The organism is Oryzicola mucosus (assembly GCF_014534685.1).
In the GTDB taxonomy this organism is placed as follows: Bacteria; Pseudomonadota; Alphaproteobacteria; order Rhizobiales; family Rhizobiaceae; genus Oryzicola; species Oryzicola mucosus.
The window spans coordinates 627,844-853,088 of sequence record NZ_JACVVX010000001.1 but is presented as its reverse complement, the minus strand read 5'-3'; the positions used below and the strand labels follow the sequence as shown (position 1 = coordinate 853,088).

The window sequence follows — 225,245 nt, the reverse complement described above, 5'->3', positions numbered from 1 at the left end:
GTGATCGGACGCGGCGCATCGAAATGCACCAGGACAAGGTGAGCTTCCTTGTCACTGGGAAACTCGCCATCGGCCGATGATCCGGTTTCGATCAGCATGCTGTCCCCCTGCTTGCTGATGCTGATCGGCACGCTCAAGCCATTGCCATCGGACTGCATCTTGCCCAGCGTATCGGCAAGCGCCTGTCTCTTCGCTCCATTGACATGAACGCGGCCATTGACCACGGCCTGCGGCGTATACACCGACCGCGACTTGAAGGAGCGCATATAGTCGTTCTGGCGCGCGGTGTTTTCTTCGGTTGCAAGCGTGTCGCGCCAGCCAAGATAATCCCAATAATTCACGTGATAGGCGAGGGCGACGATGTCGGAGCGCTTGGCATATTCGGAAAACAGCGCGTCGGCGGGCGGGCAGGAATTGCACCCCTGGCTGGTAAACAGCTCGACCACGCCCACAGGCTTACCGTCTTCGGCAAAAGCCGACCCCGCAACAGCCGATGCTGCCAGCAGGGCTGCCAGCGTGATGGAAATGCGCCTCATGGTCGTTCCGATATCCCGCAGCTTTTCGCTGATATTGTTTTTGTCGCAGGATGTTTGTCAGAAGACAGCATCAACAGGAAGTCACGTTGCAGTGAAATTTAGCACCCGGTGTTCAAAGCGCCCGGCCCGTACTAACGGAAAGTTGGTGAATCCTTCATAAAGCTCAAGGTTCAGGATGGGAGACCGACATGGACCTTTTCGCCTCGATCGACCTCTATTGCGAGCGACTCGATGCCGGCTTCTGGTCGGAACCGGTCAATTTCCTGTCCAACCTGTTCTTCGTTGCCGCGGGTCTCTGGGGCATTTATCAGGTTCGTCAGCGCCGAACGGGCGGCTTCGCTGAGCTGATGGGCTGGTGGGTGGTCGCCATCGGCATAGGCTCGGGCCTGTTCCACAGCTTCGCCAACCGGCTCACCATCTGGGCCGACATCGTCCCCATCGCGACGTTCACCCTCGCATACACGCTGTTCTGCCTGCGCCGCTTCATGGGCATGCGCTGGGGCAAGGCGATTGCGATCTTCCTTGCGTTTTATGCCGTCGTCGGCTTCGCAACCTACATGGTGCCGGATTGGTTGCGGCTCGCCACCAACGGCAGCACCGGCTACCTGCCCCCCTTCCTGGCGCTGATCTTTTTCGGCATCCTCGTCATCCGCAGCGGGAATCCGGCTGGATGGTACAACATCATCGCCGCGATGATCTTCATCGGCTCGGTTAGCTTTCGGATGATAGATCCGATCGTCTGCGAGGCGCTGCCGATCGGAACGCATTTCCTCTGGCACACACTCAACGCCCTGATGCTCGGCGTCGTTCTCGCAGCGGTGGCCAAATACGGCGCTCCGCGCAGCGTGTATCGCTGAAAGGCTTAGCTGACGAAAGCCTGGCGCTAGTGCCGGAAGTGCCGCACGCCGGTGAACACCATGGCGATGCCGCGTTCGTCGGCAGCAGCGATGACCTCGTCGTCGCGCATCGAGCCGCCGGGCTGGATCGCCGCGGTCGCGCCCGCGTCGATGGCCGAAAGCAGGCCATCGGCAAAGGGGAAGAACGCATCCGATGCCACCACCGAGCCGACAGTTAGTGGCTCCTTCAGGCCCGCTACCTCGGCGGCATCGAGCGCCTTGCGGGCGGCGATGCGCGAGGAATCCACACGGCTCATCTGGCCGGCGCCAATGCCCACCGTGGCGAGGTCCCTGGCGTAGACAATGGCGTTGGACTTGACGTGCTTGGCGATGCGGAAGGCGAATTTCAGGTCTTCCCATTCGCGCTGTGTCGGCTGGCGCTTGGTCACCACGTTCAGTTCCAGATTGTCGACGATGGCGTTATCGCGCGACTGTACCAGCAATCCGCCCGCCACCGACTTGACCGTGAGACCGGCGCGGTCCGCATCCGGCAACCCGCCGGTGACCAGCAGGCGCAGGTTCTTCTTGGACGCCACGATGGCGCGCGCCTCTTCTGTGGCGTCGGGGGCGATGATCACTTCGGTGAAAATCTTGACGATCTCCTCGGCGGCCAAGGCGTCGAGAATGCGGTTGAGCGCCACGATGCCGCCGAAAGCCGAGACCGGGTCGCAGGCCAGCGCCTTCTCATAGGCGGCCTTCAGCGTGCCGCCTTCCGCCACGCCGCAGGGGTTGGCATGCTTGATGATGGCGACGGCCGCCGTGCGGACAGGGTCGAACTCGCCGACCAGTTCGAAGGCGGCATCGGTGTCGTTGATGTTGTTGTAAGACAGCTGCTTGCCCTGAAGCTGCCGCGCGGTGGCGACGCCCGGACGCTGTTCGCCGGTCAGGTAGAAGCCGGCATTCTGGTGCGGGTTTTCGCCGTAGCGCATCACGCTCTCCAGCCTGCCGCCGAAAGCGCGCCATTTCGGCTGATCGATCTCCAGCGCCTCGGCAAACCAGTTCGAGATTGCCGCATCATAGGCGGCGGTGCGCGAGAACGCCTTGGCGGCGAGTTCCTTGCGCAGCGACAGCGGCAGGCTGCCATTGTTGGCTTTGATCGCCTCGATCAAGCGGGGATAGTCGGCGGGATCGGTGACAACAGCGACATAGGCATGGTTCTTGGCCGATGCCCGCACCATTGCGGGGCCGCCTATGTCGATGTTCTCGACCACCGAGGCATAATCGCCGCCCGAACGCATCACCTCCTCGAACGGATAGAGGTTCACCACCACCAGATCGATTGGCTGAATGTTGTGCTCAGTCATGGCAGCCGCGTGCTCGGCGTCGTCACGGATGGCCAGCAGCCCGCCATGCACCGACGGATGCAGCGTCTTGACCCGCCCGTCCATGATTTCCGGAAACCCGGTCAGCTCCGAGACGTCGCGGACGGCAAGGCCGGCCTCCGCGATGCTTTTGGCCGTACCGCCGGTCGACACAAGCTCGACGTCGATATTGCACAGCGCCCGGGCGAAATCGACGAGCCCGGTCTTGTCGGACACGGACAGCAGCGCACGCCGCAGTGGGACGAGATCGGGAGCAGGAATTTTTTTGGAAGCGACGGCCATGCCGGAAACGCCTTTCGGAAGTTGCTGGGCGCGCTCCAAAACCATGGCACGCCCGCCGGAAACGGATGGCGGGGCCGTACCACATGGGGCCGGGAAATCAAGGTTTGCAGCCGCTTTGGCCGCACACTGGCTTAGGCTTTCGACAGTTTATGTCCTGTTATGCCTTGCCGGGACCTTCGATCCGCTCAAAACGCCAGTTGACCGTGCTGACATCCTGCAGCGGCAGAGCCAATACCAGCTGGCGGCAGCGGCGGGGTCCGCTCAATCCGGCGAAATAGATCGACTCCTCGATCTGGGGCTCGACCTCGTCGGCGGTGAACACCCAGCCATCGCCGCCCGGCGCGCGCAGAATGAGGCGGTCGCCCGGCTGCCGATACAGGTCGATATCGGGATGGATGTGGAAGCGGATGGCGGCATGGTCGCCCTCGGCGCGCGCAGCGACCCGGCCGCTGGTGAGGAAGCTGTCGGCGCCCGAAAGCACCGCGCCGCCGTCGGACAGCACCAGCGCGCGTTCGTGGTACAGTCCGAAGCGCGAAGCATAACCATCGTGACGGGCAAAGAAGCCCTGGGTGCTTTGCGTGTCGGTGCGCTCGCATGTCACCACGCGCGGTCCCGCGACCAATGGCTCGCCGAGCATGTCGCTGATGCGCTGCGAATGGGCGAAGCGGGCCGATGATGTGTCGTTGATGGTCGCGGTCGAATGCGCGGCCGTCGCTCTTGCCAAGGGACGGAACTCAGGCGCGCCGAAGGTGTCGGTGCCCGCATTGACGACATAATGATGCCGCCCCAGGGAAAGCTCGAAGGAGAGGCAGCCGGCATGGGCTGCACCCGAGACTTCGACGGGAGGGGCCGCGCCCGTATCGGCGATGACGGTCGCATCGCCCATCGACAGTCGTTCATAGCCCGAATGCGGCGCATGCAGAAGCGGCGCTCCGCCGGTCTCGTCATGGCGCAGTATGGCGGCCAGCCGGTCCGCAATGGTCACGCCCATGCCGTTGAACCGGGCAAGACTGCCGTCGCGGTGCCGGAAGAAGCGCAGCGCCGGAAGCATACGCTCGATGGCGTTCACAAGCGCTTCAGGTGGCGTTTCGGCCTGGTTGGCATAGGTCTGGCGCAACGGCAGAAGGTCGGCGAGAATTTCCAGAACCGCCATGGGGTTGCGCGAGATATGGCCGCCATCGGGCAGGATTTGTCGGTCGAGTTCTTCGGCGAGGTTGCGTGTCGCCGACCGCAGGGCCGATGCGGATGTCGGCAGCGACAGCGCAGAGAAGGCGAGCGCGATGCGCGCTCGCAGCCTGTCTTCGCTGCGCGGCATGCCGCGCACGGTGGAGCGCAGATAGCGGATCTGCAGGGCGAGCGAGCGCAGGAAGCTGCGGTAGACCCGCAGTTCCGCGCCTTGCAGCACGACGGAGGAATGCTGCAGCCAGGAAATGATGCGGCGGGCGGTGACGGCGGGATCCCAGGCCTCGCCGGAAATACGGCCACCATGCATCGCGATCCAGTCGGACACCAGCGCACGCGCATTGGCCGAAGACAGCTCGGTGCCGGCCGCGCGCATGTGGCGCAGCCATCGGAAACCATGCAGGCTGCGCTGCCAGCCGCGATGCGCGACCTCCATCTGGAAGGGTGAGTTGCCGCTCGTCTCGACGAGATAACCCGACAGCGGAAAACGGCCATAATAGATTTCAAGCGCGATCTGCGGATCGGCAAGGCGCAGATCGGGCGGCGCGATCAGCACGCGCTCGGGCGTGCGGCCGGAATACCGCCAGCGATAGGTCGGTCCGGCCCGCAGGCGTCGTCGCGTCTTGCGCCAAAACTCTCTGGCGACGAGCGCCCAAAGGCGCGTCGTATCGTCCGCCAAAATGGTCAACAATCCTCCTGCCGTCTGAAAGGAACGGCAGAACACTCTATTTGATTCCCCGCTTGGTGCGACAGCCCCCAAAGAGGCATCATCCACCGCCCTTTTGCAGTAGGGTCAGGGACGCTCACCGCCTGCGGAAACGAGCTGCGAAGAAGCCGTCGAGCCCAGACAGTTCGGGTCTATCGAGTGCAAGCCCCGCCGGCGTGGTCCTGAGCCAGCCCTGACCGGTCAAGAAAGCCTCCGCCCCCGGCACCTCATCGGTGGAGAAGGGCATCGGTTCGATGTGTCCGGCATGATCGGCCTGGAAGGCGGCCGCCAGGACCTCGCCCTCAGCAGGGTCGAGCGAACAGTTGGAAAACACGATCGTACCGCCCGGCCGCACCAGATCGATGGACCGGTCGAGCAGCTTGCGCTGCACCGCGGCCAGCTTGACGATGTCTTCCGGCGTCTTGATCCACGGCACATCGGGATGCCGCCGCACCGTGCCGGTGGACGAACATGGTGCATCGAGCAGCACGGCGTCGAACAGCTCTTTTGGCTCGTAGGCGAGGATATCGCTGACGACCGTCTCGGCTTGCAGCCCAAGCCGCTCCAGGTTTGCGGCCAGCCGCTTAAGCCGGTTGCGCGATGTGTCGACAGCCGTCACCTCGGCTCCCGAAAGGATCAGTTGCGCGGTCTTGCCGCCCGGTGCCGCGCACAGATCGGCGACCCGCTTGCCCTTGATATCGCCGAGCAGCCTGGCCGGAAGGGCGGCGGCGGCATCCTGTACCCACCACGCACCTTCGGTGAAGCCCGGCAGTTCGGTCACCCCAGCCGAAAGCTTCTCTACACGCACTGAACCGGTCGGCAGTACGATACCGCCAAGCTTTTCGGCCCATCCGGCGGCGCCCGACTTCACCGAGAAATCCACCGGCGCCTCGCTGCGGTGGATGGCCAGGATGGCCTCGGCTTTGTCCTTGCCATAGGCTTCGCGCAGGCGCGCGGCGAACCAGTCCGGCGCATCGCGCATTCTGTCGAGCGCCGGCGCAAGCTCTTCGGCCTTGGCACGCGCCAGGCTGCGCAGCACACCATTGACCAGACCGGAGAACCGCACGGTGCGGGGGTCGCCCTTGGCGTGGGTGACGGCAAGGTCTACGGCGGCGCTGTCCGGCACGTCGAGAAACAGGATCTGCGTGGCTGCGACGTGCAGGATATGCGACAGCGCCGTGGCATTGGCCGGCAGCGGCTTTTCCAGCCGCTTGGCCAGGAGCGCGGCGATGGTGCCGCGATAGCGCAGCGCCGTCACCAATATGGCGCGAACCAGAGCCCGGTCGCGCGGCTCGAGCGCACGATATTGCGGATGGCCGTGTTCCTGGTCGGTCATGCCGTCGAGCGGCGTCTTGGCGTCGATGACGGCGGCCAGAAGCTTGGCAGCCGTCATGCGTGCTGCAAGGCCCGGAACGTCGGATCCTGGCCTGTCGGCGTAGTGCTTGTTGAAGGGGGCTTCCCGCGTCCGGCCGGCGCCGCTCAAGACCTTGGCCTCTTGGGGCCGGTGGGATTGCGGCCCCAGGGATTGGGGCGCGGCTGCTCAGGCGCGGGCGGCTGCTTCGGCTGGGAGGGGCGACCGCCCCAGGGGCCGGCAGCCGGCGTCTCCGGTTGGCGCGGTGCGGCCTGGCGTGGTTGGGCGGAAGCACTCGGCGCGGGCCGGTTTGCTGCCTGCGGTTGCCGTCCCATGCCCGCGCGCGCCATCTCCTGAAGTGCTGCGATGCGGTTATCGGTGTTGGGGTGGGTGGAGAACAGATTGTCCATGCGCTGGCCGGACAGCGGATTGATGATGAACATATGCGCCGCCGCCGGATTGCGTTCCGCGTCGGGATTGTGGATCTGCTGAACGCTGCGGGCGATCTTGTCCAGCGCCGAGGCAAGCCACAGCGGGTTGCCGCAGATTTCGGCGCCGCGCCGATCGGCGGAATATTCCCGCGTCCGGCTGATGGCCATCTGCACCACCATCGCGGCCAGGGGCGCCACGATCATCGCCACCAGCACGCCAACGAAGCCGAGCGGATTGTTGTTGTCGCGGTTGCCGCCGAAGAAGAAAGCGAAGTTGCCGAGCATGGAAATCGCACCGGCGAGCGTCGCGGTGATTGTCATGATCACCGTGTCGCGGTTCTGCACATGGGCGAGTTCGTGCGCCATGACGCCAGCGACTTCCTCATGCGACAGCCGCTGCAGAAGTCCGGTCGTGGCGGCAACCGCTGCATTCTGAGGGTTGCGGCCGGTGGCAAACGCGTTCGGCTGCGGATTGTCGATCAGATACACCTTCGGCATCGGCAGTTCGGCACGCTCGGCCAAAGCCTTGACGATGCCGAAATATTCCGGCGCGTTGCGCTCGTCGACCTCCACCGCGTGGTTCATGCGCAGAACCATCTTGTCGGCATTCCAGTAGCTGAACAGATTCATGCCGGCAGCCATCAGGAAGGCGATCATCATGCCGCCCGAACCGCCGATGAGATAGCCGACGCCCATGAACAGCGCTGTCATCGCCGCCAGAAGCATCGCCGTCCGCATGATGTTCATCGCCTACTCCATATCCGTGGCGCCGCTTTTGCCCGTTCGGGGTCGAATGCGGCGCGTGCCTCCGCTATATGATGGGAGACAGGTGCACATGTTTCAATTGTTGCGGGAAGTCCAGTGACGAAAATAGAAAACCCCGACGCCACGCCGGAACCGGACCAAACCCCGGCAAAAGAGCTATCGCCGGCGGCCAAACGTGCGCTTGCAGAAGCCGAAGAACGCCGCAAGGCGTACGAGGCAGCGACGGCCGCCTTGCCCAAGGAGATCGGCGGGCGCGGCGGCAAGGAGCCCGGACGCTATGGCGACTGGGAGGTGAAGGGCCTCACCAGCGACTTTTGACCGGAAGCCCCAGCGGAATTTCGACGGCGCCGCGGAACCGCGAATAGCCGGCTGCGTTGAATGGACTGATATTTTTCAGTCAGCGCTCCGGAGCTACGCCATGCTGATCCGACTCGGCTACGAGATTGCCATCGAATGCCAGCAGGCGATGCCCGTCATCTCGCTTCTCGACATCCATCCCGATCGTCAGGGCGACATCAAACGGCAAACCAAGGTTCTGACGTCGCCCATCGTCCCCAGCGATACATACAGCGACATTTTCGGCAACACCTGCCGCCGCTTCAGCGTTCCCGCCGGCGGTTTTCGCGTGTTGTACGACGCCGTGGTCGAGGATTCGGGCCAGCACGACCTGACCAATCCGCTCGCTCAGGAAACGCCGATCGAAAAACTCCCGCCTGAGGCGGTCGGCTTTCTTCTCGGCAGCCGCTACTGCGAGACCGATCACCTCTCCTCCTTGGCCTGGAGCCTGTTTGGAAATGTTCCGGCGGGCTGGGCAAGGGTTCAGGCAATCTGCGACTATGTCCATAACCGCCTGTCCTTTGGCTACAGCTATGCCCGCTCGACCCGGACGGCTGCGCAGGCGCATGACGAACGCGTCGGCGTCTGCCGCGATTTCGCGCATCTCGCGATCACGCTGTGCCGCTGCATGAACATCCCCGCCCGCTATGTGAATGGTTATCTCGGCGACATTGGAATTCCCGCCGATCCCGCCCCGATGGATTTTTCTGCATGGTTCGAGGCATTCCTTGACGGCAAATGGTATTCGTTCGACGCCCGCCACAATATGCCGCGCATAGGCCGCATCGTTGTCGCGCGTGGCCGCGATGCGACAGACGTTCCGCTGCTTCACAGCTTCGGTCCCCACCGCCTGTCCTTGTTCAAGGTCTGGACCTACGAACAGGGCGAATCCCCAGCCCAGCCGCCCTATCGTGATTTCAACCGCGTACAGGACGCACGGATGCTGGCCTGATTTTTCGCTTGCCTCAATATTGACTTAGGAATAAATACCCTGAATGCGTTCAGGAAAATATTCCTTCGTTGTATTGTGCTCCGTCCTGCTGCTGGTAGGCACTCCTGCACGGACTGAAAACCGGTCGTTTGCCGGGCCGGTGGAGGCGACCGTTATCGACGTCTTGGACGGAGATACGTTTCTGGCGGAGGCCAAGGTGTGGCCCGGTCATTCCGTTCGCGTCAACATCCGCATCCGTGGCATAGACGCTCCCGAGATGCGGAGCCGCTGCGAAAGCGAACGAGAGGCAGCGCATCGGGCGCGCGATGCGCTGGCTGCGTTGCTCGGCGCTCGGCCCATCCTGCTGTCCAACATTGGCGGCGCGAAATATTACGGACGCGTCCTGGCCGATGTCGCAAGCGGCAGTGGCGAGGTTGTCGCCGAAGCCATGCTGGCTTCAGGCAAGGTGCGGGCCTATGACGGCGGACGCCGATACAGCTGGTGTGGGTAAACCAGCTATCACCAACGCTACATCTTCAATCGCGTAGGCGGCGTCGCCGGTCCGACATCAGAAAATATTGGGCCGGCTCTGATCGGGCTTAGCAGGCTGAATCAGCCTGATCCGCTCGCGCTTGGCTGCCGTCCCTGTTTCCTGGAGAATGGCGACCAGGCATTCGCCCGCTTCGGCACCCCAGGCTTGTCCTTCGCAGGCAAGATCGGTGTGGCTCGGCACGCTCGCATCCTTCTTCTTTTCCCGCAGCGCGTTGGAGATGGTGTCGCTTGCAGCCGGCGAGATCAGGCCGGGACCTGCGACCGGCGTCAGCAGGATCGCCACAAAGGCGCCCAAAGCGAAAATAGCGAACATCGCCAACGGATGTTCGTGAGACCGGCGGCGCAAAGCCAGCCTCGGCATGGCGTGCTCTGCTGTGTTTCCGTTGGAGCTCTCGGCACTGCTGATAGAATTAGAGAAGCGAAACATGGATCCCCGCTGTTCGTTATCATTCATTTTTGCATGAAACGAAGATAATCGCGCCTTGTAACAACAGCATGCCGCTGCGTTAGATTTTTCGGGTCCGAAGGCTCGCTGCAAATCCTCGCCTTGAAACACGGCGCTATACAACGGGCGCAGCCGCCGCTAGCCTTCCGGTCACCTATGGCAGTTGGGGGAAAGCATGGCCGGTCTATATCTGGAGGAGTTTGTGGTCGGCCAGGTCATCCGGCACACGCTGACCAAATCCGTGACCGAAAGCGACAACATGTTCTTTTCGGTGATGACGCTGAACCCGCAGCCGCTACATATCGATTTCGACTTCGCCGCGAAAAGCGAATGGGGCAAGCCGCTGGTCAACTCCTTGTTCACGCTCGGCCTGATGGTCGGCATTTCCGTTCACGACACCACCTTGGGCACCACCATCGGCAATCTCGGCATGACCAACACCAGCTTCCCGCATCCTGTCTTCCACGGCGATACGATCAGGGTCGAGACGGAGATCAAATCCGTGCGGGCATCGAAATCCAAACCCGACCGTGGCGTTGTCGAGTTCGAGCACCGCGCCTTCAACCAAGATGGAGCGCTGGTCGCCCAGTGCACCCGCCAGGCGATGATGATGAAGAGGCCCTGAACGATGCGCTCTCTTCTCTTTGTGCCCGGCGATTCCGAGAGAAAGCTGGAAAAGGGTTTTTCCAGCGGCGCAGACGTCGTCATCGTCGACCTTGAGGATTCCGTCTCGCTCGACGACAAGCCCCGCGCCCGAACCATTGCCGCAGCAGTCATCGCTGCCCACCGGGCGTCTGCCTCCGCCAAAATTTATGTCCGCATCAACGATTTCTCGACCGGACTGGGCGACGACGATCTGGCAGCCGTCGTTCCAGCCCGACCGGACGGCATCATGCTGCCCAAGTGCAACAGCGGCGCGGATGTGCAGCGCCTCGCGGGCCTCCTGCGGGTCTTCGAAGCCGAGAGCGGCTGGGAAGACGGCGCAACCGCCATTCTGCCCATCGTGACAGAGACGGCGGCGGGCGTGCTCTCCGCCGCCAGCTATGCCGAGACGACACATCCGCGCCTTGCCGGCCTGACCTGGGGCGCCGAAGACCTCGCCACTGCGGTCGGTGCGCGCACCAACCGCGATGAACGGGGCCGCTATACCGATGTCTTCCGGCTTGCCAGATCCTTGACGGTGCTCGGCGCATCGCATGCCGGCGTGGCCGCTATAGACACCGTCTTCGTCGACTTCCGCGATATGGACGGGTTGCGCGCCGAATGCGTCGAGGCCGAACGCGACGGCTTTACCGGCAAGATGGCGATCCATCCCGCCCAGGTGGCCTTGATCAACGAGGTCTTCACACCGAGCGAGGAAGCCGTCGCCCATGCCCGCGACGTGGTGGCCGCCTTCGAGCAGGCCGGCAATCCCGGCGTGCTCGCCATCGGCGGCAAGATGTATGACCGGCCGCATCTGCGCGGCGCACAGCGCCTGCTCGCGCGTGCCCGCGGCTGACGGTTTTGCATCGACCCGGACGCTCGCCGAGACTCGAACGTGTTTCAAGTCTTGATCCATGGGCTGCGAGGCTGTACAGCCGTTTTCAGTGTCCACGTAGCTCAGTTGGATAGAGCACAGGATTCCTAAGGTGAATTGGGCGTTGCGGCAGGAAACTCCGCAACGGATCTGCTCAAAGTCGGGGAACGCTTCGCCACGCATGCGGCATGCCGATCCCGAGCCAAGCCGGCGGGTTCGCCGGAAGGTGTAGAGACTGGACGGGCAGCACCTAACGGCTTCGGCCCAGGGTGAAGGGACAGTCCAGACCACGAACGCCGCAAGGCGGCGGCGAAAGCCGAAGTGGGATGAATCCTGGGGTCGGAGGTTCGAATCCTCTCGTGGACGCCATTTTTTAGCAGGATGGGAAAGAAGGCGCTGGAGCAAGAATCTGCTACAGTGGATAGTGCTTTTTATCGAAGCGCTGCTCACTGGACAGCGGTTCATGACATTCGGATGAAATTTTCGGCTTAGCGTTGTCGCTGCTTCGGGTCGGCTCCATATGTGAGAGGTCGCGCCAAACCATCCGGTGCGTCCCTCAATCGATCATGTCTGTGCGCCCGCGGCGATACGTCCCCGCCCGCCGCAGCATCCATCCGGAGAAATCTTCATGCGCTACAATCAGCTTGGCCGCACTGGACTGTTCGTTTCCGAAATCTGCCTCGGCACCATGACCTTCGGCGACCCAGGCGGCGAGGGCCAATGGGGCGCCATTGCCAGCGTCGACCAGAATGCCGCCGATGAGATCGTAGAACGCTCGCTCGCAGCCGGCGTCAATTTCATCGACACCGCCAATGTCTATTCCTTCGGCGCTTCGGAGCGCATTCTGGGCCAGTCGCTGATCAATCTCGGCGTCAAGCGTCAGGATGTCGTCATCGCCACAAAGGTCTATGGCTCGATGGGCAACGGCCCTAACGACCGGGGCGCCTCGCGCGGCCATATCATGGACCAGGTCGAAGCCAGCCTCGACCGGCTGCAGACCGACCATATCGATCTCTACCAGATCCACGGCACCGACCCGGTGACACCCATCGACGAGACCCTGAAAGCCCTCGACGACATCGTCTCCAGCGGTCTCGTGCGTTATGTCGGCGTTTCCAACTGGCAGGCCTGGCGCATCGCCAAGGCGCTCGGCATTTCCGAGGCCAAGGGCTATGCCCGCTTCGAGACCCTGCAGGCCTATTATTCCATCGCCGGACGCGATCTCGAACGCGATATCGTCCCTCTGCTCAACGAGGAGAAGCTCGGCCTGATGGTCTGGTCGCCGCTGGCCGGCGGACTGCTGTCGGGCAAATACGGTCCCGATGCGCCGGGCAATGGCGAAGGGCGCCGCGCCAGCTTCAACTTCCCACCGGTCGACGAAACCCGCGGCTGGGCCTGCGTCGCCGAAATGCGCGAGGTGGCGAAAAAACACGATGTCAGCGTCGCCACGGTGGCGCTCGGCTACGTCCTGGCCAAACCCTTCGTGATGTCGGTCATCATCGGCGCCAGCCGTCTGGACCAGCTCGAGCAGAACCTCGCCGCCACGGGGCTTGATCTGGATGCCGAGGATATCGCCCGCCTCGACAAGGTGAGCGCCCTGCCGCCGGAATATCCGGGCTGGATGCTGGAGCGGCAGACCGCGGGCCGCCGTCCCGCGCCCTTCGACCCCAAGCCCTGAGGCTTGGGGCTTAGGGATAGCGGTCCTCCACCCTTGGATGCCTTCTGAGGGAGTTGGGCCGGTAACGCGGTAGGTGCCGGTCAAACCGATTCTCGATATCACCGCAAAGCGCGTCGAGGTCTCGGCTTTCGCCCCTGACGCTGCGGTCGGCGGGCAGCCAGAACGTGCCCCACCCCGTGCGCTCGTCGTGCTGCTTGCCCAGCAGATTTTTATCGATCGTCACCGTCAGCGGAATGTGCAGACCGGCGAGCTTGCGCAGCCGGTCGAGCATCCAGTCCAGCGACAGGTCGGCGAGTTTCCAGTCGTCGTCCTCGTCTTCATAGCCGCCGCCGATGTCGGAATGAACGCCGGGAAACCAGACCTGTTCGATGACCTGGCCGGCGGCAGTTCCCTCCGGCGTCGGATCGTCCCAACGGATGGGCAGGAACGCCTTGCGGTTTTCGTCGATGGAAAGCGCCTGCAGTCCGACTGGCACACGCGGCGACAATTCGGTGTCGTGGAACTTGTGCCGCCACGGGTTGGCGAGGTTCATCAAGCCCGGCAGACCGAGTGATTTGACCGTGTCGAACACCCCGACCACATCGGGCACCACCGGTGCCGCCTGGTATGTCGCGGCGAATGCTTTACCCGCCTTCTTGCGCTCGGCCTTGTCTCGCATCTTGTAGGCTTCGACGGCCTCCAGGGCGATGGCGCGGCGGCGTTCGGCGCCCTTGCCCTTTTCGTCCTTCGAGATCGGCTTGCTGCCGTCGCTCGTCGCAAGCCCGCAGGTCGACAATGTGCCGCCCAGACAACGAACCGTGTAGGCTCCACGACTGAAGCCGAACACGCCGATCTTCACGCCCGGTCGCCAGCGCAGCAGCAGCGCCTCATAGCAATCGACGATGTTGTCGGTGATGCCCCATCCCGTCGCCTTGGCGAAGAGATTGCGCGCCTTGCGGGCTGGCGTGTCGTCCTGGTCCTCTTCCGGCGCACCAAGGCCCGCATCGTAGAACGCGTCGAGATAGGGTTTGTCGGAGGCGGCCGCATACATCTGGAAGATGTTGGTATTCTTCCTGGCGGCATCTTCGCGAACGCCGCGTTGGCCTGTTCCGTCCGAAAAGATCAGACACCAATGGCTTGGTTCCGGCATGCGACCTCCAACCTTCGGGAGTAGTCGGCTCACATCGTCACGCCATCAATGTTTCATCGAAGCAGCTGCAAATCAAGCGGGTACGGCACTCGAAATACAATTTTTAATTGCATCGACTGTCCTCGATGCCCGGAATCGTTTGCATGCTCGTCAACCGGCGTCGTCGGAATTTCGAGTAGCCGCCGCGAGGGCAAGAGCTACCAGACCTCCAGCCCAGATACGAAAGCCGGGCGCTCGGCCCGGCTTCCGCAGATATGCGCTGTGCTTATTCGGCAGCGACGATCTTGCCGCCTTCCCACTTGAACAGCGAGAAACTCGGCGAGCTCAGATCGCCGGTTTCGCCATAGGTGAGCTTGCCGATTGCGGTCAGGATTGGCTCTCCGCCCTTGAGCGCGGCGGCGACCGCCTCGGCATCCTCCGCGCTGCCTGCCTTCTCGATGCCGGCCTTGAGCACCTCCACGGCGGCATAGGCGTTGAGGGTGAAGGCCTCCGGCGGGATCCCCTTGTCGTTCAGGGCTTTCACGGCCGCCGCCGAGTCCGGGTTCTTCAGCGCGTCGGTGGCGTTGGTGAACAGCGTTCCCGCCGCCGCCTCGTTGCCGATGGCCCAGAACTCGGTGTTGGACAGGCCCTCGCCGCCAATGATGGTGGCGTTGACCGCTGCATCCTTGAGCTGGCGCGCCAGAAGCCCGCCCTCAGGGTGATAGCCGCCGAAATAGATCACGTCGACATTGTCGGCCTTAAGCCGCGTGATCAGCGCGGAAAAGTCCTTCTCCCCGGGGTTGAGCGAGTTGGCGGCGACTTCCGTCACCCCGCCCGCATTGATCGCGGCTTTGAACGCGTCGGCCAGGCCTTTTCCATAGGTGCCCTTGTCGTCGACAATGGCGATGCGCTTGTCCTTCAGGGCCTTCAGGACGTAGGCAGCCGCCACTTCGGCCTGCTGGTCGTCACGGCCGCAGGTGCGCAGCACGTTAGTCAGCCCGCGCGCGGTCAGGTCCGGCGCGGTCGCGGTCGGCGTCACCATCAGGATGCCGTTTTCGGCAAACACGTCCGAAGCTGGCACCGCGACGCCCGATGTCACCGGTCCGACGACGAAGCGGATGCCCTCGCCGACAAGCTGGTTGGCGGCCGAAACGCCCTGCTTGGGGTCGCCCGCATCGTCGGCCAGCTTGAGCGTGACCTGTTCGCCGAGAATGCCGCCATTCTTGTTGATCACCTCGACTGCGGTCTGGGCGCCGTTCTTGACCTGCTCGCCATAGGCGGCGACCGGGCCGGTCAGCGGCGCGACGAGGCCGATGACGATCTCCGCATAGGCAGCCGAGGACATGAGCAGGGATGTGGCGAGCGCAAGCCCGGCCAGTGTCTTTTTCTTCATTTGGTTTCCTCCTTGTAGGCGTGCCGGGATCCATCCCGGCTTCGACTCAAAGCCGAACCCATCACTTAGGAGCAAGCCTGCTCATGCACAATCGACCAGCCGCCGGCGGCTTGTCGTCCAGTGCTCATCCCAAAAGCTTCGACTGATCAGTGCAGCACGATCTCGCCGTCGACCTTGCGCCATTCGCTGGCGGAAATCAGCTTCTTGTGGGTATAGCGCACCGAGTGCAGCGGACCGTCCAGCTTCGCCTTCCAGAAATCGATGAAGCCGAACAGGACAGGAAATTTGGGAGCGAGGTCGTAGTCCTGCCAGACGAATGTCTGCAGGACGTGAGGGTGATCGGGCATGTGGTAGAGAATTTCCGCCGTGGTCAGGCCGTAGCCCTTCATCATCAGTTCGAGTTCAGCAGTGCCGCGCATTGCAAGTCCTTCCATGATGAACCATCCTCCCAAATCGAGAGTGTGCGACCCGATGGTTAACCGTCTATTGAAATCGGCTGATGCGATCGTGGGATTCCATCATGAAATCATATGGTTGGCAGCCATCTCCGGCGGCTGCTAATTCATCGCTGAAGGACACGCCCCATTCTCGGATGCGGCAGGCTGTCGCCCTGCCGAATGTCTAATGTCGCCAGATTGGAAGGCCTGCTAGAACAGCCGAATTCGCCGCGATCAGGCGAGCGCCGCGCGGGAGACGCGGCGCCCGAGCTTTGGGAGGAAGAAGGTCAAATGTCGGAAGTCCATGTTCACCGCGTCCAGCCGGAGTGGAAGGAAAACGCTCTCATCGACAACAAGACCTACCAGAAATGGTATACCGAGAGCATCAAGAACCCGGAGAAATTCTGGGACAAGCATGGCAAGCGCATCGACTGGTTCAAGCCCTACACCAAGGTCAAGAACACCTCCTTCACCGGCAAGGTCTCGATCAAGTGGTTCGAGGACGGCGTCACCAACGTCTCTTACAACTGCATCGACCGCCATCTGAAGAAGCGCGGCAACCAGACGGCCATCATCTGGGAAGGCGACAATCCCTACGACGACAAGAAGATCACCTATAACGAGCTCTACGAGCATGTCTGCCGGCTCGCCAACGTCATGAAGAAGCACGGCGTCAAGAAGGGCGACCGCGTTACCATCTACATGCCGATGATCCCCGAAGCGGCCTATGCGATGCTCGCCTGCACGCGGATCGGCGCCGTTCATTCCATCGTCTTCGGCGGCTTTTCGCCAGATGCGCTCGCCGGCCGCATCGTCGATTGCGAATCGACCTTCGTGATCACAGCCGACGAGGGTTTGCGCGGAGGCAAATCGATTCCTCTCAAGGACAACACCGACAAGGCCATCGACATCGCCGCACGCCAAGGCATCACCGTCGAGAACGTGCTGGTGGTGCGCCGCACCGGCGGCAAGGTCTCCTGGTACGACAACCGCGATCTCTGGTATCACGACGAGGTCCGCGCGGTGAAAGCCGACTGCGAGCCCGTCAAGATGAAGGCGGAGGACCCGCTGTTCATCCTCTACACGTCAGGCTCCACCGGCAAGCCCAAGGGCGTGCTGCACACCACCGGCGGCTATCTCGTTTATGCCTCGATGACGCATCAATATGTCTTCGACTATCATGACGGCGACATCTACTGGTGTACCGCCGATGTCGGCTGGGTCACCGGCCACAGCTACATCGTCTATGGCCCGCTGGCCAATGGCGCGACCACGCTGATGTTCGAGGGCGTGCCCAATTATCCCTCGGCCTCGCGTTTCTGGGATGTCATCGACAAGCACAAGGTCAACATTTTCTACACCGCGCCCACCGCCATCCGCGCGCTGATGGGCGCGGGCGACAGCCACGTTACAAAAACGTCGCGCAAGTCGCTGCGGGTGCTGGGTTCGGTCGGCGAGCCGATCAATCCCGAGGCCTGGGAGTGGTATTTCAACGTCGTCGGCGACAAGCGGGTGCCGATCGTCGACACCTGGTGGCAGACCGAGACCGGCGGCATTCTGATCACGCCTCTGCCCGGCGCCACCGACCTCAAGGCCGGCTCGGCGACGCGCCCCTTCTTCGGCGTGCAGCCGCAACTGGTCGACAATGAAGGCCAGGTGCTGGAAGGGGCCGCCGACGGCAATCTCTGCATCGTCGATTCCTGGCCCGGCCAGATGCGCACCGTCTATGGCGACCACGAGCGTTTCGTGCAGACCTATTTTTCCACCTATAAGGGCAAATATTTCACCGGCGACGGCTGCCGCCGCGACGAGGACGGCTATTACTGGATCACCGGCCGCGTCGACGACGTCATCAACGTCTCGGGCCACCGCATGGGCACGGCGGAGGTCGAGTCCGCGCTGGTCAGCCACGACAAGGTGTCGGAAGCCGCCGTCGTCGGCTACCCGCATGACGTCAAGGGCCAGGGCATCTATTGCTACGTCACGCTGATGAACGGCATCGAATGGAGCGACGACCTGCGCAAGGAACTGGTCGCCCATGTCCGCAAGGAGATCGGCGCCATCGCCTCGCCCGACAAGATCCAGTTCGCGCCGGGCCTGCCCAAGACGCGCTCGGGCAAGATCATGCGCCGCATCCTGCGCAAGATTGCAGAGGACGATTTCGGCGCTTTGGGCGACACCTCTACGCTGGCCGATCCAGCCGTGGTCGACGACCTGATCGAGCACCGCCAGAACAAGAAGGGGTGAGGGAGCGATCCGCTCAGCGGACAGGAAGCCAACGATTGGCTTCCTGGGCGACCGAACGCCCGAAGCCATAACGAAGGGCTGGAGCCCCGACATCCAGAAAGGTCGCGTCTCCGGATTGTTGTCCGTGGCTGTCAGGGCGCCAAGAGGGTAGCGGTATCGAACAGCCCTCTCTGGCGCGCGACATCGGCTGGTGTCAGGCCAGCCGGGTTTCGCGCCGTAGCATCGGCACCCGCCGCAAGCAGCAATTCGGCCACGTCCGCTGCCTGTCCGTCATCGTCGGGCAAGGTGAAGAGCGGTGGCAGGCCCGACCGTGTCCTGGTATTTGCCAGCCCTGCATCGGCCTGCAGCAGCACCTCCAACTGCTCGAGCCGGGCTGCCTGGCACAGGCCGCAGACATCCCCGCTGAGCGCCGCCAGATAGGCCAGCACCGCATCGGCACCGTTGTGGTTCGCCCAACCGAGCGGTGTGGAACCATAGCGCCGTTCGACAGCGTCCACCTCGGCGCCGGCCTCCACCAGCAGCCGCACGATCTCCAGCGCATTGACGCCGGCAGCCTCGTGCAGCGGGCGCACGCCGTCGCGGGTCTCGACATCGGGCGACAGGCCCAAAGCCAGCGCAAGCCGCGCTATGGCAGGCCGAGCCTGCCTGACGGCGATGAAGAAAGGTTGCGGATCGGCAAGAAACGCGGCGTTTCCCTCCAGCAGCTTGCGCGCTTGCGCTTCCTCGCCCGATGCAATGGCGGCCACGAAAGCCTCCTGCGCAGTCAATTCGGGCTCGACAGCGCCATTCTCAATCAACAGCTGCGCCAAATCCCTGCGCCCGTTCAGCACGGCGCTGCGGACCACGCTGCGCCTGGAATGCGGGTTAGTTGCGTCGGCGCGCGCGCCATGCGCCAGAAGCCATGCGGCGCGCTTGGGCTGGTTCGGCACCGCATTGCCCAGCAGATAGTCGAGCGCCGGTCCGTGCAGTTCGCGCGGCGTTTCGCGCCAGCGCGCCGTCTCGCCGCGCCGCCCGGATTCGGCCCAGAGCAGGTCGAGCCAGAAAGTGTCGTCGGCACCCAACGAGGTGTTGTACAGCGCTTGGCCGTCGAGCGGGTCGGCGCCACGGCCAAGCAGCAGGCGCACCAGATCCTCGGCCCTGGGATGCGGCGGCTGGTTGCTTTCTCCACCGCCGATGGCGCCGGTCAGCACGATGAAATGGTTCCGGCCGTCGCTCCAGAAATCCGACGCCGACGCTCCATTGTCGAGCAAAAGGCTTGCGATCTCCACCGCATCGCGCCCGGTAGCCTCGGAGGGCAGGCGCGTATAAGCGAGCCGCAGCAATGGCGTCCAGCCATCGACGGGGCCGGGCTGCGCGGCAAGCGATGCATCGTTGGCGATGAACGTCCGGACCGCTGCGATGTCGCCGGCAGCTACTGCCGTATGAATGCTGTCGCGGGCGATCTCGGGGTGGTTTTCGAACAGCCGCAGCGCCATCGCACCGCGGGCCGGTCTGTCCGCCTCGTAGTTGCCATAGTCCAGCGCGCCAGGCGCCAGACCATAGCGCAAAGCAGACTTTTCCAGGAAAAGCGCCACGCGCTCGCCATGACCGCGCCGGGCGAGCTCCCGATCGGTGATCTCCTGCTTGAGGGCTGCCCAGCTGGCAAAGCCATACTCGCGGCTCAACGCTTGCTGGACCTCGCGCAGGCGCGGGACGCCGGCATGACCGGGAAAGGCCGATGCGAAGCGGCCGACGGCATTGCTGTCACCCGCTTGAAGTGCCTTGAGCCAGCGTTTTGCCTGGCCGCGCAGGGTTTCAAGCGTGGTGCGGGATGAGAGGTCACGCGGGGTGAGGGCCATTGAAGCATCCTTCCATTGCGCCTGATGTCCGCTTCACAGGCCGGAAGAAGGCTGGGAAAGTCGTCTTCGGTATCGCCGAATGGGTGGGAGCAGGCTCCCTTGCCGCGGACAGGTGGCGCCCCAAGCGCTCTGGCGCGGATCAAATATGAAAAAGCCGGGCTGTGTCAAGACGCGTCGCCGGCGCAAACCGGATTCGCCAAAAGAAGAATTAAGAGGCTCTTGCGCAGTCGCGAAAATCATCCCACATTGGCGTCGTGTTCAACGAACTGAAAGGAGGTGATCCGATGTCGAGTGATTTCGTTTTCCAGAACGTAGGCTCAGCGGATTGCACTTTCGGGAAGCAGTCTTCCCGTTAAGGCGCGAGATGCGCGGTCGGTGACCTCGGTCACTGCCACTGAGCCGCGCCATGGACGGAAACACGGAGGCGCTTGCTGCAAGGCAAGCGCCTTTTCCTTTGGGTTTGACGTGTATCCGATACGCGGCGGCAACCCACTGCCCCTACGGCCTCAACCCGCCGGCTTTTCCGCCTTGGCTTTGCGGTCGGAATGGCCGAGATCGCGATTGGGGTCGATCACGTCGCGCACGAGCTGCTTGAGCTTCGCCGCATCGGGAAAACCGCCGTCACGCTTGCGTTCCCATACCACGTGCCCGTCGCAGGTGATCTCGAAGATGCCGCCAGTGCCCGGCACCAGCGTAACTTCTCCGAGATCGGTGCCGAAGGTCGACAACAGCTCCTGCGCCATCCAGCCCGCCCGCAACAGCCAGTTGCACTGGGTGCAGTAGGCGATCCGGATGACGGGCTTGGAGGCTGTGTCCATCAGGCCGCGCTCAGCTTGGCCATGGTCTCGTCGTCGATCTCGAAATTGGCGTAGACGTTCTGGACGTCGTCGTCATCCTCGAGCGTACCGACCAGCTTCATCAGCGACTGCGCGCGGTCTTCATCGACCGGGATGCTGTTTTGCGGCTTCCAGATCACCTTGACCGAGCTTGCCTCGCCAAGGGCTGCTTCCAGGGCCTTGGAGGTCTCGCCCAGCGCTTCGAAACCGCAGATGATGGTGTGGCCATCCTCGTCGGACTGCACGTCGTCGGCGCCTGCTTCGATGGCGGCGTCCATCACCTTGTCGGCATCGCCGACCGAAGCCGGATAGACGATCTCGCCGACGCGGTCGAACATGAAGGCAACCGAGCCGGTCTCGCCCAGCGCCCCGCCCGACTTGGTGAAGGCGGCGCGCACATTGGAGGCCGAGCGGTTGCGGTTGTCGGTCAGGACTTCCACGATCACCGCCACGCCGCCGGGGCCGTACCCCTCGTAGCGCACTTCCTCGTAATTGTCCGCGTCGCCGCCGGAAGCCTTGTTGATCGCCCGCTGGATGTTGTCCTTGGGCATCGATTCCGCTTTGGCGTTCTGCACCGCGAGCCTGAGGCGCGGGTTCATCGCCGGGTCAGGCAGGCCCTGCTTGGCGGCAACGGTGATTTCGCGTGCGAGTTTGGAGAACATCTTGGACCGGACGGCATCCTGCCGCCCCTTACGGTGCATGATGTTCTTGAACTGTGAATGGCCGGCCATGAAACCCCTGCAGTGGTCGTCGATAGTGTCTGGATGGCGCGCTATATAGAGAAAACGCGCCAAAACGTCCAGCGCAACGCAATGCGATCTATCGCCGGCTGAACTTTGGTTTTGTCCCCCGCGGACGGTTCGTCCGGCATCAGCTGCGCAGGCCGGGCGCCTCATGGCCGGTGCGCTCGACATACTCCGTATAGCCGCCGCCATAGGTGTGGATGCCGTCGGGCGTCAGTTCGAGCACGCGGTTGGACAGTGCTGCGAGGAAATGGCGGTCATGCGAGACGAACAGCATCGTCCCCTCATATTGCGACAGCGCGGTGATCAGCATTTCCTTGGTGGCAATGTCGAGATGGTTGCTCGGCTCGTCCAGCACCAGAAGGTTCGGCGGATCGAACAGCATGATCGCCATGACCAGCCGCGCCTTTTCGCCGCCGGACAGAACCCGGCACTTCTTCTCGATCTCGTCGCCGGAAAAGCCGAAGCAGCCGGCCAAAGCGCGCAACGGCGCCTGGCCGGCCTGCGGGAAATTGTCTTCCAGCGACTGGAATACGGTGCGCTCGCCATCGAGCAGATCCATCGCATGCTGCGCGAAATAGCCCATCTTGACGCTGGGACCGCGCGCGACGGTGCCATTGTCGGGGTCGGACGCGCCGGCGACCAGCTTCAGAAGCGTCGACTTGCCCGCGCCGTTGATGCCCATGATGCACCAGCGTTCCTTGCGGCGAACCTGGAAGTCCAGCCCTTCATAGATCGTACGGCTGCCATAGCTTTTGTGGACGTTCTTCAGCGTCACGACGTCCTCGCCGGAGCGCGGCGCCGGCTGGAACTCGAACGACACCGTCTGGCGGCGCTTGGGCGGCTCGACCTTGTCGATCTTCTCGAGCTTCTTGACCCGGCTCTGCACCTGGGCCGCATGCGAGGCGCGCGCCTTGAAGCGGGCGATGAAGTCCAGTTCCTTGGCCAGCATGGCCTGCTGCCGCTCGAACTGCGCCTGCTGGTTCTTTTCGCTGATGGCGCGCTGCTGTTGGTAGAACTCGTAGTTGCCAGAATAAGTGGTGAGCGAACCGGCGTCGATCTCGACGATCTTGGTGCAGATGCGGTTCATGAATTCGCGGTCGTGCGAGGTCATGAACAGCGCGCCGGAATAGTTTTGCAGGAAATCTTCCAGCCAGATCAGCGATTCGAGGTCCAGATGGTTGCTCGGCTCGTCGAGCAACAGCGCGTCGGGGCGCATCAGGAGGATGCGGGCAAGTGCGACGCGCATCTTCCAGCCGCCGGAGAGCTTGCCGACATCGCCGTCCATCATCTCCTGGCTGAAGCCGAGGCCGTCGAGCACTTCGCGCGCGCGCCCGTCGAGCGAATAGCCGTCGAGTTCCTCGAAGCGTCCCTGGGCCTCACCGTAACGCTCGATGATCTCGTCCATTTCGTCGGCGCGCTCGGGGTCGCCCATCGCGGCTTCCAATTCGCTCATCTCGGCGATCAGCGCGCTGATCGGCCCGGCGCCGTCCATCGTTTCGGCCACCACGCTGCGGCCGGCCATCTCGCCGACATCCTGGCTGAAATAGCCGATGGTCACCCCGCGATCGACCGCGACCTGACCTTCGTCGGGCTGTTCCTGGCCGGTGATCATGCGAAACAGTGTCGTCTTGCCGGCGCCGTTGGGCCCGACAAGGCCGACTTTTTCGCCCTTCTGGATCGCCGCCGAAGCTTCGATGAAGACGATCTGCTTGCCGTTTTGCTTGCCGATATTTTCGAGACGGATCATGGTTTTCTGGCCCTGGAACAAGATCGGGCCATGACGTCATCGCTCGCGCCCGCGAAGAACACGCCGTAAACCATGCCCCGCGCTCCTGCGCAATGCCGCGACGCAGGAATTTCGAGCACTCCAGCACATCCCGTTCTCATGGCGTACGTGCAGCGCGGCTCGCGAAAACGTGAGTGTGCAGGAAAGCCGCGCAACAGTCATAGTGCGCCCAACAGCCCCAAGCCGGAAAGACGCCATGTCCGCCACCCGCTTCGCCGCCGTTCTCGCACAGTTCCTGCTGCTGCCCTTGGCCGGGACCGCCTTCGCCCAGGACGATCCGGTGCCGAGCCAGTGCCTGGCCATCGCCCAGTCGATCCCCAAGGCGACCTATGCCAGTTTCACCGCGCCTGCGGCGACACCGGTTCAGGCACGCGCCGACGGCGACGTCACCATCACCTATGCCGGCCACTCCACCTATGTCATCGAAACACCTGCCGGCGTGCGGATCGCCACCGACTATTCCGGCGTCTACGGCTCTTCTCCCCTGCCGCGCGTGGCGACGATGAACAAGGCTCACCGCACCCACTACACCGACGCGCCGGACCCTAATATCGAATATGTCCTGCGCGGCTGGAACCCGGAAGGTGGGCCGGCCAGGCATGCCGTCGTCATTGACGACGTCTATGTCCGCAACGTGCCGACTGACATCCGCCGTTGGGGCGACATGGAAGCGGACGGCAATTCGATCTTCATCTTCGAGGTGGCGGGCCTGTGCATCGGCCATCTCGGACATTTGCACCACCGGCTGGAAAACGAACACTACGGCGCAATCGGCCGCCTCGACATCGTCATGGTGCCGGTCGATGGCGGCATGACGCTCTCCATCGACGCGATGACTGAGATTACCACCCGGCTCTATTCGTCGATGATCCTGCCCATGCACCGGCACGCCACGCCGATGAGCGAATTCACCGGCCGTATGGGTGAAGGCTTTGCCGTCGATTACCGCGACGGCCCTTCGCTGACGGTCTCGCTTCGCTCTTTGCCGAGCCGCCCGACCATCGTGGTACTGAAGGGGGTGTAGCGAGTAGCGAGTAGCGAGTAGCGAGTAGCGAGTTTTCACTCAGCTACCCGCCACCGCAACCCAAAACTCTATTCGCTATTGGCTATTCCCTACTCGCTTCTCTTCGTCTTCTTCCTCGCCAGCATGTTGAGGCCCTCCACAAGCGCAGAGAAGCCCATGGCGGCGTAGATGTAGCCCTTGGGCACGTGGTAGCCCATGCCGTCCGCGATCAGCGTCATGCCGATCATCAGCAGGAAGCCCAGAGCCAGCATGACGATGGTCGGGTTTTTCTCGATGAAGTTGGCGAGCGGGGTCGCCGCGACCAGCATCACCGAAACCGCTGCGATGACGGCGATGTACATGATTGCGATTTCATCGGTCATGCCAACGGCTGTGATGATGGAATCGACCGAGAACACCAGGTCGAGCAGCAATATCTGGAAGATCGCGCCGCCAAGCGACAGCTGCAACGTGTTCGACAGCATTTCGTCCTTGCTGTCGATCGGGTCGACGGTGTGGTGGATTTCCTTCGTGGCTTTCCAGACGAGGAACAGGCCGCCGGCGATGAGGATGATGTCGCGCCATGAGAAGGCATTGCCGAAGATGGTGAAGACCGGCTGCGTCAGCGCCACGATATAGGAGATGGTGGCAAGCAGCACGAGCCGCATCACGAGGGCCGCCGAGATGCCCAGCCGCCGCGCCGGAATGCGTTGGTGCTCCGGCAACTTGTTGGTGAGGATCGAGATGAAGATGAGGTTGTCGATACCGAGGACGATCTCGAGTATGACAAGCGTTATCAAGGCCACCCATGCCGTCGGATCGTTCACGAAGGCAAAATAGGGTGCCAGAAATTCAATCATTGCGGGGTTCCCTCTCCGGAATCTCTAACAAATTCTGACAATGGTCGCGGGCAAGTAGGTACGCCGCGGCCACCCGTCAATGTCAGGACCAGAAAGAAGGCGCGGTTTCTTCCAATCTAGGGCCGCGACGCAACGGAGCAATACGCTCGGCAAGTCCGGTACGATCGGATATGTCGACGCCCACGCCGCAAATCGTCGCCGGCCCGCTCGCCACCTCGAAGCGCCCTTTTGGCACTTTCGACAGGAAGCGGCTCAAGGGCTCCTCCTTGTCCATGCCGAGCGATGAATCGTAATCGCCGCACATGCCGGCATCGCTCATATAGGCAGTGCCGCCGTTGAGTATCTGGTGATCCGCTGTCGGCTGGTGCGTATGGGTGCCGACGACGAGGCTGGCTCGCCCGTCGACGAAATGCGCAAAGCACATCTTTTCGCTCGTCGCCTCGGCGTGGAAATCGATCACGACAGCATCGGCCTGTTCCCCCAGCGGGCAGGCGGCAAGCTCGCGTTCCCCCGCCTGGAACGGATCGTCCAGTTCGGGATGCATGAAGACCCGGCCCATAATGTTGGATACCAGCACCCGTGCGCCGTTCTTGGCGATGTAGAGGCCGGAGCCGCGCCCCGGCGTCCCCTTGGGAAAGTTCGACGGCCGCAGGAACCGGTCCTCGCGCGGCGCAAAATTCAGCGCGTCGCGCTGGTCCCAGACATGATTGCCGGTGGTCACCACATCGGCGCCAGCCTGGATCGTGTTCTGGAAAATCTCTTCGGTGATGCCGAAACCGCCGGCGGCGTTCTCGCCATTGACGATGACGAAGTCGAGCCGGAAATCCGAGATCAGTCCGGGCAGTTGCTGCCAGACGGCAGTCCGCCCGGTCTTGCCCACCATGTCGCCAAGAAAAAGAAGTCGCATGGCGCTCTCATGCCGCCTTATGCGAAGCGGCGCAAGCCGGACTCCGTCAGGATTTCGGGAATTATCACGTCATGCGGCTCGTCCGGCACGCGCTCGACCTCCTGGCAATCGAAGGCGATACCGATCAGCCGCGGCGGCGCGCCCTTGGCCTCCAGCCTGGCAATCGCGCGGTCGTAATAGCCAGCGCCATAGCCGATCCGATGCCCGCGCCCATCGAAAGCCGCCAGCGGCACCAGCATCAGCGTGGGGTCCAGCACCTCTGCCTCCTCGCCGGGGCCGGCCGTGCCGAACCCCATGTCGACGAGTCCAGCGCCGCGCACCAGTTCGCGAAACACGATGGTCGTGTTGTCGAGAATGGCCGGCAGGCACAGCCGCGCACCGTTTTCGCGCAGCGCGAAGATCAAAGGCCGCACATCCACCTCCGACCGCATCGGCCAGAAGCCGGAGACAACAGCACCGGGCTCGACGTCTATGTTTCTGGCCGCATCAGCCATCGCCAGCGACGTCTCGATCCGCCAATGTGGATCGAGCGCATCGCGCCGCGCAAGCGCTTCCTGGCGAAGTTGTTTTTTCCGGTCTTTGGGAGAGATCATGTGAGACGGTTTTTGATGTAAGCGACGATCCATGCAACCGATGGAGAAGTCGATCCCGGGAACCTACAAAGTAGGTGGGCGCCGTGTGACAGGACCCACGGGTCCAATCAGGGACAGCTCCCTAAGGATCGTTAAGGCCCCGGGGAAAATGTCTCTCCTGTCGCGAAGCACAGACCGTCATCTCCAATATAAAGGTCCGGCCCCGTCCCCGCCAGTGGCCGAGAAAACTTTCCTTCGCGCGCCTTGCCCCGGAAAAGCCCGGTCCCTAAAGTCGCCGCCGACACAGGGAGCCTGGAATGCGTTTTGAAGGGACATCGGCCTATATCGCCGACAAGGATCTGATGGTTGCGGTGAATGCGGCCATCGCGCTGGAGCGGCCGCTGCTGGTCAAGGGCGAGCCGGGGACCGGCAAGACCGAGCTGGCGCGGCAGGTGGCCGAAGGGCTCGGGCTCGACATGATCGAGTGGAACGTCAAATCCACCACTCGCGCCCAGCAAGGGCTTTACGAATACGATGCCGTCTCGCGCCTGCGCGACAGCCAGCTCGGAGACGATCGCTTCAACGACATCCGGAATTACATCCGGCGTGGCAAGCTGTGGGAGGCTTTCGCCGCCGGCAAGAAGGTGGTGCTGTTGATCGACGAGATCGACAAGGCCGATATCGAGTTTCCCAACGACCTGTTGCAGGAACTCGACCGCATGGAGTTCTTCGTCTACGAGACCGGCGAAACCGTGAAGGCGGCCGTCCGGCCCATCGTCATCATCACCTCCAACAATGAGAAGGAATTGCCGGACGCTTTTCTGCGCCGCTGCTTCTTCCACTACATCCGCTTCCCTGAGGTCGAGACGCTGCAGAAGATCGTCGACGTGCATTACCCCGGCATCAAGCAGGCTCTGGTACGCGCCGCGCTCACCCAGTTCTACGAAATCCGCGACGTGCCCGGCCTGAAAAAGAAGCCATCCACTTCCGAGGCGCTGGACTGGATCCGGCTTCTGGTGTCCGACGACATCGCGCCCGAGGATCTGCGCACCGACGCCAAGCACGCATTGCCTAGGCTGCACGGCGCCTTGCTCAAGAACGAGCAGGACGTGCATCTGTTCGAACGCCTTGCATTCATGGCGCGCCGAAACGGGTAATCTGCCGCGCTAAACCAGCACAGCGCAGCATGCCGGCATCGGGTGCTGCCCAGCGGAGGTCGCCGCGTCCGATCATATAGTTGACGTGGGCATGCACTTCGGAAAACGCGAAGGAAGCTGGTGCGCGTCGAGCTGGCGACGGAACAGCACCGGCATCAGCTCGGCCATCGATTTCGGACCCGTCCTGCAGGCGGCGATGGGCCGCAACGCTCCTGGTGATGGTCAGCCAGTTCGCGGCAACGCGTGTGCAGGCCGTAAAACGGTAGCTGATGCCCCGTTAAGGAACAGCTGAGCCAGCGATAGGACGGCGCTGGCGCTGTCCAACCATGGCCGATGGTGGCAAAGTGCGAAAAAGAGGGTTGAGGGAAAGATCATGTCGGGTTTGACGATACGGCCACTGCAACAGGGCGACCACGCGGAGTGGCGGCGGCTCTGGACAGCCTATCTTACCTTTTACAACGCCACGCTGCCGGAAGAGGTCTACAGCTTGACCTGGCAGCGCCTGTTTACAGATGGCGAATTCGAGCCCAAGGGCATTCTTGCCCTGCTCGACGGCAAGCCGGTGGGACTCGTTCACTACATGTATCACCGAACCTGCTGGTCGCTGGTGAACAACTGCTACCTGCAGGATCTGTTCGCCGATCCCGACAGTCGCGGCAAGGGCGTGGGTGCTGCACTCATCGAGGCTGTTCGGCTCCAAGCAGCCGAAATCGGCGTCAAGAACGTCTACTGGATGACCAAGGAAGACAACACCACCGCCCGCCGGCTCTACGACCATGTTGCGACGCGAACCGGCTTCATCGAGTACGATCTGCTTTAGAGGGAACTCAGGAGCCGGCATCGCTCCGCATCGCCACCGTACGGACATAGAACGTATCGATGAAAAGCGCGGCCTCTTGTGCTTCTTTCTGGTGAATTGCCCCCGCCGCACCTTTTTCCAGACAATGTTCACACATTCCGCGTAAATCGGTTGCGGAGCTATGAGTTCGTGTTCGGCAGCGACTTTAAGCGCCTTCTCATGGTCCTCTTCGGGAATAAGCCATTTGATCGCAACACTGGCGTCGACGACCAGCTTCATTGTCAGCGCTCATCCCTGGATTCGCGCAGAAGAACTTCGGAAGGCGTGTGATGACGCCCTTTCAATCGTTCGCGAAGCTCGGCAGTTCTCCTGTCCCAAACGCCCTTGTCCATTGAACCTGCGCATCCCACCTCAGGGCTGCCTCAAAATCTCGCGATGCTCCGCCTCCGCGGAACCGCCGTTGTCTGCGGCCCTCTGCTTGAGACGATCGACAATTTCGTCATCGACATCGCGGACATGCAGGCTTGCCATGGCACGGATTCTTTGTTTCCCGTCACCATAGAGCATTTTGCTAGCAACCTTGCAGACTTGCCAAGCGCCGACTCCTGCCGCACAACCGTCGTCATGTTCATTCCCTTCTTTCTCGAACTCAAGGCTGCAAAAGTCCCCGTTTCCCTTCGGGAGTATCTGGCATTGCTGGAGGGACTGCAGGCCGATCTCGTCACTTACGACGTCGAGGGTTTCTATTATCTGGCGCGCGCCACGCTGGTGAAGGACGAGCGCAACATCGACCGTTTCGACCAGGTGTTTTCACATGTCTTCAAGGGGCTGGAAGCTCTGTCCGGCGAAAGTCCCGTGGATGTCGCCAACCTGCCCGAGGATTGGCTGCGGCGCCTTGCCGAAAAGCATTTGACCGACGAGGAGAAGAAGCTTGTCGAAAGCCTCGGCGGTTTCGACAAGCTGATGGAGACGCTGAAGCAGCGGCTGGAAGAGCAGAAGGGCCGCCACCAGGGCGGTTCCAAATGGATAGGGACCGCCGGCACCTCGCCCTTCGGGGCCTATGGCTACAATCCCGAAGGTGTCCGCATCGGTCAGAGCGAAAGCCGCCACCGCCGCGCCGTCAAGGTGTGGGACAAGCGCGAATTCCGCAATTTCGACGATTCGGTCGAACTCGGCACCCGCAACATCAAGGTTGCGTTGAAGCGTCTGCGCCGATGGGTGCGCGAAGGCGCCGAAGAAGAGCTCGACCTGCCCGGTACGATTCACGCCACCGCCGAGCACGGCTATCTCGACGTGCAGACCCGCCCCGAGCGCCGCAATGCGGTGAAGCTTCTGATGTTTTTCGATGTGGGCGGCTCGATGGACGACCACATCAAGGTGGTCGAGGAGCTGTTTTCGGCGGCCCGCGTCGAGTTCAAGCACATGGAATATTTCTACTTCCACAACTGCCTCTATGAAGGCGTGTGGAAGGATAACCGACGCCGGCATTCGGAGGTCATCCCCACCTTCGACGTGCTGCACAAATACGGCCACGACTACAAGGTCATCTTCGTCGGCGACGCCTCGATGAGCCCTTACGAGATCGTCTCAGCCGGCGGTTCGGTTGAGCACTGGAACCCCGAGCCTGGCAGCGTCTGGCTGTCGCGCGTTCTCGCGCAATGGCCCAACGCTGTCTGGCTCAATCCGACCCCGGCGCAGCACTGGGGCTACACCCAATCGATCAGCATGGTGCGGCAGATGTTCGGCCAGCGCATGTATCCGTTGACACTCGCCGGCCTGGAGGCCGCCACGCGGGAACTGTCGCGCAAGCACTGAAAGACGCTTGGCTTTTCGGCAGCTTCCAAGCAGTTCACGATGCACGGCTGCCGCGATCTCGTCATTGTGCATTGCACAAATTGCAGGGCTCCCATGCGCAAAACGCACTTATCAAAAGGCGATAGGACAGCTATGTTGACCTTACTGAATTTCGCCGCACGTCTTCCTCCTCCCTGACACGCGGTGAATACGGTCAGCAGAACACCTCCTCCCGTTCGCTGGCCGGCCACATACGACACCCGCCGGACCTCCTCCCCCGGCGGGTGTTGTTTTTTGTGGCCCTTGTTTCCACAATCTCATAACTGTCGGCATTCAATGCACAGACAACTGCGCCGCCTTTCCTTTCGAAAAGACGGCGCAAAAACGTCAATCGCGTGTGCGAATTGCCCGGACGGACCCTCGATCAGCCGCCGACCATGAAGCGACTGTAGCGGTTCTCACCGAGCAGCGAATGGGTCACGCCGCCGAAAATCCACTGCCGCAGACGGCTGTGGCCGTAGGCGCCCGAAACGACGGTCGAAGCTCCGATGCTGTCTGCCAGCTCGACCAGATGGCCGCTGTCGTTGTGGCCGGTGATCAGCTCGGTCCGCACCTTGGCTCCATGCAGCGCGAGATAGCCCGCGACATCGGCCAGGCTCGCTTCCAGATAAGCGCCGCCCTCGCGGTCCACTGTCGCCACCACGACCTCCTTGGCGGCCACCAGAAGCGGCACCGCGTCGCGCACCGCGCGGCGGGCTTCTCGGGAGTCCTTCCAGGCCACCAGCACGGTTCCGGCTTCGAAGCTCTGCGCCCCTTCCGCAGCCACCAGAACCGGCCGACCGGCATCGAGCAGCAGCGTGCCGAGATCGACGGACCGGCCCGAACCATGCGAGGGTCCGGTCACGATCACATCGGCGAGGCGGGCAATTTCGCTGAGGTAGCGCGTGGGGTTGTCCACTTGTCCGCGCCAGTCGACGTCAATCCCGGCCCCAGCCGCCTCGCGGCAGACGCCTTCCAGCTCGGCGATACGCTGCTCGATGTCTTCGCGCTGCTGGGTGATCAACTCGCCATCCACGACCATGCCCTCCATGGTCACCACGGGCGGTGTCACGTCGGCAGCCGTCACGCCGACAAGCCTTGCGCCAAAGTGACGCGCGAAGTCTGCGGCATAGCGCACCAGCCCGGCCGCATCGCCCTTGTCGATATCGAGGTTCACCAGCACAGACTTGTAGGTCATCGAAATCCTCCGTTCAAACTGGGCGATGCCGCCCGCGGGCATCCTTCGCAACACTTGCGGACCTCTCGCGGACCGGCCTTGATCCGCGTCAAGTCTTTTCGAAATCGGTCATAGGAGAAAGGAACTTTCGATTTCGTGCAAGTCTATGGTTACCCAAATCGAGCGACCGCGGTCCACCACACTGAAACGCTTTCGCCCGCCAAAGTCCGCGCAGGCTTGACAACGGGCCAGACATCGCCATGTTTAAGGGATGAACCTCTTTGGATGCCTTATCTTCCGGATCTTCCCGATCGCAGGACAGTGACCCCCGGCACGGCATTCGCCGTGAACTCGGGGCTTTTTTGGCATCTCAACCACCGAAAACAGGAAAAATTGCAGCCGCAGGGCCCAACGGTCGCGCGCCATGCAGCACAAGAACACCATGACAAACCCAACCAGCAAGACTTCCAGGGGCAAACCGAAGATCGTCATCGGCCAGATCGATCATGACCGGTTGATGCGTCTAGCCAATGACGCCCTCGACCGCATCCCCGAGGTCGCCGACGACCTGCTGCTCGAACTCGAACGGGCAAAGGTCGTCAAGGACACAGCCGTCCCAGAGGACGTCGTCCGCATGGGCTCGACGGTCGAATATGAAGCCGATGACGGCCAGCACCGCACCGTGACCCTCGTCTTCCCCGCTGAAGCGGATATCGCGCAAGGCCGCATCTCCATCCTCACCCCGATCGGAGGGGCGCTGATCGGCCTTGCGGCTGGCCAGTCGATCGATTGGACGGCGCGCGACGGGCGCAATCATCGCCTCACCGTTCTGTCTGTCACCAAGCCGGCCGTCGAGGCCTAATATCATGCCGCCGGTTTTCGAGACGAAGCACCGTCATGCTCGGAGACCGCGTTTTCTGAACCATTCGGGCTGCCTCATCGCAGGACTGTAGCCCCTGGCCGGTGTCTTCACCGGTACAGGGGATTCCCACTCAAGTCGCACCTTGAAAGCCGGGCGCGCCGCGCCCGGCGGGAGACCGTTCATGTCCAGCCCGATCCATCTGACTGCGAAGGACCATTGCGTCCTCGAAACCATTCTCGACCATTTCGCCCGAATGCCGCGCAAGGCGGATTACGCCGCCTTCCTGCGCCGCAAGCTGGCCCAAGCGGTGATTGTCCTTCGGGATGATATCCCGCCTGATGTCGTCACACTCAACAGCCGCATTGTCTATGCGATCAATGATGAAACCTGCGGGCAGGTCCTCTTGGTTCCAAGCGAGGGCGATGATTTTCCGAACTTTGCGCTGTCCTTGTATGATATGAAAGGCCTGGCACTGATCGGCCTGGGCGAAGGCGGTTCCGCCGATCTTCCGAATGGCGACCGCCTGACCCTGGTTTCGGTCCTGCATCAACCCGAGCGCGACAAGCGCAACACACCCGCCTTTATGCAGGACGGTGTTAAGCTGCGACTGGCATCCAGTGTTCTCGACCTGGCGACCAGCCGGCGGCGCCCGGCGTGAGGCCACGACGGCAAGGAGTAGTTGATAGGCCAATCCTCGCTGCGACTGACACCGAACTCAGAGAATTGCACGATGCACCATTGAGTGGTACATCATCCCTGATTAGGAGTACCGCTGAATGATTGTTGGTTTTCGGGACGAATGGCTGCGGTCATTCTTCGTAGACGACACCCATTCTCGAAACATCCCGCCCGATCTCGAAACCCGGCTGTTCCGTAAGCTTCAGATGATTGACGACTCCGTCACCGATCTGGATTTGCGGGTTCCACCGAGCAACCATTTCGAGAAGCTGCGTGGCAGCCTTGACGGCTTCCATTCAATTCGCGTCAACAAGCAATGGCGGCTTGTCTTCCGGTGGGATGGAACTCGCGGCGAAGCCTCGGAACTCTATCTCGACAACCACAGCTATCGATGAGTCAAAACCATGCTGACCACCACACGTAAACCGGCAACGATCGGCGATATCCTCACCGAGGAATTCATGCAGCCTTTGGGCCTAACGCAGGCGGCACTCGCCGAGGCGATGGGTGTCCAGCGCAAGCATGTCAACGAATTGTGCAACGGACGCCGATCTGTGACGGCGGCTACGGCGCTCATTCTCGCTCGCGTTTTCGGCAACAGTCCGGATTTCTGGCTGAACGTGCAGCGACGCAGCGACCTGTGGGAGGTGATGAACTCTCCGGCAGAACGGGCGCGCGTCGAGAGGGCGAAGCCGCTTTCAGCCGCCGCCTGACACAGTTGCTGTCGTTATCGGTTAGATATTCCGGCGCTTGCCTTCCATCAGGTCGAGCACGGCGCGTGCGGCATCGAGCACGTTCGTGCCGGGGCCAAACACGGCGGCCACACCATTCGCCAGAAGGAAATCATAGTCCTGGCGCGGGATGACGCCGCCCACCACGACGATGACGTTTTCCGCGCCCTTGTCCTTCAGCGCCCGCACCAGCTGCGGCGCGAGCGTCTTGTGGCCGGCGGCAAGCGACGACATGCCCACCACATGCACCTTGTTGGCCACTGCCATCTCGGCCGCTTCCTCCGGCGTCTGGAACAGCGGCCCGGCCAGAACTTCAAAGCCGATATCGCCGAAGGCCGATGCAATGATCTTGGCGCCGCGGTCATGCCCGTCCTGGCCGAGCTTGGCGACCATGACACGCGGCTTTTCCTTCAGCGCGGCCGAAAGCTCGTCCAGCCGCGTTACCAGCGTCTGGAATTCCGGCTCACCCTCATAGGCCTTGCCATAAACGTTACGCACCACTTTCGGCACCGCTGCGTGATCGCCGAACGTCCTGCGCATCGCGTCGGAAATTTCGCCCACCGTCGCCCGTGCCCGCGACGCTTCGACGGCGGCTTCCAGCAGATTGCCTTCCCCGGTACGCGCCACAGTCTCCAGCGCGGCAAGCGCAGCCTCTACGCGGCCGGCATCGCGCTGCCGCCGCGTGCGCTCGATGCGGGCGATCTGCGACAGACGCACGGCGCTGTTGTCGATTTCCAGAATGTCGAGCTTGTCTTCCTGCTCCAGCCGGTACTTGTTGACCCCGACGATGACTTCATCGCCCTTGTCGACAGCCGCCTGGCGGCGGGTCGCCGCTTCTTCGATCAGCCGCTTGGGCAGGCCGGTGGCCACCGCCTTGGTCATGCCTCCCATCGCCTCGACCTCCTCGATCAAGGCCCAGGCCTTTTCGGCGAGCTCGTTGGTCAGGCTCTCGACATAGTAGGAGCCGGCCAGCGGGTCGACCACCTTGGTCACCCCGGTCTCGTGCTGCAGGATCAACTGGGTGTTGCGGGCAATGCGCGCCGAAAACTCTGTCGGAAGCGCAATCGCCTCGTCGAAGGAGTTGGTGTGCAGCGATTGCGTACCGCCGAGCGCCGCCGACATCGCCTCGAAGGCGGTGCGCACGACGTTGTTATAGGGGTCCTGCTCCTGTAGCGACACGCCAGAGGTCTGGCAATGCGTCCGCAGCATCAGGCTTGACGCCTTCTTGGGCTCGAACTCCTTCATGATGCGCGTCCACAACAGGCGCGCGGCGCGCAGCTTTGCCGCCTCCATGAAGAAATTCATGCCGATGGCGAAGAAAAACGACAGCCGGCCCGCGAATTCGTCGACATTGAGCCCCTTGGTCAACGCCGCGCGCACATATTCGCGCCCGTCTGCCAGCGTGAACGCCAGTTCCTGCACCAGCGTCGAGCCTGCCTCCTGCATGTGATAGCCGGAGATGGAGATCGAGTTGAACTTCGGCATCTCCTTCGAGGTGTATTCGATGATATCCGCGATGATCTTCATCGAGGGCTCTGGCGGATAGATATAGGTGTTGCGGACCATGAACTCCTTGAGGATGTCGTTCTGGATGGTTCCGGAAAGCTGCGCACGCGGCACGCCCTGCTCTTCGCCGGCGACGATGAAATTCGCCAGGATGGGGATCACCGCGCCGTTCATGGTCATCGAGACGGAGATCTTTTCGAGCGGGATGCCGTCGAAGAGTATCTTCATGTCCTCGACCGAATCGATCGCAACGCCCGCCTTGCCGACATCGCCGACAACGCGCGGATGGTCGCTGTCATAGCCGCGATGGGTGGCCAAGTCGAAGGCCACCGAGACGCCCTGCTGCCCCGCCGCCAGCGCCTTGCGATAGAAAGCGTTGGATTCCTCGGCCGTCGAGAAGCCGGCATATTGGCGGATGGTCCAGGGCCGTCCCGCATACATGGTGGCGCGCGGCCCGCGCAGGAACGGCTCCATGCCCGGCAGGCTGTTCACATGGTCGAGGCCTGCGATATCGTCGGCGGTGTAGAGGGGCTTGACGTCGATGCCTTCCGGCGTGTGCCAAACCAGCTTTTCCGGATCGGCCTTGATCTCGCGCTCGGCGAGCTTCTTCCAGGCGTCGATATTTTGGTTTTCGGTCATTGCTGTCCTACCTTGGACGAAAGGTTCGGTTGGCTTTCACCCCCCTCTGCCCGGCAGGACAGAGGGGGGTGCGTGCCAGCATAAACAACGCGACGACCATCACTCGAACTCCAGGATCAATTCATCGACCGCCAGGCTCTCACCCGCCTTGGCCGCGACCGTCTTGACCACGCCACGGCGCTCGGCGCGCAACACGTTTTCCATCTTCATGGCTTCGACGGTCGCCAGCGACTGGCCGGCCTCAACCGTATCGCCCTCGCCGACCAGAATCGACGTGACCACGCCCGGCATCGGGCACAGCAGCATCTTGGACGTATCCGGCGGCAGCTTTTCCGGCATCAGTTCGGCCAGCTCAGCCACGCGCGGGCTGCGCACCCGCGCCACCACGTCGATGCCGCGCCAGCGCAGGCGCCAGCCGCTGCCGGCAGGCTGCACCTTGATGCCGACCGTCCGTCCCTCGACGACGAAGCTCGCATGCGGCCGACCCGGAAGCCAATCGCTCGAAATGGTCAGCGGTGTCTCCTCGCCGAAGACAACCGTCGTCTTGCTGCCCTCATCGCGCACGGAAACCGGGAAGGAATGCCCGGCCAGCGTCACCACCCAATCCTTGCCCACCGTGCGTGGATGGTTGGCAAGCGCGCCTGACACCAGCACACCACGCTTCTGGGTGCGCAGATTGATCAGGCCCGCAACCGCAGCCAGTACTTTCGCCGCTTCCTCGCTCGGCGACACGCCTTGAAAACCATCGGGGAATTCTTCCGCGATATAGGCGGTGGTAAGCTCACCCTTACGGAAACGGTCCTGTTCCATCACCGCCGACAGGAATGGCAGGTTGTGCCCGATGCCCTCGACTTCGAAATCGTCCAGCGCCCGGCTCATCGCCCTCACCGCCGTCAGGCGGTCGGGCGCCCAGGTGCAGAGCTTGGCGATCATCGGATCGTAATACATCGAGATTTCGCCGCCCTCGAACACGCCGGTATCGTTGCGCACGACGGTGCCATCCTCTCGCCTGCCTTCCACCGGCGGCCGATAGCGCGTCAGCCGCCCGATCGACGGCAGGAAGTTGCGGAACGGATCTTCCGCATACAGCCGGCTTTCAATGGCCCAGCCGTTCAGCTTCACGTCGTCCTGGCGGATCGCGAGTTTTTCCCCGGCCGCGACGCGGATCATCTGCTCGACCAGGTCGATGCCGGTGATGAGTTCGGTGACGGGGTGCTCGACCTGCAGGCGAGTGTTCATTTCGAGAAAGTAGAAATTGCGCTCGCCATCGACGATGAATTCCACCGTACCGGCCGAGAAATAGCCGACAGCCTTGCCGAGTGCGACGGCCTGCTCGCCCATCGCCTTGCGGGTGGCCTCGTCGAGGAACGGCGACGGCGCCTCCTCGATGACCTTCTGGTTGCGGCGCTGGATGGAGCATTCGCGCTCGCCGAGATAGAGCAGGTTGCCATGCTGGTCTCCCAGCACCTGGATTTCGATGTGGCGCGGCTGGGTGACGAATTTCTCGATGAAGATGCGGTCGTCACCGAACGAGCTTTTCGCCTCGTTCTTGGACGATTGGAAGCCCTCGCGCGCCTCCGCATCGTTCCAGGCGATGCGCATGCCCTTGCCGCCGCCGCCGGCCGACGCCTTGATCATCACGGGATAACCGATCTGGCCGGCGATCTTCACCGCCTCCTCGGCATCCTCGATCAAGCCCATATGGCCTGGCACGGTCGATACGCCGGCCTCGGCCGCCAGTTTCTTGGAGGTGATCTTGTCGCCCATCGCCTTGATGGCGCGCACCGGCGGTCCGACGAAGATGACGCCTTCCTTGTCCAACGCCTCGGCGAATTTGGAATTCTCCGACAGGAAGCCGTAGCCGGGATGCACCGCATCCGCGCCGGTCTGGCGGATGGCATCCAGAATCTTGTCGATGACGATATAGGACTGCGCAGACGGCGCCGGCCCGATATGGATGGCCTCATCGGCCATCTTGACATGCAGCGCCTCGCGGTCGGCATCGGAATAGACCGCCACCGTCTTGATGCCCATCTTGCGCGCCGACTTGATGACGCGGCAGGCGATTTCGCCACGATTGGCGATGAGGATTTTTTTGATCATGAAGCCTCGGATGCTGAAACAAGCTGCGCCCGACCGTGCCGCGATAGGACATAGGCGACGATGAGCGCATGGAGAAGAACGGCAAGGCCAAGGCCGAGCAGGTGGTGGAACAGGGTGGCGTCACCGGTACCGTGAATGGTGAAGAGCGACCAAACCGCCAGCGGAACGAACAGCACTATGGCCGTGAGCAGGCCCGGGTTGTAGCGGCGCATCCGGACCGCCTGGGCAATATGGACGATGGCATTGACCAGTGTCAGATAGACGCCGATCAGCCCGTAGCCCAAGGACAGCGTCGCAGCCAACCAGATCGACAGCGCGTTGACGCCCCAGACGCCGGGAATGTTGATGACGAACACCGCAGGCGCCGACAACACCTCGCGTCCGCCGCCGATGACAGTATTGACGAAATCCGCGAAGCGGTTGGCGTCGTGCTCCTCATATTGGTGGATCATATAGACCGGCAGTTGAAGGAACACGGCGAGCATCGCCAGCGTCCACTGCGCGGCAAGGACCGGCGTCAGCACGAGCAGCAGAATGCCGGCGAGAAAACCGCCATACACCCAATGCCGATAGAGCCTGTCCATCATCTCGATTTGACCTCTGGCCGGCATGCCATCGTCACACCTCAAGCACGTCTTGGAAGGCTTCGGGAATGGTCTGCCGCGCCACGCTCTCGTCGATCTTCAACATGGTTTCATAGGACGACGGATCGAAAGCGCCGTCCGCCGCCACGACCTCCCGGCCCAGCAGCGCGTTCAGCCGACCTGCATCGAGATTGCCGCGCTCGAAAGGCTCGGCGCCGAAATGGTGCCACAGCGCATGCAAGAAGGCTGCGTCGACGAGGTATTCCGGCGACCCCGCGCGCGCCTTGCGCGGCACGGCCTTCAGCGGGGTCACGCCGCGTGGATTGGCCCGACGGATGGTGAACTGGAATCCAGTGCCCGGCATGCCGGAGGGAAACCCCCGGTGCTTGGTCATGTCGGGCAGCTTTCCCATTTCGTCGCTCCTCAGGCCTTGCCCAGCTTGTCCTGGGTCTTGGTTTCGAAATCCGAAGCGTCGTGCCGTTCGTGCAACTGCGTCGCCGGATCGCCGGAGGTCTTGTTGACCATGGTGCCGCGCTTGACGCCCGTCCGCTCGCCCACCTGCCTGGTCCAGCGCAGGACATGGGTATAATCTTGCGTCGCCAGGAAAGTGCCGGCATCCGCATAGGAATCGTCGGTCGCCAGCCGGCCGTACCAGGGCCAGATCGCCATGTCGGCTATGCTGTAGTCCGAGCCGGCCATATATTCGTGCTCGGCGAGATGACGGTCGAGCACGTCCATCTGCCGCTTCACCTCCATGGCATAGCGGTTGATAGCATATTCGATCTTCATCGGCGCATAGGCGAAGAAATGGCCGAAGCCGCCGCCCAGAAACGGCGCCGAGCCCATCTGCCAGAACAGCCAGTTCATAGCCTCCGTCCGCGCGCGTAGCTCGGTCGGCAGGAAGGCACTGAATTTTTCGGCGAGATAGACTAGGATCGATCCGGACTCGAACACCCGAACCGGTGCGCCTCCGCCCTTGGGGGCGTGATCCATCAAGGCTGGAATCTTCGAGTTCGGGTTGACTTGGACGAAGCCGGAACCGAACTGGTCGCCATCGCCGATCTTGATCAGCCAGGCATCGTATTCGGCGTCGGAATGACCCGCCGCCAGAAGCTCTTCTAGCATGATCGTGACCTTGACGCCGTTGGGCGTGCCCAGCGAATAGAGCTGCAGCGGATGCTTGCCAACGGGCAAATCCTTGTCATGCGTCGGCCCGGCAACCGGTCGGTTGATCGAGGCAAAGGCGCCGCCATTGGCGCCCGTTGGCGACCACACCGCGGGCGGCACATAGCCGGCAGGTAGATTTTTCTCGGGCGGAAATTTTTCGTCACTCATGATAGCCTCACAGCGGGATGGTGTCGTGTTTCTTCCAGGGCGCGTCGAGCTTCTTGCCGCGCAGGGCGGCGAAGGCGCGCGCGATACGCTTGCGCGAGGAATGTGGCATGATCACCTCGTCGATGAAACCGCGCTCGGCCGCCTTGAACGGGTTGGCGAAATTGACCTCATATTCCTTCGTCCGCGCCGCGATCTTCTCGGCGTCGCCCAATTCCGAGCGGTAGAGGATTTCGGTCGCGCCCTTGGCACCCATGACGGCGATTTCGGCAGTCGGCCAGGCATAGTTAATATCGGCGCCGATATGCTTGGAAGCCATCACGTCATAGGCTCCGCCATAGGCCTTGCGCGTGATCAGCGTCACCATCGGCACGTTGGCCTGGCTGTAGGCGAACAAAAGCTTCGCGCCGTGCTTGATGACGCCGCCATATTCCTGCGCCGTACCGGGCAGGAAGCCGGGCACGTCGACCAAGGTCAGGATCGGGATCGAGAACGCATCGCAGAAGCGCACGAAACGCGCCGCCTTGCGCGACGAGTCGATATCCAGGCACCCTGCCAGCACCATCGGCTGGTTGGCGACCACGCCCACCGTCTGGCCCTCGATGCGGACGAAGCCGGTGATGATGTTGCGGGCGAACGCTTCCTGAATCTCGAAGAACTCCGCCTCGTCGGCGATGGCCAGGATCAGTTCCTTCATGTCGTAGGGCTTGTTGGCGCTGTCGGGGATCAGCGTGTCGAGCCGCATCTCCAGCCGGCTCGGATCGTCGTAGAACGGCCGTACCGGCGGCTTTTCGCGATTGTTCAGCGGCAGGAAGTCGAACAGCCGGCGGATTGCCTCCAGCGCCTCGACATCGTTCTCGAAGGCTCCGTCGGCGACCGAGGATTTCTGCGTATGCGTCCGCGCGCCGCCCAACTCCTCCGCCGTGACGATCTCGTTGGTCACAGTCTTGACCACATCGGGACCGGTGACGAACATGTAAGACGAATCCCGCACCATGAAGATGAAGTCGGTCATCGCCGGCGAATAGACCGCGCCGCCCGCGCATGGCCCCATGATGACCGAAATCTGCGGCACCACGCCCGAGGCGTCGACATTGCGCTTGAACACATCGGCATAGCCGGCGAGCGAGGCGACGCCTTCTTGGATGCGCGCGCCGCCCGAATCGTTGAGGCCGATTACCGGCGCGCCGTTGCGCACCGCCATGTCCATGATCTTGCAGATTTTCTGCGCATGGGTTTCCGACAGCGATCCGCCCAGCACGGTGAAGTCCTGGGAAAAGACATAGACCAGCCGGCCGTTGATTGTGCCCCAGCCGGTGACGACGCCGTCGCCCGCCACCGTCTGCTCGGCCATGCCGAAATCGGTGGTGCGGTGGGTGACATACATGTCGAACTCTTCGAACGATCCCTCGTCGAGCAACACGTCGAGCCGTTCGCGCGCCGTCAGCTTGCCCTTGGCGTGCTGGGCATCGATGCGCTTCTGTCCGCCGCCCAGCCGTGCCTCGGCGCGGCGTTGTTCGAGTTGTTCAAGCACTGCGCTCATATTATGCCTCAGCTTAGGGTGACGGCAAAAAGCCGCCAAAATTCATGCGGAACGGGCTGCTGTGCCATAGTCCTATTGTCGCCTCGCGAAAACAGTTGATCGTGTGCAAATGCATAATGTACAAATTTTAATCCTGAAAATTGCGAAATTGCAAACATGGCCCAGCGTAAGCTCTATATCGGCAGGAAAGTGCGCGAATTGCGGGAGGCGCACAAGACTACGCAGGCCAGTTTCGCCGAGCGCATCGGCATCTCGACCAGCTATCTCAACCAGATTGAAAACAATCAACGGCCGGTTTCCGCCTCTGTTCTGCTGGCGCTTGCTGAAAAATTTCAGATCGACATCGGCGAAATCTCGCAGGGCGACGGCGATCGCATGCTGTCGGCGCTCTCCGAGGTGCTCAACGATCCCTTGTTCGAGAACATCGCCTTCAACCAGCAGGAACTGAAGCTGGTGTCACAGAACGCACCGGCCTTTGCCCGTGCCCTGATCGCCTGCCACGAGGCCTATCGGCGCAATGGCGAGCAACTCGCCAGCCTCGACGACACGCTTGGTCACGGCTCCGCCATTGCCGAGCCGACGCCTTATGAAGAGGTGCGCGACTTCTTCCACTTCGTCGACAACTATATCCACACGCTCGACCTGTATGCCGAAAAGCTGGCGGTCGAGCTCGGCATCGGCGAGCGCGACACCAATGCCAGCCTGTCGGCTCATCTGGAAAAGCGGCATGGGGTGCGCATTACGCGCGCCGATCCCGGCGAGACCATCCTGCGCCGCTTTGATCCCAAGGCGGGCGTGCTGTTCCTCAGCCCCTATCTGCCGCTCGCCACCCGTAACTTCCAGACCGCGGTGCAGATCGCCGAACTCGAAATGGAGGCCGAGGTCGGCGAGATTGCCCGTCGTGCCGAATTCCGCACCGCCGAGGCTTTGGAAATTTGCAAGATGGGCTTGCGCAATTACTTTGCCGGCGCACTAATCCTGCCGTACCAGGCTTTCATGGCCACGGCGCGCAGCCTGCGCCACGACCTCGAACTGCTCGCCGCCCATTTCGGCGCCAGCGTCGAACAAGTCGCTCACCGCCTCTCCACCTTGCAGCGGCCGGGCCATAAGGGCGTGCCGATCTTTTTCGCGCGGCTCGACCGCGCCGGCAACATCACCAAGCGCCACAGCGCCGCTAAGCTGCAATTCGCCCGCTTCGGCGGCGCCTGCCCCTTGTGGAACGTCCACCAGGCCTTTGAGACTCCCGGCCGGATTATCCGCCAATTGGCCGAAACTCCCGACGGCGTGCGCTATCTCTGCATCGCCACCGAAATCGCCAAGGGCTCTGGGGGATTTGCCGCGCCGCATCGTCGCTACGCCATCGCGCTTGGCTGTGAAGTCGCCTATGCGCAGGATTTCGTCTATGCCGACGGCATGGAGATCACCAACCGCACCGCCTTCGACCCGATCGGCATCTCCTGCCGCATCTGCGAGCGCACCGCTTGCCAGCAGCGCGCCGTCCCGCCGCTGAAACGCCGGCTCATGATCGACAAGGATGTTAGGTATCCGCTGCCGTATAGGATCGGTTAAGGGCATTGCCGTCATCGGTACAGAGCGGCCAGATAGGTAGCTCCATTTATACTCGTAGCATCGGAAGCTTTAAAATCTTGATCAGAAGATGAGTATGAATAGATGCTATCGAGCTGCGTTCTGGTATCGATGGTGCGAACGACGTCTTCAAGGCGATTGGAACGCAGATAGTGTCCGGCATCACTGCCTTGTAAGAAATCGGTATCCACTCGAAAATAAATTCGAATTGGCCCACTTTTTATATTGAGCAGAATGTCGTCGCTGATAGCGCGCAAAGTGACGATGGTGTCGTTTGGACTCCAGACGTCTTGAAGCAGGAACTCTGAAGGTTTTGTCGCATTGTCAAACCCGTCGAGCGTCATAGCCAACATGTCGTCCACTATAACCTCAAAATCGCCATCGAGACAGTCTGCGTATTCAATCTGGAACCATTCTATTCGATGGGGAACATCCTCTGCGAAGGAGATTTCGAGCTTATTGTAGCACCAATAGAGCGGAACGGTCTGGTCCGAGGAAAGAATAAAACGATCAGGTCCGCCCAAGACCCTCGCGACATCCATGAGCGTCATGTCTGCGGAAATTGGGCCGAGACGACCGGTCTGGAGGAACTTGCGAAATGAAACGAGATTGTTTGGCAATGGTTTACTTCACAGTAAATGGCGGTTGGTGACCGACACTATCCAGATGCCTATAGCAGTCGAGAGCAAAACTGTTCTGCGCGGGCTTCCCCTTCTCGGCAGCGGTAGATCGGGCAAAAGGACGAGCCTTGAAGGACGCGCGGTTACAAATATGCCAGGTAAAATTAGCCGGCTATTTTTTTAACCGGAACTAGCGCGGAAATCGCCACAAGCAGCCATCCCATAATCAAACCTGTCCCTCCGATTGGAGCGGCGAAGGGGAACAGCCGCGTACTGATATACTCCCGCGCCATCAGGTCGCCGCAGAAAATGGCGAGCCCGGCAAACAGCACCCAGCATGCCAGCGCCATGAATGTTCCACGTGGAACAATCGACAAGGCTATGAAGGCCGGCGCATGAAACATCAGGAAGTTTGCAACCGTGCCGACATTGGCCCCGCCGCTATGCGCCGCGGCCGCAGAGAGCGCCACACCAAGCGCGCCGCACAGACCGCCCAAAGCTAGAAACACCCTGTCCGCCGCCATCGTCAGCTCCTTGTTACGCTGTTTTCTTCTAGCGCCAAAGATAAGTCACTGCCTCGTGCCAATTGCCGCATCGCGGACATCTGTGGAATCGCTCAGTCAGGAATCGATTCGGCATTTGGCCTCGCCCTCGCAAGCGACTAAGGTCGCACCGCTTCAACAGGTTCGGATACTTATGGCTTCAGACACCAGGCGCATCGCCACCCTTATCGCAGCCGAGATCAAAGCCCGGCCAGAACAGGCCGCTGCAGCGATCGGGCTTCTCGACGAAGGCGCGACCGTTCCCTTCGTCGCCCGTTACCGCAAAGAAGTCACGGGCGGCCTCGACGACACGCAATTGCGCACCCTGTCGGAGCGCCTTGTTTATCTGCGCGAACTCGATGCCCGGCGCAGCTCCATCGTCGACTCCATCACCGGTCAGGGCAAGATGACCGACGAACTGGCCGTGAAGCTCGCTGCGTCCACGACCAAGGCGGAGCTCGAGGATATCTACCTCCCCTATAAGCCCAAGCGCAGGACCAAGGCGGAAATTGCCCGCGAGCGCGGATTGGGGGCGCTTGCCGATGCCATCCTTACCGACCGAAGACTGGCGCCAGCCGAACTTGCCGCCGCCTACATCACGGAAGCGGTGCCGGACGTGAAGACGGCGCTGGAAGGTGCGCGCGACATTGTTGCAGAGGGCATGACGGAGAATGCCGACCTGCTGCGTGCCCTTCGCGCCCACATGAAGGACAGGGCCGTGCTGCGCTCTCGGGTAGTCGACGGCAAGCAGGAAGCCGGCGCCAAGTTTTCCGACTATTTCGACCATGTCGAAAAATGGTCGACTGTCGCCGGCCACCGCGCGCTCGCCATGCTGCGCGGTCGCAACGAGGATTTTCTGGCGCTCGACATAGAAGTCGACACTGACGACTCAAGCCCGGTCAAGCCGGTCGACCGTATCATCGCCGCCGCCTACAGGATCGGCGGCAGCGAGCCCGGCAATGTCTGGCTCCGGGAGGTCGCAAGCTGGACCTGGCGGGTAAAACTATCGCTATCCCTGTCGCTCGACCTGATGCGCGACCTACGCGAGCGCGCCGAGGAAGAGGCTATCCACGTCTTCTCGCGCAACCTCAAGGACCTGCTCCTCGCAGCCCCCGCCGGCTCGCGCACCACCATCGGGCTCGACCCGGGCATTCGCACCGGCGTCAAGGTGGCCGTCGTCGATGGCACCGGCAAGCTGCTCGACACCGCCACCGTCTATCCCTTTCCGCCGAGAAACGACCTGCGCGGCGCGCAGTCGGAACTCGCCTCACTGATCCGCAAGCACAAGGTAGAGCTTGTCGCCATCGGCAACGGCACCGGCAGCCGTGAGACAGAACGGCTGGTCGCCGACATGCTGACAGACCTGCCTGCCCCCAAACCCACAAAGGTCATTGTGTCCGAGGCCGGTGCATCGGTCTATTCCGCCTCGCAGGCGGCGGCGACCGAATTCCCCAATCTCGACGTCTCGTTGCGCGGTGCGGTGTCGATCGCCCGCCGCCTGCAAGATCCCTTGGCAGAACTGGTCAAGATCGAACCAAAGTCCATCGGCGTGGGACAGTATCAGCACGATGTCGACCAATACCGCCTCGGCCGCTCGCTGGAAGCCGTTGTCGAGGACGCGGTGAACGCCGTTGGCGTCGATCTCAACACCGCCTCGGCTCCGCTGCTGGCCCGGGTCTCCGGCCTCGGCGCCTCGCTGGCCGAAGCCGTCGTCGCCTATCGTGACCGCACCGGACCGTTCCAGACGCGCAAGGGCCTGATGGAGGTACCTCGGCTAGGCCAGCGCGCCTTCGAGCAATGCGCCGGCTTCCTGCGCATCCGCGACGGCAAGGAGCCGCTGGACGCCTCGTCCGTTCACCCCGAGGCCTATGGCGTCGCCAAGAAAATCGTTGCCGCCTGCGGCCGCGATGTGCGCGCACTGATGGGCGACAGCGCCGCCCTCAAGACGCTCGACCCCCGCGTCTTCGTCGACGACCGGTTCGGCCTGCCGACGGTCAAGGACATTATCGCCGAACTGGAAAAGCCGGGCCGCGACCCGCGACCGAGCTTCAAGACCGCGACCTTCGCCGACGGCGTCGACGACATCAAGGATCTCAAGCCCGGCATGCTGTTGGAAGGCACGGTGACCAACGTCGCCGCTTTCGGCGCCTTCGTCGATATCGGCGTGCACCAGGATGGGCTGGTCCATGTTTCCCAGCTTGCCGACCGTTTCGTCAAGGATCCGCACGAGGTGGTCAAGGCCGGCGACGTGGTCAAGGTGCGTGTGGTCGAGGTCGACGTTCCGCGCAAGCGCATCGGGCTGACCATGCGCAAGCAGGCGGATGGAGGTGCTAAGCCCGAGCCGCAACAGCGTGACAGGCCGGGCTCGTTCAAGCCGTCCGCAGCCAAACCCAAGGGCCAACAGCCGGCAGCGGCGCAAGGCTCCTTCGGCTCGGCGCTGGCCGACGCCTTCAAGCGCAAATAGCGAAAAAAGCCATGCGGCCCTAGCCGGCCGTGTGGTACGGAGCGGCATGGCACAGAAGAAAGCTCACGAGGTCGAATCCTGGCTGGCCCGGCCATCGTCCGAGGTCTCGATCGTCCTGCTCTACGGCCCCGATCGTGGGCTGGTCTCGGAACGCGCTAGAATTTTTGCCGAAAAGTCCGGGTTGCCACTGGACGACCCGTTCTCCGTCATCAAGCTTGATGCCTCCGAGATCGACAAGGATGCCGGCAGGCTGATCGACGAAGTACGCACCGTGCCGATGTTTGCCACGCGGCGCCTTGTCTGGCTGCGCAATGCCGGCATCCAGAAGGCTATCTCGGATGCGGTAAAGCTACTCGCGGCCGAACCCCAGCCAGACGCCATCGTGCTGATCGAGGGCGGCGACCTGAAGAAGGGTGTGGCGCTGCGAACGGTGGTCGAGGGCGCGTTCTGTGGCATGGCGCTGCCGTGTTACGCCGACGAGACACGCGAGATCGAAACCATCATCGACGATGAGATGCAGAAGGCTGGGCTTTCCATCAGTCTGGACGCCCGCCAGGCGCTTCGCGCCAATCTCGGCGGCGACCGGCTTGCGTCGCGCGGCGAGGTGCAGAAACTAGCGCTCTACGCCCTCGACAAGGGCGAGGTCACGCTGGACGACGTCAAGTCCATGACGGGGGATGTCGCAGCGCTGTCCATGGACGAAGCGATAGATGCTGCCCTGGATGGAGATATTCAGACCTTCGACACCGCCTTCACCCGCCAGTGCCAGACGCCCAGTCAAGCCGGGCAGTTGCTTGGCGCGGCGATACGCTATGTCCAGTCGCTTCATGCTATGCGTGGCGAGATGGAAAAGCGCCTGAGCAGCGCATCGAGCGTCGTGGCTGCCCAACGCCCACCAGTGTTTTACGGTCGAAAAAAAGCGGTGGAGCGAGCGATCACACGCTGGAACGGCGAAGGCCTCGGCCGGGCACTGGAGCGGTTGCAGGCGACGACTTTGCAAAGTCGCCAACGCGCGGACCTTGCAATTGCACTAACGCGCCAGGCTCTACTCGCGCTCGCGGTCGAAGGCGCGCGCCGGGCCCAACGCAGCCGCTGATTACCATCTCTCAGAGTTCGCGGACCCGCGGCGTGCTGACAGTAGCCTCGCTGCCCTTCAGGCGCCGGCAGACATCGTCGAGTTGTTCCAGCGACGTGTAGGCGATCTTGATCTCGCCGCCCTTCTGCTTATGGGCGATGGCGACCCGCATGCCGATAACGTCCGATAACAGCTTTTCCAATGCGATCGTGTCAGCGTCTTTTTCCGGGCGCGCACGAACAACATCCGCATCCTCTTGCCGGTCGACAGGCATCTGAACCAAAGCCTCTACCTGCCGGACGGAAAGCCCTTCCTCGACGATCCGTTTTGCCAGGCCGGCTGGATCGGCAGTTGTCACCAGCGCGCGCGCATGGCCAGCCGACAGGTCGCCATTGACCAGCATATCGCGAATGACCGCTGGAAGCTTGAGCAGCCGCAGCGTGTTGGCGACATGGCTACGGCTCTTGCCGATCACCTGACCGAGATCAGCCTGTGTATAATTATGATCGTCAATGAGTTGCTGGTAGCCGGCCGCCTCTTCAATCGCATTGAGATCAGCGCGCTGAACGTTTTCGATAATCGCGAGTTCGAGCGCGGTCCGATCGTTGACTTCACGGACAATGACCGGGATTTCAGAAAGACCCGCGCGTTGCGATGCCCGCCACCGGCGTTCACCAGCTATAATTTCATATCGGCCGGTCTGGCCCGCAGCTGTCCGGACCACGACAGGCTGGACGAGACCGTGCTCGCGAATCGACTGGGCCAGATCGGCCAATTCCGTCTCAGGAAAAGTGCGGCGAGGATTCTTAGGGTTGGGCGTGATGAACTCGATCGGAACCTTCCCGTCGGCGGGCGCCACCGGCGCCTGTTCCGCAGGCTTGTCCATCTCGCCGATCAGGGCGGCTAGACCGCGGCCAAGCCTTTTCCGGGAGATATCTTCGTTCATCTTGTCATCAACCATTGCTAAGCTTTTGTTTCGAGTCCGAATCGATCATGCCGCACGCAACTTGCGTTCACGTCGGATAACCTCAGACGCCAATTGCAGATAGGCTTGGCTGCCTGAACATTTCAGATCATAGAGAATGGCCGGCTTGCCGTAAGAAGGGGCTTCAGAGATGCGGACGTTGCGAGGAATAACAGTCTCGTAGACCTTTTCCCCCATATGCGCCCGCACATCGTCTACCACCTGGTTGGCGAGATTGTTCCGGCCGTCATACATGGTGAGGACGATGCCCTGGATAATCAAATCAGGGTTGATAGAACCTCGGACCTGATTCACTGTCTCAAGAAGCTGGCTCAAGCCCTCAAGGGCAAAGAACTCGCATTGCAAGGGAACGAGCACCGAATCTGCAGCCGCCATCGAATTTAAAGTTAAAAGATTCAACGATGGAGGGCAATCGATGAGTACATAGCTGAAACCAACGCCGCGCGCCGTGGCCGCACGCAATGCATTGCGGAGCTTGAGCACGCGGTCCGGCTGGGAGGCTATTTCCATCTCCACGCCGAGAAGATCCATGGTCGAAGGGATGAGAAACAGACCGGGAACCGCCGTCGCCATCACCGCCTGCTCAATATTAAGCTCTCCAGTCAGAACATCATAGGACGACACGGGGCGGTCGCGTCGATCAATGCCAAGCCCGGTGCTAGCATTACCCTGAGGATCGAGATCGATTACCAGCACCTTTTCGCCAATAGCCGCGAGCGCTGTCGCAAGGTTGATTGCAGTAGTGGTCTTACCCACTCCGCCCTTCTGATTGGCGACGGTTATGATTCTTGGACGAATATTCATACGTTTGCCTGCCGGCTCGGTTTGACCATTCATGAGATTTGCAGCCTAAAGCCTGCGCAGATTGCGAATCTCGAGGACAACGCTGTCAGCATCGATCCTGCCCGTGTGTTCTACCAGATCGAATCGCCAGTGATGAGCGCTTTCTACCAGCTCAGCGCGATAATCCCGGCCTTTATGGAAGAAGGCGACCGCCCCGGACGTCAGCCAGGGACTGGAAAGATCGAGTAAAAGCGGCAAAGGCGCCAAGGCACGGGCAGTGACAACTTCCGGCGCCGCGACGTTCTTAACTGCATCCTCGATTCGGACCGGATGAACTGTTGCGGGGAGGTCGAATTCACCAATCATCGCCTGGAGAAACCCGCATTTTTTACGGTTGCTCTCGACAAGATCGACCCGAGCCCCATCCCGTTGCCGTAGAAGTAGGGCCAGAACGAGCCCTGGAAAACCACCGCCCGAGCCGAGATCCAGCCATCGAGTAGCAGGGCCGGCAAGAGGAAGAACCTGCGCACTGTCGAGAATGTGTCGCTGCCAGATGTCCGAAAAGGTCGAAGGTGCTACGAGATTGATTCGATTTGCCCATTTCAGGAATGATGATTTGAAGAGAGTCAAGCGCTCGAATGTTTCACGTGAAACTGGCCCGGCTATATCCACCAGGCTTTGGAACGATTCACTTTTCACGCTGCCACACCTTGCTCAGTAAGTCGTTCGTGATACCGAACAGAAGCAAGGATAATGGCCAGCGCCGCCGGCGTCATTCCCTCAATTTTGCGGGCAGCCGCCAAGCTCGTGGGCTTATGAAACAACAGCTTCTGACGCAGCTCATTGGAAAGCCCGGGCACATCGTCGAAAACGAGAGTATGCGGGATGAGCCGCTCTTCTTCCTTCAGCAATAGCGCAGCATCGTTACGCTGCCGATTCAAATAGACGAAATATTTCGCTTCCGTTTCAATAGCCTCAGCGGTCTTAGCGTCCAAGTCTGATAAAGCATTCTCCACAGCGGAAAGACCTGACAGTTCCACCGACGGATAGGCCAGCAACTCGTATAAACTGCGCCGCACGCCATCCTGGTTGACCTCAAGGCCGTATCGGCGCGCTTCGTTCGGGGAGAGGACGCGTGCTTGTAGCAATGACCGGGCGTGAGCGAGACGAGACTGTGTCGCGCCAAATCGCAGAGCGCGCGCTTCCGATACTATACCGAGGCCTAAAGCCAATGGCGTGAGCCGTTCATCGGCATTATCCGCGCGCAGAGAGAGGCGAAATTCTGCACGGGATGTGAACATGCGGTAAGGCTCACTGACACCCCGCGAGGTGAGATCGTCGATCATTACCCCTATATAAGCTTCCGTGCGGCTCAACCGAAATGCTGAAGAGCCGCCGGTAAGGCGCGCCGCGTTTATGCCTGCTACGAGGCCTTGGGCAGCAGCTTCTTCATACCCAGTCGTGCCGTTGATTTGTCCCGCCAAGAACAATCCAGCGACGCGTTTGGTCTGAAGACCAGCATCCAATTCGCGCGGGTCTATATGGTCGTACTCGATGGCATAGCCGGGTTGCAGGATCGTCGTATGTTCTAGCCCAGGAATAGACGCGACAAGGTCGCGCTGAACGTCCTCTGGCAGCGATGTCGATATCCCATTCGGATAGACGGTGTCGTCATCGAGGCCTTCAGGTTCAAGAAATATCTGATGACCGTCACGATCACCGAACTTGACGATCTTGTCTTCGATGGACGGGCAATAGCGCGGCCCCACCCCTTGAATCGAGCCGGAATACATGGCCGAACGATGCAGATTGTCACGGATGATCTGGTGGGTGCGCCCCGTCGTCCGGGTGACGCCGCATTCAATTTGCCGATTGAGAATGACATCCGTCATCAGCGAGAAAGGCATTAGGCTTTCATCAGCTGCCTGTGTTTCGAGCTGTCGCCAATCGATCGTTCGTCCATCGAGCCGGGGAGGGGTCCCGGTCTTGAGTCTTCCCAAGGAAAAGCCAGCGCGCTTCAGCGTCTGCGAGAGCCCTATGGACGGGTCCTCGTTCATCCGCCCGGCCTTGATTTTACGCTCACCGATATGGATTAAGCCATCGAGAAACGTGCCGGTGGTCAGCACAACGGCACCGCAGGAGAGGCGACGGCCATCCGAAAGCACGACACCAACAACACGCCCGTCTTTGATATCGATGTCAAACGCTTCGCCTTCTATAACCTCAAGGCTTTCCTGCTCAGCAATAGCGGCCTGCATAGCATCTTTATAGAGCTTCCGATCCGCCTGCGTTCGCGGGCCTCGGACCGCTGGACCCTTTCTGCGATTAAGCAAACGAAATTGAATGCCGGCAGCATCTGCAACGCGCCCCATCAAGCCGTCCATCGCGTCGATTTCGCGAACGAGATGTCCTTTGCCGAGACCGCCAATGGCCGGATTGCATGACATCACACCGATGGTATGACGGCTCATCGTGACCAGCGCGGTGCGTGCGCCTGCCCGTGCGGCGGCACTCGCTGCCTCACAGCCTGCATGTCCACCGCCAATAACGATCACGTCGTGTTTCTTGCTCATAGATCGATTCCTACTTGCAGGAGACATGTCGCCTCTTAGCGGCCAAGTCAAGGCGACGCAGGTTTCACGTGAAACACGTGACTCCCTATGGTTGTAATCTCACGCTGAAATGAACTAGTTCAGCTTGGCAGATGACTGCGTGTTTCACGTGAGTCATCACTTTCCAACGCAAAACTGGGAAAAGATAACGTCGAGAAGGTCTTCCACGTCCACCGCCCCAGAGATGCGGCCAATAGCATCGGAAGCCTGCCGCAAATCTTCAGCTTTCAGTTCCAACGGCTTTGTTTCATCAGCCAAAGCTTTCTGAACTGCTACCTCAGCCTCTCTTAGCAACTCCACATGCCTGAGCCGCGAGGGCAGAACATCCCCTCTATCTCCAAGAGATGCACTTGCGCGAGCGGAGATCAGGGAGCGAAGTATTTCGAGCCCTTCTCCCGTGACGGTCGAGATCAAACAGTCATGCTCGGCGGTCACTGGCCGAGGCCTTGGGATATCGATCTTGGAGCCGATAAGAAGGACACCTTCGCCTTCATATGGCAGGGGATCCGAAAGGTCGTCCACCTCGCGGATGTATAATACAAGATCGGCTTGTTCAGCCCGCCTTCGTGCCCTTTCGATCCCGATGCTCTCGACTTTCCCTGCTCCATCACGAAGACCGGCAGTGTCTGTCAGCCGAACCTTGATTCCATCAATATCCAGAGTCGTCTCAACGAGATCTCGCGTGGTCCCTGGTTCATCTGTAACAATGGCGGCGTCTCGCTCCAGCAATGCGTTCAGGAGGCTGGACTTCCCAGCATTTGGAGCCCCGACGATGACAACGTCAAAACCCTCCCGAATAATTTCCGCACGCCGGAAGCCTGTCGTGTGGCGTTCTATCTCTCCCGCCAGGGTTTCCATATCTTGCCAGACACTATCGGATACCGAACCGGGAACGTCTCCTTCATCGCTGAAATCCATTTCCGCTTCGATCATGGCCCGCGCGTGGATAAGCCGACGTCGCCAGCCGCTGTAAAGATCGGCCTGTACACCGGACGAATTTTGAACAGCAAAACGGCGCTCCGCCTCTGTCTCAGCGGAAATCAGGTCGGCCACCGCTTCAATGCCGAGAAGGTCCATCTTGCCGTTGAGAAATGCTCGACGGGAAAACTCGCCGGCTTCCGCGTGGCGGCAGCCAGGAAAAGAAGAAAGGCACTGCAAAACAGCAGCAACGACAGCTCGACCGCCATGCACATGAAATTCTGTGACGTCCTCGCCGGTAAAACTTCCCGGCGCTGGAAAGAACAGTGTCAGTCCGTGATCGATGATATTGCCGCACAGGTCTCTCAGCGCATTGTAACGCGCCTGACGTGGGACCGGCAGAGAGCCAGAGATCGTTTCGGTGACGAATCGACAATGAGGCCCTGACACACGGATAATCGCAACACCGGAGGGCAGATGCCCGCTCGAGAGCGCAAAAATCGTTTGTTCAAACTGCATGCCGACTTCTCTGTCTGTAAACCGCGGCATGCGACGAGCATCACGTGCCTTACCATCTTGCCGCAACGTTCTATGAGTTCAGCCCTGAATTGTCAGCTGCTGAACCCGAGTTTCGCAAGACATTGGATCGTTATCATTGTCCAATCTTCGCAAATGAAGCATCGCAGTGTCGCAGCGGCTTGTTTCGGTAGCGAATCGAAATGCCAAAGACCTTGCTCTAACCGCAGGGAAGGTAGTGTAGCCCAACGCTCTGCCTAACTTCAGATATCAAGCTGATAAAAAAGGCCGATGCGCGATGCACCGGCCTTTTTGATCTCGCATATCGTAGCGTTGACGGAGCGCGTTGAGCAAACCGATCAGGTGTTCATTGAATCGAAGAAGTCGGCGTTTGTCTTAGTCTGTTTGAGCTTGTCGATCAGGAACTCGATCGCATCGGTGGTTCCCATCGGAGCAAGGATGCGGCGCAGCACGAAGATTTTCTGCAGGTCCTGACGCGCGACCAGCAGGTCTTCCTTGCGGGTACCAGACTTAAGGATATCCATGGCCGGGAAGATGCGCTTGTCGGAGACCTTGCGGTCCAGCACAATTTCCGAATTGCCTGTGCCCTTGAACTCTTCGAAGATGACCTCGTCCATACGGCTGCCGGTGTCGATCAGCGCGGTTGCGATGATGGTCAGCGAACCGCCTTCCTCGATGTTACGCGCGGCGCCGAAGAAGCGCTTCGGACGCTGCAGGGCGTTGGCGTCGACACCCCCGGTCAGAACCTTGCCAGATGACGGCACGACGGTGTTGTAGGCACGGCCGAGGCGCGTGATGGAATCGAGCAGAATGACCACGTCGCGGCCATGCTCGACCAGACGCTTGGCCTTCTCGATGACCATTTCCGCGACCTGAACGTGGCGCACGGCCGGTTCGTCGAAGGTCGAGGAAACGACCTCGCCCTGGACCGAACGCTGCATGTCGGTCACTTCCTCGGGGCGCTCGTCGATCAGAAGCACGATCAGGTAGCACTCGGGATGATTCTTGGCGATCGAATGCGCAATATTCTGCATCAGCACCGTCTTGCCGGTCCGCGGCGGCGCGATGATCAGCGCGCGTTGGCCCTTGCCGATCGGCGCCACAAGATCGACGACACGCGGCGAGATGTCCTTGGTTGTCGGATTCTCGACCTCCATCTTCAGCCGCGAGGTCGGGTAGAGCGGCGTCAGATTGTCGAAGTGGATCTTGTGCCGGATTTTTTCCGGATCGTCGAAGTTGATCGTGTTGACCTTGAGAAGGGCGAAATAGCGTTCGCCTTCCTTGGGGCTGCGGATCGGGCCTTCGACCGTATCGCCTGTCTTCAGCGAGAAGCGGCGGATCTGCGAGGGCGATATGTAGATATCGTCCGGACCCGGAAGATAGTTGGCGTTGGCCGACCGCAAAAAGCCGAAACCGTCCTGCAGCACCTCGACGACACCGTCGCCGATGATCTCGACATCGTTGCCTGCGAGCTTCTTCAGGATCGCGAACATCAGTTCCTGCTTGCGCATGACGCTGGCGTTTTCGACCTCGAGCGATTCGGCAAAAGCGATCAGCTCCGGCGGCTTTTTATTCTTGAACTCGGAAAGTTTCATTTCCTGCATGGACAGACTCTGGATAGGCGGAATGGGAAAAGTTCGATCGGCGGAATGCGATGAACGCCGGACGCGGCCTTTGAAAAGCAGCGCGCATGGCAAGGAGGAAGACCTGCCTTTTATCGTCGGCCGGCCGAAAGAGCAAGCCGAGGGCATTGCTCTCCAGCAGATATATCAACGGACATACCCAAAAAACAGGTCGGGCCCGTTTTTTATCGGCTCTTGCGTTTCAGAACGGCTTTACCACGACGAGAACGACGATCACGATCATCAAAAGTGTCGGTGCCTCGTTGACGATTCGCCAATGCTTGGCGGGCTTGGTGTTCTGGTCCGTGGCGAACCTGCGAACTGATGCCGACAGATAGCCATGGACGCCCGACAGCAGCACGACCAGCAGTATCTTGGCATGCAACCATCCTCCCATGAAGCCGAAACCACGCCAAGCCAGATAGAGCCCGAACACCCAGGTGATGATCATCGCCGGGTTGATGATCAGCCGAAGCAGACGCTGCTCCATCACCTTGAATGTCTCGGACTGCTGCGACCCGGGCTGGGTATCGGCGTGATAGACGAACAGGCGTGGCAGATACAGCATTCCGGCCATCCATGAGATGACGGCGATGACATGAATGGCCTTTGCCCAGAGATAGAAACCGTCAGGGTCCAGCCAGAACAGCAGCCCGGTCAGCGCAACGAAGATGACGATGGCCCCAACCGCGCGTTTCGCCGCCGTTCCGCCAGATGCCTTGTTCTCGGAAAGCGCCATTATAGTTTTCCTTGCCTGACCCGGCGCACCATCGCTTCGACATGCCCGACCGGGGTTTCGGGTGTGATGCCATGGCCGAGATTGAAGATCAGCGGCCCATCGCTCAAATGGTCGAGAATGGCATCCACGCCCTCGTCCAGCGCCCTGCCGCCCGCAACCAGGCGAAGCGGGTCAAGGTTGCCCTGAACGGGTCCCAGCGCCTGCAGGGAGCGTGCCTGCGTCAACGGTACGGTCCAGTCCAGTCCGAGCGCGGTAACGCCAGTCTGCTCGCGATAGTTCTTGTAGTTTGCACCGGCGCCTTTGGGAAAACCGATGATCGGAATATCGGGATAGACGGCGCGCACCTTGCTCACGATGCTGGCAACCGGTCCAACGCAGAAACGATCGAAACAGGCCTCATCCAGAACGCCGGACCACGAATCGAAGATTTGCAGCACATCTGCGCCTGCTTCCGCCTGACGCAGGAGATAGGCCGCCGACCAGTCGGCCAGCGTCGTCAGAAGCGTATCCATCGCCTCGGGGTGTCGGTAGCCGAACAAACGCGCCGGCGCCTGGTCGGGCGTGCCATGGCCGGCGATCATATACGTCGCAACCGTCCAGGGAGCCCCGCAGAAGCCGATCAGGGTGGTTTCCTGAGGCAACTCCCGACGCAGACGCCTGACGGTCTCGTAGACCGGCTCCAGGTGCTCATGGAAGCGCTTCCCGTCGAGACGCTCGATCTCCTCCGCCGAAATCGGCTCAAGCAGAGGTCCGCGACCTTCCTCGAAGCGAAGCGAACGCCCAAGCGCATGAGGAATGACGAGAATGTCGGAGAACAGGATGGACGCGTCGAAGCCGAAGCGACGGATCGGTTGAAGCGTCACTTCCACCGCTAGGTCGGGATTGTAACAAAGATCGAGGAAACTCCCCGCGCGCTTCCGCGTCTCGCGATATTCGGGAAGGTAGCGTCCAGCCTGTCGCATCATCCAAAGAGGTGGGACTGCCGTCTTCTTCCCGGCAAGAACATCCAGCACCACGCGGTTTGCCGTCATAGGGCTCGCTCCCCAAATCTATCTTTAAATAAAATTTCTATGAAAGAGAGTCTTCTGATTCTTAGACTCTGTTGGAATCGAGGATTGCTACCTGTTCACATCAGCGGTTTGAGTTCCACTTGCCATAATGACGCGCAGGCCTTGCGGCTAAATAGGACAAGTCTGGGGATAGTCCAGATTCAGCGTTTTAAGACAAAGGCTTGTCAATGAGGGTGTGACATCGAAAACAGGACCTCCATGTGGGATCAGTGTGAATTCCACAGAACGCTCCACAGCCGCCGATCGAATTGGACAGCAGCACGAATTGTGGACAAAACCGGTTCTGATACAGTCGCTTTTCCACACCGGCCGATTTGTCCGGCTTCATCCACAGTTGGCCACAGGCCCCACGGTATTCTGTGAACAAACCGCAAAGCTTCTTTCATCTTCACCTGATTTCTGACGCGACTGGAGAGACTCTCCTGGCGGCCGGCCGCGCGGCTTCGGCGCAATACAAGGACGCCCGCGCCATCGAACACATCTATCCTCTTGTGCGCACGGAAAAGCAGCTGATGAAGGTGTTCGACGAGATCGAGGAGGAGCCGGGCATCATCCTATATACGGTCGTAGATCAGCAGCTTGCCGGGATGATCGACCAGCGCTGCACTACCATGGGTCTGCCGGCGGTCAATGTGCTTGAGCCGGTGCTGACCGTGTTTCAGTCCTATCTCGGTACGCCGGCCGGCCGCCGCGTCGGCGCGCAGCATGTGCTTGACGCGGAATATTTCCGCCGCATCGATGCGCTCAACTTCACTATGGAGCATGACGACGGCCAGCTGCCGCTGGATATAGAAGAGGCCGATATCGTCCTGATCGGCATCTCGCGCACGTCGAAAACGCCGACCAGCATCTATCTCGCCAACCGTGGCATAAAGACCGCCAATATTCCCATCGTGCTCGGTGTGCCGATCCCACCTGTACTGGTGACGGCGCAACGCCCGCTCGTTGTCGGTCTAGTCGCCACCGCCGAACGCATCTCCCATGTCAGGCAAAACCGCGTTCTGGGAGCAGCGCATGATGCGCAAGACTATGTCGACCGCGCGAACATTTCCGAGGAATTGGCCTATGCCCGGCAGATCTGCACGCGCCACAACTGGCCGATGATCGATGTCAGCCGCCGGTCCATCGAGGAAACCGCCGCTGCCATCGTTGCCCTGCGCAACAAGAATCGCTAGAGCCAGAAAACCGTCAATTCTGTAAAGTGCTGTCGCGAACAAGGCACTACAGCCTTGCAGGAGGAAACATGCCCGAGACACTCATCCTGGCGTCGGCCAGCCCGTTCCGCCTAACCCTGATGCAGAATGCCGGCCTCGACGTGAAGCCCGTTCCTGCCGATCTCGACGAGCGCTCGCTCGAAGCTCCGCTGAAGTCGAGCGGGGCATCGGCGGAGGACGTCGCGCTCGTTCTGGCCGAGGCCAAGGCCATTGCGGTCAGCGAAGCCCATCCGGGCGATGTTGTCGTGGGCTGCGACCAGACCCTGTCCCTGGGCGATACGATCTTTCACAAGCCCGCCGACATGGAAGGGGCGAGGCGTCATCTTCTTTCGCTGTCGGGCCGGACCCATCATCTCAACAGCGCGGTTGTCGTCGCCCAGGGCGGACAGGTTCTGTGGCGCCATGTCTCGGTGGCGTCGTTGACGATGCGGGTGCTCGATCCCGGCTTTATCGGACGTCATTTGGCACGGGTCGGCGACAAGGCCTTGTCCAGCGTCGGCGCCTACCAAATCGAAGGCGAGGGCATCCAGCTTTTCGAGAAGATCGAGGGCGATTATTTCACCATCGTCGGCCTGCCGCTTCTGCCGTTGCTCGGCCAGCTTCGCGAGATGGGCGCCATTGATGGCTGAAGCACCAAAGGCCTTCGTTTGCGGCCACCCCATCGCGCATTCGCGGTCGCCGCTCATCCATGGCTATTGGCTGAGACACCATGGCCTCAATGGAACTTACCAAGCCCTCGATGTCGCGCCCAACGACTTTGCTGCCTTCCTGTCGTCTTTGCGGGCCAACGGTTATGTCGGCGGCAACGTCACGATCCCAAACAAGGAGCAGGCGTTCGCGCTGGTCGCACAGCGCGATGAGGCAGCCGAGCAGATCGGCGCTGTCAATACACTGTGGTTCGAGGGTGGCGAGCTATGGGGCGGCAACACCGATGCCTATGGCTTCGCAGCCAATCTCGACGCCAAGGCACCGGCTTGGGATAATGGTAAGACAGCGCTTATCCTGGGGGCTGGGGGGGCGTCGCGCGCGATCATCCACGCGCTCAAATCGCGCGGTTTCATTGATATCCGTGTTGCCAACCGCACGATTTCCCGCGCGCAAGAACTGGCCGACCATTTCGGAAAGACAGTCTCTGCCCATGCGCTTGAAGCGACATCGGCCCTGCTGGGCGATGCCGATCTCGTGGTCAACACATCAGCGCTGGGCATGCATGGCGAGGGCGATGTGGCGGTGGACGTCTCCGGATTGCCGCCGCACGCCGTCGTCACCGATATCGTCTATGTGCCGCTCGAAACACCGTTGCTTGCTGCCGCCCGCCATGCGGGTTTGAAGACTGTCGATGGTCTCGGCATGCTGCTGCATCAGGCCGTGCCCGGCTTCGAGCGCTGGTTCGGCATTCGCCCAGAGGTGACCGAAGCGCTCCATGACCTCATCGCTCAGGATCTGGATAAGCATCGATGATCGTTCTCGGCCTCACCGGCTCCATCGGCATGGGCAAATCCACCACCGCTGCGATGTTCCGCGAGGCTGGCGTGCCGGTGCACGATTCCGACGAAACGGTGCATCGGCTGTATGCCGGCAAGGCGGCACCCTCGGTGGAAGAGGCCTTTCCCGGGACGGTGGTCGACGGGGTGGTTGATCGCAATCGCCTGTCGAAGCAGGTGCTCGGCAATCCCGAGGCGATGAAGCGGCTCGAAGCCATCGTCCATCCGCTGGTACGCGACGAAATGGCTGATTTTCTCGCCCGAAGCAAGCAGGACGGTCAAAAACTCGTCGTCCTCGATATCCCGCTTCTGTTCGAGACCGGAGGCCGCGACAGGGTCGACAAGGTAGTGGTGGTCAGCGCGCCGGCTGAGATACAGCGTCAGCGCGTGTTGGAGCGGCCCGGCATGACCGAGGAAAAATTCGCGGCGATCCTGGCCAAGCAAGTGCCGGACGCGGAAAAGCGCCTCAGGGCCGACTACATCGTCGACACCGGACAGGGCCTGGAAGTCGCAAGACAGGCGGTCACCGGCATCATTGCCGATGTGCTGGGGGATAAGGGCGGCATTGCCGCATCCTGAACTTGAAGCCTGATCCGGCCGGCCGCATGGTTGGCCATGGAGCGAATCGATGCGTGAAATCATTTTCGATACCGAAACCACCGGCCTAGATGCGCGCGAGGATCGAGTCATCGAGATCGGCGGTGTGGAGATGATCAACCGGTTCCCCACCGGGCGCACCTTCCACAAATATATCAATCCGCAGGGCCGGCAGATCCACCCTGATGCCCAGGCGGTCCATGGCATCTCTGCCCAGCAGCTTGCCGACAAGCCGAATTTCACGGAAATCGCGGACGAGTTCGTGTCGTTCTTCGATGGTGCGCGGCTGGTCGCGCACAACGCCAATTTCGACATCGGCTTCATCAATGCCGAGCTTGCCAGGGTCGGCCGTCCCGCAGTCGACCCCGGCCTTGTCGTCGACACGCTGGTGCTGGCGCGGCGCAAGCATCCGATGGGGCCGAACTCGCTCGATGCGCTGTGCCGCCGTTATGGCATCGACAACAGCCGCCGCACCAAGCACGGCGCGCTGCTCGATTCCGAGCTTCTCGCCGAAGTCTATATCGAACTGATTGGCGGCAAGCAGGCAGCGCTCGTGCTGGACTCGGCCATCGAAATCCGCTCCAGCGACAATTCATCGTCGGTGGATATTCAGATCACGGTTGCGCAGCGCCCGCGTACCTTGCCGCTGCGGCTCAGCGAGGCCGAGCAGGCAGCGCATGAAAAACTTGTGGCCAGCCTTGGCGAAAAGTCGCTCTGGGCGAAACTGTCCCAGCCCGGCGGGTAGAGCTGTGGCGCCATCCCGCCAATAAAAAAGCCCGGCGAACCGGGCTTTTTGGTATCCTTGTGCGTCAGGCTTAGCTGACCTTCACCTTGGCGGCGGCCTGTTCCTCGGCGATCTTCTGCTGGAACATCTGCGCGAAGTCGATCGGGTCAAGCATCAGCGGCGGGAAGCCGCCATTGCGGGTCGCGTCGGCGATGATCTGGCGCGCGAACGGGAACAGCAGGCGCGGGCACTCGATGAACAGCACCGGCAGCATGTGCTCCTGCGGGAAGCCTTCGATGTTGAAGACGCCGCCATAGACCAGCTCGACATTGAACAGAACGTCCTTGTCCACCGCTGCCTTGGCGTTGAGCGTCAGGTTGACGTCGAACTGCTTGTCGGTCAGCGGGTTGGCTGTGACGTTGACATTGATGTTGATGCCGGGCGCCTTGTCACGGCCGCGCAGCGAATTTGGTGCGCCGGGGCTTTCGAAGGAAAGGTCCTTCACATATTGAGCCAGAACGTTCAGCGATGCCTGTGCGGCGTTGCCGTTGGTGGCCGCGCCGGTCGGCGCACTGTCCTGATTGGCCATAAGCCTAAATCCTCTTGGCTCGACCGCGGCGCGGCCGGGATTGAAATCGTGCGTTGGCTAGCATGGCGGCCCGGCCAAGACAAGGTTGTGGCTGGATTTGAAGCTGCCGATTACTCGTCCGGCAGCGAGCGCCAGGGCGAATCCGGGTTTGGCTTGCGGCTGTAGTCGGTCTCGTCGAGATCGATGGTCTTGCCATCGCGGGCGTTCTGGCGGCGGAAGCCGTAGACGCGCGTGTCCATCTTCACATTGCGCCGCAACAGCTTCCAGCCGAGATCGCGCACCGGCGGCAGGAAAAGCGCTAGGCCGATGATGTCGGTGATGAAGCCGGGAATGACCAGCAGTAGGCCCGCAAGCAGGATCATCACGCCATGGATCACCTCGCGGCTCGGGTCCTGCTCGGCTGCAAGCGCTGCCCGAATGCGCGTCATGACGCCGAAACCCTGCACGCGCAGGAGCAGGACGCCGACAACGCTGCTGAGGATCACCAGCCCCAAAGTCGGCAGCACGCCGATCTGGCTGCCGACGACGACGAAGCCCGCGATCTCGAAAAGCGGCATGAGAAGGATCAGCAAGGCGATCATGAACGGGCCGGGTCTCCGCGAGAGTTCATCTTTTCGTGCGCATGAGCCGACTGGCGCATACAATTGCAAACAAATACATAGGTATCGGCTCTGCCGATTTGAATGATCGGCTTGTCCGGACTATATGCTATCATCATTTGGTGTTTATGTGGCTGCCCTGCAACAGGCGATTGCGCAAGCGGCGGGAAAGGGTTGATCGGCGGCGAATATGGAATTCTTCGATTTCGGCACAATCTTCTTCATCATCGTGGCTGCGGTGATTTTCTATCAGCTCCGCAGCGTGCTTGGGCGGCGCACGGGCAATGAGAAGCCGCCTTTCGACCCCTACACCCGCGCCAAGACCGGCGACGAGGCCTCGACCCGCAACGACAATGTCGTTTCGCTGCCACGCAAGCGGGAGGCGGAGGCGCCCGAGGAGGTTTATGCCGGCATCGACGCGGTCGCGGCGCCCGATAGTGCCCTGAACAAGGGTATGCGCGCGATCAAGGATGCCGATGCGTCCTTCGATCCGAAGACCTTCGCCGAAGGCGCGAAGATGGCTTACGAGATGATTGTCATGGCCTATGCCGATGGCGACCGGAAGACGCTGAAGAACCTTCTGTCGCGCGAAGTCTATGACGGTTTCGTCGCCGCCATCGCCGACCGCGAATCACGCTCGGAGAAGATCCAGTCCTCATTCGTCGGCATCAACAAGGCCGAGATCGTCGGGGCCGAGATGAAGGGGTCGGAAGCGCATGTCACGCTGCGCATCGTCAGCGAACTGATTTCCGCCACCCGCAACCAGAGCGGCGAAGTGATCGACGGCGACCCGGAAACGGTGGCCGAGGTCAAGGATGTTTGGACCTTTGCGCGCGACACGCGGTCTAAGGATCCGAACTGGAAGCTGATCGCGACCGAGGAAGAAGACTGACGCAGGGGCATTTGCCGTGGCGCTGTCGCCCCGCCTCAAACACAAAAGCTTCGGCGACCTGCCGGGCTGGTACGAAGATGAAAAGGCCTCGGCATTCGAGGCCTTTCGCCGTTCCGCCCTCCAGGCTCTGAAAAAGCCCTACCGGTCCGGCGCACTCGGCATCGCGTTTCAGGCCTTCGAGCCCGCTTATGCCGAGGCGAGAAGCATCGATGCCCTGGATGGGCCGGCTGCGCGGGCGTTCTTCGAACGCCATTTCACGCCAATGCTGGTGGAGCCTGAACCAGGAGTGGCAGGGCTGGTCACCGGCTTCTACGAGCCCGAGGTCGAGGCCTCGGCCGAAAAAACCGGCGATTTCACAGTGCCGCTCCTGTCCCGCCCGCCCGACCTCATCGACATCGACGATGCCAATCGCCCCGCAGGCATGGACCCTTATCTGGCGTTCGCCCGTAAGACACCTGAAGGCTTGATCGAGTATTTCGACCGTGGCGCCATCGAGCGAGGGGCGCTGGCTGATCAAGGGCTGGAAATTGCCTGGCTGCGGCACAAGGTCGATGCGTTCTTTATCCATGTCCAGGGCGCGGCGCGGCTGCACATGACGGATGGCGGCATGCGGCGGGTGACCTATGTCGCCAAGTCCGGGCAGCGGTTTTCCGGGCCGGGGCGCATCCTCGCCGATCTCGGCGAAATCCCGCTCGAACAGGTGACCATGCAGTCGATCCGCGCCTGGTTCCGCGACAATCCGCATCGGATCGACGAGATTCTATGGCAGAACCGCTCCTACATTTTCTTTCGCGATGCACCGGTCGACGATGACGGGTTGGGACCGATCGCGGCCGCCAAGGTGCCGCTGACGCCAGGCCGTTCGGTCGCGGTGGACAGGCTGCTGCACACGTTCGGCACCCCCTTCCACATTTCAGCACCCAGGCTGGCCGCCTTCGACGCAAAACCCTTCCAGCGGCTGATGATAGCGCAGGACACCGGTTCGGCCATTGTCGGCGCCGCTCGCGGCGATCTGTTTGCCGGGTCGGGCGAGGCGGCGGGCGAAATCGCCGGTGTTGTACGCCACCAGGCTGAGTTCTTCGCTCTTGTGCCGAACCGGCTTTTGCGCGACAGCAGGCCATGAAGCGGCCGAAACAGGATCACCTCACGAGCGAAGACAGGGTGCTGTGGAGCCTCGTCGCCAAATCGACGAAGCCGTTGCGCCCAAAGGATGTGTTCGCCCCTGAGCCCGATGACGGACCGGCCGAAAAGCCCGCTTCCAAACAATCGAAGGCCCCCGCGGCGCCGACGCCTGGCCCCGAACCGAAACCCACCAGGAAACTCTATGTCGGCCATAGGCTGGACGAGCCGACGCTCGACAAGCTGTCCAAGGGTCGGTTGCCCATCGAGGGCAGGGTAGATCTGCATGGCATGACCCAGGATGAGGCCTATTCGCTGCTGCTGTCCTTTCTCAGTCGCGCCCATGCCTCCGGTATTCGCTACGTGCTGGTCATTACCGGCAAGGGATCGTCCTCGAAAGGCGAGGGCGTGCTGCGGCGTTCGGTGCCGATCTGGCTGACCACGCCGCCGTTTCGCTTGCTCGTCAGCAGCCACGACAACGCCGCGCGCCACCATGGCGGCGGCGGCGCCATCTATGTCCGCCTGCGCAAGGTGTTGCCCAAGTGACGCCGTTCGGCGAGCGCCTTCGTGCCCTCCGGCGCCAGAAAGGCGTGAGCCAAAAGGATATGGCGACGGATATCGGCGTCAGCGCCGCCTATCTCTCCGCGCTTGAACATGGCCATCGCGGCTTGCCGTCCTGGGCAACGATCCAGAAGATCCTGGGCTATTTCAACCTGATCTGGGACGATGCCGAAGATCTCGTCGCGCTGGCGCAAGCATCCGAACCGCGCGTGGTGGTCGACACATCGGGCCTGTCGCCGGCTGCGACCGAACTGGCGAACCTGCTTGCGGCGCGGATCGGTGACTTGGATGAGGAAACCTTGAAGGAACTCATCCAGACGCTGGTGCGTGACAGGAAACGACAGTAGCGCGGGAGCCCCGCCTTCGCCCCTGCTACCGCGATACCCGCCCATTATGCTAGGTCTGCTCGCGGCATAGTGCAGGGGAGACGAGGCGATGAGCCGAAAGAGCATGCTTTGGGCCGGCCGCGTTTTGTCGGCAATCTTCGTTCTGTTCATGCTGGGTGCATCGATTACGCCGAAGTTCCTCGGCATGGCGGCTGCCACCGACACGATGCGGCAGCTCGGATGGCCGGATGGCTATGTGTTGATGATCGGCATCATCGAATTGATTTGCGTGCTGCTGTATGTCTTCCCCAAGACCAGCGTGCTTGGCGCGGTGCTGATGATGGGCGTTCTCGGTGGAGCGATGGCCACGCAAATACGGATAGGCAACCCGCTGTTCAGCCATGTCCTGTTCAGCATCTATCTCGGGCTGTTCATGTGGGGCGGGTTGTGGCTACGTGACCCTGCGCTGCGCGCAATCTTCCCATGGCGGCAAGCCGGCTGATGCGGGTCAGAACATCGCCTTAAGCTCATCGAGCTTTTCATTGACCAGCCAGCCGTAATAATTTTCCTCGGGCAGCTTTTCAGGCTCGCCCGCTGCGCGGCGGCGCTCGTTCTCGGCCTTCAGCGCATAGGCCCGCGCCTCGGGATTGCCGATATTGTAGAGGGTCGCGGTAACTCCGGGGTTCTGCGAGATGTCGAAGCCGGCGATGGAGCGATAGGCGTCGATCGACGTCTTCAACGTTGCCGCGACATAGGGCAGGGTGAGGTCGGGATCCATGATCGTCTTGTAGACGTCGTTGGAATCGCCTGCATCGAGCTTCGGCAGGCCGGAAACGCGGTGGACCATGTCAGTCATCTGCAGCGCCGTCAGCGGGTTGAGCTGGCCGATGCCGAAGGTCTGGCCGGCGTAGAAGGGTTGGAAGAAGGTTGCGCTGAAGCGGTCGTTCGGGAAGCTTTTTCCGTCGACTGTCTTGCCGCGAAACTGGCGGTTCCAGACGCTCTCTCGGCAAGACCACAGGTCGTAGCTGTCGCGCATTCCCTCGCAACTCGAAAACTGCGGCCTCTCAACGAACTCGGTGATGTCCTCGCCCTTATAGCTGAAGGACAGGCTGCTGCTGAGATAGGAGACGGCCTTGACGTAATAGGTCTGCAGCCGGTCATAGGCGTCGACATTGTAGGTGTGCTCGCCGACGATGGCTCCGACGATATGCATCGGGTCGATGCCATAGGCCGAGGCTGCCTTGCGTATCTTGGCCCGAAGATCGGAGTCGTTGCTGAGCAGCGCGAACACCTTGCGATACTTGGCGTCGAAGGTGGTGTTGCCTGCCGTGGTTCGGCGGCTGGAAGCGCCGGGCACGGAAGGCTGTTCGGCGTTGCGGTTGCCCGGTGGCACCGCGGTGGCTGCATTGGTCTGGGGCGCGCTCGAAAGAAGCGCAAACAGCATCGCCGCCAGGAGAGATCTTTTTTTCATGAAAGCCGCCGCACCCCGCGTCCTGCACCAGGCCGGGCAGGTTATGGACTGCACCGACGCGTGTCGAGGCAATCCCCGCCCAATTTGTTAAGAATAGGGCCGATGGGACGTTTCGGCCACATGGACGGTTGTCGCGTTGATCAAGGAAAGGGTATCCCCCTCACCCGCTCGCTTTGCTCGCGTCCTCTCCCCGAGGGGAGAGGGACCGCAACGGCGATGACAGCTTTCTCTTCTCCCCCCGGGGAGAAGGCGGCCCGAAGGGCCGGATGAGGGGGCCATTGCCCCCAATCCCGTCCACACCGCTACAGGATGAAGCGCGACAGGTCGGTATTCCTGGACAGTTCGCCGACATGTTTCTGCACATAGGCGGCGTCGATGGTCACGGTCGTGCCGTTCCGGTCGGGCGCGTCATAGGAGATTTCGTCCAGAACCCGCTCCATGACGGTCTGCAAGCGGCGGGCGCCGATATTCTCGACGCTGGCGTTCAGATCGACGGCGATGCCGGCAAGCTGGTCGATGGCGTCTTCGGTGATATCGAGCGTCACGCCCTCGGTCGCCATCAGCGCGATATACTGCTTGATCAGGCTGGCTTCCGTCTCCGTCAGGATGCGGACGAAGTCTTCTTTCTCCAGCGCGCGCAGCTCGACACGGATCGGCAGTCGGCCCTGAAGCTCTGGCAGCAGGTCCGACGGCTTGGAGACGTGGAACGCGCCCGAGGCGATGAACAGAATATGATCGGTTTTCACCGGCCCGTATTTGGTTGCCACCGTTGTGCCCTCGACAAGTGGCAGCAGGTCGCGCTGCACGCCTTCGCGCGAAGGTCCGCCGGAAATGTCGCTGCGCGCGGCGATCTTGTCGATCTCGTCGAGGAAGACGATTCCGTCATTCTCCGCAGATTCCAGCGCGCGGCGGATCACCTCGTCCTGGTCGAGCAGCTTGTCGGATTCGTCGCCGATGAGGAGCGCGTAGGATTCTTTGACCGTTGTCTTGCGCGTCTTGGTGCGTTTGCCGCCCATCGCCTTCGACAGCATGTCGTTGATGTTGAGCACGCCGACATTGGCTCCCGGCATGCCGGGAATGTCGAAGCTCGGCATGCCGCCGGTGCCGGTGTCGGCAACCTCGATCTCGATCTCCTTGTCGTCCATCTCGCCGTCGCGCAGTTTCTTGCGGAAGCTGTCGCGTGTCGCCGGGCTCGCCGTCTTGCCGACAAGGGCCTCAAGCACGCGTTCCTCGGCATTGATATGAGCGCGGGCCTTGACGTCCTCACGCATCTTGTCGCGAACCAGGCCGATGCCGATCTCGACCAGATCGCGGATGATCTGCTCGACATCGCGGCCGACATAGCCGACCTCGGTGAACTTCGTCGCTTCGACCTTGACGAAAGGCGCGCCCGCAAGCTTGGCGAGACGGCGCGAAATCTCAGTCTTGCCGACCCCGGTGGGTCCGATCATCAGGATGTTCTTGGGCATGACCTCTTCGCGCATCTGCCCTTCCAACTGCTGGCGCCGCCAGCGGTTGCGCAAGGCAATCGCCACGGCGCGCTTGGCGTCTTTCTGGCCGATGATGAAACGGTCGAGTTCGGAAACGATCTCTCTTGGGGAAAAATTCGACATGGTGGGAATTGCTAAGCCTTGATGGGGGGAAGTCTGTTCAGCACCGATGTGGGGAGTGTCGGCCCGATGATCAAGCGGCGGATACGCTGCCAGCCGGCGCCGAAGAAAATGATCAGGGTGCCGACCGCCAGGAGGATGAGCGCGAAGGGCGGGACTCCGGTCGTATTGGCTGCGGAATGCACGAGGTAGTAGATGCCGAGCGAACCGAAATAGGCCAGCGTCGGCGCCAGCAGCGAACGCCGGTCGATGGCCAGCGCGATATAGACGAAAGCGGCGATCAGAGCGACGAGCAGGACGGTGGCCATCGTGTCCGGCTCGATCCGGCCAAGGGCGACATCGCGTCCGGTGGCCAGGATGAACAGCGGATGCACCAGCATCGGCGCTGAGACGACATGCAGCCAGAACGCGCAGTCCGACCCGATGGTGCGCCGGTCGCGGTCGTGCAGATCGAGCGCTACCGCCACGCCGAACACCGCCAGTCCGCAGATCAGCGGCATGTAGAGCGACGCGCGCAGCAATTGCGGCAGGTCCTGCAATGAGGGCGGCGCCACCGATCCGGTCGTCACACCGTCATAGAGAAACAGCGCCGTCTGCAGGAACACCAGGCATGTCACCGCGATGGCGACCACGCCGGCCAGGATCGGCACGCGAAAGCGGAGGAAATAAACGACGGCGGCAACGATGGTTCCACCGAAAAACAGGTATGATGCCGGGGCGATATCGCCGCGCAAAGCTACAAGCTGCCATATCGTTTCCGGCACGGCGAGCATGTAGCGTTCATAGGTGATCTGCGACAATCCCGTCATGACGGCGCCGATGAAGATGAGGCTGAGCACGGTCGATGACAGTTTCATCCGGTGCTGGCGCGTGACGATTTCGGCGACAGCCCAGGTGCAGGCCGCCATCAGGCCGGCAATGGCGAGAACCTGGCCGGCAAGCAGGGTGCTGAGCACGAAATAGAAACCGGCCGACAGCAGGATCGTGCCCACGGTGACGAACAAATCGTTGCCGCCGCCGATCAGCCGCAGGTTCTCCTCGCCGCCATCGTCCTCGACCAGGGCGGTCGTTCCGGCCTGCTCGATAGCGAGCAGCCTTTCGCGCTGGGCGGATGTGATGGTGCTCTCCGCGACGGCTTTTTCCAGTGTTTCAGCGCTGATCAATATGATGTCCGCCCAGAATGTTTCAGGGATTGCGTTATGACGACCTGTCGAAAGCTCAACCGCCCTGCCAGGCCTTCACCGATTCCAGCGGATAGACCAGCATCAGCACGTTGAGCGTGAGGTTGTCGCGGATCAGATACCCGACCACCAGTTCGAACAGAATGGCGAGCGCGATCGTCAGCCAGATCGGCAGGCGGGCGGCGAGGGCGAAGCCCAACACCATCCACAGCGTGTCCGCGACCGAATTGACGATGCTGTCGCCAAAATAATCCAGCGAGATCGTCGCCTCGCGATAGCGGTTGATGATGATCGGGCTGTTCTCCAGGATTTCCCACGCCGCTTCGAGCAGGATGGCGAAGGACAGGCGGGTCCACACGGTCGAGCGGCGGAAGATGAGCCAGAACAGCCAGTAGAACAGGAAGCCATGGATGATGTGCGAGAACGTGTACCAGTCGGAGAGGTGCTGGGAGTTCTCCGAACTGACCACCACGCCGTGCCACAATTTCACATATCCGCATTTGCAGATCCAGATGCGGCCGAGAAGATGCAGGATGATGGCTTGTGCTGCGACCAGGAGGGCGGCGACGCCGATGCCGGCCCTCCAGTCCAACCCCCATGCCGTGCCGTGCCGTGTCTGTGCCGCCTGAGCCACCGTGCCCCCTGTGTCCATCCGAATCAGTTCCAGCGCACAAAAGCACATTTGCAGCGCATTTGGAGCAGCGATGAATGAGCGGCTGTCGGCTACTCTTCGTCCGGCGCGTCGCGCGCCATGATCAGCGCCGGCCCATAAATGCTCGTGCGCTCTCCGATGGGCTGAAAACCGGCTTTGGCATAAGCGCGGATCGCGCGCGCATTCCCCGGATCGGGATCGATGATCAGGCGCGGCGCGCCTTCCTCGAACAGCTCTTCTGCGAACTGGTCGAGGATCGCCGAGCCATGTCCCTGGCCCAGATATTCCGCCGGGCCGATCGTGATATCCAGCCCCAGCGTGCCATAGGGCTGGTCGGCATAGGGATGGTCGTCTTCCATATGCGGATCGTAGCTCTGCAGATAGGCGATCGGCTTGCCGCCGAGCTCCACGATCAGCGGCTCGACGGAAATGCTGTCGATATGCTCGCGGATCTGGGCGAGTTCTTCCTCGGCCGGGCCCCACCATTCGGCGACATGGGGCTCGGCCAGCCATTTGGCCAGGAGGGGCAGATCCTTGGCCATCACCGGCCGGAAGTCATAGACCGGATCATTCTGCATCGAGCGTTTCGACCACGAAATTGTTGTTGGTGTAGACGCAGATGTCGGAAGCGATCTGCATTGCCTTGCGGGCGATGTCTTCCGCGTCCTTATCGGTGTCGAGCAGAGCGCGGGCGGCGGCAAGCGCATAGTTGCCGCCCGAACCGATGGCCATGACGCCATGTTCGGGTTCGAGCACGTCGCCATTGCCGGTCAAGGCCAGCGTCACGGACTTGTCGGCCACGAGCATCATCGCTTCGAGCCGGCGCAGATAGCGATCTGTGCGCCAGTCCTTGGCAAGCTCGACGCAGGCGCGGGTCAGCTGGTCGGGATATTGTTCGAGCTTGGCTTCGAGCCGTTCCAGCAGGGTGAAGGCGTCGGCGGTGGCGCCGGCAAAGCCGGTGATGACGTTGCCGCCCTTGCCGATGCGGCGCACCTTGCGTGCATTGCCTTTCATGATGGTCTGGCCAAGGCTGACCTGGCCGTCGCCGGCGATCACCACCTTGTTGCCCTTGCGCACGGTGACGATGGTCGTGGCGTGCATGGAAAGTTCATTCGACATGTAAGATGCTCCGATGCGCGCGGCCCCAATCGGCGGCGTGCGCGTTACGAGGGTTGGTCGCCGCATATGTATGCATGGCTGCGGCGATTGCAATTCCGCTTCGCGCGCGCCGCTTTGCCAACTTTCATTCACCCGTTCATGCTGGTAGAAGGCTTTCGTTTTCCACGAAGGATGAGCCCGAAATGTCCGCTCGCAAAGCCGAAGTCAGCCGCACAACCAAGGAGACCGAGATTTCCGTTTCGGTTGACGTGGATGGCACCGGCCGCGCCGAAATGGCCACGGGAGTAGGCTTCTTCGACCACATGCTCGACCAGCTGTCGCGGCATTCGCTGATCGACATGAGGGTGAGCGCCAAGGGCGACCTGCATATCGACGACCACCATACGGTCGAGGATACCGGCATCGCCATCGGCCAGGCGCTCTCCAAGGCACTTGGCGAGCGGCGGGGCATCATGCGCTATGCCTCGCTCGATCTCGCGATGGATGAGACGCTGACCCGCGCCGCCATCGACGTCTCAGGGCGGCCGTTCCTGGTCTGGGACGTGACATTCTCAGCCCCTAAGATCGGCACTTTCGACACCGAGCTGGTGCGTGAATTCTTCCAGGCCTTGGCGCAGCACGCCGGCATCACGCTGCATGTCACCAACCTCTATGGCGCCAACAACCACCATATCGCCGAGACCTGCTTCAAGGCGGTGGCGCGGGTGCTGCGCGCAGCACTCGAAAGCGATCCGCGCCAACCCGACGCGGTGCCTTCGACCAAGGGCAGCCTGAAAGGATAGACCATGTCCGTCTATGTGGTGATGGAGCCGCCGGGACAGGCGGGCGGCAAGGCTTTTCAGGATGCCGTCCTGATCCGCGACGGTTTTGCGTTTCTGGCTTTCATCGTGCCGGTGTTCTGGCTTTTGTGGCATCGGCTCTGGCTGGAAGCAGCTGTCGCGCTGCTCGTCATGGTGCTGATCTCGCTGGCAGGCTTCTACGGCCTGCACCCCGCAGCCGTTTCGCTTCTGTCGCTTCTGGTTTCCATCTATGTCGGCCTGGAAGGCCAGGCCATGCGCATCGCCGCCTTGCGCCGCAAGGACTGGGCTGAATGGGGCACACTGGTCGCCGGAAGTCGCGACGAGGTCGAACTGCGTTATGCCGCGGAAGCCGCGACGCATCTGGCAGACGAGCCGATCCAGCCCTTGGCCATGACGATCACGCCGGGCCCGAGCCCTCGGCCTGCTCCGTCAGGGTCAGGCGCGGCACTCCTGCTGAACTATCCCGGAAGGCCCTGACATGCGCGTTGCCATCATCGACTACGGTTCGGGCAATCTCCGCTCGGCCACGAAGGCCTTCCAGCGCGCTGCCCGCGAGGCGGGAATCCCGGCCGAAATCGACCTGACCGCAGATGCCGAGCGGGTCGCAACGGCTGACCGCATCGTGCTGCCAGGCGTCGGCGCCTATGCCGATTGCCGCGCCGGTCTGAACGCGGTCCCCGGCATGGTCGACGCCATTCGCGATGCGGTCGAGAAGAAGGCCCGCCCCTTCCTTGGCATCTGCGTCGGCATGCAGCTGATGTCCGAACGCGGGCTGGAGAAAACCATCACTGATGGCTTCGGCTGGATTGCGGGCGACGTCAAGGAAATCGAGCCCACCGACCCTGCGCTGAAGATCCCGCAGATAGGCTGGAACACGATTCACGTGAAACATTCGCACCCGCTGTTCACCGGAATCCCGACAGGAGACGATGGTCTGCACGCCTATTTCGTCCATTCCTACCATTTGGATGCCGGCAAGGATGCGGAGGTTCTGGCGCTTGCCGACTATGGCGGACCGGTTACCGCAGCCGTTGGCCGCGACAACATGGCCGGCACCCAGTTCCATCCTGAAAAGAGCCAGGCGCTCGGCCTCGCCCTCATCGCCAATTTCCTGAGGTGGAAGCCTTGATCCTTTTTCCCGCCATCGACCTCAAGGACGGCCAGTGCGTTCGCCTCAAGCTGGGCGACATGCAGCAGGCCACCGTCTACAATGCCGACCCGGCCGCCCAGGCCAAGGCCTTCGAGGACCAGGGGTTCGAGTGGCTGCATGTCGTCGACCTCAACGGTGCCTTTGCCGGCGAGAGCGTCAATGGTGCAGCTGTCGAGGCGATCCTGAAGGCAACGAAAAATCCGGTGCAGCTCGGCGGCGGCATCCGCACGCTCGACCATATCGAAGCCTGGCTGTCCAAAGGGCTGGCGCGCGTCATCCTGGGCACGGTGGCGGTGCGTGATCCAGAACTCGTCAAGCAAGCCTGCAAGCAATTCCCTGGCAAGATTGCCGTCGGCATCGATGCCAAGGGCGGCAAGGTCGCGGTCGAGGGTTGGGCGGAGGCCTCCAGCCTCGGCGTGATCGAGTTGGCCCAAAAATTCGAGGGCGCGGGTGTCTCGGCGATTATCTACACCGATATTGACCGCGACGGCATCCTGGCCGGGATCAACTGGGCTTCGACCATCGACTTGGCCGAAGCCGTCTCCATCCCGGTCATCGCGTCGGGCGGTCTCGCTTCCATCGCCGATATCGTCCGCCTGACCATGCCGGATGCCCAAAAACTCGAAGGCGCGATTTCCGGTCGCGCGCTCTATGATGGGCGCATTGATCCCAGAGAAGCGCTTGCGGTCCTGCGCGGTGAGGCGGCGGGAGCGACGGGCCTATGAAGATCGCACTTATCCTCGCCCCTTATGACAGCGGCCATTTCCATGGCGGTTTCGGGCAAGGGCCGGAAGCGCTTATCTCGGGCGGGCTGAGCGAGGCGCTGACTTATGCCGGTCATGATGTGTCGGTCGAAGATATCGGCAAGGTCGGCGACGAGCAGCAGCGCGAAATCGCCACCGGTTTCGCGGTCTGCAGCGCCGTGGCCAATGCCGTGCGGCAAGCGCGCGAGCAGGACCGATTTCCTATCGTTTTGGCCGGCAATTGCCTGACCACGGCAGGCTCCATTGGCGGTGAGGATTCCGACGCTATCGTCTGGGCCGATCAGCACGGCGATCTCAACACGCCTGAAACCTCGGTATCGGGCTTTCTCGACGGCATGGCACTGGCTACGGTGCTTGGGCTGTGCTGGCACGGCATGACCAAGGGTATTCCCGGCTTCCGCGCCATCGAACCGTCGCGCTGCCTGCTCATCGACGCGCGCGACCTCGATCCAGGCGAGCGCGAGCTTCTGAAGACACTGCCGATCATCCGCAGCGAATGCGCCGATGCGGTTGCCGCTTCGGCCAAGCTCAAGGCGGCCGGCGCGCAGCGCGTCCACATGCATCTCGATCTGGATGTCCACAATCCCAGGAAATTGCAGGCCAATCGCTATGTCAGCGAGGGCGGGCCCGCTCCGGAACAGCTCAGGCAGATGGCCTGCAGCCTGGCCGGTGCGCTGCCGATTTCCGGCCTCACGCTCTCGGCCTATGATCCCCTGTTCGATGCTGAGGACGAAGTGCCGCCCATCGTCGGGCGTTTATTGACCGAACTTCTGGAAACGCTGGAAGGTCGTAAGGCCGAAGTCCGACAGGACCCGAAAGTGGAGGCGAACCGATGACCCTCAAGGCCCGCGTCATTCCCTGCCTCGACGTCAAGGACGGCCGTGTGGTCAAGGGCGTCAACTTCGTCGACCTTATCGATGCCGGCGATCCGGTCGAGGCGGCTAAGGCCTATGATGCGGCTGGCGCGGACGAATTGTGCTTCCTCGATATCACGGCGTCGTCGGACAACCGCGAGACGATATTCGACGTGATCGCCCGCACCGCCGAACAGTGCTTCATGCCGCTGACGGTTGGCGGCGGCGTGCGGCAGGTAGCCGATATCCGCAAGCTGCTCCTGGCCGGTGCCGACAAGGTGTCGATCAACACCGCTGCGGTGAAAAACCCGGATTTCGTCGCCGAAGCCGCCGACAAGTTCGGCAACCAGTGCATCGTCGTCGCCATCGACGCCAAGAAGGTGTCCGGCGCGGGTGAGGGCGACCGCTGGGAAATCTTCACCCATGGCGGCCGCGAGCGCACCGGTATCGATGCCATCGAATTCGCGCGCAAGGTGGTGGATCTCGGCGCCGGCGAAATCCTTCTCACCTCGATGGATCGTGACGGCACCAAGATCGGCTACGACATTGCCCTGACGCGCGCCGTTGCGGATGCGGTTCGCGCGCCGGTCATCGCCTCGGGCGGCGTCGGCACTCTCGATCACATGGTCGCGGGCATCCGCGAAGGCCATGCGACCGCCGTTCTGGCCGCATCGATCTTCCACTTCGGCACCTACACCATTGCCCAGGCCAAGGCGCACATGGCACAAGCAGGTCTGCCGATGCGGCTAGACCCGATCGGCTGACCGTCAATTCCGAGGACTGAATGAGCGATTTTTCCCTGAAGGATCTCGAAGAGATCGTTGCGCAGCGCGCCCGGTCCGGCGAAGCCGATTCCTGGACCGCCAAGCTGTTTGCGAAGGGCATGCCGAAAGCCGCGCAGAAACTGGGCGAAGAGTCCGTCGAAACGGTCATCGCCGCTGTACGCGGCGACGCAAAAGAACTCGTTTCCGAAAGTGCCGATCTTCTGTACCACTGGCTTGTGGTGCTGACGATTGCGGGCGTTCCCGTCTCCGATGTGATGAAGGAACTGGAGCGCCGCACGGGGCAAAGCGGAGTTGCCGAAAAGGCATCCCGCAAGAACGACTAGGCGCGAGGTGTCGATGGATCAACTGGCCCCGGCGGAAAAATACTCCCCCTATCGGTTCTATTCGGCCGAGGAATGGGCCAAGTTCCGCGCCGATACCCCCCTGACGCTGACGGCCGACGAGGTCAAGCGGCTGAGCTCCCTCTACGATCCCGTCGATCTCGATGAGGTTCGGCGCATCTATCTCTCGCTGTCGCGGCTGCTCTACGCCCATGTCGAGTCGAGCCAGCTGCTGTTTCGGCAGCGCAAGCAGTTTTTCAACTCCGAAGACACGGTCAAGACACCCTACATCATCGGCATGGCGGGCTCGGTGGCCGTCGGCAAATCGACCACCGCTCGTATCCTGAAAGAGCTTCTGGCGCGCTGGCCATCGAGCCCGAAGGTCGATCTCGTCACCACCGATGGGTTTCTGTTGTCCAATGAGGTTTTGCGACGCAACAATCTCATGGAGCGAAAGGGCTTTCCCGACAGCTACGATGTCGGCGCGCTGCTGCGCTTCCTGTCCGCGATCAAATCGGGTCAGCCCAATGTCCGGGCACCGCTCTATTCGCATTTGACCTATGACGTGATGTTCGGGGAATATGTCACCATCGACAGGCCCGACATTCTGATTTTCGAAGGGCTCAACGTCTTGCAGCCGCGCGAACTGCCGAAGGACGGCAACTTCGTGCCCTTCGTGTCTGACTTCTTTGATTTTTCGATTTACATCGACGCCGACGAAGACATGATACACGAGTGGTATATCAAGCGCTTCATGCGGCTGCGCGAAACCGCCTTCCGCGATCCCGCCTCGTTCTTCCACCGCTATGCCGCGTTGTCGACCGATGCCGCCCAGGCGATTGCCGAAGGGCTGTGGGCCAACATCAATCTGAAAAACCTGCGCGAAAACATCCTGCCGACGCGCCCGCGCGCCGATCTGATCCTGCGCAAGGGCGCCGATCATCTGGTTGAGGAAGTCGCGCTGCGCAAACTGTGAACTGGCCTATGCGGCTTTCGTGACGCGTCGGAGGGTCAGGTTGATGCGTCCGCCCTTCTTCAGCAAAGCCGACGTGCGCGGATAAATCCGGTCGACGCCGTGAAAGCAGAGCCGACCGGCTCCGCCGAGCACCACGACATCGCCGCTCTCAAGCCGGAAGGATGAGGTCGGTCCGTTGCGCGTCGTATCGCCGATACGGAACAGGCACGCATCGCCCAGCGACACCGAGACCACGGGTGCGGCTAGATCCTGTTCGTCGCGATCCTGATGAAGGCCCATCCTGGCGTCGTCGGTGTAGAAATTCACAAGACAGGCTTCCGGCGCGGCCGCATAGCCCGCAACCGTGCCCCACAGATCGAGCAATCGTTGCGGGATCGCCGGCCAGGGCTCGCCAGTCACCGGATGCGTTGCCTGATAGCGATAGCCGCCTTCCTTATCGGTGACCCAGCCGAGAGAGCCGCAATTGGTCATCCGCACGCTCAGCGGTTTGCCGGTGCGCGGCATTGCCGGAACGTAGAGCGGCGCTGCCTGCACCACGGCGCGGATATCGTCCACCAGGCCTTCCTGCACCTCGCGGGAGAGGAAGCCGGGCATATGGCGGACGCCTTTGGGCAGGACGAGCATGGCAAGGACCTCGTTGGTTCCGTCGATATAGGTTCCGGAAACGAAAACGGCGACCCGAAAGCCGCCGAACTTCTTCGCTCGTCGCACCCTTGGTCCCTTCAGGCGAGGGGGTCGGAGAAGGGGTTTCGACCCCTCCAACCGCGCTGTTCAAGCCCACCGAAATAGGCTTCCAACCCCTCGCTCAGAGGGGTCCGGGGTGAGCTGAAAGCGCGTCCAATCTATCTGCGACCGTGCGGGTCAGGTCTTCAGGTTTCAGCCCTGTTCGATATCCGGGATGCGCAGCACCTGGCCGGGATAAATCTTGTCCGGATGCGTCAGCATCGGCTTGTTGGCCTCGAAGATGATCGGGTTCTTCGCGCCCTTGCCTTTGCCATACTGTGCCTCGGCGATCTTCCAGAGATTGTCGCCCTTCTTGACCGTGTAGAACACCGGCTGCCTGGCGGGTGTGGCCGCGGCAACCAAAGCGGTCATGTCGGCGCCGGGATCGAGCTTGAGCCCGGATTCTGGCGCGGCCACCTTGAGTTCGCCGGCTTCGACTTTGGAAATGCCGACCGTGTTGCCTATTGCGATCACCGCCTTCTCGAAGATCGACTGGTCCTCGACGACGCCCGACACGATGGCCTTGTCGCCCTCGACCTTCACGGTGACCTTGTCGGTGCCGAGCTTGTAGGAATCGAGATCTTTCTTAAGCGTTTCGGCCTTGGGAGCCTCCTCATCGTCGCCGATGCCGAGCTTCTTTCCCACATTCTTGACGAAATCGAAAATACCCATCCTGGCTCTCCCTTGCCTGTTCTTGTTGAGTGCAACGTGTCACGTGGCGGAGTGCTTGAGAAGATAGGCCAGCATCAGTCGTTGTCGATGCGCCCGCGCAGTTTCTTCACCGTCGAGCGGCCGGCTTTCGATTTCAGCCGGCGCTCGACCGAACCCTTGGTCGGCCGCGTTTTCTTGCGCGGCGGGGGCGGCGGTTCGGCCGCTTTGGCGACGAGCGCTGTCAACCGTCCGCGCGCATCGGCGCGGTTCTGCTCCTGGGTTCGGAAACGGCCGGCTTCGATGACGATGACGCCGTCCTTGGTGGCGCGCTGGCCGGCGAGCTTGATGGTGCGCTCGCGGACGCGTTCGGGCAGGCCGGGCGCATTGCGCGCGTCGAAGCGCAGCTGCACGGCCGTCGCCACCTTATTGACGTTCTGCCCGCCGGGGCCGGAGGAACGGATGAAGTTCTCTTCCAGCTCGTCCGCGCGGATCACCACGTCCGGCGCGATCACGATGTCGTCGTTGATATCCATCGCGAAGTCATGCCGCGCCTTCGGTCAAAAGAAAAGGCCCAGCTTGCGCCGGGCCTCTCCTCCATCCCTCCCAGGTATTCCAAAATTTATTCGGCGGCTTCCTGAATGCGTGGAGCAGCACCCAGAACCGACGAGTCGACATGGGTTTCGAACTTGCCGAAATTGTCGATGAACATCGACACCAGTCGCTCCGCCTGGCGGTCGTAAGCCGTCTTGTCGCCCCAGGTCGAACGCGGATCGAGGATCGCCGTATCGACACCGGGGACGGCGACCGGAACCGCGAAGCCGAAGGACGGGTCGGTGCGGAACTCGGCCTCGTTGAGCGAACCGTCGAGCGCGGCGGTCAGCAGAGCGCGTGTCGCCTTGATCGGCATGCGCTTGCCGGTGCCATAGGCGCCGCCGGTCCAGCCGGTGTTGACCAGCCAGCAGTCGACCTTGTGCTCGGCGATCAGCTCGCGCAGCAAATTGCCGTATTCCGACGGATGGCGCGGCATGAAGGGGGCGCCGAAGCAGGTCGAGAAGGTTGCTTCCGGCTCGGTCACGCCACGCTCGGTGCCGGCGACCTTGGCGGTGTAGCCCGACAGGAAGTGGTACATGGCCTGGGCCGGCGTCAGCTTGGCGATGGGCGGCATCACGCCGAAGGCATCGGCGGTCAGCATGATGATGTTCTTGGGATGGCTGGCGCGGCCCGTCTCGCTGGCATTCGGGATGAAGTCCAGCGGATAGGCGCAACGGGTGTTTTCCGTCAGCGAACCATCGTCGAAATCGGGAATGCGCTTTTCGTCCAGCACGACGTTTTCGAGCACGGTGCCGAAACGCTGCGTGGTGGCGAAGATTTCCGGCTCGGCTTCGGCCGACAGGCGGATGGTCTTGGCGTAGCAGCCGCCTTCGAAGTTGAAGATGCCGTCCGGACCCCAGCCATGCTCGTCGTCGCCGATCAGCGTGCGCGTCGGATCGGCCGAGAGCGTCGTCTTGCCGGTGCCCGACAGGCCGAAGAACACGGCGGAATCGCCGTTCGGGCCATCATTGGCCGAGCAATGCATCGGCATCACGCCCTTGGAGGGCAGGATGTAGTTGAGCGCGGTGAACACCGACTTCTTCATCTCGCCGGCATAGGCGGAACCGCCGATCAGCACGATCATGCGCGTCAGGTCGACGGCGATGACGGTCTCGGTGCGGCAGCCATGGCGGCTGGGGTCGGCGCGGAAGGAGGGCAGGTCGATGATCGTGAACTGCGGCACGAAGCTGTCGAGCTCTTCCGCTTCCGGACGGATCAGCAGGTTGCGGATGAACATCGAATGCCAGGCGAATTCGGTGATGACGCGCGTCGGCAATGCCAGCGACCGATCGGCGCCGCCGATCAGATCCTGGACATAGAGATCCTTGTCGGCCGCGAGCTCGATGAAATCGGCCAGAAGCGTGTCGAAATGCGCCTGGGACATCGGCTTGTTGTTGTCCCACCAGACGTGGTCTTCCGTCTCTGCGCTGCGGACGACGAACTTGTCCTTGGGGGAACGACCGGTGTGCTGGCCTGTATAGGCCACAAGCGCGCCATGGGCAGTCAGCTTGGCCTCGCCACGACGCAGCGCTTCCTCGCACAGTTCGGCGGGACCGAAGTTGTAGCGAACCTTGCCGCTGGTTTTGAGCCCAGCCGCTTCGATGCCGCACGCGGGATTCCGGCGTCCTGTCTCGGTCATTTAAAAAGTCCTCGTTTGTTTAGGTCGCGTCCGACCGGATTGTGGCCCGGCGCTCCTATACAACGGGAGCGGTTCTGTCAGAACCAGAAAAGCATAGCTATATCAAATGTTTAATCGATTTAAAATTTTGAGAATCGTTTAAAACGGTTAAACTGCTCAAAATAATTACGGCGGTGCCCAAGGAAAAGGCGAGGGGTTTCGTCATAGGTTAAGGGATCGAAATGAAACCGCGCCGTTTCCATGGGCACTTGCCTCTTGATGCGGCAAAGGTCTATGCCACATTTTGTACCTAATTTGTCCTGCACAAGCCCTTCCGAACGACAGAAGGGACCCCGTCCATGAGGGAGACGCTGGAAATGGCAACCATTGCCCTGGTCGACGACGACCGCAACATCCTGACCTCGGTGTCGATCGCACTCGAATCCGAGGGCTATCGCGTCGAGACCTATACGGATGGCGCGTCCGCTCTGGAGGGCCTGAGCGCAAGGCCGCCCAATCTTGCCATTCTCGATATCAAGATGCCGCGCATGGACGGCATGGAGCTTCTGCGCCGGCTGCGCCAGAAGACCGACCTTCCGGTCATCTTCCTAACCTCCAAGGACGATGAGATCGACGAGCTGTTCGGCCTCAAGATGGGCGCCGACGACTTCATCCGCAAACCCTTCTCTCAGCGCCTGCTTGTCGAGCGCGTCCGCGCCGTGCTGCGCCGCGCCAGCGCTCGCGAGGCCGCCGCCAAGAGCCCCAACCAGCAGTCGCGTTCGCTGGAGCGCGGCTCGCTCGTCATGGACCAGGAGCGCCACACCTGCACCTGGAAAGGCGAGCCCGTGACGTTGACCGTCACCGAGTTCCTCATCCTGCATTCGCTTGCCCAACGCCCGGGCGTCGTCAAAAGCCGAGACGCGCTGATGGATTCGGCCTATGATGAGCAGGTCTATGTCGACGATCGGACCATCGACAGCCACATCAAGCGGCTTCGCAAGAAGTTCAAGCAGGTGGATGACGACTTCGAGATGATCGAGACCTTGTACGGTGTGGGCTATCGCTTCCGCGAAATGTGATGCGGCGCGGATGCCGGGCTCCGAGGCTGAGCGCAATAGGCTCTGGTGAATGGCGGTTGAAGCCGAGATAAAAAGGCCCGCAGAGCGGAAGCGCGGCCGTTGGCACGCGCTGATGCGCTGGACGACGATTCCGCTCGGCCGTTTTCTCGGCCACCATTTCTTTTCGAGCCTGACCCGCCGCATCCTGGTTCTCAACCTCGCCGGCCTTGCGGTGCTGGTCGCCGGCATCATGTATCTCAACACCTTCCGCGATGGCTTGATCGACGCCCGCGTCGAGAGCCTGATGACCCAGGGCGAAATCATCGCCGGCGCCATTGCGGCTTCCGCGACCGTCGAGACCGATTCCATCTCCATCGACCCGGAAAAGCTTCTGGAACTGCAGGCCGGGGAGAGCATCGGTCCTGGCAGCGATCAGCTCGAAAGCCTCGACTTCCCCATCAACCCCGAGCGCGTCGCGCCGGTCTTGCGGCGGTTGATCTCGCCGACCCGGACGCGGGCGCGCATCTATGACCGCGACACCAACCTGCTGCTCGATTCCCGGCATCTCTATTCGCGCGGCCAGATCCTGCGTTACGATCTTCCGCCGATCGAAAAGAAAGAGAACGGCTTTCTCGAGAAAACCCAGAAGTTCGTCTTCGACATGTTCAACACCCGTCGGCTGCCGATCTACCGGGAGCAGCCCGGCGGCAATGGCGCAGCCTTCCCCGAAGTGGTGCAATCCCTGACCGGCAGTCCCTCGACGGTGGTCCGGGTCAGTGAACAAGGCGAGCAGATCGTCTCGGTGGCGGTGCCGATCCAGCGCTTCCGTGCCGTGCTCGGCGTGCTGCTTTTGTCGACCGAGGGCGGCGACATCGACAAGATCGTCGCCGCGGAACAGCGCGCGATCCTGCGCGTCTTCGCCATCGCCGCCTTGGTGCAGGCCAGCTTGTCGCTGCTTTTGGCTTCTACCATTGCCACGCCGCTGCGCCGGCTTTCGGCTGCTGCCGTGCGCGTCCGGCGCGGCGTCAAGAGCCGCGAGGAAATCCCCGACTTTTCCGACCGGCAGGACGAGATCGGGAACCTGTCGGTCGCCGTCCGCGACATGACCAATGCGCTCTATGCCCGCATCGAGGCCATCGAGAGCTTTGCCGCCGATGTCAGCCACGAGCTGAAGAACCCGCTGACGTCGCTGCGCAGCGCGGTCGAGACCCTGCCGCTCGCCAAGAACGATACCTCGCGCGAGCGGCTCATGGAAATCATCCAGCATGACGTGAAGCGGCTCGACCGGCTGATCACCGACATTTCCGATGCCTCCCGTCTCGATGCCGAACTGGCGCGAGACGATGCCGGTCGCGTCGATCTGAAGAAGTTCATTTCGGATCTCGTTTCCGTGTCCAAAGAGACGACCCGGAATAAGAAGGCGGTTGAGATCGATTTCAAACCCGCGAAGCTGCCGGCGGGAGCGAAGGGCTATTTCGTGGTCGGGCACGATCTTCGCATCGGTCAGGTGATCACCAATCTGATCGAGAATGCGCGCTCCTTCGTGCCGCAGGACAATGGCCGCATCACGATCACGCTGTCGCGCGCCGGCAAATTCAATGTCATCACTGTCGAAGACAATGGGCCGGGCATCCGCGCCGAGAGCATCGAAAGGATTTTCGAGCGCTTTTATACCGACCGTCCGGCGAGCGAGGCGTTCGGCCAGAATTCCGGCCTCGGCCTGTCGATCAGCCGCCAGATCGTCGAGGCGCATAACGGCACCCTGACCGCCGAGAATATTCCCGGCACCAAGCCGGGCGATATCCGCGGCGCGCGGTTCGTCGTCACGCTGCCCGCCGAGGACTGACCCTTGCCGCTTAACAACATCCACGCCACGGGCGTCGTGCTGGGCGACCGGGGTGTGATGATAGTGGGGCCTTCAGGCTCGGGAAAATCGCTGCTCGCCGTCTCTCTCATCCAGCGGTTTCGTTCTGCGGGCCATTTCGCCTGCATTATTGCGGACGATCAGCTCTTGCTGTCGGTTGCAGGCAGCCGCCTCGTCGCACGCTGTCCTCGGCCCATCGCCGGGCTTTTGGAGATCAGGGGTTACGGACCGGTTTCCATCCCTTATCAGGACAGCGCCGTCATCGATCTCCTCGTCCGGCTGGTGCCTGCGGAAGAGGTCGAAAGACTGCCCGAACCGTCGTCGGAAAGCCTTCTCGGCACGGAAGTGCCGCGCGTCGTCACGCCATTCCGCAACGTCAGTTCTTCCATTCCGATCGTTCTTGGCCGGCTCAATTTGCCCCTTTAGCGGCGCTTTGCCGAAAAATCGTGCTGCATTGCGTCAAAATGCCAACCACTGCGGCGATTTTGGGCTTGTCAAGCGCAGTAGGGTCGACAAGATAGCGACCCCACGGCCCGGGAAAAACGCAAGTGCGTATCCGGGCGTGAGGGGTGCCACGACGGGAGCCAAGGCAGAATGATCGGACTCGTGCTTGTGACGCACGGTCAGCTGGCAGTAGAGTTCCGCAACGCGGTGGAACATGTTGTCGGGCCGCAAGACAATTTCGAGACCGTCGCCATCGGGCCCGATGATGACATGGCGCAGCGCCGTAGCGACATCATTGATGCCGTTGCGCGTGCCGACACCGGCAAAGGCGTCGTCATCCTCACCGACATGTTCGGCGGTACGCCGTCGAACCTTGCCATCTCCGTGATGGAGGCAGGCCGCACCGAGGTTATCGCCGGCATGAACCTGCCGATGCTGATCAAGCTGTCGAGCGTGCGCAAGACGGACAACATGGCGCAGGCGCTCGAGGAAGCCCAGAATGCCGGCCGCAAATACATCAACGTGGCAAGCCAGCTGCTGAGCGGAAAGTAACCGGAATGTATGATCCGTCCAGCGCGGACGCGGTGGCGCGAGACGTTACCATCGTCAACCAGCGCGGCCTGCATGCGCGTGCCTCCGCCAAATTCGTCCAGGTCGCCGCAAGCTTCGATGCCGGCATCAGCGTCGAGAAGGACGGCACAAGCGTCGGCGGCACCTCGATCATGGGCCTGATGATGCTGGCCGCGAGCCCCGGCAGCTCTGTCCGCATCCAGGCCAGCGGCCCGGAGGCGAGCGCGGCCGTCGAGGCCTTGGTGAAGCTGATTGCCGACCGTTTCGGCGAGGAATGCTGAGGCAAGGCCCTTCGGTGGCGCCACTTGCTTTCGAACTGCATCACATGCAGGGATAAAGATTTCTTTATATCCCATTGTCGATTTTGTACCGATCTGTTAGGGAAGCCGCACACTGTGCGCGCCCCAAACAGCCCGGCGCGCCCAAAGAACAACCGGAGCACGCCATGACGGGTAGCAAGGATTATCTGGTCGCCGACATCAAGTTGGCCGACTGGGGTCGCAAGGAAATCGAAATCGCCGAAACAGAAATGCCGGGCCTGATGGCCTGCCGCGAGGAATTCGGCGCTGCCAAGCCGCTCAAGGGCGCGCGCATCACCGGCTCGCTGCATATGACGATCCAGACCGCGGTGCTGATCGAGACGCTGAAGGAACTGGGCGCCGACATCCGCTGGGCGTCGTGCAACATTTTCTCCACGCAGGACCATGCCGCCGCAGCCATTGCCGCCTCCGGCACGCCGGTCTTCGCGGTCAAGGGCGAGTCGCTCGAGGAATACTGGGACTACACCGACAAGATCTTCCAGTGGGCCGATGGCGGCCTGTCCAACATGATCCTCGACGATGGCGGCGACGCCACCATGTACATCCTGATGGGCGCACGCGCCGAAGCGGGCGAGGACGTGCTGTCCAACCCGCAGAGCGAGGAAGAAGAATACTTCGTAGCGCAGGTCAAGAAGCGGCTGAAAGCCAGCCCGGGCTTCTTCACCAAGCAGCGTGAAGCGATCCGCGGCGTGACCGAGGAGACCACCACCGGCGTCAACCGTCTCTATCAGCTTCAGAAGAAGGGTTTGCTGCCCTTCCCGGCGATCAACGTCAACGACTCAGTCACCAAGTCGAAATTCGACAACAAATATGGCTGCAAGGAATCGCTGGTCGACGGCATTCGCCGCGGCACCGACGTCATGATGGCCGGCAAGGTCGCCGTGGTCTGCGGTTATGGCGATGTCGGCAAGGGATCGGCCGCTTCGCTGCAGGGCGCGGGCGCCCGCGTCAAGGTCACCGAAGTCGACCCGATCTGCGCGCTGCAGGCTGCGATGGACGGCTTTGAGGTCGTGACGCTGGAAGATGCGGCGCCCACCGCAGACATCGTCATCACCACCACCGGCAACAAGGACGTCGTCACGCTCGACCATATGCGTTCGCTCAAGGACATGGCGATCGTCGGCAATATCGGTCACTTCGACAACGAGATTCAGGTCGCCTCGCTGCGCAACCTGAAATGGACCAACGTGAAGCCGCAGGTCGACATGGTCACCTTCCCGGATGGCAAGCGCATGATCCTTCTGTCGGAAGGCCGTCTGCTCAACCTGGGCAACGCCACCGGCCACCCCAGCTTCGTGATGTCCGCCTCCTTCACCAACCAGGTTCTCGCCCAGATCGAGCTTTATACCAAGGTGGGCCAGTATGAGAATCAGGTCTATGTCCTGCCCAAGCACCTCGACGAGAAGGTGGCCCGCCTGCATCTCGGCAAGCTCGGCGCGCGGCTGACCGAACTGAGCGACGAACAGGCCTCCTATATCGGCGTCACGCCGAAGGGCCCATTCAAGCCGGAACACTACCGCTATTAACCATAGCTTTTGAAGCTACCACATGTTGAGGCCCGACCATTGACTTTTGGCCGGGCCTCTTTTTTGCGCCCGCGCTGCCTTCACCTCGATTCTTCAAGCGGGTATTGTGTCCTGATTCGAGACGTCGACGCTTCGGGACGGGGGCGAAGGCATGCCGGATGGCAGTCTTGTAATACGCTGCGGAGAGGTGAAGCACATGCCGGGCGAAAACCCGCTTTTGGCGGGACGGGCCGTTTCCGGCGGCCATGACGATTCGACCGCCGGACTCCGATCCTCGCGCGGCTCGTTGCCGATGCGGGCGAGGAAGATGGCGGCGAGGGCCTTGCTTGCGGGCACCGCGCTTGTCGGGGCGTTCTCGGCATCGGCTCAGGCCCAGCAGGCGACGATCTCGGGCATGTCCGTCGGCACTGTCGAAGTCATCCAGTTCTCGATTTTCTTCGGCGTTCTGGGGGCAGCCCTGCTGTCCGCATTGTTGATGATCCGCGAGCGGGCACGAACCGCTGCGGAAAACGTCGAATTGCGCACCCGTGTCGCCGAACTGGACTCCGCCGTCCAGCGCTCCGAATCCCTTCTCAATCTGCGCGACCAGCGCATCGTCATCTGGAGCATCGACGATAAGAAGCCCGAACTGGTCGGCGCGCTGCCGGTGGAAAGCGGCGCGCCCGAGGAACGCGCCACTTTCATGGCCTTCGGACGCTGGCTCATGCCGCGTTCGGCCGCGACGCTGGAGAAAGCCATCCTTGCCTTGCGCGAAAAGGGTGTGCCGTTCGACCTCCTGGTGGAAACGCATGGCGCCACCCCGATCGAGGTCCAGGGCCGCAAGACGCCCACCCACGCCATCGTCCGCTTCCTGTCGATTTCCGAATCCAACCGCGCCCAGGCGCGGCTCAGGCTGGAAAACAGCAGGCTCGTCGGCGAGCAGCAGGCGCTGCTTGGCCTTCTCGACGCGCTCGAGGCGCCGTTCTGGCTGCGCGATGCCGATGGCCGGCTGAAATGGGCCAACGACGCCTATCTCAAGGCGGTGGAAGCCGACAGCATGCGTGTCGCGGTGGACGAAGGGCGTGAATTCCTCGGCGCCCAGTCTCGCGAAACCATTTCGCAGCATCACCGCTCCAAGCCGGTGTTCCGCCAGACGCTGTCCACTGTCGTCAATGGCGACCGCAAGATGTTTTCCGTCACCGACGTCGCCACGCCCGAGGGCTCGGCCGGCATCGCCACCGATGTCAGCGCCATCGAAGCGATCCGCGAGGAATATGGTCGCGTCGTGCGCAGCCATTCCGACACGCTCGACCAGGTTGCGACGGCGGTCGCGATCTTCGATGCGGGGCAGAAACTGCGCTTCCACAACCAGGCCTTCCAGAAGCTGTGGCAGCTCGATGCCGGCTTCCTGGGCAGCGCGCCGGAAAACGCTCTTTTGCTCGACCGGCTGCGCAGCGAGGGCAAAATCCCCGAGCAGCCGGAATGGCGACGCTGGAAGGAAGAGCTTTTGTCCGCCTATCGCGCCGTCGAACCGCAGGAGCATCTCTGGCACCTTCCCGACGGCCGTACCATCCGGGTCATTGCCAACCCCCAGCCGACCGGCGGCGTTGCCTGGGTCTTCGAGAACCTGACAGAGCGCATCGATCTCGAGAGCCGCTACACCACCGCGGTCAGGGTGCAGGGCGAAACGCTCGACAATCTGGCGGAAGGCGTTGTCGTCTTCGGTCCGGACGGGCGTGTCCGCCTGTCCAACCCGGCATTCGCCACGCTGTGGAGCCTCGATGCCGATACGCTGCGCCAGAACGTGCACATCGCGGCCATCCGCGCGCAATGCGACCTCTATGCCGAAGCCGGGCTGTGGAACGGGTTCGTCGCCGCCGTCACCGGCTTTGACGAGCGCTCCGACCGCCATGGCCAGACCGAACTGAAAAACGGCACGGTGCTGCGCTACGCCGTCATCCATCTGCCCAATGGCCAGGTCATGATGACTTTTGTCGACGTCACCGACAGCGTCAATGTCGAGCGCGCGCTGAAGGAAAAGAACGATGCGCTGCAAAACGCCGACCGGATCAAGAACGAATTCGTGCAGCACGTCTCCTACGAACTGCGCTCGCCGCTGACCAACATCATCGGCTTCACCGAACTCCTGTCGCTGCCCGGTACCGGACCGCTGACGGGACGCCAGCGCGAATATCTCGAGCATATCGGTTCGTCCTCGTCGGTGCTTTTGACCATCGTCAACGACATTCTCGACCTGGCGACCGTCGATGCCGGCATCATGCAGCTCGAGATTTCCGAAGTGCCGGTGGGCCGGACCATCGCGGCTGCCGCCGAGCTGGTGGCTGACCGCATGCAGGAACACGCGATCCGTCTCGACGTGCAGGCGCTCGAGGCGCCGGCGCGGTTGCATGCGGATGAGACGCGGCTGCGGCAGATCCTCTACAATCTTTTGTCCAATGCGGTGAACTACGCACCGGAATCCAGCACCGTCACGCTGACCTGCCGCCAGACCGGCACCGGTGTCGAATTCGCCGTGCATGACGATGGCCCCGGCATGCCGCCGGAGGTGCTCGACGCCGTGTTCAAGCGCTTCGAACCGCACATCAATGGCGGCCGTCGCCGTGGCGCGGGGCTTGGCCTGTCCATCGTCAAGAGCTTCGTTGAGTTGCATGGCGGCAGCGTCCGTATCGAGACCGGCAACGGCCGCGGCACGACGGTGGTCTGCCTGTTTCCCTACACGCCTTCGGGCCTGCGCGCAGCGGCGGAGTAGAGACTTGGCCGCTCGATCGCTGGAGCGCTTCCTGGCCGATGAAGCGGCGACGTTTTCGCTCGGCGAAGACCTGGCCATGGCAATCAGGCCGGGCGATGTGCTGCTGCTTGATGGCGACCTCGGCGCCGGCAAGACGACGTTGGCACGCAGCCTGATCCGGGCGCTGGCCGACAATCCCCGCCTCGAAGTGCCGTCACCCACCTTCACACTGGTGCAGAGCTACGACACGCCGGTGCCGCTGCATCACTTCGATCTCTACCGCCTCTCGCATGGTTCGGAGCTCGACGAACTCGGTTTCGAAGAGATGCTGTCGGATGGCGCAGTCCTGGTCGAATGGCCCGACCGTGGCGACGGCCGTTTTCCGCGCGACAGCGTGCATCTGGCGCTGGAGCACGAAGGCGAGGGCCGCCGTGCCATGTTGAGCGGCGAAGGACCCGCCTTCGAGCGCATGGCGCGCTCGCTGCTGATGCGCGATTTTCTCAAATCGGCGGGCTATGGCGAAGCACGCCGTGCGCGTTTCGTCGCCGATGCCTCTGCCCGCTGGTATGAAACGGTGGATAAGAAGGGCGAGCCCCGCCGCGTGCTGATGAATTCGCCGCGCCTGGTGCTTGGGCCGCCGGTGCGCGACGGCAAGCCCTACGCCGAAATAGCCCACACCTCGCAGACCGTGGCGGCCTTTGTCGCGCTCGACAAGGTTTTGGCCGAGGCAGGCGTCAGCGTGCCGCAGATCCTGGCGCAGGATTTGGAGCAGGGTTTTCTGTTGCTCGATCATCTCGGCACCGAGCCGTTTCTGGTCGACGGCGAGCCGGTGGCGGAGCGCTATGCAGCGGCTGCCGAATTGCTCGCGGATTTGCATGACATCGCTGCCCCCGCGATTTTCCCGCTTACCCGGCCTCCGCTTCGCTCGGCCACCCTCTCCCCGAGGGGAGAGGAGGTCGGCGAAGGCCGCTCCACTCCTCTTCTCCCCGTTGGGGAGAAGGTGGCCGCGCAACGGCCGGATGAGGGGGCGTTTTTGACCCAGCAGGGAGAAGGCAAACGAGGCTGGCCGGCGAGTATCGAAGTGGCGCCGGATGTCGTTCACGTCATCCCGCCCTTCGACCGCGACGCACTGATGATCGAGGTCGAGCTGCTGCTGGAATGGTATGTGCCGGCAATGGCCGGCGCGCCGGCACCGGACGTCATGCGCCGCGACTTTCTGCGCCTGTGGAACGCAGCCCTCGACCGGCTGGAGGGCAAGCAATACGGCCTCGTCCTGCGCGACTACCACTCCCCGAACATCGTCTGGCGCGACGAGCGTGAAGGTCACGACCGGCTGGGCATCCTCGACTTCCAGGATGCCCTGATCGGGCCGGTAGCCTATGATGTCGCATCCCTGGCGATGGATGCGCGGGTGACGGTTCCAGAGGAGATCGAGCAGGCTACGGTCGAAGCCTATGTCACCGCGCGGCAAAGGGCAGGCAGCTTCGACGAGGACGGGTTTCGCGAGGCCTATGCGATCACGGCGGCGCAGCGGAACTCGAAGATTCTCGGTATTTTCGTGCGGCTGAATGTGCGTGACGGTAAGTCGAACTATCTCAAGCACCTGCCGCGCATCCGCGATTATATGCGCCGCGCGCTGGCCCATCCGGCCTTGGAAGAGATGCGCGACTTCTATGAGCGGAACGGCCTTCTGGAGGAGCGCAGCACATGAGCACGACCGCTCCATCGAACAAGGCGCCAAGCACCGCGATGGTCCTCGCCGCCGGACTCGGCAAGCGCATGCGCCCGATCACCGACACGATTCCGAAACCGCTGGTGCGGATCGCCGGAAAGACGCTGCTCGACTGGGGTCTGGACAGCCTTGCCGAAGCGGGTGTGACGAAAGCCGTGGTCAACGTGCATTATCTGCCGGACCAGATCGTCGCCCATCTGGGCAGTCGTGCTGTGCCGCGCATCGACATCTCCGACGAGAGCGGCGGTCTGCTCGATTCCGCTGGCGGCATCGTCAAGGCGCTGCCGCAGCTTGGCGGGGAGCCGTTCTACATCCTCAACGCCGACACCTTCTGGATCGATGCCGAAGAATCCAATCTGCGGCGGCTGGCTCTTGCATGGGATGCAGGCAGCATGGATATTCTGCTGATGCTGGCAGATCTCGACTCCGCGACAGGCCACAGCGGCGGCACCGACTTTCTGGTCGATGCCGACGGACGCCTGCGCCGCGCGGCGGGAAGCCAGGACGGGCTGATCTATGCCGGCGCTGCCATCGTCAATCCCGCCTTGTTCAAGGACGCCGCGATCGAGCCGCATTCGCTCAACCGCTATTTCGACACCGCCATCGCCGCCGGGCGGCTGCATGGCATGGCCATGAACGGCCGTTGGATCACGGTCGGAACGCCCGATGCCATCCCCGCCGCCGAGGCCGCGGTGGAAAAGGCGCTGGCGCAGGGCGTATGACGGAAAGCCAGATCCCGCGCGTCTGGTCGATCCCGCCCGGCTGCGCCTTCCTGCCGACGCTGGCGCAGGCGCTTGCAGAGGGCAGGCTGGTCCCCGGTTTCAAGCTCGACGACGATCCGCTCGCGTTGGCGGACGTTACCATCTACGTGCCGACGCGTCGCGCCGCCCGCGCCCTGCGCACCGTCATCATGGAACAGCTGGGGCGCCGTTCGGCCGTGCTCCCGGTGATCCGCCCGCTCGGCGAGTTCGACGAGGATTCGGCAGCCTTCGACGAAGCGAGCGAAAGCACGCTCGCGCTCGATCCGCCGGTTCCGTCCGCCGACCGGCTTCTGATGCTGGCGCCGCTGGTTCGAGCCTGGAAGCGCCGGCTGCCAGCCCATGTCGCGCAGAAATTCGCCGAGGAGATCGTCGTTCCGGCATCGTCCTCGGACGCGATCTGGCTGTCGCGCGACCTTGCCGCGCTGATGGACGAGATCGAAACCGAGGGCTCGGACTGGACCAAGCTCGCCGGACTGGTCACCGGCGATCTGTCGGGCTGGTGGCAGGTCACGCTGGATTTCCTCACCATCGTCACCACCCATTGGCCGGAAGTGCTGAAGGAGCGGGGACTGTCCAACCCCGCCGCGCATCGCAACGCGATGATGGATTTCGAAGCGAAGCGGCTTCTTGCCAATCCGCCTCCCGGTCCGGTGATCGCCGCCGGCTCGACCGGCTCGATTCCAGCGACCGCACGTCTGCTGTCGGCGATAGCAAGGCTTCCGAAGGGAGCGGTGGTGCTGCCGGGGCTGGATCGTTCGCTCGATGCGCGGTCCTTTGCCGCGATCAGTGCGGCGGATGCGCGGCCCGCCATTCTCGGCCACCCGCAATACGGTCTTGCCAAGCTGATCCGCACCATCGGCGTATTGCCCGGCGATGTCGAGGATCTGGCCACGGCCGCACCCGAACGCGCCTTGCGCGCGCGCCTGGTGGCGGAGGCGCTGCGCCCCGCGGAAACCACCGACGACTGGTCGGAAACGCGCGGAACGCTGTCCGACCAGGAGGTCGCCGCCGGACTCGCCGAGGTGTCGCTGGTCGAGGCCGCCAACGAGCGCGACGAGGCGGCGGCCATCGCACTGGCCTTGCGCCGCGCCATCCAGGTCGAGGGCCACACAGCGGCTCTCGTAACCACCGACCGCAACCTCGCCCGCCGCGTCGCAGCCGAACTCGGGCGCTTTGGCATCCAGGCCGATGATTCGGGCGGCGTGCCGCTGTCCAACACCGCGCCCGCCACGCTGCTCAGGCTCATGCTCTCCGCGGCCCTCAGGCCCGGCGACCCGGTGGCGCTGCTGTCGCTGCTCAAGCATCCGCTGCTCGGCCTGTCTTTGGAGCGGGGCGCGGTGCGCCATGCCGCCGAAACCATCGAACTCGTCGTTCTGCGCGGTGGCGTCGGCCGGCCAGATATCGGCAGCCTCTCGCAGGCCTTCGAGGAGCGGCTGGCGAAGCTGGCCGAGAACCCCCGCAAACCTTTCTGGCTCGACAGGCTCGGTGCGCGCCGGCTGGAGGAAGCGCGCGCCGTCTGCGCCGGGCTGGAGGCGGCGACCGCGCCGCTTGCGGCGCTGCGCGGACAGACAGGGATCGAGATCGCAGAGATCGTCGCCCTCTCCGTGACGGCGTTCGAAGCTCTTGGCCGAAGCGCCGATGGCGGGCTCGACGCGCTTTATGACGGGGATGCCGGCCAGAAACTCGCCGATATCCTGCGCGGGCTGGTCGGCACCTCGGCGCGGTTCGACCTGTCGGCGGAGGAATGGCCCGATGTCGCGGATGCGCTGATTGCGCCCGAAGCGGTGAAGCCGGCGCGTGGCGGCGACCGCAACATCTCCATCTGGGGCGCGCTGGAAGCGCGCTTGCAGAGCGTCGACACACTGGTTCTGGGAGGCTTGAACGAGGGCGGTTGGCCGCGCAAGGCTGAGAGCGACCGCTTCATGTCCCGCATGATGAAGGGCGGCATTGATCTCGAACCGCCGGAGCGCCGCATTGGCCTTGCCGCGCATGACTTCCAGACCGCGATGGGCGCGCCGCAGGTGGTGCTGACGCGCTCCGCCCGCGCCGGCGATGCGCCCGCCGTGCCCTCGCGCTGGCTGCAGCGGCTGACAACTTTCGCCGGCAAGCAGGCAGCCGCCGAGATGAAGCAGCGCGGCGAAACGCTGCTGCACTGGGCGCGCGCGCTGGATGCCGGGCAAAAGCAGGATTTCGCGCTTCGTCCCAACCCCAGGCCGCCGGTCGCAGCGCGCCCGACGCGGTTTTCCGTCACCGAGGTCGAGACGCTGCGGCGCGATCCCTATGCCGTTTATGCCAAGCGCATCCTCGGCCTGATGCCGATCGATCCGCTTGTGCGCGATCCCGGCGCTGCCGAGCGCGGCACGCTGTTCCACGATATTCTGCACCTGTTTTCCGCCACCATCGGCGATCCCCGTCGCCCGGAGGCACTGGACATGCTCTTGGCTGCCGGCCGCGCCAGTTTCGACAAGGCTGCCTTGCCGCCGGAAATCGATGCTGTGTGGTGGCCGCGTTTTGCACGGCTCGCCGACGACATCGTGCGCTGGGAACGCGAGCGCGCGCCCGATGTGGCGCGCCGCCATGCGGAGGAACGCGCCCATGCAATCGAAGTCGGCGCATCGGGAGCCACGCTGTCGGGCCGCGCCGACCGCATCGACCTGCTCGCCGGAGGCATGGCCGATATTCTCGACTACAAGACCGGCTCTTCGCCGTCCAAGGCGCAGGCGCATACGCTTTTGTCGCCACAGCTCGCGCTGGAAGCTGCCCTTCTGCGGCGCGGCGCCTTCCGGGAGCTGGGCGCGCGGGAGCCATCCAAGCTGGCCTTCGTGCGGCTGAGGCCGAACGGCAAGGTGTTCGAGGAATCGATCCTCGAATATGACCGCAAGGTGAAATCCGGCATCGAACTGGCCGAGGAGGCCTGGGCGCGGCTGGAGGCGCTGCTGATCCATTACCACGATCCCGAGAGCGGCTATCTCTCCCGCGCACTGCCCTTCCGCGAAGGCGAAACGGACGGAGACTACGACCATCTCGCCCGCGTGCTGGAATGGTCGGCGGGCGGCGATGCCGGCGATGGGGGAGGCGAGGAATGAAGAAGTCCTTCGTCGTTCCCGAAAACACGGTGAAGCTGCAGGCGCTTGCCTCCGATCCCGTCCATTCGGTCTGGGTATCGGCCAATGCCGGCTCGGGCAAAACGCATGTCCTGTCCGAGCGCGTCATGCGGCTTCTGCTGCGCGGCGTCGATCCATCGAAGATTTTGTGCCTGACCTATACGCGGGCGGCAGCCGCCAACATGTCCAACCGTGTTTTCGCCCGCCTGTCGGAATGGACCATGCTGTCCGACGAAGAGCTGGCGCCCAAGGTGCAGGCGCTGGACGGCAGGCAGCCGGATGCCGGCACGCTGCGGCGGGCTCGGCGGCTGTTTGCCGAGGCGCTGGAAACGCCGGGCGGATTGAAAATCCAGACCATTCACGCCTTCTGCGAATCCGTGCTGCACCAGTTTCCGCTGGAAGCCAACATCGCGGCCCATTTCGAAATGCTCGACCCGCAGATGGAGGCGGCGTTGTTCGCGGCGGCGCGGCGCGACATGATTACCGGTGCCGCGGCCTCCGACAATCCCGAACTCGCCGAGGCCTTCGCCTTCGTGCTGGAGCGCGGCGGCGAGGCCGGGCTCGATGCGCTTTTGGCCGAAATTCTCTACAAGCGCGACGGCCTGCGTCCCTTCATCGACGCGGTCGGCAACGATGAAATGCCCTTTGCCGCCCTGTTTCAGGAATTCGGCTTCGCGCCGAGCGAAACCGCCGAGGCCATCGCTGCCTCCGTCTGGCCGGTGCCGGGCTTCGATCCCGGCTTTTTCAGCGCCTTCGTCGCGGCCGCCGAGCAGGCGGATGCCGGCAATGTGCTGAAATGCATTCTGCCCAGCGGCATTCCGGCCTATCGCGAGGCTGACCCCCTGAAGCGGCTGGAAGGCCTTGCCGCGGCATTCCTCAAGTCCGAAGGCGAGGCCTATTCGCCGGGCTGGCTGTTCAAGAAGGCGCTTCTGGCCCGCATGCCGGATCTGCCGGACAGATACCTGGAAGCAGCTGAAGCAATCCGCACGGCATCCGACCGTCTGGCGCTGTTCCGTATGCTGGAGGCGTCGCGCGCGGCGCTGACGCTCGCCGACTGGCTGATCGCGCGCTACGAGCGGCTGAAGACCGGGCGCGGTTTCCTCGATTTCAACGACCTCATCACCCGCACGGTCAATCTTCTGGCGCGGCCCGATGCCGGCCCTTGGGTGCAGTACAAGCTCGACAAGGGCATCGACCACATCCTGCTCGATGAGGCGCAGGACACCAGCCCCGACCAATGGAATGTGGTGCGGCTGATCGCGGAAGAGTTCTTCGTCGGCGCGGGCGCGCGCGAAAACGTCCTGCGCACCATCTTTGCCGTGGGCGACGAGAAGCAGTCGATTTATTCCTTCCAGGGCGCGGCGCCCGAATCCTTCGACCAGAGCCGCATGGCCTTCTCCCAACGTGTGAAGCAGGCCGAGCGCAGCTTCGAGGATGTCGAACTGACCTGGTCGTTCCGCTCGACCAACGATGTTTTGACGGCGGTCGACCGCGTGTTCGAGCCGCCGGAAGTCCGTCGCGGCGTCAGCCGTTCGCCGCATCCGCCCACCCATCGCGCGGTGCGGGCAGGCGATCCCGGCTATGTCGAGGTCTGGCCCTCGGTAGGCGAGGATAAGGCCGAGGAGCCGGACGATTGGAGCAAGCCGATCGACCATGTACACGGGCCTGCCGTGCGGGTGGCCGAGCAGGTCGCCGCCACCGTGCAGCGCTGGCTACTCGATGGCGAGATGATCGAAGGTCAGAACCGGCGCCTGCGCGCCGGCGACGCCATGGTGCTGGTGCGCAAGCGCGACCGCTTCGTGCATGCGCTGTCGCGCGAGCTCAAACGCCGCGACATTCCGGTTTCGGGCGCCGACCGGCTCAGCCTGCCGGGACATATCGCCGTCAAGGACCTGATCGCGCTTGGCCGCTTCCTGCTGCAGCCTGAGGACGACCTGTCGCTCGCCGCCCTTCTGCGCAGCCCGGTCTTCGACCTTTCCGAGGATGCGCTTTATGAACTCTCTTATGGACGGCCGGCAGGGCGCTCGCTGATCCAGTCGATGCGTCGGCAAGCCGGTTCGGACGCGCGGATCGGGGCGGTCGTCGAGCAGTTGGAGGACTGGGCCAACCAGGCTGCGTTCCGGCCTGTGTTCGAGTTCTATTCAGGCGTTCTGGCCGGCGGCCCGGAACGGCCAGGGGTGCGGAGGAAAATGATCGCACGGCTCGGCCAGGAAGCCGGCGACATCCTCGACGAGTTTCTGTCTTTCTGCCTGGCCGAGGAGCGTACCGGCCTGCCCGGCCTGGAAGCGTTCTTGTCGACGCTGGAAAGTGCCGGCCCCGAGATCAAGCGCGAGATGGACCAGACGCGCAACGAGGTGCGCATCATGACCGTGCACGCCGCCAAGGGGCTCGAGGCGCCGGTGGTGTTTCTGGTCGACAGCGGCTCTGAGCCCTTCAGCACACAGCATCTGCCAAGGCTGATGGCCTTCCAGCCCGAAAACGGCCATTGGCGTGGCAAGGGTTATCTTTGGCGCGCCGGCAGCGATGTCGCCAACAGCTTTTCGCGTGGTGCGGAGGCGGTGGCGAAGGATCTGGCCGACGACGAATACCGCCGGCTGCTCTATGTCGGCATGACGCGTGCCGAGGATCGGCTGATCGTCTGCGGCTATCACGGCAAGCGCGACCCCAAGCCGACGACGTGGCATTCGGTGGTGACGCGCGCCATCGCCGCGTCTGCCGAAACCGAGACGCGGCCGCATCCCGCCAAGCCGGAGGTGACCGTGCATCGTTTCCGCGTCACCGAACAGCGCATTGTCGCCGCGCAGGAAGCAGATGAGCCGAAGGCGCGTGACGCCGTCCCCGTCGTCATACCCGCCGAACTGCTTGAAGCCCCGCCTCCCTATGAAGAACTGCCGCGTCCGCTGTCGCCTTCAGGTGCTTCGGTGCTGATCGAGGAGACCGCCCAGCCGACCGTGTCCGGCAAGTCGCCGGTGCTGGACGGTTCCGCGCCCGGCTTTGCCATCGCGCGCGGCTCGGCCCTGCACAAGATGCTGCAGGTCCTGCCCACAATGCCATTGGAGGCACGCGAGGACGCAGCCGGGCGTTATCTGGCGCGGGTGGGGGTCGACTGGCCGGACGCCGAGCGCAATGCGGCTCTCGCCTCGGTGCTGAGCGTGCTCGACGACGACGCGTTCGCGCCGATCTTCGCGCCCGGCTCGCGTGCCGAAGTCGCTGTCATGGGAATGATCGACGTGCGCGGCAAACCGCGCACCGTGTCAGGCAAGATCGACCGGCTTGCGGTGACCGACAGCGAAGTCCTGATCGTAGACTACAAGACCAACCGGCCGCCGCCGGCAGCGCCGACCGAAGTGCCGCAGGGCTATATCGTCCAGCTTGCGTTGTATCGCGCACTGCTCCAGCCGCTCTATCCCGGAAAAACGATTGCGGCGGCACTTCTTTTCACCGAGGCGCCGCGCCTGATTCGCGTGCCTGCGCCGGAGTTGGATGCCGCGCTTGCCCGGGTAACCGATGCGTGACAAAACTGTCGCTTGAACTGCGGCGGCTTTGGCACCAGATATGGGTGCGACACCGAATCCCGCTCATCTGAAAGGCATTTTCCCATGGCCACCGTTAAGATCGACAAGAACAACTTCCAGACCGACGTGCTCGACGCAAAAGAGCCGGTGGTCGTCGATTTCTGGGCGGAATGGTGCGGCCCCTGCAAGATGATCGCGCCGGCGCTTGAAGAGATTTCCGGCGAACTCGCCGGCAAGGTGAAGATTACCAAGGTCAATATCGACGAGAATCCCGAGATCGCCGCTCAGTTCGGCGTCCGCTCGATTCCCACGCTGATGATCTTCAAGGGCGGCGAAGTCGCTGACATCAAGGTTGGCGCGCTGCCCAAGACGGCTCTGTCGCACTGGATCAACGGCAACGTCGCCTAATCCCGAGCTTCACGGACGACCAACGAGCCCGGCCTTGCGCCGGGCTTTTTGTTGATCACACCGGCGGGGTGCCGTTCTCGGCCAAAACCTCGCCGACGAGGTAGAGCGAGCCGCCGATCAGGATGCGGGGCGGGGTCTCTTCCTCGTCCCAGCTATCGCGCAGAAGCATCAGGGCATTGGCCACCGAGCTGATCGGCTCGGCCGAAAGACCGGCCTGCGCAGCGCGCACGGCAAGTTCGGCATTGGGCACGCCGGCGTCGCTCATATGGACTGGCACGGTGTAGACATGCCTTGCCATGCCTTCGAAGGCGCGGAAATAGCCGGTCTGGTCCTTGGTGCTGATCATGCCGGCGATCAGGAACAGCGGCCGTGCGAATTTTTCCTCGCGCTCGGCCAGCGCTTCGGCCACCACGACGCCGGCGCCGGGATTGTGGCCACCGTCGATCCAGATCTCGGCGCCTTTCGGCGCCAGCTCTGCAAGCTTGCCCTGCGGCAGCTTCTGCATCCGGCCCGGCCATTCGACATGCGTCATCGCGTGGTCGGCGGCGCGCTGGCCGATCTCGAAGCCGGCGGCACGCACGGCGGCGATGGCTGCGGCCGCATTGGCAAGCTGGTGGCGTCCGGCAAGGCGGGGCGGCGAGATGTCGAGCAGGCCGGTCTCGTCCTGGTAGATCATACGGCCGTTTTCCTCATAGGCGAGGAAATCCTGCCCGTAGACAGCCACCGGGCAGCCAAGCCGCTCGGCGGTGTCGATCAGCACCTGTTGGGCTGCCTCGGTCTCCTGCGCGCCGATCACCACCGGGCAGCCGCGTTTGACGATGCCGGCCTTCTCCGCCGCGATCAGCTCGACGCGGTCGCCGAGATAGGCTTCGTGATCCAGCGACACCGGCATGATCAGCGAAACGGCGGGCTCTTTGATGACATTGGTGGCGTCGAAACGGCCGCCGAGCCCGACTTCGATGATGGCGGCATCGGCGGGGTGTTCTGCAAACAGCAGGAAGCCGACGGCGGTGAGAATTTCGAAGACGGTGATGGTTTCGCCGCCATTGGCATCGGCGACGCGGCGGATGGCGTCGGCCAGCACGTCGTCCCCGACCAGCCGGCCGCCGCCTTTTGCGCCCAGCCGGTAGCGCTCATGCCAGTTGACGAGATGCGGCGAGGTGTGGACGTGGACGCGGTATCCTTCCGCCTCGAGCAGCGCGCGCGAAAACGCGGCCGCCGACCCCTTTCCGTTGGTGCCGGCAATGTGGATCGCCGGCGGCAGTTTGTCCTGCGGGTTGCCCAACCGGTCGAGCAGGCGCGAGACACGGTCGAGCGACAGGTCGAAACCCTTCGGGTGCAGCGCCATGAGGCGCTCGATTTCGCGGTCCGCGGCGAGCACAGTCATTGAGCAACTTTCCGGATCGGTTTTCCTACCCCCTCACCCGGCCTGCGCTTCGCTCGGCCACCCTTTCCCCGAGGGGAGAGGAAAGCGATGAACGCCGGCGCCAGTCTCTTCTCCCCAGCGAGGGTCCGAAGGACGGGTCGAGACCAGTGGCTCGACCCCGGGTGGTGGCCCGAAGGGCCGGATGAGGGGGCGTTAAGGGTCGTAAGCACGTTAACGGAGCTGTGAGTCACATCTGCGGGCGCGTTTCGGGTGTGGTGGCGGGCGCGGGCAGAGCGACGTCCATTGCCGGCCCTGCCTCCTCGACAGGCACCTTGAGCAAAATCTTCAACAGCCGCGCGATGGTCGCCTTCAGCTCGAGCCGGGAGACGACCATGTCGACCATGCCGTGCTCCATCAGATATTCGGAGCGCTGGAAACCTTCCGGCAGCTTCTCCCGGATCGTCTGCTCGATGACGCGCGGCCCGGCGAAACCGATCAGCGCGCCGGGCTCGGCAATGTGGACGTCGCCCAGCATCGCGTAGGAGGCGGTGACGCCGCCGGTAGTCGGGTTGGTCAGCACGACGATATAGGGCAGGCCGGCTTCCTTCAGGCGGTCGACGCCGACGGTGGTGCGCGGCAACTGCATCAGCGACAGGATGCCCTCCTGCATGCGCGCGCCGCCCGAGGCGGCGAACAAGATCAGCGGCCGCTTCTTTTCGATGGCGACCTCGAAGGCGCGCACGATGGCCTCGCCAGCCGCCATGCCGAGCGAGCCGCCCATGAAGGCGAAGTCCTGCACAGTCGCGACCACCGGCAGGCCGTCGATGGTGCCGACGCCGGAAAGCACGGCGTCTTCCATCGCTGTCTTGGTGCGCGCATCCTTGATGCGGTCGGCATAACGCTTTTCGTCACGGAATTTCAGCGGGTCGGCGACGACCTTGGGGTTCTCGACGCTGTCGTAGCGACCGTCGTCGAAGAAGAAGCGGAGCCGCTCCTTGGCCGAGATTTTCATGTGGTGGCCGGAGGCGGGGATGACGAACTGGTTCTGCTCCAGATCCTTGTGGAACACCATCTCGCCGCTCTCGGGATCCTTGATCCAGAGATTTTCCGGCATCTCGCGGCGGCCCAGCATGGAGTTGAGCTTGGGGCGGACGTAATTGGTGATCCAGTTCATGGCTTCGATCCCTCTTCTGGCTGGGGTGTGGGGGATTTATTGGGCAGGAGCAAGGCGCGCGGTGCGCACCCCTTGCGACAGACCGGTGACGAGGGTGGCGACCGCGTCTGCCGGATTGGCCGTCATCCTGCCCTGCGGGCCGATGACATTGGCAATGGCGTTGACGATGGCCGTGCCGACCACCACGCCGTCGGCATAGGCGCCGATGGAGCGGGCCTGCTCGGCCGTCTTGACGCCGAAGCCGACGCAGACCGGCAGGTCGGTGTGGCTCTTGATCCGCTTGACGGCGGCATCGACCTTGGTCGTGTCGGCCAGCGCCGAGCCGGTGATGCCCGTCATCGAGACGTAGTAGACGAAGCCCGAAGTGTTTTCGAGCACCTTGGGCAGGCGCTGGTCGTCGGTCGTCGGCGTTGCCAGGCGGATGAAATTGATGCCGGCCTTGACGGCGGGAATGCAGAGTTCCTCGTCCATCTCCGGCGGCAGGTCGACCACGATCAGCCCGTCGATGCCCGACGCCTTGGCGTCCGCAAGGAAGCGGTCGACGCCATAGATGTAGATCGGGTTGTAATAGCCCATCATGACGATCGGGGTCTCGTCGTCATGGACACGGAAATCCTGCGCCATCTTCAGTGTCTTGGCGAGCGTCTGGCCGTTTTTGAGCGCGCGCAGGCCGGCCGCCTGGATCGCCGGGCCGTCGGCCATGGGGTCTGAAAACGGCATGCCGAGCTCTATGATGTCGCTGCCGGCCTTGGGCAGCGCCTTCATGATGTCGAGCGACGTGTCATAGTCGGGGTCGCCGCCCATGAAATAGGTGATCAGCGCCGGCCGTCCCTCGGCCTTCAGCTTCGCCATGCGGCGGTCGATGCGGGTGGTCATTGTCAATCCAGTCCTTCGTCCGGAGCGGTCAGTCTTCCCGGGTTAGCGCGACCGTCCCAGACGCGCAATATCTCTATCTGCTCGCCCGCGATACGGTAAATGAGGGGAAACGGTGTTTTCGGGATCGAAAACTCCCTTTGCTCTGCATCTTCGACGACATGTCCTATCTGCGGATTGTCGGATATCAGCTCCAGCGCACGTCGCATTCGAGCTCGGGCTTTGCCGCGACCCTCCGGAAAGACGGAACGATAATCGCGAGAAAACCATCGGACGCTTTTGCTCGAGGACGGAAGGAAGACAACCTTCATCGACGCGGCGGCAGGTATATATCAGTTTCTGGAGCAGAGGCGTCGGGATCGTCATCCAAGCGTTCAAGCCAGGCCTCCATGGCCTCGCTGGATATGAACACGCCCTTGTCCGCTTCCTTGGCCGCTGCTGCGATGACATCGCGCTTGTGAGACTGCAGGTCGAGGAAGATTTTGATGGCGTGTTCCGCGATCTCGGATTCCGAAATTTTCAGCAGGCGCGCTTCACGCTTCAGCTCATCTTTCAGCTCAGACTTAACGTTTAACGAAAGCGGCGCCGCCCCCATGTCAATCTCCTGTAGTCCTCGCTCAGTTTGACATGGCGTGGAACGCGCTCAAACTCAGATCTCCATGCCCATCATCTTGGCGACGGTGTGCACGTCCTTGTCGCCACGGCCGGAGAGGTTGACGATCATGATCTGGTCCTTGCCCATGGTCGGTGCGACCTTGACGGCATGGGCGATGGCATGGGCGGATTCCAGCGCCGGGATGATGCCTTCGACCTTGGTTGTCAGCTGGAACGCGTCCAGCGCCTCGTCGTCGAGGATCGGCACATAGTCGACGCGGCCGGTATCGCGCAGCCAGCTGTGCTCGGGGCCGACGCCGGGATAGTCGAGCCCCGCCGAGATCGAATGGCCGTCCATGATCTGGCCGTCCGCGTTCTGCAACAGATAGGTGCGGTTGCCATGCAGAACGCCGGGCTTGCCGGCGCTCATCGAGGCGCAATGCTCAATGCCATCGAGGCCGTGACCGCCGGCCTCGATGCCGACGATCTTGACGTCCGTGTCGTCCAGGAAGGGGTGGAACAGGCCGATGGCGTTGGAGCCGCCGCCGACAGCCGCGACGATGACGTCGGGCAGGCGGCCTTCCTGTTCCAGAATCTGCTGGCGTGCCTCGATGCCGATCACCGACTGGAACTCGCGCACCAGTTCCGGATAGGGGTGTGGGCCTGCGGCCGTGCCGATCAGGTAATAGGTGTCCTCGACATTGGTCACCCAGTCGCGCAGCGCCTCGTTCATGGCGTCCTTCAGCGTGCCGTGGCCGGAACTGACGGCGGTGACTTCCGCGCCGAGCAGTTTCATGCGGAAGACGTTCGGCTTCTGCCGCTCGACGTCGGTGGCGCCCATATAGACGAAGCAGGGAAAGCCGAAGCGGGCGGCCACTGTGGCGGAGGCCACGCCATGTTGCCCCGCGCCCGTCTCGGCGATGATGCGCTTCTTGCCCATGCGCTTGGCGAGCAGGATCTGGCCGAGGCAGTTGTTGATCTTGTGGCTGCCGGTGTGGTTGAGGTCTTCGCGCTTGAAGTAAATCTTGGCGCCGCCGAGATGGTTGGTCAGGCCCTCCGCAAAATAGAGCTTGGAAGGTCGCCCGGCATAATGCGTCGACAGGTTCTGCAACTCGGCCTTGAAAGCCGGGTCGTTCTTGGCCTCGTCCCAGTGCTTCTGCAGATCGAGGATCAGCGGCATCAGGGTTTCGGCGACGAAACGTCCGCCGAAGATGCCGAACATGCCCTGCTCGTCGGGTCCGGTGCGGAAGGAATTGGGCGCTAACGGCTTGTTCACGGCCGATCTCCATCACTGTCGCGAGCAAGCCGTTGCGGGAGCGCAGGCTACGGAATGCTCAGGGGCCTTGGACCCTGGTCAGGCGGCGCGGTTGTCGCGCGCGGCTGCCACGGCCCGGAAGAATTGGTCTATCAGCGCCACGTCCTTGACGCCCGGAGCGCTTTCCACGCCCGAGGATATGTCGATGCCGGGCGCGTGGGTGAGGCTTAGGGCGTCGCCTATATTGGCGGCGTTCAACCCACCCGAAAGCATGTAATCGATATTTCCGTCAAGGGCCGCAAGCAGCCGCCAGTCGAAGGATACGCCGTTGCCGCCCGGAAGTTCCGAACCTTTCGGCGGCTTGGCGTCGAACAGGAAACGGTCGGCAACGCCCTTATAGGGTTCGATGCCGGCGAGATCGGCCGCCTCACGGATAGAAAACGCCTTCATCACCGGCAGGCTGTAGCGCGCCTTCACCTCGGCGACGCGTTCGGGCGTTTCCTTGCCATGCAGTTGCAGCATGTCCGGCCGCATGGCTTCCACGATGACGTCGAGTTCAGCATCGTCGGCGTCGACGGTGACCGCCACCGCCTGCGCGCGGCCATCAGCGAGCTTGCGCAACCGGCCGGCCTCCCGCACTTCCAAATGGCGCGGGCTTTTCGCGAAGAAGATGAAGCCGACATGGCTCGCACCGCCGTCAAGCGCCGCTTGCAGCGCCTCCTCGGTCTTCAGCCCGCAGATTTTGATGTCGAGTGCCATGGTCTGCGCAGTGCCACGAAATTGCAGCCAAGTCGAGGCGGCACACGGACGCCCTTGCCAAATCTGCCGGACGCCCAACACTCTCGACAATCCCACTGTCTGGCGTTAAGGCGGCCACGACATCCACCGTTCTCGAAAGGCTTGCCCGTGACCAACAGGACCCTCATCGCGCCTTCGGTTCTCGCTTCCGATTTTTCGAAGCTCGGCGACGAGGTCGCGGCCATCGACGCAGCCGGCGCCGACTGGATCCACCTCGACGTCATGGATGGGCATTTCGTCCCCAACATCACCTTCGGCGCCCCGGTCATCAAGGCGATCCGAAACCGCACCAAAAAGGTGTTCGACTGCCATCTGATGATAGCGCCCGCCGACCCCTATCTGGCGGCCTTCGCCGATGCCGGCTGCGATATCCTTACCGTGCATGCCGAGGCCGGACCGCATCTCGACCGCTCCCTGCAAACCATCAAGAATCTCGGCAAGAAAGCCGGCGTCTCGCTCAATCCCGGAACGCCGGAAAGTGTCATTGAATATGTGCTCGACAGGCTCGATCTCGTTCTGGTCATGACCGTCAATCCGGGGTTCGGCGGTCAGGCCTTCATTCCGGCGATGGTCGACAAGGTCAAGCGCATCAAGGCGCTGATCGGCAACCGGCCGATCGACCTCGAGATCGACGGCGGCGTGTCGCCCGAGACGGCGCCGCTGGTCGTCGCGGCCGGCGCCAATGTGCTGGTGGCGGGTGCGGCAGTGTTCAAGGGCGGCACGGTCGACGCCTATCGCGGCAACATTGCCGCGATCCGCGACGCAGCGGACGCGGATCGCCGCTGATGCGCGATTGCGGGGGCGTCGGATCCAGTTTCCGCGCGCTTCAGCTTTCGCCGCTTGTCTTGGCAGGTCTCACCGGCGAGGCACTGGCTCATGCGTCCGAACGGGGCCATGTGCTGTTGCTGCCGACCGGCTATTATATCGTCGGCGCTGTCCTCGCTGTTTTTGCAAGCTTTCTCGTGCTGGCGGTGTTGCCGCCTAAAACCATCGTCTCGGCCTGGTCCAGGCGGCTTTGTTTGGGGTCGGTGCCGGATTTTCGCGCTGTTACCAGCGTGCCGTCCTTCGTCGTCCTGGCGATCCTGCTCGCTGCCGGTATCTGGGGCGGCCGCGATCCGCTGGCCAACCCGCTGCCGCTGGTCGTCTGGACGCTGCTTTGGGTCGGCGTGACGCTGGTGCAGGGATCGGTGGGCGACCTCTGGTCATGGATCAACCCGTGGTACGGGCCGTATCGGTTGGTCATGCGCTGCGTGGGATTTGTTACCCATCGGCGCAAGCGCTCGACGTTGCCCCTCTCTGTCCTGCCAGGCGCCACAAGGCGAAATCTTCCAATCTATAGACATCTCGCTTACACCCCCGCCCTTGTCGGCTTCTTCGCCTTCGCCTGGTTCGAACTGATTTATCCGGCCCCGGACGATCCCTTTCGCTTGGCCCTCGTCGTTGCCGTCTACTGGGGGCTGAGTTTCGCTGGGATGCTGCTGTTCGGCTACAACAGCTGGAGCCGGCAGGGCGAGTTCCTGACCGCTTTCTTTTCCCTGATCGCGCGGTTTTCGATGCTGGACGGGCAGAAATCCGGCGGCCGCGTCCGGCTCACGCTGAATTGGCCCGGCGCCAAGCTGCTCGATGCCGCCCCTTTGCCGCTCAGCGGCACGCTGTTTCTCATCCTGGTGCTGTCTTCGGTGTCGTTCGACGGGTTGTCGAAGACCTTTCTTTGGCTGGGCTTTTTCGGCATCAACCCGCTGGAATACCCCGGCCGTTCGGCCCTTATATGGCTCAACAGCATCGGGCTGCTGACAACCTTTGCGGTCATGGCTGCGGTCACCCTGTCGGCGGTCGCGCTGGGTGAGCGGCTGGTCGCAAGCCGCCACGGCTTCCGCAAGGCCAGCGGCCTTCTGGTCTGGTCCTTCGTGCCGATTGCGCTGGCCTATCATGCGTCGCACTACGTCGCCTCGCTGCTGGTCAATGGCCAATATGCCGTGGTGGCGGTTTCCGACCCCTTTGCTCTGGGCTGGGACCTGTTCGGCACGGCCAACCATCACGTCGAGGCTGCTATCGTAGCCGGCGCCGGAGGGGCGCGGCTGATCTGGAATGTCCAAGTAGCGGCCATCGTCGGCGGGCATGTCCTGGCGGTGCTGGCCGCGCATGCCTTGGCGCACAGGCTGCACCCCGAACGCGGCGCGGCGATCCGCAGCCAGATTCCGCTGACCGTCCTGATGCTCGCCTATACAGCTCTGGGCCTGTGGCTGCTGTCCACGCCCACGGCGGGCTGACCGTGTAACCGATTACAGCGTTTGCGCCGCGATAAATGCCTTCCGCTTCCCTTGCGTTAGCCAAACTATTGCCCTAGGTGCGATGCACAAAGGCGATGCCGTAAAGCATTGGCATTTGACTTTGGGCCTGTTGGAATGAGGGAGGCATCGTGGCCGAAAACCAGAAATCGTCGAAACGCCTTGTGAGTCCGGTAAGCCGCCGCAGCGCGCTGAAAGGCCTTGCCGCGGGCGCAGGCCTGATCGCTGCGCCCGGCTTCGTGCGCTACAGCCAGGCGCAGAGCTCAGCCCCCATCAAGATCGGTTTCCAGGCCCACAAGACCGGCATCGGCGCAGCCTATGGCCGCTGGTACGAGCGCACCACGACCGCCGCCGTCAAGCTGATCAACGAGGCAGGCGGCATCAACGGACGTCCGGTCGAGATCGTCATCGAGGACGACGGCACCGATCCCAAGCGCGGTGCCGAAGTGGTGGCGAAGTTCGCCTCGCAGCACAAGACCGACGTGGTCTACGGCACGCTGTTCTCCCATGTCGTCACGGGCTCGGCGCCGACAGCCGGTGAGCTGAAAATCCCCTATTACGTGGTCAGCGAAGGCTATCACGTCGCCTCCGGCGCGCTGAACCGCTATGTCTTCCAGCCGGGCATCACCGATGTTCGGTCGCAGGTGACCTCGGTGGCCCCCTGGATTTCTTCGAACCTCGGCAAGAAGATCACGCTGATCTATCCGGATTATGCCTTCGGCTACGACCACCGCGATTATTTCGGCCCGGCGATCAAGGCGCAGGGCGGCGAGGTTATCGCCCAGATCGCCATTCCGCCGACGGAAAGCTCGTTTACCCGCTACCTGCCGCAGATTCCGGCCGAGACCGAGGTTATCTACCATGTCATGGTTGGGCCGGCCGTGCTGACCTTCGTCAAGGAACTCGGCGAGTTCTACGGTTCGGGCGGACCGCAACTGTTCGGCTTCATCGACTCGCTCGAAGCGGTCGACATGAAGAGCCCCGGTCTGGAATTCCTCGAAGGCAGCCATTTCTGGGAAGGCATGCCGCGGTACCTGCAGGACAATGCCAGCGATGCCGAGAAGGCCTATCGCACGGCGGTCGGCATCGATGAGAACGGCGCCTCGGTTCAGGACGCCAGGGATGTCTCCACCGCCGGCCACATGTTCGGCTGCTGGGAAACGCTCTACGTCATCAAGAAGGCGATGGAGGATGCGAACTATCAAGGCCCTGCCGACCGCGCTAGGCTTGTCGAGGCCACCGAAGCGCTGACGGACTTCAAGGACGGCGCCGAGCATCCGCAGGGCGACAAGGTGTTCAACGGCAAGATGCACCAGGTTTTCGGCCACCAGAACATCTCGAAGGTCGAGGGCGGCAAGCTCAAACTTGTCCATCGTACCTCGATCGAGGACGGGCTCTACGAGAACGACACCGACTACACCAAACAGGCGCTTTGACCTGACGGGAGGCGATAGCATATACTGACGGCGTATAGACGCTGTCAGTATATGCTGGAGATCGCGATGTCCAAGGAAGCCGTCTTCACGATGAAGCTGGAGCCAGAGCTGCGGGATGCCGTGCATCAACCTGGTGAAAAGAACAGCTGAGTCTCTCTTATAGTGCAACGATGCTTTCCCGGCCTTTGCATAGTGTGATTCACCGGCTGATAGAAAGCGGAATTCTGTATTGTTAGCAGTTTTTGAACCCCCACCCCTGACCCCTCCCCACAAGGGGGAGGGGAACAGTCGCGTCGCCGAGCCCATCCATTTTAGTCGGGCCGATGGCGAGGTGTCGAAGCTGAAAGATCCCCCTCCCTCTTGTGGGGAGGGGTCAGGGGTGGGGGTGAATCTGTGGGAGTTTCGCCGTATTCCCCCCGTCAGCATGGATGGCGAATAGTCCATGTCGTTCGGACCGCATCTTCTGCTTGCCGTTCTGGAGGGGCTGGTCACCTCTGCGGTGCTGGCGCTGACCGCGCTTGGGCTGTCGCTGGTGTTCGGCGTGATGCGGGTGGTCAATGTCGCCCATGGCGAGTTCTTCATGCTCGGCGCCGTGCTTGCCTGGGCGATTTCGTCGATGGTGCCCGGCCATCCCTCGCTCGGCTTTCTCATGGCATTGCTGCTCAGCCCGTTGATCGTCGGCTCGGTGGCGCTTCTGGCGGAGCGATTGGTGCTGCGCCGGCTCGATTACAATCCCGAGGCCACCATCGTCGCCACCATCGGCCTGCTCTACGTCATCCAGCAACTGGCGCTGACCTTCTACGGCCCGGAAGCGCGCGCGGTGCCGGCCCCGTTCAATTTTCGCCTGCAACTGCCGTGGTTCGGCTATTCCGGCTACAAGCTGTCGATCATCGCTGCGTCCGTCGTGCTGATGCTGGCGACATGGTTCGTGCTGACCCGAACCCGCATCGGGCTGGTGATGCGCGCCACGCAATATGACAGCGAGACCGCGCAAGCCTTCGGCATCCCCGTCGACAGGGTCTATGCCGGCGTCTTTGCGCTGGGCGCGATGCTGGCCGCGGTGGCGGCCGTGCTGATCGTGCCGATTCAGCAGGCGCATTACCTGATGGGGCTCGATCCGCTCCTGCTGTCCTTCATCGTCGTCATCATCGGCGGGCTCGGTTCGCTGCGCGGAACCGTTATCGCAGCCCTCATCATCGGCGTGTCCGACGGTGTGATCTCGGTGTTCTTCTCGCCGACGCTGGCCAAGATCATTGCCACCTCGGCGGTGGCCATGGTGCTGGTGTTCCGTCCGCAAGGCCTGTTCGGGACAACGCCGCGATGAAAAGCGACACCGGTTGCGGCAAAGCCATAGCACTGCATCTGGTCGTCATCGCGGGCCTGTTCGGACTCGGCTTTGTGCTGCCCGAATACCACCACGGCGTGCTGGCGCGGGTGATGGTGCTGGCGGTCTTTTCCATGGGCTACAATGTGCTGTTCGGTTATGCCGGCCTGCTCAGCCTGGGTCATGCCATGTTCTTCGCCGCCGGCCTCTATGGTGCCGGCCTGTCGATGATCCATCTCGGCTGGAGCGCACCCGCCGGTTTCGCCGCCGGCGTGATCGCCGGCGCCGTGCTGGCGCTGGGCGTCGGCGTGCTGGCGCTGCGCACCACCGGCGTCGCCTTCATGATCGTCACCATGATGTTCTCGCAGGTCTTCTACCTGCTGACGCTCTATTTCAGCGTCTGGACGCGCGGCGACGAGGGACTGGTGATCCCGCAGGCACGGCGAGGGCTCGACCTCGGCGCGATGCGGCTCGATTTTACCGATCCGATGACGCGTTACATGCTGGCGCTCGGTTTGTTCGCCATCGTGCTCCTGCTGACGCTCGGTGTCGCGCGATCGGGCTTCGGCCGCGTGCTGGTCGCCATCCGCGAGAATGAGGAGCGCACCAAGATGCTCGGCTACGACACATTTGCCAACAAGCTGTCAGCCGTCGTCGTATCGGGCACCTTCTGCGCGGCGGCGGGGGCGGCCTATGCGCTGCTGTTCGGCTATGTCGGCTCGACCTTCGCATCGGTGCAATATTCGATCTTTCCGCTGCTTTGGGTTCTCCTGGGCGGTGCTGCGACCACGCTGGGGCCGTTCCTTGGCACGCTGTTCATGTATTATGTCGTCGACATCGCCAGCGGCTACACTTCGGCCTACATGCTGATCGTCGGGCTGCTGCTGATCCTTTTGATCCTCTATTTCCCCAAAGGCGTGCTGGGCACGGTGCGCGAGCGCTGGCTGAGGTGGCTGCCATGACGCCGCTGCTCACCACGCATGGTCTGTCGCGCGATTTCGGCGGGTTGAAGGCGGTCGATTCCGTCGATTTCAGCCTGATGCCCGGTGAAATCCGCGCCATCATCGGCCCGAACGGCGCCGGCAAGACCACTTTCGTCAGCCTCGTCTGCGGCCGCATCCTGCCGTCTGCCGGCCGCATCGTCTTCGACGGCCGCGACATCACCGACATGCCGGCGCACAAGCGCGTCCGGCTCGGCATCGCCTACACCTTCCAGATTACCAGCGTGTTCGCCAGGCTGAGCGCCTATGACAATGTCGCGCTGGCGTTCCAGCGCGCGCAGTCCGGCCGAAGCGTCCATGACGGGGTGATGGAAGCGCTCGATCGCACCGGGCTCGCCGACCGCGCCAAGGAGACGGCGGGCGCCATGGCCTATGGCCATCAGCGTCTGTTGGAGGTGGCGATGGGACTGGCGCTGAAGCCGCGCCTGCTGATCCTCGATGAGCCGACGCAGGGGCTTTCCGATGGCGAGATCGCCGGGTTCATTGCGCTGGTGCGCGAGATAGGCCGCGACGCAACGGTGCTTTTGATCGAACACAACATGCATGTCGTGATGGAACTGGCACAGCGCATCACGGTGATGGAGGCCGGCCGCATTCTGGCCGAGGGCGCGCCGCAGGAGATACGCGACAATGTGGCCGTGCAGGAAGCCTATCTCGGCGGCACGGTGGAGGCGGCATCGTGAGCGCTGTTCTCACCCTCTCCGGGCTCGACTGCTTCTATGGCGAGGTTCAGGTGCTGCACGGCCTGTCGCTGGAGCTCAACAAGGGCGAGGTGCTGTGCCTGCTCGGCCGCAACGGCGCGGGCAAGTCCACGACGCTGAAGGCGATCATGGGGCTGGTGCCGGCGAAGGCAGGCTCGATCAGGCTCGGAGACCGCGAACTGACCGCCCTTGCGCCGCACGAGGTGCCCAAGGCCGGCGTCGCTTATGTGCCGCAGGGAAGGCGGCTCTTTGCCGAAATGACGGTGGCTGAAAATATCGAGATCGGCTTGATGGCGCGCGGCAAGGGTAAGCCCACGCGCGACCGCGTGCTCGACCTGTTTCCGGTTCTGCGGCAACGGCTCGGCCAGCGCTCCGGCACGCTGTCGGGCGGCGAACAGCAGATGCTCGCCATGGCGCGTGCTTTGTGCCTGGAGCCCGAGGTGCTGTTGCTGGACGAGCCGACCGAGGGGTTGATGCCGTCTATGATCGCGCGCATACGCGAGACCATTTCCAGTCTGCGTGGCGAAGGCGTTTCCACGCTTCTGGTCGAGCAGCGCCTGGAGGCTGTGCTGTCTGTCGCAGACCGCGTCTGTTTCATTGAGAACGGCCGTGCCCGCGAAACCGTCCGGGCCTCGAGCCTGCGCGACAACCCCGAGCTTGTCCGCCGCTATGTCGGCGTGGGCTGAGGGGCTGTATTGATGACTCCAGACCAATTCTGTTGCCGAATAGTCGCGGTCGCCCTGCGGAAAGTAACCATGTCGGGAATGCGCAATAAGAGGTAATTGACTTGTAGCCGGCATCGCCCTTAACGTTTTGTTAAGAACCGAAATAAAAGGGGTTGGCTGGGACATGTCTACCGCACCAGGGATGCGGAGTAGGCGCAGGTTTGCCGTGTCGCTTTCCGCGATCGCTGCATCGGCGCTGTTTTCCGGAAGCGCGTTCGCGTCCGAGCCGATGTCGACGGGTGGACTGACATCTCAGCCGATCGGTCACTACGATTTTTGCCGCGCCTATCCCAACGAGTGCTCCATTCGCAACCGGGGCATCAAGCCGGCCGCGATGAGCGGCGATCTCTGGCGCAACATCGTGGCGGTCAACGCCACGGTCAACGCCTCGATCAAGCCGATGAACGATATCGACATCTATGGCAAGGACGAGGTTTGGGCCTATCCGGATGCCGGCGTCGGCGATTGCGAGGACTACGTTCTCGAAAAGCGCCGCCAGTTGAGCCAGCAGGGCATTTCCATCGCCAACCTTCTGATCACGGTCGTCCGCAAGCCCGACGGCGAGGGCCATGCGGTGTTGACCGTGCGCACCAACAAGGGCGATTTCGTGCTCGACAATCTGACCGATGCGGTCAAGCAGTGGGACGAGACCGGCTATCGTTTTCTCAAGCGGCAGTCGAACGAGAACACCGGCCGCTGGGTCTCGATCCGCGAAGACCAGAACATGCTGGTCGGCTCGGTCAAATAGCGCAAACGGGCAGTACGTTTGAACTGCCCGGTGCAGCCGGATTTAAAGCGTGAAACTCTCGCCGAGATACAGCCGGCGAACATCGGGATTGGCGACAACCTCTTCCGCCTTGCCATGCGTCAGCACCTGGCCGGCATGGATGATGTAGGCCCGGTCGATGAGGCCGAGCGTCTCGCGCACATTGTGGTCGGTGATCAACACGCCGATGCCGCGCTGGGTCAGGTGGCGCACCAGTTGCTGGATGTCGGCCACCGCAATTGGATCGATACCGGCAAAAGGCTCGTCCAACAGCATGTAGTTCGGCTTGCTGGCGAGCGCACGGGCGATTTCCAGCCTGCGCCGTTCACCGCCCGACAGGGAGATGGACGGAGATTTGCGGAGATGGCTGATGTGGAACTCCTCGAGAAGCCCGTCGAGCGATTTTTCGCGCTCCTTGCGGCTCTTCTCGACCACTTCGAGGATGGCGCGGATGTTCTGCTCGACCGTCAGTCCGCGAAAAATCGACGCTTCCTGCGGCAGATAGCCGATGCCGAGCCGCGCCCGGCGATACATCGGCATGCCGGTAACGTCGAAACCGTCGATTTCGATGGTTCCCTGGTCGACCGGCACAAGCCCCGTCACCATGTAAAAGCAGGTCGTCTTGCCGGCGCCGTTAGGTCCCAGCAGGCCGACCGCTTCGCCGGCGCGCACGCCCAGCGTCACGCCGCTGACGACCTGGCGGCCGCGATAACTTTTGGTCAACCCCTTGGCAATCAACGTCCCTTTGAACTTGGACGTATCGACTTGGATGACGGTGGGTGCGGCCAACGTGTCGCGCGAGCGGCCGAGGCGCGTTTTCGTCGCTTCCTTCATCAGTTGCTGTTCTGCGAGCCCGGCGTGAGCGACATCATCACCCGGCCCGGGCCGGGCTGGTTGCCCTTCTTGCAGCCTTCGACCTCGGCGAGCCCGGTGCCCATCTGAACCGTCAGCTTGCAGCCGACGAGCACGTTGGGGCCTTCGGACAGCACGACTTCGTTGCCGGAAAGGACGAGCACTTCGCTCTTCATGTCGAAGGTGCCGCGGTCGCCGGTCGCCGTCTGGGTTTCCGACTTCACGAACACCTTGTCGTCGATTTCGATGCGCTCGATGTTGGACGAGCCAGTGGCGGCCGAACCGCCGTCATTGGCGTAGTGGACCGTCATCTTGCCGGCCTTCATCGCCGTCTTGCCCTGAACCACGTTCACGTTTCCCGTGAAAATGGCGATGTTGTCGTTCTGCCGAACCTCGAGCTTGTCGCTTTCGATCTGGATCGGCAGATTTCCGGAGAGTTTCAGCCCCGACATGCGGCTTGCGCCATCGGTCTGGGCGAAAGCCGGTGCGAGCCCCGAGAGCGCGGCGCCTGAAAGCACCGCCGAGATGAGCATAAGCCTGATTGGCCGCATTAAAGGTCCCCGTTATCCTGCCGCATGGTCTGATAGCGCTGCGGTTCGATTGTCACCCGCACCTTATTCTCAAACACAAAAACCTTACCGTTCTGCAACACATTCATCGAGTCCGAATTGATCGTCGATCCGTCGAGCTTGATCTGAACCGGTTCCGATGTCGTCATCTCGCCCTCGCCCATATTGAGGAAGGCGGATTGGAACAGCGCCACGATGCCGTCGGTGGTGGTGAGCGTGATGGCCTGCGAAAGGTTGAGCGTGTTCTTGTCGCGGTCGAACACGCCGCGCTGCGCTTCGACCTTGGCCATGTTGTCCTTGTCGAGCGGCAGCGAGGCGTCGATGCCTTCGAGCTCGACGACGCCCTGGTTGGACGCGTCCTGCACGGCGCGCCGCGCCGTCATCGAATAGGGCTGGTTGTCCTTGGTGTAGCCGTCCAGCTTGGGGTTGGCCATCACCAGCTTGCCGTCGGAAAAGGCGGTGTCGTCCGATTTGATCTCGATGGCCGAGGGGGCCGCCATGTAGGACTTGCCGAGGAAGGCCGCCGCGATAGCAATCGCCGCCACCGGCAGCGCAAATTTGAGGACACGCACCAGATGCGAATGGCGGCGGGCCTTGTCGAACGCGGCTTCCCGCGACGATGCGGGCGCAATGCCCGTCCCGCTGCTGGCCACGGCACCTCCTGCCACTTCGATGGGGCGAACCGTCATCGGCGCCTTTCCTGTCCTCGTAATGAAGGGGAAGTCGTTGTCCCCATGAAATCAAATCGATCTAAGAAGGGTGAAAGTCGCAAAAATAAGGCTTGAACGACCGAGAACTCAATTTGCCCTTGGGTCGACAATCATTAAAGAATCTTTTCCGCCGAGATCAAGCATCAACCTTCGTCGCATAGGGTTACTTTTCGATGAAGCGGAAGTTTTTGCCGCGGGGGCGGCGCTTTTGGGCGGCGCCGAAAGCAGTGGCCCTGCGCTGCGACTTGTTCTAAAACCCCCATTCGAAAGACGCGCGAAGGAGAATGCGCAGCTATGGCTTCAACCGCCGACGACCTGATCGACCGCCGCCGCTTGCGGCGCAAAGTCACCTTTTGGCGCGCTGCGGCGTTGGTTGTGGCCGGCGTGGGCATCGTCGCTGCCGTCGGCTTTCTGTCGCGCGGCAGCTTCGGCCAGGCCACGCCGCACATTGCCAAGGTGAAGATCGAGGGTACGATCACCGAGGATGAGGATCTGTTGGCTCGCCTTGAGGACATGCGCGAATCCGCCGCAGTCAAAGGCGTCATCCTGTCCATCGATTCGCCGGGCGGAACCACCGCCGGCGGCGAGGCGATCTTCGATGCGGTGCGCAAACTCGCCGCCGAAAAGCCTGTCGTCGCCCAGGTCGGCACGCTTGCAGCCTCGGCGGGCTACATGATCGCCAGCGCTTCCGACCATATTGTTGCGCGGCAGTCCTCCATCGTCGGCTCCATCGGCGTTCTGGTTCAGTTCCCCAACTTCACCGGCCTGATGGAAAAGCTCGGCATCACGCTGGAAGAGATCAAGTCTTCGCCGCTGAAGGCCGAGCCTTCGCCGTTCAATCCGACCACCGAGCCGGAACGCGAAATGGTGCGCAAACTGATCATGGACAGCTACGACTGGTTCGTCGGGCTCGTCGTCGAGCGCCGGCCGCTGTCGCGCGCCGAGGTCGAGGTGCTGGCCGATGGGTCGATCTTCTCGGGACGTCAGGCACTCGCCAACAAGCTGATCGACGAACTCGGCGGCGAGGACGAAGCGGTAAAGTGGCTCGGCACCAAAGGCGTGGACGCCGAACTGGACGTGGTCGAGTGGAAGCCTAAGGACAGCGGCAGTTTCTTTTTGCCGACTTCCGCGGCCCAGCTTTTCGGGTTTCAGGACAGCACGGTGGATCTGATCAAGAAGCTTGGCGGCGAACGCTTGTTCCTTGACGGCCTGCTGTCGGTCTGGCAACCTGAAAAGACCATGCTCGGCGACTGAAAATCCAATAAAATCATCCGCATGTTCTTCTCAATGTCTCATCGGCGGGATTGCGCTCATGATAAAATCTGAACTCGTGCAAATCATCGCGACGCGCAACCCGCATCTGTTCCTCCGCGATGTGGAGAACATCGTGAATGCGGTGTTTGACGAGATTACCGATGCGCTCGCCGACGGCAACCGGGTCGAACTGCGTGGCTTCGGCGCGTTTTCGGTGAAGAACCGCCCCGCGCGCACCGGCCGCAACCCTCGCACCGGAGAATCGGTGGAGGTCGAGGAGAAGTGGGTCCCCTTCTTCAAGACCGGCAAGGAACTGCGCGAACGTCTGAACGTGGACGAATAGGACCGCCGGTCGCCCGGTTTTGCCGGCGCGCCGCGGCTGAAAAGGTAGAATGCTGAACCGTCTCACCCTCATCATCGTTTTCCTGCCGCTGGCGATCATCCTGATCGCGCTGGCAGTGGCAAACCGTGCCTCCGTGGCTTTCACGCTGGATCCGTTCAACCCAGGTAATCCGGCCCTGACCCTGACGCTACCGCTGTTCGTGATGCTGTTCCTGGCTATCGGGCTCGGCATGATCGTCGGCAGCGTCGCCACCTGGCTGCGGCAAGGGCGCTATCGCAAGCTGGCCCGCCAGCGCGGCATCGAGGCCGAAGGGTTGCGCCAGGCTGTCACGACCCAGCCCCCTGCCCAACAGCCGGGCACCGCGATCAGCCGGCTCTGATCCCTAAAAAACAGAAGCGAGGCGACCATGCTGACCCTATCCGCGGCGCAGGTGGACGGCGCGCTGTCCTTTCCGGGCTTGGTCGATGCGCTGGAAACAGCCTTTCGCGAGGGTGCCGTCCAGCCGGTTCGCCACCATCACGGCGTCGAGAGGGCGCAAGGCGCCGATTCGACGCTGCTGCTGATGCCGGCCTGGACCGACTTCAAGGCACCGAATGCGTTGGCCGAGGGGTTCATAGGTGTCAAGATCGTCACCGTCTCGCCCGACAACAACGCCATCGGCAAGCCGGCCGTGGTCGGCGTCTACCTGCTGTTGAACGGCATCACCGGCGAGCCTCTGGCGCTGATCGATGGCCCCCGCCTGACGCAATGGCGGACCGCCTGCGCCTCGGCGCTCGCCGCCCGCTATCTTGCCCGCAAGGACGCCTCGAAGCTTTTGATGATCGGCGCCGGCGCCCAGGCCTCATTCCTTGTCCGGGCTCATGCGGCGGTGCGGACGATCCAAGAGGTCCGGATCTGGAACCGTACCCACGCCAATGCGGAGAAACTGGCCGGGGAACTGCGGGCTGAAGGTTTCTCCGTCGAGGCGACGCAAGACCTCGACAGCGCTCTCGGCTGGGCCGACATCGTCTCGGCGGCGACCATATCGGCCACGCCCCTGGTGCGCGGCGACCTGCTGAAGCCGGGCACGCATGTCGATCTCGTCGGAGGCTTCACGCCGCTGCTGCGCGAGGCGGATGACGCCACGATCACGCGCGCGCGCATTTTCGTCGACACCCATGCCGGCGCCACCAAGGAGGCTGGCGACATCGTCCAGCCGCTTGAAGCCGGAATCATTCACAAGGGCGATGTACTGGCCGACCTGCACGAACTGACGCGCGGCGAGAAACAAGGGCGCGAAAGCGACGCGGAGATCACGTTGTTCAAGTCCGTCGGTGCGGCGCTCGAGGATCTGGCTGCGGGAATAATGGTTTACAAGGTGCTTGCCGCCACCTCCTGAAGTTTCGCGCCCATCGTCTCTGCGATCAGCCGGAAATCATGTTCCGAAAGGGCGATGAGGCCGAAACGCAGCTGATAGCCCCAGTTGGGTTTGCCGACGGACAGGTCGAGCCGGTCGAGCAGCGGGCGGATCGAAATCTCCTCGGCCTCGAACCACGCGACGTCGCGGCGGAACGGCGTGAAGCCGCTGCCCATGAAGCCCTGATAGGGCTCGCCGGGACGGACGAAACCGATCGCCGTCAGCGCCGAGAGGCCGTCCTTCTGGCGATAGACGGTCGAGGACGAATAATAGACCACGCCGTCGCCGGGCCTGACTTTGGCCAGCGGTCCGCGTTTGCCATGGTTGACCTGCATGAATCCTGCCTTGCGGCCGATCCTGACGTGATCGGCCGAGGCGACCGCTAGCCAATAGCTGGGCATCGCCGTCAGACCGGGTTCTCGGCAACGCAATAGACGCGCAGGCGGTGGCCGTCGGGGTCGAGCGCTGTGAAGGTATAGCCGAAATCCATGTCGGTTGGCGTCTGGACGATGGTTCGGCCTTTCGCGGCCCAATCGACATGGGCTTTGTCGACCGCCTCGTTGTTTTCCAATGCGAAGACCAGTTCGGCATTGCTGCCCGCTTCGGTTGCCTTGGGTTCAACCTCGGGACGCAGCCAAAGGCCGAGCTTGAAGCCGTTGTCGAGCACGAACATGGCGAAGCCGGGCGAGGATTCGACGGGGTCGCGGCCAACGATCTCCTGGTAGAAGGCCGCGCTCTTTTGGGGATCGTCGACATAGAGGATGATGAAGTTTGGGGTCGGCATGGTTTGCTCCTGTGTTTCGAGTGGAGCCAGCTTAATCCAGGCCACTGTCAGATTCTGGCAGCAGCGGTCACATCATCTCGTCGAGATCCTGAGCGAGCCGCCACTCCGCCAGGAGGATGCGATGCCGGCGGGGCAGTCTTTCGCCCGTCGGTCTCGCCGATGTCACCCGGTCGAAGCGGAAATGCCGAAAATCGCGCCGCGTCTCGCACCATGCCGCCAGGATTTCCGTGTCGTTGAAAAAGGCAATCGCCACCGGCCACACCGTTCGGTCGCTGGCGCGGCCCTTGGCGTCCGTATAGGTGATGGAAAGCTTTTCCTCGGAGCGGATGGCGCCTCGAATCAAGGTCAGCATATCGCGTGCGCCGGAGCCGCCGGGTCCTGCGAGCAGGCTCGACCCTTGCACGACATCCGCCATGCCCTCGGGCAGCACGGCCTCGATCTTCGCCAGCGCGTTTTCGGCCGCGTCCAGCATCTCGTCGTCGCCGCGCTTCGACACAAAGCGCAGGCCGAGCAATATCGCGTCGATCTCGTCCTCCGAAAACATCAGCGGCGGCAGCGTGAAGCCGGGCCGCAGCACGTAGCCGAGGCCCGCTTCGCCGTCGATGGGCGCGCCTTGCGCCTGCAGGGTGGCAATGTCGCGATACAGCGTCCGGATGCTGACGCCGAGTTCGGCGGCCAGAGCAAGTCCGCTGACCGGGCGGCGATGGCGTCGCAAAGTCTGCAGAAGATCGAGCAGGCGGGCGGAGCGTGACATGGACGACGGTGAATTCCAGTTTGCGAGCTTTTTCGGCCCGATCAACCGTTCATGCAAGCGGCACTTCTCCTTTGCCTCAACGGGGCTCCGGTTGCGACGGGCAAGAGCCTGTGCCAAAAGCGGCGACGAGATCGGAGCAGAGTTCTTGAAGCATCCACGCGACAAAAAACCGGACAGGAAAGGCCAGGCGCCGTATCGCGCGGCCACACCATCGCGTCCGCCGCGCGATGCCATGCCGCAGCGGACGGAGCATGCCCGCCAGGCCGAGACGCGCGAGCCGCCTTCGCCGCCGCGCAAGCTGGTGCGCCGGGAGGGTACGCTGCCGGCAGAGCGGTTGCCGGTGATACTGGAAGTTCCACCCACGGCCGATTACGCGCTGCTCGACAGCGGCGACGGCCAGAAGCTCGAACAATATGGTCCCTATCGCATCGTCCGCCCGGAAGGGCAGGCGATCTGGCGCCCGGCCTTGCCGGTCCGGGATTGGCAGAACGCCGATGCTGTTTTCACCGGCGATACCGATGAGGAAGGTCTCGGCCGCTGGCGCTTTCCAAGCGCGCCCTTGGGCGAGACCTGGCCGATGAAACATGACGGCATCGATTATTGGGGCAGGTTCACCTCGTTTCGCCATGTCGGCGTCTTTCCCGAGCAGGCAACCCATTGGGACCACACGGCCCGCCTCATCGTCGAGGCGAAACGCCCGGTCAAGGTGCTCAACCTCTTCGGCTATACCGGCCTCGCCTCGCTGGTCGCGGCACGGGCCGGCGCAGAGGTTACCCATGTCGACGCCTCGAAGAAGGCGATCGGCTGGGCGCGTGAAAACCAGGAAATGGCTGGTCTCGTCGACAAGCCGATCCGCTGGATTTGCGAGGATGCCATGAAGTTCGCCGAGCGCGAGGAACGCCGCGGCAGCCATTACGACATCATCCTGTTCGATCCGCCCGCCTATGGCCGCGGCCCCAAGGGCGAGATCTGGCAATTGTTCGAGCATCTGCCTGTTTTGACCGACATCTGCCGTTCGATCCTGACGCCCAGGCCGCTGGCGGTGGTTTTGACCGCCTACTCGATCCGCGCCTCGTTCTTCGCTATTCATGCGCTGATGCGCGACAGTTTCGCCGGCATGGGCGGAACCATCGAGTCGGGTGAGCTGGTCATCCGCGAAAAGTCGGCGGGCCGGGCGCTGTCGACCTCACTCTTCTCCCGCTGGGTGGCGCAATGAGCGAAGTCGACAGGCAAAAGGGCGCACCAGGCCGCGTCAAGGAAGTCACCAGCCTGGCCAATCCGCTGGTCAAGGACATCAAGGCGCTGGCGCTGAAGAAATTCCGCGACCAGCAGAACGCCTTCATGGCAGAGGGCCTTAAACTGGTCATCGACGCGCTCGACCTCGGTTGGACGATCAAGACGCTGATCTTCGCCAAATCCGCGCTCGGCAATCCCGCCGTCGAGAAAATTGCCGCCCGCACGGTTGCGAGCGGCGGCGACGTGCTGGAAGTGTCCGAAAAGGTGCTGGCCGCGATCACCCGCCGCGACAATCCGCAGATGGTGGTGGGTGTCTTCACACAGCGTTTCGTTGCGCTGAAGGACATCCGACCGGCGGCGGGCGATGTCTGGGTGGCGCTCGACCGGGTTCGCGACCCCGGCAATCTCGGCACCGTCATCCGCACCGTCGATGCCGTCGGCGCCAAGGGCGTCATCCTTGTCGGCGAGACCACCGACGCGTTTTCCGTGGAAACCGTACGCGCCACCATGGGTTCGATCTTTGCCGTGCCGGTCGCTAAAGCGAGCGTCGAGGCGTTTTTGACCTGGCGCAAAGGCTTTTCCGGTCTCGTCGCCGGCACGCATCTGAAGGGGGCTGTCGATTACCGTTCGGTCGATTTCGGCACCAAGCCCGTGCTTCTGGTGATGGGCAACGAGCAGCAGGGGCTGCCCGACATCCTTGCCGAAAGCTGTGATCGCCTCCTGCGCATCCCGCAGGCCGGACGCGCCGATTCGCTCAATCTGGCGGTGGCCACCGGTATCATGCTGTTTGAGATCAGGCGCGCGGCCCTTTCGCTGTCGCCGGAGGCCGGAGCGTGAAGGCAAGGCCGTTTTTCATCTATTCCGCTATCGTCCTGGTCGCGGTTCTGCTCGACCAGTGGATAAAATATCTTGTCGAGGCGCGGCTGGTCATGCACGAACCGGTCGATCTGCTGCCGTTCCTGGCGTTGTTTCGGACCTACAACACCGGCATCGCCTTCTCGCTGTTCTCTTCCTTCGGCGATACCACGCTGGTCGTTCTTTCCCTGGCTGTTGTGGCTTTCATTTCCTACCTTGCCAGCAAGACCACATCCGAGCAGTTGGTCGCGCGCATCGGCTTTGCGCTGATCGTCGGCGGCGCCATCGGCAATGTCATAGATCGTACCGTCCACGGCCATGTCATCGACTACATTCTGTTCCACACGCCGGTCTGGTCTTTCGCCGTCTTCAATCTGGCGGATGCGTTCATCAGCGTTGGTGCTGCTCTTGTCGTGCTGGAAGAATTCCTCGGCTGGCGCCGGCAATCCGCCCGCGCGCAAAAAGATTGACGTCCGCCCTCTACCAGTGTGAAAAAAGGCGGATAATTTTCTGCGTGTTGCCCTATGTCCCGACAATGGCCACAATCAGGATTCAAAAGAGCGTTCGTTGCGGCGGGTCGGTCAAACCCCCGCATGTATGGTCGCAGTTTCGCGAACCATGTGAAGTCGCCGGCAGGGGCACATCGTGCCGGCGTTACGTGGAGAGGGAAAAGTGAAGAAACCATTCGGTCCGGCCGTGTCGAAGAACACACGGGGGCTGGTTCTGACGGCACGCAAGACCACCGCCGACTGGCGTTGCGATGCACCGGCACGCCGCTTAGTTCTCGCGACCGTTGCGATGACGGTCGTTCTTGCCGTTACCGCCGTCTCCGCGCTTTTCATCCTTCCCCGTTCCGGCCAATGGTCCGCACAGGTGATCGATCCGGCCGCGGCTGCCGAGGCCGATAATTCGACTGGCCGCGTCGCCCAAGAAGTTGCCTATGTTCCGGAAGCCCAGCCGGTTCAACGCCAGGGCCGGGTGTCGCCCGATGACTTGGCCGTCCAGGCGGTCGAGCCGCTGACCAAGGCCGATCCGCGCTGGTCGGAAAAACAGCCGGCCAAAAACAAGCCGAAACAGCCGCCATCCATCGTCAAGGAAGAGGCCGCTCCCGCAGCGCTTCCGACCATGGCTGCATCGCTTCTGCCCACCGAGAGCCTGCGCAACCGCGTGGTGCCGGATATTCAGCCCGAGGCCACCGATCCCAGCGCTACGGCGGCGATCGAGACAACGCCGGCCACGGCTCCGGTGCCCGCAAAGGCCAATACGGTCAAGGACAAGCCCGTCGAACAGGCCGCGGTCGACGGTAAATCTGCGACGATCAAATCGTCGGTCAACATGCGGGCATCGCCGCAGAAGGGTGCGAAGGTCTTGGGCGTCGTGCCGCGAAATGCCAAGGTCGCCCTGGGGTCCTGCACCGCATGGTGCGAGATCGAGTTCAACGGGCAAAAGGGCTTCGTCTACAAGAGCTACATACGCTGACGCTTAGCCCGGCCTGCCGGTGTTGCCGGAAAGTGGCTATGATTAAAATGCAACCGTTCCGCCAAAAGCTTCCATAATCTGTGTTGGTTATACCCTGCGCCATGGTGCAGGGATCGTCTCTCGACAATCGTAAGACAGAACAGCGGAGCTCCGCCGTTCAGAAACGGCAGCGCGTTGCCGCGCCGCCTCTGGCCCCGGAACTTCCAAAGCGCAGGTATGACTGGCTGTTCGCCGGCCTTGTCGCGTTGGTGTTTCTTGTCGGTATTTCCAGCTTTCTCGGCGTCCATTCCCTTGTCACCGCGGCTCTGCTCGCAGCGATGCTTGGCGGGATAGCGCTGCTCCATCGCACCTTGCGTGAGCGCGACCGAGCCGCCGACGAACTCAGCGATGCCATCATGCGCTCGCGACTGGAAATCGTCACGCTTGCCGACCGCATGTGGGAAATGCAAGAGAGCGAGGAGCGCTTCCACGGCCTTATCGACGCGCTCGGCGATATCGATGTACACCGAGACGGCAAAGGCAGGATTCTCTACGCTAACGGCATTATCGCCGACCTGATCGGGGCCGATCCGCAGGAGATGAAGGGAAAAACCCTCGCGGATTTCGGCGTCGATGTCGGTCTCGTTCCGGAAGCCGCCTTCGCCAACGGCGAGTGCCTGAGTTCCACCGATGTGGCGATCCACACGCCTGACGGGCTGCGCTGGTTTTCCTGGATGGAACTGTCGGTGCGCGACAGCGAAACCCGGCGAACCTCGCATCGGGCCATTGCGCGCGAAATCACCGCGCGCAAGCGTGCTGAAACCGCGATGATTCGCGCCAGGGAGAAGGCCGAACTCGCCAACCAGGCGAAGTCCCGCTTCCTGGCCATGGTCAGCCACGAGGTTCGCACGCCCATGAACGGGATCATGGGCATGGCGACGCTTTTGGCCGACACGCCGCTGACGCCCGAGCAGCGTACCTATGTCGGCGCGGTCTCGACATCCGCCAGCGCGCTTTTGGCGCTGATCGAGGATCTGCTAGACTATTCCAAGATCGAAGCCGGCCGCTTCGATCCCGAACCGCAACCCATGTCGTCGCGCGAACTGGCCGAAAGTGTCGTCGAGCTGCTGGCCTCGCGCGCCTTCGGCAAGAATATCGGACTCGGCTGCTATGTCTCGACCGACGTCCCCCAGATCATCACAGCGGACCCCGGGCGCGTCCGGCAGGTTCTGCTCAACCTGATCGGCAATGCCATCAAGTTCACCGAAACGGGCGGTGTGCTGGTGTCGGTGACGCGTGCCGGCATGCCAGGTGCGGAGACCATACGCTTCGCGGTGGCCGATACCGGTCCCGGCCTGCGCGAACAGGATATGGAGCGCATTTTCGAGGAGTTCGAGCAGGCGGACGGCACATCCACCCGCTTGCATGGTGGCGCGGGACTCGGCCTTGCCATTTCCAAGCGCATCATTGCGTCGCTGGGCGGCACCATCGGCGTCACCAGCACGCTGGGCAAGGGATCCGAATTCGCCTTCGAGATTCCCGCGCTGCATCCGGGCGGCAGTTCGCTGATGCGCGGCGAAATCCTCGCCGGCAGGCGTGCGGTGATCGTCTCTGCCAACACTGTGGAAGCCGAGGCCATGGCGCGGACGCTGCGCGACCATGCCGCCGAGGTGAAAATGGCTCCCACCGTCGCCCAGGCGCTGCTCATGGCCCGGGATGCCGACGTGGCTCTTGTCGATACGGTCATCGAGGGCGCCGATGGCGCGGTGATGAAGAAAATGCGCGAGGCGGGTTTCACCGGCGATGCGATCACCCTGATCACGCCGACCGACCGCGGCCTGCTCAACGAATACCGCGCCGTTGGCTATGGCAACTTCCTGCCCCGTCCGGTTCGCGGCGAAACGCTGCTGCGCATCGTGCTGATGCGCCAGACCGAGGAGTTTGTCGCCGCCAACGCCGTGCGGCAAAGCCGGCTGCCTGAAATCCGCCAGCGGCGCGAAAGCAGCGCGTTGAGCATTCTGGTGGCCGAGGACAATGAGATCAACGCGATGTTGGCCCGTGCCACGCTGGTCAAGGCGGGCCACACCGTGGATGTGGTCGGAAACGGCCAGGCGGCGGTCGACGTCATATGCAGCCCCGACGGGCATCACTATGACGTGGTGCTGATGGACCTGCACATGCCGATCATGGATGGTCTCGATGCGATCACCGTCATCCGGCGCCATGAAGAGGAGGAAGGGCTGGAGCCCATGCCGATCCTCGTTCTCTCCGCAGACAGCCAGGAGAAAACCCGCCACAGTGTCATCGCGCATGGCGCCAGCGGTTTCCTAACCAAGCCGCTCGACCCGGCGACGCTTGCCGATGCGGTCGAGCAGCAGGCCCGCCGCTGAGGTCGGACTTGACCGGCTTGCCATGCTGCAGTCATAGTGTCACACGTCTGTTGCACCCATTTCGTATCCCGCGCCATGAGGGATGGCTCGAAGGAGAATCGCCCGTGCACGCAGCCTTGCTCGACACTGCGACCCGTGCAAATGCGGCGTTCGCATCGCCTCTGGACGTTCTTCGCGGCCAGCCGCTCGGACGAATCGGAACGCTGGAAATCCGCCTTGCCGCAAATGCGGGCGAAGTCGCCGCCGCCCAGGAACTACGCTACAAGGTTTTTTACGAGGAGTGCGGCGCGGGCCGCCATTCCGCACCATCGACGGACCGGCGCGACGCCGACCGCTTCGACGACATTTGCGACCATCTCCTTGTCTTCGATACGGCCATGCCCGGCCCGCGTCATCGCCAGATCGTCGGTACCTACCGGCTTTTGGGCCAGGAAGCCGCGCAGAAATCCGGAGGCTTCTATTCGCAGGACGAATTCGCGCTCGATGCACTGATCGACCGGCACCCGACCAAGCGTTTCCTCGAACTTGGCCGCTCCTGCGTGCTGCCGGCCTATCGCTCCAAGCGCACCATCGAGGCGCTGTGGCAAGGCATCTGGGCCTATGTGACCCAGAACCGGGTGGATGCGATGGTCGGTTGCGCGTCGTTTCATGGCGTGCAGCCTCAGGCCCATGCCGAGGCGCTGTCCTATCTCTGGCATCACTGCCGTGCCAATGCCGAATGGAGCGTCAGCGCCGTGGCTAAGCGCTACCACAGGATGGATTTGATGCCGCTGGAGGCCGTCGGCACCAAATCGGCCCTGCTCGGCCTGCCTCCGCTGATCAAGGGTTATCTGCGCGTCGGTGCGCGCATCGGCGATGGCTGCGTCATCGACGACGATTTCGGCACGGTGGACGTCTTCATCGTCATGCCGGTCGGCGCCATCGGTGCGCGCTATGTGAATTACTACACCGGCGAAGCGAACCGCTCAGCCGGTTGAGCGGATCAGAGCCCCGTCGACAGAACAGCCGAGGGCTGGGCGAAGGGCGAACTCGGCAGATAGCGCTCGATCAGCTCCTCCACATGAGCGTTGCGCTTGCGGGCGGTGTCGCCGCCCATCACAACAACGATAAGCCGCCGTCCGCCGCGATTGACGGAGGTGACGATGTTGAAGCCCGAGGCACGGATATAGCCGGTCTTGATGCCGTCCACGCCCTGTACGCGGCCGAGCATGTCGTTGTGGCCGCGAATGACCTTGCCCTTGAACGCGAACTGGGTATCGGAGAAGTAGTGGAAGTGCTGCGGGAAGCGCTTCTGCAGCGCCAAGCCCAGAACCGCCATATCGCGGGCAGTGGTGGTCTGCAACGGGTCGGGCAGGCCGGAGGCGTTACGGAACGTCGTCGCATTCATGCCGAGCGAGCGCGCCTTCGCCGTCATTAGGGCAGCGGCGCCTTCTTCTGTGCCGCCGCCGAAATATTCGCCCACGGCGGCTGCGACGTCATTGCCGGATTTCACCGCAAGAGCGCGGATCGCCGTGTCGACGTCAATCGTTTCGCCGGGTCTCAGCCCGATCTTGCTCGGCGGCTGCGAAGCCGCCGAAACGGACACCGGAATTTGCGTCGCCATATTGACCTGGCCCGACTGCAGGGCTTCGAACAGGATGTAGAGCGTCATCATCTTGGTCAGTGACGCGGGATAGCGCGGCGAGCGCTCATTGACGGCGTAGAGCACCTTGCCGTTTGCCGCATCGATGACCAGTGCCGCGTATTTGCCGTCGACGAAGGACGATGCCGTGACACTTGCCGTAGGCTTCACCTCGAGCGTGTTGCTTGTGGAACAGCCGGCAAGCGAAGCGGCCACCAGCAAGGCAGCCGCGATGCGCCCGAACGAAGAGGGCAGGGCACGCCAGGAACGTGTCGATGAAAACGCCAGAGCGGTCATGATATGGTCAGAGATCCCGATTCCGGTGCTGCTTTAATATACGCCTGCCAATGCGTCCACTCGATCCTGGGAGGGGCGAAGCGACGCATGCTTCGGGACTCTGACATACATGCCTTTCGCAAAGCTTTCGTTCACGAGGATTTGAGTTTCTCGCGCTGGCGCGGCAATATGGGCGTGGAGGATTACGACATGTCGGAAATTGCCAGCATCGCAGCCAAAATCTTCAAACAGGCCGCGCACAAGGATCGTTACGTGGTGGCGATTGCCGGGCCGCCCGGCGCGGGGAAATCGACGCTGTCGGCAGCCCTCCACGACGTTCTGCCGCAGGGCTCTTCCGTCGTGGTCCCGATGGACGGTTTCCACTATGACGACGCGATCCTGGACCGTCGTGGCCTAAGGTCCCGCAAGGGCGCGCCCGAGACCTTCGACTTCGCCGGTTTTGAAACCCTGGTGAAGCGGATCCGATCCGGTGAACCCGATATTGCGATACCGGTCTTCGACCGTAGCATGGAGCTGTCGCGGGCAGCGGCCGACATCGTCGCTTCCGACGCCAAATTCATACTGGTCGAAGGCAATTACCTGCTGCTCGACGAAGATCCCTGGCGCAGGCTGGCGCCCTTGTTCGACTTCAGCATCTTCGTCGATGTCCCCCGCGCGGTGCTCGAGGAACGGCTGATGCGGCGCTGGCTCGGCCATGGCCGCAGCGAAGCCGATGCCCGCGCCTGGATCGCAGGCAATGACATGCCGAATGTCGACCGAGTGCTGAATGCCCGCGCTCAGGCCGGACTGGTGCTTGAGGTCCGCGACTGACGGCCGTCAGCCGCGGGCTCGTGCGTCAGGAGCGCGGCGGTATGTTGAGGCCCTTCTGCGTGGCCGGGCGCGCCATGGCGCGGTCGACCCATTCGAAGGTGCGGGTGAAGGTCTTCAACTCCAGAATGTCCGTGGCCTCGTAAACGTCGCGCAGGCCGCGTACCCAGGGGAAGATCGCGATGTCGGCGATGGTGTAGTCGTCGCCCATGATCCATTTGCGGCCTTGCAGCCTGCCCTCGATGACGCCCAGCAGACGCTTGCTCTCGTCGCGATAGCGTTCCAGCGGACGCTTGTCTTCGATGGCCTTGCCGCCGAACTTGTAGAAGAAACCGAACTGGCCGAACATCGGGCCAATGCCGCCCATCTGGAAAAATACCCACTGCAGCGTCTCATAGCGCCGCGCTGGGTCCTTCGGCATGAGCATGCCGGATTTTTCGGCGATGTAGGTCAGGATTGCGCCCGATTCGAACAAGGCCAAGGGCGTGCCGCCGGGACCGTTCGGGTCGATGATCGATGGAATTTTGCCGTTCGGGTTCAGCGACAGGAAGTCCGGTGTCCAGGTCTCGTTCTTCATGATGTCGACCCGATGCGCCTCGTAGGGCAGGCCGGTCTCTTCCAGCGCTATCGAGATCTTCACGCCGTTCGGTGTCGGGAACGAATAGAGCTGGATGCGATCAGGGTGCTGCGCGGGCCACTGCTTGGTGATCGGGAACGCTGACAGATCGGACATGGGTGCTCCTTGAGGCCTGTTTCGCCCATCGGCGGATGGGTCTGAAAGTTCGAATGGCCGCCGATCAGACGGCCTTGAGCGCCACGACGGCGTTGGTGCCGCCAAAGGCAAAGCTGTTGCTGATCGCGGCCCGCAGCGGACGGGCGCGGGCGACATTCGGCGTAACGTCGAGATCGCAATCCGCATCCGGTTCGCGATAATTCACGGTCGGCGGCACGATACCGTCGCGCAGCGCCATGACGCAGGCGACCAGTTCGATCGCCGCCGATGCGCCGAGGCAATGGGCGTGCATCGATTTGGTCGACGACACCGAAAGACTGTCGGCATGCTTGCCGAAAACGCGGCGGATAGCCTGCGTCTCGATCTGGTCGTTGGCCTTGGTGCCGGTGCCATGCGCGTTGATGTAGTCGACCTCTTCCGGGGCAAGGCCGGCATCCGCGAGACAGGCGCGCATCGCGGCGGCCGGGCCTTCGACGGAGGGCGCTACGATATCGACGGCATCGCCCGACAGGCCGACGCCTGCCAGTTCGGCGAGGATCGTCGCGCCGCGCGCCTGGGCGTGATCGAGCGTTTCGAGAACCACCATGCCGGCTCCTTCGCCGAGCACGAGGCCCTGGCGGTCGGCCGAAAACGGCCGGCAGGTCTCGGGCGCCAGAACGCGAAGGGCTTCCCAGCCTTTCAGAATGCCCCACAACAGCGGAGCTTCGGTTCCGCCCGCCACCATCACGTCGGCGCGGCCGAGCAGCAACTGATCGACGGCGGAGGCAAAAGCGTGATTGGCCGAAGAACAGGCCGAGGTGACGCCGAAGACCGGTCCGCGCAGGCCGAACTGCATGCTGATCTGGCCCGCAGGTGCACCTGTCATGGCGCGGGGAATCGAAAAGATGCCTGCGCGGCTGCGTCCGTCCAGCAGGATCGCGCGATAATTTTCCTCGATCGTCTCCCAGCCGCAGATGCCGGCGCCGACAACCGCGCCTAAGCGATGGCTGTTGGCTTCCGTAACGATCAGGCCGGACTGCGCAAGGGCTTCCTGCGCGGCAAGGACGGCGAACACGCTGAAACGATCCATCGTCACCAGCCGCTTGCGGTCGAGACCGGCATCCGGCACCGCCTTAATCTCGGCGCCGACGCGCACCTTGAGTTCATGCAGCGGGACGGTGGTGATCTCGCCGATGCCGCACACACCGTTCCGCATGGCATTCCATGTGGAGGGCACGTCGGTACCGAGCGACGATAGGGCACCGACGCCGGTTATGACGATCCGGGGGCGCGTCATCTCAGGATTTTTGCGCAATGAGCTGGCGAACGGCCTCGACCATATCTCCGACGTTCCTGAGGTTCGCCCAGGCGTCGACTGTGTTCATCTCGATCTCGATGTCGTAATCCTCTTCGAGGTCGAAGATGATTTCGGTCAGTTCGAGCGAATGAATCCCCAACTCGGTCAATTCCGTGTCGAGGGTGATTTCGGCGCCCGCAGGTTCGGCATGGGCCTTGATCTTGTCGATGATCTGCGTTGCCAGAGTGTCTGCCATACTTCCTTCCCCAAGTTTTTATGCGTGGTCGCCACGCTGAGCCCATTTACGAGATGGACTTCGAAATGGTGCAACTGCCCCGAAACCAGGAAACTGGCCCCTGCCTCAATCGTTCCCCATCTATATGAATGGAAAGCATCAGTGGCAACCGGCTATCTTCCGGCCCTCTTCCGCTTTGCGCGAACGCGGCGGCACTTCCGTCAGCGTCGGACTTTCCGAGCCCCGCTTTTTTCGGTATCCCGAAAGACAGGATGAACGGGCAGCAGGAAGAGGGACGCATTGCTGAAATCAGCCAGTTTCGTTCGGGCGGATGCCCTGAACGGCGAAACACCTTACGACACCGTCATGCTCGCCCATGACGAGCGTCATTTCCGGCGGCGGGTCTTTCAGCTTTCCGGCGGCGACCGCGTGTTTGTCGACCTGCCCGAGCCGGCGGTGCTTGAGACCGGCGATGCGCTCCGGCTCGATGACGGCCGCCTTGCCGGGATCGTGGCCGCCAGCGAGCCGCTTTACGACATCCGGGCGCGGGACGGGGTGCATTTGTCGCAGCTTGCCTGGCACATCGGCAACCGGCATCTGGCTGCTTCTATCGAAGCCGACCGGATCCTGATCCTGCGCGACCATGTCATCAAGGCGATGCTCGAGGGTCTCGGCGCCGTGGTGACCGATGTCGAGGAGACCTTTGTGCCGGTGCGCGGCGCCTATTCCGGCAATAGCCATCACAATCATCATCACGGCTGACAAAGCTGGTCCTCGTTTGCTGGAGACCTCCGCATGTCCAAGACTTCGAAGAACGGTCCGCTCCGTGTCGGCATCGGTGGCCCCGTCGGGTCGGGCAAGACGACCCTTACCGAGAAACTCTGCAAGGCCATGCGCGACGAATTTTCGCTCGCCGTCGTCACCAACGATATCTACACCAAGGAAGACGCGATGATCCTGGCCCGGCTGCAGGCGCTGCCGGAAGACCGCATCATGGGCGTGGAGACGGGCGGCTGCCCGCATACGGCGATCCGGGAGGACGCGTCGATCAATCTGCAGGCCATCTCCGAGATGAACCGGAAGTTTCCCGATCTCGACATCGTCTTCATCGAATCGGGCGGCGACAACCTCGCGGCGACCTTTTCCCCCGAACTCGCCGACCTGACGCTCTATGTCATCTCGGTTTGCCAGGGCGAAGAAATCCCTCGCAAAGGCGGGCCGGGCATCACGCGCTCCGACTTCCTGGTCATCAACAAGAGCGATCTGGCGCCTTATGTGAACGTCGATCTCGATGTGATGGAAACGGACGCTGCCCGCATGCGCGGCGAACGCCCCTTCGGCTTCAGCGATCTTTCACGCGGCAAGGGCGTTCAGGAGATCGTCGATTTCATCGTCGAGAATGGCGGGTTGCGCCAGCGCCGCGCCGCCTGAATGGCGTCGCACGGTTTCGCAGGTCCGTCGCTCAGACCTTGACGGCGTGTTCGGCGCGTTCCTCGCCGCCGAAGACGCGCAGGTAGCGATCGATCTCGCCGGCGTCGCCGGTTGCTTTGGCCGGATTGTCCGAAAGCTTCACCGCCGGCCGCCCATTGGCTTCGGTGACCTTGCAGACCAGCGAGATGGCCTTGAGGCCGTCCACGGGGGTCGGCGCGCAATCCTCGAAATCATTGGTCAGGTTGGTGCCCCAGCCGAAGCTCATGCGCACCTTGCCTTCGAAATGGCGATAGGTTTCCTCGATCGTCTCGGCTTCGAGACCGTCGGAGAAGATGAGCAGCTTTTGTGTCGGATCCCTACCGCGCTCACGCCACCAGGCGAGGATGCGTTCGCCGCCTTCGATGGGCGGGGCGCTGTCGGGCCTGAAGCCGGTCCAGTCGGCAACCCAATCGGGCGCGTGATGCAGGAAGGAGGCCGTGCCGAACGCGTCGGGCAGCACGATCAGCAAATTGCCGCCATAATAGCGCTGCCAGTCCTGCAACACCCGGTAGGGCGACTGGACCAGGTCCTCGTCGGTATCGGTGAGAGCGGCATAGACCATCGGCAGTTCATGCGCGTTGGTGCCCAGCGCTTCGAGGTCGTTGTCCATGGCCAGAAGCACGTTCGATGTGCCGGTGAAGGCCTCGCCGATGCCTTCCTTCAGCGCTTCCACGCACCAGCGTTGCCACAGGAAGCTGTGACGGCGGCGGGTGCCGAAGTCGGAAATCCGCAGTTCCGGCAGCTTCTTCAGCCGCTCGGTCTTGTCCCAGGTCTTGGCCTTGGCGCGGGCATAGAGCACGTCGAGCGCGAACGGGCCGAACCGCTTCATCGCCGCGCGCGAGCGCAGCTCGTTGATGATGGCGAGCGCAGGGATTTCCCAAAGCGTGGTGTAGACCCAGGGTCCGGAAAAGGTCAGCTCATACTGGCCGTCGCGGCGGACGAGCTCGTAGTCCGGCAGGCGGAAATTCTCCAGCCAGGCAAGGAATTCCGGCTGGAAGATTTGCTTGCGGCCATAGAACGTGTTGCCGCCCAACCAGATCATTTCCTTTTTGGAGAAGCGCAGCGTCCGGGCGTGGTCGAGCTGTTCGCGCAGCTCTCCCTCGTCGATCTCGTCGGCAAGCCGTACCGATGTGGCGCGGTTGATCAGCGAGAATGTCGTTTCGACCTCCGGGTGCATGCCCCAGATCATCTGCAACATCAGCAGTTTATAGAAGTCGGTATCCAGAAGGCTGCGGACGATCGGGTCGAGCTTCCAGGCATGGTTGTAAACACGCCGCGCAATATCAGTTCTTGCCATGTCGCCTTCCAGACATCTCCTCCACCCGGCATGGCCAGGTCCGCCAAGGCCTATAGCATCGAATTGTCAGGCGCGCCCGCGGCTTTCACCTGGACCAGTCAAAAAAGCATTTGCCGTCAGGGCATCCCTGCAAGCAACCGGTCGCGCCTGAGCCAGCGCAGCAGCAAAAGGGTGGCGACCGCCGCAAGTCCCGAGAACAGGCCGATCCAGATGCCGTTGCCGCCCAGCTCGAAATGGAAAGCCAGTAAAGCGCCGAGCGGCATGCCGACGCCCCAGTAGCCAAGGGCGGCGAACAGCATCGGCACCTTGGTGTCGTTCAGGCCGCGCAGCATGCCGCTGGAGACTGCCTGCGCGCCGTCGACGATCTGGAACAGAGCGGCGAAAGCGAGAAAGCCGACGGCAATGCGAACGACCCCGGCGTTTTCCGGCGCATCGAGATCGATGAAAGCACCGATCAGAACGCGCGGAAACAATAGCATGACGAGCGCCATGGCAGCCATGAAGCCGACCCCCAGCGCATAGGCGACCCAGCCCGCACGGGCAATGCCCAGACGGTCGCCTGCACCGAAGGCGCGGCCGACGCGAATGGTGGCGGCCTGGCCGAGTCCCAGCGGAATCATGAAGGTGAGCGAGGCGATCTGGATTGCAATCGCATGGGCGGCGAGCGAATCGGCGCCGATCAGCCCCATCAGAAAGGCCGCGGCGTTGAAGATCGTGACTTCGAACAACATCAGCCCGGCAATGGGCAAACCGAGGCCCAGCAGTCCTGCAAAGCGCGGCCAATCGGCGCGCCAGAACCGCCCGAACAGCCTGTAGCGGCGGAATTGCCTGTCGGTGCAGACCGCAATGACAAGACCCGTAAACATCATCGTGCTGGACAGCGTGGTCGCCAGGCCGGACCCCGGCAGCGCAAGGGCGGGGAAGCCGAGATTGCCGAACATCAGGCACCAGTTCGCCAAAACGTTGAAGCCGATTGCGCCGAAGACCACCGCGAGCGCCCAGCCCGGCCGTTCCAGCGCCGAAATGAACGAGCGTAGCACGATATAGGCGAAGAACGGCAAAACCGACCATTGAAGCGCCCTCACATAGGAGGTGGCCATAGCGGAAAGCTCGGCATCCTGTCCCATCAGGCGTAATATATGCTGGGTGTTCCATAAGAGCAGCCAGATCGGTACCGAGACCGCGATGGCCAGCCAGAGACCTTGTCGCACCGTGCGCCGGATGTCGCGGACCGAATGGCGGCGTCGTCCGATCTCGACGGCGATCATCGGCGATGTCGCGAGCATCAGTCCAAGGCCGAAGATCAGCGGCGCGAAATAGAGGTTCGAGCCCAACGCGCCGGCGGCCAGCGACTTCGATCCGAGCCGGCCCATCATCAACACATCGGTGGCTGTCATCGCCGTCTGGCCGAGATTGGTCAGCATGATCGGCCAGCTCAGCGCCAGCGTTGCCCGGAACGATGCGAACAGAGATGGTCCGGACGCCTTCACTCCCGCGTCGTTGATGGCCATGGTCTCAAACTTTCGAGGAAAACGATGCAGAATTTTGCTCTGCGCACCGCAACACCAGCAGAAATCGGAATTTCTGCTCCATTGGTCATCGCTTTGGCGAAAAAAGCGGCAGGCCGCAAGCTTCTCGGTCTGGAATCGGTTGAGCCAACCTCCACTTGAAAAGAGCGGTATCGGGCGGCTCTTCAGTGGATCACGGGTTCGTTACAAAAGTGTAATCTTCACGCCCTTGAATCGCCACGTTCACAGCCACAAATACAGGTCATCGGCAGTTTTCGCCGAGTCCGGAGTACGGCCCGTCCCCCGCCTATACCGGACACAGCGGCAGCCTCATCCCCCTCTCCGGGCTGCCGCCTCGTTTAGAGAAGTTGCCGCCGTGGTTCCCCTCCGCCACGGCGGCACTTTTTTATCCAGTGAGCCGAGGCTGGCCCAACCCGCAAGGCTTTTCCTTATGCTCGGACAGTTCTAGGGTGCGGGCCTTCGAACCGAAAGGCCTTCCATGTCCGTCATCCAGCCCGTCCTCGACCGTATCGACCAAAATCTCGACCAGAGCCTCGAGCGGCTGTTTGCGTTGTTGCGCATCAAGTCGATCTCGACTGACCCGGTCTTCAAGGCCGATGTGCGCGAGGCAGCCGAATGGCTGGTGGCCGATCTGAAGACCATTGGCTTCGAGGCCAGCGTCCGCGATACGACAGGCCATCCGATGGTGGTGGCGCATCATGAAGGGCCGTCGCCTGAGGCGCCGCATTTGCTGTTTTATGGTCATTATGACGTACAGCCGGTCGATCCGCTCGAACTGTGGCATGACGATCCGTTCGACCCTGCCGTCAAGGAACTGTCGCCGGGCCGGAAGGTCATTACCGGCCGGGGCTCATCCGACGACAAGGGTCAGTTGATGCTGTTCGTGGAGGCTTGCCGGGCCTGGAAGCAGGTGCATGGCGCGCTGCCCGCGCGCATCACGCTGCTGTTCGAGGGCGAAGAGGAATCCGGCTCGCCGTCGTTGAAGCCGTTCCTCAAGGCCCACGCCGCGGAACTGAAGGCCGATTTCGCCCTGGTCTGCGACACCGGCATGTGGGACGCTGAGACGCCGGCGATCTCGACCGGCCTGCGCGGCCTGGTTGGCGAGGAGATCGTCGTCAAGGCGGCCGACCGCGACCTGCATTCGGGCGAGTTCGGCGGTGCCGCTGCAAACCCCATCCGCATCCTGGCGAAGGTACTGGCCGACATTCACGATGAAGACGGCAAGGTAACCATTCCGGGCTTCTATGACGGCGTTGAGGACACCCCGTCCCAGATTCTCGAGTCGTGGAACGGGCTGGGCGAGACGGCTGAAAGCTTCCTCGGTCAGGTCGGCCTGTCCATTCCGTCGGGTGAAAAAGGCCGCTCGGTGCTTGAACTGACCTGGGCACGGCCGACGGCTGAGTTCAACGGCATTATCGGCGGCTACACCGGCAAGGGTTTCAAGACGGTCATTGCTTCGGAGGCTTCGGCGAAAGTGTCATTCCGGCTGGTGCAAAAGCAGAACCCTGACGCGGTTCGCGCGGCCTTCCGCGATTTCGTCAAAGCCCGCATCCCAGCGGATTGCAGCGTGGAATTCCATCCGCATGGCGGCTCGCCGGCAATCCAGTTGTCCTACGATTCCCCCTTCCTCGCCAAGGCAAAGGATGCCCTGTCCGATGAATGGCAAAAGCCCGCGGTGATGATCGCCATGGGCGGCTCGATCCCCGTGGTCGGCGATTTCCAGACCTTTCTCGGCATGGAATCGCTGCTGGTCGGTTTCGGTCTCTCCGACGACCGCATCCACTCACCAAACGAGAAATACGAGCTGACGTCCTTCCACAAGGGTCAGCGATCCTGGGCGCGCATTCTCGAAGCGCTAACCCGGTAAGAGTCGCGATGGACGACGAATTTTCAGGGGCTTTGCCCGTTTCAGTTGATTTTTAACGCAATCGCGGCGAGGAGAGGCTACGCCGCGACCGGAGAACGACATGACGATCCGCTTCCACCGTAACGACCTTCCCAATCTCGACCACTACAATGTGGATGCCGTCGCCATCGACACGGAGACGCTTGGCCTTATCCCGCATCGCGACCGCTTGTGCGTGGTGCAGATTTCGCCGGGCGACGGCAGCGCCGACGTCATCCAGATCGACAAGGGACAAAAACAGGCGCCAAATCTGGTCAGCCTTCTGGCGGATCCCAAGATTACGAAGCTGTTTCACTTCGGCCGTTTCGATATCGCCGTGCTGTACCAGGCCTTCGGCGTTCTCGCCGAACCCGTTTTCTGCACCAAGATCGCGTCGCGGCTGACCCGCACCTATACCGACCGGCACGGGTTGAAGGACATCTGTTCGGAACTGCTGGGCGTTGGCCTTTCCAAGCAACAGCAATCCTCGGACTGGGCAGCGGCGATACTATCGCCCGAACAACTCGACTATGCCGCTTCCGACGTGCTCTACCTGCATCGCCTGCGCGATGCGCTGTCCACGCGGCTGCAGCGCGAGGACCGCGTCGAGGAGGCGGAAGCCTGCTTCAAGTTTCTGCCGACGCGTTCGAAGCTGGATTTGATGGGCTGGCCGGAGACCGATATCTTCGCCCATAGCTGAGGATTGGGAACCATTTCGCCCAGGAGCCGTTTGCAAACGTCCAGATTTTGAAAGGATGTTTTCATGTCGAGCATATTCCGGTTTCGCGATACTGTAGAAGACGGCCTGCATGAGCAGGTTGCACGTTTGAGCAAGGAAATGGCCTCCTTGCAGAAAATCCTTTCCCGCCAAGGCTCCCGGGCCGCAGCGCAGACCCGCGACAGCGCATCGGAAATCTACGACGAACTCGCCAGTCGCGTGTATGACGCCATGCCGGTCATCCGTAAGCAGACACGGGTCGCTCAAAAGACGGCGCGGGACAATCCGGTCGCTACCGCCATTATCGGGGTCGCTGTCGCCGGACTGCTCCTGAGCCTCATGTCGCGCCGCTCATAAGTCGTCTTGACGGAGGCGTCCATGGCAGGTCCAAGACCCATTTCCGGCGCGCCGCGTGACGGATCCAAGGTCACCGTGCGCTGGACCAGTGGCGATGGAGTCGAAAACGAATCCCTCGCCCAGTTTCGTTCGGACGACAACGGCACCGGCTGGTGGGCTTATGTCGACAGCGACACCCAGAAGCGCATCGAGCCGCACTCCTGGCTGCCAGAGCCGGGCGAAGAGCTCGAGTCGGACGAATAACTAACAGTCGGTCGTAGACCACGCCTTACCCTCAACTCCTTTCATGGAACCATCCCACCTCGCGCAGCATTGTCTTTGTGCGGGACTGGAGGCCTGCGGAGGAGATAGACCATGTTTATGCTGACTCATTTCGGAGTGTTCGACGCTTTCATCCTAACCATTATGGTGTTCTTGATCTGGGCGAGTTGGGACATCAATCTGTCCAAGAAGTAGACCGTTGTTCCATGTCATGCTCATAAGGCTGAAGGCCCACGCTCATTCGCCAACAAAGGTCTTGTGATAAATTTACCTTTCGAGAGCTTGCCTACGCCACTATGCGTCGCTGGCGATGTCCGCAGACAAAGGTGCTGCTGTGCTTACCAGGGCGACGAGTTCACTCTGACGATGAACGCCTGTCTTCTGAAAAATCCGCTCCAGATAGGTTCTTCCCGAACTGTAGCTGATGCCTGCGTCGGCGCAGGATTGCTGTAAAGTTTTCCCGCTGCAAATAGCAATCGCGAGCCGCGCCTCGGCAGGCGCGAGATCAAACAGCGCTCCGATCAGATCGGCTGACGGAGCAGGCCCCGGATGTCTCGGAACGGCTGCGACGACCAGATGATCCCCATTGGAAAAGACGTCATGCGCCGATCTCCGAACCGGCAGCACATGGACCACGCAGCGCGGTACGGGACCGTTGCCGCGTACCGGTATCGAGCGTAACGACAAGAACGACCCGCTTGCATCAGCGGAGATCGCCTCCTGCACGAGCCGATTGGCTGTGGCATCGGCGATGAACAGTTTGCCAAAGGCGGCGGGCAAAAAGACATCGTCGAGCGCGTCCAGGCTCTCATTGGTCGCCAGCACGCGGCCGGAACTGCTCAATACGGCAGCCGGCAGGCCAAGCCTTTGTAAGGTAGAGGTCATCGTCTGGGCCCGTTCCAGTCGCAAGCGCGCGGCAATAACGCCCGAGCGGGCCAGATGCGGCCTTACAGCGTTGAGTGCGACAAGCTCATTCGGTGAGGGTCGGTCGTGAGCCAGCCAGCGTTCCATGGCGAAAAGCACAACTTCACCGGTCGGGAAGGTGATAAAAGTGCCGACCTGCCCGCCGATCCCCATGACCCGGGTCCTGTCGGTGCGCACACGGTTTCCATCCAGAATTTCTTTTGGGAAATAGTCGGCATCGTAGACGAAGGTGGCCGGGGGAATTTGCGTCATCATCTGTCTCAGAATATCGCATTCTGGCCAGGCATTTTCGCTCGTGATCGCTTCAAGCACGGGTTCGATCAGCTTCGTGGCTGCGAATTTCGGGGTTTTGGGATTATCGATAATACCGACGCCGCCGGCTGCCGAGTTTGAGAGCTCGCTTAGTGTCTGCAGTACATCCGGCCAATGCTCTGGAATGAAGGCGGCTTCATAAATGCGTTCGACAAGATCTTCTGACATATCCGTTCAGAATTCCATCAGGGTTTACAATTTTCGGTCAGGTAAACTTAAGCCCGCTGGAAGAATTTGAAGATTTCCTAAGCCGGCGTCTGAAACTCGGGCCGCATCAACATCGGGCGACAAGCTAAGCCTTTTGGCGGATCACTCTACTCACTCAGGAGGTGCGGCATATTCATGAAACATTGCAAGAGTAATCCATCATGGGAACCAGTCAATCTTGTAGCCGAATGATGCCTGGCAATTGGTGGGATCATTTCGGAAGGACCATGACCGTGCTGTCTCGTCCGTCACTCTCTCGGCGAACGGATTGGGCTCAAGTGTCAGCCAGGCGCTTGACGATGATCTTTGCGATTCAGTCGATTTTTCTGTGCGCGGCCTTCGCGCCTTCTTCGGCGGGGTCGATAGCGCCCGCCTACCAGCAGTCTGCGAAAATGGTCCGAAAGGTTTCGCCCGCAATGAATTCGACCGAAATAACGGGCGTTTATGTGTCTCGCGGCAACGCCGTCGACTGCCCTCAAATCCGCGGCGACGACGGGCAGCTTCATTCTGTCATCGGGGTTAGCAGCGATATCGCCATTGGCGACCGGATCCGCGTGTCCGGACACTACGCCGTGTCGACCCGCTGTCGGGGGCAGGCGCTGGTGGTCGAGGAACAGCAGAAATTGCAGAAGTAACGCTTGAGCCTCTCAAGATGCTCAATAACGATTGGAGAAGTCAATGCCGACGCCAACCGACCCTTTGCTCGCACAACAATGGCATCTCAATCAGACTGTTTCAGGCTTATATGATTTGAACGTCATGTCGGTCTGGAACCCAACGGAAGGCGAGGCCTATACCGGTTGGGGCACACGGGTGGTCGTGATAGACGATGGTATCGATTATCTTCATTCGGATCTGGCGCCAAATTACCATACTGGCCTGGACTATGAATACGTCACCCACACAGATGATGCCTATGGAGATCCAGCCAGTGATTGGCACGGAACCGCCGTTGCGGGCATCATTGGTGCTGCCGCCAACGGCGCCGGCTCTGTTGGCGTCGCCTTTCATACCCAGCTTGTCGGCTATCGCGTGTACCGTTTCATCTCGGACGAATGGCTTCAAGACATCCGGGACGCGATAGGCACCGCAGCAATAAGTGCTCAAGGCGACGTTATCAACATCAGCCAAGGCATTGCCAACGACGTTAATAGCGAGTTTGGGTTCGGCTACGATGCCGCAAGATTCGACGAGATCGAGACTTCCATCGGTACCGCCGTGAACGCCGGCCGCGGCGGCCTTGGTTCCATAATCGTCAAGTCGGCAGGCAATTCGCGCACAGACGATTATGACGTCAATGCCGACGACTGGACGAACGACACACGGCAGGTTGTCGTGGCCGCTGTCGATCAAAACGGTTTCGTCTCGTCCTATTCAAGCTATGGCGCAGCGGTGTTGGTGTCCGGCTTCGGCACGCCTGGCCAGGTGGTGACCACCGATCGTGTCGGCGCGGACGGCTACAGCACTACGGATTTCACCTCGACCTTCAACGGAACGTCTTCCGCCGCACCCATGGTCAGCGGTGTCGTGTCGCTGATGCTCGACGCCAATGCGGGGCTTGGCTGGCGTGACGTGCAGACCATTCTGGGTGTATCCGCACGGCAGGTCGGCAGCGAGATGGGCGCCGGGATCGCCGGGTCCGAACGGTATGCCTGGGGCTGGAATGGGGCCACCACATGGAATGGCGGCGGCCAGCATTTCAGCAACGACTATGGCTATGGTCTGGTCGATGCTCATGCCGCCGTGCGCATGGCAGAGACTTGGTTGCTCGCGGGTGGCGTGCCTCAGACAACCTCGACCCAGTGGACCAGCCAAGTTCATATTTTGGACACCGCGACCGTTATACCGGATGGCAACACGACGGGCCTGAGCTTCTCTGGAACCGTCAACTACGACGATATCGTCGAACGGGTCACTGTGGAGATGACCTTCTCTACCACGTTCACCGCCGATATGGAGATTTACCTCGTTTCCCCTGACGGTACGGTTAGCGAACTGATCAGGGACGTTGCCGGTTCGAGTGACTACAATGGAACCTGGACTTTCGAGAGCCAGGCCTTCCGTGGAGAGCGCGCCGCTGGAACCTGGACGGTGCGCGTCGTAGACGATTTGGGCAGCGATGTACTTACAGTGTCGGATATCGTTCTCCGCGTGCATGCCGACTTCAGTCTGAGCGATCGCTACATTTACACCGATGAATACGCCCAATATGCTGGGGTGAGCAACCACAACACGGCCGTAGTGGACAGCAACGGCGGCGGCGATACGGTCAATGCTTCTGCTGTGACCACTGCCTCGATCATACGGCTCGACGGCGTCACGGGCTCTATTGCGGGCCAGGCGGCGACTTTCACCAACATCGAGAATGCCATCGGCGGCGATGCAGGAGATTCGATCTACGGCAATACCAGCGCCAACATGCTCTATGGCATGCGCGGAGCCGACAAGCTGTATGGCGGCGCAGGCGCCGATACGCTCGACGGCGGCACCAACAACGACAGGCTGGACGGTGGTGCCGACATCGACACGATGCGCGGCGGGGCGGGTAACGACATCTATGTGGTCGACAATGCTGCCGATCTGGTGGTGGAGTATTTCGGTGAAGGCACGGATCAAGTCATCGCCAAGATCAGTTACTCGCTCGCGGGTCTTGAGGTCGAGAACCTGGATCTGTCCGGCGGCAACATCAACGGCACTGGCAATGCCTATGCCAATGTGATCGACGGTACCGCCGGTAACAACGTCCTGGACGGCAAGGCGGGCGCCGACAAGATGGTCGGCCATACCGGCAACGATACCTACTATGTCGACAATGCCAGCGACAATGTCGTGGAGGACGACGGCGAAGGCAACGACAAGATCATCGCATCCGTCAGCTACAGCCTTGCCGGCCGTTATGTAGAAACGCTCGATCTCGTCGGTACGGGCAACATCAACGCCACCGGCAACAAGCTGAACAATGTGCTCGACGGCAACAACGGCAACAACGTGCTTGATGGCAAGGCTGGCCCGGACACCATGATCGGAAAGGACGGCAACGATACCTATTACGTCGACAATGCCGGCGATGTGGTGACGGAGGCCAATGGCCAGGGCAGCGACAAGGTGATCGCTACGGTCAGCTATACTCTGTCGGCCTTCATCGAGACGCTCGATCTTTCCGGCGCCAACATCAACGGAACCGGAAATGCCCAGGCTAACCTGATCGACGGCACATCGGGTAACAACGTATTGGACGGCAAGGCGGGCGCCGACAAAATAGTCGGCCATAGCGGCAACGATACCTATTATGTCGACAATGCCGGCGACAATGTCGTCGAAGCTTCCGGGGAAGGCAACGATAAGATCATTTCGACCGTCAGCTACTCGCTCGCTGGCCGTTATGTCGAAACGCTCGACCTCGTGGGAACCGGCAACATCAATGCCACCGGCAACAAGCTGAACAATGTGCTCGACGGCAACAACGGCAACAATATCCTGAATGGCATGGCCGGCAGCGATACGCTTTTGGGCAAAGGCGGCGCGGATACATTCGTGTTCGACCAAGCCCTCGGCGCGACCAATGTCGATACCATCACCGATTTCTATGCACCCGATGACAGCATCCGCCTCGACAATGCCGTCTTCCTCGGGTTGACGGACGGCGCGTTGGCATCGCCTGCATTCCGAGCCAACACCACCGGACTGGCAGGAGACGCTTCGGACCGCATTATTTATGAGACTGACACCGGCGAGCTCTATTTCGACCGCGACGGCAACGGCACGACCTACGATCCTGTGCTGTTCGCCATCCTTTCGAACAAGGCCGCGATTGGCTACCAGGACTTCTTGGTTGTGTAAGACTGAACAAAACAAAGCCCGCGCCTTCAGTAATGGCGCGGGCTTTTTGCTTGACGACAGGACAGACATGGCGACCACGATTGCCGGTCCTATGATACCGTCCGCGATGGAGCGCCGGCGCCCTGGCATCCCCTCTGGAACAGAGCGGTAGCGTATTTACGATAAGTCACTGTTAACCTTAAACATTTTTTAAAATGGCTTTAACGCCCCCTTAAATCGCCGCATTTAGCCTTCAGCTCAGCCAGAGACCTCATTGGGCCGCGGGAGTGCATGGCAAGGCGAAACGACAAACGGATCGAGCCAAGTTTTGGCGGACCGGCGCGCGGGCGCGGGTCCGACGATTTGTCCGTGGGTGAAGAGGATCGCGTCGTGCCCACAAACAGCCGAAAGTCTTCCACCAAGCGCAAGTCGCCCGGCGGCGGCCGTCGCCAGCCGGCGCAGAGAAGCCGCAAGCGGCGCGGCACGTTCGGCATTTTCGGCAAGCTGTTCTATTGGTGCTTCGTGCTTGCCATATGGGCCGGTATCGCAGGCGCAGGTCTCGTCGTCTATTACGGCGCTCAGATGCCGAGCGCCACGACCTGGTCGATTCCCGACCGCTCGCCCAACATCAAGATCGTCTCCGTCGATGGCGACCTGCTCGCCAATCGCGGCATGACCGGCGGCGAGGCCGTCGGGCTGCACGAGATGTCGCCCTATATCCCGCAAGCCGTCATGGCCATCGAGGATCGGCGCTTCTATGGGCATTTCGGCGTCGATCCGATCGGCCTTGCCCGCGCCATGGCGGAAAACGTGGTCACCGGCCGTTTCAGCCAGGGTGGGTCGACGCTGACCCAGCAGCTCGCCAAGAACCTGTTCCTGACCCCCGACCGCACGCTGGAGCGCAAGGTGCAGGAGGTGCTGCTGGCCTTTTGGCTGGAGCATAAGCACACCAAAGACCAGATCCTCGAGATGTATTTGAACCGGGTCTATTTCGGATCCGGTGCCTATGGCGTCGAGGCCGCCTCGCGGCGCTATTTCGGAAAATCCGCGCGCGATGTGACCTTGGCGGAGGCGGCGCTGCTCGCGGGGCTTCTGAAAGCGCCGTCCCGGCTGTCTCCGGCGCGCGATCCGCAGGCCGCCGAAAGCCGTGCCCAGCTCGTTCTGGGCGCGATGCGCAACGAGGGCATGATCGGCGACAAGGAACTGACGACCGCGATGAGCGCCCCGGCCAACCGGGCGCCGTCCTATTGGAACGGTTCGGAGAATTATGTCGCCGACCGCATCATGGAGGAACTGCCGGCGCTGATCGGCGACGTCCGCAACGACATCATTGTCGACGCCACCGTCGATCTCAATCTGCAGCGGCAGGCGGAGAAATCTATCCGCCGCCTGATCGACGAGAACGGCAAGAAACTCTCGGTGTCGCAGGGCGCGCTCGTCTCCATCGACAATTCGGGCGCGGTGCGCGCCATGGTCGGCGGCTACGATTATGCCAACAGCCAGTTCGACCGCGCCTCGGAAGCGCGGCGGCAGCCGGGTTCGGCCTTCAAGCCTTTCGTCTATCTGGCCGCGCTCGAAGCGGGACGCACACCCGACAGCCTGCGCAACGACGCGCCGATCAAGATCGGAAAATGGACGCCGGAAAATTACGGCGGCAAATATTACGGCCAGGTGACGCTGGCGACGGCCCTTGCCAAGTCACTCAATTCGGTCGCGGCCCAGCTGACCATGGAAGTCGGCCCAAATGCGGTGATCGAGGCGGCGCACCGCATGGGGATCGAATCCAGCCTGCAATCCAACGTCTCGATCTCGCTCGGAACCTCCGAGGTGACGCCGCTCGAACTGACAGCCGCCTATGTGCCCTTCGCCAATGGCGGCTACAAACCGCAGATCCACTTCGTTCAGCGCGTGACCACCACAGGGGGCAAGGTGCTGTACGAATACACCGGGGGCAACACGCCGCGCGTCGTCAGTTCCGAAACAGTCGGCATGATGAATGCGATGATGAGCGCGACGATCAAGGAAGGCACGGCGCGCAAGGCCGATTTCGCCTGGCCGGCCGCCGGCAAGACCGGCACCAGCCAGAATTCGCGAGACGCCTGGTTCGTCGGCTACACCGCCAATCTGACCACCGGCGTCTGGTTCGGCAATGATGACGGCAAGCCGATGAACAAGGTCACCGGCGGTGCACTTCCGGCCTCGGCCTGGCACGAGTTCATGGTCGCCGCGCATGACGGCGTGCCGATTGCCGCCCTTCCTGGCCGCTGGTCGCCAACACCGGCGCAGGAAATTGCCGTCGAGCAGGCGGCTCCCGGAGAGAACCTGTTCCCGTCCGCACCCCAGGCTCCCACGGTTCCAGTTGGCGCACAGCCACGCCCGAGCCAACCCATCGGCCCCGGCGACGGGTTTGGCGTCGAAGCGGGAGCCACATCTTCGATCCGGCCGGTGCCGAAAGCCGATGTCGGCGGACCGGCGCAGCGCAGCGAAACGTCGATCCTCGACGTCATTCTGGGCAACCGATAGGCGGCTTGCCCGCCTGCCCGCGTCACCGCGCCGCTACCAATCCGAAACATGATCCGCTACATGCTCTGAAATATCAGCGAGGCAGGATCATGAGTCAGTCGGACGGCAGGAAGACCATCGTGCTCACCGGCGCCAGCCGCGGCATCGGTCACGCCACGGTCAAGCGCTTTTCGCGCGAAGGTTGGCGTGTCATTACCTGCTCGCGGCAGGCCTTTGCCGAAAACTGCCCATGGCCGGCAGGGCCGGAGGACCACATCAAGGTCGATCTTGCCGACCCCGAAGATGTCGGCCTTGCCGTTTCTGAAATACGTCACCGCATCGAGGCGGAGGGTGGACAGTTGCAGGCGCTGGTCAACAATGCCGGCATCTCGCCCAAGCTGCCTGAGGGCGGACGGATGAACTCCTTCGACACGCCGATGCATGTCTGGCGCGATGTCTTCCAGGTCAATTTCTTCGCCCCGATCATGCTGGCGCGGGGTCTTTTCAAGGAACTGGCAGCGGCGCGGGGATCGATCGTCAACGTGACCTCCATCGCCGGAACGCGAGTGCATCCTTTTGCCGGTACGGCTTACGCGACCTCCAAGGCAGCGCTTGGCTCGCTGACGCGCGAAATGGCCGCCGATTTCGGGCCGCATGGCATTCGCGTCAACGCGATTGCGCCCGGCGAGATCGACACCGCGATTTTGTCGCCCGGCACCGACAAGATTGTTGAGACAATACCGCTGCGCCGGCTCGGCTCCACCGCAGAGGTCGCGGACATCATCTATTTCCTCTGCTCGGGTCAGTCGTCTTATGTCAGTGGCGCAGAAATCCACATCAATGGCGGACAGCACGTGTGAGCACCTGCTGCCTCACACCACCGCTGCCGCCGACACAGGCTCGCCCACTTTAATGCTACGGCCGTATTGTGTGGTTGACTGCATAGCGGTTCAAAACATGGCTACCGCAGTCGCGGGAGCGTTTTAAACAGTCCCCGTCCAACCTGCTCAAAAAGCTCCGTTGTTTTGCCGGTATTGCCTACTCGGTGTTTGGACAGGAAAACGCCGTAGGTTTTGTCCGCCCAGCCGGGGCAAGCAAGGCGAACGTCCTTCGGTCCGAACGGCTCTTTAAGGCGCCCAGACTTCACTGCCGCGTAAATTTGAGATGCGAATTCTTTCATCGGCGGAATGGTGCAGCTAGCCGTGACGCCTTGCGAACCCGCTTTGCAAAGGCACTCTTGATCTTAGCGACTTCGCCCCGCCACCAGCTGAGCATGCCGCGGCTAAGGCGCGAAAACGCATCGCACTCCATCCCGTTACAATTGCCCTTACTGCCCATCATTGCCGTCGATCTTCAGCTAATGGACCAATAGCACAAAACCACCCAAAGCGCCAAGCCGTCGAGCCAATGGGTTGGCAAGAACTCGGAAAACGAACGCGAGACCGAGGCCAGCAACGATAGTGACTATAAGCGTAGTGTCGTGCGGCATTGTCCAGCCAACGCCCTTTTGGAATCAGTCAGCATGGAAGATGCGACGAGGGACTCCCGCCGCGTTTCCAATATGGTGGCCGAGGTCGCTGATGCGCGACCCCGGCCACAAGACAATCGCTCGTGAAGGCCAAAAGCCGAAAAGTGGGCTGTCAGGATTTCACAGTTGCAGTCTTCTTGCCGATGCTACTCTTTCATCAGCAGCTTTTCGATTTCGGGCACCGAATGGTTAGTCAGTGTCTTGGTGATTTCGGCTACCACCTTCGATGACACTTCGGTCGGAAACGATTTCCGCATTTCGCCCAACACCAACGGCCCTGCGACGAGAACAACGCGCTCATAGTCGTCGCTCTTCAACTCTTCGAGCACTTCGCCGGCGAAGCGCTCCTTGTTCTGGCGATGCCAGTCGGTCTCGTCGACGGCACTGCGGTGTACGGACGGTCCGTCGTTGAAGCGACCGGGGCGATCGGTGCCTTGGTCGCGGGACGGTGGATTTTCCATCTTCATCTCATGCACGAGTTTGAGGTTGGGATAGGTTGCATCGCCCTCGTTTTTCAGGAAGATCGCCTTCTCTCCGTCCGCCACGACCACAGAAGTTCCGTGCTTGAGTTTCAGCTGCGTCATATCCTAACCCTTTCTAGGCAAAGCTAGTCATTTCAGGTGCCCCGTGCCGCCTTCTCAAGGCCAACGTGAAAAAGCGTGAGAATGTTCCGCGAGGCGAGCTTTGCGGGAGGAAAAAACTTCTCGCGCCGCATTGGGGAATCTTTTTCTGCCCGTCGTCGCCTGCGCGGAAAAAACATTGCACTGCCTTTGAGGCGGCGCGAGTGCATTCCTTCTGCGGGAAGGGCTGAACGAGTAAAAATCGGGCTCCCTTGAGAACCCGTGCCATGCCGTCAATTCCAGCAAAGCTCAACGCGTTCCCCGTCTTTATGCGGGTCGAGGGTAAAACTGTGTCCATCGTCGGCGGCGGCGAGGAAGCTTTGGCCAAAGCGCGCCTGATGGCGCAATCCAGCGCTTCGATCCGCATCATCTCTCAGGACATCGAACCCGACCTTGCCGCTTTCGTTGCCGCTGGCCACGCAGAGCACGTCGCGCAGGACTATGAGGCTGCGCTGATCGCGGGTTCGACGCTGGTCTTCGCGGCCACCGGCGAAGAGGTCCAGGACCGTTGCGTGTCGGACGATGCGCGCCGTCTCGGCATTGCGGTCAATGCGGTGGACCGCCCGGAACTGTGCGATTTCTTCACGCCCGCGCTGGTCAATCGTGCGCCCGTGGCGGTCGCCATCGGCACGGAAGGTGTGGGGCCTGTGCTGGCGCAGATGATCCGCGCGCGCATCGACCAGATGCTGTCGCCATCGCTGGGCGGATTGGCGACGCTGGCTGCCTCGCTGCGCAATGCGGTCGATGCGAGCCTGCCGCGCGGTGCGGTGCGGCGGCGCTTCTGGAAATCCTTCTTCACCGGCGAGCCGCAGCGCGCTGTCGCCTCCGGTCGGCACGAGCAGGCGAAGGCCTCGGCTGAGCGCCTGATCGCATCCGGCGGTGCCGCGCGCGGCCATGTCGCGCTGGTCGGCGCCGGTCCGGGCGCGGAAGATCTGTTGACGCTGCGTGCGCAGCGCCTGCTGATGGAAGCCGACGTAATACTTTACGATGCGCTGGTTCCCGAGGCTGTGGTCGCCATGGGCCGTCGCGATGCCGAGCGCGTCTCGGTCGGCAAGCGCAAGGGCTGCCATTCCAAGTCGCAGGGCGAAATCAACGACCTGCTGGTTGAACTCGCCCGCGAGGGTAAGGCCGTCGTCCGTCTCAAGTCCGGCGACCCGCTGGTGTTCGGCCGGGCCGGCGAGGAGATGCAGGCGATGCGCGATGCCGGCGTCTCCTACGAGGTTGTGCCGGGCGTTACGTCGGCCTTTGCCGCCGCCGCCGATTTCGAACTGCCGCTGACGCTGCGCGGCGTCACCTCCTCGCTGGTCTTTACCACCGGCCACGACCTGAAAGGCCGCAGCCTGCCGGATTGGGCTAAGCTTGCCATCTCGGGCGCAACCGTCGCTGTCTATATGGGCCGCTCGGTCGCGGCCGAAGTGGCCGGTCGGTTGATCGATGCCGGGCTGTCGCCGGATACGGCAGTGGCTGTGGTCGAAAATGCCAGCCTCGCCAACAGCCGCAAGTTCCATGGCACGCTGGCCGATCTGCCGTCGCTGCAAGCGCGCGACGATCTCGACGGTCCCGTCATGACCATCATAGGCGATGCGGTGGCGGGCGCCAATTTCGCCCGCTCGGAAGCGCTTTCGGCGCGCCGTCCCGCCGCCCCCAAAACTCTTGCGGGAGCCAGAGCATGAAAATCCTCACAGCCAACCGGCTGAGCGACGGCGAGGCCGTCTGGTATGCCGCCGATGGCACATGGGCCGAGGCCATCGATCTCGCCGAAACGGTTGCCGACAAGCTCGGCGAAAGCCGGCTCGAGGCCATCGGCAAGGCTGCCTACGACAATGACGAAGTCGTCGACGTCAATCTGATCGACGTCGTTGTGGCCGACGGCGTCATCCGCCCGACGCGGCTGCGCGAAGTCATCCGCGCCGCAGGCCCCACCAACCGTACCGACCTTGGCAAGCAGGCACGTCCCTCAGCGCGGCACGCCTGAGACTGAACGCAGGGAACGATCATGTACCGCTACGATGAGTTCGACCACGATTTCGTACAGGCCCGTGTCGCCGAGTTCAGCGACCAGGTGGAGCGGCGGCTTGCCGGCGAGATCACCGAGGATCAGTTCAAGCCGCTCCGGCTGATGAATGGCGTCTATCTGCAGCTGCACGCCTACATGCTGCGAGTGGCGATCCCCTACGGCACGTTGAACTCGAAGCAGCTGCGCATGCTCGGGCACATCGCGCGCAAATACGACAAGGGCTACGGCCACTTCACCACTCGCCAGAACATCCAGTACAACTGGCCGGCTTTGTCGGACATGCCGGCGATCCTCGCCGATCTGGCGAGCGTCGAAATGCATGCGATTCAGACCTCCGGCAACTGCATTCGCAACGTGACCGCCGACCATTTCGCGGGCGCCGCCGCCGACGAGGTTGCCGATCCGCGCCCCTATGCGGAGATATTGCGGCAATGGTCGTCGGTGCATCCGGAGTTTTCCTACCTGCCGCGCAAGTTCAAGATTGCCGTGACCGGGGCCAAGCGCGACCGCGCCGCCATTCAGGTCCACGACATCGGCCTGCATCTGAAGAAGGACGAGACCGGTGCGCTGGGCTTCGCCGTCTATGTCGGCGGCGGGCAGGGGCGCACGCCAATCATCGCCAAGAAAATCCGCGACTTCCTGCCGGAAGAACATCTGCTGTCCTACATCACGGCCATCATGCGCGTGTACAATCTGCATGGACGCCGCGACAACAAATACAAGGCGCGCATCAAAATCCTGGTGCATGAGACCGGCGTGGAGGAATTCACCCGCCAGGTGGACGCTGAATGGGCTCATCTTAAAGACGGCGAGCTCGCACTGCCCGAAGCCGACATCCGCGCCATCTCGACCTATTTCGCGCCGCCCGCGCTGGTCGCGCGGCCGGAAGGCGACGAGGCGCTGCGGCTGGCACGGCTGGATTCGCGCAGCTTCGGCGAGTGGCTCGACCAGAACGTTGTCACCCACAAGCATCCCGATTACGCCGCCGTAACCATCTCGCTCAAGGGCGTGGGTGAGGCACCGGGCGACGCGTCGGATTCGCAGATGGAAGCGGTCGCCGATCTCGCCGAACGCTACGGCTTCGACGAAATCCGCGTGTCGCACGAGCAGAACCTGATCCTGCCGCATGTCGCGCGCGCTGACCTGCGCGCGGTCTACGATTCCCTTGTGGAGATCGGTCTGCAGACGGCCAACTCCAATCTGATCACCGACATCATTGCCTGTCCCGGCCTGGACTATTGCGCGCTCGCCAATGCGCGGTCGATCTCGGTGGCTCAGGAGATCACGCATCGTTTTGCCTCGCTGGAGCGCCAGCGCGATATCGGCGAACTGAAGCTGAAGATTTCCGGCTGCATCAACGCCTGCGGCCACCATCACGTCGGCCATATCGGCATTCTCGGCGTTGAGAAGAAGGGGGCCGAACTCTACCAGGTGACGCTGGGCGGTTCGGGCGACGAGAACACCTCGGTCGGCGAGATCATCGGCCGTGGTTTCGGGCCGGAGGATATCACCGATGCCGTCGAAACCATCGTCGAGACCTATCTGAGGATCAGGCTGGACAGCTCCGAAATCTTCCTCGATGCCTATCGCCGGGTGGGGCAAGCTCCCTTCAAGGAGGCGCTTTATGGCAGCGAAGCAAAGGCTGCTTGAGACGGAGCTTGCAGAGCAGGCCGCCGCTTATGACACACGCTACGGCGATCTCGACCCGCGCAAGGTGATCGAGCGCGCCGCGACCGATCTTTTCGTGCGCGATATCGCCGCCGTGTCCTCCTTTGGCGCGGATTCGGCGGTGCTGCTGCACATGATCGCGGAGGTCGACCGGTCGCTGCCAATCGTCTTTCTCGACACTGGCAAGCATTTCGAGGAGACGCTGCATTATCGTGATGCGCTTGTCGCCGATTTCGGCCTGACCGATCTGCGCATCGTCACTCCGGAGGAAGCCGCGCTTAATCGTGCCGATCCCGATGGCTCTTTGCACCAAAGGGATACGGAAGCCTGCTGCGCGGTGCGCAAGGTGGAAACCATGGCGCGTGGAGTCGAGCCGTTCGGCGCGTGGTTCACCGGGCGCAAACGCTTCCAGGCGGCGACGCGCGCGGCATTGCCTGTGTTCGAGACGGTCGGCCCGCGCGTCCGCATCAATCCGCTGGCGCGGTGGAGCGGCGGCGACCTGGCCGATTACATGCAACGCCACGGTCTGCGCGCCAATCCCCTCGTCGCATACGGCTATCTTTCCATTGGCTGTTTTCCCTGCACCCAACCGGTCAAGCCGGGCGAGGACGCCCGCAGCGGACGCTGGGCCGGACAGGCCAAGACGGAATGCGGCATTCATCTCGGCGGTCTCGAAAGAACGCTGAACGATGTCCCTCACTAGGATTCTGCATATGACCGAAGCGACACCGCCCGCCGCACCCCGGCTGTGGACGCCGGAAGGCTTCCGCGATGATGAGTGGATCCATGCCGACAGTGCGGACGCACTGTCTGGCAATGGCCGTTTCATCCTGTCGCTGCGGACGTTTTTAGTTCTCGACCCGGGCGTCCGCGCAGGCTCCCGCGAACGGCTCGGTGTGATCCTGCAACCCGGCGAGCATCTGGAGGATATCGCCGAGTATCTGGGTGATCTGTCCCTTGTCGCGCTGGCGTTTCCGGCCTTCAGCGACGGCCGTTCCTATTCCAAGGCCGAGCTTTTGCGCGGTCGGCATGGCTTTGCCGGCATTGTGCGGGCAACGGGCGAGGTGCTGGTCGACCAGCTGCCGCATATGCTGCGCACCGGTTTCGATGAGTTCGAGATCGCCCATCCCGTGCTGTTGCGCCGGCTTGAGGCCGGCGAAAGCGGCGGTAGTCCCTTCTACTACCAGCCCACGGCAAAGCCCGCTGATCTTCCCGCCAAAGGTGCTGCCTATTCCTGGCGCCGGCAAAGGCAGGCTGGGTAAGCGCTTCTGTTTTGCAGGGCTCGGCGCGCGGGAACCAAATGCGTCGACGACGATTTTTTAAGGCATGATCGACCACACAGGTTTCATCGTGACCGACTTGCCAAAGGCCCGGCGTTTTTATGACGCTATTGCCAAAACGCTCGGCCTGTCGACGATAGACAATGGACCGGAAGCGTTTTTACTCGGCAAAAGCGCCGAAGAGCCGATCCCTTATCTTTGGATCGGAACAAGCCGGCCATCCTATTGGGCCGAAGGTTCGCGAGCTGGCCTCAATCAGACACACATCGCCTTTGTTGCTGCCGACAAACAGACGGTGGATGCCTTCTATAACGCAGCGTTGGCAGCAGGCGGGACCGACAACGGCCCACCCGGACCGCGCAGCGGGGCGGGCGATTATTACGGTGCCTTCGTGTTGGACCCGGACGGAAACAACATCGAGGCATGCGCACGCGGCACCGGAATATAAAGGCGCGGTGCCGACCAGATGCTTTAGGCGGCCCAGTATTCGCTGCCGTGCTGTTTGTTTGTCCGAATATTTCATTTCTCGATTGAACGCACTTCCCGACACCGAAGCGATGCTGCATAGTTCTTCAGGTTCACCTTCGGCCGAGATTATTGTGCATGTCTCGCCTGCCCCAGAGACGGCCTTTCGGGCGTCTGACGCCCCGACTCTGGCACCCCTGCACAGGCTGAGCTCCGCGTATAGCATGCTGGCCAGCCGGCGTGGCCGCAGCATTCTGCAAGTCGCATTCGATTGCGGCTTTGCCGACATTTCCACCTTCAACCGCGCGTTTCGCAAGGGGTCTATGGCGCAACGCCTTCGGACATCAAATTCGGTCGGCGCGGCGGCTGACGTCGCGCGCTTTTTACGCGTATGTCGTTGTCGCAAACCGCTGGACAGTCTCGGCGACATGCTTCGGTGCAAAACATTCATCCGAGCCTGAAACACGCCGAGATATCCGCTAGAAACATTGCGCCGCCACAAGCACGGCACAATGCACCGCCGCATGACCGGTCGGCGGGCGGTTTGGGTAGGGATATGACGGATTCCGAAAGCAGCGAGATTCAGCCGGAGCGAAGGCCGATTGCCAGCCGGTCTTCCGGCTGGGCGCAAGCGCTGAGCCGCAAGCTGGCGCAATCCAGCGTCACGCCGAACCAGATTTCCGTCTGGTCTGTGATCTGCGCCGCCATCGGCGCCGGGTTGATGCTTGGCTATTCGCACCCGGCAGCCTGGATCGGCGCCGCCCTCTGCGTTCAGCTCAGGCTGGTCTGCAATCTTCTCGACGGCATGGTGGCCATCGAAGGCGGCAAGAAATCGCCGGTGGGCGCGATCTATAACGAGTTCCCCGACCGTGTCGCCGACAGCCTGTTTCTGGTTGCCGCAGGCTATGCCGCAGCCTGGCCGGCGCTCGGCTGGTTGGCGGCTCTGCTTGCCGCGCTCACCGCCTATGTCCGCGTCTTCGGCGGCTCGCTCGGCCTGCCGCAGAGCTTCGGCGGCATCATGGCCAAGCAGCACCGTATGGCTGTGCTGACCGCAGCCCTCGTCGCGCAGTCCGTCCTATGGTTCTTTTCACCCAGCCTGTTGGTGTTGCAGATTGCCGTGGTGGTCATTGCAGTGGGAAGTGCATGGACCTGCATGACGCGCACGAGGGATATCGCAGCGAGGCTCAAGACATCATGATCGTGCTCCTGTCGAACATGCTCCTGGGGCTGGTGCGGCTGCTCGTCGGCGCGCGCGGCGTCGGCCACGACCTTGGCCGGCACGACCAGAGCCGCATCTATTTCGCCAACCACACCAGCCATCTCGATACGCTGGTGGTTTTGGCGGCGCTGCCAGGCGATGTGCGCCGCACCGTGCATCCAGCCGCGGCGCTGGATTATTGGGGGTCGAGCAAGGGCAAGCGTTTCATTGCCGAACAACTGCTCAACTCCATCCTGATCGACCGCCAGCGCAGCACCGATGCCGACCCGCTGGAGCCGATGATGGAGGTGCTGCACAACAAGGAATCCGTGCTGATCTTTCCCGAGGGCACGCGCGGCCATGGCGACCGGATCGAGAGTTTTCGGTCGGGACTGTACAATCTCGCCGCACGGTTCCCCGACCGGGATCTGGTGCCGGTCTATCTCGACAATCTGTCGCGCATCATGCCCAAGGGCAGTTTTCTGGTCGTGCCGATGATATGCACGCCGCGTTTCGGCGCGCCCATCCGGCTGAAGCGCGGAGAAGAGCGCCGCGCCTTTCTCGACCGCGCGCGAGATGCGCTCGCCGAGCTTGCCCCGCCGCGCGATGGAGGTGCAGCATGAACGGGACCATCTTCACCGTGCTCGCCGGGATCGTTGGCGTGCTGCTCGTCGCCTCGGCCATCGGCGCTGGATTGCATTATTTCAAAAAGGACGGGCCGCAGCAGGCGACCATCGCCAACCTCAACCAGCGCATCAAGGCGTGGTGGGTGATGGTGCTGCTGCTTGGCCTCTGCGTTCTGGCCGGCAAGCTGTTCACCACTGTCTTCTTCGCCTTCGTTTCCTTCTTCGCCTTGCGCGAGTTCTGGTCGCTGGCGCCATCGGCGCGGGGCGACCACCGGCCGCTCTTCGTCTCCTTCTTCATCCTTTTGCCGCTGCAATATTATCTCGTGGCGACCGACTGGTACGGGCTGTTCTCGATCCTGATCCCGGTCTATGCCTTTCTCGGCCTGGCCGCCCTGTCGACGCTGGCTGGCGATACCCGCGACTTCCTCACCCGCAATGCGCGGGTTACCTGGGGTCTGATGGTCTGCGTCTATTCGATCAGCCATGCGCCGGGGCTCTTGATGCTCGACACCGGCGTGCAGCCGGTTCTGCTTCTGGTCTATCTGATCGTGGTGGTACAGCTCAGCGACGTCTTCCAATACGTCTTCGGCAAGCTGTTCGGCCGCCACAAGCTGTCGGAACGGATCAGCCCGTCCAAGACCATCGAAGGGCTTGTCGGCGGCGGGTTGGCGGCGGTCGCGGTGGGGGCGGCACTGTATGGCATGACGCCGTTCACGCCGCTGACCTCAGCGGCGATGAGCTTTGCCATTGTCGTCTCGGGCTTCTTCGGCGGCTTCGTGCTGTCGGCGGTGAAGCGGGACCTTGCCGCCAAGGACTGGGGCAACATGATCGCCGGCCATGGCGGCGTGCTCGACCGGGTCGATTCCATCGTCTTCGCCGCGCCGATCTTTTTCCACCTCGTGCGGTATTTCTACACGGTGTAGCGGCGGTTACCCCCACCCCTCCCCACAAGGGGAAGGATTCCGCCGGCGCTTGGCTTGACGCGAAGCTTAAAAACCAGCGGAAAGCGTTGAGGTAGACGTCTCCCTCCCCTTGTGGGGAGGGATCAAGGGTGGGAGTAGGCTTTAAGCAATTAAGCCTCAGCCGTTGCTGCCCCACGGACCATGGAACGCACCTTCGGCATCAATACGCTCGAAGCCATGCGCGCCGAAAAAGTCGCGCTGCGCCTGGATCAGGTTTGAGGTGCCGCGTCCCTGGCGGTAAGCGTCGAAATAGGCCAGAGCCGAGGACAGCGCCGGAACCGGCAGGCCGGCTTCGGCAGCGCGCGCGACGACGCGGCGCAGCGCAGGGTGCGCTTCCTTCATCATCGCGATGAAGGCGGGCGTCATCAGAAGGTTGGCGACGTTGTCTTCGGCGGAGAAGGCTTCGGCGATGGTATCGAGGAACTGCGAGCGGATGATGCAGCCGGCGCGCCAGATCTTGGCGATGGTCGGCATCGGCAGGTCCCAGCCGAACTGCTGCGAGGCGCCCGACATGACAGCGAAACCCTGTGCATAGGCAGCGACCTTGCCGGCAAACAGCGCCAGTTCCAGATCGGCGAGCAGGGCGTCCTTGTCGCCGGAAATCCGGCCAAGGCCGAGGTCGCCATAGGCCTTTTCGGCAGCTTCACGCTCGGTCTTCAGCGAAGACAGCACGCGTGCTGCGACCGCGGCTTCGATCGCAGTGGCGGGGATGCCGAGCTGCTGCGCCTCGATCACCGACCATTTGCCGGTGCCCTTCTGGCCGGCGCGGTCGAGGATGATCTCAACCACCGGCTTGCCGGTCTTGGGGTCGTCCGCGTTCAGCACCTTGGCGGTGATCTCGATCAGATAGGAGTTCAGCCGGCCGGTGTTCCATGTGTCGAAGACCGGAGCGATTTCCTTGGGGTTCAAGCCCAGGCCGTCGCGCAGCACGCCGTAGATTTCGGCGATCATCTGCATATCGGCATATTCGATGCCGTTATGAATCGTCTTGACGAAATGGCCCGCACCGTCGGTGCCGAGCCAGGCCGAACAGGCCTCTCCCTTGTACTTGGCAGAGATGGCGGTCAGCACCTTCTCGACGCGGTTGTAGGACTCTTCGGTGCCGCCGACCATGATCGACGGGCCGTGGCGCGCTCCTTCTTCGCCGCCCGAAACACCCATGCCGATGAAGGTCAGCCCGGTGCTTTCAAGTTCCTTGAAGCGGCGGATGGTATCGCGGAAATTGGCGTTGCCAGCGTCGATGATGATGTCGTTGGCCGACAGGACCTCGCGCAGCTGGGCAATCTGCTCATCCACCGGCGTACCGGCCAGAACCATGATGATGACCGGACGTGGCGGACGGATGGCGGCGGCGAGTTCCTGCAGCGAATGGCAGGGCACGATGCGGTCGGAGAGCTCGCCGGCATTGGCCTTGAAGGCATCGGTGCGCGACGTCGTGCGGTTGAAGACGGCGATGCGATGGCCTTTTTCGGCGATGTTGAGGGCAAGGTTGGAGCCCATGGTTCCGAGGCCGATCAGCCCGATTTCGGCTTGTTCCATCGTTCATCCCTGTCTTTGCATTCTGTTGAATTTACGGTGCGGCGCATGATTGAACCCGCCCGCCGACTTCGTCAACCAGCCTGCGCCGGATGATGAAGCGGACCACAGGCCTGCGAGCCTTATTTGATGCGGCGGCCATAGAGTTCGAGACGATGGTGGACGATCTCGTAGCCGAGTTCGCGGGCAATCTCATTCTGGAGCTGCTCGATCTTTTCGGAATGGAATTCGATGACGTCCCCAGACTCCATGTCGATAAGGTGATCGTGATGCTCGCCGACCGCTTGCTCGAAGCGCGACGGCCCGCCTTCGAAGGCATGGCGGTGAATGGCTCCTAACCCCTCAAGCAGCTTCATGGTGCGATAGACGGTCGAGAGCGAAATGCTGCTGTCAATGGCGACGGCGCGGCGGAAAATTTCCAGCGCGTCCGGGTGATCGTCGGTCTCGCCCAGGATCGACAGGATCACCCGGCGCGGCCGCGTGATCCGGATGCCGGCCTTGCGCAGCGCTTTTTCGTAGTCGGGCTTCTTGTATGTCTCGCTCGTCATGCGCGGGACTATGTTCCAGATGACAGTCAGTTGCAAAAAATTTCGCCGACCATCCACTGCGAAGCGCCAATCTGGAACCGCTCTTTTCTTCTTCTTGCAAACGATTTGCAGTTGCATTGACACAAGGGCTGTGCCGCCCTAGTTCTATGCAGGACGCGGCAGTGACCGCGAAACAAGCGGTGGAGATATGCGGGTGCGTATGCGGAGTTTGATGTCGGTGGCGGTCGTAGCGCTCGGCCTAGCGGGATGGAGCGGGCAGGCGTCGGCACAAGAGAAGATGACGGTGGTCACGACATTCACGATCATTGCAGACATGGCTCGCAACGTCGCCGGAGAGGCGGCCGATGTGCAGTCGATCACCAAACCGAATGCCGAAATTCACAATTACCAGCCTACACCGGGCGACATGATCCGGGCGCAAAAGGCCGATCTGATTCTGTGGAACGGGCTCAACCTTGAACTCTGGTTCGAAAAGTTCTTCGACAATCTGAGCGGTGTGCCGAGCGCCGTGGTCTCCGAAGGCGTCGAGCCGATGGGCATCGCCGAGGGTCCCTACACCGGCAAACCCAACCCGCATGCCTGGATGTCGCCGGAAGCGGCGCTGATCTATGTCGAGAACATCCGCAAGGCGTTTGCCGCGCAGGACCCTGACAATGCCGAAATCTATGCGAAAAACGCCTCCGCCTATTCCGAAAAGATCAAGGCAACAGTTGCGCCGATCCGCGCCTCCATCAATGCGATCCCCGAAGAGCGGCGCTGGCTTGCCACCAGCGAGGGCGCATTCTCCTATCTGGCGCGCGATTTCGGCCTGAAGGAGCTCCATCTCTGGCCGATCAATGCCGACCAGCAGGGTACGCCGCAGCAGGTCCGCAAGGTGATCGACAAGATCCGCGAACACCATGTGCCGGCGATCTTCAGCGAAAGCACGATCTCGTCAGCACCCGCCGAGCAGGTGGCGCGCGAGACCGGGATCAAATATGGCGGCGTGCTCTATGTCGACTCGCTGAGCGACGAAAGCGGCCCGGTCCCGACCTATCTCGACCTGCTGCGCGTGACGTCAGAGACGATTGCCAAGGGGCTTGCCGAATGAACGTGGCCCTGAAATCAGCGCATCGCGTGGAAGACGTCCAGTCCCCCGGGCTGCAGGTCGATCATATCACAGTAACCTACAAGAACGGTCACACCGCTTTGCGCGATGCGTCGTTCTCGATCCCCGCCGGCACCATCACGGCTCTTGTCGGCGTTAACGGCGCGGGCAAATCGACCCTGTTCAAGGCGGTGATGGGATTCGTGCCGCTCGCCCAGGGCAAGGTCACCATCTTCGGCGAACCCGCCGCCACAGCGCTCAAGCGCAACGCCGTCGCCTATGTGCCGCAGAGCGAGGATGTCGACTGGAATTTCCCTGTCCTGGTCGAAGACGTGGTGATGATGGGCCGTTACGGCCACATGAATTTCATGCGTATCGCCCGCGCCGAGGACAAACGCGCCGTGGATGCCGCGCTTGAGCGCGTCGGCATGAGCGACTATCGCAAGCGCCAGATCGGCGAGCTTTCGGGCGGCCAGAAGAAACGCGTTTTCCTGGCGCGGGCGCTGGCCCAGGACGGGCGGTTGATCCTGCTCGACGAGCCGTTCACCGGTGTCGACGTGCGAACGGAAGAGGCGATCATCATGCTTCTGCAGGCGTTGCGCGACGAGGGCCGGGTGATGCTGGTCTCCACCCATAATCTCGGCAGCGTGCCGCGCTTCTGCGACCGCGCCGTGCTGGTCAACCGCACCGTTCTGGCTGCGGGACCGACGGCTGAGGTGTTCACCAAGTCGAACCTGGAAAAGGCGTTCGGCGGCGTGTTGCGCCAGTTCATTCTGGGTGGGGCCGAACTGCATGACGACGAAGACAAGCGCAAGGTCACGGTCCTGACCGACGACGAGCATCCCTTCGTCATCTATGGCGAGGAAACCAACGGCGAAAAGGCCGGCAAATGACCCAGACGCTGCTCGAGCCGTTCGGCTATGGCTACATGGTCAACGCCATGTGGGTTTCCGCCCTAGTCGGCGGCGTTTGCGCCTTCCTGTCTGCCTATCTCATGCTCAAGGGCTGGTCGCTGATTGGCGACGCGCTGTCGCACTCCATCGTGCCGGGTGTGGCCGGGGCCTACATGCTGGGCCTGCCGTTTGCGCTCGGTGCCTTCCTGTCCGGTGGACTGGCGGCGGGTGCGATGCTGTTCCTCAACCAGCGCACCAAGCTTAAGGAAGACGCCATTATCGGGCTGATCTTCACCTCCTTCTTCGGGCTCGGCCTGTTCATGATCTCGCTGTCCCCGGCTTCGGTGAACATCCAGACCATCGTGCTCGGCAACATCCTGGCGGTGACGCCGTCGGACACGCTGCAACTGGTGCTGATCGGCGGCTTCTCGCTCGCCATTTTGCTGGTCAAGTGGAAGGATCTGATGGTCGCTTTCTTCGACGAGAACCACGCCCGTTCCATCGGCCTCAATCCGGACCGGCTCAAGGTGCTTTTCTTCACCCTGTTGAGTGCCTGCACGGTGGCTGCCCTGCAAACAGTCGGCGCTTTTCTGGTCATCGCCATGGTGGTGACGCCCGGTGCCACGGCGTATCTTCTGAGCGACCGGTTCCCGCGCCTCATCGCACTCAGCGTGGCGATTGGCGCGGTGACGAGTTTTACCGGCGCCTATCTCAGCTATTTTCTCGACGGTGCCACGGGCGGCATCATCGTGGTGCTGCAGACGCTGATCTTTCTGACCGCTTTCGTCTTCGCGCCCAAGCATGGCCTGCTGGCCTCGCGTCGCCGCGCGAAGGAATCGCTGGAGGCGGGGGTATGAGCCCGTCAGTGACATTCCCTTCTCCCCTTGTGGGAGAAGGTGGCCGAGCGCAGCGAGGTCGGATGAGGGGTGTTGCATGGAGCGAGGGGTGCCCCTTCTGTTCTTTTGAGGGATCACGGCCAAACCCTCATTCCGTCCAACACCCCTCATCCGCCCCTTCGGGGCACCTTCTCCCACAAGGGGAGAAGGGGTGGCACATCACCGAGGAACACCGCGCATGACCGAAACCCTCCTCATGCCGTTTCTGTTTCCGTTCATGCAGCAGGCATTCATCATCGCCCTGCTGATAGCGGCTCCCATGGCGCTGCTGTCCTGCTTCCTCGTGCTGAAAGGCTGGTCGCTGATGGGCGATGCGGTCAGCCACGCCGTGCTGCCGGGCGTGGTGCTGGCCTATATGGCCGGCATTCCGCTGGCGATTGGAGCGTTCGCCGCCGGCATGGTCTGCGCGCTTTCCACCGGCTATCTCAAGGAAAACAGCCGCATCAAGGAAGATACGGTGATGGGCATCGTGTTTTCCGGCATGTTCGGCCTCGGCATCGTGCTCTACACCAAGATCCAGAGCGACGTTCACCTCGACCACATATTGTTCGGTGATATCCTGGGCGTCAGCTGGGGCGATATCCTGCAGACCGGCATCATTGCCGCAGTGTCACTTGCCGCGATCGGCATTTACCGTCGCGATCTTCTGCTGCATGCCTTCGACCCGCAGCATGCCCGCGCCATAGGCCTGCCGGTGCGGCTGTTGCACTACGGTCTCCTGACGATCCTGTCGCTGACCATCGTCGGCGCACTGAAGGCTGTCGGCATCATCCTGGCGATTGCCATGCTGATCGCCCCTGGCGCCATCGCCTTCCTGCTGACCGACCGCTTCGAGCGCATGATGATGGTGTCGCTGGCGGTAGCGCTGCTGACGTCGTTCTTCGGCGTCTATCTCAGCTTCTTCCTCGACAGCGCTCCGGCCCCGACCATCGTGCTGTTGATGAGCCTGACCTTCGTGGCAGCGTTCTTCGTCTCGCGCTTCAGAATGCGTCGGAGGCAGATGCAGGCGGGGTGAGTTACGCCGCCTGAACCGCCCGATCCGAAACGGCATAAGTCCGGCCGTTCTCATCGAAAAGATGCAGGTTTCCGGGGCTTGCCGTCAAGCGAAGGATGCCGCCCCGCGCCACCTCCGCATTGCCGGGCATCTTGGCGACGAGTTGCTCGCCCTGCCGGCCAATGTCGATATAGGCGAGCTGCACCTCGCCCAACTGCTCGATATAGTCGACCGTGCCTTCGAACAGGGCGCCGCCCTCGGCATCGTCTGCCACGCGCAGGTCTTCCGGCCGCACGCCGAAGCTGGCTTTGGTTCCGGTAGCATTGGCGGGTGTGGCGATGGGAACATGGGCGACGGTCCCGCTCGGCAGCCTGACGGCAGTCGGCGCACCGCCGCGTTCAATGGTGACGGGCAAAATGTTCATGGCCGGAGAGCCGATGAACTGCGCGACAAACAGGTTGCCGGGCTTGCAGTAAAGCTCCATCGGCGTGCCGACCTGCTCGATGCGCCCGTCCTTCAGGACCACGATGCGGTCGGCCAGGGTCATCGCCTCGACCTGATCGTGGGTGACATAAATCATCGTCGTTTGCGGCATCGATTCCTTGAGCTTGGCGATTTCGATGCGGGTGGCGACACGCAGCGCGGCGTCGAGGTTGGACAGCGGCTCGTCGAACAGGAACACTTTTGGGTTGCGCACGATGGCACGGCCGATGGCGACGCGCTGCCGCTGCCCGCCCGACATCGCCTTCGGAAGCCGGTCGAGATAGGGCGTCAGTTGCAGGATGTCGGCCGCTTGCTTGACGCGACGGTCGATCTCGGCCTTGGGCGCTTTGGCGATCTTCATGCCGAACGCCATGTTGTCGTAGACCGTCATATGCGGATAGAGCGCATAGGACTGGAACACCATGGCGATGCCGCGTTGCGAAGGCGGCACGTCGTTGACCGTCTCGCCGGCAATCTGCAGCGTGCCCGAGGTGATTTCCTCAAGGCCGGCAATCGACCGCAACAGGGTCGACTTCCCGCATCCGGACGGACCGACGAAGACGATGAACTCCCCCGATTTGATGTCGAGATCGATGCCGTGAAGGATGTTCACGGCACCGTAGGATTTCTTTACGTCCCGCAGCGTCAGATCGGCCATTGTTCGTTCCTCCCAACCCGTTTCGCTTCACAAACTATGCGCCGATCAGCCGGCGCGCCCGAACCATGCGCCATAGGGCGGCAGCTCGATGTTCCCACCCACCGCGGCCGCCTCCATGCCATGCCCGGTCAGCGGCTCGGTACCTGCGAACTTCAGCGTCGCGGGCGCGCTGCCGAGATTGAAGACGCAGACTACCTGGTCGTTGCCGGCGCGGCGTGTGAAGGCGAGTACATCACCCTCCGTGTCGATGAAATTGATGTCGCCCTTGGTGAAGGTCGGGTGCTGCTTGCGGAAGGCGATGAAGCGGCGATAATGCTCGAGCAGCGACTGCTCGTCGCCCTGCTGCATGTTGACGGCCAGCGCCAGATGCTCGGACGGGACCGGAAGCCAGGGTTTGGCGGTGGAGAAGCCGCCATAGATCGCCATACGGTCCCAGACCATCGGCGTGCGGCACCCGTCGCGGCCCTTGAATTCCGGCCAGAAGCGGATGCCGTAGGGGTCCTGCAAATCCTCCAGCGCGAGATCGGCTTCGGTCAGGCCAAGTTCCTCGCCTTGGTAGATGCAGACCGAGCCGCGCATCGACATCATCGCCGCCGAGATCACCTTGAGATAGGCGGTCAGATCCGGCTCGCCTGCGCCCCAGCGCGTCGCGTGGCGCACCACGTCGTGGTTGGAGAAAGCCCAGCATGCCCAGCCGCTGCTGGCGACATGGCCGAACTGTTCGAGCACCGTGCGGACATTGCCGGCGCTGATCTTGTCGGGGGCGAGGAAGTCGAAGGCGTAGCACATCTGCACCCGCTTGTCGGCTTCTGTATAGGCGGCGACCACCTCCAGCCCGCGCTGGGAATCGCCGACTTCGCCCACGGCGGCTGCTGCCGGATATTCGTCCATCACCTGTCGGAGACGCTCGAGGAATAAAAGGTTTTCCGGCCTGCTCTTGTCAAAGATGTGGTCCTGGAAATTGTAGGGGTTCACCGCAGGTGCCGTCTGCGCGTTGCGCTCGTCCGCGGCGAGCGCCGGGTTGTTCTCCAGCCCCTGGCTGTGGAAGTAGAAATTGATCGTGTCGAGGCGGAAGCCGTCGACACCCTTGTCGAGCCAGAACCGCACGATGTCGAGCACGGCGTCCTGCACCTCGGGATTGTGGAAGTTGAGGTCGGGCTGCTCGGGCAGGAAGTTGTGCATGTAATATTGCATGCGCCGGGTATCCCAGCGCCAAGCCGATCCGCCGAAGATCGACAGCCAGTTGTTGGGCGGCGTGCCGTCGGGGCTGGCATCGGCCCAAACGTACCAGTCGGCCTTGGGGTTGTCGCGGCTGGACCGGCTTTCGACGAACCACTCATGCAGTTCGGAGGTGTGGGAGATCACCCCGTCGATCATCACCTTGAGCCCGAGCCGGTGCGCTTCGGCGATCAGGATTTCGAAGTCGCTGAGCGTGCCGAAGATCGGATCGATCTCGCGATAGTCGGAGATATCGTAGCCGAAATCCTTCATCGGCGACTTGAAGAAAGGCGAAATCCAGATCGCATCCGCGCCGAGATCCGCGATATGCGGCAGGCGCTGGATGATGCCGACGAGGTCGCCTACGCCGTCGCCGTTCGAATCCTGGTAGCTGCGCGGATAGATCTGGTAGATCACCGCCCCGCGCCACCAGTCGCGATCCGCGGCGGGTGCCAGAACCGCATCCTCGATCGGGTTTTGAAATGCTGTATTGACCATTAACCACCTTTGACGGAGCCCGCGAGGAGGCCGCGGACGAAGTAGCGCTGAAGCGAAAAGAACACGATCAACGGTACTATGATTGTCACAAAAGCGGAGGTCGCCAGGATTTCCCAATCGCCTCCGCGTGAACCAAGCAGCGCATTGAGCTTGCCCGTGAGCACGAGCTGGTCGGAGCCGCTTCCTAGGAAAACCATCGCAACCAAGAGATCGTTCCATACCCAGAGAAATTGGAAGATAGCAAAGGACGCCAGCACCGGGAACGACAGCGGCAGGACGATCTTGACGAAAATCTCGAAATCCGACGCGCCGTCGATCCGCGCCGACTCCATGATCTCGCGCGGCAGGCCGGCGATGTAGCTGCGCAGCAGGTAGATGGCAAAGGGCAGGCCGAAGCCGGTATGCGCCAGCCAGATGCCGAGGTAGGTCTTGGCCGGTACCCCGAAAAACGCGCCGACGCCATTGTAGAGCTTGAGCAGCGGGATCAGCGACATCTGCAGCGGGACGACGAGCAGACCGATGATGGCTGCGATCAGAAGCGCGCGGCCGGGAAAGCGCATCCAGGCCAGCGCATAGGCCGCGAAGGCGGCAATCAGGATCGGGATGACGGTGGCCGGCACGGTCACCGTCAGCGAATTCAGGAAGGACCGGCCGATGCCTTCCGAAAACAGCACGGTGTTGTAGTTTTCTGTGGTGAAACTAGGTGGCTGCAGCACCGAATAATAGACCCGCTGGCCTCGGTCGCCCTCGAACGCCTGCGGCGAGGTCAGCACGAAGCTGCCATCCTCGTTGAGCTGCATGGTGACGCCGTCATTCAGTTCGGCTGTCTCGCCCGCCGCATATTGCGTCGGCGCCTGCACCCGCGTGCCGAAGGCGCCGACCTGGCCGCTGCCGCTTTCGAAGATGTTGCCTTCGATGACGAATGTGCCGTCGCGTTCCACCTGCGCAGAAGCGCCGGGGAGGCGCCCGGCAACCGTCTGCGTCGAACTCGTCAGCGCCGTCCACCAGCCCGAAACCGTGATCTGGTCCTTGTCGCGCAACGAGGTAACGAGGATGCCCAGCGTCGGGATCGTCCAGATGGCGACGAAGATCAAAACGGCGATGTGGACGCCGAAGCGGCCGATGAACGACTTTCCACGGGTATTGGCCATGTCAGTGTCCTTCCCCGCTCTCGCGCGTCGCCTGGCGGATGTTCCAGATCATGATCGGCACGACGGCCAGCATGATGACAACGGCAATCGCGGCACCCCGGCCGAAGTCGCCGCCGCCGCGGAACATCCAATCGAACATCAGATTGGCCAGCACCTGACTGTTCCACTGCCCGTTGGTCATCGTCAGGACGATGTCGAACACCTTCAGCACGAGTATGGTGATGGTGGTCCAGACCACGGCGATGGTGCCCCATATCTGCGGCACCATGATGCGCCAGAAGATCTGGAACGGGTTGGCGCCGTCGATGACTGCGGCTTCGATAGTCTCTTCCGGAATGCCGCGCAAAGCGGATGACAGGATGACCATGGCGAAGCCCGTCTGGATCCAGATCAGGATGACCATCAGGAAGAAATTGTTCCAGAACGGGATGGAGATCCAGACTTGCGGCGTACCGCCGAGATATTGGATGAAGGCATTGAGGATGCCGATCTGGGTCTGGCCCTCGGCGCGGTATTCGTAGATGAACTTCCAGATCACGCTGGCGCCGACGAAGGAAATGGCGAGCGGCATGAACACAAGGCTCTTTGCAATGTTGCCCCACCAGATCTTGTCGGTCAAAACAGCGATGATCAGGCCCAGGAAGGTGCAGGCTGCCGGCACGACGGCGAGCCAGAGAAAGTTGTTGAGGATCGAGGTGCGGAATTCGCGGTCGCCCACTGCCCATTGATAGTTGGCTAGGCCGACGAAATTCTGCCCGGCACGGTCCATGAAGGACAGCCGCAGCGTGTCGACCACGGGATAGATCAGGTAGACGGTGAGGATCAGCAGGGCCGGGCCGACGAACAGCCAGGGCCGCACGATGCCCTGGCGGCGCAGATTGTCGATGGCCGCGCGTCCCGCCACACCGCGCGAGGGAAAGGCCAGATCGAGCAGCTTGTTTGCGCCCCAGAAATAGGCAACGCAGCCGCCGACCCCGACGATGATGACCAAGATGGCGGAAAAGATTTGAGATCCCATGAGTCCCTCCGCGGTAAGCGGGCTGCCGCTTCTACATTCTCCCCTTGTGGGAGAAGGTAGCCGAGCTGAGCGCAGCGAATGGCGAGGTCGGATGAGGGGTGCTGGAAGATGAAACGTCGGATTTAGCCCAACACCCCTCATCCGCCTTTGCTTCGCTCAGGCACCCTCTCCCACAAGAGGAGAAGGCAGGTGGCTGCTACTTGATCCCGTCCCAGCTCTTCTGGATGTCGGTGCCGACCGCTTCCGGCGACTTGCCGCCGACGAGGTCGATCATGCCGGTCCAGAAAGCGCCGGCGCCGATCTTGCCGGGCATCAGGTCGGACCCGTCGAAGCGGAAGGTCGTGGCGTCGACCAGAATGTCGCCCTGCCGCTTCAGCGCGTCATTGGCATAGGCGTCCTTGTTGACCGTCTTGAGCGGTGTCAGGAAGCCGGATTGCGCCATCCAGATTTCATGCGCCAAAGGCATCTTCAGATAGTCGATGAACGCGCGCGCGGCCTTGGAATCCTTGGTGATGGTGAACAGCGTGCCGCCGCCCAGCACCGGCGTGCCCAGTTCGGGCTTGGAGGCATAGGCCGGCAGGTAGAAGAAGTCGGCATCCTCGCCCAGCTCCGTGCCTTCGGGGAAGAAGGAGGAGATGAACGAGGCCTGGCGGTGAAGGTAGCATTTCGGTGGGACGGCGAAGAGCCCTTTGGGGCTGTCGCGGAAATCGGTAGCGGCGACGGCTGCCTTGCCGCCGTCGACATATTTGTCATTGGTGGCGATATCGGCGAAGATGGTCAGCGCGTTGACCACGGCGGGATCGTTGAACTTGATCTCGTTCTTGGTCCACTGGTCGTAAACCTCGGGCGTCTGTGTGCGCAGCATGATGTCTTCCACCCAGTCGGTGGCCGGCCAGCCGGTAGCGCCGCCCGAGCCCAGGCCAATGCACCACGGCACGCCGCCATCGGCGACGATCTGGTCGGTCAACTTCTGCATGTCCTCCCAGGTCTTGGGCACTTCGTAACCCGCTTCCTCGAAGTTTTCAGGCACGTACCAGACCAGCGATTTCAGGTCGGCCTTGAACGGAAAGCCGTAAAAGCCGGCCTTGCCGTCCTTGTCGTTGAAGGTGCCGAGATCGACCCAGGACTGGCCTGCGCCATAGTTTTCCTTGACGAAATTGGCCGTGCCTTCATCCAGCGGCGTCAGCAGCCCCTTCGAGGCGAGATCCTGGATCAGGCCGGGCTGCGGCAGGATGGCGATGTTGGGCGGGCTGCCGGCCTGCGTATCGATGACGATCTGCTGCTCGTAGTTTTCCGACGAGGCATAGTTGATGGTCGCGCCGGTCGCCTCGGAGAAGTATTCGAGCACGCTGCGCGCAAGCGCCTCGTCTTCGCCGCGCCAGGGCCCGAAGATGGACAGTGTCTCGCCCTTGAGGTCGACCTTTTTGAGATCGTCGTAGTTCGCCCAGGTGAAACGGGCGTCCTCGCCCGGCTTGAATTTCAGTTCGGCCTGCGCAGGGGCGGCAAGGCAAAGTGCTGCAAACGCCACGCCCAGCATGAGGGTTTTCTTCATCGATACCTCCCGGTTGATCGGTGTGCCGGGATGAAACCTCCTTCCATCCCGCCGACGATTGGCAGAATGTGCCTCACACAACAGCATCGTGCAACTGTCCAGCCGATCCGAGAGGCTTCCGGTGCGTCAGTTCGGCGGCGCGGGCTTTTCCTGACGCGCCCACCATGCTTCAAAGGCCAGAGCAGAGGAGACGGACATGCAGCAATCCATCGATATTCTGAAGAGCTGGCTCGAGCATCGCCGGCCGAAAATCGCTGTGGTGCTGGGCTCGGGGTTGGGCAGTCTGGCCGACGAAGTGGCGGACGCGATCAGCATTCCCTACAGCGAGATACCCGGGTTCCCCATCAGCGGCGTTACCGGCCATTCCGGCGAACTGCGTGTCGGCACGCTGTCGGGAACGCCGGTGATCGTGCTGTCGGGCCGGGCGCATTATTACGAGCACGGTAACGCCGCGGCCATGCGCCCGGCCTTGGAAATCCTCGCCGGCGTCGGCGTCGACACGCTATTTTTGACCAATGCCGCCGGCTCGCTGGAGACGGACATGCCGCCCGGATCGGTGATGCTGATCACCGACCACATCAATTTCTCCGGCTCCAATCCCCTGTTCGGCGAGCCATCCGACCGGCGCTTCGTCGGCCTGACGCAAGCCTATGATCCGGATCTGTCGGAACGCCTCGAGCGGGCGGCTAAGGAGACGGACACCGAACTGCACAAGGGGGTCTATATGTGGTTCTCCGGGCCGTCCTTCGAGACACCGGCGGAAATCCGTATGGCTGGTGTGTTCGGCGCCAATGCGGTCGGCATGTCGACCGTGCCGGAGGTGATCATCGCGCGCTTTCTCGGCATGCGGGTGGCGGCCTGTTCGGTTATCACCAACCTTGCTGCCGGCATGACGGGCGGCGAGCTGTCGCATCAGGAAACCAAGGATATGGCGCCCTTGGGCGGCAAACGGCTCGCTTCTATCCTCAAGACCGCCATCGGCGGTCTGGGCTGATTCAGGCTCGATAGGCGTCGCGCGGAAGCTCCGACAAAACCTCGGCCCGGTTGCCGCGCAGGATGACGATCTCCTCCAGCCTCAGGCCGAAACGGCCGGCGAGATAGATGCCCGGTTCGATGGAAAACACGTTGCCTTCCTCAAGGATGGTTTCCGACGTTGCGGTGACGTAGGGCGGCTCGTGGATGTCGATGCCCAGCCCGTGGCCGGTGCGGTGCAGGAAGAAGTCGCCATAGCCGGCTTCGGCAATGACATCGCGCGCTGCTTTGTCGACCTCGTTGGCGGCAACGCCCGGCCTTGCTGCCGCAATCGCAGCTTCCACCGCACGCTCGAGCACTGCATGCACCTCATCGAAACCTTCGGGAGGCGTTCCAACCACGGCGACGCGTGTCATGTCGCTGGGATAGCCATTGCTGCGCCCGCCAATGTCGATCAGCACGGCCTCGTTATTGCCCAGCACTCTGTCGCCGGTATGATGGTGCGGAAAGGCGCCGTTTTCGCCGAAGCAGACGCTGGTGAATTCGGCGGTCGCACCGTTGGCCGCATAATAGGCGCGCACCACGGCGGCGATGTCGAGTTCGGTGACGCCGGGCTTCAGCGCAGCGAAGGCTGCGCGCATCGCGCCGTCGTTGATGAGGGCATTGGCCCTCAGGGATTGATATTCACTGTCGTCTTTCTGCGCGCGCAGATAACCGACTGTGTCGTCCGTGAACTTGCGTCTGGCGTTTGGCAGGGCGTCGAGAACCAGAAGCGCGAAGTCGGCGCGCATGGTCTCGTCGATGGCGAGCGACGGCTTTTCGGAAATGCCTGAAGCCTGGAATAGCGCAGCCAGCGCATCGTCGGGCCCTTCGCTGTCTGTCCAGGGATAAAACGGCAGGTCGGTATGCTGGCGCGAACTGTCGACGTTCAGCGCCGGCATCAGGAAGCCGGCATGGCCCTGGCTGACGATCAGCAAAACAGGGCGCTCGTCGCCATGCGGCGACAGGTCGGCCAGCCATTTCATGTGCGAGGAGGGGCCGAGCACGACAAGGTCGGTTTCGGTCGCGACCATGCGCTCGCGCAGGCGGGTCATTCTCTGTTCGGTGATCGACAACATCGTTTCTCAAACCCTTTTTCGAGCCCATTACCTTCTACCCCACCCTCTTCACAAGGCGATACGAAATGAAGAGTGTGAAACGGCACGCAATAAAATTTGACTTGGAAAATCAAGTTTATTCAAACTATGTTGATTTGACCGTCATCGATGCATCCGGCGTTTAGAAGCGCGCCGAAAAGTCGAAGACTTTCCGGACGTTATCGTTTTGACGAAAACCCGGCCGGCCAGCGCATCCTCCCAAGGCGCCGGCTGGCCGAGAGAACCGGAGATTAGTGTGAGCATTTCGACGACAGGTGCAGACCGTCGCCTTTTCATCCCTGCGCTGCGCGGGCTTTATAGCAACCTCCATGATGGCGCCGAGACGCTGTTGCGCGTCGTTGCCGGTGGCGCTCTGGTCATTCATGGCGCGCCCAAGATCATCGACCCCTTCGGCGCCACCGGCATGGTCGAGAGCCTTGGCTTCTATCCCGGCGTGCTGTGGGCGCCGCTCCTGGCCATCACCGAATTCTTCGGCGGCATCCTGCTGATCCTCGGCCTGTTCACGCGGCCGGCGGCTCTTGCCGCCACTTTCGTGCTGCTGGTCACGGTGTGGTTCCACTGGATTACGCAGGGACAGGGCTATAGCGGCGCGGAGAAGTCTATTCTCTGGGCGGCGATCCTGTTGTTCTTCTTCGTGCGCGGCGGCAACCGTCATTCGGTAGACGCCCGCATCGGCAAGGAATTCTAAGTCTACCGCCACGCCCGCGGTCTTCAGGCCGCGGGCGGAATGCTCTGGTGGAACCGGAAGATATTGTCCGGGTCGTAGCGTTTCTTGATCTTTTGCAGCCGCGCGAAATTCTGCCCGTAATAGGCCTGCTGCCAGTTCGGCTGGTCGCGGTTGGGGAAGTTGACATAGGCGCTGGGCAGCAAAAAGCGCTGCATATCGGCGACGTAGTCTTTGAGCCAGCCGCGCTGGCGGTCGACCGTCTCGGGACTGTCGAGCGGACCCCATGCGGTTTCCATTTCGAACAGAAAGTTGCAATCGCGGTGGACATAGGCCGTCTCGTCGGGACGCTTGTTCTTGACCGCCCCACCGGATGCGAAGAAGACACCCATATTGACCTGACGCACCGAGCCGCCGGGCCATTTCGACATCCAGCGCAGCATGGTCTCCAGCCCGTCCTCATTGAGACGGTCGGAGATGTAGTTGGCTCGGATTTCGTAAAACCCGATTGGATCGTCCGTCACCAGATAATCGCGGGCGCTCCAGTACTGCATCGTGTTGATTTCGCTGCTATGCGGCTTAAGCAGGGCGAAGGCCGGCTGCAGTATTTCGTGCAATTCGCTTTCCTTGCCCCAGTAGATGCCGAGCGTCTGCGCGCCCAGCGTCTCGATGCCCGGAAACGCCATATTGGTCGCGGGCGTCATCTTGCTGCGCATCGAAATCGTCGTGGCGTTGGCAAGCTGGATGTCCTGCAGCATCGACATCATCTCGACGCCCTTGCCGCCCGGCCAGAAGATGTTGAAGGTGACCAGGTCGTGCACCGGGCGCAGCTTGAAGGTAAAAGCGGTGTGGACGCCGAAATTGCCGCCGCCGCCGCCGCGCGCCGCCCAGAACAGATCGCTCGCCTCGTTCTCGCTGGCGGTGATCCTGTCGCCATTGGCCAGCACGACTTCGGTGGACAGCAGGCTGTCGCAGGTCATGCCCGCATGGGTGGCCGAAAAGCCCCAGCCGCCGCCGAGAACCAGTCCGCCGACGCCCACTGTGGGGCATCGTCCCGAGGGGATGGCGAAGGGCAGCCCGCGCAAGGCGCCGGCGCTGCCCTCGTTGTTGACGCCGCCCTGCAGGGTCGCCGTGCCGTTCTGGAGGTCGATGCTCGAGCCCTTCAGGCCTTTCAGGTCGATCAAGAGTCCGTCCGTCGTCGAGTAGCCGGCATAGGAATGGCCTCCCGAGCGGATGGCGAAAGGCTGTTCGTTGTCGCGTGCCCACGCGATGCAGGCCTGAACGTCCTGCGCATCGGCACAACGGGCGATGGCTTTGGGCAGAACGCCGGACCAGCGCGCATTGTTCGGCATCGCCGCAAACGTATAGGCATAGTCGTCGGGCAGCAACAGCCGGCCCTTGAGGCCTTTTCCGAGGCTTTCCAACCCTCTTTGAACGTCGCCGGCGACATCGCGCGCCCGGGCAAAATTCAGGCCGAGGCTGCCCGCTGCGAGACCCGCGGCCCCGCCCATGAGAAAGGTACGCCTGGTCGTCGTCATCCGCAGTCTCCGCTATCCTTCAGGAGCATCAAGCATGGGCATGGTTAAAGCGAGGTTGAGCGGCTGCGGACTGCGGCAAACTATGTCGATGAGCGACGCTGCGTCGCTCTTTGCCTTTTGCCAGAAAGCGACTAAGAAACGCTGACATCCCAGCCATGCTAGCGCCGGAGCCAGCGATGACCGAAATACTCCAGACCCCCCAGATCGTGACCGTGTTCGGCGGTTCCGGTTTCGTCGGCCGCCATGTCGTGCGCGCGCTGGCCAAGCGGGGCTATCTGGTGCGCGTCGCCTGCCGCCGGCCGGAACTGGCCAATTTCCTCCAGCCGCTCGGCAATGTCGGCCAGATCCAGCCGATCCAGGCCAATGTGCGGGTGCGCTGGTCTGTCGACCGCGCGGTGCAGGGCGCGACCCATGTCGTCAACCTCGTCGGCATCCTGCATGAGGCCGGTCGCCAGAAATTCTCCTCGGTGCAGGAATTCGGCGCCCATGCGATTGCCGAGGCGGCCCGCTCCGTCGGCGCGCAATTCACCCATGTGTCGGCCATCGGCGCCGATGCGCATTCCGAGTCCCTCTACGCCCAGACCAAGGCGCGCGCCGAAAAAGCCGTTCTGCACACCCTGCCGGACGCCGTGATCCTGCGCCCATCCATCGTTTTCGGCCCCGAGGACGCCTTCTACAACCGCTTTGCCAATATGGCGCGTTTCTCGCCGGCACTGCCTCTGATCGGCGGCGGCGAGACCAAGCTGCAGCCAGTCTTCGTCGGCGACGTCGCCGAAGCGGTGGTGCGCTCGGTGCAGGGCAAGCTCGAAGCCGGCAAGACCTACGAGCTTGGCGGCCCCGACGTCAGGACCTTCCGCGAATGCCTTGAACAGATGCTGGAGATCACCGGCCGCAAGCGGCTTTTGGTTGTTCTGCCGTGGTCGCTCGCCAATCTTAAGGCGTCGATCCTGCAGCTTCTGCCCAATCCATTGCTGACCAAGGATCAGGTCGCACTGCTGAAGACCCACAATGTCGTGTCCGGGCATGCCATCAAGGCCGGTCTGACGCTTGATGGCATGGGCCTGGAGCCGCGCAGCACGGCTGCGATCCTGCCGTCCTATCTCTGGCGCTACCGCCTGGCCGGACAGTTCACGCAGAAGACCGAGGCTTGATCACGGACTAGCTGGGCCTGCTCCGTCCTTGACGGTGATCCATCTGGGTAAGCCGCTCGCGCGGCTTCGTCATTCGCGGGTGAAGTCGAGCGAAGCGTGGTTGAAAACCCGGGAATCCATTCGTTACGCTGATGCCTTCGCAGTGCAGGCCGAACTATGGCACCGCCACCCTCGTCCGCAAGGTCACGGCATGATACTATGGTCGCGCGCGGCTACGCCTTGCTTGCCATAGTATGACGAAAGCGCGGTGGTGCGCCGCTCACCCCCAGATGAGCAGCGCGATCAGGCCCACGCCACCAACAAGAAGCCGCCACCAGCCGAACAGCGCGTAGCCGTGCCGCGAGACGTAATTGAGCAGGTGCTTGACCACGAACAGGCCGGACACGAAGGCGGCGATGAAGCCGACGACGATGATGGTGATGTCGGAATTCGACAAGGCGTCGTGGTTCTTGAGAAGGTCGTAGGCGAAGGCTCCCGCCATGGTCGGCATGGCGAGAAAGAAGGAAAACTCCGCGGCGGAGCGTTTATCGGCGCCGAGAAGCAGCGAACCCACGATTGTGGAGCCGGAACGCGAAACGCCCGGGATCATCGCCAGACATTGTATGAAGCCGATGCTCAGGCACATGGGCAGCGGAAAATCCATCGCATCGTGATATTTCGGCCGCAGCTGCAGGCGGTCGACATAGAGAAGGATGAAGCCGCCGACGATCAGCATGATGCAGATCAGCATCGGGGTTTCGAACAGCACAGACTTGATGAAATCATGCGCCAAAGCGCCGATCACGGCAGCCGGCAAAAACGCAACCAGAATGCCGAGCACGAAGCGGCGCGTGCGCGCATCGCTGGGCAAATTCGTCAGCATTTTCCACAGCTTGCCGAAATAGACGCTGAGGATGGCGAGAATGGCGCCGAGCTGGATCAGCACCTCGAACGCCTTGCCGGTGGATTCAAAACCCAGGAAATGCCCCGCCAGCAGGATATGCCCGGTCGAGGACACCGGAATGAACTCCGTCAGCCCCTCCAACAGGCCCAGCAGGAGGGCTTCAACGATCGTCTGGCTTTCCATATTGTCTCCGCGCAATGCCGCGCTTGCTTGTCATGACGCCCGACTGCTCCTATAGGTCTTGCGCCGGGCACCGTCTAAACGGGTTGCAAAGCATTACCGGCGCATGATGCGATTCGCCAGAGCCGCAGACTTCAAATACCACGCAGGGCCATGCTGACGCTTTTCCACCACCCGCTTTTTGCGACATGCCGTTTCATTCGCCTGGTATTCGGCGAGTATGGCGAGGAAATCGCACTCATTGAGGAAAAGCCCTGGACCCGGCGCAAGGAATTCCTGGCGCTGAACCCCGCAGGCACTCTGCCGGTGCTCCTGGCCGAGGGCGACGTGCCCATCGTAGGCGCCATGACCATCGCCGAATATCTCGACGAGACGCGCGGCGTGCTCAAGCGCGACCGGCGGCTGTTCGCAGAGGACCCGATGGACCGGGCCGAAATCCGCCGGCTGGTCGACTGGTATCTGACCAAGACGGAAAGCGAAGTCTCCCGGCATCTGGTGCGCGAGCGCGTGCTGAAGCCGCTGATGCCAGAGGCCCTGGGGGGCGGCTCGCCCGATTCGGGCGCCATCCGCGCTGCCCGGTCCAACATCCGCCAACACATGAAATACACCAACTGGCTCGCCGGCACGCGCCATTGGCTGGCCGGGGCGCGCATCACCTATGCCGACCTGGCCGCGGCCGCTTCCATCTCCGTGCTCGACTATCTCGGCGAGGTCGACTGGCGCGACCATCCCGCCGCGCGCGAATGGTACACGCGGGTCAAGTCCCGACCCTCCTTCCGCCCGCTGCTGTCCGACCGGGTGCGTGGGCTTTCGCCGGTGTCGCACTATGCGGACCTCGACTTCTGAGGCGCGGCTGCGCGCGCTGATCGACAACGAGGCCGCGCGTGCGGGGTTCGACGCTGTCGGCGTGGTGAGACCCGATGCCATCCCGCAAGCCCCCGAACGGCTCAGGCAGTTCGTCGCGGACGGGTTTCACGGCTCCATGGACTGGATCACCGAGACGCTGGAGCGCCGCGCGCAGCCTTCCGTGCTGTGGCCCGAGGTGCGGTCCATCGTCGTGCTCGGCATGAATTACGGCCCCGACCACGATCCGCGCGGCATCCTGGCGCACAAGGGGATCGGAGCGATTTCCGTCTATGCCCGCAACCGCGACTATCACGACGTCATCAAGGGCAGGCTCAAGGACATCGCCGGCAAGATCGTGGCGCGCGCCGGCGGCGACGTGAAGGTTTTCGTCGACACCGCACCCGTGATGGAAAAGCCCCTGGCACAGGCGGCCGGCCTGGGCTGGCAGGGCAAGCACACCAATCTGGTCAGCCGTAACCTCGGCTCCTGGCTGTTTTTGGCCACCATCTTCACCACAGCGGAATTGGAACCCGATGAGGCCGATGTCGACCGCTGCGGCTCGTGCCGCGCCTGCCTCGACGCCTGCCCGACCAACGCATTTCCGGCTCCTTATCGGATCGATGCGCGGCGCTGCATCTCCTACCTCACCATCGAGAACAAGGGTCCGATACCGCAGGAATTTCGCGCAGCCATCGGCAATCGGATTTATGGCTGCGACGATTGCCTTGCAGCCTGCCCCTGGAACAAGTTCGCCAAAACCGCCTCGGAGGCGAAACTCATCGCCCGTGACGATCTGCGCGAACCGGCGCTGGCGGATCTGCTGACACTGGACGATGCGGCGTTCCGGGCGCTGTTTTCCGGCTCGCCGATCAAGCGCATCGGCCGCGACCGCTTTCTGCGCAATGTGCTGATTGCCGCCGGCAATTCCGCCGATGCGGGCCTGCTCTGCGCCTGCCGAGACCTGTTGTCGGACCCGTCGTCACTCGTGCGCGGCGCTGCGATCTGGGCAGTCGCGCGGCTCGACGCCGACCTTGCCACAAGCCTTTGCGTGCCCGCTATCGTGGAAGAAACCGACCCGGACGTTCTGGCGGAATGGCGCAGCATTTCCTCCCTCTCGAAAGTTCATGCATGAGTGTTTTTGTGTTCGGCGCCGGTTATTCCGGCAAGGCATTCGGCCGTCAGGCTCCCGAGGGTGTTGTCGTCCACGGCACGACGCGCTCTGCCGAGAAGGCCGAAGCCTTGAGGCAGGCTGGCATTGCGCCGCTGATCGTCGATGGTGCGCTGGATGCGGCTGCAATAGAGGTGTTGAAGGATGCAACGCATCTTCTGGTGTCAGCGGCGCCCGGCGATGAAGGCGACCCGCTTCTGGCAATGGCAGGCGCCATAGTGCCATCCTCCATACCCAGGCTCGAATGGATCGGCTATCTCTCCACTGTCGGCGTCTATGGCGACCACGCCGGCGCTTGGGTGGACGAGACTGCGGAATGCCGGCCGACCTCGCGGCGCTCGACATTGCGCGTCGCGGCAGAGCGGCAGTGGCTCGACCTGGGCGACAAGGCGGGAATACCTACGGCAATCTTGAGGCTTTCCGGCATTTATGGGCCGGGCCGCAATGCCCTTGTCAATCTCCAGAACGGTACGGCCAAGCGGCTGGTGAAGCCCGGCCAGGTGTTCAACCGTATTCATGTCGAAGACATCGCGGGCGCTGCCTGGCATCTGCTCGGCAAACGCAAAGGCGGGGTGTTCAACGTCACCGACGACCTGCCCGCGCCGCCGCAGGATGTTGTATCTTACGCGGCTGAACTGATGGGCATCGCCCCGCCGGCTGAAATTGCTTTCGAGACCGCCCAACTTTCGCCCATGGCGCGGTCTTTCTATGGCGAGAACAAACGCGTTTCGAACGCGGCGATCAAGGCAGAAGGCTATGCATTCCGCTTTCCAGATTATCGCATCGCGCTTAACGCGCTGTGGCGCGACGGGACCTGGAAAGGCGAGGGCGGCGACGAGCGCAGCGCAATGCGGGAAGGCTGACTGTGTGTCGATAAATGTGATCGACCATTCCGGTGTCCATTTACTTCTCGCTAACCAAGCGGTCCCAAAGCTTGGGCGATAAGGCAAGATGGAAAGGCATCGCTTCGGCGAAGCCGGCAAGACGAACGGTGAGCAGATGAGACAGTGGATGCGCAAAATCGTGGGCACGGCAGCCGCGCTGCTTGCTGCCGGGACGATGATCGCCGCCGAACTGCCCGCCGCACAGTCCGAGGAACTGGCCAAAAACCTGTTCGGGGCAGAGCGCCTGCCGTCTGTCGCACCCGCGCGATCCTATGGGTTTTATTCGAAAGGCTGTTTTTCCGGCGGCTTGGCGATTGCCACCGACGGGCCGACCTGGCAGGCGATGCGGCTGTCGCGCAACCGACGCTGGGGCCACCCCACGATGATAGCGTTGATCGAGCAACTGTCCCGCGATGCGACCAAGGTGGGTTGGCCGGGTCTGATGCTGGGCGATATCTCACAGCCGCGCGGCGGACCCATGCTGTCCGGCCATGCCTCGCACCAGATCGGTCTCGACGCCGATATCTGGTTTACGCCCATGCCCAACCGCAGGCTTTCGCTCTCCGAACGCGAGAACATGCCTGCCGTGTCGATGATCAAAAAGGGCGGGCTCACCGTCGACGACAGGTTGTGGACACCGGCGCATGCGTCACTTCTGAAGACCGCTGCGAGCTATCCGCAGGTAGAGCGCATTCTGGTACATCCCGGCATCAAGAAAAAACTCTGCGACACCGTAAAGGGCGACCGAAGCTGGCTGCAGAAGGTCCGGCCGTTCTGGGGGCACGACTATCATTTCCATGTCCGCATCGGCTGCCAGCCCGGCTCCATCGGTTGCAAGGCGCAGGCTGCCACGGCAGCCGGCGACGGCTGCGACAAGTCGCTCGCCTGGTGGTTCACCGAAGAACCCTGGCGCCCCAACCAGAACCCCGATGCGCCCAAGGCGCGCGACCTGATGACGATGTCGAGCCTGCCCAAGGAATGCCGCGCCGTGCTGGGGCAGCCCAATCCCGTTTCCGAGGCGGCGGTAACTTACCCGGTCAACGGCATGGCAACCACTGTTGCTGCCAGCCCGGCGCAACCGGTCATCCAGCCGCCCGCGTCGGTCGGCGCGGCATCGGCTGCATCCTTGCCCGCCGGCATCTCCGCTTTCGCACCGACGCCGGACTATGGCGTCCCGCTGCCCCGTCCGCGCCCCCCGCAGCAGTGACCTGCGACCGGCGTGTCGCAAGGGCGAACTGCCTTTGCACAAGTGCCGATTTGAAAGCAGTCGGCCGGGCTGCGCTCCGGATGCCGTGATGGAGTGCGCCGGTGTCGTCTCCTCCGGTTCAAGCCGCCTGCGCCATCCTGTCCGCCGCCATGCGGTAGGAAATCGCCTCGGCCAAATGGATGCGACCGACCGTCTCAGCACCGTCGAGGTCGGCGAGCGTTCGCGCGACTTTGAGGACGCGGTGATAGGCGCGAGCGGAAAAGCCGAGCTTTTCGCTGGCATCGCGCAGCAGCGCGAGCCCAGGCCCATCGGGCAGCGCGATCTCCTCCACCGCACCCGTTGGGCATTGCGCATTGGTCGTACAGTCGAGGCCGAGCGCCTCGAAGCGCGCCCGCTGCATCGACCGCGCCTGGGCTACCCGCGCCGCCACGACCGCACTCGCCTCGGCCTTGCCCGGCCGGATCAGGTCGGAGGCCGAAACGGCGGGCACCTCGATGCGGAGGTCGATGCGGTCGAGCATCGGTCCGGAAATCCGCGCCTGATAATCTGTCTGGCAACGCGGCCCGCGCAGGCAGCGGAAGCCGGGTTCGCCGGCCATGCCGCAGCGGCACGGATTCATCGCGGCGATAAGCTGGATGCGCGAGGGATAGGTGACGCGGTGGTTGGCGCGCGCGATCATGCAGTCGCCGGTTTCCAGCGGCTGGCGCAGCGAATCCAGCACCTGCGGCGTGAATTCCGGAAACTCGTCGAGGAACAGCACGCCATTATGCGCGAGCGATACCTCGCCAGGCCGTGCCCTGAGCCCGCCGCCGACCATCGCAGCCATGGAGGCGGAATGATGCGGCGCACGAAACGGCCGCCGGTCGGTCAGCTTGCCGCCGGAAAGCTCGCCCGCGATGGAAGCGATCATCGAGACTTCGAGCAGTTCGCGCGGCGTCAAGGGCGGCAGGATCGATGGAAGACGCTGTGCCAGCATGGATTTGCCGGAGCCTGGAGGCCCGACCATCAGAAGGTTATGCCCGCCGGCGGCTGCCACCTCGAGTGCGCGCTTGGCGCTTTCCTGGCCCTTGATGTCGGCGAGATCGGGCAGGCCGATGGCGGGCGCCTGCACGCCCGGTTCGGGCCGTGACAGCACCTGCGTGCCGCGAAAATGATTGGCGATGGCGATCAGGCTGCGCGGCGCCAGAATGTCGATGTCCGCGCCCGCCCAAGCGGCTTCCGCTCCCGATGCATGCGGGCAGATCAAGCCCTTGCCTTCCGCATTGGCGCCGATGGCAGCGGGCAGCGCACCCGCGACGGGCGTCAGCGTTCCGTCGAGCGACAGTTCGCCGAGCACGACATAGCCCGCCAGCGCGTCGCCCGGCAGCGCGCCGAGTGCCGCCATCAGCCCGAGCGCGATGGGCAGATCGTAATGGCTGCCTTCCTTGGGCAGGTCTGCGGGAGCGAGATTGACCGTCACCTTCTTTGGCGGCATCGACAGGCCGGACGCGTGAAGGGCGGCCTGCACCCGCTCGCGGCTTTCGGCCACCGCCTTGTCGGGCAGGCCGACGATGTGCATGCCCACCTTGCCCGGCGCGATCATCACCTGAACGTCGACGGGAACAGCCTCGATGCCTTGGAATGCAACCGTGCGTACGCGCGAGACCATGCCGCCCCCATTCGGGCGCCCTACTCGCCCGCGATCAGATCATGGATGAACCGAGCCCAAGACAAGCATAGATTGCAGGAATGCGCAAGAACATTAAGAGAACATTCTTGCCGGCTTCCGCTGTCAGCCTCGCTTTGCCTCCACCGCGTCCCAGAACAGGGCTGCGATATCGGCGCCGCCGAATTTCTTGACCTCGCGCACGCCGGTGGGCGAGGTGACGTTGATCTCGGTCATGTAGTCGCCGATCACGTCGATGCCGACGAGGATGAAGCCGCGCTCCTTCAGCGAGGGGCCGATACGGGCGCAGATCTCGCGCTCGCGCTGCGTCAGTTCGGTCTTTTCGGCACGGCCGCCCGCATGCATGTTGGAGCGCGCATCGTGCTCCGCCGGCACGCGGTTGATGGCGCCGACGGGCTCGCCGTCGATCAGGATGATGCGCTTGTCGCCGGCGCGCACCTCCTTGAGGTAGCGCTGCACGATGAAGGGTTCGCGGAACATCTGGCCGAACATTTCCAGCAGCGAGGACAGGTTGCGGTCGGCCTCGTGCAGGTGGAAGATGCCGGCGCCGCCATTGCCGTAGAGCGGCTTGATGATGATGTCGCCGAACTCCTTGCGGAACGCGGCCACCTCGCGCACATCCTTGGTGATCAGCGTCTCGGGCATCAGGTCGGCGAATTCGGTGACGAAGATCTTTTCCGGGCTGTTGCGCACCCAGGCCGGGTCGTTGACCACCAGCGTCTTTGGGTGGATGCGCTCCAGAATATGGGTGGTGGTGATGTAGTTCATGTCGAAGGGCGGATCCTGGCGCAGCAGCACCACGTCCATCTCCGACATGTCGGTGCGCACCGGCTCGCCGAGGGTGAAGTGGTCGCCCTTGACGTCGCGCAGTTCGAGCGTCTCCAGCCGCGCGAAAACCTTGCCGTCGCGCAGCGAGAGCCGATCGGGCGTGTAGTGGAACAGCTGGTGGCCGCGCCGCTGCGCCTCGAGCGAAAGCGCGAAGCTGGTGTCGCCGGCAATAGAGATGGTGGAAACATGGTCCATCTGGACGGCGACTTTGAGCAGCATGGTAAACTCCGGCTAAGCAGGGTCTGAATAATCTCGGTCAACGGCATGTATAGATTCCGTGGCCGGATGCCAATGCGGATCGTGTGGCGACGACGATCGCGCTTTACAGAGGCAACGCCTCCCCCTACCGGTAGGGAGAGCGCCGAGGGAACAAGAATGCCGGCACCGGGTTCGATGATGCATCTGCTGCGGCTGACCAGCCCGAGCCTGCCGGTCGGCGCTTTCTCCTATTCGCGTGGGCTGGAAAGTGCCGTCCAGCACGGCTGGGTGAAGGACGAGGAATCGGCGCGGGCGTGGATTCTCGGCGTGCTGGAACACAGTTTTGCAGCCTTCGACGGCGCGATTCTGCTCAGGATGATGACGGCGCTCGCTGCCGGCGATGTCGGCGCATTCCGGCGGCTGGACGCCTGGCTGGCGTCGGGCCGCGAGAGCCGCGAGCTGCAATTGGAAGACCGGCGCATGGGCGCGGCACTGTTGCAGCTGCTGATCGATCTCGACGTGACGCGGGCGAAGGATTGTTCGAACGACCAGCTCGGCTATACCGCCGCTTTCGCGCTTGCCGCCGACCACTGGGCGCTACCGGTCGGCGAGGCGCTGCGCGGGCTGATGTGGAGCATGGTGGAAAGCCAGGTCGCGGCCGCGATACGGCTCGTGCCGCTCGGCCAGACGGCCGGACAGCGCATCCTGATTGCCGCGGATGCGGTGCTTGAGCGCGCCGCTACTCATGCGGAAAACCTGCCGGACGACGCGGTCGGCAATGCCGCGATCGGCATGGCCATGGCCAGCGCCTGGCATGAGACGCAGTACAGCCGACTGTTCCGGTCCTGAAGGCCGGGGTCGATGCGGTCGCTCATCAGGCCCGTCGGGCCGCCTTCTTCCCGGGAGCGGTGAGACGAAACGAATAGATCAGAACAAAAAGTACCGCTGCGTCATGGGCAGGGCTTCAGCCGGTTCGCAGGTGATGATCTGACCGTTGACGCGAACCTGATAGTTCTGCGGATCGACTTCGATTTTCGGCGTCAGCGCATTGTGGATCATGTCCTTCTTGCGCACGGTGCGGGTGCCGCGCACGGCCACGAGCTGTTTCTGCAGCCTGAGCTTGTCGCGGATGCCGTCGTCGAGTGCTGCCTTGGACACGAAAGTGACGCCGGTCGATGACCGCGCACGGCCGAGCGCGCCGAACATCGGACGGTAATGCACCGGCTGCGGCGTCGAGATCGAGGCGTTGGGATCGCCCATGGGGGCGGTGGCAATCATGCCGCCAAGGATGACCATATGCGGCTTGACGCCGAAGAAGGCCGGCTTCCACAGCACCAGGTCGGCGCGTTTCCCAACCTCGACCGAACCGATCTCATGGGCGAAGCCATGGGTGATGGCAGGGTTGATCGTGTATTTGGCGATGTAGCGCTTGGCGCGGAAATTGTCGTTGCGAGCGCTGTCCTCGGCGAGCGGGCCGCGCTGCACCTTCATCTTGTGGGCGGTCTGCCAGCAGCGCAGCGCGGTCTCGCCGATGCGGCCCATGGCCTGGGAATCCGACGACATCATCGAAAACGCGCCGAGATCGTGCAGGATGTCCTCGGCGGCGATCGTCTCCTTGCGGATGCGCGATTCGGCGAAGGCGACGTCCTCGGGAATGTTGGTCGACAGGTGGTGGCACACCATCAGCATGTCGAGATGCTCGTCGATGGTGTTGATGGTGTAGGGCCGGGTCGGATTTGTGGAAGAGGGCAGAATGTTCTCTTCGCCCGCCGCCGTGATGATGTCGGGCGCATGGCCGCCGCCCGCGCCTTCGGTGTGGAAGGAATGGATGGCGCGGCCCTTCATGGCGGCGAAGGTGTCGCGCACGAAGCCGCTTTCGTTGAGTGTGTCGGTGTGGATCGCGACCTGCACGTCTTCCTCGTCGGCGACGGTCAGGCAGTTGTCGATGGCCGCGGGCGTGGTGCCCCAGTCCTCGTGCAGCTTGAGGCCGATGACACCGGCACGCACCTGTTCGCGCAGCGGCTCCGGCAGGCTGGCATTGCCCTTGCCGAGCAGGCCGACATTGATCGGCAGGTCCTCTATGGCCTCCAGCATGCGGTGGATGTGCCAGGTGCCGGGCGTCACCGTGGTGGCGAGCGTGCCGACCGACGGGCCGGTGCCGCCGCCCACCAGCGTGGTGGTGCCTGTGGTCAGCGCTTCCTCGGCCTGTTGCGGACAGATCAGGTGGATGTGGGTGTCGATGGCGCCGGCGGTCAGGATCTTGCCTTCGCCGGCAATGACGTCGGTGCCGGGGCCGATGACGATGGTCACGCCCGGTTGGATATCGGGATTGCCGGCCTTGCCGATGCCCACGATGCGACCGTTCTTGATGCCGACATCCGCTTTGACGATGCCCCAATGGTCGAGAATGACGGCGTTGGTGATGACGGTGTCGACGACATCGGCGATGAGCCGCTGGCTCTGGCCCATGCCGTCGCGGATCACCTTGCCGCCGCCGAAGGTGACTTCGTCGCCATAGCTGGTGTGGTCGTGCTCGACCTCGATGATCAGGCTGGTGTCGGCAAGCCTGATGCGGTCGCCTGTGGTTGGGCCATAAAGGTCGGCATAGGCACGCCGTGTGATAGTGACCATGTCAGTTCTCCAGCTTGCCCATGATTTTTGCATTGAAGCCGTAGACCGTGCGGTCGCCGGCCAAGGCGACGAGGGTGACGCTGCGCTCCTGCCCCGGCTCGAAGCGCACGGCGGTGCCGGCGGGAATGTCGAGCCTGAAGCCCTTGGCTTGCTCCCGATCGAACACCAGACCGCTGTTGGTCTCGTAGAAATGGTAGTGCGAGCCGACCTGGATGGGCCGGTCGCCGGAATTGGCGACGGCGACGCTGCGCTTCTCGCGCCCCGCATTCAGCTCGATTTCGCCGTCCTCGATGAAGAATTCGCCCGGTATGATGGCAGTGGTCATGGGTCGGCCCTCACGGAATGGGGTTGTGAACGGTTACGAGCTTGGTGCCGTCCGGAAACGTCGCCTCGACCTGGATGTCGTGGATCATCTCGGGGATGCCTTCCATTACGTCGTCGCGGGTCAGGAGCGTCGCGCCATAGGACATCAGCTCGGCAACCGTCCTGCCGTCGCGCGCGCCTTCCATGATGGCGGCCGAGATGTAGGCGATGACCTCCGGATAGTTCAGCTTCACACCGCGCGCCTTGCGGCGTTCGGCAAGAAGACCTGCGGTGAAGATCAGAAGCTTGTCCTTCTCGCGCGGCAACAATTCCATAACAGGCTCCTCTTCGAATGGTTACGTGGCCCAGATGCGCGGCGGGCAGGACGGCTTGTCCTGCAGGGCGCGGCGCATCGCATCCCAGGCATGGGCAAACAGCGCCTTGGCCGCGGCCGCCTGCGGGCCCAGATAGCGGCAGACCAGAACGTCGTCGAGCCGGCTGACCGAAAACAACCCGTCTTTGACCTGGCCGACGGCGGCCCGCACCTGGTCGGCGACGGTGTCGTCCAGGTCGGTGCTGGCGCAGATCATGGTGCCGAAGACGGTCTGGCCTGCCAGCGCATAGGGTGCGGCCAGCATCGGCGAGCCGCCATCGAGCCGGATGCGTTCGAACCAGATCGGGCGGCCGTCGCGGATGATCTCGATGCGCTGGGTGACGCTGCCGCTGTCGAACGCCTCCTTGGCGGCCGGACGGCCGAGGCAGACGATATCCCAGCCTATATAGGTCGCATTGCCTTCAAGTGAAACCAGCGTTTCCAGCGCGGCTTGGGCGCCGGAAAAGACGATGGTCTCTTGCGGAAGGTATTCGCATACGCCGCCCGACGCGACCGTGACCGTGTTGCATTGCGACGCCCCGGTGGCGCTGCGGTAGAATTTGGCCGCACCCGGCGTCGTCAGCACGCAGCGCGCGTCGCTGGCTAAGGTGAAGCGCAGGTCGAGGCGGTCGCCGCCTGCCACGCCGCCGGGCGGATGCAGCACATAGACGTGGCAGGTGCCGTCGTTTTCGGGATGGAAGGGGCGTTGCACCATCAACGGGCCGCGATGATGCCTGCGCATCAGCCGCGTCGCGCCGTGCGACCGCTCGAACTCCAGGGCGAGTTCAGCATCCCAGCCCTTCTGGTCGTCGAACGACAAGGGCAAACCAACCTTGGCGGCGGTCGAGAAGCCCGATCGATCTGCCGAAATAAGGGTCATGGGATCCGAATGCGACGACAATGATGAATCAAGCGGCAGTATTCCGCCTGTGACTATATTCAGAGCATTCCTGGCGCAAGAGTGCAACCTCGCCGATGCGGCGAGGTTGCTTGGAGATGGTATTCAGGCCCCTGTCGGTCTCAGTAGGGAACGCAGGGTCAGCCGACGAAGGCGCGCTCGACCACGAAGGTGTTGGGATGGTTCAGCGAACCCTCCTCGAAGCCACGGCTTTCGACCAGTTCCTTGACGTCCTTCAGCATGTGCATGGAGCCGCAGATCATGACCCGGTCGGTTTCGGGATTCAACGGCGCGATGCCGAGGTCGGTGTAGAGCTTGCCCGAGTCGATGAGCGCGGTGATGCGGCCCATGCGCGGCGATTCTTCGCGCGTCGTCGAGTTGTACAGCGTTACGCGGCCATGCGTCAGTTCGCCGATCAGCGGATCGTTGGCGAGGTCGGCAACAAGCTCCTGTCCGTATTTCAGTTCAGCCACCTCGCGGCAGGTGTGGGTGAGGATGACCTGTTCGTAGCGCTCATAGGTGTCGGGGTCGCGCAAAAGGCTGGCGAAGGGCGCGATGCCGGTGCCGGTGGAGATCATGAACAGGCGCTTTCCCGGCGTCAGCGCGTCGAGCACCAGCGTTCCGGTCGTCTTCTGGCGCAGCAGCAGCGTGTCGCCCGGCTGGATTTTCTGCAGTTCCGAAGTCAGCGGGCCGTCCGGCACCTTGATGGAGAAGAATTCCAGTTCCTCATCCCAGGACGGGCTGGCGATGGAGTAGGCGCGATAGACCGGTTTTTCGGCGTTCGGCAGGCCGATCATAACGAATTCGCCCGAGCGGAAGCGCAGCGACTGCGGCCGCGTCACGCGGAACGAGAACAGATGATCGGTGTAATGCGTCACCGACACGATTTTTTCGGCATAGACATTGGCCGGGATCGGGAATTTTGGCGACCGGTCTTCGGCCACGCTCTGGGCAGGCAATCCGCTCATGAAAACCTCTCGCCCGGCATCAGCCGGGCCACGCGTCGCAGCTTCTGCGCGCTCACTTCGACAACGGTAAGGGAAGACCCTTTTGGCTGCGTTGTAATTAGTATGTCGCGGGCATCAGCGTCAAGGTGAGGAAAGGAAACAGGTTTTCGTGGATTATCTGGGAAGCGCTGTTTTATTGCCGCGATTCGCCGGCATGCAGAACAAACTTGGATTGTGGTTCTAAACAGAGCCGTATCTGGCGATATGATGCTGGCGTGCGATGCTTTAGGTTTGGTTCTCACATTTACCGCTATAGATTGTTGAGACGGCTCGCTTTTCCGATTCCACAAGGACCAGCTGATGGTTCCCAGCTCATCGCTCACCGCCCCCCTCAAGCAGGCCACCTTTCGCAATCTCTGGAGCGCGACGCTGGTCTCCAATCTCGGTGGCCTGATCCAGGGCGTCGCGGCCGGCTGGACGATGACGATGCTGACCAGTTCGTCCGATCTCGTCGCCTTGGTGCAGGCGGCGACGACCTTGCCGATCATGCTGTTTTCCATTGCCGCCGGCGCGCTGGCCGACAGCGTCGACCGGCGTCGCGTCATGCTGACGGCACAGACGCTGATGATGGCGATCTCGATCGGCCTCGCCGTCTGCGCCTGGCAGGGATTGCTGACGCCCTGGCTGCTTCTTGCCTTTACCTTCCTGATCGGTTGCGGCACGGCTTTGCACAATCCGTCCTGGCAGGCCTCGATGGGCGATATCGTCAAGCGCGAGGATATTCCTTCCGCCGTCACGCTCAACAGCATGGCCTTCAACCTGATGCGCAGCGTCGGCCCGGCAATCGGCGGCCTGATCGTGGCGACCGTGGGCGCGGCGGCGGCTTTTGCGGTCAACGCGTTCACCTACATCCCTCTGCTGGCGGCGCTGACCCTCTGGAAGCGTCCGGTGGTCAAGAACACGCTGCCGCGCGAGGCGTTGGGCAGCGCCATGGCAGCCGGGCTTCGCTACATCGCCATGTCGCCGAACCTGATCAAAGTGCTGTTTCGCGGTTTCGCCTTCGGCATGACCGCGATTGCAGTGGTCGCACTGCTACCTCTCGTCGCCCGCGATCTCGTCGAGGGCGGCGCGCTGACCTATGGCATCATGCTCGGCTGCTTTGGCGCGGGTGCTATCGGCGGGGCCTTTTCCAACGGCTGGATTCGCGATCGGCTGCAGAACGAGACCATCGTGCGCTGCGGCTTTGTCGGCTTTGCCGCTGCAGCCCTGCTTATCGCCTGGAGCGGGCAGACATGGCTCACCTGCCTTGCGCTTGTTCCCGCCGGCGCCTGCTGGGTTCTCACCTTGTCGCTCTTCAACGTGACCGTGCAACTGTCGACGCCGCGCTGGGTGGTGGGCCGCGCCCTGTCGCTTTATCAAACCGCCACATTTGGCGGCATGGCCGGGGGCGCCTGGCTTTGGGGCACTTTGGCGGAAGCGCATGGGGTTTCGCCGGCCCTGGTCATGTCCGCCGTGTCGCTGGTCGCAGGGGCTGCAATCGGGGTGAGTTTCGCTTTGCCGGAACTGGGAAAACTCAACCTCGATCCGCTCGACCGCTTCAGCGAGCCGATCCTGCGCTTGGACCTCAAGCCCCGAAGCGGACCGATCATGGTCATGGTCGACTATGAAATCGCCCAGGAAGATGTGCCCGCTTTCCTCGCCGCCATGTCCGACCGGCGCCGCATCCGCATCCGCGACGGCGCGCGACAATGGGCCTTGCTACGCGACCTTGAAAACCCGGAAATCTGGACCGAGACCTATCATGTCCCGACCTGGGTGGAATACATCCGCCACAATACGCGGCGGACCCAGGCCGATGCCGAATCCGCCGAACGGCTGCGCGCGCTGCATCGTGGCGAACAGGTGCGCGTCCATCGCATGATCGAGCGCCAGACGGTGCCGCTGCATGACGACATGCCGCTCAAGTCCGTGCACGACCACCCGCATTGATCGTCAGAGGGCCTGCAGTTCCCGGCGATGCCGGTGCATGGCGAGGAACACCTTGTAATCTCTGTCGTATGCGGCCTTTCGGAATGGGTCGGCTGTTAGAACCTGCTGCGGCGGGAGCATCGCCTTGCAGGCCGAGGCGAGGTCATCGAACCAGCCGCTTGCCGAAGCGGCGTTCATCGCAGTGCCCAACAGCACGGCGTCTTCCGAGCCGCAGGTGCTGACGGCGATGGTGGTCGCGTCGGCATAGAGCTCCATCAGCAGCGGGTTGCGGGTGTGGCCGCCGGTCACATGAAGCATCTCGATGTGATGGCCGCTGGCTTCCATATGCTCGACGATATGGCGTATGCCGAGCGCTATCGCCACGGCCGTGCGCCAGTAGACTGCGCACAGCGCATCGAAGGACGCGTCGAGCGTCAGGCCGGAGACCACGCCCCGTGCGTGCGGGTCGGCGAAGGGTGAGCGGTTGCCGTGAAAATCCGGCAGGACGTGAAGGTCCGCGGCGAACTCCGGATTATCTCCGCGCAACGCCTTGATGCGGGCGATGATCGCGGCGTGCCGCTCAGGCGACGGTTCGCCGCCGGCGCCATGCAAGCGGATGACATGGTCGAGCAGCGCGCCGGTGGCCGATTGACCGGCCTCGGAAATCCACAGGCCGGGCAAGGCCGCTCCGACATAGGGGCCCCACATGCCGGCGGCGCGGATTTCCTCGGCGGAAAAGCTCATGACGCAGCTCGACGTGCCGGCGATCAGGGCCATATGGCCTTGCGCATGGCGGTCGACATGCCCTCCGATCACGCCCAGCGCACCGGCGAAGGCATCGATCATGCCGGTGGCGACCGCGCATTGCGTGTCCAATCCCAGCGCGTCCGCCGCCTCGGGCGAAAGCGTGCCGAGGGACGCGCCAACCGGGGAGACCTGGTCGGGCAGGCCGCCGCGACGGCGCATGTCTTCCAGCCCCACCGCCTCGAAGAAATCGGCCTTCCAGCCGCCGTCATGCGGCAGATACGTCCATTTGCAGGTCAGCGTGCATTGCGAGCGCGCGGTGCTGCCCGTCGCCTTCCAGGTGAGAAAATCGGCGAGGTCGAAGAAGTGGCCGGCCTGCTGCCAGATGGCGGGCAGATGCCGTTTGAGCCACATCAGTTTCGGCGTCTGCATTTCCGGCGACATCGCTCCGCCGATGAAGTCGAGCACCGGATGCCGCGTGGCGGTGCAGGCGTCGGATTCGCCAAGCGCCCTGTGGTCAAGCCAGACCAACGTATCCCAGCCCTCTTTGCCGTCGGCAGCGACACTGAGCGGGCGGCCATCCCCGTCGAGAACCACCAGCGAGCAGGTGGCGTCGAAGCCGATGCCGGCTATCTCGGAGGCTGCGACGCCAGCCCGTTCGCGCGTCGACCGCACCGCCTTGCAGACCGCACTCCATATGTCTTCGGAACTGTGTTCGGCGTGATCGGGCAGCGGCTTGCGGATGGCGATTGCATGCTCGGCGCGCGCCAGCATGTGGCCGCTTTTATCGAAGATGCCGGCGCGGGCGCTGCCTGTACCCACGTCGACGGCGCAGACGTAAGGACGGCTCATCGCGGCGACGTCAGGCTGCGTGGCGCAGAAGCGACGGCAGCAGGCGCATGTCGTCGAAGATCAAGTCCGGGTGAAGCGGAGCCAAAGCGTTTCGGAGACCGCTGCGGTCGGCATGCGCACCGCCTGTGAAGGCAAAGACCTTCATGCCGGCACGCTGTGCCGCCTCGACGCCGGCGGGGCTGTCTTCGATCACCAGGCAGCGAGCGGGATCGCAGCCCATCGCCCCTGCGGCATGGAGAAAAAGATCGGGAGCCGGTTTGCCGTGTTTCACCATGCTCGAACTATACAGGTGCGGCGCGAGCCTTTCCAGTAGACCAGTGATCTCAAGCGATAGGGCAATGCGCTCGGGCTGGCTGGAGGAGGCCACGCAACGCGCCACGGTCAGCGTGTCCAGCGTTTCCGCAATGCCGGGAATGGGCATGAGTTCGTCCAGGAACCGTTCGTACAGCCGTAGCCGTATAGATTCGAGATGCAGCGGGGTGATCGCCAGCCCGAATTCGTCTTCCATGATGGCGGCAACCGACGCCATGGAGCGACCGAGGAAGCGGCTATAGGCGACATCCTCGCCAACCGGTACGCCTGCCTCGGCAAACACCTCCAGCAGGACTGCGACCGAGATTGGCTCGCTGTCGACAAGAACGCCGTCGCAGTCGAAGATCACCAGGTCGGGACCAGGCTTTCCGTCCATGACGAGCTACAGGTCGCCGGCGAGATAGCGCCGCAGGACGGCTTCCGTCCCATCCTTCCACAGCGCATCGAGTGCCGTGGCGAAGGCCTTGCGGAACACCTCGGAGCGTCCGACCTCGCCGAAGATGTCTTCCATGGCAAGCCACGCCATCGGGTCTTCGCGCGCGGTTTTCGCGGCCTTTTGCAGCCTGTCCCAGGAAGGGTCGTTGGGCTCGATTGTCTTGCCGCTTTCGGTCGTGCCATAGCAGTAGCGGCACCACAGCGCGGATTCCAGCGCGAGGCCGGGAACAGGCAGGCCTTGCTTCAGCCGGTCGGCGGTGGAAGGCAGGATGAATTTCGGCTGCCGGTTCGATCCGTCCAGGCACAGCCGGCGCACTGTGTCGCCGATCTTGGGGTTGGCGAAGCGGCGCTCGATCAGCGCGAAATAGTCGGCGAGGTCGGTGTCGGGTACCGGCGGCACGATCGGAATGATCTCTTCGGTCTCGATCTTGCGCAGGAAGGCGGCGACCAGCTCGTTCTCCATCGCTTCGTGGACGAAGTGGATGTCCATAAGCCCCGCCGGATAGGCGATGACGGCATGGCCGCCATTGAGAATGCGGATTTTCATGTGCTCGTAGGGAGACACGTCCGGCACGAACTGCACGCCGACCTTCTCCAGCGGCGGGCGACCGGCCGGGAAGTTGTCCTCCAGCACCCACTGTTTGAAGCTCTCGCAAAACACCGGCCATTGGTCGTCGATGCCGAATTCTTCCTTCGCGATGGTTTTTTCGCGCGCGCCGGTCGCCGGCGTTATGCGGTCGACCATGCCATTGGGAAACGCAACCTCAGCCGCGATCCAGGCGGCGAGTTCTGGATCGGAGATCTGGGCAAGACCAACGACGGCGTTCTTCGTAACCACGCCATTGTGGGGGATGTTGTCGCAGGACATGACGGTGAAGGGCGGGATGCCTTCGGCGCGGCGGCGCTTCAGGCCGGCGACCAGCAGGCCGAACACGGTGCGCGGCTTATCGGGTGCTGCGCCATCGGCTGCGATGTCGGGATGAGCCGGATTGAACGTACCCGATGCCGGATCGATGAAGTAGCCGCCTTCGGTGATCGTCAGCGACGCGATGCGAATGGCCGGGTCGGCCAGCTTGGACACGATGCTCTCGGCATCGCCCGGCTTGAGATAGTCGATCATGGCGCCGGTGATGCGTGCCGAACTGACATCGGCATCCTGTTCGACCACGGTGGTGAGATTGTCCTGCGCCGCAAGCACCGAGCGCATCGCCTCGTCCGATGGCAACACGCCGGCACCGACAAGAGCCCAATCGAGGCCAAGACCCGCGTTGAACAGATCGTCGAGATAGACCGCCTGATGCGCGCGATGGAAATTGCCGACGCCGAAATGCACGATGCCGGCTCTCAGGTCCTGGCGCTCGTAGGACGGTGTGCCGACAGACTTCGGCAGTGAAGCCAAGGTGGCGAGGGAGAGTTTGCTTGTCATTTCAAGACGCCTTTTTTGTTGGAGCGCCGGCAATCGCGATCCCTTCTCCCCCTTCACGAGGAGAAGGTGGCCCGAAGGGTCGGATGAGGGGCAGCACAGACACCTTGGATGACGCCGCTGCTCCTCACCTGCCTGCCGACATCTTCTCCCGCTAGCGGGGAGAGGAATCCATTCAACTCATCCAGTTGCCGCCGTCGACATTGTAGGTCTGGGCGACGATGTAATCGGCCTCGGCGGAGGCCAGGAACACCGCCATGCCCGTCAGGTCATGGGCCGTGCCCATACGGCCATAGGGTACGCTTTCACCCACCAGTCGCTTCTTCTCGCCCAGCGGACGGTTTTCGTAGCGGGCAAACAGCGAATCGACGTGATCCCAGTGCTCGCCGTCGACCACGCCGGGCGCGATCGCGTTGACGTTGATGCCGTGCTTGATCAGGTCCAGGCCCGCTGACTGGGTCAGGCTGATGACGGCCGCCTTGGTCGCGCAATAGATCGCCACGACGGCCTCGCCACGACGCCCCGCCTGGCTTGCCATGTTGATGATCTTGCCGCTCTTGCCACGCTTTATCATCGAGCGGGCGGCTGCCTGCAGGGTAAACAGCGTGCCGGCGACATTGACGGAAAAGAGCTTTTCATAGCTTGCGCGGGTGATCTCGGTGATGGGCGCGAGATCGAACAGCGCTGCGTTGTTGATCAGGATGTCGATGCCGCCGGTCCTGTCGTCGACGGCCTGAACGGCGGCATCGATGGATGCCTGGTCGGTGACGTCGAGCTGCACCGCGTAAGCGGATGCGCCGATGTCCTTCGCCGTCGCTTCGGCGCGCGCCAGATCGATGTCGCCGATGGCGACCGTCGCGCCTTCGCGCACATAGGCCTCGGCAAAAGTGCGTCCGATGCCGCGCGCGGAACCCGTGATAAGAGCGGATTTGCCTTGGAGCCGGGTCATGCGATTGCCAATCCTTCTTTGTCGAAACGGTGCAGCTTGTCGGGTTGCGGCGTCAGCCAGACCTTGGCGCCATGGTCGAGGCCGATTTCGCCGCCGGTGCGCACGGTGATCGTGCCCACGCCATCGGTGTGGACGTGCAGGAAGGTATCGGAGCCGAGATGCTCTGCGACGCCGACCGTGCCGCTCCAGGTGCCGCCGGTTTTGGAAATCGAGACATGCTCCGGGCGGATGCCGATGGTGGTCGCTCCATGCTCTTCGGCGGCTTTGCCGGAGATCAGGTTCATACGGGGCGAGCCGATGAATCCCGCAACGAACAGGTTGCGCGGGTTGCGATAGAGTTCCATTGGCGAGCCGACCTGCTCGATATTGCCGGCATTCAGCACGACGATCTTGTCGGCCATGGTCATGGCTTCGACCTGGTCGTGCGTGACGTAAATCATCGTCGTCTTGAGCTGGTGGTGCAGCTCGGAAATCTCGAGCCGCATCGTTCCGCGCAGCGAGGCGTCGAGGTTGGACAGCGGCTCGTCGAACAGGAACGCCTTGGGCTGGCGCACGATGGCGCGGCCGATGGCGACGCGCTGGCGCTGGCCGCCCGAAAGCTGTCCGGGCCGCCGTTCGAGATAGCTGGTCAGGTTCAGCGTGGCGGCCGCTGCTTTGACCTTGCGGTCGATTTCCGCTGGGTCGATGCCGGCCATCTTTAGCGGGAAGGCGATGTTCTTGTAGACGCTCATATGCGGGTACAGCGCATAGGACTGGAACACCATGGCGAGTCCGCGCTTGGCCGGCGGCTCGCCGGTGACATCTCGGCCGTCGATGGTGATGTGGCCGGAAGTCGTGTCCTCCAGCCCGGCGATAAGCCGGAGCAACGTGGACTTGCCGCAGCCGGAAGGCCCGACGAAGACGACGAATTCGCCGTTCTGGATCGCGAGGTCCACCTTCGGAATGACATTGGTGCCGCCGAAGGATTTGTGGACGCCTTTGAGTTCGATCATGCCCATTGTGGTGTCCCCTATTTCACGGCGCCGAAGGTGAGACCGCGGACGAGCTGGCGCTGCGAGAACCAACCCATGACGAGGATCGGTGCGATGGCGAGCGTCGAGGCGGCGGATAGTTTTGCCCAGAACAGGCCTTGCGGGCTGGAGAACGAGGCGATGAAGGCGGTCAGCGGCGCGGCGTTGGCTGCCGACAGCCGGATCGACCAGAACGCTTCGTTCCATGCCAGGATGATGTTGAGCAGCATGGTCGATGCGATGCCCGGCACTGCCATGGGCGTCAGCACATGGACGATTTCGTTCCACAGCGAAGCTCCGTCCATCCGTGCGGCTTCCAGGATTTCGCCCGGAATCTCGCGGAAGTAGGTGTAGAGCATCCAGACCACGATCGGCAGGTTGATCATGGTGAGAACAACCGTCAGTCCGAGCCGCGTATCGAGCAGGGCTGTGTCACGGAAGATCAGGTACATCGGCACCAGAACGCCGACAGCCGGCATCATCTTGGTCGACAGCATCCACATCAGGATGTCCTTGGTCCGCTTGGTCGGCGAGAACGCCATCGCCCAGGCGGCGGGTACTGCGATCAGCAGGGCGATCAGCGTCGAACCGACGGAGATGACGACGGAATTCATGAACGGTTTGAAATAGCCGTTCTGGGTCTGCACCAGCACATAGTTCTCGAAGGTGAAGGACGGGATCAGCCCGAACCCCTGGATCGCCTCCGTCTCGGACTTCAGCGAGGTGATGACGGTGTAGAGGATCGGAAAGAAGATCAGCAGCGCCACGGCCCATGAGGCGACCGTGAAGAAGACTTTGCGTTGGGTTGTAACCGCGCGAGCCATGATGTTCTCCTACCGGTCCAGGTTCTTGCCGACCGTGCGCATCAGGAAGAAGGCGACGATGTTGGCGAGGATGACTGCGATGACGCCGCCCGCCGATGCGCCGCCCACGTCGTAGGACAACAGGGCCGTGCGATAGATCAGGAAGGCGAGGTTGGTGGAGGCGAAGCCGGGGCCGCCATTGGTGGTCACCAGGATCTCGGCATAAACCGCCAGCAGGAAGATGGTCTGGATCAGGATCACGACGGTGATCGAGCGCGCCAGATGCGGCAGCGTCAGGTGGATGAAGCGGCTGAGCACGCCGGCGCCGTCCATCTCCGCTGCTTCCTTCTGCTCGCCGTCAAGCGACTGCAGGGCGGTCAGCAGGATCAGCGTGGCGAAAGGCAGCCACTGCCAGGCGACGATGATGACGATCGAGAAAAGCGGGTATTGGCCGAACCAGTCGACGGGCTGGAAGCCGAGCCATCGCGCCATGTCGGCGAACACGCCATAGCTGGGATGCATGATCATGTTCTTCCAGATCAGCGCGGCCACCGGCGGCATGACGAAGAAGGGCGAGATCACCAGGATGCGGACGAAGCCCTGACCGAACATCGGTTGGTCGATCAGGATCGCGAGCAGGATGCCGCCGATGACGGTGATGGCAAGCACACCGAGCACGATGGTCATGGTGTTGGCGATCGACTGCCAGAAGGCAGGGTCGGTATAGAAATAATAATAGTTCTCGAAGCCTGCCCAGCTGCGGTTGATGGGGTTGAGCAGGTTGTAGTTCTGGAACGAATACCACAGCGTCATCGCCAGCGGCACGATCATCCAGATCAGCAGCAGACCGACGGCGGGCGCCATCATGAACCGTGCAAGCGTGCTTGTGTTTCGCGTGGCCATTGCGTTTCCTCCCGCGTCTGCATGCTAAGTGCGTGGTTTGGGAACCGGGCTCCCGGCGCTGCCGCAATGACTGCGTCGGAGCGTCCTGCTTCGAAGGCGTGCCTGAGGCAGGAGAGGGCACCCGGCCGAAGCCGGGTGCTTGTCCAGAGAGGAGCTTACTTGATGTAGCCCGCGCGTGTCATTTCACGCGTGGTGATCGACTGTGCCTGAGCGAGCGCGTCATCGACCGTGGACTGCCCGGCGATAACAGCCGAGAAGAGCTGGCCCACCGTCGTTCCGATGCCCTGGAACTCAGGAATGGCGACGAACTGGCCGCCCGTATACGGCACCGGCTTGACGGTCGGCTTGGTGATGTCGGCGGCGTCCATCGCAGCCAGAGTGGTCGAAGCGAAAGCTGCGGCCTTCAGATACTCATCGTTCTTGTAGAGGGACGTGCGGGTGCCCGGAGGCACGTTGGCCCAGCCTTCCTTCGATGCGACGAGTTCGGTGTAAGCCTTGTCGGTCGCCCAGGAGATGAACTTCTTCGCTGCGTCGGCCTTCTGCGAGCTTGCCGGCACTGCGAGGTTCCATGACCACAACCAATTGCCGTGGTTCTTCAACTCGCCCTTGGAGGGGAACACCGTATAGGCCACCTTGTCGGCGACGGTCGAATCCTTGGGGTTAGACACGAAGGAGCCGGCGCTGGTGGCGTCCATCCACATGCCGCACTTGCCCTGCTGGAACAGCGTCAGGTTCTCGTTGAACCCGTTGGCGGAGGCACCCTGCGGTCCCGCGTCCTTCATCAGGTCGACATAGAACTGCAGTGCTTCCTTCCATTCGGGCTGGTCGAACTGCGGCTTCCATTGTTCGTCGAACCAGCGTGCGCCGAAAGAGTTGGCCAGCGCGGTGATGAAGGCCATGTTTTCGCCCCAGCCGGCCTTGCCGCGAAGGCAGATGCCGTTGACGCCGGTCGCACGGTCGGTGATCTTGCGCGCTGCCTCGCCGATGAATTCCCAGGTCGGCTCTTCCGGCATCTTCATGCCGGCCTTTTCCAGCAGATCGGTGCGGTAGATGGTCATGGCGGATTCGCCGTAGAACGGCGCGGCATAAAGCTTGTCATCGACCGAAAGTCCGCCCCGGATCGCCGGCAGGAGATCGTCGACCTCGTAGTTGGAGCCGAGGTCGTTCAGTTCCAGAAGCCAGCCCTGCTTGGCCCAGATCGGCACTTCGTAGTTGCCGATGGTGAGGACGTCGTACTGGCCGCCCTTGGTGGCGATGTCGGTCGTGACGCGCTCACGCAGCACGTTTTCTTCCAGCGTCACCCACTGAAGCTGGATATCCGGGTTCTTGCTGGTGAAGTCGTCGGTCAGCTTCTGCATGCGGATCATGTCACCGTTGTTGACGGTGGCGATGGTCAGCGTCTCTGCTTTAGCAGCCATCATCATGGCCAGCAGCGAACATGCGCTCAACGCGAGCGTTTTGGCTTTCATGGAAACCCTCCCTGGTTCACACTAATGAGCAAATGCTTTGTGTGTGGGCAATTACTCACTCAATCCTTGAAAAGGTCAAGTGAAATCGTCGCTGCGCTGCAGCAAGCTGGGTTCCGAATCCGATAGAAGGCCTATTCGCTATCCGCTTCGGCCAGCAGCCACTCGCGAAAGGCTTTGATTTTCGGCACATTGCGCCGTGCTTCGGGATAGACCAGCCAATGCGCCTTCTCATCGCCCGCAACGATGTCGAAAGGCTGGACGAGGCGGCCGTGGCGCAATTCGTCGGCGACGAAAGCCGGCGTCAGGATGGCGACGCCGTTGCCTGCGATGGCGGCATTCGCTTCCAGCGCCTGCGAGCCGAAATTGTTGGCCGGCCTGTCGTGCAGCCCATCGCGCGGCAGCCCCGCGGCATCGAACCACCGCTCCCACCACGGGTCGCTGGGATCGAGAATGGGCAGCTTCAGCAGGTCCGCCGGCCTGTCTAGAGGGCCTGCGCGCTGAAGAAGGCTGGGGCTGAGCATGGGCGTGAACAGGGTTTTCATCACCATATGCCGCGCCATCCCCGGCCAATCGCCGAATCCCGTGCGAATCGCCACGTCGTAGCCTTCGCGGCTGAGATCGAAGACCTTCCCGGAGGTTTCGAAACGCACGGCGAGCTTCGGATTGGACATCTGGAACGACCCGATCCGGCGCGCCAGCCAGTTCGATGCGAAGGTCGGTGCGCTGGTGATGTTGAGAATACCGCCGGCCTCGCCGCGAGCGGCAGCATAAGCGTCTGTTATCAGCGCGAAAGCTTCGGCCACGCCCGGCTGCAGCCTCAGGCCCGCTTCCGTCAGTTCGATCTGGCGCGGCTTCCTCAGAAATAGCGCCGAGCCGACGCGGTCTTCCAGAACCTTGATCTGATAGCTGACGGCGGCTTGCGTCATGCCCAGTTCTTCCGCTGCCTTGGTGAAGCTGAGGTGGCGGGCGACGGCGTGAAAGGCGCGCACGGCGGTCAGCGGCGGAAGAAGGTCGGGTCTATCCATTAAATCTCCTTATGTCAGGAGATCGTCATTCGATTGGAATTGCAAGCATTTTGTCGCCAGAGTCGATGTCAACGAACAAGTGCGATCGTCAAGGCGATCGTCGGCGACGGAAGGACAAACATCATGAGCATCTGCGAAACGCATACCTCCAAGCGCTCCACCGGCTTTGGCGCCATCCTGCTGCTGCTTCTGCGCGCACCGTTCCGGCTTCCCCGGCGCAAGCGCATCGTCGATCTGCGCACTCTGCCGGATCACCTGCAGCGGGATGTCGGCGTCATCGACGGAAAGGATCCCACGCCGCGTCGTCGCTGACATCGCTAGCGGTGTTGCAGCAGCGCTTCCGCGGTGGTCTCGTCGGTGATCAGGCCGTTGATCATTTTGCCCTGTATGGCGGCGGCTATGGCGGGAAGCTTTCGCCTGCCCATCGCGCTGGCGATGATGGTGCAACGGGCGGGATCGGGCAGGACGGCGCTTGCCACCCTGTCATTGGTCAGGCCCTCGATCACGCGACCTTCGGCGTCGAAGGCGCGGCCGACGATCTCTCCCACGGCGCCCGCCTGCTGCAGGGCACTGAGGTCGTCGCGTGTGATGAAGCCGTCGAGATAAAGCGGCGCCGAATCGCTGAGGTCGCCGATGCCGATGAAGGCGACATGGGCCTGCGCCGCGAGATCCAGCGTGGCGCGGATCATCGGCTGGCCCTGCAGCATGGTGCGCTCCTCGAGCGAGGAGACGATGACCGGCAGCGGCATCGGGAAGGAGCGCGACTTGACGGTGTCGGCCATAGTGAAGACGACGTTGTAAAAGGCTGCCGAGCCATCCGGTGCGATGTTGCCGGTCAGCGAAACCACCTTGTGCTGCGGACATTCGATCGGCGGCAGCTGTTCGATGGCAGCCTTCAGCGTGCGGCCGGTACCCATCGCGATGATGGTCGGGTCCTCGCGGCGCAGCCAGCGTTCGATCTCCGCGCCGGTGGCTTGAGCCACCCCGAGCGTGGTCGAATCCGACCCTGGATCGGAAGGGACGACCTCGACGAAGGCAAGGCCGAAACGGTCGGCCAGTTGCCGCGACAAGGTCAGGCACTGTGCGATGGGATGGTCGATGCGCACCTTGACCAGCCCTTCGGCCTGCGCCAGCGACACGAGCCGCTGGGCGGATTGCCGGGAAACGCCGAGCTTGGCGGCGATCTGGTCCTGCGTGTTGCCGGCAACATAATACAGCCAGGCTGCTCGGGCCGCATCGTCCAGTCTGGAGCCGCTCATCGTCATGGTCTGCTCTGCGCGCCTTCCTCAGCCGGGGTGGCAATTGATAAGACCATTTCCCGGTCGCCGACAAGCGGCAATCAGACGAACAGGCTCCAGGCAAAGCGCAGGCAGATCAGCAGCAGGAAGATACCGAAGGCGACCTCCAGCCGCCGCTTGGACAAAGAGTGCGCCAGGCGGGCGCCGACCGGGGCGGTCATGATGCTGGTGGGGATGAACAGCAGCAATCCGATCAGCGAGACATAGCCGAGCGCCAGGGGCGGCTGCAGGGCGGCGACGCCAGGAAACTCTGCGGCGCGCGGCCAGCCGGCATAGATGTAGCCGATGGCGCCTGGGATCGAGATCAGGATGCCGAGCCCCGAAGACGTCGCCACCGCCTGGTGGATCGGCCTGCCGTAGAAAGTCATGAACAGGTTGGACAATTGCCCCCCGCCGATGCCCATCAAGGCCGAAAGTAGGCCGATGATCCAGCCATAGACGGTCATGAGAAGCTTGCCGGGCATGTCGAGGCCGAAACGCCAACTGTCCTTGCCGAAGAGCAGCCGGATGGCAGAGACGCCGGCAACAAGGACGAATACGATCTTGAACAGCTGCTCAGGCGCGTAACGCGCGATGAAGCTGCCCATGACGACACCGACGACCACCGGGACGGCCCATTGCCGCAGGATCGTCATGTCGACTGCGCCTTTGGCGAAATGCGCGCGAAAGGAGCGTACCGAGGTTGGAATGATGATGGCGAGCGAGGTGCCGATGCACAGCGGCATTCGAACCTCCTCCGGCACTTCCAGAATGCGGAAAAGCTCATACAGCACAGGCACCGCGACCGCGCCGCCGCCGACCCCGAATACGCCGGCCAGGAGACCGGTTATCGCGCCTGCCGCCAACAGCGAAACAGCAAGCAGGATCAGGTCGGAAACGGGAATGCCATACATCGTGGGGTTGACCTCGGGAGCAGTGGAAAGAGAGCCCTGCAACCGAGCTAAACCAGAAACGCCCGGCTGAACAGCCAAGAACGCCGTCGCAATGTCATCGGAGCGGGGAAATGGCGCGTGCCGCGGTGTTGTGGAATGTCGTACCGGTCTGCGACGAAGGTGGCGAACGCTTGCGCGCAGGCTGCTTCGCCTCTTGATTTTTGCCCCCCGAACCTCGATATCGGGCGCACCCTACAGGCATCATTTAGAACGGGAAGCTGAGATGAGCGACCAGAACAAAGACGATCGCATCTTCGATGAGCCCATCGTTGACGAGGCTCAGCCGGAAGGCGCGGACGACGCCAATAGCGATTACGAGGCGCTGGTGCGCCTGATGAAGGAAAACGAGGAACTCAAGGACCGCTCGCTGCGCATCGCCGCCGATATGGAAAACCTGCGCCGCCGCACGGCGCGCGAGGTCCAGGATGCACGCGCTTATTCGGTGGCGAATTTTGCCCGCGACATGCTGACGGTTTCCGACAATCTGCGCCGCGCCATCGATGCGGTGCCCGCCGAGCTGCGTGCCGCCGGAGAGGCCGGCCTTACCGCGCTGGTCGAAGGCGTCGAGATGACCGAGCGTTCCATGCTGACCACGCTGGAGCGCCACGGCGTCAAGAAGCTGAGCCCGGAAGGCGAAAAATTCGACCCGAACTTCCATCAGGCGATGTTCGAGGTGCCGAACCCGGCGGTTCCCGCCAACACGGTGGTCCAGGTCGTCCAGCCCGGCTATTCGATCGGCGACCGCGTGCTGCGTCCCGCTATGGTCGGCGTCGCCAAGGGCGGTCCGAAGGCCGCTGCGGAAGCGCCCGCCGAACCCGGCCCGATCAACGAACAGGCCGAACGCGACGCCTGATCCGAAGAAAGGGCGACGGCGGTACCAGCCGTTGCCCGTTATCTGTCAGAGGCCGGTCTTGGACCCGATCCAGTCGGTGTAATTGGACAGACGGGAATAGACGCCATAGGCGTTGGCATGGCCGCAGGCGGCATTCGCGTCGTAAGGCCCTTCGCCCCAGTTGACGATGCCGATCTGCTCCACCCCATCCTTGCCGGTCACGAACAGCGGCCCGCCGCTGTCGCCATTGCAGGCGTCGCGGGCGCCCGTGGTGGTGCCGGCGCAGATCATGTTGTCCGTCAGCGGATCGCCCATGTCTCCCGCGATCGCTACCGCGCCCGCATCGATGCCGCGCTCGGAATAGCGCATGCGCGTCGACATCTGCTTCAACATGGTGCGCAGATCCTTGGCGTAGATGTCCTTGATGCCGGCGTTGCAGGCAGCGTTTGGCGCAAGGTCGAGCTCGGCCTGCATCAGCGCGGACGGAAAGCTGCCGTCATCCGTCATGCCCCAGCCGATGACGGTGGTTTTGCCCTTCTCGACGCGGCTCTTTCGCAACTTGATCGAGGGCGCGGCCGCCGGTTCGACGAGCTTCAGAAGACCGATATCGTTGTCCAGCGACACCTCGCTATAGCCCTCATGCACGATGACCTGGCTGACCTTGTAGCGCTTGCCCTCAGCGAGGTCGGTCGCTTCGGTCAGGATGGTCACGGTTTCGGGCGCGATGGCGGTGCCGCCGTCATAAAGGCAGTGCGCCGCCGTCAGCACCCATTGCGGCGCAATCAGGCTGCCGCCGCAGAACTGGGCGTCGGTCTGCGACGCCGGTTGCTCGTCGAGCATGTCGCTGCTCAGCAGCGCCACCTGGAACGGCCAGGCGCCTTTTTCCGCCTCGAGCCCGCCGAACACGCGGTCGCCTTCGTCCTTGTCGGCCTCCTTGGCCTGCGCCCGGGCCTGCGTGACCCGGCTTTTCGGCGACAGTTCAGCCCTGCCGGACGCATCCCGGGCTTGTGCTGGGCTGCAGGCAAGCGCCGCCGTGATCGCCAGCATGGATGCTGCTGCGACCGAACCTTGCATGATGTTCAAATGATCCTCCTGAGACCAAACCCCGCATGAGCGGTGAAGCAATGAAATCTTCGCCGGCTGCGATATCAAGCCCCCCACGGGCCAGACGCAGCGATTTCGTCTTGCCAATATTGGATTATTTGCGGCAAAACTTGTCGATGGGGGAAGGGGATGCTTCGGCCTGGAGAAGGCTCAAGAAAAAATTCCGTTGTTTTTCAACAAATTGATGCGAGATCGGCGTCAACCACGATCCCGACAACATTTTCTCATGTCTTGGAATTCTTGCTGACTGACTTTGGGAGAGTCTCACCGTGCTTAAACTGACAAAGACACTTGCCGTGTCCGCACTCCTCGCGTCCGCTGTTTGCTCCAGTTCCGCATTTGCCGAGCCGGGGGCGGCGAACGAAGGCAATGGCGAAGCGCCGCGCGCAGCACCCATGGACGATCTCGACATCGGCCGCGCCAAGCCGATCGCCCCGCCAAAGCTCAAGGAGGACGAGACCAGCCGCGCGGCACCCACCGACGAGGATGCGGCGGTAAAATCCTTCGGCATCGTCGGCCGTTCGAGCGCCGGCAAGGATGTGGTTGTCGAGCCGAGCGAAACCATGCGCAAGATCATCCTCGAGGAGCTGAATGCGCCCGCTCCCGGCGACAAGAAGGCGGAAGGAACGTCAGGCCCGGCCATCGGCATCGATCCGGCGCTCGGCGAAGGCGAAGAGGCCAACCGGCAGGTCTTCGGCGACGACGACCGCGTCCAGATCAAGAACACCAAGGTCTACCCCTTTACCGCCATCGGCTATCTCGAAGGCAAGACCAAAGGCGGCGCTTTCGGCAGCTGTTCGGCCACTCTGATCGGTCCGCGCACCGTGCTGACGGCCGCGCACTGCCTGTACAATCATGACGATGGCGGCTGGCTGGATGAGTTCATTTTCGTCCCGTCGTTGAATGGCTCGACCGCCGACGACGCGCCCTATGGCGCATTCGACTACGACACCGCCTATATCGTGCAGGGCTATATCGACAATTACCAGGGTTTCTACGGGTCGGTCGTGCCGTGGGATCTGGGGGTCATCACGCTGAAGGAGCCGGTCGGCGACAATCTCGGCTGGCTCGGTTATGCCAATTACGACAATCTCGGCGATTTCGACGCCAACATCGTCGGCTATCCCGGCGACAAGCCGATGGGCACCATGTGGCGCGCCACCTGCAATGTGGTGGCCGAGCAGATCGACGAGATCAACTTCCAATACGACTGCGACACCTATCCGGGGTCGAGCGGCAGTTCGGTCTATGCCTACGACAACGCCGTCAAGCAACGCATCGTCGTCGGCGTCAATGTTGCCGAGAGCCCGAGCGCCAACACCGCCGTCCGGCTCAACAAGACCTATGTCGAGTGGATCAACAGTCTTTGGAAGTAAGGCGCTTTGACAGAAAAGGCGGGAAGCCCCGCCTTTTCTGTCTTGGCTTTACTTGCGGACCGGACCGGTGCGTTCCGCCGAACGAGCCCACAAATTAATGTCGGCCTCGTTGGCATAGCGGTCGATTTCCGCCAGCTCTTCGGGCGTGAAGTTGGGGTTCTTCAGCGCGGCGACGCAATCCTCGACCTGTTCCGGCCGGCTGGCGCCGATCAGCGCCGAGGTCACGCGTCCGCCGCGCAGCACCCATGCAATCGCCATCTGCGCCAATGTCTGGCCGCGCCGTTCGGCAATGGCGTTGAGCGCGCGGATGTTGGCGAGGTTGTCCTCGTTGAGGAAGGCGGGACGCAGCGACTTGCCCTGCGCCGCGCGGCTGTCATCGGGAATGCCGTCGAGATACTTCGTCGTCAGCATGCCCTGCGCCAGCGGGGAAAAGACGATCGAGCCGACCCCGAGCCCCGACAGCGTGTCGAGCAAGCCGTCGTCCTCCACCCAGCGATTCAGCATCGAATAGCTGGGCTGGTGGATGAGGCAGGGCGTGCCGAGCGAGCGCAGGATGGTGACGGCTTCGCGGGTGCGTTCGGAATTGTAGGAGGACAGGCCGACATAGAGCGCCTTGCCGGAGCGGACGGCGTGGTCGAGCGCCATCATTGTCTCTTCCAGCGGCGTTTCCGGGTCGAAGCGGTGCGAATAGAAGATGTCGACATAGTCGAGCCCCATGCGCTTGAGGCTCTGGTCGAGGCTGGCGAGCACATATTTGCGGCTGCCCCATTCGCCATAGGGGCCGGGCCACATGTCGTAGCCAGCCTTTGTCGAAATGATCATTTCGTCACGCAGTCCCGCGAAATCCGTGCGCAGGATTTCGCCGAACGCGGTTTCGGCCGAACCGGGGGGCGGGCCGTAATTGTTGGCGAGATCGAAATGGGTGATTCCCAGGTCGAAGGCGGTGCGGCAGATATCGCGCTTGAGATTGTGCGGCTTGTCCTCGCCGAAATTGTGCCACAGGCCCAGCGACAAAGCGGGGAGCTTCAGCCCCGAATGACCGCAGCGGTTGTAGACCATCGAATCGTATCGGTTTTTTGCCGGTTGCCAGCGCATCGTCGTGCCTCCAAAATCTTTCTTTCCAGCTATCGAAGCCGGGTGCCGGCACTTTAACCGATTTGACCGACAGCGCCATCGGCCCGGCGCTATTGGCGGGGGACTTTATCCGCTTGGGCGGACGGTTCCGGACGCGTCGTCACATAGAAGGCGCTGCCGAGCATGAAGACGGCCACGCCCAATGCCAGCCAGAGGCCTGGCTGCACCGTGATGAAGAAGATCCCATAGCCCGACGCCATGCCCAGGCAGGCGAGCAGCTTGGCCCGGCGCGGTATGGCGCCTTCTTCCCGCCAGGCGCGCAGAGAGGGTCCGAAGCGGCGGTGGTTGAGAAGCCAGGCTTCGAGCCGAGGCGACGAGCGGCCGAAGAACCACGCGGCCAGGATCAGGAAAATTGTCGTCGGCATCACGGGCAGGACTGCGCCGATGACGCCCAGCGCGAGCATAAGGAAGCCGAGAACGAGATATCCGGAACGTCTCAGCATTGTCGCGCGATCGGCCGGATGACAGCTTCACCGTCTGCCCGGTCCAAACCCTTTCATCCAAAGATGTCCGCCACGAGGTCATGCACGCGGCGGAATGCGGCGTCTCCGCCCTCCACCACCTTTTGCTCTTCCGCGGCATCGAGTTCAAGCGCGTCGAGCGCAGCGGTGAAGGTACGCCAGTGCAGGCCGCGCCCTTCCGGTGCGCCGGCGAGGTGGCGCGCCCCGAAAGTCTCGGAGAGACCGAGCTTCGCGGCTTCCTTGAGCAGGAAGGCCGCACCCAGGTTGGAGCCTTCCGCCACATAGAGCCAACCCAGCGCGGCGGGAATATCGGCTTCGGTGCCGAACGCAGCCGCGCCGGCCTGCGGAATGGCAAGGCCGAGATCGGCCAGATCCTGCTCGATCAGTCCCAGGCGGCGGCGACCTGCCAGATCCGGCAGCAGGCGGTCGAGTTCAGGATTGGAATACAGCGCGTCGATGTCGCGGTGGAAGCGGTACTGCACGGTCACGAACATGCCATAGCGGGCGCGGTCGGCGAACGGATTGCCTGCCATGATGCGCTTGTCCAGCCGCTCATGTGTCGGTGCCGTGCGGGCCTTGAGCACTTTCCAGCGGCTCGTCTCGATGGGGTGTTCAATGTCTGCGATGCTGTTCATGCGCTGCCCGTCTGCTCGTTTTGACCAGCCTCGCGCGGCAAGCCTGAAAGGCGCTTTATTACCGATTGGAGCACACCACAACGCCGAAATGAGGCATCGGTGAAGAAAGTCTTCCTTCACGCTCAAGTATGGCGCCAGTTTGATCCGGCGAAGTGCTTGATCCCGTCTGCCGGAAGGGGCAAAGATCGCCGTGGTTTGAAAAAGGACAATGCCTTGAACGCGGAAGCCCTGGTCGTCATTGATGTGCAGAACGATTTTTGCCCCGGAGGCGCGCTCGCCGTTGCCGGCGGTGATGAGATCGTGCCCATCGTCAACCGATTGATCGCTTCCTCCGACCATGTCGTGCTGACGCAGGACTGGCACCCCGCGGGCCACTCAAGCTTCGCTTCGTACCATGCCGGCAAACAGCCCTTCGAGACCGTGATGATGCCCTATGGCGAGCAGGTTCTGTGGCCCGACCATTGCATTCAGGGCGCGTGGGGCGCGGAATTCCATCCGGGGCTTGTCTGGACCAAGACGGAGCTGATCGTCCGCAAGGGATTCGATCCTGCGATCGACAGCTATTCCGCCTTCTACGAAAACGACCGCACCACGCCGACCGGTCTCGCCGGCTATCTGCGCGAGCGCGGCATTGGCAAGGTCGTGCTTGTCGGGCTGGCGACGGATTATTGCGTGGCCTATTCCGCCCTGGATGCGGTGGGCCATGGCTTCGACACCACCGTATTGCTCGAAGCCTGCCGTGGCATCGACCTTAACGGTTCCATGGCGGCGATGATGGTGGCGATGCGGGATGCCGGCGTGAAGCTCGTCGAATAAAACCCCGCCCTTCGCATCGAAGGACGGGGCGATTCTGAGCGAACTTGGTCGCTCAGCTTGCTTTGCGCGACCGAACCAGCCTTGGCTTCGAGGGCGCTGTTGTTTCGCGCTGGCGGTTGGACGCAATGAAGTCGACGATGCGCGGGACGATCTCCGAGCGGAAGCGCGAGCCGTTGAAGACACCGTAATGGCCGACCTTCGGCTGCATGTAGTGTGCCTTCTTCTCCGCCGGAATGTTGTTGCACAGATCGTGCGCGGCCTGTGTCTGGCCGAGGCCGGAGATGTCGTCATTCTCGCCTTCGATGGTCAGCAGCGCCGTCTTGCGGATCGCCGAGCAATCCACCAGCGCCCCGCGATGCTTCATCTCTCCTTTGGGCAGCAAATGCTTGACGAAGACGGTGTCGACCGTCTGTAGATAGAACTCGGCGGTCAGGTCCATGACGGCGAGATACTCGTCATAGAAATCGCGGTGTTTATCGGCGCCGTCGCCATCGTCCTTCACCAGATGCACGAAGAATTCCTTGTGCGCCGTGATATGCCGGTCGAGATTCATGCTCATGAAGCCGGAAAGCTGCAGGAAGCCCGGATAGACCTCGCGCATGAAGCCGGGTTCGGGCCATGGCACCTGCATAATGGCATTGTCGCGGAACCAGTCGATGCCCTTTTCCTCGGCCAGCTTGTTGACGGCGGTTGGGTTTCGGCGGGTATCGATCGGCCCGCCCATCAGCGTCATCGAGGCCGGCGCGAAGCGGTCGCCGCGCTCTTCCATGATGGCGGCAGCGGCCAGTACGGGCACGGAGGGCTGGCAGACGCCCATGACATGGGTGTCCGGGCCGAGCGTATGAAGCATATCGATGACATAGTCGATATAGTCGTCGAGATCGAAACGGCCTTCGGTCAGCGGCACCATGCGCGCATCGGTCCAGTCCGTGATGTAGACCTCGGCATGGGGCAGCATGGCTTCCACCGTGCCGCGCAGCAGCGTTGCATAATGGCCGGACATCGGCGCCACGATCAAAAGCTTAGGATCTGCGCGGCGTGCCGCGGGCAGATCGCGCTTGAAGTGAATGAGCTGGCAGAAGGGTCGCGACCAGACGATTTTCTCGGTGACATCGACTGATGTGTGGAAATCGAGGGCCGTTTTTGTAAGGCCGAAGGCCGGCTTGCCGTAACGGCGCGTGGTGCGCTCGAACAATTCGGCGGCGGCGGCGACGGATCGCCCGAAGGGAAGATGCGAAAATGGATTGAGGGGGTTTGAATAGAACAGCTTGACGGCGTCGGCATAGGCCCGCGCCGGCTGAAGCGCGGCGTGGCTCATTTCATAAAACTGATAGAACATCTATTGGTCCCTTCTTCCGTTCCACAGGAACGGGGTCCACCCTATAGTACCGGGGGTAAACGAAGGTATCAGAGATTTGTTGCAACGCAATATGCCCGCAACGGGCAAACGGCTTCTTCTTTCTCTGCAATCTTTGAAAATATTGGACTGTTTGCACATCACCGGATGCGCAGGCACACGCCCCGGCCGTGCCGCGTTAGGCAGCCGACCGCCGGTCAGACGCCTTCGACCAGCACGATCTCACCTTCGGCGAATTTCTGCCGGATCGACTTGGCATGCTGGTATTCGGCGGAATGGTAGCAATCATGCGCGTCCTGCATCGAGGCGAACTCGATGATGACGTTGCGCGCCCGCCCTGCGCCTTCCGCTGCCTCATGCGCACCGCCGCGCGCGATGAATTTGGCGCCGTAGCGCTCGAAAGCCGGTTTCGCCGCCTCGACATAGCCCTTGTAGCCTTCCGGGTCGCGGACGTCGACGCGGGCGATCCAATATGCCTTGGTCATGGTGGTATCCTCCTGATGTGCCCTTAGGCGGCTTCCATTTCGCGCAGGATAGCTTGCGCCGCCGCTCGCCTGTCAACCGCGCCGACGATGGGACGAGCGACGACGAGATGGCTGGACCCGTTGCGCAGCGCCTCTGAAGGCGTCACCACACGCTTCTGGTCTCCATGGTCTGCGCCCGCTGGCCTTATGCCAGGCGTGACCACCGCAATGTCCTGTCCGACGATCTTGCGCACGGCCGCGGCTTCGCTTGCCGAGCAGACGATGCCGCCCATCCCCGCCGTAAGCGCCTGCTCCGAGCGCCGCAGCACCAGCGTGTGCGGATCGTACTCATAGCCCGCCGCTGTCATGTCGGTTTCGTCCATCGAGGTCAGGACGGTCACCCCAAGCAGGCACAGTTCGCTGCCGCGCGCAGCCTCGACGCCGGCTTTCATCGCATTCGGATAGGCATGCAGCGTCAGCATGGTCACGCCCATCTTGACGATGTTCTCCACGCCCTTGGCCACCGTGTTGTTGATGTCGAGCAGCTTCATGTCGAGGAAGACCTTGGTGCCGGCCTGCGCAAGCTCGCGGGCGAAGTCCAGCCCGCCGGCGAAGGCGAGCTGATAACCGATCTTGTAGAAGGTGGCGACGCCGTCCAGCTCGCGAACCACCGCTTCCGCCTCTTTCACGGTGGGCACGTCGAGCCCGACGATGAGGCGGTCGCTCATGGAGGCAGGGACGATCATGCTTCAGTCCTCATCGACATCATTGAAGCCCGCTCGATCAGGGCCTTGGCCAGGCGGTCCATGGATTTGCGCAGGCGCTCTTCCTTGAAATTGCCGCCTTCGTCGAAAGCCTCGCCGGCGCTCGGCACGGACACCTGCGGCGCAATCACATCGGCCTGGATATGGGCGAGAACCGCGCGCAGATGGCTGGCGCTGCGGATGCCTGCGAAATGGCCGTCGGACGACGAGCAGATCGCCATCGGCTTGTCGGAATAGGGCTTGAGCTTGCCCGTTTTGTCGCTGTGCGCCCGGCTCACCCAATCGATGGTGTTTTTCACCAGCGGCGGAATCGAGCCGTTATATTCGGGCGTGCAGATGACGATGCCGTCATGGTCGGTGAAGATGCGGGCGAGCTTGACCGCATTCGCGGGCACGCCCTTTTCCTTTTCCAGATCCTGGTCGACCAGCGGCAGGGGATAGTCGCCGAGCGATATGCGGGTCACCTCCGCGCCGTTCTGGGCGAGCACTTTCTGCGCGATGTCAGCGGTTTTGCCGGAATAGGCGCCCGTGCGCAAAGAGCCGGCGAAGACGAGAATTCGGGGAGTGACACGCATCGGGGCGCCTTTTCGTCGGAAGAACTTAAGCGCTTCAGCTGTGGCGCGGACGCGAGCGGTAGACCCAGAGCTGGGCAGGCGGAATGTTGCGCAGCACGAAGTCGAAATGCTCGACCGAATAAGCGCCCAAGCCGGGCGGCACCGGCGATTTCGGACCATAGGTGATCTGCACCACGGGCCGGCCGGCGGGGATGCGTTTGAGAATGCTCTCGAGATAGGCGACACGCGTCTGGACCGGGAAGTTCAGCAGCGGCACGCCGGAGATGACGGAATCGAACTGCTGGTTGTTCAAGGCGCCGAGCGTCTTGTCGAGATTGAAGGCATCGCCCTGGATGATGTTGACCTTCGGATACAGCCGATGAAGGTGTTGGACGAAATCGTGGGAATATTCGACCGCATAGAGGTTTTCGGGCTTCACGCCACGGGCGAGGATCGCCTTGGTGATGACGCCGGTGCCGGGTCCGAGTTCCAGAACCGGAAGGCCGGATTGGGGGTTGACCGCCGAGGCCATGCGCTTGGCCGTCACGGAGCTTGTGGGAATGATGGAGCCAACGGCTTTCGGCTTGTCCATCCAGCCCTTGAAGAAGCGAACCTCGTCGTCGAACTTTGCCGCCAGCGACTTCCGCAGCCCGGATTCACGCGCCATATATCTCTCTCCTCGTGGCCCCCGGAGGATCAATAGCACCATCCCCGGTCATGGCAAGCGTCGAGCTGACGCTGCGGCAGATTACCGACGGATACGCGGTCACCGCTCGCCGAAGGAGTCGAAGAAGTCCTTCATCCGCGCGAAGAAGCCGCTGGACTGCGGAGAATTCTCCTTGGAGGAGAGCTGCTCGAACTCTTCGAGAAGCTCGCGCTGGCGCCGTGTCAGGTTTTGCGGCGTCTCCACCGCGGTCTGGATGTAGAGGTCGCCGAACTGGGATTGGCGCAGCACCGGCATGCCCTTGCCCTTCATGCGGAACTGGCGGCCGTTCTGGGTGCCTTCGGTGACCTTTACGCGGGTCTGCGTGCCATCCAGCGTCGTCACCTCGAACGAGCCGCCAAGGGCAGCTGTTGTCATCGAGATCGGCACCTTGCAATAAAGGTCGGCGCCGTCGCGCTGGAAGAACTCGTGCGGCTTGACCGACAGGAAAATGTAGAGGTCGCCCGAGGGTCCGCCGCGCAGGCCCGCTTCGCCTTCATTGGCCAGCCGGATGCGCGTGCCGTCCTCGATGCCCGAGGGGATGTTGACCGAAAGCGAGCGCTCCTCGGTGATGCGGCCCTGGCCGGCGCATTTCGGGCAGGGGTCCTTTATGGTCTGGCCGCGGCCCTGGCATTGCGGACAGGTCCGCTCGATGGAAAAGAAGCCCTGGCTGGCACGCACCTTGCCGTGGCCGGCGCACATGCTGCAGGTCACAGGCTGGGTGCCGGGCTTGGCGCCGCTGCCGGAACAGTCGCTGCAGGCGATCGACATCGGCACGCGGATCTGCGCGGTTTTGCCCTGGAAGGCTTCCTCCAGCGTGATTTCCATATTGTAGCGCAGGTCGGCGCCGCGTTCGCGCCCGCCCGAGGAGCGGCGCCGTCCGCCACCGCCCATCATCTCGCCGAAGATGTCTTCGAAAATGTCGGAGAAACCGCCGCCGCCGAACCCCTGGCCGCCGCCGCCCATGCCGCCATTTTCGAAAGCGGCATGGCCGAAACGATCATAGGCCGCGCGCTTATTGGGGTCCTTCAACGTCTCATAGGCTTCGTTGATTTCCTTGAACTTGTGCTCGCTGGTGCTGTCGCCGGGGTTCTTGTCCGGGTGGTATTGCATGGCGAGCTTGCGAAAGGCTGCCTTGAGCTCTTTCTCGTCAGCGCCCTTCTGGACGCCCAGCGTTTCGTAGAAATCAGCTTTCATAGTTTCCCGCTGCTCGGATATCGGCTGTCGCCCCCGGCGCTTTGCCATGGTGGAGAGACGACCGCCATCCGATTTAGTGACCAGATGCCGCCTGCGCCAGAGTGGGACAGGTCTTGGCAGCATCTTTTTAAATCCAGGTTGCAAAAAAGCCCGGCGAGCCGGGCTTTTCCGTTGATGCGCAGACGATCAGGCCGACTTTTTCTTGTCGTCGTCTTCGTCGATCTCTTCGAAGTCGGCATCGACCACATCCGAATCCTTGGCGGCGTCCGCCTGGGCGTCGGCTTCCGCAGCCTCCTTCTGGGAGGCTTCGTACATGGCCTGGCCGAGCTTCATCGACACTTCGGCGAGCTCCTGGCTCTTGGCGCTGATCGCCTCGACGTCGTCGCCTTCGGCAGCCGTCTTCAGGGCTGCGATGGCATTCGAAATCGCTGTGCGATCGTCCTCGGTAACCTTGTCGCCATAATCCTTGAGCGACTTCTCGGACGAATGCACCAGGGCTTCCGCCTGGTTGCGGGCTTCCACCAGGGCGCGGCGCTTCTTGTCGCTGTCGGCGTTGGCTTCCGCGTCCTTCACCATCTTCTCGATATCGGCGTCGGACAGACCGCCCGAAGCCTGGATGCGAATCTGGTGCTCCTTGCCGGTGCCCTTGTCCTTGGCCGTCACATTGACGATGCCGTTGGCGTCGATGTCGAAGGTGACCTCGATCTGCGGCACGCCGCGCGGTGCGGGCGGAATACCGACCAGGTCGAACTGGCCGAGCGCCTTGTTGTCGACGGCCATTTCACGCTCGCCCTGGAAGACGCGGATCGTCACGGCAGACTGCGAATCCTCGGCGGTCGAGAAGACCTGGCTCTTCTTGGTCGGGATCGTGGTGTTGCGGTCGATCAGGCGGGTGAACACGCCGCCCAGCGTCTCGATGCCCAGCGACAGCGGGGTCACGTCGAGCAGCAGAACGTCCTTGACGTCGCCCTGCAGAACGCCGGCCTGGATCGCTGCACCCATAGCGACGACTTCATCGGGGTTGACGCCCTTGTGCGGCTCCTTGCCGAAGAACTGCTTCACGATTTCCTGGATTTTGGGCATGCGGGTCATGCCGCCGACCAGAACCACCTCGTCGATGTCGCCGGCCTTCAGGCCCGCATCCTTCAGCGCCGCCTTGCACGGTTCGATGGTGCGCTGGACGAGATCTTCGACCAGGCTCTCGAACTTGGCGCGCGACAGCTTCATCGTCAGGTGCTTCGGGCCGGAAGCGTCCGCGGTGATGAAGGGCAGGTTGATTTCGGTCTGCGAGGACGAGGACAGCTCGATCTTGGCCTTCTCCGCAGCTTCCTTGAGGCGCTGCAAAGCGAGCTTGTCGTTCTTCAGGTCGATGCCCTGTTCCTTCTTGAACTCGGCAGCCAGATACTCGACCAGACGCATGTCGAAGTCTTCGCCGCCCAGGAAGGTATCGCCATTGGTCGACTTCACTTCGAAGACGCCGTCGCCGATTTCAAGCACGGAGATGTCGAAGGTGCCGCCGCCAAGATCGTAGACGGCAATGGTCTTGCCTTCCTTCTTGTCGAGACCGTAGGCGAGCGCGGCTGCGGTCGGCTCATTGATGATGCGCAGCACTTCGAGGCCGGCGATCTTGCCTGCGTCCTTGGTTGCCTGGCGCTGGGCGTCGTTAAAATACGCGGGAACGGTGATGACGGCCTTTTCGACCTTCTCGCCGAGATAGGCTTCCGCCGTCTCCTTCATCTTCTGAAGGATCATGGCCGAGATCTGCGAGGGCGACTGCTTCTTGCCGCCGGCTTCGACCCATGCGTCGCCATTGTCGCCCTTGACGATCTTGTAGGGGACGAGGTTCTTGTCCTTGGCGGTGACCGGATCATCATAACGGCGCCCGATCAGGCGCTTGACCGCAAAAACTGTGTTTTCAGGATTGGTGACGGCCTGGCGCTTGGCCGGCTGTCCTACAAGGCGCTCGCCGTCGCCGGAGAATGCCACGATGGAAGGGGTCGTGCGCGCGCCTTCCGCATTCTCGATGACCTTGGCTTCCTTGCCATCCATGATGGCGATGCACGAATTGGTCGTTCCGAGGTCGATACCGATTACTTTAGCCATTTGTTCTCTCCACTAAGCAGGCTCTCAGGACCCGTTCCGGCGTTCCGACGAAAGCCCCTGTCACAACAAATTCCGGCCGGCGGATGGTTGTGTGCCATAAGCCTTCCGGTGTGCGGCGTATATAAGAACAGGCTTTTCGCCGCGCAAGCGTTTCACGCCAAGGTTGGAGTCAAATCCTTGGAGGGCGCGGCGGGCGAGATGCCTGTTGGGGTGTGCGTCAGACCGCTTCCCAGTTATCCGTCTCTCCGGCGCGGAAAATCGCGTCGATCACCTTCTGGTTCAGCACGGACTGTTCCAGCGTAAAGATCTCGTCGCCGCCGCCCTGCGCCGCGCGCACGAAGGTCTCGGCTTCGAGCCGGTATTGCTGGGTCGCCGGAAAGCGGAAGATCTCAGCGCCGGAGTGGTTCTGGTTGTGCAGTTCGATGCGGTGATGGTCGTAAAGCCCGGCATTGAACGGCGAGGCGACCTCGATGTAGCCCTTGTCGCCGTGGAAGACCATGATCTGCCGCGCCGCCAACTGCGTCGACAGATAGAAGGACAGTTCGAAATCGCCGAAATCGGCCCGGATCGACGAAAAGGTATCGGTGCCGAAGGTTGCATCGCGCTCCACCGTCGCCTGCACCCGGACGGGTTCCTTGGCCGTGACGAACCGTGTCGTCACCGTCGGATAGACGCCGATATCCGGCAGGGCACCGCCGCCGAGCGAGACCTGGTTGCGCATGTTGGACGGGTCGACATTGTAATAGCTGAACACGCCCTGGACATAGCGCAGCCGGCCGATGGCCCCTGACGCGATCAGTTCGCGCACCTTGAGCCACTGCGGATGGTAGGTCACCATGAAGGCTTCGCTGACCAGCACCTTTTTCGCGTCGCGGACGGCGATCAGAGATGCGATGTCGTCGGCTTTCAGCGCCAGCGGCTTTTCCACCAGCACGTGTTTGCCGGCTTCGGCAGCCTTTGTGGCCCATTCGAGATGCTGGGAGGTCGGCAGCGGGATATAGACGCCATCCACGGTGTCGGAAGCCAGAAGCTCTTCATACGAGCCGAAAGTATGCGGCGCGCCGAACCGTGCCGCGAGCGCCTTGGCCTTGGCGATGTCGCGGCTAGCCACGGCGACGAGCACGCCATTGTCGGAATCCGCTATTGCCGGCAGCACATGCTCCCGGCCGATTTTTGCGGTTGAAAGTACACCCCAGCGAAACATTCTGTCCTCCAAACCTGGTTCGGCGACACAGGAACGCCCCGCGTCGAGAAAGGCAAGAGTTTTTCGCTGATATCAGCCGGCCATGAAGCCGGTGCTGTCGCGCTGCCAGTAGCCGGCGACCAGCGTACGGTCGCGGCCGAGGCCGCGCGTGACGCGCCAATGCTCGCGGACCTTCTTGGCGACGCTTGCCTCGGCCGCGAACCAGCCGAAGGTCTTGTCCCGGTCCGGCCAGGGCTGGTTGCAGACAAGGTGCGAAAACCCTGTCGTGCCGTCGGTGGGCGCTCCATTGCGGTGCAGCCAGCGGATTTCAAATCCGTCCGGGCGCTTCAGTTCCTGTTCCTCGGCGGCATTTTCCACCTCGAGATAGGCGATGCCCTGGGTGTCCGGCGAGAGGCTTTCGAGCAGTCGCCCGACAGCTGGAAGACCGGTCTCGTCGGCGCCGAGCACATACCAGTCGGCGGATTTGAGCGGTCGCCCGACCGGTCCAAGCACACCCACCGTGTCCCCTTCCTCGGCATGAACAGCCCAGGATGAGGCGACGCCGTGCTCCTCATGCATGACGAAATCGACATCGATCCAGCCCGCTTCCGCATCGAGCGCGCGAACCGTATAGGCTCTGGAGACCGGACGCCTCGCCTCGGACGGCCAGGACGGCAACCCGTTCTCGCCCATCACCGGCCAGACCGGATCGGGATTCTCCGGCGTGGCGAACAGCATGCGGATATGCATGCCGCCGAACAGGCCGAAGCGCGCCAGATCCTTGCCGGCAAGCCGCACCCTGAGCATCCGCGGCGTCACATAGTGCTTGGCCGTCACCCGCATCAGCCGGAATTGCTCCAGCCTTGTCTCGCCTGCGAGGTCGCCGGTCCAGACGATGCGCGGGTTTTCCGACTTGGCATAGAGCTGGACGGCCACAGCCACCAGGTCCTTGACGCGCGCCAGGCCCATAGTGTCGGGCGCTTCGGCCGTCATCACCAGCCGGCCCTGCGGAAAATCCAGCGCCGCCCGGCCGAACGGATAGCGAAACTCGGCGCGTTCGCCCTGCCGCACCACCTCCGGGTGGTAGCTGCCCAGCCGGTCGACGATGCTGTCGAGATAGGTGGGCAGGTGGCTGAGCGAAACTTCGGCGCGGCTGGTGAGCGTCATGATGCGGTCCCCTGTCTTTGCATAAAGCTTGGTCTTCGCGTGAAGCCGGGCCTCGTCGGCCCGGCTTTGGCCTCGATCAGCCGCCGATGCGGCCGGTCAGCGCGACCTTGAAGGTGCGGCCCTTGGCCTGTTCGATGTCCGAGGTCGTCGACCAGCCGCTCTGGGGATCGGTGTAGGCCTGGTCGAACACATTATCGACGCCGAGATCCAGCTTCAGATTGTCGTTAATGTCCCAATTGGCGAAGACATTGATCAGGTCGACGCGCGGATAGACCTTGGTCCCCGTGCTCAACACCCGCGTCACCTCGCCGATGCTCTGGTACTGGATGCCATAGGTCAGCCGATCCTCGAAGGCGCGGAAACCGAGCGTCGCCGAGACATTGTCGAGCGGGGTGTTGCTCAGCGTCTCGCCGGCATAGACACCGTCGCGCATGGTGGCGTCGGTGAAGGATGCCGCGAGGTTGATGAAGCCGAAGCCATAATCGTAGATGCCTTCGACCTCGACGCCCCGCAGCCGTGCCGTGCCGACATTTTCCGAACGGGTTATGCCGCCGCTCGAGACCGTGTTGATGTAGTCGTCGACATCGGAGTGGAAGAGGTTGGCCTTCAGGCGGAGCAGGTCGCCGCCAGTCAAGACGTCGTTGTACTGCAGGTTCACGCCCGCTTCCCAGGTCCGCGCCACTTCCGGCCGCAGCAGCAGGTTCGGCTCGTAGCCCGAGCCGTGCGCGCCGTTCTGGCGGAACACGTCCTGCATATGCGGAACGCGGTAGCCCTCGGCATAGGTGCCGTAGACCTGCAAGCCTTCCAACGGCGTGACGCCGACCGTGACGCGCGGCGACCAGCGGTCGCCATCGAGCGAGACGTCCTGCGACGGCGTGGTCGGCGTCGCCTTGCTGCGGCCGTCGAGCTGGTAGCCGTCATAGCGAAGGGCCGCGATCAGATCGAGCCACTGCTCGTACTTGCCTTCCCACTGCATGAAGCCGCCATAGGCGCGCTGAGAGCCCTGGCCGAAATTGTCGGTGTCGGACGACCCTTCGAGGTCGTAGTAATCGAAGCCGTAGGTCAGCGTATGCTGCATGTTCAGGGCTTCGAAACGCGACGAATTGCGCGCGTTCACGCCCGATGTCGCAACGTCGTAGTAGCGGCTGTTGCCGTAGCTCGCCTCAGGCCAGGTCTGGAACTGGTCGGCCTTGGTGCTGGCGTGATAGGCGTTTGCGGTAAAATCCACCAGCTCGTTGTCGTCCGGCTTGTAGGTATAGCTGCCGCTGTAGGTGTAGACTTTGGTGCGTGCATCGTAGCGGCTCAGCGTTGCGGAGGACGAACCGCTCGAGCCTGTGATGAAGTCACTATAGTCCTGCGCGGTCATGCCGAGCTTGATCTCATGGCCGTCTGCGGGACGCATGGTGATCTTGCCGAAGCCGCTGACCACATCCTCGCCGGTCCAGCGCACCGTGTCGCCATTGCCGTCCTTGTATTCGTCGCTGTCGCGCCAGACGATGTTGCCGATGACGTCGATATTTTCGTTGAACGCATAGGCGCCCGTCGTGCTCGACAGCTTGCCTTCGCCATTGCTCTCGTAGCGCAGCCTCTGGCTCAGCGCCCAGGTCTCTCCGTCGCGCAGGAAGTCTCGGGCGTCCTTGGTCTCGAAAGAGACGACGCCGCCGATGGCGCCCGAGCCATAGGCGTTGGAAACGGGGCCGCGAATGACGGTGACCTGCTTGAGAAGCTCCGGCTCGATGTAGAACGACCCCGAGCCGTGGCCGACGCGCCAATAATCCTGGCGTGCGCCGTCGAGCGTCACGGCGACGCGGCCATATTGCTGCAGGCCGCGTATGTTGATGGACGTGGCGGGATCGTCGCCATTGGGCGAGGCTGCCACGCCTGGAACGTTGCGGAACAGGTCGGCGGCCGAGGTCGCCTGGACGCGGTCGATCTCGTCACGTTTGACAAGGCTGGTGCCCGACATCGAATCGATCAGCGCCAGGGACTGCATGGTGGCGCTGATCGTGATGGTGTCGAGAACCGTCACCTTCTCGCCGGCCTTGGCGTCCTGCTGCTCCTGCTTTTTCAGAACCGGCGCGTCGGCCGCCTGCTGCGCGCGGGCCAGGCCGGGATTGAACAGGCAAAGGACAGTAAGGGCTGAGCCAGCCGCAAGCAGGTTGCGGGGCAGCGGGGAGCCGGCCATTCGAAGTTCTCCAGAAAACAGGGACGGCTGGCTGTGAATGGCTGGCTTGTGTCGGTGAGCTATAACGCTCGATAAAAATCTTGATTTATAAAGTCAAGTTATATCCTCTTAGGCCAGATCGAGAATCGCAGCGGTGATGCTGCGACGCTGCGCGACGCCAGGATGGGACATTGATGCCAATGATACGAGATAGAACCCGAGACGCTTTTTCAGCGCGGTCCCAGCAGGTGATGGTGCTCTTCGTCTTGCAGGCCTTGGCGCTTCTGCTCGTGGTCGCAGCCGCTCATGCCGAGCCCGCTTACAGGCGCATCGTCTCGCTCGGGCCGGATGTCACGGAGATTGCCATGGCGCTGGGCGCCGCCGACCGCATTGTCGCCGTCGACCGCTCCAGCCGCTACCCCGAGGCGGCTGCGGCCAAGCCGAATGTCGGCTACCGCCGTGCGCTTTCCGCCGAAGGGATCATCGCGCTCAATCCCGACCTGATCCTGGCTGCCGAGGATATCGGCCCACCCGAGGCCGTCGACATCCTGAAAGGGCTGTCCGTGCCCATGCTGTTCGTGCCCGAAGGCAATTCGGGCGAGGGGATCGTGCGCAAGATCGAGGTCATCGCCAGGATTTTGGGCGAAGAGGAAAAGGGCGAACACCTTGCCGCTACCGTGCTCGCCGATTTCCGGGAGGCAGCCGAACTGGGCGCCTCCATTCCGCAAGCCGAACGCCGCAAGGTCGTGTTCTTTCACGGTCTCGCACGGCTGACGGGCGCGGGTTCGGACACCTCCGCCGACGCCATCATCCGCTATGCCGGAGGCACCAATCCTCTCGCCGAATACTCGGGCTACAAGGCGGTGTCGGAGGAAAAGCTGCTCGAAGTCGGACCGGATGTGGTTTTGATGATGCCGGATGCCGCGGGCGGGCCCAAGCCCGACGACGTCTTTGCCATTCCGGCGCTGGCGACGACGCCTGCGGGCAAGAATAAAGCGCTGGTGGTGCTTCAAGGGCCGTACATGCTCGGCTTCGGGCCCCGGACCGCCGAGGCAATCCGCGATCTCGCCCGCGCGCTCTATCCCGAGCGTTTGCAGACGCAAGGCAATTGAGGGAGGCGGTTGCTCGGCAGCGCGCCCGCCCCCGGTCCAAGGCTCAGGCCTTTTCGGCGGCCTGCGCCTGCGCGGCAGCCATATCCATCCACATGACCTCCCAATGGTGGCCGTCGAGATCGTCGAAGCTGCGGCCGTACATGAAACCGTAATCCTGCTTCGGCCCGACATCCGGCTTGCCGCCGGCCTTTTCGGCTTTCTCCGTCATCGCGTCGACGTCGTCGCGGGAATCGGCGGACACGCAGATCAACACCTCGCTGGTGGCGTGGGCGTCGGCGATGGGCTTCTGCGTGAACTGGCTGTATTTCGGATGGGTCAGCAGCATGACATGGATGGTCTCCGAGAAAACCATGCAGGCCGCCGTCTCATCGGTGAACTGCGGATTCAACGTCGCGCCGATGGCTTCGTAGAAGGCGATGGATTTGGGCAGGTCGGCGACGGGCAGGTTGACGAAGATAAGCTTGGACATGGCATCCTCCTCTCGATTTCGATTTGACGATCATGCCGGCTTAAGTTATAAAAAGCAACTATGAAGTTAAAAAAAATAACTGAAAGAGAAAAGCAGAGCCCGAAGCGGCTTTACGAAGACGCTTGCGCCACCGCGCATGCGCTCGATTTGCTGGGCGAACGATGGGCTATTCTGGTCATCCGCGAACTCATGCTGGGGCCGAAGCGCTTCGGCGACCTGCGCGCGGATTTGCCCGGCATCAGCGCCAACGTACTGACGCAGCGGCTCGAAGGGCTGGAAGCGAGCGGCGTGGTCAAGCGACGCAAGCTGCCGCCGCCGGCCAACATCCAGGTCTATGAACTGACCGAGTGGGGCTATGAATCCGAGCCCATCTTCCAGGCCATGGGGCGCTGGGCTGCGCGGTCGCCGCTGCACGATCCGACACTGCCGTTCGGAACGGTCTCGCTGGTGCTGTCGATGCGGACGATGTTCGATCCCTTGCGCGCCGATGGCCTGGACCTGACTGTGGGCCTCAAGCTCCCGAATGACGGGTTCGTGGTTCGGGTAATGGATGGCTCGATTCACGTGGAACGCGGCGACCCGGCTGAGGCTAAGGCCGTGCTCACCGGAAATGCGCAAATCCTGGCCGCTGCCTTCTATGGCGGCGTTCCGCTCGCGGACCTCGAAGCGGGCGGTGCGCTGAAGCTGGACGGCGACAGGGAAGCTGCCGAACGGCTGGTTTCGCTGTTCCCCCTGCCGTCGAAGGCTCCCACGGCAGAATAAGCCATCTCCGGTCAGGTCCCTTGCGCGTAGCTCTCTATCGCGCGAGCGAAATTCGGCGCGCCGTTACGGCGTTCGGCCTTGATGAAGCCGGAGAACGAATTCCAGAATGACTGCGCGTAGTCCTTGAAATAGGTGTCGGCCACCTCCTTCGAACAAAGGTCGCCGGACACGCAGGTCGAGACCCGGTTGAGGAAATAGACGATCCGGTCGAACTGGTCGCGGAAGTCGGTCAGGGGCATCGCGCCGCCCTGTTCGGTCATCGCCTGCGAACCGATGCGCTGGAAATAGACGAGTTGTTCCGCCGGCGTCGCGCCCGCGGGAAGGAATTGCCGGTTGGCCGCGTCGAGCGCATCCAGCCGCTGCCGCACTGCCTTCTGCGCCTGCTGGTAGTCGGGCTGCTCCCACAGCGTCACCAGATCCAGCGTCCGCTCGACGCGCTTCTCGTCGCGCCCGTTGAGAAACTGGTAGACGGTGAAAGCCGCGCCGAAGATCAGCACCAGGCGCAGCGCCAGGCCGGACCACGCGTAAACCAGCATGCGCCAGTCCCGGTCGGTGAACGGATTGCTTTCCTTCTTGATCTCCTGCGGGCTTTGCCACGGCAAGCCTTCGCCGGTTTCCGGCAGGACCGTCTTGGGTTTGGGCGCAATGCCGGCGACGGGCGGGGTGAGGGGCGCGGCGTCGCTCATCAGCAGCTTCCCAGGGCGATGCGCAGCGACGGGTCGAGCTTCAGCCCCGGCTCCTGCAGCTTTTTCCGCAGGCAGTCGAGCTGCGTGCGCGAGACCATGAAGGTGACGTTCGGCTCATCCGGCGTGGCCGTCTCCGGGCCGACAGGGGAGACGAGGCTCTTGAGCGGTTCGATCACGCCGCGCGCCTGTTCGCAGGCACTGAGATCGACCACAACGGCGTTTCCCGCTCGCTTGGCAAATTCGTCATAGCTGTCGAGGAAGCAGGAGGCGAGCTCCGCATTGGTGACGATTTCCTTGTCGCAGACAGCGCAAGCTCCATCCGCCAACGCCTGCGAGGATACCGCGGCCAGTATGGCTGCGAGCAGGAAGCGGCATGCGGAAGCAAGGACTTTCATCGCATCACCATAGACGTTGATGTAAACCGTTGTGCGCCGGAGTCTGGCACCATCCCATTGTCCCCAAAGCCTGGCGCCGCGCAAGCCTGTCGTCACGAGCGCGGGCGGGTCTCGATCGGGAAGATCATGACCGCGCCGCCCGCCTTGGCTTTGTCGTTGAGTTTGGCGGCCGAGCGGGTAGAGGGCGCAAGCCCGATATCGTCCAGCAAGGCGCCGAACGAGGCCTGCGCGACGCCTCGCGTCGCCGGCAGCACCCCGTCCTGTTCGAGGAATTTCAAATCCTCGACCTCGCTCAGCGGCGGGGCTTCGGTCAGAACTGCGATCATGCGCTCCATGCCGAAGCTCGATTCGGTGATCTCCAGAATGCCTTCCTCGACCTTGGCGCCCGCGACCAGGCGCTGGGCGTCCATGTGGCTGATCGAATAGTCACTGCCGACATAGAGGATGTTGATGTCGACGAGATCGGGCGAGGCGTTTTCGGCCAGCACATGGATCTGGTCGCCGGGATTGAGGATCGGCACCGACGAAGCCTGCAGCGGCTCCAGGTCGTCCCGTCCGTCGCGCTTGATGAGGAACTGCACCGACACGTCTTCAGGCTTGTAGTCCGACGCCGCGGCCAGTCGCGACAGGGCTGTGGCGCGGAAAATCTTCAGCAGGTTCTCCGCCGTCTTTTTCGCCGTCTCTTCGGGGTTGGCGGCATCGAGCGTCACCGAAGGCGGCTTGCTGCCGCTGTCGAGTTCGATTTCGCCGGAGGGCGGCAGAAACCAAAGTGCGGGCTCGGCGCTTGCATTAGCGGATGCGCCGGGAAGCGTTTTCTCGGCCCATACGGCGAGCCGAAGGTCGGCCTCCGCGCCTGCGTCGACCAGCCTGATGCGAAAGCGCTGCTGGTCGTCCCTGGCCAGCGTGTCGAGCATCTGGTTGGCGGCATTGACCTGATCGACCATGCCCTCGATGGGCGATGGCCGCGCCACCGTCAGCATGTAGTCGACGGAAACTTCCGCCAGCCGCGCATAGACATTTTTGGGCAGGTCGGCGAGTTTTATGGCGCGCTTGCCCTCATAGGTGACGGGAGCCAGCTTGCTGGACAGGTTCCTGGCGGAACTCACCTCGAGATAGCCCAGCGCTTCTTCGGGCTTCGATGTCGGCGAGGGCAGGATTGCGAGCTTGGTGCCCTTGGACAAGCGGTGCAGGGAGCCTGCCGGCACGGTTGCGGAATTGCCGTCCACGGTCACCGGCCACTGCATGACGGTATCGAGCTGTTCGCTGTCGAAGGCACGCGCGTCGAGATCGCCCTCGAACAGCGGCGTCGGCCGCTCGCGCCGGTCGGCGGAATATTGCTGCAGCACCGCATGCCCCAGCTGCCGGTAGGTCGCGCCCGGATTTTCCGCGAGCTTGGAGAACAGCGTGTAGGTGAACAGCCCGTAGCGCTCGGCCTGCGGTTCGCCTTTCGGCAGGGGCATTTCGGGCGTCGTCTCGATGGTCTGGGCGGCGAAGAACGCGACCAGGCCGCCCTTTGCAAGGGGCGCAGCACTGGTCGGCGAGGCGGTGCCGGGCGAAAACGCGCGGACCGCAGCGTCGCCGGTCTTTTCGTCGGTCAGCGAAAAGGCCGCCTGGCGTTCCGCCGGCGCTTGTGTGGCTAAGGCCTCGGCCTTGCTCACCTCTTCGGCGGGAATGCCCAATGTGTCGAAATCCAGCTTCCGCTCAACCACCACATCGTCGCCGATATCGGCGGCGCGCGTGGCACTGCCGGAATGGCAGGCGTCGATGACGAACCAGACGAAGGCGCCCTTGTCGCGGATGGCGTCCAGCGCCGCGCCGATCTCGTCATCCATCAGCGCATTGGGCACGCCCTGGTCGCGGTTCGCCCATTTGCCGGTATCTGCGGGCAGGAAAATCTCGTCCAGCCCGTCGGTTTCGTTGCCGGCAGCCGTCTCCGGCTGCTGTGCGCCGTGGCCGGAAAAATGCAGATAGACGAAGTCGTCGCGCTGCACGGTGTCGGCCAGTGTCTTGAGTTGGGCCAGGATCGCTTCATGGGTCGGCGATCCCGCCGCGCCTTCGAGGCCATCGGCGAGAACAACCACATTGTCGGCCGAGAAAGGCACCGGCGCCGCCGTCGTCAGATACTCCCGCACAAGCCGGGCATCGTGGTTGGGACCGATGAGCGCTGCCTTGGGCGGCAGGTTGGGATAGGCCGTGACCGCCACCAGCAAGGCATGATTGGTCCGCGCCACGGCGGCACCCGACAGAGCGCCTAAAGCGGCAAAAGACAGAGCCGTCGCAGCCAGAAGGCCGCGCAGATGTTTCGCACCCATCATGTCAGAAGTCTCCCAAGCCCCGATGATCCCAAGCACGCCGATTTTAGACGAACATTTTGGCTGTATTGCGGAGTTTTGTCTTCATCGCTGTGGCGATGTCATGGTTGTTTCGCCGAGATGCCGATTATCTTTGTCGGCGCCGCGCGCTAGCAATAGTCGCGCCGTGTGGCTATCTGGAGGGGGATACGTTATAAAGTCCGCACCGCAGGAGCAGGCAGTCATGGTCACCAAAGTTGCGCTTACCAAGAACCAGAAGCTGGTCCTGGA

At 62.5% G+C, this 225,245-nt stretch carries 222 protein-coding genes and 1 other RNA gene (2 of these 223 only partly in view); 108 read left to right on the top strand and 115 right to left on the bottom strand.

Annotation, left to right across the window (positions count from 1 at the left end; translation table 11 throughout):
* A protein-coding gene (locus ICI42_RS04010) for a DUF1223 domain-containing protein (RefSeq protein ID WP_188163215.1) crosses the window boundary here: on the bottom strand, positions 1 to 536 show its 5' portion. Its footprint begins 238 nt before the window's first position; 536 of the gene's 774 nt are visible here — the first part of the coding sequence; it begins with the start codon at positions 534 to 536; the stop codon falls past the left edge of the window.
* Between the two features lie 188 nt (positions 537 to 724).
* Here ICI42_RS04010 and ICI42_RS04005 point away from each other — a divergent pair, with 188 nt between their 5' ends.
* Positions 725 to 1,393, top strand: coding sequence for a ceramidase domain-containing protein (locus ICI42_RS04005; protein ID WP_188163214.1), 669 nt, complete (start codon positions 725 to 727; stop codon positions 1,391 to 1,393).
* A 26-nt stretch (positions 1,394 to 1,419) separates the two neighbouring features.
* Here ICI42_RS04005 and purH read toward each other — a convergent pair whose 3' ends face one another.
* From purH to htpX, 4 genes are all read right to left on the bottom strand, one after another.
* Complete coding sequence (gene purH, locus ICI42_RS04000; RefSeq protein WP_188163711.1) at positions 1,420 to 3,036, bottom strand: bifunctional phosphoribosylaminoimidazolecarboxamide formyltransferase/IMP cyclohydrolase; 1,617 nt, start codon at positions 3,034 to 3,036, stop codon at positions 1,420 to 1,422.
* 157 nt (positions 3,037 to 3,193) lie between these two features.
* Positions 3,194 to 4,906 carry a heparinase II/III family protein gene (locus ICI42_RS03995; RefSeq protein ID WP_188163213.1) on the bottom strand — a complete coding sequence of 571 codons (1,713 nt, stop codon included), beginning with the start codon at positions 4,904 to 4,906 and terminating at the stop codon, positions 3,194 to 3,196.
* A gap of 115 nt (positions 4,907 to 5,021) precedes the next feature.
* Positions 5,022 to 6,407: an RsmB/NOP family class I SAM-dependent RNA methyltransferase gene (locus tag ICI42_RS03990; RefSeq protein ID WP_230980141.1), complete on the bottom strand. Its 1,386-nt coding sequence runs from the start codon at positions 6,405 to 6,407 to the stop codon at positions 5,022 to 5,024.
* Complete coding sequence (htpX, locus tag ICI42_RS03985; protein WP_188163212.1) at positions 6,404 to 7,453, bottom strand: zinc metalloprotease HtpX; 1,050 nt, start codon at positions 7,451 to 7,453, stop codon at positions 6,404 to 6,406. The genes ICI42_RS03990 and htpX overlap by 4 nt, the downstream gene beginning before the upstream one ends.
* 123 nt (positions 7,454 to 7,576) lie before the next feature.
* Between htpX and ICI42_RS03980 the strand changes: the two genes are divergently transcribed.
* The 3 genes from ICI42_RS03980 to ICI42_RS03970 all read left to right on the top strand — a co-directional run bounded on the left by ICI42_RS03980 (position 7,577) and on the right by ICI42_RS03970 (position 9,249).
* Positions 7,577 to 7,789 (top strand): DUF1674 domain-containing protein, encoded by a 213-nt coding sequence (locus ICI42_RS03980; RefSeq protein WP_330999115.1) that lies wholly within the window; start codon positions 7,577 to 7,579, stop codon positions 7,787 to 7,789.
* 100 nt (positions 7,790 to 7,889) lie between these two features.
* Entirely contained in the window at positions 7,890 to 8,759 is an 870-nt protein-coding gene (locus ICI42_RS03975; RefSeq protein WP_188163210.1) for a transglutaminase-like domain-containing protein, read from the top strand.
* 43 nt (positions 8,760 to 8,802) lie between these two features.
* Entirely contained in the window at positions 8,803 to 9,249 is a 447-nt protein-coding gene (locus ICI42_RS03970) for a thermonuclease family protein (protein WP_188163209.1), read from the top strand.
* A gap of 57 nt (positions 9,250 to 9,306) precedes the next feature.
* Here the strand turns inward: ICI42_RS03970 and ICI42_RS03965 are convergent, their stop codons facing one another.
* Positions 9,307 to 9,858 carry a hypothetical protein gene (locus ICI42_RS03965; protein ID WP_188163208.1) on the bottom strand — a complete coding sequence of 184 codons (552 nt, stop codon included), beginning with the start codon at positions 9,856 to 9,858 and terminating at the stop codon, positions 9,307 to 9,309.
* 52 nt (positions 9,859 to 9,910) lie between these two features.
* Here ICI42_RS03965 and ICI42_RS03960 point away from each other — a divergent pair, with 52 nt between their 5' ends.
* The 3 genes from ICI42_RS03960 (at position 9,911) to ICI42_RS03950 (ending at position 12,929) form a co-directional block, all read left to right on the top strand.
* A complete protein-coding gene (locus ICI42_RS03960) occupies positions 9,911 to 10,360 on the top strand; it encodes a MaoC family dehydratase (RefSeq protein ID WP_188163207.1) in 450 nt (149 codons plus the stop codon).
* Between the two features lie 3 nt (positions 10,361 to 10,363).
* Positions 10,364 to 11,233 carry an HpcH/HpaI aldolase/citrate lyase family protein gene (locus ICI42_RS03955; RefSeq protein WP_188163206.1) on the top strand — a complete coding sequence of 290 codons (870 nt, stop codon included), beginning with the start codon at positions 10,364 to 10,366 and terminating at the stop codon, positions 11,231 to 11,233.
* 646 nt (positions 11,234 to 11,879) lie between these two features.
* On the top strand, positions 11,880 to 12,929 hold the full coding sequence (locus tag ICI42_RS03950; protein ID WP_188163205.1) for an aldo/keto reductase: 1,050 nt from the start codon (positions 11,880 to 11,882) through the stop codon (positions 12,927 to 12,929).
* Positions 12,930 to 12,939: 10 nt separating this feature from the next.
* On the opposite strand, the gene ICI42_RS03945 is transcribed toward ICI42_RS03950, so the two are convergent.
* The 3 genes from ICI42_RS03945 to ICI42_RS03935 form a co-directional block, all read right to left on the bottom strand.
* Positions 12,940 to 14,058, bottom strand: coding sequence for a DUF2235 domain-containing protein (locus ICI42_RS03945; RefSeq protein WP_188163204.1), 1,119 nt, complete (start codon positions 14,056 to 14,058; stop codon positions 12,940 to 12,942).
* Between the two features lie 265 nt (positions 14,059 to 14,323).
* A complete protein-coding gene (locus tag ICI42_RS03940) occupies positions 14,324 to 15,430 on the bottom strand; it encodes a branched-chain amino acid ABC transporter substrate-binding protein (protein WP_188163203.1) in 1,107 nt (368 codons plus the stop codon).
* Between the two features lie 146 nt (positions 15,431 to 15,576).
* Positions 15,577 to 15,849 carry an usg protein gene (locus tag ICI42_RS03935; protein WP_188163709.1) on the bottom strand — a complete coding sequence of 91 codons (273 nt, stop codon included), beginning with the start codon at positions 15,847 to 15,849 and terminating at the stop codon, positions 15,577 to 15,579.
* A 309-nt stretch (positions 15,850 to 16,158) separates the two neighbouring features.
* On the opposite strand from ICI42_RS03935, the gene acs reads away from it, so the two are divergent.
* Complete coding sequence (gene acs / locus ICI42_RS03930; protein ID WP_188163202.1) at positions 16,159 to 18,114, top strand: acetate--CoA ligase; 1,956 nt, start codon at positions 16,159 to 16,161, stop codon at positions 18,112 to 18,114.
* A gap of 131 nt (positions 18,115 to 18,245) precedes the next feature.
* Here the strand turns inward: acs and ICI42_RS03925 are convergent, their stop codons facing one another.
* The 4 genes from ICI42_RS03925 to ICI42_RS03910 form a co-directional block, all read right to left on the bottom strand.
* Entirely contained in the window at positions 18,246 to 19,952 is a 1,707-nt protein-coding gene (locus tag ICI42_RS03925) for an ankyrin repeat domain-containing protein (protein WP_188163201.1), read from the bottom strand.
* Positions 19,953 to 20,458: 506 nt separating this feature from the next.
* Complete coding sequence (locus ICI42_RS03920) at positions 20,459 to 20,770, bottom strand: SelT/SelW/SelH family protein (protein ID WP_188163200.1); 312 nt, start codon at positions 20,768 to 20,770, stop codon at positions 20,459 to 20,461.
* Entirely contained in the window at positions 20,770 to 21,519 is a 750-nt protein-coding gene (locus ICI42_RS03915) for a YebC/PmpR family DNA-binding transcriptional regulator (protein WP_188163199.1), read from the bottom strand. Before ICI42_RS03915 ends, ICI42_RS03920 begins: the two co-directional genes overlap by 1 nt.
* Before the next feature lie 139 nt (positions 21,520 to 21,658).
* On the bottom strand, positions 21,659 to 23,281 hold the full coding sequence (locus ICI42_RS03910) for an ABC-F family ATP-binding cassette domain-containing protein (RefSeq protein ID WP_188163198.1): 1,623 nt from the start codon (positions 23,279 to 23,281) through the stop codon (positions 21,659 to 21,661).
* A 235-nt stretch (positions 23,282 to 23,516) separates the two neighbouring features.
* Here ICI42_RS03910 and ICI42_RS03905 point away from each other — a divergent pair, with 235 nt between their 5' ends.
* On the top strand, positions 23,517 to 24,344 hold the full coding sequence (locus ICI42_RS03905) for an MBL fold metallo-hydrolase (protein WP_188163197.1): 828 nt from the start codon (positions 23,517 to 23,519) through the stop codon (positions 24,342 to 24,344).
* A gap of 89 nt (positions 24,345 to 24,433) precedes the next feature.
* Here the strand turns inward: ICI42_RS03905 and ICI42_RS03900 are convergent, their stop codons facing one another.
* The 4 genes from ICI42_RS03900 to ssrS form a co-directional block, all read right to left on the bottom strand.
* A complete protein-coding gene (locus ICI42_RS03900; protein ID WP_188163196.1) occupies positions 24,434 to 25,183 on the bottom strand; it encodes a TerC family protein in 750 nt (249 codons plus the stop codon).
* 82 nt (positions 25,184 to 25,265) lie between these two features.
* Complete coding sequence (locus ICI42_RS03895) at positions 25,266 to 26,090, bottom strand: TIGR00282 family metallophosphoesterase (protein WP_188163195.1); 825 nt, start codon at positions 26,088 to 26,090, stop codon at positions 25,266 to 25,268.
* Positions 26,091 to 26,107: 17 nt separating this feature from the next.
* Entirely contained in the window at positions 26,108 to 26,683 is a 576-nt protein-coding gene (locus tag ICI42_RS03890; protein ID WP_188163194.1) for a 5-formyltetrahydrofolate cyclo-ligase, read from the bottom strand.
* Between the two features lie 22 nt (positions 26,684 to 26,705).
* Positions 26,706 to 26,862, bottom strand: a non-coding RNA gene (gene ssrS / locus ICI42_RS03885) — 6S RNA.
* 117 nt (positions 26,863 to 26,979) lie between these two features.
* Here ssrS and ICI42_RS03880 point away from each other — a divergent pair.
* Positions 26,980 to 27,819, top strand: coding sequence for an AAA family ATPase (locus ICI42_RS03880; RefSeq protein ID WP_188163193.1), 840 nt, complete (start codon positions 26,980 to 26,982; stop codon positions 27,817 to 27,819).
* 72 nt (positions 27,820 to 27,891) lie between these two features.
* Here ICI42_RS03880 and ICI42_RS24230 read toward each other — a convergent pair whose 3' ends face one another.
* The gene (locus ICI42_RS24230; protein WP_407945128.1) at positions 27,892 to 28,026 is read right to left on the bottom strand and encodes a hypothetical protein; all 135 of its coding nucleotides are present in this window, start codon (positions 28,024 to 28,026) and stop codon (positions 27,892 to 27,894) included.
* A gap of 166 nt (positions 28,027 to 28,192) precedes the next feature.
* Between ICI42_RS24230 and ICI42_RS03875 the strand changes: the two genes are divergently transcribed.
* On the top strand, positions 28,193 to 28,639 hold the full coding sequence (locus ICI42_RS03875; protein ID WP_188163192.1) for a GNAT family N-acetyltransferase: 447 nt from the start codon (positions 28,193 to 28,195) through the stop codon (positions 28,637 to 28,639).
* Between the two features lie 390 nt (positions 28,640 to 29,029).
* On the opposite strand, the gene ICI42_RS24225 is transcribed toward ICI42_RS03875, so the two are convergent.
* A complete protein-coding gene (locus tag ICI42_RS24225) occupies positions 29,030 to 29,149 on the bottom strand; it encodes a FitA-like ribbon-helix-helix domain-containing protein (protein ID WP_407945127.1) in 120 nt (39 codons plus the stop codon).
* Positions 29,150 to 29,242: 93 nt separating this feature from the next.
* On the opposite strand from ICI42_RS24225, the gene ICI42_RS03870 reads away from it, so the two are divergent.
* Complete coding sequence (locus tag ICI42_RS03870; RefSeq protein WP_188163708.1) at positions 29,243 to 30,433, top strand: vWA domain-containing protein; 1,191 nt, start codon at positions 29,243 to 29,245, stop codon at positions 30,431 to 30,433.
* Between the two features lie 403 nt (positions 30,434 to 30,836).
* Here ICI42_RS03870 and ICI42_RS03865 read toward each other — a convergent pair whose 3' ends face one another.
* The gene (locus ICI42_RS03865; protein ID WP_188163191.1) at positions 30,837 to 31,649 is read right to left on the bottom strand and encodes a universal stress protein; all 813 of its coding nucleotides are present in this window, start codon (positions 31,647 to 31,649) and stop codon (positions 30,837 to 30,839) included.
* 421 nt (positions 31,650 to 32,070) lie between these two features.
* Here ICI42_RS03865 and rnk point away from each other — a divergent pair, with 421 nt between their 5' ends.
* The 4 genes from rnk to ICI42_RS03845 all read left to right on the top strand — a co-directional run bounded on the left by rnk (position 32,071) and on the right by ICI42_RS03845 (position 33,881).
* Complete coding sequence (gene rnk, locus ICI42_RS03860; protein ID WP_188163190.1) at positions 32,071 to 32,490, top strand: nucleoside diphosphate kinase regulator; 420 nt, start codon at positions 32,071 to 32,073, stop codon at positions 32,488 to 32,490.
* A gap of 253 nt (positions 32,491 to 32,743) precedes the next feature.
* Positions 32,744 to 33,148 carry a hypothetical protein gene (locus ICI42_RS03855; RefSeq protein ID WP_188163189.1) on the top strand — a complete coding sequence of 135 codons (405 nt, stop codon included), beginning with the start codon at positions 32,744 to 32,746 and terminating at the stop codon, positions 33,146 to 33,148.
* A gap of 118 nt (positions 33,149 to 33,266) precedes the next feature.
* Positions 33,267 to 33,563 carry a type II toxin-antitoxin system RelE/ParE family toxin gene (locus ICI42_RS03850; protein ID WP_188163188.1) on the top strand — a complete coding sequence of 99 codons (297 nt, stop codon included), beginning with the start codon at positions 33,267 to 33,269 and terminating at the stop codon, positions 33,561 to 33,563.
* 9 nt (positions 33,564 to 33,572) lie between these two features.
* Positions 33,573 to 33,881, top strand: a complete 309-nt coding sequence (locus ICI42_RS03845; RefSeq protein ID WP_188163187.1) for a HigA family addiction module antitoxin — start codon at positions 33,573 to 33,575, stop codon at positions 33,879 to 33,881.
* A 21-nt stretch (positions 33,882 to 33,902) separates the two neighbouring features.
* On the opposite strand, the gene scpA is transcribed toward ICI42_RS03845, so the two are convergent.
* The 6 genes from scpA to ICI42_RS03815 form a co-directional block, all read right to left on the bottom strand.
* Complete coding sequence (gene scpA / locus ICI42_RS03840; RefSeq protein ID WP_188163186.1) at positions 33,903 to 36,044, bottom strand: methylmalonyl-CoA mutase; 2,142 nt, start codon at positions 36,042 to 36,044, stop codon at positions 33,903 to 33,905.
* A gap of 99 nt (positions 36,045 to 36,143) precedes the next feature.
* Positions 36,144 to 38,147 (bottom strand): acetyl-CoA carboxylase biotin carboxylase subunit, encoded by a 2,004-nt coding sequence (locus ICI42_RS03835; RefSeq protein WP_188163185.1) that lies wholly within the window; start codon positions 38,145 to 38,147, stop codon positions 36,144 to 36,146.
* Complete coding sequence (locus tag ICI42_RS03830; protein ID WP_210316942.1) at positions 38,144 to 38,758, bottom strand: HXXEE domain-containing protein; 615 nt, start codon at positions 38,756 to 38,758, stop codon at positions 38,144 to 38,146. Before ICI42_RS03830 ends, ICI42_RS03835 begins: the two co-directional genes overlap by 4 nt.
* A gap of 7 nt (positions 38,759 to 38,765) precedes the next feature.
* The gene (locus tag ICI42_RS03825; protein ID WP_188163184.1) at positions 38,766 to 39,143 is read right to left on the bottom strand and encodes a hypothetical protein; all 378 of its coding nucleotides are present in this window, start codon (positions 39,141 to 39,143) and stop codon (positions 38,766 to 38,768) included.
* Positions 39,144 to 39,154: 11 nt separating this feature from the next.
* Positions 39,155 to 40,066 carry a glutathione-dependent disulfide-bond oxidoreductase gene (gene yghU / locus ICI42_RS03820; RefSeq protein WP_188163183.1) on the bottom strand — a complete coding sequence of 304 codons (912 nt, stop codon included), beginning with the start codon at positions 40,064 to 40,066 and terminating at the stop codon, positions 39,155 to 39,157.
* Positions 40,067 to 40,073: 7 nt separating this feature from the next.
* A complete protein-coding gene (locus ICI42_RS03815; RefSeq protein ID WP_188163182.1) occupies positions 40,074 to 41,606 on the bottom strand; it encodes an acyl-CoA carboxylase subunit beta in 1,533 nt (510 codons plus the stop codon).
* Positions 41,607 to 41,762: 156 nt separating this feature from the next.
* On the opposite strand from ICI42_RS03815, the gene ICI42_RS03810 reads away from it, so the two are divergent.
* A complete protein-coding gene (locus ICI42_RS03810; RefSeq protein WP_188163181.1) occupies positions 41,763 to 43,175 on the top strand; it encodes a helix-turn-helix domain-containing protein in 1,413 nt (470 codons plus the stop codon).
* An 11-nt stretch (positions 43,176 to 43,186) separates the two neighbouring features.
* Here ICI42_RS03810 and ICI42_RS03805 read toward each other — a convergent pair whose 3' ends face one another.
* Both ICI42_RS03805 and ICI42_RS03800 read right to left on the bottom strand, forming a co-directional pair.
* Positions 43,187 to 43,813 carry a hypothetical protein gene (locus tag ICI42_RS03805; protein WP_188163180.1) on the bottom strand — a complete coding sequence of 209 codons (627 nt, stop codon included), beginning with the start codon at positions 43,811 to 43,813 and terminating at the stop codon, positions 43,187 to 43,189.
* Positions 43,814 to 43,977: 164 nt separating this feature from the next.
* On the bottom strand, positions 43,978 to 44,337 hold the full coding sequence (locus ICI42_RS03800) for a DUF423 domain-containing protein (RefSeq protein WP_188163179.1): 360 nt from the start codon (positions 44,335 to 44,337) through the stop codon (positions 43,978 to 43,980).
* Between the two features lie 172 nt (positions 44,338 to 44,509).
* Here ICI42_RS03800 and ICI42_RS03795 point away from each other — a divergent pair, with 172 nt between their 5' ends.
* The gene (locus ICI42_RS03795; protein WP_188163178.1) at positions 44,510 to 46,819 is read left to right on the top strand and encodes a Tex family protein; all 2,310 of its coding nucleotides are present in this window, start codon (positions 44,510 to 44,512) and stop codon (positions 46,817 to 46,819) included.
* A gap of 46 nt (positions 46,820 to 46,865) precedes the next feature.
* Positions 46,866 to 47,915 (top strand): DNA polymerase III subunit delta, encoded by a 1,050-nt coding sequence (gene holA, locus ICI42_RS03790; RefSeq protein ID WP_188163177.1) that lies wholly within the window; start codon positions 46,866 to 46,868, stop codon positions 47,913 to 47,915.
* Between the two features lie 10 nt (positions 47,916 to 47,925).
* Here the strand turns inward: holA and ICI42_RS03785 are convergent, their stop codons facing one another.
* The 8 genes from ICI42_RS03785 to hemE form a co-directional block, all read right to left on the bottom strand.
* Entirely contained in the window at positions 47,926 to 48,840 is a 915-nt protein-coding gene (locus ICI42_RS03785) for a ParB/RepB/Spo0J family partition protein (protein WP_188163176.1), read from the bottom strand.
* 45 nt (positions 48,841 to 48,885) lie between these two features.
* Positions 48,886 to 49,683 (bottom strand): ParA family protein, encoded by a 798-nt coding sequence (locus ICI42_RS03780; RefSeq protein ID WP_188163706.1) that lies wholly within the window; start codon positions 49,681 to 49,683, stop codon positions 48,886 to 48,888.
* Positions 49,684 to 49,728: 45 nt separating this feature from the next.
* Entirely contained in the window at positions 49,729 to 50,361 is a 633-nt protein-coding gene (rsmG, locus tag ICI42_RS03775; RefSeq protein ID WP_188163175.1) for a 16S rRNA (guanine(527)-N(7))-methyltransferase RsmG, read from the bottom strand.
* Complete coding sequence (mnmG, locus tag ICI42_RS03770; protein ID WP_188163174.1) at positions 50,358 to 52,235, bottom strand: tRNA uridine-5-carboxymethylaminomethyl(34) synthesis enzyme MnmG; 1,878 nt, start codon at positions 52,233 to 52,235, stop codon at positions 50,358 to 50,360. Before mnmG ends, rsmG begins: the two co-directional genes overlap by 4 nt.
* A gap of 156 nt (positions 52,236 to 52,391) precedes the next feature.
* Entirely contained in the window at positions 52,392 to 53,711 is a 1,320-nt protein-coding gene (gene mnmE / locus ICI42_RS03765; protein WP_188163173.1) for a tRNA uridine-5-carboxymethylaminomethyl(34) synthesis GTPase MnmE, read from the bottom strand.
* Between the two features lie 356 nt (positions 53,712 to 54,067).
* Positions 54,068 to 55,333, bottom strand: a complete 1,266-nt coding sequence (gene rho, locus ICI42_RS03760) for a transcription termination factor Rho (RefSeq protein WP_188163172.1) — start codon at positions 55,331 to 55,333, stop codon at positions 54,068 to 54,070.
* Between the two features lie 220 nt (positions 55,334 to 55,553).
* Positions 55,554 to 56,090, bottom strand: coding sequence for a protoporphyrinogen oxidase HemJ (hemJ, locus tag ICI42_RS03755; RefSeq protein WP_188163171.1), 537 nt, complete (start codon positions 56,088 to 56,090; stop codon positions 55,554 to 55,556).
* Positions 56,090 to 57,121 carry a uroporphyrinogen decarboxylase gene (gene hemE / locus ICI42_RS03750; RefSeq protein ID WP_188163170.1) on the bottom strand — a complete coding sequence of 344 codons (1,032 nt, stop codon included), beginning with the start codon at positions 57,119 to 57,121 and terminating at the stop codon, positions 56,090 to 56,092. The genes hemJ and hemE overlap by 1 nt, the downstream gene beginning before the upstream one ends.
* A gap of 398 nt (positions 57,122 to 57,519) precedes the next feature.
* On the opposite strand from hemE, the gene ICI42_RS03745 reads away from it, so the two are divergent.
* From ICI42_RS03745 to dnaQ, 5 genes are all read left to right on the top strand, one after another.
* Positions 57,520 to 58,335, top strand: a complete 816-nt coding sequence (locus ICI42_RS03745) for a pyruvate, water dikinase regulatory protein (protein ID WP_188163169.1) — start codon at positions 57,520 to 57,522, stop codon at positions 58,333 to 58,335.
* A gap of 68 nt (positions 58,336 to 58,403) precedes the next feature.
* Entirely contained in the window at positions 58,404 to 59,003 is a 600-nt protein-coding gene (locus ICI42_RS03740; RefSeq protein ID WP_188163168.1) for a Maf-like protein, read from the top strand.
* On the top strand, positions 58,996 to 59,835 hold the full coding sequence (locus tag ICI42_RS03735) for a shikimate dehydrogenase (RefSeq protein WP_188163167.1): 840 nt from the start codon (positions 58,996 to 58,998) through the stop codon (positions 59,833 to 59,835). The genes ICI42_RS03740 and ICI42_RS03735 overlap by 8 nt, the downstream gene beginning before the upstream one ends.
* Positions 59,832 to 60,437, top strand: a complete 606-nt coding sequence (gene coaE / locus ICI42_RS03730; protein ID WP_188163166.1) for a dephospho-CoA kinase — start codon at positions 59,832 to 59,834, stop codon at positions 60,435 to 60,437. Before ICI42_RS03735 ends, coaE begins: the two co-directional genes overlap by 4 nt.
* A 49-nt stretch (positions 60,438 to 60,486) precedes the next feature.
* Complete coding sequence (gene dnaQ, locus ICI42_RS03725) at positions 60,487 to 61,200, top strand: DNA polymerase III subunit epsilon (protein ID WP_188163165.1); 714 nt, start codon at positions 60,487 to 60,489, stop codon at positions 61,198 to 61,200.
* Between the two features lie 70 nt (positions 61,201 to 61,270).
* Here dnaQ and secB read toward each other — a convergent pair whose 3' ends face one another.
* Positions 61,271 to 61,768 (bottom strand): protein-export chaperone SecB, encoded by a 498-nt coding sequence (gene secB, locus ICI42_RS03720; RefSeq protein ID WP_188163164.1) that lies wholly within the window; start codon positions 61,766 to 61,768, stop codon positions 61,271 to 61,273.
* 110 nt (positions 61,769 to 61,878) lie between these two features.
* Positions 61,879 to 62,349 (bottom strand): FxsA family protein, encoded by a 471-nt coding sequence (locus ICI42_RS03715; RefSeq protein WP_188163163.1) that lies wholly within the window; start codon positions 62,347 to 62,349, stop codon positions 61,879 to 61,881.
* Positions 62,350 to 62,557: 208 nt separating this feature from the next.
* Between ICI42_RS03715 and ICI42_RS03710 the strand changes: the two genes are divergently transcribed.
* The 5 genes from ICI42_RS03710 to ICI42_RS03690 all read left to right on the top strand — a co-directional run bounded on the left by ICI42_RS03710 (position 62,558) and on the right by ICI42_RS03690 (position 65,767).
* A complete protein-coding gene (locus ICI42_RS03710) occupies positions 62,558 to 63,259 on the top strand; it encodes a Tim44/TimA family putative adaptor protein (protein WP_188163162.1) in 702 nt (233 codons plus the stop codon).
* Positions 63,260 to 63,275: 16 nt separating this feature from the next.
* Positions 63,276 to 64,382 (top strand): murein transglycosylase A, encoded by a 1,107-nt coding sequence (gene mltA / locus ICI42_RS03705; RefSeq protein WP_188163161.1) that lies wholly within the window; start codon positions 63,276 to 63,278, stop codon positions 64,380 to 64,382.
* Positions 64,379 to 64,924, top strand: coding sequence for a Smr/MutS family protein (locus ICI42_RS03700; RefSeq protein WP_188163160.1), 546 nt, complete (start codon positions 64,379 to 64,381; stop codon positions 64,922 to 64,924). Before mltA ends, ICI42_RS03700 begins: the two co-directional genes overlap by 4 nt.
* Complete coding sequence (locus ICI42_RS23540) at positions 64,921 to 65,286, top strand: helix-turn-helix domain-containing protein (RefSeq protein WP_188163159.1); 366 nt, start codon at positions 64,921 to 64,923, stop codon at positions 65,284 to 65,286. Before ICI42_RS03700 ends, ICI42_RS23540 begins: the two co-directional genes overlap by 4 nt.
* A gap of 88 nt (positions 65,287 to 65,374) precedes the next feature.
* The gene (locus ICI42_RS03690) at positions 65,375 to 65,767 is read left to right on the top strand and encodes a DoxX family protein (protein WP_188163158.1); all 393 of its coding nucleotides are present in this window, start codon (positions 65,375 to 65,377) and stop codon (positions 65,765 to 65,767) included.
* Between the two features lie 6 nt (positions 65,768 to 65,773).
* Here the strand turns inward: ICI42_RS03690 and ICI42_RS03685 are convergent, their stop codons facing one another.
* The 6 genes from ICI42_RS03685 to hslV form a co-directional block, all read right to left on the bottom strand.
* Complete coding sequence (locus ICI42_RS03685) at positions 65,774 to 66,709, bottom strand: DUF1402 family protein (RefSeq protein ID WP_230980192.1); 936 nt, start codon at positions 66,707 to 66,709, stop codon at positions 65,774 to 65,776.
* A gap of 329 nt (positions 66,710 to 67,038) precedes the next feature.
* Positions 67,039 to 68,349 carry an ATP-dependent protease ATPase subunit HslU gene (hslU, locus tag ICI42_RS03680; protein ID WP_188163156.1) on the bottom strand — a complete coding sequence of 437 codons (1,311 nt, stop codon included), beginning with the start codon at positions 68,347 to 68,349 and terminating at the stop codon, positions 67,039 to 67,041.
* A gap of 11 nt (positions 68,350 to 68,360) precedes the next feature.
* Positions 68,361 to 69,509 (bottom strand): hypothetical protein, encoded by a 1,149-nt coding sequence (locus tag ICI42_RS03675; protein ID WP_188163155.1) that lies wholly within the window; start codon positions 69,507 to 69,509, stop codon positions 68,361 to 68,363.
* A gap of 55 nt (positions 69,510 to 69,564) precedes the next feature.
* Complete coding sequence (locus ICI42_RS03670) at positions 69,565 to 70,179, bottom strand: DUF2585 domain-containing protein (RefSeq protein WP_188163154.1); 615 nt, start codon at positions 70,177 to 70,179, stop codon at positions 69,565 to 69,567.
* A 71-nt stretch (positions 70,180 to 70,250) separates the two neighbouring features.
* On the bottom strand, positions 70,251 to 70,757 hold the full coding sequence (locus tag ICI42_RS03665; protein WP_188163153.1) for a GNAT family N-acetyltransferase: 507 nt from the start codon (positions 70,755 to 70,757) through the stop codon (positions 70,251 to 70,253).
* Positions 70,747 to 71,298 (bottom strand): ATP-dependent protease subunit HslV, encoded by a 552-nt coding sequence (hslV, locus tag ICI42_RS03660; protein ID WP_188163152.1) that lies wholly within the window; start codon positions 71,296 to 71,298, stop codon positions 70,747 to 70,749. Before hslV ends, ICI42_RS03665 begins: the two co-directional genes overlap by 11 nt.
* 182 nt (positions 71,299 to 71,480) lie before the next feature.
* On the opposite strand from hslV, the gene hisB reads away from it, so the two are divergent.
* The 8 genes from hisB to coaA are packed head-to-tail and all read left to right on the top strand — an operon-like array spanning position 71,481 to position 76,947.
* Positions 71,481 to 72,080: an imidazoleglycerol-phosphate dehydratase HisB gene (hisB, locus tag ICI42_RS03655; protein ID WP_188163151.1), complete on the top strand. Its 600-nt coding sequence runs from the start codon at positions 71,481 to 71,483 to the stop codon at positions 72,078 to 72,080.
* A gap of 3 nt (positions 72,081 to 72,083) precedes the next feature.
* Positions 72,084 to 72,575, top strand: coding sequence for a DUF2628 domain-containing protein (locus ICI42_RS03650; protein WP_188163150.1), 492 nt, complete (start codon positions 72,084 to 72,086; stop codon positions 72,573 to 72,575).
* A 1-nt stretch (position 72,576) separates the two neighbouring features.
* On the top strand, positions 72,577 to 73,227 hold the full coding sequence (hisH, locus tag ICI42_RS03645) for an imidazole glycerol phosphate synthase subunit HisH (protein ID WP_188163149.1): 651 nt from the start codon (positions 72,577 to 72,579) through the stop codon (positions 73,225 to 73,227).
* The gene (hisA, locus tag ICI42_RS03640; protein WP_188163148.1) at positions 73,224 to 73,973 is read left to right on the top strand and encodes a 1-(5-phosphoribosyl)-5-[(5-phosphoribosylamino)methylideneamino]imidazole-4-carboxamide isomerase; all 750 of its coding nucleotides are present in this window, start codon (positions 73,224 to 73,226) and stop codon (positions 73,971 to 73,973) included. The genes hisH and hisA overlap by 4 nt, the downstream gene beginning before the upstream one ends.
* Positions 73,970 to 74,848 (top strand): arginase family protein, encoded by an 879-nt coding sequence (locus tag ICI42_RS03635; RefSeq protein WP_188163147.1) that lies wholly within the window; start codon positions 73,970 to 73,972, stop codon positions 74,846 to 74,848. The genes hisA and ICI42_RS03635 overlap by 4 nt, the downstream gene beginning before the upstream one ends.
* A complete protein-coding gene (gene hisF, locus ICI42_RS03630; RefSeq protein ID WP_188163146.1) occupies positions 74,845 to 75,630 on the top strand; it encodes an imidazole glycerol phosphate synthase subunit HisF in 786 nt (261 codons plus the stop codon). Before ICI42_RS03635 ends, hisF begins: the two co-directional genes overlap by 4 nt.
* A 20-nt stretch (positions 75,631 to 75,650) precedes the next feature.
* The gene (locus ICI42_RS03625) at positions 75,651 to 75,974 is read left to right on the top strand and encodes a phosphoribosyl-ATP diphosphatase (RefSeq protein ID WP_188163145.1); all 324 of its coding nucleotides are present in this window, start codon (positions 75,651 to 75,653) and stop codon (positions 75,972 to 75,974) included.
* 13 nt (positions 75,975 to 75,987) lie between these two features.
* Positions 75,988 to 76,947, top strand: coding sequence for a type I pantothenate kinase (gene coaA / locus ICI42_RS03620; RefSeq protein ID WP_188163144.1), 960 nt, complete (start codon positions 75,988 to 75,990; stop codon positions 76,945 to 76,947).
* A gap of 6 nt (positions 76,948 to 76,953) precedes the next feature.
* Here coaA and ICI42_RS03615 read toward each other — a convergent pair whose 3' ends face one another.
* The 4 genes from ICI42_RS03615 to ICI42_RS03600 all read right to left on the bottom strand — a co-directional run bounded on the left by ICI42_RS03615 (position 76,954) and on the right by ICI42_RS03600 (position 80,551).
* The gene (locus ICI42_RS03615) at positions 76,954 to 77,571 is read right to left on the bottom strand and encodes an alpha-ketoglutarate-dependent dioxygenase AlkB family protein (RefSeq protein ID WP_188163705.1); all 618 of its coding nucleotides are present in this window, start codon (positions 77,569 to 77,571) and stop codon (positions 76,954 to 76,956) included.
* A gap of 252 nt (positions 77,572 to 77,823) precedes the next feature.
* Positions 77,824 to 78,342 (bottom strand): peptidoglycan-binding protein LysM, encoded by a 519-nt coding sequence (gene lysM, locus ICI42_RS03610; protein WP_188163143.1) that lies wholly within the window; start codon positions 78,340 to 78,342, stop codon positions 77,824 to 77,826.
* A gap of 74 nt (positions 78,343 to 78,416) precedes the next feature.
* On the bottom strand, positions 78,417 to 78,854 hold the full coding sequence (gene arfB / locus ICI42_RS03605; RefSeq protein ID WP_188163142.1) for an alternative ribosome rescue aminoacyl-tRNA hydrolase ArfB: 438 nt from the start codon (positions 78,852 to 78,854) through the stop codon (positions 78,417 to 78,419).
* Positions 78,855 to 78,940: 86 nt separating this feature from the next.
* The gene (locus tag ICI42_RS03600) at positions 78,941 to 80,551 is read right to left on the bottom strand and encodes a phosphoenolpyruvate carboxykinase (RefSeq protein WP_188163141.1); all 1,611 of its coding nucleotides are present in this window, start codon (positions 80,549 to 80,551) and stop codon (positions 78,941 to 78,943) included.
* 356 nt (positions 80,552 to 80,907) lie between these two features.
* Between ICI42_RS03600 and ICI42_RS03595 the strand changes: the two genes are divergently transcribed.
* The 12 genes from ICI42_RS03595 (at position 80,908) to trxA (ending at position 98,560) form a co-directional block, all read left to right on the top strand.
* Positions 80,908 to 81,609, top strand: a complete 702-nt coding sequence (locus tag ICI42_RS03595) for a response regulator transcription factor (protein WP_210316940.1) — start codon at positions 80,908 to 80,910, stop codon at positions 81,607 to 81,609.
* 49 nt (positions 81,610 to 81,658) lie between these two features.
* Entirely contained in the window at positions 81,659 to 83,434 is a 1,776-nt protein-coding gene (locus ICI42_RS03590; protein WP_188163139.1) for a stimulus-sensing domain-containing protein, read from the top strand.
* 3 nt (positions 83,435 to 83,437) lie between these two features.
* Positions 83,438 to 83,878 carry an HPr kinase/phosphorylase gene (locus ICI42_RS03585; protein ID WP_188163138.1) on the top strand — a complete coding sequence of 147 codons (441 nt, stop codon included), beginning with the start codon at positions 83,438 to 83,440 and terminating at the stop codon, positions 83,876 to 83,878.
* A gap of 168 nt (positions 83,879 to 84,046) precedes the next feature.
* On the top strand, positions 84,047 to 84,448 hold the full coding sequence (locus tag ICI42_RS03580; protein WP_188163137.1) for a PTS sugar transporter subunit IIA: 402 nt from the start codon (positions 84,047 to 84,049) through the stop codon (positions 84,446 to 84,448).
* A gap of 5 nt (positions 84,449 to 84,453) precedes the next feature.
* Positions 84,454 to 84,747, top strand: a complete 294-nt coding sequence (locus tag ICI42_RS03575) for an HPr family phosphocarrier protein (RefSeq protein ID WP_188163136.1) — start codon at positions 84,454 to 84,456, stop codon at positions 84,745 to 84,747.
* 164 nt (positions 84,748 to 84,911) lie between these two features.
* Positions 84,912 to 86,312 (top strand): adenosylhomocysteinase, encoded by a 1,401-nt coding sequence (gene ahcY / locus ICI42_RS03570; protein WP_188163135.1) that lies wholly within the window; start codon positions 84,912 to 84,914, stop codon positions 86,310 to 86,312.
* 196 nt (positions 86,313 to 86,508) lie between these two features.
* Complete coding sequence (locus ICI42_RS03565) at positions 86,509 to 89,061, top strand: PAS domain-containing sensor histidine kinase (RefSeq protein WP_188163134.1); 2,553 nt, start codon at positions 86,509 to 86,511, stop codon at positions 89,059 to 89,061.
* A 4-nt stretch (positions 89,062 to 89,065) separates the two neighbouring features.
* A complete protein-coding gene (tsaE, locus tag ICI42_RS03560; protein ID WP_230980139.1) occupies positions 89,066 to 90,751 on the top strand; it encodes a tRNA (adenosine(37)-N6)-threonylcarbamoyltransferase complex ATPase subunit type 1 TsaE in 1,686 nt (561 codons plus the stop codon).
* Positions 90,748 to 91,494, top strand: a complete 747-nt coding sequence (locus tag ICI42_RS03555; RefSeq protein ID WP_230980138.1) for a nucleotidyltransferase family protein — start codon at positions 90,748 to 90,750, stop codon at positions 91,492 to 91,494. The genes tsaE and ICI42_RS03555 overlap by 4 nt, the downstream gene beginning before the upstream one ends.
* Positions 91,491 to 94,619 carry a double-strand break repair protein AddB gene (gene addB, locus ICI42_RS03550; RefSeq protein ID WP_188163132.1) on the top strand — a complete coding sequence of 1,043 codons (3,129 nt, stop codon included), beginning with the start codon at positions 91,491 to 91,493 and terminating at the stop codon, positions 94,617 to 94,619. The genes ICI42_RS03555 and addB overlap by 4 nt, the downstream gene beginning before the upstream one ends.
* Complete coding sequence (gene addA / locus ICI42_RS03545) at positions 94,616 to 98,152, top strand: double-strand break repair helicase AddA (RefSeq protein ID WP_188163131.1); 3,537 nt, start codon at positions 94,616 to 94,618, stop codon at positions 98,150 to 98,152. The genes addB and addA overlap by 4 nt, the downstream gene beginning before the upstream one ends.
* An 84-nt stretch (positions 98,153 to 98,236) precedes the next feature.
* Positions 98,237 to 98,560, top strand: a complete 324-nt coding sequence (gene trxA, locus ICI42_RS03540) for a thioredoxin (RefSeq protein ID WP_188163130.1) — start codon at positions 98,237 to 98,239, stop codon at positions 98,558 to 98,560.
* Positions 98,561 to 98,615: 55 nt separating this feature from the next.
* Here the strand turns inward: trxA and ICI42_RS03535 are convergent, their stop codons facing one another.
* From ICI42_RS03535 to ICI42_RS03505, 7 genes are all read right to left on the bottom strand, one after another.
* Positions 98,616 to 99,947, bottom strand: a complete 1,332-nt coding sequence (locus tag ICI42_RS03535) for a bifunctional folylpolyglutamate synthase/dihydrofolate synthase (RefSeq protein WP_188163129.1) — start codon at positions 99,945 to 99,947, stop codon at positions 98,616 to 98,618.
* A 226-nt stretch (positions 99,948 to 100,173) separates the two neighbouring features.
* Positions 100,174 to 101,100 carry an acetyl-CoA carboxylase, carboxyltransferase subunit beta gene (gene accD, locus ICI42_RS03530; RefSeq protein ID WP_188163128.1) on the bottom strand — a complete coding sequence of 309 codons (927 nt, stop codon included), beginning with the start codon at positions 101,098 to 101,100 and terminating at the stop codon, positions 100,174 to 100,176.
* 36 nt (positions 101,101 to 101,136) lie between these two features.
* A complete protein-coding gene (trpA, locus tag ICI42_RS03525; protein ID WP_188163127.1) occupies positions 101,137 to 101,976 on the bottom strand; it encodes a tryptophan synthase subunit alpha in 840 nt (279 codons plus the stop codon).
* A 2-nt stretch (positions 101,977 to 101,978) separates the two neighbouring features.
* Complete coding sequence (locus tag ICI42_RS03520; protein WP_269140747.1) at positions 101,979 to 102,284, bottom strand: type II toxin-antitoxin system RelE/ParE family toxin; 306 nt, start codon at positions 102,282 to 102,284, stop codon at positions 101,979 to 101,981.
* Complete coding sequence (locus ICI42_RS03515) at positions 102,281 to 102,568, bottom strand: hypothetical protein (protein ID WP_188163125.1); 288 nt, start codon at positions 102,566 to 102,568, stop codon at positions 102,281 to 102,283. Before ICI42_RS03515 ends, ICI42_RS03520 begins: the two co-directional genes overlap by 4 nt.
* Before the next feature lie 54 nt (positions 102,569 to 102,622).
* Positions 102,623 to 103,843, bottom strand: coding sequence for a tryptophan synthase subunit beta (trpB, locus tag ICI42_RS03510; RefSeq protein WP_188163124.1), 1,221 nt, complete (start codon positions 103,841 to 103,843; stop codon positions 102,623 to 102,625).
* A 78-nt stretch (positions 103,844 to 103,921) separates the two neighbouring features.
* On the bottom strand, positions 103,922 to 104,581 hold the full coding sequence (locus ICI42_RS03505) for a phosphoribosylanthranilate isomerase (protein WP_188163123.1): 660 nt from the start codon (positions 104,579 to 104,581) through the stop codon (positions 103,922 to 103,924).
* Between the two features lie 147 nt (positions 104,582 to 104,728).
* Between ICI42_RS03505 and rpe the strand changes: the two genes are divergently transcribed.
* The 8 genes from rpe (at position 104,729) to ICI42_RS03465 (ending at position 112,843) form a co-directional block, all read left to right on the top strand.
* Positions 104,729 to 105,406: a ribulose-phosphate 3-epimerase gene (gene rpe, locus ICI42_RS03500; RefSeq protein WP_188163122.1), complete on the top strand. Its 678-nt coding sequence runs from the start codon at positions 104,729 to 104,731 to the stop codon at positions 105,404 to 105,406.
* The gene (locus tag ICI42_RS03495) at positions 105,406 to 106,890 is read left to right on the top strand and encodes a hypothetical protein (RefSeq protein WP_230980137.1); all 1,485 of its coding nucleotides are present in this window, start codon (positions 105,406 to 105,408) and stop codon (positions 106,888 to 106,890) included. Before rpe ends, ICI42_RS03495 begins: the two co-directional genes overlap by 1 nt.
* A 149-nt stretch (positions 106,891 to 107,039) precedes the next feature.
* A complete protein-coding gene (locus ICI42_RS03490) occupies positions 107,040 to 108,344 on the top strand; it encodes an ABC transporter substrate-binding protein (RefSeq protein ID WP_188163121.1) in 1,305 nt (434 codons plus the stop codon).
* 442 nt (positions 108,345 to 108,786) lie between these two features.
* The gene (locus tag ICI42_RS03485; RefSeq protein WP_188163120.1) at positions 108,787 to 109,668 is read left to right on the top strand and encodes a branched-chain amino acid ABC transporter permease; all 882 of its coding nucleotides are present in this window, start codon (positions 108,787 to 108,789) and stop codon (positions 109,666 to 109,668) included.
* Positions 109,665 to 110,630, top strand: coding sequence for a branched-chain amino acid ABC transporter permease (locus ICI42_RS03480; protein ID WP_188163119.1), 966 nt, complete (start codon positions 109,665 to 109,667; stop codon positions 110,628 to 110,630). The genes ICI42_RS03485 and ICI42_RS03480 overlap by 4 nt, the downstream gene beginning before the upstream one ends.
* Positions 110,627 to 111,352, top strand: coding sequence for an ABC transporter ATP-binding protein (locus ICI42_RS03475; protein WP_188163118.1), 726 nt, complete (start codon positions 110,627 to 110,629; stop codon positions 111,350 to 111,352). Before ICI42_RS03480 ends, ICI42_RS03475 begins: the two co-directional genes overlap by 4 nt.
* On the top strand, positions 111,349 to 112,056 hold the full coding sequence (locus ICI42_RS03470; RefSeq protein ID WP_188163117.1) for an ABC transporter ATP-binding protein: 708 nt from the start codon (positions 111,349 to 111,351) through the stop codon (positions 112,054 to 112,056). The genes ICI42_RS03475 and ICI42_RS03470 overlap by 4 nt, the downstream gene beginning before the upstream one ends.
* A gap of 181 nt (positions 112,057 to 112,237) precedes the next feature.
* Positions 112,238 to 112,843 (top strand): transglutaminase-like cysteine peptidase, encoded by a 606-nt coding sequence (locus ICI42_RS03465; RefSeq protein ID WP_407945135.1) that lies wholly within the window; start codon positions 112,238 to 112,240, stop codon positions 112,841 to 112,843.
* 42 nt (positions 112,844 to 112,885) lie between these two features.
* Here the strand turns inward: ICI42_RS03465 and lptB are convergent, their stop codons facing one another.
* The 3 genes from lptB to lptC are packed head-to-tail and all read right to left on the bottom strand — an operon-like array spanning position 112,886 to position 114,971.
* Entirely contained in the window at positions 112,886 to 113,695 is an 810-nt protein-coding gene (lptB, locus tag ICI42_RS03460; protein WP_188163115.1) for an LPS export ABC transporter ATP-binding protein, read from the bottom strand.
* Positions 113,695 to 114,264 carry an LptA/OstA family protein gene (locus ICI42_RS03455; RefSeq protein ID WP_230980136.1) on the bottom strand — a complete coding sequence of 190 codons (570 nt, stop codon included), beginning with the start codon at positions 114,262 to 114,264 and terminating at the stop codon, positions 113,695 to 113,697. The genes lptB and ICI42_RS03455 overlap by 1 nt, the downstream gene beginning before the upstream one ends.
* On the bottom strand, positions 114,264 to 114,971 hold the full coding sequence (lptC, locus tag ICI42_RS03450; protein WP_188163114.1) for an LPS export ABC transporter periplasmic protein LptC: 708 nt from the start codon (positions 114,969 to 114,971) through the stop codon (positions 114,264 to 114,266). Before lptC ends, ICI42_RS03455 begins: the two co-directional genes overlap by 1 nt.
* 315 nt (positions 114,972 to 115,286) lie before the next feature.
* Between lptC and sppA the strand changes: the two genes are divergently transcribed.
* From sppA to lhpI, 4 genes are read left to right on the top strand one after another with little or no spacing between them, the layout of a single operon-like run.
* A complete protein-coding gene (sppA, locus tag ICI42_RS03445) occupies positions 115,287 to 116,246 on the top strand; it encodes a signal peptide peptidase SppA (protein ID WP_188163113.1) in 960 nt (319 codons plus the stop codon).
* Between the two features lie 58 nt (positions 116,247 to 116,304).
* Positions 116,305 to 116,589 carry an integration host factor subunit beta gene (locus ICI42_RS03440; RefSeq protein WP_188163112.1) on the top strand — a complete coding sequence of 95 codons (285 nt, stop codon included), beginning with the start codon at positions 116,305 to 116,307 and terminating at the stop codon, positions 116,587 to 116,589.
* 49 nt (positions 116,590 to 116,638) lie between these two features.
* Positions 116,639 to 116,968, top strand: a complete 330-nt coding sequence (locus tag ICI42_RS03435) for a DUF1049 domain-containing protein (protein WP_188163111.1) — start codon at positions 116,639 to 116,641, stop codon at positions 116,966 to 116,968.
* A gap of 27 nt (positions 116,969 to 116,995) precedes the next feature.
* Complete coding sequence (lhpI, locus tag ICI42_RS03430) at positions 116,996 to 117,967, top strand: bifunctional Delta(1)-pyrroline-2-carboxylate/Delta(1)-piperideine-2-carboxylate reductase (RefSeq protein WP_188163110.1); 972 nt, start codon at positions 116,996 to 116,998, stop codon at positions 117,965 to 117,967.
* On the opposite strand, the gene ICI42_RS03425 is transcribed toward lhpI, so the two are convergent.
* From ICI42_RS03425 to ICI42_RS03415, 3 genes are all read right to left on the bottom strand, one after another.
* On the bottom strand, positions 117,940 to 118,386 hold the full coding sequence (locus tag ICI42_RS03425) for an EVE domain-containing protein (protein WP_188163109.1): 447 nt from the start codon (positions 118,384 to 118,386) through the stop codon (positions 117,940 to 117,942). The two genes, lhpI and ICI42_RS03425, sit on opposite strands and share 28 nt — an antisense overlap.
* Before the next feature lie 5 nt (positions 118,387 to 118,391).
* A complete protein-coding gene (locus ICI42_RS03420) occupies positions 118,392 to 118,769 on the bottom strand; it encodes a VOC family protein (RefSeq protein WP_188163108.1) in 378 nt (125 codons plus the stop codon).
* A 67-nt stretch (positions 118,770 to 118,836) separates the two neighbouring features.
* Positions 118,837 to 119,523, bottom strand: coding sequence for a helix-turn-helix transcriptional regulator (locus ICI42_RS03415; protein ID WP_188163701.1), 687 nt, complete (start codon positions 119,521 to 119,523; stop codon positions 118,837 to 118,839).
* A gap of 145 nt (positions 119,524 to 119,668) precedes the next feature.
* Here ICI42_RS03415 and ICI42_RS03410 point away from each other — a divergent pair, with 145 nt between their 5' ends.
* The 6 genes from ICI42_RS03410 (at position 119,669) to ICI42_RS03385 (ending at position 126,439) form a co-directional block, all read left to right on the top strand.
* Positions 119,669 to 120,739, top strand: coding sequence for a class I SAM-dependent methyltransferase (locus tag ICI42_RS03410; RefSeq protein ID WP_407945126.1), 1,071 nt, complete (start codon positions 119,669 to 119,671; stop codon positions 120,737 to 120,739).
* Entirely contained in the window at positions 120,736 to 121,596 is an 861-nt protein-coding gene (locus tag ICI42_RS03405) for a TrmH family RNA methyltransferase (RefSeq protein ID WP_188163107.1), read from the top strand. Before ICI42_RS03410 ends, ICI42_RS03405 begins: the two co-directional genes overlap by 4 nt.
* Entirely contained in the window at positions 121,593 to 122,084 is a 492-nt protein-coding gene (gene lspA, locus ICI42_RS03400; protein ID WP_330999098.1) for a signal peptidase II, read from the top strand. Before ICI42_RS03405 ends, lspA begins: the two co-directional genes overlap by 4 nt.
* Before the next feature lie 202 nt (positions 122,085 to 122,286).
* Entirely contained in the window at positions 122,287 to 123,093 is an 807-nt protein-coding gene (locus tag ICI42_RS24085) for an SH3 domain-containing protein (protein ID WP_188163106.1), read from the top strand.
* A gap of 101 nt (positions 123,094 to 123,194) precedes the next feature.
* Positions 123,195 to 125,462 (top strand): response regulator, encoded by a 2,268-nt coding sequence (locus tag ICI42_RS03390; protein ID WP_188163105.1) that lies wholly within the window; start codon positions 123,195 to 123,197, stop codon positions 125,460 to 125,462.
* 104 nt (positions 125,463 to 125,566) lie between these two features.
* On the top strand, positions 125,567 to 126,439 hold the full coding sequence (locus ICI42_RS03385; protein ID WP_407945125.1) for a GNAT family N-acetyltransferase: 873 nt from the start codon (positions 125,567 to 125,569) through the stop codon (positions 126,437 to 126,439).
* A 5-nt stretch (positions 126,440 to 126,444) separates the two neighbouring features.
* Here ICI42_RS03385 and ICI42_RS03380 read toward each other — a convergent pair whose 3' ends face one another.
* Positions 126,445 to 127,380, bottom strand: a complete 936-nt coding sequence (locus ICI42_RS03380) for a D-alanyl-D-alanine carboxypeptidase family protein (RefSeq protein ID WP_188163104.1) — start codon at positions 127,378 to 127,380, stop codon at positions 126,445 to 126,447.
* A gap of 189 nt (positions 127,381 to 127,569) precedes the next feature.
* On the opposite strand from ICI42_RS03380, the gene ICI42_RS03375 reads away from it, so the two are divergent.
* Entirely contained in the window at positions 127,570 to 128,190 is a 621-nt protein-coding gene (locus ICI42_RS03375) for a nucleoside triphosphate hydrolase (protein ID WP_188163697.1), read from the top strand.
* 25 nt (positions 128,191 to 128,215) lie between these two features.
* Here ICI42_RS03375 and ICI42_RS03370 read toward each other — a convergent pair whose 3' ends face one another.
* From ICI42_RS03370 to ICI42_RS03360, 3 genes are all read right to left on the bottom strand, one after another.
* Positions 128,216 to 128,920, bottom strand: a complete 705-nt coding sequence (locus ICI42_RS03370) for a glutathione S-transferase N-terminal domain-containing protein (protein ID WP_188163103.1) — start codon at positions 128,918 to 128,920, stop codon at positions 128,216 to 128,218.
* A 64-nt stretch (positions 128,921 to 128,984) separates the two neighbouring features.
* Positions 128,985 to 130,196 (bottom strand): beta-ketoacyl-[acyl-carrier-protein] synthase family protein, encoded by a 1,212-nt coding sequence (locus ICI42_RS03365; RefSeq protein WP_188163102.1) that lies wholly within the window; start codon positions 130,194 to 130,196, stop codon positions 128,985 to 128,987.
* A 1-nt stretch (position 130,197) separates the two neighbouring features.
* Positions 130,198 to 130,452, bottom strand: coding sequence for an acyl carrier protein (locus tag ICI42_RS03360; RefSeq protein WP_188163101.1), 255 nt, complete (start codon positions 130,450 to 130,452; stop codon positions 130,198 to 130,200).
* 279 nt (positions 130,453 to 130,731) lie between these two features.
* Between ICI42_RS03360 and ICI42_RS03355 the strand changes: the two genes are divergently transcribed.
* Positions 130,732 to 131,193 carry an urease accessory protein UreE gene (locus ICI42_RS03355; protein ID WP_188163100.1) on the top strand — a complete coding sequence of 154 codons (462 nt, stop codon included), beginning with the start codon at positions 130,732 to 130,734 and terminating at the stop codon, positions 131,191 to 131,193.
* 33 nt (positions 131,194 to 131,226) lie between these two features.
* On the top strand, positions 131,227 to 131,862 hold the full coding sequence (gene ureG, locus ICI42_RS03350) for an urease accessory protein UreG (protein ID WP_188163099.1): 636 nt from the start codon (positions 131,227 to 131,229) through the stop codon (positions 131,860 to 131,862).
* Between the two features lie 31 nt (positions 131,863 to 131,893).
* Here ureG and pncB read toward each other — a convergent pair whose 3' ends face one another.
* Entirely contained in the window at positions 131,894 to 133,198 is a 1,305-nt protein-coding gene (pncB, locus tag ICI42_RS03345) for a nicotinate phosphoribosyltransferase (protein WP_188163098.1), read from the bottom strand.
* Between the two features lie 116 nt (positions 133,199 to 133,314).
* Entirely contained in the window at positions 133,315 to 134,709 is a 1,395-nt protein-coding gene (locus ICI42_RS03340) for an MATE family efflux transporter (RefSeq protein WP_188163097.1), read from the bottom strand.
* 24 nt (positions 134,710 to 134,733) lie between these two features.
* Here ICI42_RS03340 and ICI42_RS23910 point away from each other — a divergent pair, with 24 nt between their 5' ends.
* From ICI42_RS23910 to ICI42_RS03320, 5 genes are all read left to right on the top strand, one after another.
* Positions 134,734 to 134,868, top strand: a complete 135-nt coding sequence (locus tag ICI42_RS23910) for a hypothetical protein (RefSeq protein ID WP_269140746.1) — start codon at positions 134,734 to 134,736, stop codon at positions 134,866 to 134,868.
* A gap of 337 nt (positions 134,869 to 135,205) precedes the next feature.
* Entirely contained in the window at positions 135,206 to 136,594 is a 1,389-nt protein-coding gene (locus tag ICI42_RS03335) for a M20/M25/M40 family metallo-hydrolase (protein WP_188163096.1), read from the top strand.
* A 100-nt stretch (positions 136,595 to 136,694) separates the two neighbouring features.
* Complete coding sequence (locus tag ICI42_RS03330) at positions 136,695 to 137,312, top strand: ribonuclease D (protein ID WP_188163095.1); 618 nt, start codon at positions 136,695 to 136,697, stop codon at positions 137,310 to 137,312.
* A 63-nt stretch (positions 137,313 to 137,375) separates the two neighbouring features.
* Positions 137,376 to 137,687: a hypothetical protein gene (locus ICI42_RS03325; RefSeq protein ID WP_188163094.1), complete on the top strand. Its 312-nt coding sequence runs from the start codon at positions 137,376 to 137,378 to the stop codon at positions 137,685 to 137,687.
* 21 nt (positions 137,688 to 137,708) lie between these two features.
* Positions 137,709 to 137,930 carry a hypothetical protein gene (locus ICI42_RS03320; protein WP_188163093.1) on the top strand — a complete coding sequence of 74 codons (222 nt, stop codon included), beginning with the start codon at positions 137,709 to 137,711 and terminating at the stop codon, positions 137,928 to 137,930.
* Between the two features lie 312 nt (positions 137,931 to 138,242).
* Here ICI42_RS03320 and ICI42_RS03315 read toward each other — a convergent pair whose 3' ends face one another.
* Positions 138,243 to 139,352 carry a helix-turn-helix transcriptional regulator gene (locus tag ICI42_RS03315; protein ID WP_188163092.1) on the bottom strand — a complete coding sequence of 370 codons (1,110 nt, stop codon included), beginning with the start codon at positions 139,350 to 139,352 and terminating at the stop codon, positions 138,243 to 138,245.
* Between the two features lie 455 nt (positions 139,353 to 139,807).
* Between ICI42_RS03315 and ICI42_RS03310 the strand changes: the two genes are divergently transcribed.
* From ICI42_RS03310 to ICI42_RS03295, 4 genes are all read left to right on the top strand, one after another.
* Positions 139,808 to 140,026 (top strand): hypothetical protein, encoded by a 219-nt coding sequence (locus ICI42_RS03310; protein ID WP_188163091.1) that lies wholly within the window; start codon positions 139,808 to 139,810, stop codon positions 140,024 to 140,026.
* A 43-nt stretch (positions 140,027 to 140,069) separates the two neighbouring features.
* Complete coding sequence (locus ICI42_RS03305; protein ID WP_188163090.1) at positions 140,070 to 143,231, top strand: S8 family serine peptidase; 3,162 nt, start codon at positions 140,070 to 140,072, stop codon at positions 143,229 to 143,231.
* Between the two features lie 270 nt (positions 143,232 to 143,501).
* Complete coding sequence (locus tag ICI42_RS03300; protein WP_188163089.1) at positions 143,502 to 145,733, top strand: transglycosylase domain-containing protein; 2,232 nt, start codon at positions 143,502 to 143,504, stop codon at positions 145,731 to 145,733.
* An 89-nt stretch (positions 145,734 to 145,822) separates the two neighbouring features.
* On the top strand, positions 145,823 to 146,572 hold the full coding sequence (locus ICI42_RS03295; protein WP_188163088.1) for an SDR family NAD(P)-dependent oxidoreductase: 750 nt from the start codon (positions 145,823 to 145,825) through the stop codon (positions 146,570 to 146,572).
* 814 nt (positions 146,573 to 147,386) lie between these two features.
* Here ICI42_RS03295 and ICI42_RS03290 read toward each other — a convergent pair.
* Positions 147,387 to 147,824 (bottom strand): host attachment family protein, encoded by a 438-nt coding sequence (locus tag ICI42_RS03290; protein WP_188163087.1) that lies wholly within the window; start codon positions 147,822 to 147,824, stop codon positions 147,387 to 147,389.
* Positions 147,825 to 148,087: 263 nt separating this feature from the next.
* On the opposite strand from ICI42_RS03290, the gene cysG reads away from it, so the two are divergent.
* From cysG to ICI42_RS03240, 9 genes are all read left to right on the top strand, one after another.
* Positions 148,088 to 149,533 carry a siroheme synthase CysG gene (cysG, locus tag ICI42_RS03285; protein ID WP_188163086.1) on the top strand — a complete coding sequence of 482 codons (1,446 nt, stop codon included), beginning with the start codon at positions 148,088 to 148,090 and terminating at the stop codon, positions 149,531 to 149,533.
* Positions 149,530 to 149,835, top strand: a complete 306-nt coding sequence (locus tag ICI42_RS03280; protein WP_188163085.1) for a DUF2849 domain-containing protein — start codon at positions 149,530 to 149,532, stop codon at positions 149,833 to 149,835. Before cysG ends, ICI42_RS03280 begins: the two co-directional genes overlap by 4 nt.
* 21 nt (positions 149,836 to 149,856) lie before the next feature.
* Entirely contained in the window at positions 149,857 to 151,527 is a 1,671-nt protein-coding gene (locus ICI42_RS03275) for a nitrite/sulfite reductase (protein WP_188163084.1), read from the top strand.
* On the top strand, positions 151,502 to 152,248 hold the full coding sequence (locus ICI42_RS03270) for a phosphoadenylyl-sulfate reductase (RefSeq protein ID WP_188163083.1): 747 nt from the start codon (positions 151,502 to 151,504) through the stop codon (positions 152,246 to 152,248). Before ICI42_RS03275 ends, ICI42_RS03270 begins: the two co-directional genes overlap by 26 nt.
* 10 nt (positions 152,249 to 152,258) lie before the next feature.
* Positions 152,259 to 152,807 carry a DUF934 domain-containing protein gene (locus ICI42_RS03265; RefSeq protein ID WP_188163082.1) on the top strand — a complete coding sequence of 183 codons (549 nt, stop codon included), beginning with the start codon at positions 152,259 to 152,261 and terminating at the stop codon, positions 152,805 to 152,807.
* A gap of 64 nt (positions 152,808 to 152,871) precedes the next feature.
* A complete protein-coding gene (locus ICI42_RS03260; RefSeq protein ID WP_188163081.1) occupies positions 152,872 to 153,273 on the top strand; it encodes a VOC family protein in 402 nt (133 codons plus the stop codon).
* A 573-nt stretch (positions 153,274 to 153,846) separates the two neighbouring features.
* The gene (locus tag ICI42_RS03250) at positions 153,847 to 154,488 is read left to right on the top strand and encodes a CDP-alcohol phosphatidyltransferase family protein (protein ID WP_188163079.1); all 642 of its coding nucleotides are present in this window, start codon (positions 153,847 to 153,849) and stop codon (positions 154,486 to 154,488) included.
* Entirely contained in the window at positions 154,485 to 155,111 is a 627-nt protein-coding gene (locus tag ICI42_RS03245; RefSeq protein WP_188163696.1) for a lysophospholipid acyltransferase family protein, read from the top strand. Before ICI42_RS03250 ends, ICI42_RS03245 begins: the two co-directional genes overlap by 4 nt.
* A complete protein-coding gene (locus ICI42_RS03240) occupies positions 155,108 to 156,037 on the top strand; it encodes a phosphatidate cytidylyltransferase (RefSeq protein ID WP_188163078.1) in 930 nt (309 codons plus the stop codon). Before ICI42_RS03245 ends, ICI42_RS03240 begins: the two co-directional genes overlap by 4 nt.
* Positions 156,038 to 156,193: 156 nt before the next feature.
* Here the strand turns inward: ICI42_RS03240 and gndA are convergent, their stop codons facing one another.
* Together gndA and ICI42_RS03230 are read right to left on the bottom strand one after the other, a co-directional pair.
* Positions 156,194 to 157,615, bottom strand: coding sequence for an NADP-dependent phosphogluconate dehydrogenase (gene gndA, locus ICI42_RS03235; protein WP_188163077.1), 1,422 nt, complete (start codon positions 157,613 to 157,615; stop codon positions 156,194 to 156,196).
* A gap of 119 nt (positions 157,616 to 157,734) precedes the next feature.
* Positions 157,735 to 158,160 (bottom strand): Fur family transcriptional regulator, encoded by a 426-nt coding sequence (locus tag ICI42_RS03230; protein ID WP_188163076.1) that lies wholly within the window; start codon positions 158,158 to 158,160, stop codon positions 157,735 to 157,737.
* A 199-nt stretch (positions 158,161 to 158,359) separates the two neighbouring features.
* Here ICI42_RS03230 and ICI42_RS03225 point away from each other — a divergent pair, with 199 nt between their 5' ends.
* The 4 genes from ICI42_RS03225 to ICI42_RS03210 all read left to right on the top strand — a co-directional run bounded on the left by ICI42_RS03225 (position 158,360) and on the right by ICI42_RS03210 (position 162,051).
* Positions 158,360 to 159,250 carry a metal ABC transporter substrate-binding protein gene (locus ICI42_RS03225; protein WP_188163075.1) on the top strand — a complete coding sequence of 297 codons (891 nt, stop codon included), beginning with the start codon at positions 158,360 to 158,362 and terminating at the stop codon, positions 159,248 to 159,250.
* Positions 159,247 to 160,140, top strand: a complete 894-nt coding sequence (locus tag ICI42_RS03220; protein ID WP_188163074.1) for a manganese/iron ABC transporter ATP-binding protein — start codon at positions 159,247 to 159,249, stop codon at positions 160,138 to 160,140. The genes ICI42_RS03225 and ICI42_RS03220 overlap by 4 nt, the downstream gene beginning before the upstream one ends.
* Complete coding sequence (locus ICI42_RS03215) at positions 160,137 to 160,997, top strand: metal ABC transporter permease (RefSeq protein WP_188163073.1); 861 nt, start codon at positions 160,137 to 160,139, stop codon at positions 160,995 to 160,997. The genes ICI42_RS03220 and ICI42_RS03215 overlap by 4 nt, the downstream gene beginning before the upstream one ends.
* A gap of 217 nt (positions 160,998 to 161,214) precedes the next feature.
* Complete coding sequence (locus tag ICI42_RS03210) at positions 161,215 to 162,051, top strand: metal ABC transporter permease (RefSeq protein WP_188163072.1); 837 nt, start codon at positions 161,215 to 161,217, stop codon at positions 162,049 to 162,051.
* A 1-nt stretch (position 162,052) separates the two neighbouring features.
* Here the strand turns inward: ICI42_RS03210 and ICI42_RS03205 are convergent, their stop codons facing one another.
* The 5 genes from ICI42_RS03205 to ICI42_RS03185 form a co-directional block, all read right to left on the bottom strand.
* A complete protein-coding gene (locus tag ICI42_RS03205) occupies positions 162,053 to 163,171 on the bottom strand; it encodes an ABC transporter ATP-binding protein (protein ID WP_188163071.1) in 1,119 nt (372 codons plus the stop codon).
* Positions 163,172 to 163,216: 45 nt separating this feature from the next.
* On the bottom strand, positions 163,217 to 164,887 hold the full coding sequence (gene bglA, locus ICI42_RS03200; RefSeq protein WP_188163070.1) for a beta-galactosidase BglA: 1,671 nt from the start codon (positions 164,885 to 164,887) through the stop codon (positions 163,217 to 163,219).
* Positions 164,887 to 166,038 carry a carbohydrate ABC transporter permease gene (locus ICI42_RS03195; protein ID WP_188163069.1) on the bottom strand — a complete coding sequence of 384 codons (1,152 nt, stop codon included), beginning with the start codon at positions 166,036 to 166,038 and terminating at the stop codon, positions 164,887 to 164,889. Before ICI42_RS03195 ends, bglA begins: the two co-directional genes overlap by 1 nt.
* 1 nt (position 166,039) lies before the next feature.
* Positions 166,040 to 167,056, bottom strand: a complete 1,017-nt coding sequence (locus ICI42_RS03190) for a carbohydrate ABC transporter permease (RefSeq protein ID WP_188163068.1) — start codon at positions 167,054 to 167,056, stop codon at positions 166,040 to 166,042.
* 196 nt (positions 167,057 to 167,252) lie between these two features.
* On the bottom strand, positions 167,253 to 168,608 hold the full coding sequence (locus tag ICI42_RS03185; RefSeq protein ID WP_188163067.1) for an ABC transporter substrate-binding protein: 1,356 nt from the start codon (positions 168,606 to 168,608) through the stop codon (positions 167,253 to 167,255).
* Positions 168,609 to 168,804: 196 nt separating this feature from the next.
* Here ICI42_RS03185 and ICI42_RS03180 point away from each other — a divergent pair, with 196 nt between their 5' ends.
* Positions 168,805 to 169,602: a purine-nucleoside phosphorylase gene (locus ICI42_RS03180; RefSeq protein WP_188163066.1), complete on the top strand. Its 798-nt coding sequence runs from the start codon at positions 168,805 to 168,807 to the stop codon at positions 169,600 to 169,602.
* A 1-nt stretch (position 169,603) separates the two neighbouring features.
* Here ICI42_RS03180 and ICI42_RS03175 read toward each other — a convergent pair whose 3' ends face one another.
* Positions 169,604 to 170,674: a M24 family metallopeptidase gene (locus ICI42_RS03175; protein WP_230980135.1), complete on the bottom strand. Its 1,071-nt coding sequence runs from the start codon at positions 170,672 to 170,674 to the stop codon at positions 169,604 to 169,606.
* 298 nt (positions 170,675 to 170,972) lie between these two features.
* On the opposite strand from ICI42_RS03175, the gene ICI42_RS03170 reads away from it, so the two are divergent.
* Positions 170,973 to 171,425 (top strand): DoxX family protein, encoded by a 453-nt coding sequence (locus ICI42_RS03170; protein WP_188163064.1) that lies wholly within the window; start codon positions 170,973 to 170,975, stop codon positions 171,423 to 171,425.
* Between the two features lie 23 nt (positions 171,426 to 171,448).
* Here ICI42_RS03170 and ICI42_RS03165 read toward each other — a convergent pair whose 3' ends face one another.
* On the bottom strand, positions 171,449 to 172,939 hold the full coding sequence (locus tag ICI42_RS03165; RefSeq protein ID WP_188163063.1) for an FAD-binding oxidoreductase: 1,491 nt from the start codon (positions 172,937 to 172,939) through the stop codon (positions 171,449 to 171,451).
* Positions 172,940 to 173,115: 176 nt separating this feature from the next.
* On the opposite strand from ICI42_RS03165, the gene ICI42_RS03160 reads away from it, so the two are divergent.
* Complete coding sequence (locus ICI42_RS03160; protein WP_188163062.1) at positions 173,116 to 174,090, top strand: complex I NDUFA9 subunit family protein; 975 nt, start codon at positions 173,116 to 173,118, stop codon at positions 174,088 to 174,090.
* Between the two features lie 259 nt (positions 174,091 to 174,349).
* Here ICI42_RS03160 and ICI42_RS03155 read toward each other — a convergent pair whose 3' ends face one another.
* Complete coding sequence (locus ICI42_RS03155; RefSeq protein ID WP_188163061.1) at positions 174,350 to 175,156, bottom strand: undecaprenyl-diphosphate phosphatase; 807 nt, start codon at positions 175,154 to 175,156, stop codon at positions 174,350 to 174,352.
* A 150-nt stretch (positions 175,157 to 175,306) separates the two neighbouring features.
* Here ICI42_RS03155 and ICI42_RS03150 point away from each other — a divergent pair, with 150 nt between their 5' ends.
* The 4 genes from ICI42_RS03150 (at position 175,307) to mepA (ending at position 179,258) form a co-directional block, all read left to right on the top strand.
* Entirely contained in the window at positions 175,307 to 175,999 is a 693-nt protein-coding gene (locus ICI42_RS03150; RefSeq protein ID WP_188163060.1) for a glutathione S-transferase family protein, read from the top strand.
* Positions 175,980 to 177,131, top strand: a complete 1,152-nt coding sequence (queG, locus tag ICI42_RS03145; RefSeq protein WP_188163059.1) for a tRNA epoxyqueuosine(34) reductase QueG — start codon at positions 175,980 to 175,982, stop codon at positions 177,129 to 177,131. Before ICI42_RS03150 ends, queG begins: the two co-directional genes overlap by 20 nt.
* A complete protein-coding gene (locus ICI42_RS03140; protein ID WP_188163058.1) occupies positions 177,128 to 178,030 on the top strand; it encodes an SDR family oxidoreductase in 903 nt (300 codons plus the stop codon). The genes queG and ICI42_RS03140 overlap by 4 nt, the downstream gene beginning before the upstream one ends.
* 148 nt (positions 178,031 to 178,178) lie before the next feature.
* A complete protein-coding gene (mepA, locus tag ICI42_RS03135; RefSeq protein WP_230980134.1) occupies positions 178,179 to 179,258 on the top strand; it encodes a penicillin-insensitive murein endopeptidase in 1,080 nt (359 codons plus the stop codon).
* A gap of 118 nt (positions 179,259 to 179,376) precedes the next feature.
* Here mepA and ICI42_RS03130 read toward each other — a convergent pair whose 3' ends face one another.
* On the bottom strand, positions 179,377 to 180,906 hold the full coding sequence (locus ICI42_RS03130) for a YifB family Mg chelatase-like AAA ATPase (protein WP_188163057.1): 1,530 nt from the start codon (positions 180,904 to 180,906) through the stop codon (positions 179,377 to 179,379).
* Between the two features lie 123 nt (positions 180,907 to 181,029).
* Entirely contained in the window at positions 181,030 to 181,971 is a 942-nt protein-coding gene (gene gshB / locus ICI42_RS03125) for a glutathione synthase (protein ID WP_188163056.1), read from the bottom strand.
* 156 nt (positions 181,972 to 182,127) lie between these two features.
* Between gshB and ICI42_RS03120 the strand changes: the two genes are divergently transcribed.
* Positions 182,128 to 182,799, top strand: coding sequence for an urease accessory protein UreF (locus ICI42_RS03120; protein WP_188163055.1), 672 nt, complete (start codon positions 182,128 to 182,130; stop codon positions 182,797 to 182,799).
* Positions 182,800 to 182,877: 78 nt separating this feature from the next.
* Here ICI42_RS03120 and ureC read toward each other — a convergent pair whose 3' ends face one another.
* The 5 genes from ureC to ICI42_RS03095 all read right to left on the bottom strand — a co-directional run bounded on the left by ureC (position 182,878) and on the right by ICI42_RS03095 (position 187,123).
* A complete protein-coding gene (ureC, locus tag ICI42_RS03115) occupies positions 182,878 to 184,581 on the bottom strand; it encodes an urease subunit alpha (RefSeq protein ID WP_188163054.1) in 1,704 nt (567 codons plus the stop codon).
* A 1-nt stretch (position 184,582) separates the two neighbouring features.
* Positions 184,583 to 184,894, bottom strand: coding sequence for an urease subunit beta (locus ICI42_RS03110; RefSeq protein WP_188163694.1), 312 nt, complete (start codon positions 184,892 to 184,894; stop codon positions 184,583 to 184,585).
* A gap of 22 nt (positions 184,895 to 184,916) precedes the next feature.
* Positions 184,917 to 185,219, bottom strand: coding sequence for an urease subunit gamma (gene ureA / locus ICI42_RS03105; RefSeq protein ID WP_188163053.1), 303 nt, complete (start codon positions 185,217 to 185,219; stop codon positions 184,917 to 184,919).
* Positions 185,220 to 185,240: 21 nt separating this feature from the next.
* Positions 185,241 to 186,137: an urease accessory protein UreD gene (locus ICI42_RS03100; RefSeq protein WP_188163052.1), complete on the bottom strand. Its 897-nt coding sequence runs from the start codon at positions 186,135 to 186,137 to the stop codon at positions 185,241 to 185,243.
* A gap of 158 nt (positions 186,138 to 186,295) precedes the next feature.
* Positions 186,296 to 187,123, bottom strand: a complete 828-nt coding sequence (locus tag ICI42_RS03095) for a ferredoxin--NADP reductase (protein ID WP_188163051.1) — start codon at positions 187,121 to 187,123, stop codon at positions 186,296 to 186,298.
* A 339-nt stretch (positions 187,124 to 187,462) separates the two neighbouring features.
* Between ICI42_RS03095 and ICI42_RS03090 the strand changes: the two genes are divergently transcribed.
* Positions 187,463 to 189,091 (top strand): MFS transporter, encoded by a 1,629-nt coding sequence (locus ICI42_RS03090; protein ID WP_188163050.1) that lies wholly within the window; start codon positions 187,463 to 187,465, stop codon positions 189,089 to 189,091.
* Positions 189,092 to 189,094: 3 nt separating this feature from the next.
* Here ICI42_RS03090 and ICI42_RS03085 read toward each other — a convergent pair whose 3' ends face one another.
* The 9 genes from ICI42_RS03085 to ICI42_RS03045 all read right to left on the bottom strand — a co-directional run bounded on the left by ICI42_RS03085 (position 189,095) and on the right by ICI42_RS03045 (position 198,995).
* A complete protein-coding gene (locus ICI42_RS03085; RefSeq protein ID WP_188163049.1) occupies positions 189,095 to 190,666 on the bottom strand; it encodes an FGGY-family carbohydrate kinase in 1,572 nt (523 codons plus the stop codon).
* 10 nt (positions 190,667 to 190,676) lie between these two features.
* Positions 190,677 to 191,354 carry an HAD family hydrolase gene (locus tag ICI42_RS03080; protein ID WP_188163048.1) on the bottom strand — a complete coding sequence of 226 codons (678 nt, stop codon included), beginning with the start codon at positions 191,352 to 191,354 and terminating at the stop codon, positions 190,677 to 190,679.
* Positions 191,355 to 191,360: 6 nt separating this feature from the next.
* Positions 191,361 to 192,839 carry a mannitol dehydrogenase family protein gene (locus ICI42_RS03075; protein ID WP_188163047.1) on the bottom strand — a complete coding sequence of 493 codons (1,479 nt, stop codon included), beginning with the start codon at positions 192,837 to 192,839 and terminating at the stop codon, positions 191,361 to 191,363.
* A 172-nt stretch (positions 192,840 to 193,011) separates the two neighbouring features.
* Entirely contained in the window at positions 193,012 to 193,785 is a 774-nt protein-coding gene (locus tag ICI42_RS03070; RefSeq protein WP_188163046.1) for an L-iditol 2-dehydrogenase, read from the bottom strand.
* Positions 193,782 to 194,783 carry an ABC transporter ATP-binding protein gene (locus tag ICI42_RS03065; RefSeq protein ID WP_188163045.1) on the bottom strand — a complete coding sequence of 334 codons (1,002 nt, stop codon included), beginning with the start codon at positions 194,781 to 194,783 and terminating at the stop codon, positions 193,782 to 193,784. The genes ICI42_RS03070 and ICI42_RS03065 overlap by 4 nt, the downstream gene beginning before the upstream one ends.
* 11 nt (positions 194,784 to 194,794) lie before the next feature.
* The gene (locus tag ICI42_RS03060; protein WP_188163044.1) at positions 194,795 to 195,619 is read right to left on the bottom strand and encodes a carbohydrate ABC transporter permease; all 825 of its coding nucleotides are present in this window, start codon (positions 195,617 to 195,619) and stop codon (positions 194,795 to 194,797) included.
* A 9-nt stretch (positions 195,620 to 195,628) separates the two neighbouring features.
* Positions 195,629 to 196,501, bottom strand: a complete 873-nt coding sequence (locus ICI42_RS03055) for a carbohydrate ABC transporter permease (protein ID WP_188163043.1) — start codon at positions 196,499 to 196,501, stop codon at positions 195,629 to 195,631.
* A gap of 155 nt (positions 196,502 to 196,656) precedes the next feature.
* On the bottom strand, positions 196,657 to 197,970 hold the full coding sequence (locus tag ICI42_RS03050) for an ABC transporter substrate-binding protein (RefSeq protein ID WP_188163042.1): 1,314 nt from the start codon (positions 197,968 to 197,970) through the stop codon (positions 196,657 to 196,659).
* Between the two features lie 131 nt (positions 197,971 to 198,101).
* Positions 198,102 to 198,995, bottom strand: a complete 894-nt coding sequence (locus tag ICI42_RS03045; protein ID WP_188163041.1) for a LysR substrate-binding domain-containing protein — start codon at positions 198,993 to 198,995, stop codon at positions 198,102 to 198,104.
* Positions 198,996 to 199,118: 123 nt separating this feature from the next.
* On the opposite strand from ICI42_RS03045, the gene ICI42_RS03040 reads away from it, so the two are divergent.
* Complete coding sequence (locus ICI42_RS03040) at positions 199,119 to 199,307, top strand: hypothetical protein (protein WP_188163040.1); 189 nt, start codon at positions 199,119 to 199,121, stop codon at positions 199,305 to 199,307.
* A gap of 5 nt (positions 199,308 to 199,312) precedes the next feature.
* On the opposite strand, the gene ICI42_RS03035 is transcribed toward ICI42_RS03040, so the two are convergent.
* Positions 199,313 to 200,254, bottom strand: coding sequence for a sugar-binding transcriptional regulator (locus ICI42_RS03035; RefSeq protein WP_230980133.1), 942 nt, complete (start codon positions 200,252 to 200,254; stop codon positions 199,313 to 199,315).
* A gap of 80 nt (positions 200,255 to 200,334) precedes the next feature.
* Positions 200,335 to 201,186 carry a sulfite exporter TauE/SafE family protein gene (locus tag ICI42_RS03030; RefSeq protein WP_188163693.1) on the bottom strand — a complete coding sequence of 284 codons (852 nt, stop codon included), beginning with the start codon at positions 201,184 to 201,186 and terminating at the stop codon, positions 200,335 to 200,337.
* 262 nt (positions 201,187 to 201,448) lie between these two features.
* Here ICI42_RS03030 and grpE point away from each other — a divergent pair, with 262 nt between their 5' ends.
* On the top strand, positions 201,449 to 202,078 hold the full coding sequence (gene grpE / locus ICI42_RS03025) for a nucleotide exchange factor GrpE (RefSeq protein ID WP_188163038.1): 630 nt from the start codon (positions 201,449 to 201,451) through the stop codon (positions 202,076 to 202,078).
* Between the two features lie 45 nt (positions 202,079 to 202,123).
* Here the strand turns inward: grpE and ICI42_RS03020 are convergent, their stop codons facing one another.
* The gene (locus ICI42_RS03020; protein WP_230980187.1) at positions 202,124 to 203,131 is read right to left on the bottom strand and encodes a S1 family serine peptidase; all 1,008 of its coding nucleotides are present in this window, start codon (positions 203,129 to 203,131) and stop codon (positions 202,124 to 202,126) included.
* Between the two features lie 299 nt (positions 203,132 to 203,430).
* Between ICI42_RS03020 and ICI42_RS03015 the strand changes: the two genes are divergently transcribed.
* Positions 203,431 to 204,537 (top strand): trypsin-like serine peptidase, encoded by a 1,107-nt coding sequence (locus ICI42_RS03015; protein ID WP_188163037.1) that lies wholly within the window; start codon positions 203,431 to 203,433, stop codon positions 204,535 to 204,537.
* Positions 204,538 to 204,585: 48 nt separating this feature from the next.
* Here the strand turns inward: ICI42_RS03015 and mgrA are convergent, their stop codons facing one another.
* The 3 genes from mgrA to ICI42_RS03000 all read right to left on the bottom strand — a co-directional run bounded on the left by mgrA (position 204,586) and on the right by ICI42_RS03000 (position 206,767).
* Positions 204,586 to 205,632, bottom strand: coding sequence for an L-glyceraldehyde 3-phosphate reductase (gene mgrA, locus ICI42_RS03010; RefSeq protein WP_188163036.1), 1,047 nt, complete (start codon positions 205,630 to 205,632; stop codon positions 204,586 to 204,588).
* Between the two features lie 89 nt (positions 205,633 to 205,721).
* Entirely contained in the window at positions 205,722 to 206,114 is a 393-nt protein-coding gene (locus ICI42_RS03005) for a YbaN family protein (RefSeq protein WP_188163035.1), read from the bottom strand.
* Positions 206,115 to 206,167: 53 nt separating this feature from the next.
* On the bottom strand, positions 206,168 to 206,767 hold the full coding sequence (locus tag ICI42_RS03000; protein WP_188163034.1) for a biliverdin-producing heme oxygenase: 600 nt from the start codon (positions 206,765 to 206,767) through the stop codon (positions 206,168 to 206,170).
* A gap of 213 nt (positions 206,768 to 206,980) precedes the next feature.
* On the opposite strand from ICI42_RS03000, the gene pncA reads away from it, so the two are divergent.
* Positions 206,981 to 207,583, top strand: coding sequence for a bifunctional nicotinamidase/pyrazinamidase (pncA, locus tag ICI42_RS02995; RefSeq protein ID WP_188163033.1), 603 nt, complete (start codon positions 206,981 to 206,983; stop codon positions 207,581 to 207,583).
* Positions 207,584 to 207,635: 52 nt separating this feature from the next.
* Here the strand turns inward: pncA and ICI42_RS02990 are convergent, their stop codons facing one another.
* From ICI42_RS02990 to ICI42_RS02945, 10 genes are all read right to left on the bottom strand, one after another.
* Positions 207,636 to 208,922: a polyhydroxyalkanoate depolymerase gene (locus tag ICI42_RS02990; protein ID WP_188163032.1), complete on the bottom strand. Its 1,287-nt coding sequence runs from the start codon at positions 208,920 to 208,922 to the stop codon at positions 207,636 to 207,638.
* A gap of 215 nt (positions 208,923 to 209,137) precedes the next feature.
* Positions 209,138 to 209,425, bottom strand: coding sequence for a DUF1330 domain-containing protein (locus ICI42_RS02985; RefSeq protein WP_188163031.1), 288 nt, complete (start codon positions 209,423 to 209,425; stop codon positions 209,138 to 209,140).
* A gap of 23 nt (positions 209,426 to 209,448) precedes the next feature.
* On the bottom strand, positions 209,449 to 210,150 hold the full coding sequence (gene pyrF / locus ICI42_RS02980) for an orotidine-5'-phosphate decarboxylase (RefSeq protein WP_188163030.1): 702 nt from the start codon (positions 210,148 to 210,150) through the stop codon (positions 209,449 to 209,451).
* On the bottom strand, positions 210,147 to 210,743 hold the full coding sequence (locus ICI42_RS02975; protein WP_188163029.1) for an NADPH-dependent FMN reductase: 597 nt from the start codon (positions 210,741 to 210,743) through the stop codon (positions 210,147 to 210,149). The genes pyrF and ICI42_RS02975 overlap by 4 nt, the downstream gene beginning before the upstream one ends.
* Positions 210,744 to 210,777: 34 nt before the next feature.
* Positions 210,778 to 211,389 carry a phospholipid N-methyltransferase PmtA gene (pmtA, locus tag ICI42_RS02970; RefSeq protein WP_188163028.1) on the bottom strand — a complete coding sequence of 204 codons (612 nt, stop codon included), beginning with the start codon at positions 211,387 to 211,389 and terminating at the stop codon, positions 210,778 to 210,780.
* Between the two features lie 99 nt (positions 211,390 to 211,488).
* The gene (gene dnaJ, locus ICI42_RS02965) at positions 211,489 to 212,622 is read right to left on the bottom strand and encodes a molecular chaperone DnaJ (protein WP_188163027.1); all 1,134 of its coding nucleotides are present in this window, start codon (positions 212,620 to 212,622) and stop codon (positions 211,489 to 211,491) included.
* Positions 212,623 to 212,808: 186 nt separating this feature from the next.
* The gene (dnaK, locus tag ICI42_RS02960) at positions 212,809 to 214,725 is read right to left on the bottom strand and encodes a molecular chaperone DnaK (RefSeq protein WP_188163026.1); all 1,917 of its coding nucleotides are present in this window, start codon (positions 214,723 to 214,725) and stop codon (positions 212,809 to 212,811) included.
* A 217-nt stretch (positions 214,726 to 214,942) separates the two neighbouring features.
* A complete protein-coding gene (locus ICI42_RS02955; RefSeq protein WP_188163025.1) occupies positions 214,943 to 215,929 on the bottom strand; it encodes a Gfo/Idh/MocA family protein in 987 nt (328 codons plus the stop codon).
* A 72-nt stretch (positions 215,930 to 216,001) separates the two neighbouring features.
* Complete coding sequence (locus ICI42_RS02950; protein WP_188163024.1) at positions 216,002 to 217,075, bottom strand: siderophore-interacting protein; 1,074 nt, start codon at positions 217,073 to 217,075, stop codon at positions 216,002 to 216,004.
* A 76-nt stretch (positions 217,076 to 217,151) separates the two neighbouring features.
* Complete coding sequence (locus ICI42_RS02945) at positions 217,152 to 219,260, bottom strand: TonB-dependent hemoglobin/transferrin/lactoferrin family receptor (RefSeq protein ID WP_188163023.1); 2,109 nt, start codon at positions 219,258 to 219,260, stop codon at positions 217,152 to 217,154.
* Between the two features lie 173 nt (positions 219,261 to 219,433).
* Between ICI42_RS02945 and ICI42_RS02940 the strand changes: the two genes are divergently transcribed.
* Positions 219,434 to 220,351, top strand: a complete 918-nt coding sequence (locus ICI42_RS02940) for a heme/hemin ABC transporter substrate-binding protein (protein WP_188163022.1) — start codon at positions 219,434 to 219,436, stop codon at positions 220,349 to 220,351.
* 43 nt (positions 220,352 to 220,394) lie between these two features.
* On the opposite strand, the gene ICI42_RS02935 is transcribed toward ICI42_RS02940, so the two are convergent.
* Positions 220,395 to 220,820 carry a VOC family protein gene (locus ICI42_RS02935; RefSeq protein ID WP_188163021.1) on the bottom strand — a complete coding sequence of 142 codons (426 nt, stop codon included), beginning with the start codon at positions 220,818 to 220,820 and terminating at the stop codon, positions 220,395 to 220,397.
* 60 nt (positions 220,821 to 220,880) lie between these two features.
* Between ICI42_RS02935 and ICI42_RS02930 the strand changes: the two genes are divergently transcribed.
* Positions 220,881 to 221,582, top strand: a complete 702-nt coding sequence (locus tag ICI42_RS02930; protein ID WP_188163020.1) for a winged helix-turn-helix transcriptional regulator — start codon at positions 220,881 to 220,883, stop codon at positions 221,580 to 221,582.
* Between the two features lie 11 nt (positions 221,583 to 221,593).
* Here ICI42_RS02930 and ICI42_RS02925 read toward each other — a convergent pair whose 3' ends face one another.
* The 3 genes from ICI42_RS02925 to ICI42_RS02915 all read right to left on the bottom strand — a co-directional run bounded on the left by ICI42_RS02925 (position 221,594) and on the right by ICI42_RS02915 (position 224,978).
* A complete protein-coding gene (locus ICI42_RS02925) occupies positions 221,594 to 222,268 on the bottom strand; it encodes a DUF4760 domain-containing protein (protein ID WP_188163019.1) in 675 nt (224 codons plus the stop codon).
* Positions 222,268 to 222,663, bottom strand: a complete 396-nt coding sequence (locus ICI42_RS02920) for a hypothetical protein (protein WP_188163018.1) — start codon at positions 222,661 to 222,663, stop codon at positions 222,268 to 222,270. The genes ICI42_RS02925 and ICI42_RS02920 overlap by 1 nt, the downstream gene beginning before the upstream one ends.
* Before the next feature lie 92 nt (positions 222,664 to 222,755).
* Complete coding sequence (locus ICI42_RS02915; RefSeq protein WP_188163017.1) at positions 222,756 to 224,978, bottom strand: caspase family protein; 2,223 nt, start codon at positions 224,976 to 224,978, stop codon at positions 222,756 to 222,758.
* Positions 224,979 to 225,198: 220 nt separating this feature from the next.
* Between ICI42_RS02915 and ICI42_RS02910 the strand changes: the two genes are divergently transcribed.
* Positions 225,199 to 225,245 carry the 5' end (the start) of a Fur family transcriptional regulator gene (locus ICI42_RS02910; protein WP_188163016.1) on the top strand. Its footprint extends 367 nt past the window's final position, so the window shows 47 of its 414 coding nt (coding positions 1-47); it begins with the start codon at positions 225,199 to 225,201; the stop codon falls past the right edge of the window.

Coding starts and splice junctions, on each gene's coding strand:
- pncB (WP_188163098.1), bottom strand. CDS start 133,198: ATGGCAAGAACTGATATTGCGCGGCGTGTTTACAACCATGCCTGGAAG.
- gndA (WP_188163077.1), bottom strand. CDS start 157,615: ATGGAACAAGCCGAAATCGGGCTGATCGGCCTCGGAACCATGGGCTCC.
- acs (WP_188163202.1), top strand. CDS start 16,159: ATGTCGGAAGTCCATGTTCACCGCGTCCAGCCGGAGTGGAAGGAAAAC.
- ICI42_RS03650 (WP_188163150.1), top strand. CDS start 72,084: ATGTCCGTCTATGTGGTGATGGAGCCGCCGGGACAGGCGGGCGGCAAG.
- ICI42_RS03950 (WP_188163205.1), top strand. CDS start 11,880: ATGCGCTACAATCAGCTTGGCCGCACTGGACTGTTCGTTTCCGAAATC.
- ICI42_RS02935 (WP_188163021.1), bottom strand. CDS start 220,820: ATGTCCAAGCTTATCTTCGTCAACCTGCCCGTCGCCGACCTGCCCAAA.
- ICI42_RS03070 (WP_188163046.1), bottom strand. CDS start 193,785: ATGACCCGGCTCCAAGGCAAATCCGCTCTTATCACGGGTTCCGCGCGC.
- ICI42_RS03455 (WP_230980136.1), bottom strand. CDS start 114,264: ATGCGGCCAATCAGGCTTATGCTCATCTCGGCGGTGCTTTCAGGCGCC.
- ICI42_RS03205 (WP_188163071.1), bottom strand. CDS start 163,171: ATGGCCGATCTGACGCTGCGGGACGTAAAGAAATCCTACGGTGCCGTG.
- ICI42_RS03095 (WP_188163051.1), bottom strand. CDS start 187,123: ATGAGCGGATTGCCTGCCCAGAGCGTGGCCGAAGACCGGTCGCCAAAA.
- ICI42_RS03715 (WP_188163163.1), bottom strand. CDS start 62,349: ATGATCGCCTTGCTGATCCTTCTCATGCCGCTTTTCGAGATCGCGGGC.
- ICI42_RS03880 (WP_188163193.1), top strand. CDS start 26,980: ATGCGTTTTGAAGGGACATCGGCCTATATCGCCGACAAGGATCTGATG.
- ICI42_RS03305 (WP_188163090.1), top strand. CDS start 140,070: ATGCCGACGCCAACCGACCCTTTGCTCGCACAACAATGGCATCTCAAT.
- cysG (WP_188163086.1), top strand. CDS start 148,088: ATGCCGTCAATTCCAGCAAAGCTCAACGCGTTCCCCGTCTTTATGCGG.
- ICI42_RS03225 (WP_188163075.1), top strand. CDS start 158,360: ATGCGGAGTTTGATGTCGGTGGCGGTCGTAGCGCTCGGCCTAGCGGGA.
- ICI42_RS03740 (WP_188163168.1), top strand. CDS start 58,404: ATGCCCGAGACACTCATCCTGGCGTCGGCCAGCCCGTTCCGCCTAACC.
- ICI42_RS03050 (WP_188163042.1), bottom strand. CDS start 197,970: ATGAAAGCCAAAACGCTCGCGTTGAGCGCATGTTCGCTGCTGGCCATG.
- ICI42_RS02920 (WP_188163018.1), bottom strand. CDS start 222,663: ATGAAAGTCCTTGCTTCCGCATGCCGCTTCCTGCTCGCAGCCATACTG.
- mgrA (WP_188163036.1), bottom strand. CDS start 205,632: ATGCGCTGGCAACCGGCAAAAAACCGATACGATTCGATGGTCTACAAC.
- ICI42_RS03230 (WP_188163076.1), bottom strand. CDS start 158,160: ATGACGAGCGAGACATACAAGAAGCCCGACTACGAAAAAGCGCTGCGC.
- pyrF (WP_188163030.1), bottom strand. CDS start 210,150: ATGATCGTCCCTGCCTCCATGAGCGACCGCCTCATCGTCGGGCTCGAC.
- ICI42_RS03855 (WP_188163189.1), top strand. CDS start 32,744: ATGCCGCGCAAGGCGGATTACGCCGCCTTCCTGCGCCGCAAGCTGGCC.
- ICI42_RS03045 (WP_188163041.1), bottom strand. CDS start 198,995: ATGGATAGACCCGACCTTCTTCCGCCGCTGACCGCCGTGCGCGCCTTT.
- htpX (WP_188163212.1), bottom strand. CDS start 7,453: ATGAACATCATGCGGACGGCGATGCTTCTGGCGGCGATGACAGCGCTG.
- dnaJ (WP_188163027.1), bottom strand. CDS start 212,622: ATGAAAGCTGATTTCTACGAAACGCTGGGCGTCCAGAAGGGCGCTGAC.
- ICI42_RS03300 (WP_188163089.1), top strand. CDS start 143,502: ATGGCAAGGCGAAACGACAAACGGATCGAGCCAAGTTTTGGCGGACCG.
- ICI42_RS03895 (WP_188163195.1), bottom strand. CDS start 26,090: ATGCGACTTCTTTTTCTTGGCGACATGGTGGGCAAGACCGGGCGGACT.
- ICI42_RS03315 (WP_188163092.1), bottom strand. CDS start 139,352: ATGTCAGAAGATCTTGTCGAACGCATTTATGAAGCCGCCTTCATTCCA.
- ICI42_RS03030 (WP_188163693.1), bottom strand. CDS start 201,186: ATGTATGGCATTCCCGTTTCCGACCTGATCCTGCTTGCTGTTTCGCTG.
- ICI42_RS03210 (WP_188163072.1), top strand. CDS start 161,215: ATGACCGAAACCCTCCTCATGCCGTTTCTGTTTCCGTTCATGCAGCAG.
- ICI42_RS03670 (WP_188163154.1), bottom strand. CDS start 70,179: ATGGACACAGGGGGCACGGTGGCTCAGGCGGCACAGACACGGCACGGC.
- ICI42_RS03955 (WP_188163206.1), top strand. CDS start 10,364: ATGCGCTCTCTTCTCTTTGTGCCCGGCGATTCCGAGAGAAAGCTGGAA.
- lhpI (WP_188163110.1), top strand. CDS start 116,996: ATGCTGACCCTATCCGCGGCGCAGGTGGACGGCGCGCTGTCCTTTCCG.
- lptB (WP_188163115.1), bottom strand. CDS start 113,695: ATGAAGGAAGCGACGAAAACGCGCCTCGGCCGCTCGCGCGACACGTTG.
- ICI42_RS23910 (WP_269140746.1), top strand. CDS start 134,734: ATGCAGAATTTTGCTCTGCGCACCGCAACACCAGCAGAAATCGGAATT.
- ICI42_RS03275 (WP_188163084.1), top strand. CDS start 149,857: ATGTACCGCTACGATGAGTTCGACCACGATTTCGTACAGGCCCGTGTC.
- ICI42_RS03865 (WP_188163191.1), bottom strand. CDS start 31,649: ATGACCTACAAGTCTGTGCTGGTGAACCTCGATATCGACAAGGGCGAT.
- ICI42_RS03195 (WP_188163069.1), bottom strand. CDS start 166,038: ATGGCCAATACCCGTGGAAAGTCGTTCATCGGCCGCTTCGGCGTCCAC.
- ICI42_RS02975 (WP_188163029.1), bottom strand. CDS start 210,743: ATGCGTGTCACTCCCCGAATTCTCGTCTTCGCCGGCTCTTTGCGCACG.
- coaE (WP_188163166.1), top strand. CDS start 59,832: ATGATCGTTCTCGGCCTCACCGGCTCCATCGGCATGGGCAAATCCACC.
- ICI42_RS03600 (WP_188163141.1), bottom strand. CDS start 80,551: ATGACCGAGACAGGACGCCGGAATCCCGCGTGCGGCATCGAAGCGGCT.
- rho (WP_188163172.1), bottom strand. CDS start 55,333: ATGCAGGAAATGAAACTTTCCGAGTTCAAGAATAAAAAGCCGCCGGAG.
- ICI42_RS03830 (WP_210316942.1), bottom strand. CDS start 38,758: ATGCCGGCCAGAGGTCAAATCGAGATGATGGACAGGCTCTATCGGCAT.
- ICI42_RS03340 (WP_188163097.1), bottom strand. CDS start 134,709: ATGGCCATCAACGACGCGGGAGTGAAGGCGTCCGGACCATCTCTGTTC.
- ICI42_RS02950 (WP_188163024.1), bottom strand. CDS start 217,075: ATGACGCTCACCAGCCGCGCCGAAGTTTCGCTCAGCCACCTGCCCACC.
- ICI42_RS03220 (WP_188163074.1), top strand. CDS start 159,247: ATGAACGTGGCCCTGAAATCAGCGCATCGCGTGGAAGACGTCCAGTCC.
- ICI42_RS03040 (WP_188163040.1), top strand. CDS start 199,119: ATGAGCATCTGCGAAACGCATACCTCCAAGCGCTCCACCGGCTTTGGC.
- mnmE (WP_188163173.1), bottom strand. CDS start 53,711: ATGCAGTTTGAACAAACGATTTTTGCGCTCTCGAGCGGGCATCTGCCC.
- ICI42_RS03185 (WP_188163067.1), bottom strand. CDS start 168,608: ATGAAGAAAACCCTCATGCTGGGCGTGGCGTTTGCAGCACTTTGCCTT.
- ICI42_RS03905 (WP_188163197.1), top strand. CDS start 23,517: ATGTCCGCCACCCGCTTCGCCGCCGTTCTCGCACAGTTCCTGCTGCTG.
- ICI42_RS02940 (WP_188163022.1), top strand. CDS start 219,434: ATGCCAATGATACGAGATAGAACCCGAGACGCTTTTTCAGCGCGGTCC.
- ICI42_RS03175 (WP_230980135.1), bottom strand. CDS start 170,674: ATGACCCGCCTGCGCGAGCGCATGGTCGCGACCGAAACCGACCTTGTC.
- ICI42_RS03685 (WP_230980192.1), bottom strand. CDS start 66,709: ATGCTGTTTGCGCTTCTTTCGAGCGCGCCCCAGACCAATGCAGCCACC.
- ICI42_RS03970 (WP_188163209.1), top strand. CDS start 8,803: ATGCGTTCAGGAAAATATTCCTTCGTTGTATTGTGCTCCGTCCTGCTG.
- ICI42_RS03330 (WP_188163095.1), top strand. CDS start 136,695: ATGACGATCCGCTTCCACCGTAACGACCTTCCCAATCTCGACCACTAC.
- ICI42_RS03665 (WP_188163153.1), bottom strand. CDS start 70,757: ATGCAGAATGATCCGGTCTATGACTTCCGGCCGGTGATGGCCAAGGAT.
- ICI42_RS03535 (WP_188163129.1), bottom strand. CDS start 99,947: ATGACTGTGCTCGCCGCGGACCGCGAAATCGAGCGCCTCATGGCGCTG.
- rnk (WP_188163190.1), top strand. CDS start 32,071: ATGACAAACCCAACCAGCAAGACTTCCAGGGGCAAACCGAAGATCGTC.
- ICI42_RS02990 (WP_188163032.1), bottom strand. CDS start 208,922: ATGTTCTATCAGTTTTATGAAATGAGCCACGCCGCGCTTCAGCCGGCG.
- ICI42_RS03100 (WP_188163052.1), bottom strand. CDS start 186,137: ATGACCCTTATTTCGGCAGATCGATCGGGCTTCTCGACCGCCGCCAAG.
- ICI42_RS02925 (WP_188163019.1), bottom strand. CDS start 222,268: ATGAGCGACGCCGCGCCCCTCACCCCGCCCGTCGCCGGCATTGCGCCC.
- addA (WP_188163131.1), top strand. CDS start 94,616: ATGAAGAAGTCCTTCGTCGTTCCCGAAAACACGGTGAAGCTGCAGGCG.
- ICI42_RS03595 (WP_210316940.1), top strand. CDS start 80,908: ATGGCAACCATTGCCCTGGTCGACGACGACCGCAACATCCTGACCTCG.
- purH (WP_188163711.1), bottom strand. CDS start 3,036: ATGGCCGTCGCTTCCAAAAAAATTCCTGCTCCCGATCTCGTCCCACTG.
- ICI42_RS03055 (WP_188163043.1), bottom strand. CDS start 196,501: ATGGCCACGCGAAACACAAGCACGCTTGCACGGTTCATGATGGCGCCC.
- ICI42_RS03870 (WP_188163708.1), top strand. CDS start 29,243: ATGTTCATTCCCTTCTTTCTCGAACTCAAGGCTGCAAAAGTCCCCGTT.
- ICI42_RS03265 (WP_188163082.1), top strand. CDS start 152,259: ATGACCGAAGCGACACCGCCCGCCGCACCCCGGCTGTGGACGCCGGAA.
- ureC (WP_188163054.1), bottom strand. CDS start 184,581: ATGGTCACTATCACACGGCGTGCCTATGCCGACCTTTATGGCCCAACC.
- ICI42_RS03795 (WP_188163178.1), top strand. CDS start 44,510: ATGGCTTCAGACACCAGGCGCATCGCCACCCTTATCGCAGCCGAGATC.
- ICI42_RS03250 (WP_188163079.1), top strand. CDS start 153,847: ATGACGGATTCCGAAAGCAGCGAGATTCAGCCGGAGCGAAGGCCGATT.
- ICI42_RS03825 (WP_188163184.1), bottom strand. CDS start 39,143: ATGGGAAAGCTGCCCGACATGACCAAGCACCGGGGGTTTCCCTCCGGC.
- ICI42_RS03555 (WP_230980138.1), top strand. CDS start 90,748: ATGAGCACGACCGCTCCATCGAACAAGGCGCCAAGCACCGCGATGGTC.
- ICI42_RS03190 (WP_188163068.1), bottom strand. CDS start 167,056: ATGGGATCTCAAATCTTTTCCGCCATCTTGGTCATCATCGTCGGGGTC.
- yghU (WP_188163183.1), bottom strand. CDS start 40,066: ATGAGTGACGAAAAATTTCCGCCCGAGAAAAATCTACCTGCCGGCTAT.
- ICI42_RS03910 (WP_188163198.1), bottom strand. CDS start 23,281: ATGATCCGTCTCGAAAATATCGGCAAGCAAAACGGCAAGCAGATCGTC.
- ICI42_RS03945 (WP_188163204.1), bottom strand. CDS start 14,058: ATGCCGGAACCAAGCCATTGGTGTCTGATCTTTTCGGACGGAACAGGC.
- ICI42_RS03180 (WP_188163066.1), top strand. CDS start 168,805: ATGCAGCAATCCATCGATATTCTGAAGAGCTGGCTCGAGCATCGCCGG.
- grpE (WP_188163038.1), top strand. CDS start 201,449: ATGAGCGACCAGAACAAAGACGATCGCATCTTCGATGAGCCCATCGTT.
- ICI42_RS03920 (WP_188163200.1), bottom strand. CDS start 20,770: ATGGACACAGCCTCCAAGCCCGTCATCCGGATCGCCTACTGCACCCAG.
- ICI42_RS03590 (WP_188163139.1), top strand. CDS start 81,659: ATGGCGGTTGAAGCCGAGATAAAAAGGCCCGCAGAGCGGAAGCGCGGC.
- ICI42_RS03080 (WP_188163048.1), bottom strand. CDS start 191,354: ATGGACGGAAAGCCTGGTCCCGACCTGGTGATCTTCGACTGCGACGGC.
- ICI42_RS03635 (WP_188163147.1), top strand. CDS start 73,970: ATGAAGATCGCACTTATCCTCGCCCCTTATGACAGCGGCCATTTCCAT.
- secB (WP_188163164.1), bottom strand. CDS start 61,768: ATGGCCAATCAGGACAGTGCGCCGACCGGCGCGGCCACCAACGGCAAC.
- ICI42_RS03935 (WP_188163709.1), bottom strand. CDS start 15,849: ATGCGCGGCACTGCTGAACTCGAACTGATGATGAAGGGCTACGGCCTG.
- ICI42_RS03475 (WP_188163118.1), top strand. CDS start 110,627: ATGACGCCGCTGCTCACCACGCATGGTCTGTCGCGCGATTTCGGCGGG.
- mepA (WP_230980134.1), top strand. CDS start 178,179: ATGCGCAAAATCGTGGGCACGGCAGCCGCGCTGCTTGCTGCCGGGACG.
- ICI42_RS03625 (WP_188163145.1), top strand. CDS start 75,651: ATGAGCGATTTTTCCCTGAAGGATCTCGAAGAGATCGTTGCGCAGCGC.
- ICI42_RS03615 (WP_188163705.1), bottom strand. CDS start 77,571: ATGCTCGTCCTGCCCAAAGGCGTCCGCCATATGCCCGGCTTCCTCTCC.
- ICI42_RS03520 (WP_269140747.1), bottom strand. CDS start 102,284: ATGAAGGTTGTCTTCCTTCCGTCCTCGAGCAAAAGCGTCCGATGGTTT.
- bglA (WP_188163070.1), bottom strand. CDS start 164,887: ATGGTCAATACAGCATTTCAAAACCCGATCGAGGATGCGGTTCTGGCA.
- ICI42_RS03270 (WP_188163083.1), top strand. CDS start 151,502: ATGGCAGCGAAGCAAAGGCTGCTTGAGACGGAGCTTGCAGAGCAGGCC.
- ICI42_RS24225 (WP_407945127.1), bottom strand. CDS start 29,149: ATGGCAAGCCTGCATGTCCGCGATGTCGATGACGAAATTGTCGATCGT.
- ICI42_RS03575 (WP_188163136.1), top strand. CDS start 84,454: ATGTATGATCCGTCCAGCGCGGACGCGGTGGCGCGAGACGTTACCATC.
- ICI42_RS03875 (WP_188163192.1), top strand. CDS start 28,193: ATGTCGGGTTTGACGATACGGCCACTGCAACAGGGCGACCACGCGGAG.
- ICI42_RS03075 (WP_188163047.1), bottom strand. CDS start 192,839: ATGACAAGCAAACTCTCCCTCGCCACCTTGGCTTCACTGCCGAAGTCT.
- ICI42_RS03245 (WP_188163696.1), top strand. CDS start 154,485: ATGATCGTGCTCCTGTCGAACATGCTCCTGGGGCTGGTGCGGCTGCTC.
- ICI42_RS03295 (WP_188163088.1), top strand. CDS start 145,823: ATGAGTCAGTCGGACGGCAGGAAGACCATCGTGCTCACCGGCGCCAGC.
- ICI42_RS03890 (WP_188163194.1), bottom strand. CDS start 26,683: ATGATCTCTCCCAAAGACCGGAAAAAACAACTTCGCCAGGAAGCGCTT.
- hisB (WP_188163151.1), top strand. CDS start 71,481: ATGTCCGCTCGCAAAGCCGAAGTCAGCCGCACAACCAAGGAGACCGAG.
- ICI42_RS03700 (WP_188163160.1), top strand. CDS start 64,379: ATGAAGCGGCCGAAACAGGATCACCTCACGAGCGAAGACAGGGTGCTG.
- ICI42_RS03130 (WP_188163057.1), bottom strand. CDS start 180,906: ATGGTCTCGCGCGTACGCACGGTTGCATTCCAAGGCATCGAGGCTGTT.
- mnmG (WP_188163174.1), bottom strand. CDS start 52,235: ATGAGCAAGAAACACGACGTGATCGTTATTGGCGGTGGACATGCAGGC.
- dnaK (WP_188163026.1), bottom strand. CDS start 214,725: ATGGCTAAAGTAATCGGTATCGACCTCGGAACGACCAATTCGTGCATC.
- ICI42_RS03310 (WP_188163091.1), top strand. CDS start 139,808: ATGAATTCGACCGAAATAACGGGCGTTTATGTGTCTCGCGGCAACGCC.
- ICI42_RS03515 (WP_188163125.1), bottom strand. CDS start 102,568: ATGGGGGCGGCGCCGCTTTCGTTAAACGTTAAGTCTGAGCTGAAAGAT.
- ICI42_RS03975 (WP_188163210.1), top strand. CDS start 7,890: ATGCTGATCCGACTCGGCTACGAGATTGCCATCGAATGCCAGCAGGCG.
- trpA (WP_188163127.1), bottom strand. CDS start 101,976: ATGACCACCCGCATCGACCGCCGCATGGCGAAGCTGAAGGCCGAGGGA.
- ICI42_RS03505 (WP_188163123.1), bottom strand. CDS start 104,581: ATGGCACTCGACATCAAAATCTGCGGGCTGAAGACCGAGGAGGCGCTG.
- ICI42_RS03035 (WP_230980133.1), bottom strand. CDS start 200,254: ATGAGCGGCTCCAGACTGGACGATGCGGCCCGAGCAGCCTGGCTGTAT.
- ICI42_RS03000 (WP_188163034.1), bottom strand. CDS start 206,767: ATGAACAGCATCGCAGACATTGAACACCCCATCGAGACGAGCCGCTGG.
- ICI42_RS03940 (WP_188163203.1), bottom strand. CDS start 15,430: ATGAAGAAAAAGACACTGGCCGGGCTTGCGCTCGCCACATCCCTGCTC.
- ICI42_RS03060 (WP_188163044.1), bottom strand. CDS start 195,619: ATGGCTCGCGCGGTTACAACCCAACGCAAAGTCTTCTTCACGGTCGCC.
- ICI42_RS03020 (WP_230980187.1), bottom strand. CDS start 203,131: ATGCAAGGTTCGGTCGCAGCAGCATCCATGCTGGCGATCACGGCGGCG.
- ICI42_RS03375 (WP_188163697.1), top strand. CDS start 127,570: ATGTCGGAAATTGCCAGCATCGCAGCCAAAATCTTCAAACAGGCCGCG.
- ICI42_RS03850 (WP_188163188.1), top strand. CDS start 33,267: ATGATTGTTGGTTTTCGGGACGAATGGCTGCGGTCATTCTTCGTAGAC.
- ICI42_RS03465 (WP_407945135.1), top strand. CDS start 112,238: ATGCGGAGTAGGCGCAGGTTTGCCGTGTCGCTTTCCGCGATCGCTGCA.
- ICI42_RS03320 (WP_188163093.1), top strand. CDS start 137,709: ATGGCAGGTCCAAGACCCATTTCCGGCGCGCCGCGTGACGGATCCAAG.
- ureG (WP_188163099.1), top strand. CDS start 131,227: ATGTCCAAGACTTCGAAGAACGGTCCGCTCCGTGTCGGCATCGGTGGC.
- hslV (WP_188163152.1), bottom strand. CDS start 71,298: ATGTCGAATGAACTTTCCATGCACGCCACGACCATCGTCACCGTGCGC.
- ICI42_RS03150 (WP_188163060.1), top strand. CDS start 175,307: ATGCTGACGCTTTTCCACCACCCGCTTTTTGCGACATGCCGTTTCATT.
- ICI42_RS03120 (WP_188163055.1), top strand. CDS start 182,128: ATGCCGGCACCGGGTTCGATGATGCATCTGCTGCGGCTGACCAGCCCG.
- ICI42_RS03845 (WP_188163187.1), top strand. CDS start 33,573: ATGCTGACCACCACACGTAAACCGGCAACGATCGGCGATATCCTCACC.
- ahcY (WP_188163135.1), top strand. CDS start 84,912: ATGACGGGTAGCAAGGATTATCTGGTCGCCGACATCAAGTTGGCCGAC.
- ICI42_RS02985 (WP_188163031.1), bottom strand. CDS start 209,425: ATGACCAAGGCATATTGGATCGCCCGCGTCGACGTCCGCGACCCGGAA.
- ICI42_RS03290 (WP_188163087.1), bottom strand. CDS start 147,824: ATGACGCAGCTGAAACTCAAGCACGGAACTTCTGTGGTCGTGGCGGAC.
- ICI42_RS02930 (WP_188163020.1), top strand. CDS start 220,881: ATGAAGTTAAAAAAAATAACTGAAAGAGAAAAGCAGAGCCCGAAGCGG.
- ICI42_RS03690 (WP_188163158.1), top strand. CDS start 65,375: ATGAGCCGAAAGAGCATGCTTTGGGCCGGCCGCGTTTTGTCGGCAATC.
- ICI42_RS02955 (WP_188163025.1), bottom strand. CDS start 215,929: ATGTTTCGCTGGGGTGTACTTTCAACCGCAAAAATCGGCCGGGAGCAT.
- dnaQ (WP_188163165.1), top strand. CDS start 60,487: ATGCGTGAAATCATTTTCGATACCGAAACCACCGGCCTAGATGCGCGC.
- ICI42_RS03065 (WP_188163045.1), bottom strand. CDS start 194,783: ATGGGCATGATCGAACTCAAAGGCGTCCACAAATCCTTCGGCGGCACC.
- coaA (WP_188163144.1), top strand. CDS start 75,988: ATGGATCAACTGGCCCCGGCGGAAAAATACTCCCCCTATCGGTTCTAT.
- ICI42_RS03780 (WP_188163706.1), bottom strand. CDS start 49,683: ATGAATATTCGTCCAAGAATCATAACCGTCGCCAATCAGAAGGGCGGA.
- hemE (WP_188163170.1), bottom strand. CDS start 57,121: ATGACGGCAAACCGCGTGGTGCTGGATGTTCTTGCCGGGAAGAAGACG.
- accD (WP_188163128.1), bottom strand. CDS start 101,100: ATGAACTGGATCACCAATTACGTCCGCCCCAAGCTCAACTCCATGCTG.
- ICI42_RS03085 (WP_188163049.1), bottom strand. CDS start 190,666: ATGAGCCGTCCTTACGTCTGCGCCGTCGACGTGGGTACAGGCAGCGCC.
- ICI42_RS03960 (WP_188163207.1), top strand. CDS start 9,911: ATGGCCGGTCTATATCTGGAGGAGTTTGTGGTCGGCCAGGTCATCCGG.
- ICI42_RS03485 (WP_188163120.1), top strand. CDS start 108,787: ATGTCGTTCGGACCGCATCTTCTGCTTGCCGTTCTGGAGGGGCTGGTC.
- addB (WP_188163132.1), top strand. CDS start 91,491: ATGACGGAAAGCCAGATCCCGCGCGTCTGGTCGATCCCGCCCGGCTGC.
- ICI42_RS02945 (WP_188163023.1), bottom strand. CDS start 219,260: ATGGCCGGCTCCCCGCTGCCCCGCAACCTGCTTGCGGCTGGCTCAGCC.
- ICI42_RS03335 (WP_188163096.1), top strand. CDS start 135,206: ATGTCCGTCATCCAGCCCGTCCTCGACCGTATCGACCAAAATCTCGAC.
- ICI42_RS03580 (WP_188163137.1), top strand. CDS start 84,047: ATGATCGGACTCGTGCTTGTGACGCACGGTCAGCTGGCAGTAGAGTTC.
- ICI42_RS03380 (WP_188163104.1), bottom strand. CDS start 127,380: ATGACCGCTCTGGCGTTTTCATCGACACGTTCCTGGCGTGCCCTGCCC.
- ICI42_RS03785 (WP_188163176.1), bottom strand. CDS start 48,840: ATGAACGAAGATATCTCCCGGAAAAGGCTTGGCCGCGGTCTAGCCGCC.
- ICI42_RS03425 (WP_188163109.1), bottom strand. CDS start 118,386: ATGCCCAGCTATTGGCTAGCGGTCGCCTCGGCCGATCACGTCAGGATC.
- ICI42_RS03925 (WP_188163201.1), bottom strand. CDS start 19,952: ATGGCCCTCACCCCGCGTGACCTCTCATCCCGCACCACGCTTGAAACC.
- ICI42_RS03415 (WP_188163701.1), bottom strand. CDS start 119,523: ATGTCACGCTCCGCCCGCCTGCTCGATCTTCTGCAGACTTTGCGACGC.
- ICI42_RS03360 (WP_188163101.1), bottom strand. CDS start 130,452: ATGGCAGACACTCTGGCAACGCAGATCATCGACAAGATCAAGGCCCAT.
- ICI42_RS03160 (WP_188163062.1), top strand. CDS start 173,116: ATGACCGAAATACTCCAGACCCCCCAGATCGTGACCGTGTTCGGCGGT.
- ICI42_RS03565 (WP_188163134.1), top strand. CDS start 86,509: ATGCCGGGCGAAAACCCGCTTTTGGCGGGACGGGCCGTTTCCGGCGGC.
- ICI42_RS03710 (WP_188163162.1), top strand. CDS start 62,558: ATGGAATTCTTCGATTTCGGCACAATCTTCTTCATCATCGTGGCTGCG.
- ICI42_RS03280 (WP_188163085.1), top strand. CDS start 149,530: ATGAAAATCCTCACAGCCAACCGGCTGAGCGACGGCGAGGCCGTCTGG.
- scpA (WP_188163186.1), bottom strand. CDS start 36,044: ATGACCGAAAACCAAAATATCGACGCCTGGAAGAAGCTCGCCGAGCGC.
- ICI42_RS03005 (WP_188163035.1), bottom strand. CDS start 206,114: ATGCTGAGACGTTCCGGATATCTCGTTCTCGGCTTCCTTATGCTCGCG.
- ICI42_RS03435 (WP_188163111.1), top strand. CDS start 116,639: ATGCTGAACCGTCTCACCCTCATCATCGTTTTCCTGCCGCTGGCGATC.
- ICI42_RS03090 (WP_188163050.1), top strand. CDS start 187,463: ATGGTTCCCAGCTCATCGCTCACCGCCCCCCTCAAGCAGGCCACCTTT.
- hemJ (WP_188163171.1), bottom strand. CDS start 56,090: ATGGCGCTTTCCGAGAACAAGGCATCTGGCGGAACGGCGGCGAAACGC.
- ICI42_RS03155 (WP_188163061.1), bottom strand. CDS start 175,156: ATGGAAAGCCAGACGATCGTTGAAGCCCTCCTGCTGGGCCTGTTGGAG.
- ICI42_RS03260 (WP_188163081.1), top strand. CDS start 152,872: ATGATCGACCACACAGGTTTCATCGTGACCGACTTGCCAAAGGCCCGG.
- ICI42_RS03915 (WP_188163199.1), bottom strand. CDS start 21,519: ATGGCCGGCCATTCACAGTTCAAGAACATCATGCACCGTAAGGGGCGG.
- pmtA (WP_188163028.1), bottom strand. CDS start 211,389: ATGGCGCGTGAATCCGGGCTGCGGAAGTCGCTGGCGGCAAAGTTCGAC.
- ICI42_RS03815 (WP_188163182.1), bottom strand. CDS start 41,606: ATGAGCGCAGTGCTTGAACAACTCGAACAACGCCGCGCCGAGGCACGG.
- arfB (WP_188163142.1), bottom strand. CDS start 78,854: ATGGATATCAACGACGACATCGTGATCGCGCCGGACGTGGTGATCCGC.
- lysM (WP_188163143.1), bottom strand. CDS start 78,342: ATGGGTATTTTCGATTTCGTCAAGAATGTGGGAAAGAAGCTCGGCATC.
- ICI42_RS03495 (WP_230980137.1), top strand. CDS start 105,406: ATGCGCGATTGCGGGGGCGTCGGATCCAGTTTCCGCGCGCTTCAGCTT.
- ICI42_RS03215 (WP_188163073.1), top strand. CDS start 160,137: ATGACCCAGACGCTGCTCGAGCCGTTCGGCTATGGCTACATGGTCAAC.
- ICI42_RS03735 (WP_188163167.1), top strand. CDS start 58,996: ATGGCTGAAGCACCAAAGGCCTTCGTTTGCGGCCACCCCATCGCGCAT.
- ureA (WP_188163053.1), bottom strand. CDS start 185,219: ATGGAATTGTTGCCGCGCGAGAAGGACAAGCTTCTGATCTTCACCGCA.
- ICI42_RS04005 (WP_188163214.1), top strand. CDS start 725: ATGGACCTTTTCGCCTCGATCGACCTCTATTGCGAGCGACTCGATGCC.
- ICI42_RS03390 (WP_188163105.1), top strand. CDS start 123,195: ATGGTGCAGGGATCGTCTCTCGACAATCGTAAGACAGAACAGCGGAGC.
- hisF (WP_188163146.1), top strand. CDS start 74,845: ATGACCCTCAAGGCCCGCGTCATTCCCTGCCTCGACGTCAAGGACGGC.
- ICI42_RS03420 (WP_188163108.1), bottom strand. CDS start 118,769: ATGCCGACCCCAAACTTCATCATCCTCTATGTCGACGATCCCCAAAAG.
- hisH (WP_188163149.1), top strand. CDS start 72,577: ATGCGCGTTGCCATCATCGACTACGGTTCGGGCAATCTCCGCTCGGCC.
- ICI42_RS02915 (WP_188163017.1), bottom strand. CDS start 224,978: ATGATGGGTGCGAAACATCTGCGCGGCCTTCTGGCTGCGACGGCTCTG.
- ICI42_RS03810 (WP_188163181.1), top strand. CDS start 41,763: ATGGCCCAGCGTAAGCTCTATATCGGCAGGAAAGTGCGCGAATTGCGG.
- hslU (WP_188163156.1), bottom strand. CDS start 68,349: ATGTCGAATTTTTCCCCAAGAGAGATCGTTTCCGAACTCGACCGTTTC.
- ICI42_RS03370 (WP_188163103.1), bottom strand. CDS start 128,920: ATGTCCGATCTGTCAGCGTTCCCGATCACCAAGCAGTGGCCCGCGCAG.
- queG (WP_188163059.1), top strand. CDS start 175,980: ATGCGGACCTCGACTTCTGAGGCGCGGCTGCGCGCGCTGATCGACAAC.
- ICI42_RS03325 (WP_188163094.1), top strand. CDS start 137,376: ATGTCGAGCATATTCCGGTTTCGCGATACTGTAGAAGACGGCCTGCAT.
- gshB (WP_188163056.1), bottom strand. CDS start 181,971: ATGCTGCTCAAAGTCGCCGTCCAGATGGACCATGTTTCCACCATCTCT.
- ICI42_RS03835 (WP_188163185.1), bottom strand. CDS start 38,147: ATGATCAAAAAAATCCTCATCGCCAATCGTGGCGAAATCGCCTGCCGC.
- ICI42_RS03140 (WP_188163058.1), top strand. CDS start 177,128: ATGAGTGTTTTTGTGTTCGGCGCCGGTTATTCCGGCAAGGCATTCGGC.
- trxA (WP_188163130.1), top strand. CDS start 98,237: ATGGCCACCGTTAAGATCGACAAGAACAACTTCCAGACCGACGTGCTC.
- ICI42_RS03900 (WP_188163196.1), bottom strand. CDS start 25,183: ATGATTGAATTTCTGGCACCCTATTTTGCCTTCGTGAACGATCCGACG.
- lptC (WP_188163114.1), bottom strand. CDS start 114,971: ATGACGGTTCGCCCCATCGAAGTGGCAGGAGGTGCCGTGGCCAGCAGC.
- ICI42_RS03165 (WP_188163063.1), bottom strand. CDS start 172,939: ATGACGACGACCAGGCGTACCTTTCTCATGGGCGGGGCCGCGGGTCTC.
- ICI42_RS03240 (WP_188163078.1), top strand. CDS start 155,108: ATGAACGGGACCATCTTCACCGTGCTCGCCGGGATCGTTGGCGTGCTG.
- ICI42_RS03365 (WP_188163102.1), bottom strand. CDS start 130,196: ATGACGCGCCCCCGGATCGTCATAACCGGCGTCGGTGCCCTATCGTCG.
- ICI42_RS03440 (WP_188163112.1), top strand. CDS start 116,305: ATGATAAAATCTGAACTCGTGCAAATCATCGCGACGCGCAACCCGCAT.
- sppA (WP_188163113.1), top strand. CDS start 115,287: ATGGCTTCAACCGCCGACGACCTGATCGACCGCCGCCGCTTGCGGCGC.
- ICI42_RS03480 (WP_188163119.1), top strand. CDS start 109,665: ATGAAAAGCGACACCGGTTGCGGCAAAGCCATAGCACTGCATCTGGTC.
- holA (WP_188163177.1), top strand. CDS start 46,866: ATGGCACAGAAGAAAGCTCACGAGGTCGAATCCTGGCTGGCCCGGCCA.
- ICI42_RS03405 (WP_188163107.1), top strand. CDS start 120,736: ATGAGCGAAGTCGACAGGCAAAAGGGCGCACCAGGCCGCGTCAAGGAA.
- ICI42_RS03800 (WP_188163179.1), bottom strand. CDS start 44,337: ATGGCGGCGGACAGGGTGTTTCTAGCTTTGGGCGGTCTGTGCGGCGCG.